Consider the following 180,404-nt stretch of genomic DNA (forward strand, 5'->3'; position numbering starts at 1 on the left):
GGACATCGTCGGCTTATTTGGCATGCCCGGATTTATTGGTTCGGATAATGAAAACCGCCAAATGTCAATTGCATTTGGCGGTTTAATAATCTGTGGCGTATATATTGTCGTTAACTTAATGACATTGGTTTAGCGGTTCTTTTTTTGATTTCTTAAAAATAACCCCTGGTGGGGTTCTTTGTTTCTTGACACTATTTTCAAAAGAGTATAAAATATAGATCATGATGAGTAGATTAAAAACATAGCAAATCGTTTATAAGGAGGTGAAAATTATAGACATACTAACAATAATTTTATTCATTGGTATCATCGCTGCGTTTGGAATTGGTTATTTGGTACGCAAAAATATTGCCGAAGGCAAGATAAAGAATGCTGAATTAACCGCCACAACGATTGTGAATGATGCCGTCAAAGAAGGAGAAACTTTAAAAAAGGAAATTCTATTTGATGCAAAGGAAGAATCTTTGAAATTAAAAGAATCCCTTGAAAAAGATAATCGTGAACGACGAGCCGAGCTTCAGAAACTTGAAAATCGCTTGATTCAAAAAGAAGAAAACCTTGAGAAGAAGCTGACAAATTTAGAACGCAGTGAAGAATCTCTGGCCCGAAAAAGCAAAGAACTCGAAAAGAAGCAAGAAAAAGTTGAAAGCATGTATGACGAGCAGGTCAAGGAACTTGAGCGGATTTCCGGGCTTACTTATGAAGAAGCAAAAGAAATTTTGCTGGAAGACATCAGTAAAGATACCCGTCAGGAAGCGGCGATTATGATTCGTCAGATTGAAGCTGAATCAAAAGCCACTGCTGATAAAAAAGCCAAAGAACTGATTGCCCAATCGATTCAACGTTGCGCCGCCGACCATGTGGCTGAACAAACCATTACGGTGGTCAACCTGCCAAATGACGAGATGAAGGGCCGAATCATCGGTCGGGAGGGTCGGAATATCCGCACCCTGGAAACCCTCACCGGGATTGATCTGATTATTGATGACACCCCGGAAGCCGTTATTCTTTCTGGTTTTGATCCGATTCGTCGGGAAGTGGCCAGATTGTCTCTGGAAAAACTGATTATTGATGGTCGAATCCATCCTGCCCGGATTGAGGAGATGGTCAAAAAATCGCAAAAGGAAGTCGACAACCATATCAAAGAGGTCGGCGAACAAGCTTGTTTTGATACCGGCATTCATGGCCTGCACCCGGAAATTGTCCGGCTTTTGGGACGGCTTAAATACCGTACCAGCTATGGTCAAAATGTATTAAAGCATTCCATTGAAGTATCTCATCTGGCGGGCATCATGGCCGCCGAATTGGATGGAAACATTAAGATCGCCAAGCGAGCAGGATTATTACATGATATTGGAAAAGCGATTGATCATGAGGTCGAAGGGCCCCATGTTGAAATTGGAGTCAATGTATTAAAAAAATACAAAGAAAATAAAAACGTTATTCATGCTGTCGAAGCTCATCATGGTGATGTTGAAGCCCGGACGATGGAAGCCGTTCTGGTTCAGTCAGCGGATGCCATTTCAGCAGCACGACCTGGTGCCAGACGAGAAACCCTAGTTTCTTATATCCAACGGTTACAGGAACTGGAAACCATTGCCATGTCCTTTGATGGGGTTGAGAAATCATACGCCATTCAGGCTGGACGTGAAGTCAGAATTATGGTTAAACCAAATGAAGTTAACGATGATGAAATGATTTTGCTGTCCCGAGATATTGCCAAGAAGATTGAAGCTGAAATGGAATATCCCGGTAACATTAAGGTTAATCTGATTCGTGAAACGAGAGCTAGCGACTACGCTAAATAGTCTAAAAGGGGAGAGATTCTCCCCTTTTTTTAGTCAGTTTTTAATGCAGAAGGATAAATGATGAAGATACTAATACTGGGGGACGTCTATGGCCGCCCCGGACGAAAAATTTTAAAAGACCAACTGGCCACAATCATTGCCGAACAAGACATTGATTTTACGGTTGTTAATGGCGAAAATGCCTCCGGGGGTAATGGTCTCTCGACTAAAAATGCCAAAGAATTGCTAAATTTGCCGATTGATGTCATCACCATGGGCAACCATGTCTGGCAGCAAAAAGAGCTACTTGAAACCATTGCCGACTTTCCGCAGATTATCCGGCCCCTGAATTATCCCGACCCCTGTCCAGGCAAAGGCTATGATTTTTTTAACTGCACCCTAAAAGATGGCCGTACCAAACGAATTGCGGTGGTGAATCTGTCCGGCCAGATTTTTATGCCCAACTTAAACTGCCCTTTTAATATGATGGCACCACTCCGAGAGTCCTTAAAAGCCGCCGCCGATCTGGTGTTGGTTGATTTTCATGCCGAAGCCACCTCGGAAAAAATTGCCTTCGGGTATTTTATGGATGGTTACGCCACTGCCGTTTATGGCACCCACACCCATGTCCAGACAGCCGACGAACGGATTTTAACTGGCGGTACGGCCTATATTACCGACATCGGGATGACCGGACCACTTGATGGCGTGATTGGGGTGGATTCCCAGATCATTCTTGATACCATGCTAACAAAACGGCCCAGCCGTTTTGTGACAGCCACTGGTTCTGTTCAGATCAATGGGATTATTTTGACCATCGATGAACTTGAAAACAAAGTGACGCACATCACTCGATTATATCAAACCTACGAAACTGACCAGTAAGCGGCGGTTTTAAATGGAAAATTAAAAGCTTCGAACAATGAGTGCTTTGGGTGCAGTTTCCACAAACAATTTTGTAACGTGTAGGCGAACAGTTCAGAGAACTGTCCGCCGTACAGTGTAAAAATTGTTTCGTGCGAAACTGGACGCAAAGCTCACGGATTTAAATATGAAAGGAATAAATTATGAAAGCATACTATGAAAACCCCCTGATTGAGCGGTATTCCTCAAAGGAGATGCTCCATATCTTCTCAGCGGACAATAAATTTCAAAGCTGGCGGAAGCTGTGGGTGGCTCTGGCCGAAGCCGAGCAGGAACTGGGACTTAACATCAGCGACACCCAGATTGCCGAACTGAAAGCCAACATCACCAACATCGATTATGAACTGGCGGCCCAAAAAGAAAAAGAACTGCGCCACGACGTCATGGCCCATGTTCATACCTATGGGGCCCAATGTCCGACAGCCAAAGGGATTATCCATCTGGGGGCTACCAGTGCCTATGTCGGAGACAATACCGATGTGATTGTTTACAGCCAGGGTCTGGTCCATGTCCGTAAGCAGGTCCTTAATCTGATCAACCACCTGTCCCGCTTTGCCGCCCAGTATAAAGAGTTGCCGACTCTCGGCTTTACCCATTTTCAGCCAGCCCAACTGACCACCATCGGTAAGCGGGCCTGTTTATGGATTCAGGATCTGCTGATGGATCTGGCGGATCTTGATCATCTGCTTAGCAATGTTAAGCTGTTGGGGGTTAAAGGTACCACCGGCACCCAGGCCAGTTTTATGGAACTGTTTGACAATGATCACGACAAGGTTAAAAAACTGGATACCCTGGTGGCCCAAAAAATGGGCTTTAAAAAATCATTTGCGGTCAGCGGGCAAACCTATTCCCGTAAATTTGATGCCCAGGTGCTTGGTGTCCTCAGCGGCATCGCCCAGACCCTGACCAAATTTGCCACCGACATCCGCCTGCTGCAGAATTTGAAAGAAGTTGAGGAACCCTTTGAAAAAAGCCAGATTGGCTCGTCGGCGATGGCCTACAAACGCAACCCGATGCGGTCCGAGCGGATCTGTTCGCTGGCCCGTTATATCATCGTCAATGCCCTGAACCCGGCCCTGACGGCTTCGGCCCAATGGTTTGAGCGAACCTTGGATGATTCGGCCAACAAGCGGATCTCAATTCCCGAAGGCTTTCTGGCTACCGATGCCATTCTGATGATTGCCATGAATGTTTCGGAAAACTTGGTGGTATACCCCAAGGTGGTGCGCCAGCATATCGATGCCGAGCTGCCCTTTATGGTCACCGAGAACATTATTATGGAAGGGGTCAAGCGGGGTGGTGATCGTCAGGATCTCCACGAAAAAATCCGGGTGTTGTCGATGGAAGCTGGCCATACTGTGAAGGTGGAAGGGAAACCCAATGACCTGATTGAACGAATCCTTAAAGATCCTGCCTTCAACTTAAAAACCGAGGATGTCGATGCCTTAATGGACCCCAGCCTCTATGTTGGTCGGGCGCCCCAACAGGTCGATGATTTTATCAGCGAAGAAGTGGCTCCGGTGCTTGAGGCCAATCAGGATCTGCTCACTCTCAGCAAGATTGATTTAAAAGTATAGAATAAAAAGTTTATAAAGATATTGACAAACACATCAGCAGCACTTATAATATAGTAGTTGCTGTTGTAGGGGTATAGCTCAGTTGGTAGAGCAGTGGTCTCCAAAACCACGTGCCGAGGGTTCAAATCCTTCTGCCCCTGCCAAAAATAAAGGATAAACTTCGATTCGATGAATCGGAGTTTTTTTTTATCTCAAAAATTGCGGCGGCTTTTGGGGTAGGAAACGATTCGGTTTAAAATTCCGAAATTATTTAATAATGAAAGAATTAAATACAAACTTTCAAATTTATAATAATTTTCCCATCATTTACGGAAAATAAAAGACTAAAAAGATATTGTATAAGAATGTCTTTCAAAAAAGCATAAAAAAATAATAAATTAACTTTATCTCATTGAGCTTTTAAGGTATAATAAGCTAACATTAAGTCGGGCGATTGCGAAATGCATAAACGGCCTGTCAGGCCCCGCAATTTTGTAATGGCAAAAAATAAGAAAGATAGAGGAGATTGATGATGAATCGTGTGTTTTCGGAAATTACCCCTGAAATTATAGAGTATAGTGAATTATGCGTAAAAAATAGCACCATTGAGCCAGAGTTATATAAAAAATTCAAGGTCAACCGGGGCCTCCGGGATTTAGACGGTAACGGGGTCTTGACCGGACTGACCGAAATCTCGGAAATCCAGGCTTATATCTTTGAAGACGGCAAAAAAATCGGAACCGAAGGAAAACTCTTCTATCGGGGTGTCGACGTTGAAGCCATGGTTGACGGCTTTGTCAAAGAAAAACGGTTCGGTTTTGAAGAAGTGGTTTATCTGCTGCTGTTTGGCAGTCAACCCAATTCAGACGAGCTGGAACGCTTTACCACCGTGCTGGGAAACTATCGCAGCCTGCCCACCAGCTTTGTGCGGGATATTATTATGAAGGCCCCCAGCTCTGATATGATGAACACTCTGGCCCGTAGTGTTCTGACCCTGTTTTCCTATGATGACAAAGCCAGCGATGTCTCGATTCCCAATGTACTGCGGCAATCTCTGGAGTTAATCGCTCTGTTTCCGCTGTTGGCAGTCTATGGTTACCAGACCTATAAACATTATCACGATGACCAGAGTCTGTTTATTCACCAACCGCAACCGCATCTGTCAACGGCCGAAAATATTCTCTACATTTTACGGCCGGACAGCCGGTATACTGAGCTGGAAGCCCGGATTCTGGATATCGCCCTGGTGCTTCATGCCGAACACGGTGGCGGTAACAACTCGACCTTTACCACCCATGTGGTGTCGTCTTCGGGCACTGACACCTACTCAGTCATTGCGGCGTCACTGGGTTCGTTAAAAGGCCCCAAACATGGTGGAGCAAATATTAAAGTGGTGGAAATGTTTGAAGACATGAAAAAAACTCTGGATGATTGGACCGATGAAAAACAGGTGCGCCAGTATCTGGTGGATCTGCTTAATAAACGGGCCTTCGACAATGCTGGATTGATCTACGGGATGGGTCACGCCATCTATTCGGTATCGGATCCCCGGGCCAATGTCTTTAAAGGGTTTGTCAAAAGCCTCTCTGAAGAAAAGGGCCTCCACGATGAGTTTGAACTGTATTCGATGGTGGAACGACTGGCGCCGGAAGTCATCGGTGAAGAACGTAAAATCTACAAGGGTGTCAGTGCCAATGTCGACTTTTACAGCGGCTTTGTTTACAGCATGCTGGGCCTGCCTCTGGAACTGTTTACGCCGATTTTTGCGATTGCCCGAATTGCTGGTTGGAGTGCTCACCGTTTGGAAGAGCTGATCAATGCCGGAAAGATTATCCGTCCGGCCTACATGCACGTCAGCGAACGCCGGGATTACGAACCACTGAATAAGCGCCAATAATTTCCTTTAACATGGGGCGCATAAGGCAAAAATATCCCCGAAATTTAATCGTCTTTCTGATCGCTTCTGTGCTAGAATAGATCAGGAAGACTTTTTTTATGTGACCCTGTCGCAACCCGGAACCTGCCTGTTTTTACATGCAAGATCTTTGTTTTGGCAACGGGGTAATTGTAACAAAATTGTGTCTTTATTATGGGTTTAAATTAGTGTATAATATTACAGATGAATTAAATGAGGTTAAGATGTACAATACTTTTGAAGAGATTGGTCAGGCGGTTCAGAGTGGCCCCAAAGGTACCCTGGTGGTGGCAGCGGCGGCTGAAAGTGAGCTGCTGCGGGCTCTATCAGCCGCCAACGGATTGTATCTGGAGCACATCATTCTGGTTGGCAGTCGCAGCCGGATTGAGGCCATCAGCAGTGCCCAAAAAATTGATCTAAGCAGGATGACAATTATTGATTGTGACGATCTGGCCACGGCCTGTGAACAGGCCGTGGCTCTGGTTCGTCAGGGCCAGGCTGATTTTATTATGAAAGGCCTGGTCGATACCTCTATCTTTTTAAAAGCCGTCATCCATAAGACCAACGGCCTGTTGATTGGCCGCCTGCTTAGCAGCATTATGATGGTTCGGATGGCCAGCTATCACAAATTTCTGATCCTGTCCGATGGTGGGATGATCATCGATCCGGATCTGGAAAAGAAAAAAGGAGTTATCAGTAATGCCGTGGATTTTTCACGCTTGCTGGGACTTAACCCGATTAAAGTCGGCTGCCTGGCGGCCAAGGAAAAGGTCAATCCCAAAATGCCAGCGACGGTGGATGGGGCAGCCCTGAAGCAACTGGGCGAGGCCAATTATTTCGGCCAGGATGTGCTGGTGGAGGGCCCGATTGCCATGGATCTGCTGATCTCTAAAACAGCGGCCCGGATTAAGGGCTATGAATCGGCGGTAGCTGGTGATGTTGACGTCATTGTCATGCCCAACATTGAAACCGGTAACGCCGTCATGAAGGTCATGACCCATCTGGGTCAGGCACAATTGGGTGGGATTGTGATGGGAGCCTGTGTTCCGATTATTTTGACCTCCCGATCCGATTCGTTTGAAAACAAATTAAATTCAATCATTCTCGGGGCTTTTTTGGCCCAGCGAATGGATAATTGTCACCAATTACGAGAGGAGCATTAAATGAAGCTATTACTGACAGGAAATGAAGCCATCGCCCGAGGGGCCTGGGAGGCGGGGGTCAAGTTTGCCACTGCCTATCCAGGAACACCCAGTACTGAAATTCTAGAAAACGTCGCCACCTATCCGGAGATTGTCTCGGAGTGGGCACCCAATGAAAAGGTGGCCCTGGAAGCGGCTGCCGGTGCGGCCATCGGCGGCGTCCGCAGCCTCTGTGCCATGAAACACGTCGGCGTCAATGTCGCCACCGATCCGCTCTTTACTCTGGCATATCTGGGAGTTAACGCCGGAGCTGTGCTGGTTACCGCTGATGAACCGGGGATGCATTCGTCCCAGAACGAACAGGACAACCGCAACTATGCCCGTCATGCCAAGGTCTGCATGTTTGAACCTTCCGACAGCCAGGAAGCCAAGGATATGATTAAGGAAGCCTACGCCATCAGCGAAGACTACGACTTGCCGGTGCTGTTCCGGATGACCACCCGGGTCTGTCACTCCAAATCAATTGTTTCCTGCAGTGACCGGCTTGAAGTAGCCGATAAACCCTACGAAAAAGATATCCGCAAATACTGTCCGCTACCGGCTTTTGCTCGGGGCATGCAGGTTAAACTGGCCGATAATTTTGCCCGCCTGGAAGAGTATTCCAACACCACGCCCTTTAATTACATTGAAGATAATGGGGCAGAGATTGGCATTATCGGTTCAGGCGTGGCCTACCGCTATGCCAAGGAAGTCTTTGGCAACACCGTTTCCTATTTAAAGATCGGCTTTAGCTATCCGCTGCCGATGAAAAAAATTGCTGACTTTGCCAAGGGCAAGAAAACCGTCTATATTTTCGAAGAAAATGATCCGATTATGGAAACAGAAATTAAAGCCGCCGGAATTAATTGTGTCGGCAAGGAAAAACTGCCAACCATGGGTGAGCTGACCCCGGATCGGATTCGTCAGGCGCTGCTGGATGAAACAGCCCAGGTGATTAATCCCAATCCTGAGATGGTGCTGCCCCGACCGCCAGCCCTCTGTGCCGGATGTCCCCACCGCGGCGTTTTCTACGAGCTGGGTCGCCGCAAGGATCTGATGATCTTTAGTGACATCGGCTGTTATTCGTTGGGGTTAATGCCACCCTATAATGCCACCGATGCGATGATCTGCATGGGGGCCAGTATCAGTGGTGGACATGGCGTCCAGAAAGCCTTTGACATCAAGGGCGATCACTCCAAAAAAGTGGTTTCGATTCTTGGCGACTCGACCTTTTTCCACTCCGGCATCACCAGTCTGATGGATGTGACCTATAACAAAAGCAATACCTTAACAATTATTCTCGATAACCGCATTACCGGGATGACCGGCCATCAGCAGAATCCTGGCACCGGCTATGACTTAAAAGGTGATGACGCCCCAATCATTGACATTGAGGCGATGGTCAAAGCCTGCGGGGTTAAAAACCTGATTTCAGTCGATCCCAATAATCTGAAGATTGTGCAGGAAGCCATTGAATGGGGTCTCAATGTTGATGGCCCGGCAGTCATTATTACCCGTTGGCCTTGTGTACTTAAAAAATTCTCGGCCCAGGATCAGACCGAATTCCCCACCGCTTTTAAAATGGTGGCCACTGTTAACCTTGATACCTGTATCGGCTGCAAAAAATGCCTGAAGTCCGGCTGTCCGGCCCTGGCTTTTGACTTGGCCAATAAAAAATCCGGCATTCTTAAAGAAACCTGTGTTGGCTGTGGAGTTTGTGCCCAGATCTGTCCCAAACAGGCCATTACTGTGGAGGTAAGATAATGGAGACTAAAAATATTGTACTCGTTGGCGTCGGTGGTCAGGGCACCATTCTGGCAGCCAAATTGCTGACCACCGGCTTAATGGCCGCTGGTTATGATGTCAAAATGAGCGAAATCCATGGGATGAGTCAGCGGGGCGGATCAGTTTCGTCGTTGGTACGTTACGGTGATGATGTCCAGTCGCCGGTGATTGAAATCGGCTCGGCAGATATTGTTGTGGCCTTTGAAAAGATGGAGGGACTGCGATCTCTGGAATACCTCAAACCGACCGGCAAAATGATTGTCAACGACACCGAAATCTTCCCGCTGTCAGTAATCATCGGAGCCACCACCTATCCGGAAAATATTCTGGATGAAATAAAGAGCAAGGTCAACCTGCGGGTGATGGCCGCCACCAAAATGGCCGAAGAACTGGGGAACCCCAAGGTCATGAACGTGATTCTCTTGGGTTCGATTATTAAATCGATGGGCCTCACCGACATTGATTGGGAAGCGATCATTGCCGAGAACGTCAAACCGCAGTTTAAGGAATTAAATGTCAAAGCCCTCCAAGCCGGAATGGACGCTGTCTGACCATGAAAAAGGACGATTCAAATTTTAAATTTTTTCAGCATACCGCCTGTGAGTACTTTCCCTGCCATCCGGTTGATTGCTTAGACGATTTTAATTGTCTGTTCTGTTATTGTCCGCTCTATGCCCTGGCAGAAAATTGCGGTGGCAGTTTTACCTACACGAAAAAGGGTATAAAAAATTGTAGTGCCTGCAATTTTCCTCATCAGCGGGAAAATTTTGACACAGTGCTCGAAAAGCTGGGAACGCTCATTGAACAACTCAGAACAACTAAAATTAATCAGTTAAAGGAGTAGTGATATGTCGATTATTATTGGAATTGTTTTTGTTGTGGCGGCTTATTTAATTGGAAACTTGAATTTTGCCTATATTCTGGTAAAATTTCTTAAAAATGAAGATGTCCGCAACTACGGCAGCGGCAATGCTGGCACCACCAACGTACTCCGGGTCATGGGGAAAAACGTCGCCATTCCGGTGTTTCTACTGGACGCCTTAAAGGGCACTCTGGTGGTTCTGGTCGGTCGCTATGCCCTGAATGTTGATGAGGTGTTTCTGGTTTTAGGCGGCATCGCTGTTGTGGCTGGCCATAACTGGCCCGTCTTTCTGCAGTTTCGGGGCGGTAAGGGTACTGCCACTTCGCTGGGGGTATTTCTGGTCTATGACTGGGAAGTCGCCGTCATTGCCATTATGATCGGTCTGATTGTGCTGGCCATCTGGAAAATGGTATCCCTGACCTCAATGGTGGGGATGACCATGCTGCCAATTTTCACCCTTCTCTTTGGCCGCTCGGTGGCCGAAATTGTTTTCGCCTTTGTGCTCTGCCTCTTTAGTATCTATCAGCACCGCAAAAACATCGGCCGGATCATCCAAGGCAAAGAAAGCAAGCTGGGTCAAAAAGTTAAGATGAAAAATTAAAAAACCTAAGGCTCAAGCATGGGCTTAAAAAAGCTAACCCAGTACCGACAATTGTTAGATCATGTTGTTCGCATCGGAGCGGACACGGCGTAGCCTGCGTGGTAGCTACGAGCCAATCACAAGCTTGCTTGTAGTTGGCGACTGCCCGCGACTAATAAGAAATTATATTTCTTATTAGTGTCCGATTCCGCAGCGAACAACAGATTAACAATTGGTCGGTACGGGAGTTTATCAACTTTAAGGCTCAAGCATGAGCCTTTTTATTTGCGCCCGGCCAGGCGGGTAAATTATCGGCGAAAAACATAAAAATACATTGTCGGCCACTATATATATGTTTATAATTAGAGATACATCGCAAGATAGTGTATTTATTACCAGGAGGACAAAGAAATTGAATCAAATAAATCAGCTGTTTACGCGGGTCTTTACCAAAGAACTGGAAGATTCCGATAAAACCGTCTACGATCTGTTTTCGTGGCAAACCGTTGACGTGATCTTAAAAAACTATCAGACCGGGGAAATTATTTATGAAATGACCGATCTGGAATTCCCCGAGCATTACTCGCAAAATGCCTGTAACATTATTGCCACCAAATATTTCCGCCGCAAAGGGGTGCCCAATGGCTATGGCTACGAGCACAGCATGCGGGAAATTGCCGACCGGCTGGTCGGCTTCTGGACCGACGCCATCCGGGCAGAAGGCCTGATTGATAATGATGAGCAGTGGCAGATCTATTATGACGAGCTGGTCTATGCCTTCCTGATGCAGATGTGGGCCCCCAACTCGCCGCAATGGTTTAACACGGGTCTCAAACGCAGCTATGACATTGCCGGTTCCAAGGATGATCTTTATTATTATGATGAAGAAAGCGGCCAAGTGCTGGAATCAGTAGACCGCTACAGCCGCACCCAGGCCAGCGCCTGTTTTATCCTCTCAATTCAGGATCGGCTGCTGGGCGACCATTCCATTTCCGAGCATTATGTCAGTGAAACCAAGCTGTTTAAGGGCGGCTCCGGCGTAGGTACCAATTTCTCCAACCTGCGGGCAGCCAATGAAGGCCTGACCAGCGGCGGCCAGTCCTCGGGGATGATGAGTTTCCTGCAGGGTCTGGATCGCAATGCCGGGGCCATTAAATCCGGGGGTACCACCCGCCGGGCGGCCAAGATGGTGATTGTCGATATTGACCATCCCGAAATAGATACCTTTATCAACTGGAAAGTCAAGGAAGAAGCAAAAGTCCGGGCCCTGGGTAAAATGGGCTATGATACTTCAATGGATGGCGAGGCCTACCAGACCGTCAGCGGCCAGAACAGCAACAACTCGGTGCGGCTCAATGCCGAATTCATGCAGGCGGTCTTAAACTTAAAAAGTGAGCCCGATCATAAAATGAAACTCCGGGGTCGGGTCGATGACCGGGTTGACCGGGAGGTACCGGTTAAGGAATTATGGCAGCATCTTAATCAGGCTGCCTGGGAATGTGCCGATCCGGGGATTCAGTTTGACGATATTTTCAATGCCTGGCATACCTGTCCGGGTGGTGAAGATGGTGACCTGACGGCTAAAATAAACCGCATCAATGCCACCAATCCCTGTTCGGAGTATGCTTTCTTAGATGATACGGCCTGTAATCTGGCGTCCATCAATGTCTATAAATTTTACAATCCCGAAGACAACAGTTTTGAGATCGAGCCCTTTATTCATCTAGTCGGGCTGATTCAATGTGCCCTGGAAGGCTCCATCTATCATGGCCAGTTTCCGACCCCAGATGTGGCCCGCAAATCCTATCTGTTTCGGACCACCGGTCTGGGCATTGCCAACGCCGCCTCCCTGCTGCTGGCACTGGGCTATCCCTATGACTCAGCCGAAAGCCGTAACCTGATCGCCGGGATAACCGGGATCATGACCGGAACCTCCTACCATGTGTCGGCGCTGATGGCCAGTAAAATTGGCGCCTTCCCCAAATATGAAATCAACAAACCCTATATGGGGCGGGTCATCCGCAACCACAGCCGAGTGGCTGCCGCCCGAACCGATGACTATGAAGAACTGCACTATGAACCGATTAAAATAAACCACAAGCTGCTTCAGAAAATGGGTTTTAAGGAAATCAGCAACCAGCTCAAAAACGCCTGGAAGCTGGCGGAGGAAGTCGGGACGACCTATGGCTACCGTAACGCCCAGGTATCGGTGATTGCCCCCACCGGGACGATCTCCTTTGCGATGGATTGCGGTGCCACCTCGGTGGAACCCTTTTATAACCATGTCGTCTTTAAAAAATTAATCGGCGGCGGCTCCATGGAAATTGTCAATCCGGTGCTGGAGCAGGCACTTTACAACCTCGGTTACAGCGAAAAGGAAGTGGGGGATATTCTCACCTATATCCTGGAAAAAGATGCCAAGGGCTATTTTCTCCATGAGGGGGTGGCCGGTGCGCCCCATCTTAAGCCAGAGCATCTGCCGATTTTTAACACCGCCAATACCATTTCCCCAATGGGTCACGTGTTGATGGTGTCGGCCATTACCCCGATGATCAGCGGCTCGGTGTCAAAAACCGTCAACCTGCCTCATGATGCCACCGTGGCCGATGTCGAAAACATCCATCTGCTGGCCTATCGCACCGGCACCAAGGCGATTGCCATTTACCGGGATGCCTGTAAAGCCTCCCAGCCGCTGAGCTCTGGCATGGCCGAGGATATCGATCGTAGTGTCGATGACTACAGCTATGCCGAGCTCCTGGCCCTGGTCAAGGAAGGCAACAGTAAGGCCTTAAACCGGGTTCGCCCGGAAGGGATGCGGCTCAGTCGTACCCATGCTGCCAAAATTGGCGACATAGAACTCTATATCACCATTGGCTTTTATGAAGACGGCGGCATCGCCGAGATCTTTGTCTCTACCGATAAAGAGGGAACCGTGGTTAAGGGGCTGTTGGCCTCCCTGTCCAAGTCGATCTCCAACATGCTGCAGTACCATATCCCGCCGGATCAGATCTCCAAGATGCTGCGGGGCCAGAAATATGAGCCCTCGGGCTTTGTCTCCCGGCACCCCTATATCAAGTTTGCCTCGTCGATTTCGGATCTGATCAGTAAGGTCATCGACATTGAGCACGGCGATTTTTCCAATTGTCAGGTCAAGCCCAAAAACTTTACCCTGATGAACAAGCAAAACCTGGTTCGCAGCGTCAGCACCGGTGAAGCCACACCCGACTATAACAAGGATGGCGGTGGGGAAGTACTCTATGGCGAAACCTGCAGCCACTGCGGCAGTGACCGGATGATGCAAAACGGCACCTGCAAGCTCTGTCTTGATTGTGGCACTACCACCGGCTGCAGCTAAAAAAGCGTTGCGGTTTTCGCATTGTTTGATATAATAATTAACTAGGAACAAACTAGGAGATTAAGATGCGAGAAAAGATAAAAAACGCCACCACCATTGTAGTAAAAATGGGGACCACCTCGGTGACCCACCAAAATGGCACCCTGGATCTGCGAAAGCTGGAGATCCTGGCCCGGGTGCTGACGGATCTGGAAAACAGCGGAAAAAAAATGGTGCTGGTTTCCTCCGGTGCCATTGGCGCCGGGATGAACCGGATGAAGCTGACCGAACGGCCCAAAACCCTGAAAGAAAAACAGGCCGCTGCGTCGGTGGGCCAGGGGCTTCTGATGCGGGTTTACCACAAATTTTTTGATGAATACCATCAGACCGTCGGCCAGATTCTTCTGACCAAGGACGTCTTTAAACACGCCATTAAGCGCAACAACGCCATGAACACCTTCCAGGCCCTGATTGCCGGGGGGATCATCCCGATTGTCAATGAAAATGACTGCATTGCCACCGATGAGATTCAGGAGGAATGCTTTGGCGACAATGATATCCTCTCGGCGATGACTGCCGACCTGGTCGATGCCGATCTTTTAATCATCCTTTCGGATGTGGATGGTCTCTACGATGACAACCCCGCTGTTAATAAAGACGCCCGGCTGATCCAGACGGTGGAGAAAATTGATAACGAGCTGATGAAAAGTGCCGGCAACACTGCTTCCTGTCTTGGCACCGGCGGCATGATCACCAAGCTGGGTGCTGCCAAATACGCCACCGACTGCGGCATTGATATGATTATCGCTTCCGGTGAAGACGTCAAGGTGCTCTATAAGATTCTTGACGGCGAAGAAATCGGAACGATTTTTTTAAGTGATTCACAACAGTAATAAAAATGAAACTGGCCGATAATTGGGAAAGACAAGCCCCGAACAAAAGTGCTTTGATGTCAGTTTTCACAGACATTTTTGTAACGTGTAGGCGAACAGGCGATAGCCTGTCCGCCGTACAGTGTAAAAAATGTTTCGTGCAAAACTGGCAGCGAAGCTCACGGTACTTTCGTAATTGTCAGCACATAAAAAAATAATACGGAGGTTTCTTATGTTAAAGAAAATATTAGTGGGATTTTCGGCTGTCATGGCCGGAATGTTAATGGTTTTTGGTGGCATCTATGTGGTTGAAAAACGCAAAGAAGAAGCCATGGGCGGCAAACTGATGCGGGTTAATTACAAGTTTACTAAAGAATTCGAAGACTAAGGCCCGCCATGTCAAAGGTATTTATTTTTACAGCGTCAACCGGTGCTGGCCACAATCTGGCCGCCCAGTCCTTAAAGGAATCTCTGGATGAAGCCGGCTATCAAACCGAAGTTTATGATGCCTTTAAAGAAACCAACGTCACCCTGGACCGCCTGATTACCAAAGGCTATCAGCAGATGGTGGTGAATGTACCCAAGCTCTACGAGCAGATGTACAATCAGTTCAATAACATGAACCGCTTTCAGCAGGGTATTTTTCAGGTGCTGACCCGGGTGATGAACCCCGATATCGTGCCCCTGATCAAGTCCGGTCACCCCGATCTGATCATCACCACCCATCCCTTTGTGACCAACGTGCTCGGTACCCTGAAAGAGCACCATGCCTTTGATGTCCCGGTGCTGTCGATTGTCACTGACTATAAAATTCATACCCTTTATCTTAAAAAAATGATTGACGCCTATATTGTCGGCAGTGAGTACACCAAAGAGACCATGGTCGAAAAAGGGGTAGCCGCTGACATTATCTATCCCTACGGGATTCCCATCCGCCAGACTTTTTTACAAAACAACCATCTGCAGCGTCAGGAACTGGTTGATGTGGCCGGGACAATCCTGCTGATGGGCGGCAGTCTGGGCAGTAAACAGATGGAAAAAGCCTTTACCTCGCTGATGAAGGTTAAGGAAAAAATCCGCATTATTGTGGTCTGCGGCAATAACAGCAAAATCGAAAAAGAAATTAGGGCCCATTATGCCCGGGAAAAAACCGACGATAAGCTTGTCGAGATCCACGGTTTTGTCAATAACGTCTCGGAGCTGATGGATCAGTCTGATGCTATCATAACCAAGCCCGGGGGCCTGACCACCACCGAAGCGATAGTTAAAAACATTCCCATGATCATACCCTTTTACTATCCCGGCCAGGAAGAAGAAAACGCTGATTACCTGGTGGATGGGGGAATGGCCATCAAAGTGGACAAGATCAAAGATTTAACCTCAATGGTTGATTTTTTGTTTGAAAATAAATACATCATCAAACGTATGTCAGAGAATATGTCCGAGGAGGCCCAGAAACGCTCGATGACCAAAACCATTGAGCTGTGTCACCGTCTGATTGCCGGTTATATCGAGAAAAAAGCCTTACCCGAACCCCAACCGGCCCTCTTTGACCCCTACAAAATAAAGGAAATAAAAGACCAATAGTTGGCAAATGCGAAAAAAAACGAACAATTAGTGTTTTGATGTCAGTTTCACAAACGGTTTTGTAACGTGTAGGCGAACAGGCGATAGCCTGTCCGCCGTACAGTGTAAAAACTGTTTCGTGCAAACTGGCAGCGAAACTCACAAAACCTTGGCAATTGCCTAACGACCAATAAGAATAGCAGGTGCATATATGAAGAAAGAAATGTCAAAAACTTATGATCCCAAAGAAGTTGAAGATAAAACCTATGCCAGTTGGCAGCAAAAGGGCTATTTCAAGCCAGAAGTCAATCCCGATGGACAACCCTTTACGATTGTGATGCCGCCCCCCAATATCACCGGTCAGCTGCACATGGGCCACGCCTTTGACGGTACCCTCCAGGATGTCCTGACCCGTTACAAACGGATGAATGGCTACGCCGCCCTGTGGCTGCCGGGAACCGACCATGCCTCGATTGCCACCGAGGTTAAAGTGGTTGATAAACTGCGGGAAGAAGAAGGTAAAACCAAGCAGGAGATTGGCCGGGAAGCCTATCTGGAACGAGCATGGGACTGGGCCTTAACCTATAAAACCCGGATTACTGATCAGCTCAAAAAGCTGGGTGCCTCCTGTGACTGGAGCCGGGAACGCTTTACCATGGACGAAGGCTGCAGCCAGGCCGTTAACGAAGCCTTTGTCAATCTGTATGAAAAAGGCCTGATCTATAAGGGCAGCCGGATTATCAACTGGTGTACCACCTGTAAAACGGCCCTGTCTGAAGCCGAAGTGGAATACGCCGAACACCAGGGCAATCTCTGGCACATCCGTTACCCGCTGACCGATGGCGACGGCTATCTGGTGGTGGCCACCACCCGGCCGGAAACAATGCTGGGGGACAGTGGCGTGGCCGTTCATCCTGAAGATGAACGTTATGCCCACTTGGTTGGTAAAACCGTGATGCTACCCCTGCTTAACAAAGAAATTATCATTGTCGCCGATGACTATGTCGACATGAACTTTGGTACCGGGGTGGTTAAAATGACCCCCGCCCACGACCCCAATGACTACGAGGTCGGCCTGCGCCACAATCTGGAGCAGATCCGGGTGCTCAATGATGACGGTACGATGAATGAACTGGCTGGAAAATATGCTGGCATGGATCGCTACGACTGCCGTAAAGCCGTGGTGGCCGATCTGGAAGCGTTAGGTCTACTGGAAAAAATCGAAGACCACCAGCATAACGTCGGCGAATGCTACCGCTGCTCCACCACCGTCGAAACCATGACCTCGGAACAATGGTTTGTTAAAATGGAACCACTGGCTGGCCCGGCCCTGGATGCCGTGCGTCAGCACAAAACTGATTTTATCCCCGACCGTTTCAGCAAAATTTATTACAATTGGTTGGAAAACATCCGGGATTGGTGTATTTCACGGCAATTGTGGTGGGGACATCGAATTCCGGCCTATTATTGCAACGATTGTGGGGAGATGGTGGTTGCCAAGACGGCTCCTGACCATTGTCCTAAATGCGGCAGCACCCACCTCACCCAGGATGAAGATGTTCTGGATACCTGGTTCAGTTCGGGCCTGTGGCCGTTCTCAACCCTGGGCTGGCCGGAAAACAGCGAGGACTTGAAGAAATTCTATCCCACCTCGGTGCTGGTTACCGGTTATGATATTATCTTCTTCTGGGTTGCCCGGATGATTTTTATGGGCCTCTTCGAAATGGGCGAAACCCCCTTTAAAGATGTCTATATCCACGGTCTGGTGCGGGATTCTCAAGGCCGCAAAATGAGTAAATCTCTCGGTAACGGCATCGATCCGCTGGAACTGATTGAGACCTACAGCGCCGATGCGCTGCGCTTTACCATCATCACCGGAAACTCGGCCGGTAATGATATCCGCTGGCAGGATGAAAAAGTCGAGTCCAGCCGGAATTTCCTAAACAAGATCTGGAACGCCGCCCGCTTTGTGCTGATGAATCTGGATGACGATATCATGGACAAAAAAGAAACGGCCATCGCTCATCTGGAAAACACCGACAAATGGATTCTGTCCCGGATGAATACCATCGTGGCCGAAGTCAACCACAACATGACCAAGTACGAACTGGGGATTGCCGCTTCCAAGATCTATGATTTTGCCTGGAGCGAATACTGCGACTGGTATATCGAGCTGGTAAAACCACGGCTCTACGGCGAGGAAGAAACAACCAAGGTCGCCGCCCAGTATACCCTGCGGGTGGTACTGGACACCATTTTGCGACTGCTCCATCCCTTTACCCCGTTTATCACCGAAGAAATCAACGGCTATCTGCCGGGCAGTACCGGCGATATCATGGTGGCTCAGTGGCCGCACTTTGATGACACGCTGATCTTTCCGGAGGATGAAAAACAGGTCGAGTTCCTGATGGAAGCGATCCGCAGCATCCGGAATATCCGCGCTGAAATGGATGTGCCCAATTCCAAGAAGACCCAGTTATTCCTGATTTGCGATAATCCCGAGCACTTGACATTGATGGCCGACTCCCTGCACTATTTCCAGAAGCTGGCCTCAGTCTCGACGATTCTGCCAATTACCAAAGCCGACATTAAGGAAAACTATGTCTCGGCCGTGGTGGAGGATTTAGAAATTTATATCAACCTCGACGAGCTGGTCGACAAGGAAAAAGAAATTGCCCGACTGGAAGCCGAGAAAAAGAAGCTCCAGCAGGAAATTGACCGGGTCACCCAGAAACTGGCCAACAAAGGCTTTACCGATAAAGCCCCGGAAAAGGTGGTTGAAGCTGAACGGGAGAAACAGAAAAAATTCCAGGAAACCATGGAAAAGGTGCAGGAACGATTGGATTATTTCAAGAAATAAGTGACCCCCGCACTGATAATCCTATCAGTGGGATCACAGCTTATATTTATTAAAAGGCATGCAAAGCTGATATTAATACCCAGCTTCTGGATCACCCTGGTTGTTTAATGGCCGGGGTGATTTTTTATTTTATAAGTTTGTGTGAAACACCGGCGGATATGTTTTTATTGTTAATCTAAAGATATTCCGGTATAATATCTTTAGATTAACAAAGGAGGACGATCACATGCCCTATATCAAATCCAGTACGGATCTAAGAAATTGTTACAACGAAATCTCTAAATTCTGTCATGAACATGAAGAACCTGTCTTCATCACTAAGAATGGTCAGGGAGATCTGGCTGTCATGAGCATTGAAGCATACGAAATGTTAAACGGCAAGCTTGAACTTTATCGTGCCCTTGACGAAAGTCGCACCGCCATCAAAGCCGGAAAAAAACGGCCATTGACTGATGTCATGAAAGACTTACGACAAGAGATAGCCGATGATAATTTATAACATTGAAATCTCAGAGCCGGCTGAAAACGACCTTCGTGATGTTATTCACTACATATCGTCACAATTGTCATCACCAATGACGGCCATAAACATGATGGATGTGATCGAAGCAGCCCTTCTTTTTTTATCCGAAATGCCACAGAAATGTCCGGCGGTTCGCGATGACCGGCTGGCTTCGATGGGGTATCGAAAACTGTTGATTAAAAATTATATTGCTTTCTTTACCATTGATGAGCAAGCTAAAGTCGTCAATGTCGAACGAATCCTTTATGCCCGTCGCGATTGGCTTCGCCTTTTGTAGACTACATTTTTTTCATGCTATATTTAACATCTTAGATCAGGAAACCATGAAAAAGGTGCAGGAACGGTTGGACTATTTTAAAAAATAATTGCCCCCCCGCGCTGATAATCCTATCAGTGGGATCACAGCTTACTCAAAACCCGGAACACCCTGAAAGATTCAGGCGGTTCCGGGTTTTTTGGTCATTGATCGACATTCTCAAAGATCAGCTGACCGGGGAGGCCATAGCGATTTTCCACTAGCCCTGGGGGAGCCGGTAGGCTTTGGCTAAAGCGCCTATCGCTTATGCGATCTACCTGCAGTTATAAATGCTTCTAAATAGCGTTAAATGATATATTTTGAAAAGACGAAAAAAGTAAGGAAAAAGTCACCCATCGAACCATTTATGTTGATCTTACTCGTGAAAATTTTTGTGATTTAATACCAAGATGCATATATTGATACAATGAGGCGAAATCATTATCTCAAAAACCCCCAATACGAAAGGGTTTCGAAGCTTTTCGAAAGGGTTGCGAAAGGGTTGCGAAAGGGTTAAACGGCTCTAATAAGGGATTCGAAAGGGTCGAAAGGGTTTTTTCCAAACTCAGCTATATAGAACACAAAAGAATAAAATATTTATATGGATTTTTTTAACCCTAAACCCTTTCGATCCTTTCGGAAAGACTAAAACAGGGTGATCGAAAGGAAACTAAAATATGGCTCATAAGGTATTTATGTAGCTTTCTAATAATTCTTATGGTTAGTTTTAAACCAGCGGTAAATAATCCGAATCAATGCCTGTGACCAGACCGATTTATTTGACTAGATTTTGACCGATCCCACATTTGGACGGATGGATGTGTTATTCTCAAATCAGGGCGATTGGGATGGCCGGAGGCTGATGGATTAAGTGAATTAAAAGAAGCAGCATTCCCTGGAAAGTGAAATTTGCGCTGGTCAGTGGCGGGGAAAAAGCGTATAATCAAATTATTGGTAAGAATATAAATTAAAATAATTCAATGACAATACAGAACGACTGTTCAAAGTTCAAAAAGTTCAAAAGGTTCTTAGATTGTCGAAATCTATTTAGATGTCACGCGAAATTTGCATACTCTATAGTGAAAAGAAGTTCAAGAATTCTCTTCAATAAATAGAAAGTGATAAAAGGTGGAAAAATGGAAAGAGGTAATGTATTAGTTATTGGTAATCCAGAAGTGGGCATAAAAACATTAATTAGGGCTGTTTTTGGAGAAGAAAGCGTTGAAACAGGATGGGGTCCAATCGACGACATTGATGAACTGGATATCTATGAGAGTGAAATTATCCCCTTAAGAATCATTGATGCGGTTTGTTATAAACCATCATTTGTAATTGAACCACCCTTTATTAAGGAACAAAGAGTCATTAATTCAGTTAAAAAATGGTCAAATAGCCGTTATAAAGAAGGTCACAAAGATAATCAAATCAACCTGATTTGGCTATGCGTCGATGGCACCATGGGTAAGGAATTTACAGAAACTCTAAAAAACCTTTCACGATTGACACCAGCATGGGAGTCAGTACCTATTGTGGTTGTCATTACCAAATCCTATTCTGTTGGCGAAAGAGAAAAGAATATCGAAATGGCAAACAACGTATTTGCTGATCAAAAAAAATCATCAAAGAATCTGCGTAAAATAATCCCGGTTGTCGCAGCCACATATAGCCTTAACGAAAGAGCTTTTGCACCCCCCGAAGGGATTTCTGAATTAATTGATGTGACCAATGAATTAATGCCTGAAGGAACTAGAGCCGCTGATAAGGCCGTATCCACATTGGTACTTAACCAGAAAAGAACGATGGCACATAGCCTTGTGGGTCTGTCGACGGCGGCAGCCGTTACTGTCTGTGCGGTACCGTTTTCACTTGCTGATGGGGTGCTTCTCATTCCGCTTGAGATCGCTGAAATAAAAGGCTTAGCAAAGATATATGGCATAAAAGATGACGAAAATTCCAAACAATTTTTTAATACAATTGTCGAAGTTGGTGCTGTGACCATTGCTGCTAAAGCAGCGATTGGGGCACTTAAACTTATACCTGGTATCAACTTGGCTACGAGTGTGATCAATGCCATCGTAGGAGGTGCTATCGTTGCTGCTATCGGTGAAGGCTCAATCTTTGTGTATGAAAAAATATACCTTGGTGAAAAAAGCGTGGCAGACATTGAATGGGTTAAAAACGTAATGGAAGCAACTTTGACATCACAATTCATGGAAAAAGTCACGTTAATTGTAGAAAAGATTACTAAGCTGGATAATCCTAAAGATATCGGGAAAATTCTTCCCGATATCTTAACCGATGTTTTTAGCCATTCGGATAGTAAAAACCCATCAACAAAGGAAAGCCTCTAAAAATTGACACTCTGCCGTTCACAATGGGCGGCAGAGTTTTCTCGAAGTGATTGTGAAATCAGATCAGTTTGGAATCCTGAAGAAACAATAGTACGGGTATTTTACAACTCTTATATAAATGTATAGCGTTTAGCTTAGCCGTAATAATGCGCTTATTGATTTAATTTTCAGCGCAATGAGTTTACATTTTAATATAGGTCGAAGTCAATTAAAATACGAAAAGGGAGAAAGTATGGTAAATTACAATTTAGAGCCAAATGAAGCGATTCTTATTCAGAGTACCAGTGTCCTTTGTGAAGGCGGCGGATTGATGACAGCTTATACTGATGAACTGATTCTGACCAATATAAATATTATCCATATCAGTAAGGGCATGTTTGGAAACACCAAAGGGGTAAAGAAATATCCGCTCAGTCAGGTGAAAATCGTCAATGGTCAAGCACAGGCTATTTTGGGAAAAAGCTCAAATGGTATGCCTGATCTTCAGATATATTTTGTCAATGGCCAGTTGGCTTTCCAGTTTCAAAGCTCAGGAAAGAAAGAAATTATTGATTTTGCCAATGGCATCAGTAAAGTCTTAACCGGGAATAAGTCTGAGCAAAGTTCAGTGGCAAATCCATTTGCGATCCCTGGTGCAGAAATGGTTGCAGAAACCTTTAAAGATACGATCAACGTTTTAAAAGGAAGCTTGGGAATCAAACCCAAAGACAAAGCTGCGGATAAATCGGTAAAGGTTACCAAAAAATGTATCGGTTGCATGGCACCTCTTACTGGCACCAAAGGTCAGAGCATTCGCTGTCAATATTGTGATACAGACCAAATTCTAGGATAAGAGAGGTTAATAACCATGGGCATTATAAAAGCATTTATTGATTCAGTAGGGGGCTCCTTTGCGGATCAATGGAAAGAACTCATCACTGCTGGACATTTTGATGAACATACCGTTGTCGCACCAGGAATCCTGAAAACAAATAACAACGGGCGTGGCGTTAATAGCCTTGGCTCAACAGATGTTATTTCAAACGGTTCGAAAATATTTATTCCTGAAAATACGGCAGCTTTCATTTTTAGCCAAGCCGGAATTGAGGGTATTATTACCACTCCTGGCGGCTATGAATATCGAGATGGTGAGGAAAGCCTATTTGACGGCAATGATCTGGAGACATCCATCTTCAAACAGACTGAAGACAGAATTGGCTTCGGTGGTATTTCCTCGATGGAAAAGAAAATAGCATTTGTTAATTTACGGGAAATTCGTGATATAAAATTTGGAACACGCGGTCCACAGGTTTATAATGATCTATTTTATGGTTGCGACCTCGAAATTTATGCGTATGGCAGCTTCTCAATTAAAATTGTTGAACCGAAGAAGTTTATCAAAAACTTTGTACCTGCTAATGTCAATAGCTATTCATTTGATAATCCTAAAGTTAGAGCGCAAGTTCTCTCAGAATTTTTACAATCATTTATTATCGCATTAAATTCTCTATCGACCAGCCATCGCATTTCCCAGTTACCGTCGCAGGCGGTTGAAATTTCTAAGCGAATATCTAATGATTCTTACAATGCTGGCACATGGAAAGAGCGCTTTGGTTTTGAACTTGTCAAGGTAGCGGTCGAAAATATCGAATTTTCACCAGAATCGCGACAGCTCATTAACCAGTTCTCAGCAAACAAAATGAATATGAGAGCCTATGAAGATGTTTCACAAAGAGCTTCCAATATTGCTGCACAGCAAAAGATTGCACAAGGTATTCAAGATAATGGTCTTGGAAACGGAGGTGGTATGCTTTTCGGTATGAATATGGCCCAGAATATTGGATCACAAGGCCAGCCAGCTGCAACACAAAGTTCTTCAATGTCTTTCGACGAACAGATCGAAACATTGAAAAAACTAAAAGACCTAGTTGATATGGGCGTTTTAACCCAGGCCGAGTTTGATGCGAAAAAGAAAGAAATTATGGGGCTGTAGAAAAACGTTATAAATCAGGATGATATGTGGTATTGCCCCTTGTCGCAAAGATAAAAAACTAATGAGAATTCTGGTCTTTTTGAATTAGATCCGGTTTCTGTAAAAGTGAAATCACGCTTTATGTATCACCTGCATCACCCCAGTTGCTTTCCAGGTGCCAGGCTCAACTTAACTTAGGAAAACTATGTCTCCGCGGTCGTGGAAGATCTGGAAATCTACATTAACCTGGACGAACTGGTCGACAAGGAAAAAGAAATTGCCCGACTGGAAGCCGATCTGGTCGACGCCATCGTGGCCCTGCCGGACAAACTTTTCTATTCCACCGGGATTCCCGTTTCGCTGTGGATATTAAACCGCAATAAGGCCGATAACCCCGGCTTTCGCAGCCGCTACCATGAGGTGCTCTTTATCGATGCCCGTCAGCTGGGCGAAATGATCGACCGCCGCCACAAGGTGCTCACCGCTGCTGAGATGGCTAAAATCGCCGAAACCTATCACCAGTGGCACAAAAAAGGTGGGGCCTATAACGGTGTCAAGGGCTTTAGCAAAGCCGCCAAACTGGCCGAAATTAAGGAACATGAATATGTCCTGACCCCGGGCCGCTATGTGGGGATTGAAGACGCCATTGATGACGGCATCCCCTTTGAGGAAAAAATGGAAAACCTGACTGCCGAACTGGCCGAACTCTTTGCCAAATCCCGGCACCTGGAGGATGAGATCCGGAAGAATCTGGGGGGGATTGGGTATGAGTTTTAGGGAGACCGAAGTAGGCCTAATTCCGGTCTATTGGAAGGTAGATACGATGGAGAATGCTCTCGAAGAAATAATCGATTACCGAGGGAAAACTCCAGAAAAATCAGAAGCAGGTATTAAGACACTAAGTGCAAAGTCAGTTAAAGATGGCTATATTGACTATTCAAAAGCTTATTTTATCTCTAAAGAAACCTATGAAAAGTTTATGGTTAGAGGTTTTCCGAAAAAGGTTTTGTGCATCCTTAACGCAAAACTTCAGGAAACTTTTCGTTTTTCTGACTGTTTTTCTGAGATATGCAGAATGCATCTAGTAGGTGAAATACGTGCAAAGATAAAATTATGGACTTGCTTAATTCAGTCGTTCAGAACTGCTTGGTAATTATAGATGGTAAGGTGATAGAATGTTTGAATATGCTTTGAGAAAAAGTTATGAAGAAATGATAGCTGTGATACGAATTGCAGAAGAAGATTTAAATAATGAAGAGCTAAAAAAAGAAGTAAACTTTCGTGTTGTTAATTTTCTGCATTGTCTGTTTGACTATTACGAACGTCTCGAAAAAAATGAGGAAATACTAATTGATTGTAATGACAAACAATTTTTCAGTGGGCTGAGATATGCTAATAATAAACTAAAGCACGATCCGTCTGTTTTAAAAGTTTACCAGAGAACGGGAGGCTTTTCATTTCCAATCGAGTTTCCGTTAATTATAGAGAAAATTACATTTAATTGGGATGCTATAACAGAAGATGAAAATCCGAGAAATCAAAAGCAATATCAAAATTATATTGCTCATATTCATGGAAAAGAAATTATTAGGATTTCAAAGGATGCCTTAGAGCGGTTAAAAAAATCTGAGGGATAAGTGACCGTCAACACAAAGGGACGGAGGTTTTGTGCACTTTAAAACAAGTTCCACTGGATGGTGTCAGACATGATCAATAATCCAGTCAAGCAGTTGCCGATCATCAATGTGTCCAGCGGCCAGACCGATACCCAACTGGATCAGTTCATCATCTGTACAATCAGGCAGAAAGCCGTTCATTTCCAGAAATGTCAGCATAACCAGAATGCCGATTCGTTTATTGCCATCGATAAATGCATGGTTATTAATCAGCGAAAACCCCAGTCGTGCGGCTTTCGCGGGAACCGTTTTGTACAAATCTTCGCCCCCGAAACTCTGAAAGGGTGCATTTAGCGCAGAATCCAGTAACCCTTCATCCCGGAGGCCATCACTGCCCCCGGTTTCGTTAATCAGCATGGTGTGAAGGCGCAGCACCTGCTGACAGGACAACCGTTTCATTTGGCCAATTCCTCAAAGGCGGCCTGATGTTTTTTTAGAATTCGTTTGGCAATGGCGTCAACGGCGTCATCGACAAGTGCGGACTCTTCCTGAAACTGGCTGAACTCAATCAGAACATAGCGGGGGGTATTGTTTTTTAGAATGAAAGCAGCGCCGTTTTCATCCACAAGACGGGCAACCTTCGAAAAATTCTGGTTGGCTTCGGTAATGGAAACCAAATTTTTGGTATTAATTTGCATGTTATTACCTCCTGGTTCGTTTCCATTGTACTACAATTCTAGGATAAATAAAACCTAAAAATAAATCTATAAAGGCACACTTAATTTAAGAACACCTTATGGAACACCTTATGTACCTGACACCAGTTTATATAAGCATCATTTTACATCAAAATTTCAGGAGGACATATGACCTTATTTAGCAAAAGAATAGAAGAACTGATTATTGATAGTGGTGAAACCGTTGCGTCTCTGGCCGCAATTGGCGGCATCAACCGCACCACCCTGCAACGGATTAAATCCGGCGAGCGCCTGCCGACCCCGGAGTTTTTCTGCAATCTGAGCCGGGCTTTGCGGCTTTCCCCGATTGAACAGGATGAACTCGCCCAACTGCTGGAAATCGCCCGGGTCGGGGAGACAGTCTCTTACAGTCGTCGCCAGATTTTTGATCTGATTGAAATGATTTCTGAACTCACCGAATATAAGATTCCCTTCTCAAAAGAGATCGATCTGAAAGTCAGCCCACTCGACAATAAGCAGTCTGCCGAGCCGCTTGAGGTCTACTCCGATCCAATGGCGGTTTTAAATCTGATTGAAAACAGCATCGATCAGGAACTTTTTTCCGCCACCCAACCAGAGCTGAAACTGTGCATTCCCCATACCGAAAGCAAGGTGTACGACTACATTTTCCAACAGATGATGGGCAACAAGAAAAAACTGAACCTTGCGGATGTGTTGGGGTTCCGTCAACAGTCAGCGACCGACGAACCGGGGCAGGCGGTGGCGGCCCTTCGTCACTTGATCGCCCTGTCGCTACTGGAAAATATCAACTACCGTTCCTGTTACTATTATTTTTCACCAGAAACTTCAGTCAGTATGCCAGTAACAGCCCTGTTTCCGTATTTTATCCTGACTTCCGATCGGGTCATTACCATTTCAACTGATTTCAGTCAGGCGGTATTATATCAGGATGCGGCCATTTTTGATCTGTATCGCACCGAGTTTGAGCGCCTGGTTGCCAGATCCCAGACCTTTATTGAAGAAAGCACTGATTTGTTTGAGGTCTATACCATGGAACAGATCCGCCAGTTAAAGCATGTGGTCGAGCCCTTGCCCTGTTTTGCCTACTACATTGACCGGGAACTGCTGGAAGCAAATATGAATAAAGATTTTCCCTATTATCAAACGCTGCTAGAGATGGCAGTCAATCATTATGGCAATATTCAACGGGAAAACCCAAACATCATCAATGTGTTTTCGTTAAAAAACCTTGAACAGTTTATGAAAGATGGACGCTTGAACTTCCCAGATGAAGTCTATAATGTTGTCAAACCCGCTGATCGCTTATACCTGCTCAGGTTGGTTCGGGATGATTTGGCCAACAATCGCCGCTCCTATTATGCCATCGATGAGGAGCAGATCTTTATGAATGGCTCCACCGAATTTTCCAATGAGCAGAATCTGATTCGTGTGATTCTGCACTACCGCAAAGATAATCAGCTGGTTTTTAAAGCCTTTGAGATTTATGAGCCCAGCGTAGTTGCCGCCTTTGATGACTTTTTTACCAGTCTAATAAAAAGCAAATATATATTACCAAAGGAGCAAACCCTGGCCGAACTCGATCGATTAATGCAGATATGTGATGTATAAACAGCCTTTGCACATGGATTTCCGGCAATAAAACCACCCAGCGGTCAAAATTAACGGTTCCAACCTCACTTAACTTCGCCCAGACAATGATTTAACCAGGCACATGCGCAATGAAAAATATTTTTAGTTAAAAGATCGGAGCGCACGGGATAGATATCAATAAAATATTAATGTGAATGAACTGTCAGGCCATTTGCTGTTGAATACTGAACAAATTATTCCTGTTAAAGATGTCAGTAAATGTGTATAATTAACCCTAACAAAGCTTATGGGGAACCGTGCCTGATTCCTTCGGATAAAAGGCCACCGCCCTCAAGTGATTCAATTAAATACCAATACGTTTAAAAAAAGATCCAAAAAGGGGAAATTAACATGTCTCAAATTAAAAAACACCTACCCGGGAAATCAACGGTGCTGCTGACCCTGGTGCTGCTGTCGATATTTATCTTTTCCGGTTGTAGCACCCTAAATAACTCCAATCGGCCAGATTTTGAAGGTTATACCTGGATTGAAGTCGATGGTGGCGACCTGTCGGGCCAGCGGCTGCCCAATGTGGTGGTAGATATTGGTTTTGGCGATCGTGAGTATTATGCTTTTACCAATGAATATGGCCAATTGGTCAAGGTGACGGCAAAAGAAATCATTTTACAGGATGATGATAAGGAACCGGTTTTGGACACGGGCCGCTATTATCCCGATGAGGCCAAGGTTCCCGGTACCGAAAGCCCCACCCTCGATGAGGGCCATGTCATTGCCGATTCCCTCGGCGGGGTGTCCAATGCCTATAACATCACTCCCCAGGATAGCACCCTGAATCGGGATGGTGATCAGGCCTATATGGAAAAGGTCATTCGTGATGCCGGTGGCTGCAGTGATTTTACTGCAGTGATCACCTATCCGTCGACCACCACCCAGATCCCCAGTCACTACAGTTATACCTATACCCTAAAGGGCAATGTCATCCATGATGAATTTGACAATGTCAATCCCGATGACGTCAATCAGGGACTGGGCCTCACGTCGCAAAATGGGGGAGCCGGTAGCGGCGTCAGCATTAGCGCCCGTGATAAAAAGGCCGAATACATCGTCATTAAAAATGACGGTACCAATCCGGTTGACCTAACCGGCTGGAAAATCGTATCCGTTACCGGGAACCAGACCTTTACCTTTCCGGCCTTTAGTTTAGCAGCTGGTGCCGAGGTGAAGGTTGGGGATTCTGCCACCAATTCCGGTATCGATTTTCATTGGCTCGATGGCGGCGGGACCTGGAGCAACAGCAAAAGTGACCCGGCGGAGTTATATGACAACACCGGTAAACTGGTGGATCGTTACGATGATTAATCATTACCTATTAATCATAACGCGAAAGGAGAATAACCAATGAACATCATCACCATCTCAGCCGGTTCCAATTGTTACCTGATCTCTCAGGGGGAACACCACCTGATGATTGACGCCGGTGCCCCGGGAATGGGGGATAAAATCGAAAAAAACCTGGCTCGGCACCAGATTGTCATGGAAAATATCCGTTATCTGGTGCTGACTCATGGCCATAGCGATCATATCGGCAGTGCGGCTTTCTTTCAGAAAAAATATGGCATTCCCATTGTCATCCATCAAAACGACGCCAATATGATTGACAATCCTTTGTCGCAGCCGATGCTGTCCAGCCATCCAATCGGCAGAATGATTACATGGCTGGGGAAGGGCACCATGAAACGGAATCCGCCCCAACGCTTCACGCCGGATCTGCTCATCACCGGGCCCCAAACCAACCGGCTGGGTTTTGGCGAAACCATCCATCCGCTGCCGGGACATACCCGGGGCTCCATGGTGCTCACCTTTCCCAGCGGCGAATTATTTATTGGCGACATCTTTATGAATATGCTAAGCCCCCAACCGGCATATTTATGGGAGGATCACGCCGCCTTGCAAAAGAGTATTCAGGCGGTTCAGCAGCTGCCGGCAAAAACCATTTACTACGGACATGGCCGACCGACACCGGCAAGTAAAATAGGGCAGTAGCAATCGCCCCAAAAACAGTACCTGGTAGCAAATCGCTTTTTGCCAGGACGATACAATGAAACGATTGATGGATTTAAACGATTGGAGCCACCCATGACAAATAAAAATAAAAAATCACTACGAGCCGACTACCAGGCCATTTTTACAAAAGCCTATGCTCTGATGGATGAGGCGATCATCGCCGGTAATTGTGGGAAATCGTGTGACTATCATTGTTGCCGCCGACATGATGACGACGGAAAGCAACTGGGCATGTATTTATTACCGCTCGAATATGAATACATGCAAGCGACAGTCGCAACCGATTACGAGCTGCACAGCCAACAGCACTACAAGATGCCCCCTAAAATTAAAAAAATGTATTATGTCTATTGCCATCTGGAGAGTGGTTGCCTGCGGGACTATCGGCCCATTCAATGCCGGACCTATCCCTTTGAACCCCATCTCGAAAACGGGGTCTTCTCACTGGTAATAGAAAAAGAGCAGATTCATGGCTGTCCACTGATAACACGCCGCTCCGAGTGGCGTCCGGCCTTTATCGATGGCATTTATAATGGCTGGCTGGAACTGCTAAAGATCCCCATCATTACCTATCACATTGACTATTTTTCAAAAGAGCGCAGCGCCGCTGGTAACATTATGATAAACTATCCATTACGCTAAAACAAAAGGAGAACATTATGAACCTATCATGGGTAACCCTTACCGTCAAAAATATGGACGAATCCTTAAACTTTTATACCGAAGTGCTGGGACTGACACTGCTGGACCGCCGACCGGCTGGCCCCCAGATGGAGCTGGCCTTTTTAGGCGACGGCGAAACCAAGCTGGAGCTGGTCTGTAACCAAGCCGTCACCAGCTTTGATATGGGCCAGAGCATTTCTTTGGGCTTTTCGGTGGCGTCAGTTGATCAAAGTATGGCGACGCTAACGGAAAAAGGCATTGCCATTCACAGTGGCCCGTTTCAGCCTGCCCCGTACATCCGCTTTTTCTTTATCCTCGATCCCAATGGTCTGAAAATCCAGCTGATCGAACACCTCGCCTGAAAACTAGGAACATGAAACTTAAAATTTACCCATCCCAACATCATCGCCAAAGACTGGCAACAGCAGAAAGAAACGGGGACAGATGAAAGAAACGGTCTTAATCATAAATATCACCACCCTGATGGTAACCTTATTTTTAGTTTATGTCAGTTACCGGCATCGTCGGGACAAGGGCGGGCTACCATTTTTATGTACGATGGTGCTGCTGTTGTCCTGGGTGGCCGGTTCCACCATTGAATTGTTTGCTCAAAGCTATGAGGCCAAGGTATTCTGGCGGAATTTTATTCAAATCGGGATGGCCTTCATCCCCATTGCCAATCTCTGGTTTGTCATTGAATATACTGAAAACAAAAACAAATATCTCAAATATACGGTGTGGCTGGCAGCAGCAATCAGCCTGACCGGAATTGTTTTGACCTTCACCAATCCACTGCATCATCTGATCCGCAAAACCGTGGAATTGGTTGAAATAAACGGTCACTGGAGCCTGTATGTGGAGCCGGCATTCTGGGGCAATATGTTTGTGCTGTTGCGTTTCGCCCTGATGCTGTTTTCGATCATTATTCTGATACTGTTTCAAATCCGTATTTTCAGAAGCGGTCAGAAGCAGGTTCTCTATATTCTGATCGGCTTTATTCTGGCCCTGACACTGTTACTTATCAAAAACTACCTGATGGTCGGAACCGCCGAAACTTTTCCGATGTCGGTGATCTTTTTGATTCCCAATCTGTTTATCGCCTATAGTGTCTATCGCCACGATTTTTTAAAGATTGCCCCCTTGGCCAAGGATTGGATCATCAATTCCCTGCCAGATGGGATCGTGGTTTTATCCGCCGCCGGGGAGATTGTGGAGGTGAATCCGTCAGCTGCTGCATTCTTCCAGCATTTTACCGAACCAGAAGCGGCCCAAAGCCCTGACAAAGCATCCGGCAACAAGCTGACAAACCGTGATTTCACCAAATACTCGGCCTTTCTTCACAGCCAATCATTATGGCAGGAGGGCTTAACGCAAAGAAAAAACGGCAGCGTTGAACTGGAGCTGGACACCCTTGATGGAGCCAAACACTACTACGAAATTGATCTGCATCACTTTATCAACGACCGACACCATTATTCCGGCAGTGTCTCGGTGATCCGCAACGTAACCAGCTCCCGGCTCGAGCGCCAGTCCCTGAAACGACAGGCCGAGATGGATCGGCATATTCAGGTGCTTAACAAACAGGCCTACATTGATTACGTCAATGCGTCAGTCGCCGACCCGGTTTCCTTATTGATTATCGATATTGATAAATTTAAGGCCGTCAATGACCAGTATGGCCATCCAGTTGGGGATGTTGTCCTCTTAAAAGTGGTGGATGCCATCAAGCAGTGTATCCGCAAAGACGATCTGGTCGGCCGGATTGGCGGAGATGAGTTCAGCCTGACCCTTTTGGGCTGTGGCAAAGAACAGACCCAGGCCATCATCCGGCAGATTCTTAAGCAGGTTCAAAAAGAAACCGCCGATGTGCTCCATGAAAGGGTCACCGTCAGCATCGGTGCCATAACCGATCAGACCTTGCCGGACCACCATTTTGAAACGCTTTATCAGAAGGCGGACGAGGCCCTATATGCGGCCAAAAAAGCCGGTGGTAATCAGGTGGTATTTTATGAACACTAAAAAACGGCCTGATCCAATCAACCCTGCCGGACCGCCCCCTTGAAACCCCATCTCAAAAACGGGGCCTTTCACTGGTGCCGAAGGCGGCCGCAACCAATGCGACAACATCAGATTCCCCTATACGAGTGCCTGCTGCCACGAATGCCGGTCAATCGGGACTCTATTGATTGACAATCTCGCTGATTTTGGCATACAGGTCATTTTCGTCCTTCATCAGATGTCCCTGGGGAAAGATGGTTGTCATATAATGCTGGGCAAACGGAAAACAGCATGCTTCAAAGGGTTTCATCTGAGAATTGATGAAGCCAAAATCAAGTTGCCTGATCTCGATTTGATCGACTTCAATATGTTGGGCACACTTCATTTCCATCGGATCAAAGATGAGTCCGAAGGGATCATTGCCGTTGTTGTCAAGCTCTCCGGCATAATCAATTGATAAATTACCTTCAATCCATAAGCGCTGATTCAAGAAAACGCAATTATACTGATTGATATCAATGATCAAATCCATTCTGGTGGGGCTATCCTGACCTTCAATATCACAAATCAGCTTGCCATTATAGGTGGTTGTAAAAACCGATTTCTGTAAGGTGGAGGGGAGAAAACCTTGGCCCGGATCATAGTGAAAGGTATTGGATTCGTAGTCACAGATCACCCAGGAAATTAAATTGGTCGTTTTGTTCCGGGCAATCACATACAGCTCATATCGCGAACCCCAAAAAACACTCGTATGAACATTAAAACACCCGATGATTGCGCAATGCTTTTATCAGAGTGATCAAATATCGAAATCGGTACGAGCTCATAGTTATCGGGGATGTATTCTTTAACCTGTTCTGGAGTAATCTCATAGGCTAAAAACAAACTGTAGGGTTCAACCACAAAGCCCATGTATTGATTATTTTTGGTATTTTGTTTAATAATGAAATTTTGGATGAATTTAGGTAGTTTCATCAGTTTTTGAGCGTTGTTAAAAGTCATCGCAATTCCGTCCGGGGTAATCTTTTTTTCAGTTTCCTTGATAAACTCGATTATTTCGTTATTCATAGCTAACCACCATTTTCACTTTGCAATTGCAAATATTTGATTTTAATTAATATAATTGACAACAAACGACGCTTTTTTCTACTTATTGGATTAAAATATATATTAAATAGAAATATTTGTCAATGGCTGAATATCAGCACTGTGGCCAGCCCATTTCCCTGGACTTTTCCGTGGCTTGGGTCAATCAGACCAGTGCGGCCATACCGTTTTTGTAAATGATGTTAATCTTGATTTATTCATTGATCTTTACAATCAGATGCGGTAAAATTACAACAATAATAAAAAAAGGAGTGATCATTAAGTGAATGATGAACCTGACGAGACGCCTAGGATTAAGAATTAACCTGGCGCCCCAAATTAAAACCGTGTTGAGTACGATTAAGTCGCTAATTCTACCATCGCAGACCTCGACGCAGTATTTTAAGTGCTGTTTTTTGTGGTCTTTTTTAGTATTATAAATTTGAAGAAAAATCATGTCTTTATAAACCGTTTTTCAGCTTATCTGAGAAACGGTTTTGTTATCGATCGAACCCCGTCTGGTGTTCACATATAATCGATCAATGCGAAGTGAATTAAGTTGAACAATGATTACTATCAGTGCAATTTCGCAATTACCGATCACAAATAAAAATTGGAGGAATAAATGGAATCCCCTTATGACAAAAAAAGACAGTTTATCATCAATGCTGTCTACATTCTTTTAGTGGTGGCGATTGTGTATCTCATTTTTGAGTATGCAATTTCGTTACTAAGCCCTTTTATCCTGGCTTTCCTGATTGCATATCTGCTTAAAGGCCCGGCCAAAGCAATTTCGGAATGGACCCGGTTGCCAAACAAACTGGTATCGTTTGTTCTGGTTCTGGTGTTTTACGGTGGTGCCGGGATTCTGGTTGCCCTGGTGGGAGTTAAATTAATCTCAACCCTGACGCAAACCATCAGTGCCTTACCCGATATCTACGAGTATCAGCTCAGACCCTTTCTGCTGACCACTTTTGACGGGATAGAACAAACCGTCTTTCTGATTGATGCGGCCCTGGTTGACGTCTTGAATGCGGCATCGGAACAGCTGGTCAATTCCCTGGGGGATAATGTCACCAGTATCTCCTTGGCCTTTGTGGCCTTCTTATCAGACCTGGCCGGGTCGCTGCCGGCTTTTTTAATCAAAATGCTCTTGATGGTCATTGCCACCTTTTTCATGGCGGTTGATTACGAAATGCTGTCAGCCTTTGTTTTCCGGCAGTTTTCCGAGAAAGCCAATGAGATTTTCCAGACTATTAAAAATTACATCGTCAATACCCTCTTTGTGGTGATCCGGTCCTATGCCCTGATTATGTCAATTACCTTTGTTGAACTCTCCATTGGACTTTCAATTGTCGGGATTGACAACCCCATTCTGATTGCCTTTTTTATTGCCATCTTCGATATTTTACCCGTGCTGGGAACCGGTGGGATAATGATCCCCTGGTCGGTGATCACCCTGCTTCAGGGTAACTATCAGACGGCGCTGGGCTTGATCCTGGTTTATGTTTTTGTGACAGTCATCCGCAATATTTTAGAGCCTAAAATCGTCGGCGGTCAATTGGGCCTGCACCCGGTGGTGGCCTTAATGAGCATGTTTATCGGTGTTAATTTACTGGGGGTTCTGGGCCTGTTTGGTTTTCCCATTGCCCTGTCACTACTGAAACATTTAAATGATGTGGGAACGGTAAAGCTCTTCAAATAAAGCCCTTGGCCGCCAAAAAGAAAAATCACTCCAGCAGTTAAGGTTAAATGGTTTAGTCATTGGCATGCACCAACCTGGCGCAGCGACCCAAATATAGAAAACCACTAAGCACCGATCCTGGTTAATAACGATGCCGTAATTAAAACAAAGTCATGGATTAAAATCAATCCATGACTTTGTTTACGTTTTAACTCATTCATTATTATCTGGAATTGTTTCATTATCTGGCGATTTGTGTTCTTTTCTGATAGCTGCGAACCACACACGACAGGCTGAAACAAATCACAAAATAACCAACTGCCAACACCGCAAAGATCATAAAAACTTCAGGTGTCGTCGTATAGCGTCCCATAACCACAAATCCGCTGCGAGTATACTCGGGAATTGCAACAACCTGCAAGAAAGAGGTATCTTTAACAGTTGTAATGACCTGCGAAAGCAGGGAAGGCACAATACTTTTAAAACATTGGGGCAAAACGATGTAGATTAATGTTTGGATCAGCGTAAACCCCTGAGATGTAGCGGCTTCAAACTGGCCCTCGGCGATTGAGTTTAAACCGCCACGGACAATTTCTGCAATAACCGCTGAAGTGTATAAAGTCAAAGCTAATCCGCCACGAATGACAATGGTGCCATAGGGAATCATAAAGCAACACACCAGAATCCAGAGCAGTAAGGGTGTATTTCGAAACATTTCAATATAGAAGCCAGCCAATTTGCCCAAAAAGCGCTTTTCATACGTTCGCAGCAAAGCCAGTATGGTTCCAAAAATAATCGAGATAATAACAACCGATACTGAAATCGCTATGGTTAACGCCATGCCTTTGGCTAAGAATTCAACATTTGAAGGCGTAAATACATTTTTAAAAACGTCTAACATGTTACGGCCTCCTCACATGGATCATAGAGAGTACGGGTCGTGTCATTGCGTTTGAGACGTTCTTCATATTTTCTTGCCCAGGTTGCCAATGGGAAACAGAGCATAAAATACAAGAGACCGGCAAAAACATAAGATGGCCCATAATCAAGACTGGATGATGCCCATGAATCAGCCATATACATCAGATCAAAACCAGAAATCATCGCCAGAACGGAAGTGTTTTTAATCAGGTTGACGGCCTGATTGGTAAGCGGTGGCAGAATAATCTTAATTGTTTGGGGTAGAATAATATAGCGCATATACTGAATATAAGTAAAACCCTGGGACTTGGCCGCTTCGACTTGTCCCTCCGGAATGGAAGTAATTCCCGTCTTAACAACTTCGGAAACATAAGCACCATGATAAACCCCTATGCCTAGAACCCCAATTACAAACACACTTAGCCGCAGTCCCGCAATGGCCAGACCATTATACAAAAAGAAAACCTGAATAACCAGGGGAGTGTTTTGAAAGAACTCAACATAAATCCTTGCGATCCCACGCATTACTTTATTGTTTGAAGTTGAGATAACGCCAAAGATAATACCCAGAACAAGAGCAAGTATCAAGGCGAGGGCTGCGACCTCAATGGTTCGCAGAAACCCTTCGCCAAACATTTGCCATTCTCCAAACATCTTCTCCCAACGCCATAAGGCAAAAGGATTAGAACTATTCATTAATAATTAAGTCCCCATTTCGTGATCAGGCCTTCAATGGTGCCATCTTCTAACCATCCGTTGATATAGCCGTCAACTGCTTCAGTCAGAGCTATGTTATCAAGTTTTGAGGTAACACCATATTGTTGCGGTGAGAAGCGGTCTGGCAAGATCATGGTCGTATCGTCAACATAGCCACCAAGAATTGAACCATCGACACAGAAAGCATCAACGCGTCCAGAGTCTAAAGCTGCCTTGATCTCTGGATAAGTCGCATATTCTGAGAATGATACCGTAATCCCTTTTTCATCGGCAACTTTTTGAACAGCATCTTTGGAGGTCGCACTTTGAGCAACACCAATTACTTTGCCATTCATGTCAGCTAAACCTTTGAATCCGGCATCTTTTTTAACGAGCAGACCAACCGCATCTTCATAATACGGGGTCGAGAAGTTGTAAGTTAATTTTCGTTCGTCCGTAATCGTAAAGGTTGCAATAACAAGATCGACTTCGCCATTGTCAAGTAATGGACCACGGGTTTTAGCCGTTACCGGTGTTAATTCATAAGCATTTTCATCGCCGAGAATTGCTTTGGCCAACAGCTTGACAAGATCAATTTCAAACCCTTCGATTTCACCAGTAGTGGTGTTACGCAGCCCAAAGTTGGGAACGTCTTCTTTAACACCGACACGTAAAACACCGGCTTTAACAACTGCGTCCAAACTACCATCAGTGGTAGCATTGTCCTTTGAACCAGTTGACGACGAACAGGCTGCCAAGGTAAACACCAGGCATAAAACAAGCAGAGCAGAGAGTACCTTTTTCATAGTCATTTTCCTCCTAAATATAAAATATAATAACTAATATCGCTTGCGACATTAGAAATTAACGCAGAATCTTACTGAGAAAGAGTTTTGTTCGTTCCTCGGTTGGGTTTTCAAAGAAATGTTCCGGTTTTCCTTCTTCCACAATCCGGCCATCGTCCATAAAGATGACCCGATCGGCAACCACCCGGGCAAAACCCATTTCATGGGTAACCACTACCATGGTGATGTTTTCCTTTGATAACTTGATCATGACATCCAACACTTCCTGAACTGTTTCCGGATCCAGCGCTGATGTTGGTTCATCAAAAAGGATAATCTTTTTTTCAGTTGCCAGGGCTCTGGCAATAGCGACCCGCTGTTGTTGTCCCCCGGACAAGGTTGCCGGATAAGCATTTTCTTTTTCACTCAAGCCAACAATCGCCAAATATTTACGGGCTTTTTTGATGGCTTCTTCTTTGGACAGTTTTTGCAGTTTGATCGGTGCCAGGGTCAGATTTTCCAGCACGGTTTTATGGGGATACAAGTTAAAACTCTGAAATACCATCGCCGATGTTTGTCGCACCAGTTGAATTTTATTTTTTTGCGTAAGTTCTTCACCATCGATAAAAACATGCCCGGAAGTAGGTGCTTCCAGAAAGTTCATACAACGAACGGTGGTACTCTTGCCCGAACCTGACGGTCCGATAATTACTAATTTTTCACCCTCTGCAACCTCCAGATTAATATCTTTTAACACATGGTGTTCACCAAAATACTTATTCACATCTTGAAGTTTAATCAATTATTCTTCCTCCAAATCTAATGTCAATAGCCAAAAAAAGAACTTCCATAAAATATACGCACTGTGTTATAGTATATTTGAAGCTCCCTCGCTACATAAATTATTTTTAAATATAAAAAACCCTTTTACAATAATATTATGAAGAAGAGCTTTTGTCAAGCGTTTAAAAAGTTGCACTATTAAGAACGTCAATGCTCAAAAGAACTGAATATGCGATTCGGTTTTGGGTATAAAGGGGTATAATCAAATATAACTTAGAGTGAATACAACTTAGAGTGGAAAGAAGGCAGCAAAATGGGTGAGAAAATAACAACCGTTCAGTACAAAGGCAATTTAAATGAGGTTTATCGAGTCGCTGACAAGGGCGTCGGCAATGCTTATAACGAGTATGTTATTCGGACTAAAGACGATGATCCAGTTGAGCTGGCAAGAATTAAGTTTCAAAAAGGAGCCAGAAACGAACCCATATCGGAAGTCGGCGTCATTGATTCTGATTTGCTTGAGATTGTCAGAGATCGCTTAAAGCTATTCCAGGAAGGGGAGTTTGAGTGTACTGAGAATGCGATGGCCTTGGTACATATTGAGACAGCGATCATGTGGTTAAACCGTCGGGTGGAAGATCGGATCAAACGTGATGTCATCGGAACCCATAAGAAATAACTATACGCAACGACGACGAAGGTTGGCTATCGGGTTAAAACCCCAGTGGCCAACTTTTTGAATGTGTTGCTATAAAATTAATCAGGTTAATAGATTCAATACCGACGCATATAACTCCTGGGTATTTTCTTTCCAGCGATTACAGATGTCCAGCGCCAGTTTCAGGGTCGGGGCATTTAAGGCGATCTCCATTAAAACCATATTGTTTTCCTGAAGTTTTAGTTCCACCAGATAGTCGGTTTCGCCCAATTTCTGGTAGTTGGCAGTAATTTTTACTTCTTTAAAAATCTTGGCCCGGTTTTCCTTTAAGTAAAGATCAATCATCTCGGCAATATAAGTGGGGATTTTATCGTGAAAAACCGTCAGCGTATCCTTGCCCATGGGCGTTAAGCTCAATACTGATTTACCGTCATATTCCAGCGTTGAAAGAAAATCGTCCTTGATCAGATCGTCAATGTAGAGTTGGATATCAAAATAACCAATCTGCAGGTTTTCAATAATGATCAGAGCAATCTGCTCCCGGGTTAACGCGGTTTTGATTTTTTGTAGGACATAGAGTATGATTAATTTATCTTCAGCCTGTTGCGAAGAATTAAAGAGCATAAATATCACCACCTTTGTTTTGTAATGCTATTGTAACACATCAATGGGTGAATTTCCCTATTTCTGTGTAAAAAAGAGGAGAAAATGAAAAAAGAAATCTGCAGTCATCAGTCCGATGCCCTCAATCACACCATTAATCACCTGGGGCAGTCCCTGGGTGCCACGGCCGTCGGCTTTTCTGATCTGTCCATTCTACCGGAGCAAAAACGGATGGGCTTTAACCGGGCCATCACGATTCTTATCAAACTGTCCAATGGCATTTTAAATCAGATCGGGGAGGAGCCGACCCAAACCTATTTCAGCCATTACCGCAGTGTCAACCGTCTGCTCGATGATATCAGCCTGCGGCTGCTGCTCAGTCTGGAGGCCCTTGGTTATCCAAGCGTGGCGATTCCGGCGTCCCAGTCGGTGGCCGATCCTAATGATTCGTTTACCGGCGCCTTCTCCCATAAAACTGGTGCCGTGCTGGCGGGGCTGGGCTGGATCGGCCGCAGTGCCTTGTTTATCCACCAGCGCTACGGCCCCCGAGTACGGCTGTCCACTATCCTGACCAATGCTCCTTTTAATGTCGGCGACCCGGTGACCGAAAGCGGCTGTGGCAGCTGCCGGGTCTGTGTCACGGCCTGTCCGGCCCAGGCCATCGAAGGGCAGCTGTGGACCCCGGGGATGGCCCGTAACCAGCTTTACGATGCCTTTGCCTGCAGCCAGCAGATGAAGGAGGCCTATCAGCATATTGGCCGGGGAGCGGTCTGCGGCCTTTGCATGGTTCGCTGTCCCATCGGCCAATAATTGCGAAAAATTCTTAAAGAGGTTTTTTTTTCAGTGAAAGTATTATATAATAGGTAAGGAGAACTGCCGGCTGGTTTTGCTGGCAGTTTTTAAATTGTAAAGAAAAAGAGAGAGCGATTGAAAAAGTTTATTATAGAGGCTGTTGAAAAAGACAGCATTTTCAGCGAAATGGATGTTACCCCCGGGGACTGTCTGCTATCAATCAACTGCATGCCGGTCACCGATATTCTCGACTACCGCTATCTGATTGCCGATGATTGCTTAGAGGTGGAAATCGAAAAGCCGGATGGGGAGATCTGGGAGCTGGATATTGAAAAAGAATATGAGGACGATCTGGGGGTGGTTTTTCCCGAAGCAATGATCGGCACTAAAACCTGCAAAAATAATTGCGTTTTCTGCTTTATCGATCAGCTGCCGCAGGGCATGCGGGAAAGCCTTTATGTCAAAGACGACGATGAGCGGCTGTCCTTCTTAACCGGCAACTACATCACCATGACCAACCTGACCCCGGATGAACTAAACCGGATTATCCGCTACCGGATCATGCCGATGAACCTGTCGATTCATACCACTAATCCCGAACTGCGGATTAAAATGCTTAAAAACCGTTTTGCCGGGGATGTGATGCGTTACCTGGAAACATTTTATGAAAATGGCATTTTGATGAATGGTCAGATTGTGCTGGTACCGGATTATAATGACGGCCCCGAACTGGAAAAGACACTTAATGAACTAAAGCGCTTTTACCCGGTGCTGCAGTCGGTGTCGGTGGTGCCAGTGGGCCTGTCCAACCACCGTCAGGGTCTCGCCGAGCTCCGGCTTTTTACCCGGGATGAAGCCCGGCAAACCCTGGCCCTGATCGACGCTGTTCATGGTGAAATGGAAGCCCAGCATGGTGATGGCTTTGTCTATCCCAGCGATGAGTTTTACCTGCTGGCCCAGAGCCCAATTCCCGACAGTGATTATTATCACGGTTTTCCCCAGATTGAAAACGGGGTGGGGATGATGGCTGATTTTAAAACGTCTCTGACTGAGGCCCTGGCTAATTTAAAAACCCTAAAAACCCGCAATCAGCCTAAAAAAATCGGGCTGATCACCGGCACTGCCGCGGCCACGTATCTGGACGAACTGGCGACTGCCATCACAGCCGCTGTGCCCGGGCTGACGCTGACCGTTTTCCCAATTACCAACCACTTCTTTGGGGAAGCCATTACCGTCTCTGGCCTGGTCACTGGCACTGATATCCTAGCTCAGCTAAAAAATCAGCTCGCCGACGATCCCTGTGATCTACTGCTGCTACCAGAAAACGCTCTGCGCAGCGGCAGTCATACCCTGCTCGATGACTGGACCCTGGAAAGTCTCAGCGATGCCCTGGGCGTCAAAGTTGCCAGTGTTCCCCTTGATGGTCAGGCTCTGCTTGACCACTGCACCACGTGAATCAGGCCAAACCAATCAGCTAGCAACTATACACCAAAAAAAGCTCAAAGCACTTTTGTAATTTTCGCAAAATGATAATAAATGAAATGAGGAAGAATTATGCCAAAACCTATCGTCGCAGTGGTGGGCCGTCCCAATGTGGGCAAGTCCACCCTGTTTAATAAATTAGTCGGCGAACGAATCGCCATTGTCGAAGACACCCCCGGGGTAACCCGGGACCGGATCATTGCCGACGCTGAATGGCAAAACCACCACTTCACCCTGATTGACACCGGCGGTATTGAACCCCACACCAAGGATGACATCCTCTTGCAGATGCGGGTTCAGGCCGAGGTGGCCATTGATATGGCCGATCTGATTGTCCTCCTGGTTGATGGTCGGGAAGGGATGACTGCCTCCGATCTGGAAGTCGCCAATATGATCCGTAAACACGACAAGGATGTGATACTGGCCGTTAATAAAGTTGACAGTCAGAGCCTGGAAAACAACGTCTTTGAGTTTTACAACCTCGGTATCGGTGAACCGCTGGCCATTTCGGCAGAACAGGGGTTGGGACTGGGGGATTTTCTCGATGAGATCATTAACCGCGTCAAGCGTTATTACGATGAAGACGAGTCCGAAGATGAGCGCCTGCGGGTGGCCGTCATCGGCAAGCCCAACGTCGGCAAATCGACCCTGATTAACAAGGTGCTTGGCGAAGATCGGCTGATTGTCAGCGATATTCCCGGCACCACCCGGGATGCCGTCGATACCAGCGTCCGCTATGATGGCGAAGATTACGTCCTGATTGACACCGCCGGATTACGGCGCAAGAAAAAAATCTATGAAGATATTGAGCGTTACAGCATTGTCCGGGCCATTGCCGCCGTCGAACGCAGTCAGATCGTCCTGATTCTGATTGACGGCTCCCAGGGCGTCACCGAACAGGATGCCAAAATTGCCGGAATTGCTCATAATCGTTCCAAACCATCAGTTATTATCGTCAACAAATGGGATGCTGTCGAAAAAGACAATAAAACCATGAAAAAGATGGAAGGGGACATCCGCGATGCCCTATCCTTTATGGACTATGCGCCAATCATTTTCATCTCGGCCAAAACTGGACAGCGCCTGGGAAAAATATTTGAAACCATTGAATTTGTAAAGGCCCAAAGCGCCAAACGGATCACCACCGGAAAGGTTAACGAAGCCCTGGCCGAATTTGTGATGATGAAACAGCCTCCCTCCAAACATGGCCGTCGTTTAAAGCTTTATTATGCCTCCCAGGTGGCCATCAATCCACCAACCTTTGTGGTCTTTGTTAATGACATGACCCTGGTTCATTTTTCCTATCAGCGATATCTGGAAAACAAGATTCGCGAAACCTTTGATTTCTTCGGCACCCCGATCCGTCTATTTATCCGGGAACGGGCCGAGTAACAAGCATCTGATAACAAGTATTTGACCGTTTGCTGGAAAAACTCTGATTATGGTGTTTGTGATCTCGGAACCCAACCACAGGATGGGACAGGTATGCAATATCATGGACAAAGATAAACGATTCACATTTTTATGCTGCATAGACCTTCATTCGTTTGAGGGTCTTTTTTTTGTTGTCTGATGGTTGTTTGGTTGACTTCTCAAAAAAGCAAAAGATCGTTTTAAACATCGCATTTTTGTCATATAATAATAGTGTTGTTAGAAAAAAAGCTTTTGCGGAAGGAGAATACCTTGAATCTAATCGATACTTTTCAAATAACCGAGACAGAGGTCATCACCATTACTGGTGGCGGCGGTAAGACCTCCCTGATGTTTGCCCTGGGCCGGGAACTTACTGCCGCTGGCCAGGCCCATGTGATCACCACCACCGCCAAAATCTGTGTGGCCGATGTAAACCCGGCGCAGCTGCTGATTGATCCGGATATCGATACCATTATAGCCGAAATAAAAAAAGACCCAGCCAAAGAATGGATCATTGGCCGGGAAGAAGTCGCCCAGCAGAAAATTGCTGGCTTTGATGATGCCGATCTGTACAAGCTTCATCAGGCGCTATCCCCACTGGTAATTATTAATGAAGGAGATGGTTCCAATCGCCGCCCCTACAAATTCTATGCCGACTACGAGCCAGCCATTCCGACCCTGACCACCAAAATCATTCATGTGATGGGAGCTGAAACCTTTAAGCGACCAATCGATGAAACCCTATTTCATCGCTCCCAGCTGTTTGATGGGGAAGAGCTGTTTTTTGATGAAACGGCCTTAAAACGGACCCTTGCAACCTTTTCTCGTACCAAGCTTGATCCCCACTTTGGACCGGCTGTTGATCGCATTCTGCTGATCAATAAAGCCGATGGGGCGCATCTTGAGGATGCCCGACAGATGGCGGAAATTGGTAAAACGATTTTTTCCTTTTGTTTTATCGCCTCCCTGAAAGAAGGCTGGATCAAAGGCTGCTGATAAGAGATAAAAAAGTGCTAACTGCAATTTTCAGACTGTCAAAAAGCTAACCAGTACCGACAATTGTGTATCATGTTGTGACCTAGGAACAGACCCTACGCATCGGAGCGGACAACAGATTGACAAGGGTCTGACCCCTTGGTCATTGGTCGGTACGGTAGTTTTTCGACAACCTCAAAAGCGCTGTCAGCACTTTTTTTATTAGGAAAGGGTGGGCCAGTTCAGGACTTTAAATACTGAGGGCTTTATTGCTGATGCGGTCAGCCAGATTCTTGACCTTTTCCTCAATTTGAGCAATAATCGCCAGAAATTCGGCGTCACTTTTGCCGGAGGGATCATCCAGTCCCCAATCTTCAGTATAGCGGCTGGGCAGGTAGGGGCAGACGACATTGCAGCCCATTTTGATGACAATTTCAATCGGTGGCAGATCTGTCAGCAACTTGGAGTGCTGGGTCGCTTCCATATCAATGCCGTAGTGGGCTTTAATCAGGCGGACGGCATCCTGGTTGATTTGCGGTTTGGTCTCGGTGCCGGCTGAATAGCTTTCAAAGACATCACTGGCAAATTTCTTTGCCAGGGCTTCGGCCATCTGGCTGCGGCAGGAATTATGGACACAGATAAATGCAACTTTGGGTTTGTTCATTAATTTCTCCTGTTTGATATAAGCTAAATCGAATCTTTGTAGGTGTTAATCAGATCGATGACGTTTTCCCGGATTTTATAGCGTAAATGGCGTGCTTGTTCCAGCTGCTCCTCCTCAGTACCAGTAAAATCAGCCGGATCTTCAAAGGTCCAGTCGAGGACATTCATAGCCAGCGGAAAAATCGGGCAGCGTTGACCATTTTCCAGGTCGCAGACCTTAACGATTATGGAATAGAGGCGCCCCTCTTTAAAATAATCAAACACCGAATTGGTCGTGTTTTGACTGAGATCATAGCCGACTTCTGCCATCACCTTGACAATCAGGGGATTGATGGTGCCCGGTTCCAGGCCGGCACTTTCGGCGATGAAATAGTCTTTCCCCAAATCATTTAAAAAAGCTTCGGCCATCTGGCTGCGGGCGGAATTATGGACACAGACAAATAGTACTTTAATCATATTTCTGACTCCTTGCAACAAAGATTTGACTGTAAGCATAACATAATTAAAGGATGCCAGCGAGATTGGTTATGTTAAATTTTTAAACTGCTCAGAAACTTTTAAAACAATCAAAACACACCCGGAAGCGGGTGCGATGCTTACCGGGTGTTCTGCTGAATGCTTTAGTTTAGCGATTAATATCGTGAGCAAAATAATTCACTCCTGTAATTGCTCAGTTACTGGCTAATATTTTATCAAGGGCCTGCTGAACGTGTTCGATTTCGGCCTCAATATCGTCCAGATTCTGATATTTCTCATTATGTTTAATATCATAATCGGGAGTCATCACAATTTCGTCATAGAGTTCATACCCCATATCTTCATATGCCATCGACGCACAGGTCGACGGACAGCCATTCAAAGAAATGTATTTTTCATCATCACCGGCCGCTGCAACCTCTGCGAGAATGTTCATGCTGACATGGGGGAGGATGGTGATGTTTTCCTCATCAATAATACCAAAATACTGGGCCACAGTTTTGGTCATCATACTGACATTGCAATGCCCGGGACAGGGATAAATTTTTAATTTCATATGCGTTACCTACTTTCGTGCGGTTTATTTAAAATCCAGGGTTTCAAAATATTCTTCAACAGTTTGATCCATAATTTCCAACAGTGTTGTGATGCCTTTTAACTTTACCCGATAATGCATTTCAACCCCAATTTTTTTATTTTCCAGAATGCCCGCTTCACGCAGAATTTTTAAATGCTGGGAGAGATTTGCCTGACTATAATCAAAAGCAGGCAGAAGTTCACAAACACAACGTGATTGGTCCAGAAGTGATTTTACTATTTGTAAGCGGATGGGATGACCCAGCGCTTTGAATATTTTGACAGAAAGATCTTCGCTATTCATAATTGACCTCTTTTCGATATTTTTAAACTGATTCCACAGCTAAAAGGGTTGACAACGGAATGGGTTTTATAACATTATAAGCAATCACTTATAAAAATGCAAACTTAATCTATTGCCCTTGACACCCATAACCGAGAGGCGTATAATGAATTCAACCATAAGCATTTAATTATATTATAAACGAGGTGGAAGATATGAGTCAAGAATTACCAGGTTTTATTATGTGTGTCTGTACCGGAAAATGTCCTGGCTTTCAAGCCATGGATATTTGGGATTTCATCAACCAGGTACGGGTCGAGTTGCCGGTGGAATACGCCTTTATTCATCCACAACTGTGCGAAGAAGATGGCGATCGTTTTCTGGCTGATTTTTTAAAGTCCCATCGCAAAGTAATCATTGGCGCCTGTGCCCCCAATATGCAACGGAAAATGTTCAAGGATGCCTTTAAAGAAGCCGGCCTTAACATTGAAGAAGATGCCGTAATGCTGGACATCCGTGATATGACCAACGAAAAAGCCTTTGAAGTGGTAGAAAACAAACTGGAAGAAATGGGATATGAGGTGTAGCCATGAGTGAATCAACTTTTATGGGTGTCGAACGGGATCGGATTGACTGGTCTCCCCGTATTGATTTTTCAAAATGCAACGATTGTATGGACTGTGTGAAATTCTGCCCCCATCAGGTTTTTGAAGTCGATGAGAATGCCAAACCCAAGTTAAAGGTCAAAAACCCCAATAACTGTGTGGTTTTCTGTCGGGCCTGTGCCAAAACCTGTGGTCCGGATGCCATTACCTTTCCGGATAAAACCGAAACCACCAAGATGATCAAAGCCATCCGTAAGGCAGAAAAAGCGGCAGAAAAAGAGGCTGAAGCCAATGAGTGAGTCAATTTGTGTATTACCCTGTAACGGCCTGGATAAATGCGCCGGGGATCTGTCCCGGCGGGTGGCCCTGGAGCTGGCCCAGTCAGCAGAAGTAGCGCTGATCTGTCCGGTGTTATTAAATCAGAACCGCAGCCGCTACGAAAAAGCCCTGGCCGCTGGCGATTTAACCGTCATCGATGGCTGCAATACCCGCTGTGCCAGTAAACTGGCTGGCGATCTGGAACTGGCCATCAAGGACAAAGTCAATGTCAGTGAAGTCGCCAAAACCCTGGATATCAAACTGGGGGTCGACATTCAGGAAAATGATGACACCCGGGCGGTTGTCCAGGCTGTCTTGGCAAAAGTAAATAGTAGTGCCGCTGATCAGGCGGAGTCGGAGTTTATTGAACCGGAAGCGGTTGAGTATAACAGCTTTTCCCATGGAAAATTTATTTTCAAGGTCCCCCAAAGCAATTATTTCTTCAATGAAAACGACTGTTGGGTGACCGTGTCCGGAAATATGGCTCGGGTGGGGGTCAGTGATTATGTACAACAGAACCTGTCAGACATTCTCTATGTCGACCCGCCGGAAATCGGCGATGAGTTTGAACAGTTTGACGATTTAGGCAGCATCGAGTCCAGCAAAGCGGTATTCGAAATTATTTCACCGGTTTCTGGTACTGTGGTGGCTGTCAATAGCAGTTTAAATGATGCCCCGGAACAGGTCAACGAAAGTCCCTACGAAAAAGGCTGGCTGGTGGAAGTGAAACTCCGTGATTTTTCCGAAGATCAGGATCTTCTCCACGATTGCCCGGCCTATTTTGAATTTTTACAACGAAAGGTAGCAGAAATCGATGTCTAAAATAAAAGTAATCCCCTGCAGCGGAATTGGCAAAGTATTTGGTTTACTGGCCAGAGAATCGGTATTAATGGTAACTGAGGAAAAGTGTCCCAACGACACCGAGACCCTCTGCCTGGCCCATGTGGTCACCGGTGATGATGAGGTCGTGGCCAAGATTAACGGCAAATCCTGCATCACCATGGATGGTTGTGCCAAATACTGCGCTAAAAAAAGTGTCGAAGAAACCGGCGGCGTTGTCGTTAAAAGTCATAAGGTTCCCGATTTTATGAAAGCCCATCGCGGCGAAGAACATGGTACGGGAACTGCCCTTACTCAAGACGGTTGGAACTATGCCGAAGAACTGGCCGAAATTTTAGCTGCTGATGTTAAAGAAATAAAAGGTGGGGGTGACTTGCTATGATAAACAATAAAATTGGGATTATTTCCTGCAGCGGTGAAGAGTGCCTGGGGGGGACCATTTCCCGGCTGGCAGTGCGTAAAATGATGGAAGAACTCAAACCGGGGATGGTATCGACCCTTTGTCTGCCCTTATTTATCGCTGGTGATGGCGGCGAACGGGAATTTGCCGAAAAATATCCGACCATCGCCGTCGATGGCTGTTCCAAATGCTGTGCCAAACGGGCCATTGAAAAATACAGCAATCAGGTTGCTGGTAGCGTCGATGTGGCCGAGATTATCGGCGAAGACAAAGCCCTGGAAAAGCCCTTGTCGACCCGTCATCTAACCGACGAACACCATGAGTATGTCAACAAAACCGCTGCTATAACCTGTCAGATATTTGACGATATTTTAGCCAAACAATAACAAAACCATCATCAAAAAAGCCAGATCATTGACAAAGACGATCTGGCTTTTGGGTTAAGATGATTATTCTGGTTTAACGGACTCAGTCGGTTTCATAACCCAGCAGCTGCAGATGGGCTTCGAGGCTTAGATAATTGGGAGCATATTCATCCTCTTTCATCAGGCTACACTGGTTCAGCCGACAGCTGCCTAATATCAGTTTGGAGGCAAAGGCCATGCAGGAACCCTGGCCACAGACCTTACAGCCGATTTTCTTGGGCAACAATTTATAAAGCTGTATCGCACTGGGGCGCTCCCGGGTTTCCTCATTGGGTTCAATATTTTCTCGATTCGACCAGGTGTCATTGATCAGATTATAAATATGATCGATCATTTCATAACATTGGGCTTCATTGGTTAACTGGGTACAGGTAAGATTGCGATCGTGGATATTGATAATATGACTGCCGATCTTATAGGTAAAGGTTTGGGCCGACGGAATATAAAGGCCGGTTTTAATCACCGTATTGAGATAGGGCATGACGTCAGGAACCGGATTGCTGAGCTTCGCCCGAAATTTAATCCGACCGCCCCCGGTGGTGCAGGGTTTGATGTAAATAAGACTGATGGTTTCGAGGTACATTAGTTATTCTCCTTTAAATATGATTTCAAGCCATTAACCAGGGCATCGATATGCGCCGGTTCATTGAAATAGCCAATCCCGATGCGACAGCTGCCCCGGCTCACCGTCCCAATCAGACGATGGGCACTGGGGGCGCAATGTAAGCCAGCACGGATCATCACCTGACATTCCTGATCCAGATAAAAGGCGATTTCTTCGGGGACGTGACCTTCGAGATTAAACGGAATCACGCCAACACTTTTGGAAGAATCCCGGGGACCGTAAATTTCGATTCCCGGCACCGTACTTAACGCATTGAGGGCATAATCCATCAGAGCATCCTCTTTATGACGGATTGTCGCCAGGCCTTCAGCCTCAAGAAACGAAAGTGCGGCCCCCAGACCGATGATGCCGCTGACATTCATGGTACCGGCTTCCAGATGGTTGGGATAATAATCCGGCTGGTATTCATAGGCTGAATCTCCGCCGGTCCCGCCGGAGATAAGGGGATGAATTTCAGCCTCGCAATTGACAACCAGGCCGCCGGTACCCATTGGCCCCAACAGGCTTTTGTGGCCGGTAAAGGCCAGCAGATCGATATTCTGGGCCTGGACATCAATGGGAATCACCCCCGCCGTCTGGGCGGCATCCACCAGAAAAAGCAGGTTCTGCTTGCGGGCTAAAGCGCCGATCTCGCCAATCGGTTGAATTGTTCCCAGTACATTGGAAGCATGGGTAAAAACAATCATCCGGGTTTCCGGCGTGATCGCCGCTTCCACATCCTCGATCGCCGTTTCGCCCTGAGCCGTGGCCGGAACCACTGAAATCGTAATGCCCCGATCCCGCTCCAGGGTTTTCAGACAGCGCCAGACAGCATTATGCTCCAGCGCACTGGTGACGACATGATCGCCAGGTTTTAAAATACCCTGAAGGGCCAGATTTAACGATTCCGTAACGGAAGAAGTAAACACCACTGTTTTGGGGTCGTTGTGGTTGAACAATTTGGCCAGACTTTTTCTGGTCTGATAAACCAGGCCATCGGCCAGAATCGCCTTTTCGTAGGAGCCGCGTCCAGAAGTCCCGCCATTATTGACAATATAATCATAAATCGCATCAGGAACGGCCAGTGGCTTGGGAAAGGTGGTGGCCGCATTATCCAGATAAATATCCATATATGTCTCCTTCTATAATCATTTAATAATATCCTTAGTTATCTCTTTTATCATAAGCGCTAAAAATAAATTCGTCAATAAATTTAACAGGTAGAATTTGGGTTGATTAAAATCGGATTTCCATGATTTTACTTAAAAACAGGGCAAGAAATTAACAGTTGACATAATTGGGAGAAAAATAGATCATATCAGTAACCGTAATTTTATGACGGCACTGGCTTCATTATCGTTACATAAATATTTCAGACAAATACAAGGAGATACCATGAAAATTACAATTATTGGTGCTGGCCCCGGTGGCTATGAAGCTGCCATTATGGCAGCTAAGTTAGGGGCAGAAGTGACCGTTGTCGAAAAAAACAGGGTCGGGGGAACCTGCCTCAATGTGGGCTGTATTCCAACCAAGGCCTTACTGGCTTCGGCCGATGTATTGACGACCTCGTTGGAAGCTGAGAAATTCGGGGTATTTAATGAGCATACTTTTGCCGATCTAAATCAGGTAATCGAACGCAAAGACAAGCTGGTATCCGGTTTGGTTAAGGGAATTGAATTTCTTTTTGAATCAAATGGGGTTACGCTGGTGCGAGGGACTGGCCGACTGATCGATGCCCATACCGTCAGCGTCGAGTTAATCGATGGCGGGCTTGAAACCCTGGTCAGTGATAAAATCCTACTGGCCACCGGGTCCGTCCCGATCTGTCCGGAACTGTTTCACTATGATGGTGAGCGGGTAATTACCAGTACCGAGGCCCTGTCACTGCAACAGCCGCCCAAATCGATGATTATTGTTGGCGGCGGCGTCATCGGTTGTGAACTGGGGCAGTTTTTTAGTCGGATGGGGACCCAGATCACGATTGTCGAAATGGCCCCACAGCTGCTGCCCTCCGAGGATGAGGATGTCGCCAAACAAGTCATGCGGCAATTCAAACGAGAAAAAATAAAAGTCATCACCGCCAACAGTGTGTCCAATGTGGCGGTTTCCGACGCTGGAGTCGTGGTGACATTGGCAGATGGCAAAACCTTAGCAGCCGAAATGCTGTTGCTAGCCATTGGGCGGGCCAGCTTTGCAAGTGGACTGAATCTGGAAGCATTGGGAATCGCTGTTGATCCCAGGGGGCATATTGAAGTTAATGATCATCTGGAAACCAGTGTTGCCGGTATTTATGCCGTCGGTGATCTGATTAACAGCCCATATTTGGCCCATGTCGCCTCAAAAGAGGGGATTATTGCCGCCGAAAATATGCTGGGGCACAATAAATCCGGCGCCCATAAAGCGATCCCCCGATGTGTTTATACCGACCCCCAGGTTGCCGCAGTCGGGTTAACCGAAAAAGAAGCCCAGATTAAGGGGATCAAGTATAAAACCGGCAGTTTTGATTTCCGATCACTGGGTAAAGCCCAGATCATCGGGAAAATTCAGGGCCAGGTTAAAATTATTGTCAATCAGGAGGATGTGATCATTGGGGCCTCGATTATCGGACCAGAGGCCACCGACCTGTTGGCCGAATTGACCATGGCCGTCCACCTCGGCTTAACGGCAGAAGTTCTTGGGGAGGTGATTCATCCGCACCCGACCCTGTCCGAAGCGATCATGGAAGCCCTTCATGATGTCCATGGAAAATCAATTAATAAAGTTAAGATGCGTTTGTAAAAATTTTAAAGATATTTAAGATGAGCAAAAAACGCTTGACTTAGTTACATGAATGAATTATCATATGATTAATAAGACATATGAAGATACATTCATATAAGAAAGAAGGATTATCATGTATAAGAATTTTTCACCCGATCAGGTAAGCTTAACAAAATATTTATTCTATACCGGCAAAGGCGGCGTCGGCAAAACCTCCACAGCCTGTGCCACGGCAGTGAGTCTTGCTGATCAGGGCAAGCGTGTATTTCTCGTCAGCACCGATCCGGCGTCAAATTTACAGGATGTTTTTGAAACCGCATTAACCGGTCAAGGAGTACCGATTAAGAATGTCCCCAATCTCGTGGTTGCCAACCTGGATCCGATCCAGGCCGCTGAAGAGTATAAGGAATCAGTCGTTGGCCCTTATCGGGGAAAACTACCCGATGTGGCCATTGCCAGCATGGAAGAACAGCTGGCCGGTTCATGCACCGTTGAGATTGCGGCCTTTAACGAATTTTCCCGCTTCATCACCGATGAAAAAATGAGTCAAGACTATGATTATATTATCTTTGATACCGCCCCCACCGGACACACCCTCAGAATGCTGCAACTGCCATCAGCCTGGGATAGCTTTATTGATGAAAGTACCCACGGCGCTTCCTGCCTGGGGCAGTTATCGGGTTTGACCGAACAAAAGAAAATGTATGAAAAAGCCGTGCGAACCTTATCCGATGGCGACAAGACGACCCTGATACTGGTTTCCCGTCCCGAACCATCGCCACTGGCCGAAGCGGCCAGAGCATCTAAGGAACTCAAAGAAATTGGGGTCGACAATCAAATCTTGATCATCAATGGGGCCCTGGAAAACTTTGACCGGTCCGATGACATTGCCACTGCTTTCTATGGTAAGCAAAAAGATGCCGTTAAAAATATTCCCAACAGCTTAAAAACCCTGGATATTTACACCCTGCCATTACGGGCCTATAACGTTGCCGGGGTCGACAACATTCGTCGCCTGTTTACTGAAGACGACGCGATTGAAGCAGAGCAAGTACAGAAAATCAGCGGATTACCCGGTTTGGAAAACCTGGTCAAAGACCTGGCTGATTCCAACAAAAAAGTCATCTTTACCATGGGTAAAGGCGGCGTCGGTAAAACCACCATTGCCGCTGCGATTGCACTGGGCCTTTCAAAAATGGGCAAAAAGGTTTACCTGACCACCACCGACCCGGCCGGTCATCTCAGTGCCGCAACCATGGGCGGGGAAAATATCACCGTCAGTAATATTGATGAAGCCGAAGAACTCAATAAATATCGGGATGAAGTCATTGGCAAAGCCAAAGCAGCTAACATGAGTCAAGATGACATCGACTATATCATTGAAGACCTGGAATCGCCCTGTACCCAGGAAATTGCTGTATTCAGAGCCTTTGCGGAACAGGTCGAAAAAGCTGAAGATGGGGTGGTTGTCATTGACACCGCCCCCACCGGACATACCCTGCTGCTACTCAACTCTACTGAAAGCTATCATAAAGAAATGCAGCGCTCCAATGCCGATATTCCGGATTCCGTCGTCAATCTGCTACCACGGCTGCAAAACCAGGCCGAAACCGAAGTTGTTATTGTCGCCCTGCCAGAAGCAACCCCAGTTTTTGAGGCCCTCCGGTTAGAAGCCGATTTAAAACGGGCCGGGATTCTGAGCAAATGGTGGGTGATGAACGCCAGCCTGTTGGCTACCGATACCAAAGATCCGTTTTTGCGGGCCAGAGCCAATAACGAACAAAAATGGATTAAGCGCATCGCTGAAGACACCAATGGCAATTACGTGGTTATTCCCTGGAAAAAATAACCAGTCTGTTTTGACAGACAGCAAACTAACGTAATCAAATAAAATTTAATACAAATAAATATAATACAAAAGGAGAAATAAAATGATTATTACAGATGAAGCAAAAGTGGTATTGGAAGAAATGTTAAAAGAAAACGGCCAGGATTCACTCCAGGCAACCCTGCAACAAGGCTGTTGTGGCAGCTCCCTTTATTTTACTTTTACCAATAAAAAAGCAGACGATCAACCCGTTCTTGTTAATGGAATTAACGTGCTGATGGAAGGCGAAGCAGTGCTTAAAACCAATACGGTTACTTTAAAAATAAATGAAGAAGGTAAGCTGGTTGTTGAAGACACCGCCCAGGCTTCTGGTTGCTGTTAATTCAAAAAGTAGTGCGTGAGCATGATGATTATGCGACTTTGCAAAAGGTTGTTTGAGTGTTACCATCATGCAGCTAAATCAAACAACTGCTAGCTTAGATTTGTAAAGAACGTATCTGCCGTCACCGGCCCCCCGTAATGAACTGAAAAAAATGGAGGAAAAAATGACAGTCATCGAAATACTTAAAGTATTGTCGGATACCAATCGTTTGCGAATTCTGAATTTACTTTATGTGCAGGAATTATGTGTTTGCGAACTGGAGTATTTATTAGGTATTTCGCAATCTAATTTGTCCAAACATCTGCGCTTAATGAGCGATGCCGGTTTTTTGGAAAGTCGTCGCGAGAATAAATTTGCCTATTACAAAATCAAAGACCTGCTTTTCGCCGAACATCCCTTTCTGACGGCAATTTTCGAAACAGAATTAGGTAAAGAAGATTTTCTGGTGGCTGAATTAAATAAGCTGGGTCAGTATCGGAACAGCGAATTAACCTGCCACAGTATCACTGCATTGATCGTGTAAATAATGAAATCGATGGGGAAATAAGGTAAGTCGTTATAAACTTTCTAAGCCCCTGTCATTAGGGAGAACAAGAATGAAGCGAGGCAAATATGGAACTGAAACGAATTTATATTGAACTCACAAATCGCTGTAATTTGAATTGTGAGATGTGTTTTCGGCATACCTGGGATACGGTTGAAGGTGATATGGATTTGGAGTTGCTTAAATCGATCCGGGAACAGGTCAAAGAATTTCCCGCCCTGGCGGAAGTTTTTTTCGGCGGGATCGGGGAGCCAACAGTTTACCCCCATTTTAAAGAAGCGGTCGAGTTATTTGAAGACTATAAACTGCTGATGACCAGTAACGGCATCATGACCGAAGAAAATGCTAAAATACTTTGCGAAAAATTTACAGAAGTCTATTTTTCAGCCGATCAGTATCACGAAGATACCCAGGGGGTCAAAGATCAACTGATCAAAACCTTTGAAACCATCTCCAATTATCATAAACAAACCCATTCACCGACGCCGAAAGTGGGGGTGGCCTATGTACTGACAAAAAGCAATGCCGAGGCCTTATTTGACATCATGAAGATGATGCGACACTACGGCTTTCACCGTTTATCGCTTTCTCATCTGCTGCCGATCAATGAAAAAGATGCTGACGATATTTTTTACAACCGCTATGAAAATCCTGAAGGCAAGGCTTATCTGGAGAGAATATTTACTTATCGCGACATAAAAATAAATATCCCGGATATGGAATTAAAAACCGAACGACGCTGTACCTTTATCGATAAGGGCTATATTTATATTGATACCCAGGGGGAAGTGATGTCCTGCTATCGGCTGGCAAACAGTTATGACGAATACGTCTTTGGTGATAAAAAAAGGGTCATCAAACATTCTTTTGGCAATATCAAAGAACGTTCCCTGAAAGAGATAATCGAAGGAAAAGACTATCAGAGTTTTTGGCATACAGTTTATAATAACCAGTACCCCTCCTGCATCGACTGTGATTTAAGGGGCGGCTGCAGCCTGGTGGAAGACACCAAGTACGATTGCTATTTCAACACCCCTTCCTGCGCCGATTGTCTATGGGTTCGAAATTTTGTCCGCTGTCCGTAACCAGACTATCTGGGATCAGAGATGTTAAGCAAAGATTCAAAATAATATATTACGAAATGGAGAAAGAAAAATGAGTAAAGTAGAAATTTATGAGCCAGCAATGTGCTGCTCTACCGGTGTATGTGGACCAGGTGTCGACCAGGAACTATTAAGAGTGGCAACCTTTTTAAATGAACTCGAAGGCGAAGGGAGAAAAATTATCCGCTACAATCTTTCCAGCGATCCGATGGCCTTTGTTACCAATAAAGAAGTCAACGATATCATTGCTAACGAAGGAACAGAAGCTTTGCCAATCACGGTGGTGGATGGGGAAGTCAGACAGAAAGGTACCTACCCATCTAATGCCAATTTTGCAGAGTGGGCAGGCATGACCAGAGAAGATATTATTAAGATGGTTCAGAAATCACAAAATACATCATCAACTGGCGGCTGTTCATGTGGTGGCAGTGGTTGCTGCTAAGTTTTAATACAATTAGCTAAGCTGTCAGCTCGAATTTGATAGCTTGGGTCATGTGATTGAATTTGCATATTTTGTAATAAAAAAGACGTTTAGATGCGTCTTTTTTCTTTTTTTGCGTCTTAAGATGTAATAATGTCAAGTTGCGTGATTAACTTATCTTTAGAAAAAGAGCAGCTTTTTAAAGAAGCTTATCGGGTTCTAACGGTTGGCGTAATCTGATGTAGTGGCTACAGCTGAATTGCCAGCGGCTATCAAAAATGATCTTGCGATGGTAGCCAGATGCATCGCTGGTGCTGAGGATATCGTTACGATCAGGACAATGATGGAAAATACCGGCTTTCAGAATATCAAACTGGTCCCCAAAGATAACAGCAAAGAAATCTTAACAAACTGGTCGCCGGAAAAAAAGATTGACAATTATGTCACATCATTTATTATTGAAGGAAGCAAATAGAATTTTTAAAAATTAGATGTCCACAAAATAAATGTGCATTGACATATAACCCGTACAAAATTCAATTATAAAAATCCCATAAAAAAGCCATTCGTTTTTTTTATTACCACTTATATGTCAAAATATTTTGACATATAAGTGGTAATTTTTGATTTTTTGACATATAACACGTAAAAAACGAAAATTTGACATATAACACGTAAAAAAAGTTAGAATCATTATTATGAACTTTAGTTTCTTTTATAAATGAAATATATATACATAGAAAGCAACTTACATGAAAAAGATCGATTTGATCGTAAATGTCAATTAAACATGATTGTATTGCTTATAAATCATTTCTGAATGTTTGTGAAAGTAAAGATTGATAAAATATGTAGCCAATACCATATTACCCTTCCCGAAACAATGTAACTTTGTCATAAATGTACTCATAGACTTTATACTCGGAGCTGAACATCTTATTTTAAATGAATATATGAACAATTATTCAAATATTGATTGACAATTAGTCCATGAAAGAGGTATAATCGATACATGAATAGCTGTTCATGTATAAATCTTTTAAATGTAAGGGGAATGACATGATTCGTATTGAGAATCCAATCGAACGTTGTGATTGTAATGTAATCCATGAGGATGTTGTAAAGCAAGTTAAGGATAAAATGCCAAAAGAAGAGCTCCTATATGATCTTGCTGAGTTATTCAAGGTTTTTGGAGATTCAACAAGAATCAAAATATTGTGGGCATTAGCTGAAAGTGAGATGTGTGTATGTGACATCGCATTTCTATTGAATATGACACAATCCGCCATTTCACATCAGCTAAAGGTTTTAAAACAAGCAAAACTTGTGAAAAATAGAAAAGAAGGAAAAGTAGTATTCTACTCATTGGATGATGACCACGTTAAGCAAATATTTAATCAAGGGATGGTACACATAAACGAAAAGTAGAAATATAGTTGATAATAAAAAAGGAGGAGATCAATAATGGAAGAATCAAAAATTGAACTTGTTTTAGATGGTTTGGATTGTGCTGTCTGTGCGGCAAAAATTAATGATAAAGCGAACAATATAGAGGGAGTTAAAGAGTCCACGCTTAATTTCGTCTCTAAAATTATGACTATTGAACTGGATAATGCTGATATGAAAGAATCTGTTATTAAACATGTAACGGAAATTGTATATAAGATTGAACCTGATGTCACTGTGTCTGAAAAGTTGCATGATAAATACATTAAAAAGACACTTGTATTAGAAGGACTTGATTGCGCTAATTGTGCTTTGAAAATTGAAGGAAAAATCAAGGAACTAGATAGCATAAAAAACGCCAATGTTGATTTTACAACGGGTAAACTTAATATTGAAACAAGAAATAGAGATCTCGAAACAGCAATAAAAGATATTAAACTTATTGTAAAAAAAATAGAGCCTGATGTAATGGTAAACGAAGAAGCTAAAAAAGCTACCGAGGAACATGTGGAAATTGGTGATGAAAATAGGAAAGAGCTTGTCAAATTAGCAATCGGTGGGGTGTTGTTTGCCATTGCTTTAATATTTACATTCCAAACACCAGTGGAATTTATTTTGTATTTTGTTGCGTATTTGATAGTTGGCGGAGAAGTTGTGTTGCGAGCTGCTAAAGATATAAAAAACGGACAGCTTTTTGATGAAAGTTTTCTGATGTCAATCGCAACGATAGGAGCATTTGCTATCGGTCAATATCCAGAAGGTGTTGCAGTAATGCTGTTCTATCAAGTGGGCGAATTCTTCCAGGATTTGGCGGTAAACAGGTCCAGACGATCGATTGCCGAACTTATGGATATTAGACCTGATTACGCAAATTTAAAGGATGGGGATGATATCAAAATTGTTTCTCCAGAGGATGTGCTTATCGGAGAATATATTATTGTGAAACCAGGTGAAAAAGTACCACTTGATGGAGTTGTTGTTGAAGGGAAATCCATGATGGACACTTCAGCACTTACGGGGGAGTCCGTTCCTCGTGAAGTAGAAGTTGGTAATGAAGTCTACGGAGGGTTCATCAATAAAAACGGGTTATTAACGATTGAAGTTAAAAAAGAATTTGGCGATTCCACGGTATCAAGAATTTTGGAACTGGTTGAAAACGCCAGCAGTCGAAAAGCGCCTACGGAACAGTTTATTACAAAGTTTGCGCGAGTATACACCCCAATAGTAGTAGTAGCAGCTTTAGCGCTTGCGATTATTCCGCCTTTAGTTATCCAAGGTGCAACTTTTTCTGACTGGATTTACAGGTCATTGGTTTTTTTGGTAATTTCTTGTCCTTGTGCATTGGTTATTTCAATCCCGCTGGGCTTTTTTGGTGGAATTGGAGGCGCTTCAAAAAATGGTATCTTGATAAAAGGTGGAAATTATCTAGAGGCTTTGAATAATGTTGATACTGTAATATTTGATAAAACTGGAACCTTGACAAAAGGTGTGTTTAAAGTAACAGAAATTAAAGCGGTCCAAGGCATAACCAATGATGAGCTTTTAATGTATGCTGCATATGCTGAAAATTATTCCAACCATCCCATTGCTCAATCAATTATGAAAGCTTATGGCAAAGAAATTGACAAAGGCGTAATTGAAGCGCATGAAGAACTACCCGGCCTGGGATTAAAGGTTAATATTAAAGGGAAGGAAATTTTTGCAGGTAATGCAAAGCTGATGGCCGATAAAGAAATAGCCATACTGGAAAATGATGAACCTGGAACAATTGTATATATAGCGATAGATCGGAGTTATGCAGGTTCGATTGTCATCTCAGATGAAATCAAAAAGGATTCTAAAAAACTTGTTGGTGACTTAAAAGCACTCGGTATAAAAAAGACTGTTATGCTGACAGGCGATAATAAGATCATCGGTGATAAAGTTGGTAAGCAACTAGGATTGGACTTAGTTTATTCGGATCTACTTCCCGATCAAAAGGTAGAAAAACTGGAGCTGCTTTATAACCAAAAAAGCACTAAAGGATGCGTTGTTTTTGTTGGAGATGGTATAAATGATGCCCCAGTCTTAGCAAGAGCTGATGTTGGCGTTGCAATGGGGGGGTTAGGATCTGATGCCGCTATTGAAGCTGCGGATGTTGTGCTAATGACTGATGAACCGAGTAAACTGATCAGTGCAATAAATATTTCAAAGAAAACGAGACGTATAGTATTACAGAATATTACTTTGGCGTTTGTTGTAAAAGTAATTGTCCTAATATTAGGTGCCGGTGGACTTGCTACAATGTGGGAAGCAGTATTTGCTGATGTAGGAGTTGCATTGTTAGCAGTCTTAAATGCTATGAGAGTCATGAATACGAAAAATTTGTAAAAATAGATTAAAGGATCATTAATTTAGTGTTGCTATTTTAGTTTCAAATGAAGCTTAAACATTAAACACTACTATACTTTTAACAAATTAAATTGAGCCTAATGACGGATTGAAATAAAAAATTCAATCCGTCATTTTTGGTATTTAAACCTTAAAGTATCTTTGAATAAATTTCTGTGATTATTCTAAAGAAAATTGGATAAGTAAACGATAACAATATTTGCTTTTGAGTTTTGAGATTAATAAATATTGCGGAGGAAGCCCATGTTAAGTGAAAAGCCAATCGAAATGCCACGCTCACAGAGCTATGGATCGAATTACTTTATTTGTCATAGTCTAAAACTAAATCGAAGGGCATGTTTTTACAGTAATCTGGAATATGCGAACTTTTTATCTGTTGAATTGAACCCGCAAATTATTAAATACGTCGAACAACCACTTCAAATAACTGGAAAAAATGATGATGGCAAAATGTGCAAAACAGTGTTTGATATGGAAGTTCTTTATGAAGACAATATTAATGAATTATGGGAAATTAAGTATTCTTCTGATTTAACTGGAGACAATAAATCCGCAGTCAGAGCAAAGTCTCAAATTGCTATCCAAAAAAATTGGTGTTTGAAAAATAATATTCTATATCGTGTGCGTACTGAAAATGATATTTTTCAAGGTCTGGAACATCTCAATAATATGAGATTTATGTATCACTGCATTTGTAGAACTGATGAAAGGTTACTCGGAAATTGTATAAAACGAATAAAACGATTTATAGAACAAGTAGGGGATACTACAATTGGACATATCTATGAATCTGATCCAGAGCCAACAATGGTATTTCCAAGCCTGGTCTATTTGCTGATACGTGATCAGATCAAAGCGGATGTGTTTAATCAGGAATTGAACTTTTATACAGAGGTGTGTTATGGCAAACGTTTTTTGGAATAATAAGATCGCAAAATTTTATGAAGAAAGTAAAACATGGCGAACTGTAAGTACCTATAATATGTCAGACTCTGATAAACAAATCTATGAATCAAGGAAAAAAGCAGTTGATTTGTATTTAAATGGTGAGTCAATGAAAAACATAGAAAAAATGACCGGCATAAACCATTCTCATATTAAAGAGTTTGTCGATCGATGTGCAAGCCTTGATACGAGTGGCCAACCTGTAGGTTATATTGGATTAATAAAAGGGCACCGATTGAAATCGAGAAAGGGTCCATTTATTAAATTAATGGAGGATCACCCCGATATTCGAGATCAATTACTATTAGATTATTTTAATGAAAAAAAATCAAAATGGGACAAATTATCATCTTTTAAAACAATCCATGAATCTTTAATAAAAAATCTGATAGCAAACGGCTTTAAAGAGACCGACTATCCATTTGAAACTAAATCCCAAGGATATCGATCAATGGTCAGATTTTTGCATAATATTGGTGACGAAAATCCTTATGCTTCATTGAATCGTTACGGAAAAAATGCGGAGCAATTATTTCGTAACACAAGATGCATACAGCCGGATCAATCCAGTCCTATACGACCTTTTGCAAAAGTTGAGTTAGATGGGCATAAAATCGATGCATTATTTACAGTTGCTGTTGAAAATGAGCATGGCGACACAGTTTACGTTTTAGCCAATCGTATCTGGATTATTGCAGTAATTGACGTAGCAACTCGCGTTATACTTGGATACACTATTTCTGTTAGTCAAAACTATAATCGATTTGATGTATTAGAATGTATACAAAACGCAATAATTCCACATAAATCATTGAATTTTAGTCAATTCAATTTTAAAAAAAGTATTGAAGGATACCACTCAGTGGCAGTCCCTTATACGCAATGGGCACTCTTCGACGAGATTTGTATGGATAATGCACTATCGCATCTTTCACGTGACGTTACGGATAATTTAGAAAAATTAGGTATCAGTATAAATTTTGGCCCTGTCGCAACACCTCATAGACGCCCTCTCATTGAACGATTTTTTAGAACTTTAGAAGAGAAAGGTTTTCATCGAATACCATCTACAACGGGGAGCAACATTAATGATATTCGTCGAATAGGAGCGGAAAAAGATGCTGTTACATATCGGATTACCCTAAAAGAGATATCCGAAATAGCTGAAATAATTATTTCAGAATACAATTTGCAACCTCATCAAGGTTTAGGTGGATTTTCGCCTCTATCAGTTATGAGAGACCGAATTGATCGAGGCTTGATTCCATCATATGTTTCAGATGATAGCAGAAAGGATTTTTCGCTTATGAAATGTTATCAAATCAGAAAAGTTCAAGGCAACAAAAAAAAGGGAATCCGGCCATATATCAATTTTGCTGGATACAAATATACAAGTTCCGTTTTGTCTTCAAGCTATACACCAGTTGGTAAGAATATTGTAATCGAGTTTGATCCGCTTGATATTAGAGAGATGGAAGCATATTTAGAAAATGGCGCTCATATCGGACATTTAGTGATCAAAGGTAAACGGATTGGCACTGCGATTTCTTTAAAAACAAATAAATTAATTCGAGATTTCGCAAATAGAAATGACATGAATAACAGTCACGTCGAAGACTTAATAACAAATTTTGCAAATAATCTGGAAGAAAAAGCTCTTTCCAGCAAAACGGCGGCAACCCACTTGGCGACTGTACGAAATGAAGCTGAAAAAAGAAGTCCTAAATCAAATATTTTACCTCAAAATAAAAAAAGTTCCAACACTATAGACGAAATCACTCTTGAAGATGACAAAAAATTGTTAAGCGATGAGGAATTAATGGCGAAATGGTCAGACCCATCCAAACGAACATGGTAATTAAATGAAAGGACTAAAATAAAATGAGTGCAGATCAATTTGATCAAGTAAAATCAATAGTAAAAAATAAACATCCCATTCACACTGGTAATTACAAAATAAAAACATCGATTGTCGAAGAAGCAATCAAAAAAATAGACGAAGCTATCAAATTTAGAATACAAGGGATGATTATTTATGGACCATCAGGTTATGGAAAATCGACAGCAATCAATATAATAAAAAATGAAATATACGAAAAGTATGACCGCGAAATTTTAACGTTTGTGAGCTCCATGCCTGATCCACTAAAGAACACCAATGTTTTTTACACGAGATTATTGAAAGCCACAAATCATGATTTATTTAATAAAGGTTCAACACAAGATAAATCGGATCGATTGTGTTCACAGTTAATAAATTTAGCTCTTGAAGAAAATGGAAATCGAAAAATCCTTTTTTTCATTGATGAAGCAGATGCGCTTGATAAGAATGAGTACCAGTGTCTTAAAGATATTAATAACCAGTTAAAAGCTCAAGGTATAGAAATGACGACAATTTTAGTTGGTACTGAAGATTTAATCTCACAGCGGAACTTGTTCTCAGGAATGAAGGAAGTCCAGATTGTGCGACGTTTCATGCAAAAAACGCACATATTCAATGGTATTCGGACAAAGAAAGAACTTCAAGATGTCCTCGGTGCATACGATTTCGGTATGCGATTTCCCTTAGATTCAGACTTGACATACACGAATTATTTTTTTCCAACGGCATTCAGTGAGAGTAAATTTCTGATCCATGAAACTGATAATTTATATAATTGTATTTGTAATATTTATGGAAAAACTATTTTCAGTAAACATGGATTGTCAATGAGTCATTTATGTAACATGATTGAATTTCTTTTTATAGAACATGGAATTGAAGGGGCAGGGGATGAATGGATTACCGAAGATATGTGGATCGAGACTGTCAAATTTGCAGACTGTGGCCACGAGCAAGACCTTTTAAATGCATGTATCAATGGAAAGCGAAAGTGAGTATAAAGCGAGGATAAGCTGGTATGCTAACAAAATTTAAGCGAAATCAATATGAAAGCTTTTATGATTATTTAGTTAAATCATGTTACGTGAATTCTTGTTCTTCAAATATATTGATTAAACCAATATTGGTAAACAATAATGATACAAATAAATTTTTGCCAGAACTTTTATTTCAATATAGGGGTAAAATAAACGTAGAAGGTTTAAATTCCATATTTGAAGAACCGGTTCTTCTGCAAATAAAAGAAGATGTGAGGAAACTATTAGGTCCATTTTCAATATTTCTTTCCCATAATCTCATTTTTCTATTCGATCATTTTTTTAAATATTGTCCAAAGTGCATGGAAGAAGGAAATCATTATTTATTTCATCAATTTACTTTTTTAGATCAATGTCTTATACATAATATGCCTTTGGTTGAACATTGCCCTGTTTGTAACCATCGCAGATTTTCGGAATTTTGCTTCAATAAAAAAAGTTTCTATATTTGTCCCTATTGTGAAATTGACTTATTCCGACATTTCATGATACACTCACCAATGGAGCTTGTTGCAAAAAGTTATCATAATAAATCAATACAGTTGAATCTTCCATATATTTCGGACAAAAGTTGTACTATAATTGAGATTAATCCCTGGCGATTAAAAATTAAAAATAAGCTTCCGGATTTTGGTGCTAAATTTATAAAAGATTATCTTATCAATGGCGAAAAGAGTAGTTCAGCGACAATTAGTGTGCGAAAAGTAACGAAATTAACTAAATATGAAATTAGTAATCTGAACAATTATTACTCTAATTGCGATTGTGATTGGATTAATTTAGTAAAAGACTATTCGAAAAATGATTTGTCGATTCTTTCATCACTTGAAAATATCATAAATAAAGTCGACTACCGGATCAAGAATACCTTCAAGGTTGGCTATCATTGTGAAAATATGAATCGAACAAATATTAATTATAAAACGAAATTAAATAATGTTTTTATAAAATGTCTCTATGGTCATAAAAAAATAAAAAAAGAACAATATGCATATTATCTATGGCTATATTCCTGTATACTTAGAAATAGGGCAGGAGAGTGTAATACTTCTTTCTTGCTGTTCTTATATGAATATCTCATTCAACTCTTTTATGATTTTTTTAATGATCCCAAAAGCACAGTAATTTCGGCTGATGTTTTCCGGCTTGCTTCTAAAATTATCGAGTTTTATTTATTTGAATACTTTTGTAGACTATTAGGTTTTATTGAGAATAATATTAGAAATGGTGACTTTATAAAAATAATCACAGAAGATCTTTTAGATTCTGGTATTTCAGTTGGCCCAGCCTATAAAGGCATTATTATCGAGAATGATCTCTTTTATAATGTCTATTTTTTCGAAGAAGAAGAGTCTCAGGTGAATGAAGATTATCGAAACAATATAGATAATATGGAAACAATGGTTGGGGGATATAGTCTGATTGTACGCTACAATGTTTCCATTGGATAATTAAAAGGCGTAATACTTTTTTTACTGAAAGTTGGCATTACATATAGAAATTATTTTTTTCATGAAAACCTTCCATTTTTTACGGGTTATATGTCAAATTTTACCTATTTTTAAAATAAAATAGGTATCATACGAACCTGTCATTTTATTTTGCATTTTCTTCACCGGAGATAATAAAATTTCATATTTCTGATTATTGTTCATAGAATTCAATTAAATTCGTTATTTAAGTCCGATAAATTATACATAAGCGCAAATAAATGAATTATTTTTTACCACTTATATGTCAAACTATGTCCGAAGTATATGTCAATGCACAATAAAATGTGTTTGGCGGCTGCAAAATAACCAATACTGTTCTAAAATATTTTGTCGCAAAATGTAAGTTTCGTGACAAAATGACTAAAGTGTGGTAAGCTATAATAAAATCTGCCGGTGCTTGTGCAAATACCATCTCAGCTTATGCCATCTTTTTTGCAGCTGTTACCAGCCAACCCCGGCAAAAATTTTAGGAGACTCTGATGACCATCCCAACCAATCTAACTGATAAAATTATTCCCAATAATGCACTGCTGGATGAATTCCTAAATTATGTTTTAACCATTAAAGGTTATTCTGAAAAGTCCGCCCAGGCTTACCGTTATGATCTGATTATTTTTTTCCGCTTCCTCAAACGCTATTTTGCGATGGTTCCCCAATCGCTGCCTTTTGATGCAATTCCCATCGATGATATCGACATTGATGTCTTAAAATCGGTAAATCTGGGGATTCTCTATGCCTTTCTTTCCTACTCCAGTAAGGAACGGCAAAATGCAGATGCGGCCCGAAGCCGCAAGGTCTCTTCCTTACGTTCATTCTTTAATTATCTGTGCAATAAGCAAAAGTACTTTCTGCCCAACCCGGTGACTGAACTGGAAATGCCCAAACTCCCGGCCCGTCATGCCCGTTATCTGGAATGGGACGAAGCCGTGGATTTATTGAAAGGGATTACCGGTCGCCATAAAGAAAGGGACTTTGCCATTATTACCCTGTTTCTCAATTGCGGGATGCGTCTTTCCGAGCTGACCCAAATAAAGATTTCCGACATCAAAAACGATGCCCTGCGCATCATTGGTAAGGGTAATAAAGAGCGTACCGTCTTTTTAAACCATGCCTGCTTAAAAGCCATCAATCGCTATCTGGCGGTGCGCCCAGAATCCAACTGCCCCTATCTCTTTCTCAGCCAGCAAAATGGCCCGATCAGCAATCGGGCGGTTCAGCACCTGGTCAAGAAACATCTGGCGAATTGCGGTCTCAATACCGATGAAATCAGTGTCCACAAACTCCGCCACACCGCTGCAACCCTGATGTTCCGTTATGGCAATGCCGATTTGCGCTCGGTTCAGGAAATTCTTGGTCATCAGAATGTTTCAACCACTCAAATCTATACCCATGTCAATGAAGAAATCCTCCGGGATACCCTTAACCAAAATCCGTTGGCACAGTTTGAAAGCGATGATTGACAACAATGGTAAAATTAAGAACTTACGTTTGCCTTTAATCTGGTGATATGCTATAATGAAGCATAACTATTTTGGAGGAAAACTCATGTACGAGGATTTAAACAGCAAACAATTAGATATCTTGAAATTTATAGAAACCCAAATGCGCGATAAACGTTATCCCCCATCAGTGCGGGAAATTTGTGCCGCTGTTAATCTGAAATCGACTTCCACCGCCCACACCTACCTGAAAAAGCTGGAAGAGCTGGGTTATATCAAGCGTGATTCAACCAAAACCCGGGCTATCGAGGTGTTGCGCCACGATCCCAATGAAACAATTTCCAGTCACTTTGATGAAAAAACAATTATCTCATTGCCAATTTTAGGCTGCGTCACTGCCGGTGCTCCAATTCTGGCAATTGAAAACATTACTGATATTTTCCCGCTGCCGCTCGATTTTACCGGATCCGATGACGCCTTTATTCTTATAGTCAAGGGGACTAGCATGATTGAAGCCGGGATTCTCGATGGTGATAAAATCATCGTCCGAAAGCAGGAGACGGCCCGAAATAATGACATTGTTGTAGCGCTTTTGCTTGAAGATAACGAAGCCACGGTCAAACGCATTTTTTACGACGAGCCCAATAAAATCCGACTGCAACCGGAAAATAAAACCATGGATCCGATTTTCTGCAATGCCCAGGATATCAAAATTCTTGGCAAGGTAACCGGTCTGATCCGCAAATTTTAGAGCAATAAAAAAAGATGTGCAAACATCTTTTTTTTATTTTCCGTTAGTCCAGTTTCATTTTGTCTTCAATGCTTTTAAAGACATCTTTTTCGATATGATTTTTGTTGGCTTTGACCAATTCGATCTGGCTTTCAAACAACTGATTCTGGAGATCCAGGATTGTTTTGCGGCTGGTTTCACTTTCAATTTTTCCTTGTCGTAAGTGTTCCCGGTATTGGGCCAACAGATCATTTTTTTCATCCAGTTCTTTTTGCAATAAGTCTTTCTCTTCAGCCAGTGCTTGATATTTTGCCTGTTCTTCGGCCAGCAAATCGCTGAGTTTCTTGAGTTCAGCTTTAACTTGTTTCACCTCGCCGACTTCTTTGGCTTTTACTTCTTCACTGCTCCGAACTTCTTCCTCTGCGTTGAAAAGCCGCTCGGTAATATTCATACAGCCTAAAATCGCAATCCGAATATGGTTTGTGAAGGGATTCGCAGCCTTGACCCGTTCCAATTCGGTATTGACGTAGTCAGAAACGTGCTTAATATGCTCTTCGTTTCCCTTGGCCTTTAGATTAAATTCGGTATCGAGTATGCGTAATTCCATGATTGTTTGTTCAGGCATTTTTTCCTCCTGTGAAATAAATTTAGTTCTCAAAAGTGATAAAAAGGTTCTTCTTTGTTATATTCTATTATAGGTAATAAACAAGAAAATTACAATTGATTTATCAATTAATACTGCTCAATGACATCAGCCAGTTCTGTATTGCTTAAAATTCGGTAGTCAATCTGTTTTATCTCAAGATGCTTAAAACCAGCCCGTGATTCGCTATGGATAACCGGAATGGAATAAATCGCTTTCTGGTATTTTCTGGCGTAATCCAGGGTATAAATGGTACCGCTCCCCGGCGTAAAATTGGAAACAATCACAAACTGACTGGACGCACTCTGAAGACGATCCCGCTCTACGAACTTATATGGCAAAAGGGTTTCATGATGGGGGTATTCGGATACCAGACAGCCCCCCATGCCACAGATTTTATCTGCCAACTGCTGATTGGTGCTGGGATAAATTGGAGCCAAACCAGAAGGCAGAAAAGCCACCGTCTTGCCACCAGCATCCAGGCAACCCTGGTGTCCGCAAGAATCAGAACCAACAGCCAGGCCACTGATGACCACAAAATTGTTTTCGGCCAGTAACTTACCAGCCTGGAAAGCAAAATCTGCCCCCAAGGCGGACGGTTGGCGACTGCCAATCACTGCGGCCCGTTTGGAATGCGTTAAAATACTCAAGTCGCCCTGATAAAAAATCAACACCGGATGATCCGAAAATTTCAGACTATCCGGAAACGCTTCATCCCAATACGAGCAGCAAGAGATTCCCAGCTGACCGCATTGTTCGGCCAGCGTCTGGGCACAGTCCTCAGCAGCTGCGATTTCGGCCTTGCTGATCTGGCTGGAAATCATCCCAAAAGTCTGGCCGATTTCAACCAACTCCCGGAAACAAAGCTGCTGAGGAGCGGTGATCAACTCCAGCAAGCGGATCGTTTTCTGTCGACCGACCCCTTTTAAGTGCTGAAGCCCGACAATATGTTCACAAATCAGATTCATGAGCGTTTCAGTATTTACTCACGGAGTTGGGCATCAAATGCCTGTTTCAATTCACCGAGAATCTGGTCGATAACCGGGTTAATGTCATTGTCGGTCAGGGTTCGTTCGTGGTGCCGGAAGTTTAAGGCATAGGCCAGACTCTTATAACCAGCCGGAATTTGAGCCCCGGTATAGACGTCAAACAACTCAATGCTTTCAAGGATTTCGCCGCTGTTTTTACGGATAATCGCTGCGATTGCTGCCGCCGGGATCTCGTCTTTGATTAAAATAGCCAAATCGCGATTAGAAGCCGGGAATTTTGGCAGGTCAGTAAATTTATTATCCAGAGTGGCGCATTCAAAAAGCTCGTCAAAGGATAGCTGACAAACATAACACCGTTTCGGTAGTTCATAATGCTTGACAACCATCGGATGAATCTCACCGATTTCACCGAGTTTAACGCCAGCTACAAAAATTTCCGCTTTACGTCCGGGATGAAGGAAGTCCGATCCCCCGGCAACAAACTCCGGATCGTTGATTCCGGAATGCGTGAGCAGCAGCTCAACCACGCCTTTTAATTTAAAATAATCACCGCTGCCGTAGGCGCTGATGGCCAGTTTTTTTGCTTCAATCGGCAATTCCCCTGGCTTGGTGTTTTTGCGATAGGTATTGGACAATTCAAAAAAACGGCCAGCCGGATTTTTGCGATTATAATTTAGCGAAATCACTTCCAGCTGATGGCCTACGAGGGTATGGCGCATAATGCTGTTTTCTTCCCCCAGCGGGTTAATCAGTGGAATCAGGTTATCCTCAAGCTGCGTATTCAGTCCGTGGAGACGCTTTTCGCTGGTAAAGGAGGATGTCAGGGTTTCATAATACCCCTGACCCACCAGAATATTTTTCAGGCTGTCTTCAAATTTCTGCACCGGGGTTTTACCGCCAACCATGGTTTCGCCACCCATAATGGTACCAGGGATGCGGTCATAACCAAAAATCCTTACCACTTCCTCGGCCAGATCTTCTTTGAGCGCAATGTCCATCCGATAGCTGGGCACTTCAACTTCCAGAACGGCATCGCTTATTTTTTTCACCGTAAAGAATAACCGGGTCAGCATGCTTGAAACTTCCTCAACAGTCAAAGAAATCCCCACAAACGCATTAAACCAATTAACATCAAGGGCAACTTTTTTTAATTCCGTCACCTGAGGGTAAACATCAATCATCCCTTCGATTACATCACAGGCGCCAATATCCAGCAGCAGCTGGGTCGCCCGCAATGCTGCCACTGCGGCTAATTCCGGATCAACACCCTTTTCAAACCGGGATGAGGCTTCGGTTCGCAGGCCCAGTTGCTTAGCCGTTAGACGTACACTGCCTTTGTTAAAATTAGCCGATTCCAGAACAATCAGACTGGTTTTATCGGTGATTTCTGAGTTTTCACCGCCCATGACTCCGGCAATGGCCACTGGAGCCTTGCCATTGGTGATCATCAGCATCGATTCATCAATTTCCCGCTCTTTATCGTCTAAGGTGACCATCTTCTTATCGGCAGTGGTTGTAACCACAATTTCCTGTGACTTAAGGCTGTGGTAATCAAAAGCATGGAGCGGTTGGCCCAGCTCCAGCATCACGTAGTTGGTGACGTCAACAATATTGTTGATTGGCCGCACCCCACTGTTTAGCAGCTTTTTCTGCATCCACAGCGGTGAGTCTTCTATTTTCTTGACTTTGAGCATCTTGGCGACATATCGGGGGCAGGCAGAATCTTCAATACGTACGGCCAAATAGTCGGCGATTTCATCAGCACTTTCTGCGGTGGCGTCATAAACTGGTACTTCAGCCATTGGCAGATCCAGGGTTGCTGCCGCTTCCCGGGCGATCCCCACAATCGATTGGCAATCCGATCGGTTAGCCGTCAGTTCCACATCGATGATCACGTCATCAAGCCACAAAAGTTCCCGGGCATCCATTCCCAGCGGCGTATTTTCCGGCAGAATCAGAATCCCTTCCATGATTTCTTTAGAAAATAAATCGGTGTTCATTCCCAGTTCTTCAATCGAGCAGAACATCCCATAGGAAAGCAATCCCCGAAAATCATTGGTGCCGATTTTGGTACCATTGGCAATTACCGCACCATCAATGGCCACCGGAACAATGGCACCTTCAAAGACATTCTTGGCCGCAGTGACAATCACCCGTTGGTCAGTTCCCATATCCACGGTACAGACGGTCAGCTTATCCGCATTGGGATGGGCTTCAATTTTGGTAATTTGTCCGGTAAAGATATTAACCACATTTTCTGAAACAACCGTTAGGGTTTCCACCTTTGTCCCGGACATCGTCAGAGCCTCCCCAAAATCAAACGGTGCCATTTTTATATCAACAAATTCTTTTAACCAATTCAGTGAAACGAGCATAATTGGGTTCCTCCTATTTAAATTGCGCTAAAAAACGCAGATCATTTTCAAACAATAAACGCAGATCGTTGATGCCATACTTGATCATTGTGATCCGGTCAAGGCCCATGCCAAAGGCAAAGCCGCTGTATTCATCCGGGTCAATGCCACAGAAGCGCAAAACATTCGGGTGAACCATTCCGCAACCGAGAATTTCAATCCAGCCGGTGTTGCTGCAAACCTTACAGCCAACGCCGCCGCATTTAAAGCAGGTTACATCCATCTCAGCGCTGGGCTCGGTAAAATAGAACTGGTGGGGGCGGAACTTGGTTTTCGTCTGTTCACCAAAGAGTTTCTTGGCAAATAAATCAAGGGTTCCTTTAAGATCGCTCATGGTGATGCCTTTATCAATCACCAATCCCTCCATCTGATGGAAGACTGGAGAATGGGTAGCGTCGATTTCATCAAAGCGATAAACCCGACCCGGTGAAATAATCCGCAGGGGTGGTTGCTGTTCTTCCATAACCCGAACTTGAACCGGTGAAGTCTGAGTTCTCAGCACGATATCATCCTGATAGTAAAAAGTGTCCTGGAGGTCTCTGGCCGAATGATCCTGAGGCACATTCAAATAGTCAAAATTATATTTTGCCCATTCAATCTCCGGACCTTCGGCAATGGAGAAGCCCATTCCCAGAAAGATTTCTTTTAAATCATTGATAATCGTAGTTAACGGATGCAGGTTTCCCGCCTGATGTTTTTGTCCAGGCAGGGACACATCGATACGTTCTTCTTTGATCTGCGCTTCAATTTCCTGTTGTTCCAGTAACTGTTTTTGCGCCATGATGTTACTTTCAATTTCTTCCCGGATTTCATTGGCCAGCTTGCCAATGACCGGACGTTCCTCGTTGGAAAGCTTGCCCATTCCTTTTAGGGCAATGGTCAGTTCGCCTTTTTTACCCAGATACTTAATCCGGACATTATCCAGTGATTTCAGTTCGGTAACGGCACTTAGATCAGCTATACAGCGATCTCGTAATTGTTTGAGTTCTAGCTCCATTTCTTTCTCCTTATAAATAAAAAAATCGTCCTCTCAAAAGGACGAAATCATTCCGCGGTACCACCTTAAATTAATACATAATTGTATTCACTTAAAATTTTAACGCAATTAACGTTAGCTGCTATCAATCATCAAAATTGGTTGATGCGGTTCACAGCTAAAACTCCAGAGGGAACTTCAATAAATTTAAACACAAAATCTCTCAGCCTGGGATTTTTTCTCTGTAAAGTCTCATCTTTATTTACTCGCTCTATCATTGTAGATAAGTTATTTAATTATCTTTTACTTTGGTCTGGCATTCCTTAAAATCTCGAATCAGATCATACATGATGATACCTGCAGCCGTTGCCACATTCAGTGACTCCGCCTGACCCAAAATGGGAATTTTCAGTAACAGATCGCAGCATTCACTCATTTGCTTCGACATTCCCTGGGATTCATTCCCCATAACGATGGCAAATGAATCGTTGAGGGACTGGCGTTCCCATAAACAACTGCCACTTAAGGAAGTACCGATGATCGTTACCTGCTGCTCTTTTAACTGCTTGACCGTATCAAGCAGCGAAACGACCTGATAAATCGGCAAGTGAAAGACCGAACCCATCGAACCCCGTAGTACCTTCTCATTGTAAATATCCGCTGTTTTAGCAGACGTCACCACACAGTCAAAACCTGCTGCATCGGCAGTACGAATAATGGTACCAACATTGTAGGGATCCTGAACATCCTCCAGTAAAACCGTACGCTTGAAGGTTCCCGGTCGGCTATTAATTTTATGCAGTACCGCCATAATTCCTTCGGGTTTTTGTAAACCGGACAGGCTTGCCAGAATCGTCGGACTGACGATTGCAATGGCAACTTTATTGTTCTCCAAAGTAACCAGACGATCCCTGACAGATGCGCCATTAATCTTTAGCCAAGTGCTGGTAATAAAGATCTGCTTAAACTGCAATTGATTTTTAACTGCTTCCAGAAAAAGCTTGGTGCCTTCGATGGCAAAGGTACCTTCGGCGTCACGAAAGGATTTACTGCTGAGTTTACGCAGATACTTCAGTTGCTCATTATTTTTTGATGTAATTTCTGGAAACATCGTTAATGGTCTTTTCGGGACAGTTTGTTAATCTCATTAATGGAGCGATTCTCCCCCATCACAATCAGTTTATCTCCGGCATGAATCACATCACTGGCCAATGGCGAAGCATTTAAGACATCCAGACTCCGAATTGCAATTACATTTAAGCCATGTTTTTCCCGGAGGTTTAACTGTTCCAGGTTTTTTCCTTCCCAAATATGAAGGGACTCCACCTCAACGATGGAATGATTGGTATCCAGCTCCAAAATATCGATAAAATCGCCGGAAAACAGATTATGCGCAACCCGCTCACCCATGTCCCGCTCTGGAGAAAATACTTTTTTGACCCCTAATTTAAGTAGCACCTTTTCGTGCTGGGCATTGTTGGCTTTTCCATAAATTTCATTGATTCCCAGTTCCTGAGCATTGACAATACCCATAATACTGCTGTTAATGTCTGAGGTAATGGAAACCACCACCGCATCGACATTCTTCAAGCCAATCGATTTCAGTGCATTAATATCGGTCACATCCGCTTGCACCGCATAGGTTACCAAATTCGCAATGTTTTGAATTTTTTCTTCGTCATTATCGACGACAACAACATTACAGCCCAATTCGCTGAGGGTGATGGCCAGTGCTTCACCAAAACGCCCTAAACCAAGAACCGCAAACTGCTTTTCTTTCAATTAATACTCCTCCTCTAGCCAATCATAATGTTGCCTTCCGGCAATTTGAAATTTCCCACGTTTTCTCGGGCTCGCTTTTCACTGCGTGAAATCGCATAGGCTACCGTTAACGGACCCAGCCGGCCAACAAACATGGTCAAACTGATGGCTATTTTCCCCGCTGTTGATAAATGAGGGGTTAAACCGGTTGTTAAGCCAACCGTACCAAATGCTGAAAGAACTTCAAAAACCACCGTTTCAAAAGAAGCTTCAGGTTCAGTACATAATAACACAAAAATCATAAAGATGACAATACCCAATGCAATGACAATCACCGAAATGGACCGACGGATTGCCGGGCCCATGATGCTACGCTTAAAGGCCACCACATCTTTTCGACCATGAAGAACGGAGACAACCGTCATCATAATAATCGCAAAGGTGGTGGTTTTAACGCCGCCACCGGTGGACCCCGGTGAAGCTCCGATAAACATAAACAGCATGGTTAAAAACAATGATGGTGTTGTTAAAGCGGCAATGTCAATGGTATTATAACCAGCAGTTCTTGGTGTGATCGACTGGAAAGCGGCGGCCAGTAGTTTTTCGGGAAAAGAAAGCTTTCCCATCGTCATCGGATTATTGTATTCAAAAACAAAAAAAAGCACAAAACCAATAATCAAAAGAACACCGGTGACTGTCAGGGCCAGCTTGGCATGCATAGTCATTTTTTCAAATTTTCGAATGTTAATGATATCACTGGTAACGGCAAATCCCAGCCCCCCCAGAATAATCAGCCCGCCAATCACAAAATTGACAATAAAATTACCGACATATTTTGTCAGGCTGGAGTAATTCCCAAATAGATCAAAACCAGCATTACAAAAGGCAGAAATCGAATGAAAAAAGCTGAAGGCAGTGCCCCGCAAAAATCCATATTCCGGAATAAAAACCAGGGCCAACAATAATGCCCCAACTGTTTCAATGATCAGCGATGAAAAGAAAATGTACTTGGTGAATTTAACTACTCCGGAAAGTGAATCCATGTTCACTGAGGATTGAATCAGCAGACGATCCTTGATCGTAATCCGTTTTCCCGCCAGTACAAAAAACATTGTCGTCAATGACATGAAGCCCAGGCCACCGATCTGTATCAGTAAAATAATAACGACTTTCCCAAATACCGACCAAAAGGTGCCGGTGTCCACAACCACAAGCCCCGTTACGCATACTGCTGAGGTAGCCGTAAATAACGCATTAATAAAACCACCGCTGGTTCCTGATGCGCTGGCCATCGGCAAGGTCAACAAAATGGCTCCCAGTAGGATCACCAGTGCAAATCCATAAATCAGCATTTCTGCCGGGGAACGTTGTCCCGCAAATTTTTTAAAGTTCCAGCGTATTTTTTCTGCCATGATTCGATTCCTGCCTTAAATATTTAATAACCATACCTATTCTAACACGACACAATAAAAAAGCAAGAATAATATCCATAAAAAAAACTTCTCAAGCATGGATAATCCGTTGAGAAGTTTTTCATTACGATTAGTTCATGTTCTTCTTTGATACTTCAACTAAGTCTTTAAAAGCATTACTGTCATTCATTGCCAGATCTGCTAAGATTTTACGGTCGATTTCAACACCTGCCTGTTTTAAACCAAACATGAATTTGCTGTAGCTTAAACCATGTATTCTGGCACCGGCATTGATTCGGGTGATCCATAATCTTCGGAAGTTTCGTTTCTTTTCTTTACGGCCAACATATGAAGATCTGAGTGCTCGCATAACGGCTTCATTCGCTGATCGATATAACTTACTTTTAGCACCATAATAGCCTTTTGCAAGTTTTAGTACTTTTTTATGTTTCTTTTTGGCATTAACGCCTTTTTTAATTCGCATTATCTATTTCCTCCTATCTTCAAATATTATCTTTTTACGATTTTGATCATTTTCATTACTACTTTAGCATCGCCAGGAGCTAAACCAGTTGCTTTTCTTAAATTTCTTTTTCGCTTGCTGCTCTTTTTGTTAAGAATATGACGTTTGAACGCTCTTGAACGTTTAATATAACCTGATTTTTTTATTTTAAAACGCTTTGCAGCACCACGGTGGGTTTTCATTTTTGGCATAACTATTTCCTCCTCCCTGTACAAGGTTTCATTTATAAAAAACTATATCTGAGAAACGAAAGTTTCACAATCAGATAGTCAATTAACAGTGTGAATTACTTATCTTTTTTGGGGGCTAAATACATAACCATGTTTCGGCCTTCAATTTTTGGTGCTTTTTCGACTACCGCCAGATCAGCAACCCGCTCAGCAAAATCCAGTAATACTTCTTTTCCCTGTTCGGTGTAAGCCATTTCACGGCCTCGGAAACGGATCGCCACCTTAACTCGACTGCCTTGCTCTAAAAACTTGATGCAATTTTTAATTTTAACATTAATATCATGCTCTTCAACTCGAACCGACATACGAATTTCTTTAATAACCACAGCTTTTTGATTTTTTTTGGCTTCTTTTAATCGTTGAATTTCTTCGTATCTAAACTTACCGTAGTCAAGAATCTTACAAACCGGCGGTTTTGCGTTTGGTGAAACTTTCACTAGATCCAAATTTTTTTCATCGGCTAATGCTTGAGCTTCTCTGGTATTCATGACACCAAGCATTTCTCCAGTTTCGTCAATTACACGGATTTCGCGATCACGGATCTCGTTATTAATTTCGTGTTGAACATCTTTGCTAATAGTAATATACCTCCATATAAAAAAATTGCAGGTAGAGTTACTCCACCTGCAAAAAAATACTTACGAACAATGATTATGCGTTCATTCATATTTACCTATTTCCCTGAGAAATGAGGTGAGAAGTGTGTGTTCCTCTACTTTGTTACTCAGCTATTATATGCTTATTCAGATCGATTGTCAAGTTTTTTTTATGAAAGTAAAGCCCGGTCGTTGGCAAACTCTTCGCCACTGACCTGGCCAAAGCGTTTTAGTAGATCTTCAACTGTGAGACTCTGTTTTTCTTCACCACTGATATCTAAAATTACGTGGCCTTCATGCATCATAATCAAGCGATTCCCATGCTCAATGGCGTGGCGCATATTATGGGTGACCATCAGGGTGGTCAGATTCCCTTCGTGGACAAAACGGTCACTGAGTTTTAGAACCTTATCAGCCGTTTTGGGATCCAATGCCGCTGTATGTTCATCCAGCAATAGCAGTTTAGGTTTTTTCAGAGTTGCCATCAGTAGGGTCAAGGCCTGCCGCTGTCCACCAGAGAGCAGACCAACCTTAGCATGAAGACGATTCTCAAGCCCCAGATCCAGATGGCTCAGGTACTCTTTATAAATTTCACGTTCCTTATTGCTGATGCCCCAGCTAAGTGACCGGGTCTTACCGCGACGGTAGGCCAGGGCAAGGTTTTCTTCAATCCCCATATTACCGGCAGTACCCATCATCGGATCCTGAAAAACCCGGCCGATAACGGCAGAGCGTTTATGTTCAGGCAGCTTGGTAACATCTTGTCCGTCTATCAGAATCGAACCCTTGTCAACACCAAAGACTCCCGCCACACAGTTAAGAAAAGTCGACTTGCCAGCACCGTTACCACCAATAACCGTGACAAAATCACCCTCGGCCAGGGATAGACTAAAATTGCGGAGGGCCACTTTTTCGTTGACCGTGCCAGCGTTAAATTTTTTTTCAATTTCATTGATTATTAGCATTTTAGAGATCGCCTCCATTCATCGATTTTTTAATGGGACGAAGATAGCTTTTAAAGACCGGCAGTGACAGCGCAATGGCCACAGTAATGGCGGTAAAGAGTTTTAAGTCGTTGGCTGGCATCCCCATTTTTAATACCAGGGCGATGATAATCCGATAGGTAATGGCACCAAGGACGAGTGAAATCAGGCAATTGAAAAAATTTCGGGTGCCAAAAATAACTTCGCCAATGATAACCGAGGCTAACCCGATAACAATGGAGCCAATCCCCATTTGGATGTCCGCAAAGCTCTGGCTCTGGGCTATTAACGAACCCGAAAGAGCAACCAGTCCATTACTGATCACCAGGCCCAGAATAATCATATTATTGGTATTAATACCCTGAGCTCTGGCCATTTGCGGATTGTTCCCGGTAGCCCGGATGGCGCAACCGATTTCGGTTCCAAAAAACCAGTATAAAAGACCAACAATTGCCATCACACTGATAAATCCAAAAAGCATGACTGCATTGGTTGGGCTTAATCCCAGGTTCTCAAGCGGAGTAAAAACGGTGTCAATCCGCAGCAGCGACAGGTTGGCTTTGCCCATAATCCGGAGATTAACCGAATAAAGTGCAATCATCGTTAAAATACCGGCCAGCAAGGCGGGTATTTTAAGTTTGGTATGCAAAATCCCCGTGACCAGTCCGGCCAGCATCCCGCCGACAAAGGCCAAACAGGTTGCGATGAACGGATTCATCCCGTTAAAAATTGAAAAAGCTGCGATCGCAGCTCCCATGGCAATACTGCCTTCGACTGTTAAATCAGCAATATCGAGTATTCGGTAGGTGATATAAACGCCAATCGTCATGATCGCCCAGAGCAGGCCCAGCGATATTGCACCTAATAGTATCTCAAACATTATTCTGCCTCACTTCTTATCTATTGATTATGTTGATTAATAATTTTAGCAAGCAGCAATGTACTCATTACTGCTTGCTAAATCGTTTCTATTTAAGTTACTTATTTTGCGGTAATCACGTATTGCTGAAGATCCGCAGGAATCGTTAAGCCAATTTCCTGTGCGACGGCACCATTAATGGCATATTCAAACTTTGTTGCTGATTCAATCGGCATGGTTGCCGGTTCAGCTTCACCCTTTAGAATTTTAACAGCCATTAAACCAGTCTGGTAACCTAGATCTGAGTAGGAAATTCCCAAGGTCGCCAGTCCACCGGATTCCACCATTCCGGCTTCACCACAAATGACTGGAGTTTTTGACTGTGAAGTAATGCTTTGAACCTGAGGCATAGCTGAGGCGAAAACATTGTCAGTCGGAATGTAGATGGCATCGCATTGGCTGACGATCGATCGAGTTGCCTGTTGCACGTCATTGGAGTTAGTAACCGTTACTTCGACATATTTCAGGCCAAGTTTTTCAATGGCTTCTTTGGCAATTTTTGCCTGGATGACTGAATTATCTTCACTGGATGTATACAGGACACCAACAGTTTTAGCGGTGGGTACCAGTTTTACCAGCAGATCAATTTGTTCTTTAATCGGATTCATGTCGGTGGTACCGCTGACATTTCCACCGGGTGCTTCGTTTGAAGACACCAGACGAGCCGCTTCATAATCAGTGATGGCCGTTCCCAGAATCGGGATTTCAGTCGTTTTACCAGCGATGGCCTGAGCTGCCGGTGTGGCAATGGCCAGAACCATATCAACCTTGTTGCTGACAAAACGATCACTGATGGTTGACAGATTACTTTGATCGCCCTGGGCATTTTGAACATCCAGGGTGATCTTATCCCCATCCGTATAACCATTGTCAGCCAGGGCAGTCACAAAGCCTTCCCGGGCTGCATCAAGGGCTACGTGGTCAACGTATTGAACAATCCCTATGGTGGCACTTTTGCTGTCATTTTTTGTCGCCATGCTTGAACAGCCAGCGCCTAATGCGACCACAGCAGCAACAGCCAGCACAGCCATTAATTTTTTACCGTGTTTTTTCATTTTCATTTCCTCCATTTTCATTTTTATTCAATCAAACCTTTTCAGGCTGAATTGTTCGCTTTTTACACAAAAAAAATTCGTCTCTGTCTAACAGGGACGAACACAAATTCGCGGTACCACCTTGCCTTTGATGCGCATGCATCACACTCTGAAAGCAACCTAAAGTCACTTAACCACGGTAACGGTTGGTATCCGGCTCAGCCTACCGGGCAGTGCCTTTCGGTGAGCAGCTCTCAGGATGTATTCATAACGACGTCTTGCTTCCTCGCACCTACCGAAAGCTCTCTGTAAAGATCATCCTGTTATTACTCGTTCCTGGTCATCACTTTATTGTTTTTTATTATATTGATATGGGTCGAATTTGTCAACCATTATTGCAAATTCGACCCATATTATTCCTGGATTAGTCTAAGGTTAATGACTTTGTTTTGATTTTTTCAATCAGCTTTTCTTTGAGATCCGCCAGACTGATCAGACCAGCATCCCCAGTATCCCGGATTCGCAGCGCCAGGTCACCACCTTCGGCTTCCTTGTCACCAACCACCAGCATATAAGGCACTTTTTGCATCTGTGCTTCCCGGATTCGGTAACCCAACTTTTCATCCCGGCCATCCACTGAAGCCCGAACTCCAATGGCGGTCAGTTGGTCAGCAATGCCTTTGGCAAAATCATGATGGGCATCAGCAACCGGAATAATCATTACCTGTACCGGCGCCAGCCAGAGCGGGAACTTCCCGGCAAAATGCTCAATCAGAATACCAAAGAACCGCTCGATACTGCCGAGAATGGTACGATGGACAATAACCGGACGGTGTTTTTCGCCGTCAGAGCCAATGTAGTTTAAATCAAAACGTTCCGGCATCTGAAAATCCAGCTGGATGGTACCACATTGCCAGGTTCGGCCGAGGCTGTCTTCCAGATGGAAGTCAATTTTAGGGCCATAGAAAGCCCCATCGCCAGGGTTTAAGCGATAGTTGATTTCTTTCTTTTCCAATGCGTTTCTTAAAGCATCAGTAGCGATTTCCCAGACTTCATCGGAACCAATGGCTTTTTCCGGCTTGGTTGATAATTCGACCTTATAGTTAAAACCAAACACCCGGTAAACATCATCAGCCAGATCAATCACCTTGATGACTTCGGCTTCGATTTGTTCGGGTGTCATAAAGATATGGGCATCATCCTGAGTAAAGTTTCGCACCCGCATCAAGCCATGAAGCGCCCCATGTAGTTCGTGGCGGTGAACCAGACCCAGTTCGGCCATCTTTAAGGGCAGATCCCGATAAGAATGGCCTTTGCGTTTATAGACCAGCATGCCGCCGGGGCAATTCATTGGTTTTACCGCATAGGAGGCGTCATCTATTTCAGTAAAATACATGTTTTCCTGATAATGATCCCAATGGCCGGAACGTTTCCACAGATCGGCATTTAAAATGATGGGCGTTTTAATTTCCTGATAGCCCCGCAACTGATGTTCCTGTCGCCAGAAATTCTCCAGTTCGTTGCGGATAATCATCCCCTTGGGGTGGAAAAATGGGAAGCCCGGGCCTTCTTCCTGAAGCGAGAAAAGATCCAGCTCTTTTCCCAGCTTACGGTGATCCCGTTTTTTGGCTTCTTCCAACCGGGTTAAGTAAGCTTCCAGTTCACTTTTTTTAGGGAAGCTGATTCCATAGATCCGCTGCAGCATTTTATTTTTTTCATCTCCCCGCCAGTAGGCACCAGCCAGACTGAGCAGTTTAATGGCCTTAATCCCACTGAGGTTTTGAATATGGGGGCCAGCACACAGATCCGAGAATTCCCCCTGTGAATAGAAGCTGATAATGGCATCTTCCGGGAGGTTTTCGATCAGCTCGGCTTTGTAAATTTCGCCTTCAGCATTAACTTTAGCCAGCGCCTCATTACGGCTTAACTCGTAACGGTTGATTTCCAAGCCTTCCTTAACGATCTTGCCCATTTCCTTTTCAATTTTTTCCATGATTTCCGGGGTGATAATTACATCCACATCAATATCATAGTAAAAACCGTTCTCAATCGCCGGGCCAATGGCCAGTTTAGCTTGAGGATAAAGCCGTTTAACCGCCTGGGCCAGAAGATGGGAACCAGTATGCCAAAAGGCGTGCTTACCGCCCTCATCTTCAAATTTCAGCAGATTAAGGGTGGCATCTTCATTAATGACCTGGCGGATATCAACAACCTCACCGTTTAGTTCTCCAGCCAGGGTATTTTTAGCTAATCCCGGACTGATATCATTGGCCACTTCAAGCACTGTAATTCCGGGTTCATAAGTCTTTATGGATCCGTCTTTTAACGTAATAGTAATCATTTTATTCTCCTTTGTTTTGGCGTTTATTGTGAGCATTCAGGGAATCTTAACGATCCGACTGATAAAACCATTTTAATTTAAAAAACAAAAAAGCCCCTTTGTCAAACAAAGGGACGTCTCAACGCGGTTCCACCCAATTTGATTCATTTTCATGAATCCACTTAAGTTCTGAATAACGGTCAGCACCGTAAAACCTTACTGTATTGAAAGTACCCAAGGTAACATTTCAAATTATTTCAGGCTTCGACTCCAAGGTGGTTTTCAATTATCTGTTGTATAAGCAATTACAGCCAGGTTGCCTACTCTCTGAAACATCGGGATAACTTACTCGTCCTTATCAGCGTCTTTTTTTATTTTTATTGTCTATCAGTATAACCTTTATCTAGCAGGGAATCAATACTTTTCAGAAAATTTAATATTTTATTCAACAACAATGTGCGATCCCGTTGCTGAAAAGACCACTAATCCCGTTTGCTCTGCTGTTGATAACGGCGCTCCGGAGAGGCGGCTAAGAAAGGCTGCTGAAAAATATTGAAACTTGACCTGAGTATAAATCTTTTTAGGTGCCTGATCAATAAAATCAGACAGATATTTCTCAATATTCTGCGGCTCTTTTAAAAACTCAAAGATCCATTCTTTATCTGGAGTCTGATCACACATACCCATTGGCATTCTGAAATTTCCCTGGGTGAGCCAATCGTATCGAAGACACTCGCCAATCTGATCGACCTTTTTGTGATCCCTGAAAAATTCGTGCAAAATAGCAAAGAGTTGTTCCTTTGATTTGCCCACATCATAATAGCCCTGATCTTCCCAATGACAGGAAAACGCTTCAAAAAAATCAAAGGGAGTAAGAAAAATCTTGTCCGCAAAAATATAGTTCATGCTTTGTTTAAAGTCGCCACTATTGTAGTACCGATCGACTAATACTTCAATTTGACGTAATTGAGAAAGCTCTTCTGCGCTAATATACTTATTTGAAATAATTTCATAGGGCGGAAAGCTGGCATACTGATACTGATGAATTAGCGCCTCGCTGCGAATCCGGGTACCTTTTAAACATTTAAGAAAGCCCACCTGCAGCATATCTGGGGCAAGAGCGATCACATGATTAAAGGATTCCTTGAAACTATCGTAGTTCTCAAAAGGTAAGCCGGCAATCAGATCCAGATGAATGTGGATATTCTGTGGCATTAGCAGTTTTTTTACATGGTCACCGGTTCGGGTCACACTGATTTTTCGGCCAATGGCAGCTAGAGTTTCCGGAGCCGTACTCTGGACGCCAATTTCAAATTGAATCAATCCCGACGGGGCTGTCTTAAGTAAGTTAATCATCTCGTTATCAATCAGGTCGCCGGTCATTTCAAAGTGAAAATTTGTTGGCCCGCCACGCTTAATCAGATGGGCAAATATTCTTTTGGCCCGACCGACGTCGCAGTTAAAGGTGCGATCCACCAGTTTGACCTGCTTGACCCCCACCGCAATAAAGAAATCCAATTCTGCAAAGACCCGATCCAGTCCCAGCAAATTTAACCCTTGCTTAGCCGAAGACAAACAATATGAACAGCAAAACGGACAGCCCCGCATGGTTTCGTAGTAAATGATTTTATGCTTAAGGCTGGCCATATCCACATTACTATAAGGAAACACCAATTGACTTAGGGGTACCGCTTCAGTATCAGGATTTTCGACAACGTGCCCCGCTGAACTGCGATAACAAAGTCCCGGAATTTTATTGAGGCCTTCGTGATAATTACCAGACTCCAGTAGCGCTTTTAGTTTGGCTTCCCCTTCGCCCTGAATAATCCGGTCACAAAAAAGATAAGCCTTTAGCAGCGCCACTCCATCAAAACTAACCTCGGGGCCACCAAAAATAATCTCAACCTGGGGTTTCGCTTTTTTAATGACTTCTGCCAGCTTAACTACCATCTCCATATTCCAGATATAGCAGGAGAAACCAATTCGTCTGGTATTTTGATCCAGAAGCAACTTAACAATCCGATGAAAGGGATCATTAATTGACATTTCTACAATTTCGACATCAAAATTCGGCAGCTGCGCTTTTAAAGAACGCACCCCCAAATTCGTATGGATATATTTGGCATTAATAGCTACTAGGACAAGATCTTTCACGGTAACCTCCAGGTCTTCGGGGATTTAAGTCTGGGAATAAGTTAATAAAAAAATTCTTTGCTGCCGAGTTGTTACACCTCTTAATACTCTGCTTAGATGAATAGAAGCAGACAGTACCGTTTGCCCTGGATAGTAATTATCCAGCGTAAATGGCAGCAACGCTCACGGCAATTAAATAAATCAAACGATATTTGTTATACATTAAAGCGGAAAAAAGTTACGTCGCCATCTTTCATGACATACTCTTTACCTTCTACCCGGGTCACGCCACTTTCTTTGGCTTTTACTTCCGAACCGGCTTCAACCAGCTGATCGAAACTGGTGATTTCAGCTCGAATAAAACCCCGCTCAATATCGCTGTGTATTTTTCCGGCAGCCTGGGGTGCCTTCGTACCTTCGGTAACTGTCCAGGCCCGAATTTCCTGGGGGCCAGCGGTTAAAAAAGTAATCAGCCCCAGCAGTTTATAGCCAGAGCGAATAACCTGATCCAGGCCTGATTCGTCCAAACCCATATCAGATAAAAACTCCGTCTTTTCGACTTCGTCAAACTGGGCGATTTCTTCTTCAATTTTAGCCGATATTTTAATGATGTCTTTATGACTGCCGGAGTGGTTTTCCCGCACTGTTGCTTTTAAACGGGTTACCATATCATTATCTTCATGGAGATCATCTTCAGAAACGTTGGCGATATACAGTACCGGCTTGATGGAAATCAGCTGAATGGTTTGGATAAATTCCCATTCATCCGCAGAAAAATCCTCATCATTGGGCATTTTGCCACCTTCTAGGATTTCCCGCAGCCGCATCGCCACCTCAATATTTGCCTTTTCCTGAGGATTGGTCTTGGCCAACTTTTTATTTTTTTCTATCCGTCGATCTAGCATTTCAATGTCAGCAAAGATCAATTCCAGATTAATGGTTTCCAGATCATCAATGGGATCAATTTTTCCTTCCACATGCACCACGTTGTCATCTTCAAAACAACGAACCACATGGACTATGGCATCAACCTCCCGAATATGTGAAAGAAACTTGTTGCCCAGCCCTTCCCCCTTGCTTGCGCCTCGTACCAGACCAGCAATATCCACAAATTCGATGGTGGTGGGAATAACCTTTTTAGAATTGTACATTTTTTCCAAAATCGCCAGACGGGGGTCCGGTACAGTGACAACCCCGATATTGGGATCAATCGTACAAAATGGATAATTGGCAGACTCTGCTCCGGCCTTGGTTAATGCATTAAATATGGTGCTTTTCCCAACATTGGGTAAGCCAACGATTCCTATCTTCATTATTACCTCTTTCTTATTTTCGTCTAAAACATTTCTCCTGACATTTAAAAAGGTGGGTTTTCCCGTTCCCTTGGAACAAGAAGTACCACCATTTCAAATTTGGTCAGCGCTTTTTTGTAAACAGACGTCTATCGATTGACAACAGTGTTTTTCCATAATTTTTCGAGATTATAAAACTCCCGTTCTTCAGCATGGAAGATATGGACAATCACATCGTAGTAGTCCAGCAAAATCCAGCGGGCTTCACGTAAACCTTCAACCCCTTTAGGAAAGATCTCCAGTTTTTGGGCCTCATACTCAATATTTTCGGCGATCGCCTTGACCTGTCGCTCAGAGCTACCACTGGCAATAACAAAATAATTTGCAATGGAGGTCATCTCCGTAACATCGATGACTTCAATATCATCGCCATTTTTTGCTTCAATCCACTCTTTAATCTTTTGTGCAAATTCATCTGGATTAATAATGATCACTCACTTTCTTTTTTTAATTTCTTGATTACTTTTTTTCATAGATTTCTGGTTTTAATCAGCAAATCATTTCGTGCTTCAAGGGTATGCTTATGAAGCAGCGCACCAATTTTTACGACATGGCAGATACAATTGGATAATGCCAGTATAACTGCCTGATCAAGATCTGTTTTTGCTGCCGCTCGAATGGCCTCAACCCCAGGAAAAGATCGGTCTTTTTCGATATAATCAGCCAAATAAACAATCTTGTCCAGGGTGCTCATTTTCTTACACCCGGTGGTGTGATAACACACCGCATGTTGAATCGCCACATCGGTGATGCCATAGCGTTCTTCAACTAATACCGCACCCACCGGGCCATGAAGTAATTGGGGATCATGGCGACTGACCCGGTCGACTTTAATCTGATGCTTTTTGGCATAGCCGAGAAGCTTTTCGTCCGGCATATTTTTGGCACAGTCATGCAGTAGTGCCGCCAGTCTGGCCTGATTAAGGTCAACCCCAAAACGACTCGCCAGTTGTTCAGCCGCCGCAACCACGTTAATTGTATGGCGAAAGCGTTTTGGACTCAGCTTATTTTCAAGATCTGTAGTGATCTCAGTCCAGTTCATGTTGATCCCCATGTGTCCCATTTGGCAAATAGAGGCCCTGGTCGTGGATATAGGCTTCCACCGGATCGGGTAAGAGGTACCGGATGGAATAACCATTCTTAATCCGGGAGCGGATATCGGAAGAGGCGATGTCCATTTCCGTGGCGTAAAGCTTAAATATCGATGCCCCATAAATCTCCTGAAGTTCTTTGATCCGCATATCCAGGCGATCATGGCTATAGCCCGGGCGGAAGGTGGTAATGAACTTTACCGACTTAAGTAGCTCCGGCGCACCCTTCCACAAGGTAATCTCAAACATTAAATCGGCCCCGGCAATAAAATAAAAATCACAGTCCGGGTATATTTCTTTAATGCTATTAATCGTGTCAATGGTATAGGTGATGCCACTCTGGTCGATTTCATGGGTTAATATCTCAAAACGATCGTTGCTGGCAATGGCCAGTTCCACCATTTTTAACCGGTGTTCTCTGGCAATTTCATCTTGCGATAATTTAAATGGGTTATTCCCAGTGGGAATAAACAAAACCTTATCCAACTCATATTGATCCCGAGCCGACTCTGCCAACAGCAGATGACCCGTATGGATGGGATTAAAACTTCCTCCCAGAAGACCGATTTTTTTCTTCATCTCAAACCTTTACTTTTTATGAATTAGTGAATTTTCGTGATGGGCTTAATGATTTTTTCTTAACCCGTTTGATGGGTTTTGCATTTTTAGTGGGAACCTCAATTTTCGTTTTTAATAAATTCTTTTTATAAAGAATAAATTTGTTACCGATGGTGCAGACAATCTCCGCTTTGGTGGCAGCGGCCAATTCCCGGGCGACGTCACCAACTTCTTCCATGGAGTTATTCTGAACCTTTCCCTTGATTAACTCCCGGGCAATGATGGCATCTCTAGTCTGCACAATAACTTGCTCGGTAACGCCTTCCTTGCCAACGAAAATGATATCAGGGATATCCATGGCCAGCTTTCTTAAATAACTTCTTTGTTTACTTGTTAACATTTTTTCTCAACTTTCTACGACGCTATTATAGCATATTATTATGGGCAAAATCTATTTAAAATACTCAAATTCGATGTCTTCCAACTGAACAACATCCTCATCCTGAATGCCCATTTTTTCCAACTCTGCAAATACGCCTTTATCTTTTAGCACCCGCTGGAAGAAACCAACTGAATCCAAATCTTCAAAGTTAACGGATGTAATCAGTCGCTCCAGGAAATCGCCTTTAACAATATATAAATGATCACGTTTTTCAACAGTAAATTGTTTTTCCATAAAGTCAGGGGTATAAACGGATTCAGTCTCTGGTTCAATGTCAAAAATCGGTTCAACCTCACCGATTTCATCCAGCAAGGTTATCGTTCGGCTAAGCAGTTCGTTAAGCCCCTGGCCGGTTACTGCTGAAATTACAAAAACCTCGTAACCGAGTTTTTCGAGTTCGGCTTTGAGTTCAGCTGTTTCGCCAGCATCAGCGAGAAGATCAACCTTGTTCAAAGCGACAATCTGCACCCTCTGGGCTAGTTTTTCATTATACTTTTCCAACTCTAAATTAATCGCTTTAAAATCTTCCAGGGGATCCCGGCCTTCACTGCCAGCTGCGTCCAACAGATGGATTAGCAGCTTGGTTCGTTCCACATGACGGAGGAACTGGTCACCCAGTCCGGTTCCTTCATGAGCGCCCTCGATCAAACCGGGAATATCGGCAATCACAAACGGATCAAAATTTCGCCATTCAACCACCCCCAGATTAGGGACAATGGTGGTAAAATGGTAATTGGCAATTTTGGGTTTGGCTTTGGTGATTACCGAGAGCAGTGTTGATTTCCCAACATTGGGAAATCCAATCAGACCCACATCAGCCAGCAGTTTCAGCTCAAGAATAACAGTTCGTTCCTGACCTTTTACTCCACCCTGAGCAAAACGAGGTGCCTGTCTGGTAGCTGTTGCAAAATTCATATTTCCACGACCACCCCGACCGCCTTCTGCTACCCGGTATTTTTGTCCGTGTTCGGAAAGGTCGCAGATAATCCGTCCGGTATCCTTATCTTTAACAATCGTTCCAACCGGAACCTTAATGATCAGGTCTTCTCCGGTTTTACCGGTGGAGCGGCCGCCGGTGCCGTTTTCACCATTTTCTGCCTTGTGTTTTCTTTTATATTTAAATTCCATCAGGGTTCGAAAACCATTATCGGCCATAAACACAATATTGCCGCCATGACCTCCGTTCCCGCCATCGGGACCGCCGTTGGGGACATATTTTTCGCGCCGGAAACTCATTCCACCATGTCCGCCATTACCAGCCTTCAGAATAATCTCTGCTTTATCTACAAACATTGCTACCTCGCTTTTTTAGGGTACTTACCCGAACAACATAAAAATAAAACCTCTTATCTTGTCAAAACGAGCATAAGAGGTTTTATGGCTGTATTATTTTGTCACTGAGAAACTAGATGGCTTCCCGAGGATAAATACTTACTTGTTTTTTATCTCTGCCTTTTCGTTCAAAACGGACAATCCCATCTTCTAAAGCGAATAATGTATCATCGCCGCCTTTTCCAACGTTAGTACCAGGGTGAATCTTGGTTCCTCTTTGACGAACTAGAATATTTCCTGCCAGTACGAATTGACCATCGCCTCTTTTTACGCCAAGACGTTTCGATTCGCTGTCTCGACCATTTCTTGAACTACCAACCCCTTTTTTATGGGCAAATAGTTGAAGGTTCATTTTTAACATGTTGTTCACCTCCTATTTATATACTTCTTCAAACTGGATATAATCTCCATAAGCTTCCTTAATCCCCCGGATTCCCAGAAGATAAGTCGAAATAAGTGTTTCTGTTTTTGATTTCGTTGGTTCATCATTGATTTCGGGAATGATAAAACGGACATAGCCCTCTTCGATCACTTCGCCAAGATCTTTTCGCCCAACAATTTCGGTAAGTCCGTTTAAAATGCTGATGGTTAAAACCGAAACAGCCGCACAAACGATATCCTCGCCATGATCGGCAAAACCGGCATGACCAGACACAATTATTTCACTTGCTTTATTATGCTTACCACAAATCTTTACTGAAATCATAAATGCCTAGGCTTGAATGCCAGTAATTTTAACTTTCATGAATGGTTGTCGATGACCTTGTTTTTTCCGATAATCTTTTTTAGATTTATACTTGTAAATAATAACCTTAGGTCCTTTGGCAACTTCCAAAATTTCTGCTTTAACAACAGCATTTTCAACCACTGGCGTACCAATGATCATTTCGCCATCTTTGTTAACTGCTAAAACTTCAGTAAAAGTAATTTCTTTTACATCGGCTTCAGTAAAATTGATTTTTTCAATTTGAATCACATCATTTTCCTGAACGCGGTATTGTTTACCACCTGTTTTAATAATTGCATACATAGTTCTACACCTCCTCATACCAGACTCGCCACAAAAGGTGCTTTCGACTTAAAACCTTGTGTGTGCGGCTACATAACTTTATAAATATTAACATGGTGCGTTACTAAAGTCAATCAAAATATTAACAATGTTCATTTGACATGATAATACACCTAAAAAAACTGAAATCATTTATTTTATTTGGGGGTTTTCTCGTATGATGGGTATAATAAAATAAATTGAGCTTTAGGAGGAAAATGAAATTGCAAAAAAACATGCCTAGAATAAAAATTGTAGCTGTTGTTTTATTAGTTATCCTTGCTATGGGATTCATAATCTATAATTTTTATCCAATGATCAATCAAAACATGCAAAAGGATAAAATAATTGCCGTCGCCAAAGAAAACCGTACCGAGATTGCCGATCGAATTGATTTTAATGCCTTGCTGTCCATCAACCCCGATACCATTGGCTGGGTGCAAATCGAAGGGACACCCCTTGAATATCCGGTTACCCAAACCACTGATAACGATTTTTATCTGTCTCATAATTTTTTAAAGGAATCATCCTTCGAGGGCGCCATCTTCCGGGACTACTTGAGTGATCCGGTGACAACCCGGAATCACGTACTCTATGGTCATTATATGTCAGATGAATCAATGTTTGGCAGCTTATGGAATTATCAGGATCAGGCCTATTTTAAAGCCCATCCGGTGATTCAGTTTGATCAGCCTGGCAATCCCGGGGATTGGGAGATCTTCTCGGTTTATATTACCGAAGCCGAATACGATTATCGCCAGCCCAGTTTTTCAAGTGACACCGAGTTTATCAACTATATGAATCGGCTCAAAGCCCGTTCACTGTATGATACCGGTGTGGTTGTTTCCCCGGACGATGAAGTGCTGACCCTGTCCACCTGTATCTACACCTTCGATGATGCCCGCTTTGCGGTGCATGCCCGAAAAATCAAGTAAACATAAAAGTGTCCGCAGTTTGGATCTCGTTGAGATCATCCATTGACTGCGGACACTTTATTGCATTTTAGGCAAGTTACTATTCGTTATCAATAACTGCCTTTTTTCCCAATTTTCGCAATTCGCGTTCCGGTTTGATTACTTTATCTTCATAATCAAAACACTCTTTGGCAATGACATTACTTAAAACCAGTAATGAGATCAGATTAGGAATTGCCATTAATCCATTCATGGTATCCGAGAAATCCCAGACAATCTGCAGAGCAGTGGTGGCGCCGACAAACGCGACCAGACTGTAAAACAAACGATAGATTGTTACTGCCATCGGCGCTTTAATTAAATACTCTAGCGATTTTTCTCCATAGTATTCCCAACCTAAAATGGTTGAGAAGGCAAACAGCATGATCCCAATAGTGACAATGTATCCGCCGATCGGACCTAATGCCGATTCAAAGGCGGCAATGGTTAGCGCAGCACCACTGAGCAGTTTGCCAGCTTCGGTCATGGTACCCAGAACGCCGGAAGAAGCAATTACCAGACCGGTAATGGAACAGACAACCAGGGTATCAAAAAAGGTTCCGGTCATGTTAATGTAACCTTGACGGGAAGGATGATCAGTTTTAGCAGCGGCTGCCGCAATTGGCGCCGAACCTAAACCGGCTTCATTGGAGAAAACCCCCCGGGCAACTCCCCAACGCATGGCGCTGAGCATGCTGGCAATCACCGTACCGCCAACCCCACCAGCCACCGCTGTGGGTGAAAAAGCCATTGTAAAGATTTGAGCCAGACCGGCAGGCAGGTTTTCAAAATTAATAATAATAACTAAGATTCCGGCCACAAAATAGAATACCGCCATGAATGGTACAAAAATACCACAAACACGACCGATACTTTTGATTCCCCCTAATAGCACTACAATGGCCAGAATCGTAATGACTGCCCCGGTAATCCAGGTGGGAATACCAAAGGTTCCCAACACGGCCCCCGATATAGAGTTTGCCTGGGTCATGTTACCGATTCCAAAAGAAGCGATCACCGCAAAAGCTGAGAACAGCACCGCCAGAATCGAACCGATGGTTTTATTTTTGAAACCATTTTTCATGGCATACATCGGCCCACCAGCCATTTCACCTTTTGAATTTGTTTCCCGGTATTTAACCGCCAGAACACTTTCGCCATATTTGGTGGAAAGGCCAAACAATGCACTGATCCACATCCATACCAGCGCTCCGGGTCCCCCCAGTACCATGGCCGTTGCCACACCAACAATATTACCGGTACCGATGGTTGCTGCCAGTGCCGTCATTAAAGACTGGAAGGGTGAAATATCCCCACTCGAATCTTTTTTTGATGGATCCTGCTTAGCAAAAACCGATTTCAATGCATAACCCAAGTTTCGCCATGGCAGAAACTTTAACCGGACTGTCAAAAAGATCCCGGTTCCCATCAGTAACGCCAGCATTACAGGTCCCCAAACAAAATTGTTGACAGCTGCAATAATTTCCGAAAAATTCATCTTAACCCCCTTAAAATTATAGTGGGATCATTTTATCATTATTTATCTTGCTTCACAATACTAAACATTCTAAATGACAAGTATTTACCTTAAGCCTATCTTAAGCCCAGGCAAGAGGTAATTATTGTCATTTCCATAGATATTTTAACCCAATCCGGAAGCACTGCCCGGTAAATCACTCGAATTCAATTGAGCACTTGGATTAGCGACGCAAAGAGTTGATAGGTTTCCGGCGCAAACCAGAGTTTAAGTTCGGTTAGCAGAGCTTCGTTTGAATCACTGCAATGGATCAGATTGTTACAGCAGCGAGCTTCCCGGTCGGCATTATCAAAGGAATCGGTTCCCAGATCACCCCGAATCGTTCCCGGTTCAGCCCGGGCCGGGTCGGTGGCGCCCGTTAATTCCCGGGCATTGCCGATGGCATTTTCCCCGTCCTGACTAAGAATAATGGGCATCATTGCTTTCCCAGCAAAAGCTGTGATGGCCATTTTTTTAAACGATTCTCCCAGTTTTTCAACTACGTGGGCGTAATGGGTTAAGATCAAGTCGTCACTGACGCTCTTATATCCGATCATCTCGATCCTGAAGTCATGCTCGATAAACCGTTTTATAATCGGTTCAACTAATTCCGTCTCCAACGCATCGGGTTTCATAATAATTAATACATATGATTTCATTGCAAATCCTCACCTTCTATGTTTTGTAGTTATAAAGTATAATACAATTACTGGATTAACATTTTTATACTAAAATAATTAATTAACCGCAAAAAACGCTGAAGCCGATCCCACAATAAATGCAGAACCGGCTTCAGCTTTCGATTTCAGATGTCATTCCTTTTGGACTCACCCCTTTCATTTCACCAAAAATCCACTTCTTCACTTTTCTAAAAGTAATAAACGCTTAACTGGCAAAATTCTTCAGGATAGTTTTTTATTCAATTCAAATTTTTACCGTTTCAGTGGCAAATCGTCATTTCCATTATGTGGTTAATTATCGTTGATCCATTATTATTTTTATGGTCACACCACTTAAAAAGTGATGCTCACGTCCATAATTAAATACCGATCGCCAATTAATCAGGCCATCAATGTCGATGCCGCCTACCCAATTTGGTTTTAAGAACTGCTGCATCTTTGGAAATGACAATCGATAAAATCTTATTCATCCATTCGGGTTATTTTAATTTTTATCTCTAAACAAATCACCATCTTTCTAATCTTATCGGCTGTTAAGGTTTATTTACTTTTCAATGATCTTATTAATCAATTGTGAAAAGGATCGTGTTGATCTTTGATTTAGCTAAATTATAGCACGTTTCTTTGAAATGTAAAGGCATTTTTTGTAAACGTTTTTATTTCTTTTGTAAACCTTAAGCATCGACTTTAAGCAGCAGTTTTTCCCGATGTAATTCGATCGTCGGATCGATCACAAAAACCGCTCTGATTTGATCGTTGAAACTCGCTAAGACCTGTTCCGGCTTGACACATTGCTGCTCGATATAAATCAGCGTCATCTTTACATTGACATGATCGATTTCGGCGTCTGCACATACCGAAATCGATTCAATAAAGGGTCGGATATTTTTTTGTACATATTTTCCTTTTTTATTTCTTTTCTGGATCAAAATCTGTGGAAGTTCCAGATACATGCGCACAGATGCTGCCAATTCGTTTAAATCCGTTTCTGGCATGACCTTGATGCGAATCCGATAGTCACTTTGATAAAGCGATGCCGACAGGGATTCGACCCCCTCACCGCAGATTTTTGCAGCAATAATTTCAAGACCCTTCGGTAGTGCCTGGTTCATCCGGTGAATAAAGGTGTCCACATCGATGTCCGTAGATACAATCACCTCACCATACTCCGCGTCACTGGTTAAACCCACCGACATCGCCAGCGCAAATGACATCCGGGGATGGGGGTTAAAACCCTGGGAGTATGCAACCGGGATATTCGCCCGGCGAAACGCCCGTTGAAACAATCGTTGTTGATCCAGATGGGATAAAAAACGCAGCGGGGTTGAGCGTTTAAACTGATAATGAATTTTAACCATTGCATTTCCATCCTTTCTTGAATTCCATAATGCCGCAATTCGAACATGCATCGGGACAAAACGGTGTTGTTAAAGCTGTCTCGGCTTTTTTTGCTTCGGTTTGTAAAAAGTCCTTGGTAATGCCAGTATTGATAAAATCCCAGGGCAGAATTTCTTCGTAGTCCCGGTTTCGTAAAGCATAAAAATCCGGATCAACCCCGGCCTCGTCAAAAGCATCCATCCATTTTTGCAGATCAAAGCATTCGCCCCAGCCATCAAAGCGGCAACCTTTTTGATGGGCTATCTCCAGCACCGAACCTAAACGACGGTCACCCCGGGCAAAGACTGCTTCCAAGAAGCTAACCCCGCTGTCATGCCAGCTGTAGGAAATCTTGCGATCTTTAATACTGGCTTTTAAATGACGTTGTTTCTGTTTAAATTCTTCCCGGGTATTCTGGCCCATCCACTGAAAAGGTGTAAATGGCTTGGGCACAAAGGAAGAGGTGCTTAAAACGACTTTCAAACTTTTGTTGCGGACTTCCCGATCAATTTTAAAGTATTCATCCACAACTTTTTGCCCTAAATCCGCAATGCCTTCGATATCTGTCAGCGTTTCCCCCGGCAAACCAATCATAAAATACAGTTTAACATGTCCCCAGCCCTTTTCAAAAGCCGTTCGTACCGTGTCAAGCAGGTTTTCCTCAGTAACACCTTTATTAATGACATCCCGCATCCGTTGGGTTCCAGCTTCTGGTGCCAGCGTCAAACCGGTTTTGCGAACTTTCTGGATTTCTTCCAACATCTCAATGCTTAAGGAGTCAATCCGCAGTGATGGCAAGGAAATACTGACTTTTCCATCCGCATAATCACAAACCAGGTTTTTAATCAGGGCTTCAATTTCGCTGTAATCACCAGTACTGAGCGATGACAGTGAAACCTCATCGTAGCCAGTGGCGTCGATCAGCGCTTTGATTTTTGCCTGGATAGTTGGCACGGTTTTTTCCCGGGTCGGGCGGTAGATCATCCCAGCCTGACAAAAACGGCAACCCCGGCCACAGCCTCTGAATATTTCATAACTGATCCGATCATGGACAGTTTCGGTATAGGATACTACAATTTTTTCCGGGAAGTAAGCCTGATCAAGGTTTTCAATAAATTGCTTGCGGATCGTTGGTGGTGCTTCTTTGACAATCGGGGAAAAGGCGGTAATTAGCCCGGTTTGCTTATCATAGCTGACCGCATAAAATGCCGGGACATAAACCCCGTCAATCTGAGCTGCCCTTTTTAGAAAGTCCTGGCGGTTACCACCAGCTTTTTTCCATTCCCGGTGGGCAGCCATAATTTTAAGAATCACCTCTTCCGCTTCACCAATGACAAAAAGATCAATAAAATCAGCCAGTGGCTCCGGGTTATAGGCGCAGGGGCCCCCGGCCATCACAAAGGGCTCGTCTTCCTCCCGCAAAGCGCTGCGCAAGGTGATCTTTCCTAATTCCAGCATGTTTAAAATATTACTGAAGCTCATTTCATATTGCAGTGTAAATCCCACAATATCGTAGACGTTCAAGGGCAGCATTGATTCCAGGCCATATAATGGCAAATCATGCTGACGCAACTGTTCTTCCATATCTACCCAGGGCGCAAAGACCCGCTCACACCAGACATCTTTTTCTTCGTTGAGTAACCCATAGAGTATTTTCATGCCCAAATGAGACATTCCCACCTCATAGGTGTCCGGGAAAGCAAAGGCAAAACGAATCATCTCCGGACTCGGAATCTTATGGACTGCGTTCACCTCATTACCAAGATAGGTGATTGGTTTTGTCACCAGGGGCAAAATATTTTTTTCGATATAATTATTCATTCATTTCCTCATATTTATAATTTTTAAACTGCCTAACTCATTTTAGCACACCTTATCTTACATGATTCTTATCAGCTTGTACAGTCCCCGTCCCAGAATAAATATTCAGTCCCATCGCCCCGCTCCAACAATTATTCTAAAAAGCGCATTTGATTAACGCAATCAATTATGATAGACTACACCCTGTTTGAAAAATTTAAGTCAGGTAATATCAAACGGTGAAACGTATTTATGAACTTTTTGCAATTATCTGAAATATTATGTTTATGAGAGGAGAAAAAATTGTTTGAAACAGTCGATGTGGGCATTTTGTCCATTATTCCACCAATGATTGCCATTGTTCTGGCGTTGATTACGAAAGAAGTTATCTCCGCCCTGCTAATCGGAATTCTATCCGGAACCCTAATCTATGTCGTTAGCATTGGCGGCGGTCTGGTTGAAATGGGTACGGTTGCTTTTGGCCTGATGGCTGAAACCGTTGGTGAACCGGGCAAGTTTAATATCATCTTATTTTTGGGGCTGCTGGGAGCCCTGGTTTATGTTGTAACCATTGCCGGAGGTTCTCGGGCTTATGGCAACTGGGCCGCCACCAAGCTTAAATCCCGCCGCAGTGCCCAACTGGCCACCAGTGCTCTGGGCGTTATTATTTTTGTTGATGATTATTTTAACTGCCTCACTGTTGGCACGGTTATGAAACCGGTCACTGACAAATATCAGATTTCCCGGGCCAAGCTGGCCTACATCATCGATTCCACTGCAGCACCAGTCTGCATCATCGCCCCGATTTCAAGTTGGGCAGCAGCTGTCGGCTCAACACTATATGAAACGGGAGCTTTCCAAAATGAACTGAGTGCTTTCGTGGCAACAATCCCTTACAATCTTTATGCCTTGTTAAGTATCTTGATGGTTATTATTATTTCTGTTACCAATCTGGATTTCGGATCAATGGCCCGGGTTGAACAGCGAGCCACCGAAACCGGCGAACTGGGTGCTCTGGATACTGAACTGGAAGAAAAAATCCTGATGGATGGCAAGGGCACGATCTGGGATCTGATTGTTCCAATCAGCTCACTGATTGCCTTTTCAATTCTCTCGATGCTCCAAAACGGTGGCTACTGGTCTGGTGAAGGCTTAACTTTATCGGAAGCCTTTGGCAATTGTGATGCATCTGCAGCACTGGTAATGGGCGCCTTCTGGGCCTTGGTTGTGACCTTTTTGCTGTTTATCCCCCGTAAACTGATTGATTTTAAAACCTTTATGGGAGGCATCGGCGAAGGAATCAAAACCATGGTTCCGGCCTACATTATTTTAACCCTTGCCTGGACCATCGGTGCCCTGTGTCAGGATCTGCTGGGTACCGGCCTCTTTATTGGCGAACTGGTTAAATCCAGCAGTATTCCAGTGGGGCTGATTCCAGCTATGATTTTCCTGGTTTCGGCCCTCTTGTCCTTTTCCATCGGAACGGCCTGGGGTACCTTTGGGATCTTCATTCCGATTGTTGTTATGATTTCCCAATACACTGCCCCAGAACTGATGGTGGTAACCTTGTCAGCGACACTGGCGGGATCTGTCTTTGGCGACCATTGTTCACCCATTTCAGATACCACTATCCTCTCCTCAACCGGGGCCGGCTGCGATCATATTTCGCACGTTTCTACCCAGATGCTTTATGCCATGCTGGTGGCCGCCTGCAGCTTTATCGGTTATCTGGTAGCTGGTTTGAGCTATGGAAATCTTCCGCTGACCTGGTTAACCTCGGTCGGACTACTGATTGGATCATTAATCGTCTTCCATCGAATTTCCCAAGCCCGCATCACAAAGCTGAATTTTTCCACTTCGGATTGATACTGTCCATTTCAAATGTCCGCCATTTAGCAATAAAATGGCGGACATATTTATTCTACATCAAACTATTTCCCAGATCAGTTCACCTTTTCGTTGTTGCAATGTTTCGGTCACCACGCCATTTTTTGCCACTTTTCCCAAATATTGATGAACCATCATCAGCTGATCCGGATTATCTAAAACAGCAAGTTCCCGGGTATAGATCCCCTTTGCTTTTTCCAGTGGGAAAACCCGCTTGTGAATCCCCGTTTCGTATGTCAGTTCTGGGAAAATCCCCTTCGTCCATAAAATATTAAAAATATAGTTCAGCTTATTAAACTGTCGGATATACTTTTGATCTGTTAGTGTGTAGAGTGTTTCTTTCAGACAACTATGGCGCTCCACAAACGATGACAGATAACAAAACCCTCTGGAGGCGCCAATCATTTTATAAAGATGCTCCGGTTTGCAAATCGCCGGTGACATGCTGGCAATCACCAGATCAAAGGATTCCAGATAGTGAAAGCTGTCCCAATCCGAGTGAATAAACTCGGCATTTTCTAACCCCGCAGCTGCCGCATTTTCTCTGGCATAGTGGATCATCTTTTTAGAAAAATCCAGCCCCACCACTTTTTTAACTTTTTTTGCCAACTCAACTGCAAATTGTCCCGGCCCACAACCAATATCCAAGACCGTTGTGTCACTCGTGATAATCCCTTTGTCAACCAAGACCTGAACCGTGTCTTTACGATTTAACTGAGCGTCTTCGGTTGACGATGAAAGATTGTATTCCTCCGCCCGAAAGTCCCAAAATTCTGCAGTTGGTTCTTTTTTCTGGTTGTCACTTAACCAGAGCTCTTCAAAATATGCTGTTGTAAACTGCATCCGGCATCCGTCTCCTTATATAAATTTAATTATCGATTAATAAAGAATAAACCTACCAGGCAAAGTGCAATGCCCACCAGATGATTGGTAGTCAAAACCTCTTTGTATAGCAAGATACCAATGGGAATCAGTAAGATCGCCAATGAGATATTGGCAACCAGCGACCCCAGGCTAATATTCCAACCAGCCCGATAGGCGGTAATGTAACCAAATTCCAGGGCAACAACTGAAATCCCCAAGGCAAAACTGGTCCAGTTCAGTCGTTTAACCGACTGAACGATTCCCTCTTCCAAGCCATTGACCAGCATCAGAATCAACGTCAATAAGGCTGCCACCAGATACGTAACCAGTAGTGATAAAAAAGGATTGACCGTCTCCGGTGTTGATTTCGTGCAAATGTTATAAAACACATTGGCGGTTACAATTAATAGAATGGGCAGATAATAGGTGAATTCATTCAAAGCTCTCAGGCACTCCCCTTTCTTATAGATTTGTGTATGACTGCTCAAGACTTGGAGCGATTCCCAACCCTGTTTGTCATGGGACTCTTTATGTCCAGTGCTGTTTAACGGCAGCTCTTAAAACCCGAAAATTCTGATAGGGCTTTTCAATGTACAGCAACCGCTTAATGACCAAACGCTCTTCCTCCGTCAGATCAAACTGTTCAATCCCGCTGTTATTGGGATTTGTGGCAATTTCGTCGCAGCTTAATGCCAGACGCATAAAAACATCACCGATCCCCCAAAAGTCCGGATTAAAGCGCGCATCTAATGACACCATCTTTCTGGCCGAACCAAAATCAATCAGCGACAACTGCTCACCGGTCCATAAAATATTGTCAGCTTTAATATCCCGATGGCTGATGCCAAGGTCTGCCAGATAATCCATAACCGCAATTAATTGAAAAAAAATAATGGCGATTTCGCTTTTACCAAAGGCATAGTCACACGCAAGCCAATCCTCGAGGGTCTGCCCCGGCATTTTTTGCATCACCAATCCAAAGCAACCATCCCGATCAATGACCTGGATCAATTTGGGAATGGCTGAATGGTCGATGGTTCTAAGAAACTTAATTTCCCAGTTCAGTTTTCTTTTGCGGCGCTTGACATCATTGGGGTGAAATATTTTAGCAACGTAGTCCTGATCTTCCCGGGATATCAGATAGCTGCATCCAAAGCGCCCCTGACCCAGGAGTTTTACCAGTGCAAACCCATCAAGCGCAAGCGCGCCCCGGAGGGTAGTGAGCCGACTACCATTCGATCTCGTCAACAGATAAGGGCTTTTCATTGAGATAACTCTTCTGAACCTGACCATTTTTCATGATAATAACCTTATCGGCCATCGGCGTAATGGCTTGATTATGGGTGATCAGAATTACCGTCATCTTTTCTTTGCGGCTGGTTTCCTGGAGCAGTTTTAAAATATTCTTGCCGGTATTATAATCCAGTGCTCCGGTCGGTTCATCACAAAGCAATAGTTTGGGGCGTTTAGCCAGAGCTCGGGCAATCGCCACCCGCTGCTGTTCGCCTCCGGAAAGCTGCGAAGGAAAATTTCCCAGTCGTTCTGCCAGGCCGACACTTTTTAAAACTGTTTCGGCATCCATCGGATCATGACAGATCTGGGTCGCCAACTCGACGTTTTCAACCGCCGTGAGATTTTGAATCAAATTATAAAATTGAAAAACAAAACCGGTGTCGTAACGCCGATATTCGGCCAACTCCCGACGGTTTAGGGCCGCAACATCTTTTTCGCCAACAATCACATGGCCTTCATCACAATCGTCCATCCCACCCAGGATATTAAGAACCGTTGTTTTACCAGCTCCGCTGGGGCCCACAACCACTGCAAATTCGCCCTCATCAATAAAAAAATTGATCCCGTTAGCGGCATTAATGGTTACCTCCCCCATATGATAGCGCTTATGTACATCTTTAAATTCAATAAAATGTTTCATCTTTTTTGTCCTTCTTCAGTTAATTGAGGCACCGCACCCCTTGCAAACAATTATAGCTGCTACCAGTATAGCGAATAAACCTCTCAAAAGCCAGTCTGCTCGAAAAAAAAGAAAGGTTTCCCTTTCTTTTTAGTTATTTTTTGGCTGGTTCCCACTTGCAGCGCACCGTGGAGACAATAGCTTCTTCTTTTTTTAGCTGTTTGAAGGCTTTATCAACTTCTTTACGATCAACCTTCAAGGCTTTTTCAACTTCGCCAGCAGTCATCGGCGCTCCATGCTGTTCCATACAAGCTAAAATTTTATCCTTCAGCTCCATATTTGCCCTCCAAATTCATTCATTCTTATGACAAATTTTAACAGCTCATCCTTAATTTGGGTTTTAATTTGGCCAATTGCTGACCGCAGGTGGTGCTTAATTCTCGCCCACTGCGATAATTGAAGCCTGGCTTAGTTTTTTACTTTGTATCCCTAATATGTGGTTCAGCACCAAAGCAATGGCAGCGAAGACTATAATTACAATAAAGGTCGAACTATAGCTACCGCCAGAGTTCTGCAGTAAATAACTGGAGATCATTGGTCCGATAATAGCCGCCGGTACCAGTAAAAAATTGGACAAGCTGAAATTAAGGGGATAATTTTTTGAACCAAAACTGGAATTGATCACCACCGAGGATAAAGCTGGCACGCCACCATAGGTAACCCCAACCGATAAAAGCCCGATAAAGATGAAAATAACATTATTCATCGTGGCACCCATAAACAAGAAAACGCCAGCAACCAGCAGAAGTATGGTATTGATTCCCATAGCCTTCGCTCTGCCCATTTTGTCAAACACCGTTCCGATCACAACACGACCGCCACCATTAAAAACGGATACCAACAGCCCCAACTGGGCCGGTGCACCAAAGGCCACCGCAATGGTTGCTGCACTCCCAATAATCAGCAGTCCCGATGCGGTAATCATAATCCCCCAGAAGAAATAAGTCCAGAATACGCCGGTTTTTAACATTTCTCTGGCTGTATATTCTTTTTTCTGGCTGGTCTCACCCGCAACAGCTACCGCTTTTTTGGCCGCAGTTACCGGTTTTTTTATAAAGAAGGAGCCCAGAGCCATCACAATTGCTCCCATGATCGCCAGATAAAAGAAAGTGTTCAAAACGCCGACGTCGCCAATTAGAGAACTGATCATCGTTCCCAGAATCAAACCGCCAAGTCCAAAGCCCATTAATAAAATTCCTGACGCCAAACCAGCTTTTTCAGAAAACCAGGGTACAACCGCACTAATAATTGAGTTATAGCCCATACCAACGCCGGTTCCGCAAAGTACCCCATAAAAGATATACAACATCATCAGACTTTGTTCTGGTTGACTCGGATCGATTTTCGAGACCCCGAAGAAACCGATAAACAGCATCGCTGCCGCGATCAGAACAATGGTCCGGTTTTTGATCAAGCGGGTTAATTGTCCGCTGACAAAACCACCAATACAAAAAAAGATAATTGAGATGGTAAAATTTAGTGATAAGTCTGTTACCGTCCACGTTTCAAAGACCTTGTTCAGCGGCGCCCTAAAAATTGACCAGGCATACAATAATCCCAGAAACAACAGCATGATGGTTCCAACACACAGGTAGATCCACCGTTTTAAATTCTCATTTTTCATCATTTCCCTCTGCTTCCAAAAATTTTCTTGCTTTATTGTATCAGCTTGCTAAAGTAAACACAATCATAAATACCAGTAAATCATGCATTTCTTACTGGTTTTCATGATTCCACTGGACAGCATGTTTTAAAAAGATTAAAATATACACTAGTTACAATGGAAGCGTTCATTGCGAACGTGACGTAAGATTTACGTTCCGTTTCTGATTAACTAACTATTAAAAGGCATGACAGGAGGAAATCATGGATTTATCATTCTTTATCGGTCCGTTACTGGGCGGCATCATCGGACTGATCACCAACGGCATCGCGATTCGGATGCTCTTTCGCCCCTTAAACGCCATCAAGGTATTCGGGTTGACCTTACCCTTTACCCCGGGCTTAATCCCTAAAGAAAAACCCCGTATCGCCAAATCACTGGGCGACGTGGTGGCCAACAATCTGCTTAATGAGGACGTCATCAAAAATGGTCTGCTGTCCCCGGAAATGGACGACAAGATCACCATCGCCGTCAATGGCCTGATTGCTAAAAAAAGCACCAGCGACGAAACCCTGCGGGAGCTGTTTTACTCGTTTTCCGGCGCCGAACGCGGTGCGCTGATCATCACAGATGTGACGAAAAAAGTGGTCGGTTTCTCTTATGAACGGATGGTCAAAATGGAACTTGGGCCGCTCTTATCAGAAATCGCCGTCACCGAAATTGTCAGCAATCTCCAAGGTTCAATGTTTGCGATGCTGATCAATGAAAATCTGATCAGTTCTGCCAAGGTTAAAATGGCTGAAATCATCGAACGGATGGTGGTTGAAAAAGGCGAGAATATTCTCGATAACATCTTTGAAAAAGAAAGCACTAATCTGCTCGATAAACGGCTTTGTGACCTTTATCTTGAATACGAAGACCGGATTCCGGAATTTGTCGCCTGGGTTATTTCGACCTATCATCAACTGATCGACAAAAATATCGGCGTCTTAATACACGCCCTGGACTTGTCAAAACTGGTTGAAGATCAGATTAACGGCTACGATGTCCTGACTTTTGAAAAAATGCTGTTGGAAATCATGCGTAAGGAACTCAATGCCATTGTCTGGCTGGGCGGATTATTGGGTTGTATCATGGGCCTGGTGATGTCCTTTGTCTAGGGAAGCAGAACAGGTTGTCTGAATTTATAAAACTACCATGGGCTTCGCTGTCGGTTACACCAAACAATTTCTACACTAGGGCGCACAACACTTTCTTGTACTGTTCGCCGACACGTTACGAAATAGTTTGTGAAACCAACAACAAAGTATAGTTTGTTCGATTCTTTCAAATTTCGCAATCAATTAGGATAGATATTAAAAAGGAGCTAAAAATGACTAAAAAATTAGAAATTAATTGGGATCAATTGGGATTTGAATATATCAAAACGGATTATCGCTATCTGTCGTTCTGGAAAGACGGGCAGTGGGATGAAGGGGTTTTGACTGAAGATAATGTTTTGCATCTGGGTGAAGCAGCTCCCTGTCTGCATTATGGGCAGCAGTGTTTTGAAGGACTGAAGGCCTATCGGACTAAAGCCGGCGAGATTCAGTTGTTTCGGGTTGACCAGAATGCCAAACGCTTTCAGGATTCCTGCCAACGGCTGTTAATGCCGGTTATTCCTGAAGAGACCTTTATCAAAGCCTGCCTCGAGGTGGTCAAGGCCAATGCAGCCTATATTCCGCCCTATGGTACTGGCGGCTCGCTGTATATCCGCCCGATGATGATTGGGGTCGGTAACAGCATGGCGGTTAAACCAGCCAATGAATACATCTTTACGGTTTTCTGTATGCCCGTCGGCGCTTACTTCAAAGGTGGGCTGACGCCAGTTAATTTTATGGTCTCCGACTATGACCGGGCAGCCTGCAACGGCACCGGCCAACAGAAGGTTGGCGGCAACTATGCGGCCTCGATGCTGGCCCATGAAATTGCCGTTCAGAAAGGTTTTGCCGATTGCATCTACCTGGACCCGACGACGCACACCAAAATTGAAGAGGTCGGCGCCGCCAATTTCTTTGGGATCACCAGAGACAACCGCTTTGTCACCCCCGCTTCCCCTTCGATCTTACCCAGCATCACCAAATACTCGCTGCTGTATCTGGCCGAACATGTTTTAGGGATGGCCGTATCCGAAGAGGATGTTTTCATCGACGAGCTGGATATCTTTACCGAAGCCGGCGCCTGCGGCACCGCTGCGGTAATCACCCCCATCGGCGGCATTTTCCATCACAACCGGCTGCACGTTTTCTACAGCGAAACCGCAGTGGGCCCGGTGACCAAAAAACTCTACAATACCCTCACCGCCATCCAACTGGGCGATCTGGCCGGACCCGAAGGCTGGATTACCAAGCTATAAAAGGGTTTGATTGTAGACTGCCGTACCGACCAATTGATAACCCAGTACCGACAATTAATAATCTGATTGTTTGCATCGGGGCGGACACGGCATCGCCTGTCCGATTCTGCGCGCAGGCAACGAGCCAATCATAAGCTTGCTTATAGTTGGCGACTGCCCGCGACCAAGGCGAAAGGAGCGTAGCGGATTTCGCATGGCGCAAGCAAACAATAGATTGATAATTGGTCGGTACGGTATTTCTCGACAACCTCAAACGATGGGTTTACGCCCATCGTTTGAGGTTTATTTTTGCTGTGCGGGTCGTTTCTTCTTTTTCTTTTTGCGAACCGAATAACCGAAACTGCCGACTTTTTCGCCCAGCCCAAAGTATTCGCCGTGGACGTAGGCCAGTAGATCGGCCTGATCCAGATGGAGTTTGCCGCCCTCATCAATCAGGGCGTCCGCCACATGGACCGCCAGAATCTCGGCCATAAACAGATCATGGGTGCCCAGTGGGATGATTTCTTTGACCCGACATTCCATACTTAAGGGACTGGCCGCCAGCATCGGACACTTTACCGTATCGCCGGGGAGTGTGGTTAAACCCATCCGTTCAAATTTATTGATGTCACGGCCGGAACGCACCCCACAGAAATCGACGGCTCTGACCAGCGCCACGGTGGACAGATTGATGGTAAACTCCCGGGTGGCGGCGATGATTTCGTAGGATAGACGACTGGGCCGCAGCGAAATATAGGTCATCGGCGGTTTGGTATTGAGAACCCCGGTCCATCCCACCGTTATGATATTTTCTGATGCGGCCTCGCCACAGGTTACCAACACCGGGGGCACCGGGGCCAGTAAAACCGATCCCGGCCATTTTGTTTTACTCATTGCGTTTTCTCCTTTGTCTGCGATAAGATTATTATAGCAGTTTTCCCATCCTTATGGCAGAAAATCATCGTCAGCCGGGCCCAAGACTGCTGAAAAGCATCGATTAAACCATTTAAGTACAATTTTTCTTGCAATTTCTTTGCTAAGCCGATAGTATTATAATTAGAAAAGACAGTGGACAGGAGAACTATGAAAACAGAATTATTATTTCTAATTAAGCGCCTATGTGATCTTGAAGAAGAATTCATGGAGCTGACTGAAGAAGAAAAAGAAATTGTCGTTACCACCGCCGAAAGCATGACCGGAAGTCTGGTCTTTTTATTGGAAGCGCTTGAAGATTATTCCATGAGCGGTTTTTACGACGAGGATTGAAAACAACTGAAAAAAACGAATAAGGAGGTAGTTCGATGAAAGTAGCCGCTTTTGTATCCAGTATGGTTGCCCTGGTAATGGGCGCCGCAGCTCTGACCTTAAGTATTATTGCTGTTTCAAAAACTGCCCGTTAGCGGCAAAAGAGCAACGCTTTAACAGGGTTGCTCTTTTTTATTGGCGATAAACTACCGTACCGATCAATTATCAGTCGGTAAACTCGACGATGACTTGATCGATATCCCAGAGGGATTCGATTTTTTCGATTGCATCTTCTTTGATGGCGTTGGCAAACTGATGGGTTTCGGGGAGATCGATGACGATCCGAACCACGCCACCGGTGATATCAATTTCCTTGACCAGATGGGTAGCCACCATATCCAGGCCTTTGATCGGATTCATGACCTTCTTTAAGCGTTTTCTGACAATTTCTTCGGTAGTGGCGACCTTTTCAGTAACCAGGCCGTGCTTTTCTTCATAATTCTGAATTGCCGAGCGCAACACCTCCACTGCCAGCACCGAGCAATGAGCCTTGATTTTGGGCAGCCCGCCCAGGGCTTCCGAGGCTTCCTGCCAGGTAATATTTTTGGCTTCATCAATGGTTTTGCCTTTGGCCAGTTCGGTAATAATCGAACCGGTGGCGATGTTTGAGGCACAACCGTAAGATTCAAATTTGATATCATCGATCACCTTGGTCTCGGGATCGACCTTTAAATAGAGTGACACCATATCGCCGCAGGCCGGACTGCCTTCGGTTGCTTTGCCATCGGGATCTTCAATCCGCCCGGTATTGCGGGGATTTTTGAAATGTTCCAGGACCAGATCGTTATAAGGACTTGCCATTGTTATTTCCTCCTATTCCTTTCCCAGGGGGCTGATTTTTCTCAGGTTCTCAACCACCTTTTTCAGCGTTTCCACCACAAAAACCACCTCTTCCATGGTATTGAAGCGACCCACCGTCATCCGGATCGAGCCGTGAGCCCGCTCATGGTCACCACCGATGGCGGCAATCACATGACTGGCTTCCAGGGAGCGGCTAAAACAAGCCGAACCGGTGCTGACGGCAATGCCATACATGTCCAGATGCAGGGTGATCGATTCCCCCTCCACATAATGGAAGGTGATATTGGCATTTTGGGGCGTCCGCTGCCGGGGATGACCGTTTAGGATAACATCGGGGATCTGCTCGCTCACCATGGTGATAATGTGATCCCGCATTGCTGCCAGCCGGATGTTTTCATCCGCCGTCACCAGTTCCGCCGCTTTGGCGAAGCCGACCGCACCGGGAATATTGTCCATCCCACCGCGGAGGTCAAACTCCTGAAAACCGCCATCCATTATTTTAGCTAGAGCAGTACCCTTTTTTACATAGAGTCCGCCAATCCCCTTAGGACCATGCAGGGTATGAGCCGAGACGGTGATCAGATCTACGGCGATGGCGTTGACATCCAGAGGCACCCGCATAAAGGTGTGGGTGGCGTCAGTGTGAAAGAGGACCCCCTGATCATGGCAGATTTTGCCGATCGCATTGATATCCTGAAGGGTGCCGATTTCCTGATTACCATGCTGAACCGAGACCAGAATGGTTTCGGGTTTGATCAGCGCCTGAAGTTTTTCGAGGTCAACCAGCCCCTCCCCGTCAACGTCCAGATAATCGACGGTGAAGCCTTCCTTTTCCAGGGTTCTGGCGCTGTACAGCACCGGAAAGTCTTCAATTTTGGAGACGATCAGGTGTTTACCTTTTTTTGCCCCCAAGGCCTTGGCAACCCCTTTTAAAGCCAAATTGCTGGACTCGGCACTGCCGGAGGTGAAAATAAACTCCTGGCTGTTGGCGCCCAGGGCCTTTGCAAGCCTGGTTCTGGCATCATCCAGAGCCTCTTTCGCCTCAACCCCCAGCGAATAACCAAATTCCGAGGTCGCCACCGAGTAACGGTCAAAATATAGCGGTTTCATCACTTCCAGCACCTGCTCATCCAGCCGGGTAGCGGCGGCGTTATCCAAGTAATACACGTTTTCCATGAGTTCCTCCCTTAGATAAACAAGGTAATCGCTGACTGTCGGGCTTCCTGGATGTAGGTTCCGACGGCCCCATAGTCGTCAATGATGTCTTCGATCAGATCGGATCGTTTTAAACCCATGATGTCCATGGTCATTTCACAGGCGATGATTTTGCCCCCCAGTTCCTTAAAATCAGCCATCAGCCGTTCCAGGGAAGCGACATTATTTTTTTTCATCCGTCCCAGCATCATCTTTTTTCCCAAGCCCAGAAAATGCATTTTCGATAAAGGCCCTTTTTCCAGGCCGCCTTTTTTCAGGCGCAGCAATCCCCAGAAGGTAAAATACAGGGATACCTCCATCCCCATCGCCAGTGAGCCATTGGACACAATCAGAGCACTATACAGTTTATCCATATCACCACTCTGAACAATAATGGTTGTTTTGTCCGCCATGAAAAAGCCTCCTTTACTTTTGGATTTTTATGGTCCAGGTGCCGTCCTGTTCTTCAATGCTGGTGACTGCCAGCGACAAAGCATCGGCGGCCATCGGGATTTCTTTTTTCGAGGCGGCATTGTTCCCGGTAATCGCAATGACATCCCCCGGTTGCGCCCTTCTGACGGCTTTACGCATTTCTACCAAAGGAACCGGACAGGTTTCGCCTCTCACATCAACATAAATTTCTGCCATGTTCTTGCCTCCTACTCAAATTTTTATTCACTGCTGCTGTGCCTTTCCGTCGTTTTCTCTTTTTTCATACCCCATTATGAACAACTTACTTGAATATTCAGTAAAAAGCATAAAAAAGCAGGCCGGCGGATCGTCCGACGGCCTGCTGAGGTTGCTGTAAGATACTGTACCGACCAATTGTCGGTACGGGGTTAGTTTATTAGCTCGTTCTTTCTCTTACTTTTTATTTTTAAAGCGCTCGAGAAACCGGGTTGAATATGCTAGGGTCTTGGTGGGGCAGCTGTCGACACAGTGACCGCAACCGACACAGCGCAGCTCGGATACCGGAAGGCCGGTGGCGGCACGGGATTTTAAATCGATGGCCATTGGACAGGCAACGTTGCAGCGGCCACATTGGATGCAGTTGCTCTGATTGGTGGTGATCTGCTGACCAACCAGCTTGCCAAGCAGGCCCACCACCGTTCCCAGAGGGCAATAATAACAGTAGCCGCGACCGCAAAAGGCGACCCAGAAAAACATCGCCATCAACAGTTCAGCGGCGAGGTATTTATAGGTTTCGATTTTTGCCACTGTCTCGCTGTTGGCCAGCGGCAGACCCAACAGATAGAGCACCCAGTAGACGGTAAAACCGATGGCGACTGCCAGAAACAGCCAACGCAGGATGGCAAACACTTTTAAGCCGCGGGCCTTAAGCTTTTTCCGGGTTCCCAGCAAGGGCATTACCGGATCAAAAACCTCACTGGCAAAACCATTGAACAGGCACAGTGTCGCGCACTGCCAGCGCCGTCCCCAAAGCAGCGTTCCGACCAGAACAACGATGGTGATAAGCAGATAAAAGGCCAGCGCCAGCGCGATGCCAGTGAGGCCAAAGACCGGCAGGTATTTGAGATAAAAGGCGGTGTTGGGGTCCATCAGTTGTAAGGGGATGGTGGTCCAGGGAAGTGGCATCGCAAAAAAGTAAAGTTCCTGATTATCTAAAAGAATCGGCCCAACAATATGAACGACCAAAGCCATCACGATAAAACCGGTCAGATTGCGTTTGCGCATCTCAGTCCGCCCGGATGCGCCAATAATCCGCAGGGTCAGAAAGCTACCAATAACAATAAAACTGGTCTTGACCCAGTTTTCATAAAAACCCCACAGCCAGGCGATAAAGGCGGCCACTTCCGGGGTAGCCCGACTGACATAGCCGAAATTGAGCCCGGCAATGATCAGGCAGAGGATGATGTAGACCCACAGGATTGCTTTGAGTGCTTTTATTTCACTGGAGGCTTTTGTTTCGCTGGAATTACGGTGACTCGCCATGGTTCTCGTCCTCCTCGATAACTATAATTTTTTCTTAATTATAAACTTCTTTCACGATAAACACAAGAATAGTCATGATACGAATCAGAAATAGCTGCTTGACTGCCAACATCAAAATCGGTACGATAAGTTACAATTTAATGATTAAATAAAAACAAATGGAGGAAACAAATGCGACGTAAAAATCGGGAAGTAACCAAACTAACGGAGATTATTGAAATTATTAACGGCTGTAAGGTGTGCCGGCTGGCCATGGTGGACAACGGCCAACCCTATGTGGTGCCCCTGAATTTTGGCTATCGCCAGGATGATTCCGTCATTACCATCTTTCTGCACTGTGCCAGGGAAGGCCGCAAAACAGAGATCCTGAAACAGAATAACCAGGTCTGTATCGAGATGGATCAGATGAAAGAGCTGATCAGCGGCGAAAAGGGCTGTGATTACAGCTGCTATTTTGAAAGTTTTATCGGCACCGGTCAGGCGGTTTTTCTGGACGATGCCGCGGCAAAGGCTGAGGCTTTACAGGCGATTATGAAACAGCAGACCGGCCGGGACGATTTCAGCTTTGATCAGCAGATCCTCGAGCAAACCTCCGTGATTGCGGTTGAACTTCGCCGTTATTCTGGCAAACGGCACTAATCGCGGGATCAATCGCTTTCGATCGTTTCAGCCGTAATGTTTTTTAGCTCTGGAACAGGTATTTTGCTGGCGCTCGCTGGCGATTTTTGGGTGGCGATGAGAATGCCGCAGACGATCAGGATCATCCCCAGCAGATGACTGAGCTGGATTTTTTCATTGAGCAGGATGGCAGCCAGAATAATGCTGCTGACCGGCACCACGCTAATGAAGATCGCCGCGTTGCTGGCTGCAACTTTAGCAATCCCCCGAAACCATAGGACATACGATATAAATGAGACAAAGATCCCGTAATAGCCAATACACAAAATAGTCTGAAGCGACATTTTGGCAAACGGATAGCCCCAGGCGTCGTGGATGGCAAGGGGCAGTAAGCAGATAAAGGCCATTCCCGCCACCAGTGTTGTCCGGTATACCGAGGACATCGGGATGCACTTTATTTTACTGAGCACCGAAAATAAGCCCTCGCCAATAACGGCAATCAGAATCAGAAAATTCCCCAGCACCGAGCTGTCAAGGGTCCCTTCCGCAAAATAGGTGAAGAGGTTGATACAGAGTAATCCGACAATAACAAACGCCAGACCGATGGCGTTTTTTTTTGAGATCTTCTCTTTCAAAATAAAAAACGCCAGAATCACCACAATGGCCGGTCCAGAGCTGGAAATTAAACCGCTGTTAGCGGCTGATGTCAGCTGTAGCCCCCAGAAAATAAAGACCCGGTAGAACACAATCCCGGCCAGGGCTTGACCCAACAATACCACCACGGATTTTTTATCCAGGCGGTGGTGTTCTTTTTTAATCACAAAGGTGACCAGCAGCAAAAAGACCAGCCCGATGGCAATCCCCAGTTCGGTGGCAAAAAAAACCGGCACCCTTGCCACCATCATTTTACTGACCACAACCGCACTGCCGGCGATTGCCATCGCCACTGTCAAATCCACATAGGCGCGGAGTTTTTCTCCCATAATAATCCTCTTTTCTCTTTTATATGATTATGATAAAATCTTACCAGATTGATGTGGTTTGTAAATAACCACTTAAATGGTTTTTTTAGCAAACCACTTTTGGAGGAACGCAATGTGGATTAATCTTGATAAAAAGAATGACCGCCCCTTGATGCGACAGCTTTATGAGCAGATCAAACACCTGATTTTAAACGGCCAGCTGGCACCGGCCGAGAAGCTGCCATCAACCAGGCAGCTGGCCACTGATCTGGGGATCTCCCGCAGCACCGTTCTGGAAGCTTACAATCAATTGATTGCCGAGGGCTACCTGATTGGAAATCATGGATCGGGGACGGTGGTCGCCAATGGCATTGATGTATTTTCGATCCCCCCGGACACCGCTACGAAAAAATGCGCTGCCACGATGATCGCAACAAAAGCACCGCCATCCGCAGTGATTGATTTCCAGTCCGGCGTCATTGATTCGTCCCGGTTTCCGCTGTCGGCGTGGAAAAAAGCCTATCAGCGCAGTCTTGATCAGATTCCTGAAGCCGCTTTTCGTTATCATCCCAGCGCCGGGGTGATGAGGCTGCGCCAGACGATTGCCGCCTATTTGCGACGCACCCGGGGACTCACCTGTCATCCCGACCAGATTATGATCGTTTCTGGCTCGACCCAGGGTCTGGCCCTGATCGCCGCGTTATTTCAGGATCAGCGGCAAGCGGTCCTGATTGAAGATCCCACCCATCCCGGATTGCGCCAGATTATTGAGCGCGCAAAACTCCATTTAATTGGGATCCCGGTGGATGATCAGGGTCTGTTGACTGATAGCCTCAACGCCCATCCGAACCCGGCCTTTGTCTATACGACCCCTTCCCATCAATATCCGTTGGGTGGCATCCTGCCGATCCAACGCCGTCAGAAACTGATCCAGTATGCCATCGCCAATGATACGTATCTGCTGGTGGATGACTATGACAGTGAATTCCGCTTTGAAGGCCAGCCGGTTTCATCCCTTTATGAGCTAAGTCCTGACCGGGTCATTTACCTGGGGACCTTCAGCAAGATCCTCACCCCGGCTATCCGGTTGGGGTATCTGATTCTCCCGGATCAACTGATCGAACCTTACCTGGAGCTTAAAAAATATTCCGACGTTCATACCGAAGCCCTGACCCAGTACGCCCTGGCCGAATTTATTGAAAGCGGTGGGCTGGAAAAACACATCTGGAGGATGAAAAAAATCTATGCTAAAAAACGCCAGCACCTGATCGCTGAATTATCCCGTTGTTATCCGGCTGAATTTGAAATCAAAGGCCATGCCGCCGGGCTGCACATGGTTGTCCGTTTTAACGGCGTTGTTTTTGCTCCCCCACTGATCGATCGCATTAATGGCCGACAAGTCCGGGTCTATCCCATTGAAAACTACGTTTTTGGCAACACAACACCCTACGGCAGCGACATCCTCCTCGGCTACGCTCACCTAACCTTTGCCGAAATCACCACCGGCATCACCCGACTCTGTACTGCCCTGCGGGAACCGGGATCTTGAGCACAAAAAAGACACTCCCGCGAGTGTCTGAGGTTGTCGATAAACTCCCGTGCCGACCAATGACCAAGGGGTCAGACCCTTGTTAATCTGTTGTACGCTGCGGAATCGGACAGGCGATGCCGTGTCCGCTCCGATGCGGACAAAATGATGTAACAATTGTCGGTACTAGGTTATCTTTTTTGACAGTCTGAGACACTCCTACGAGTGTCTTTTTAAGATAGCTTCGAATCTGGTTATTTTTCGACAGCATCGATGGCGGAGTCGGCATCCGTTACGGTTCCTTCCGGGGTGGATGGCGACAGGGTCATGAAAAAGCCGTCGGTTTGATCGACAAAGGCAGTGGCGCTGTCAAAGCTGACATCAAGCAGATGGCCGCCCTTGCTGCGGTCATCTGCGATAAAATGAAAATGGTAGCCTTTGACATTCAAGCCGCCGATATCGGCCGGGCACCACAAGCCGACCAGGGTACCGCTGATCTTTTGATAGTCAAAGATCGACTGGTTTTTGACGGCTTCAGAAAGCACCGGATAAGGTTTTATCTGGCTGGGCACCGAACGGGCTTTGATGGTGTTGAAGGTGCCGTCGATCCGGAACACATAGAAGGCCTTCGGGTCGGTTATCATTTTGTCCAGTTCCTGCTCCAGGGCTTCCAGACTGGCGGTTGGTCCCAGTGATTTAGTCGCATCCTCGTCAAAGTAGGTAACTGCGGCAAAGGGGGTGGTATCGGTGTCTGGAACTTCCTCCACGGCACCGCTGGCCTTGACCTTGTAGACCGTATTGTCGATCATCACCAGCTCGCCATCCAGGGCGTTGAAGGTACCGATGCCGACATCGCCATGCTGCTTTAATTCCCCAAAAGTCATAAAACCATCGTAATTCCCGGCCAGCAGGGAATTGATCGTCGATGCCTGGAAGAGGGTCTCCTCTTTAGCTGCGGCAGCCTCGCTGCTGGTGTTAGTGGTTGCGGCGGCACAACCGGCCAGCGTCACTATCCCCAAAACCGATAAAACAATTGCGGTAATTTTTATTTTCATAACACGCTCCTCATTTTTCAATCTAAGTCCGATTTTACACCCCCATCACCTCGGATGCAATGGAAACTTTTGGGGATTTTAACTTACGCCGCCTTCACCTGAACCAACCTATCCGTACATAGGGCAGTATTCCGGATTGACGGCGATTTAACGCAATGTTAAAATGAAACCGTGGTTGAGCTTAGGGCTTTTTTTCTACGACAAAAGCCTGACAACTGCAGAGGAGGCATCATGATTACCTTTATTATCGGACTATTAATTTTAATTCTAGGCGGGTTTTTCTATGGCAAACTGGTCGAAAAGGTGTTTGCCCCGGATACGCGCCAGACGCCGGCGATCAGCCAGGCCGATGGGGTCGATTTTGTGGCCATGCCCAAATGGAAAAACCAGTTAATCGAATTGCTCAACATTGCCGGGACCGGCCCGGTGCTGGGACCGATCCAGGGGATTCTGTTCGGCCCGCTGGCCTTTATTACGATTCCCATCGGCTGCGTTCTGGCTGGCTCGGTTCATGATTACTTCAACGGGATGATCTCGATCCGCAACGGCGGCGCCCAGATGCCCCGGCTGGTGGGCAAGTATCTGGGCCCGCAGATCAAGCGTTTTTATACCCTGGTGTTGTGGTTGCTGCTTTTTCTGGTGGGGGTGGTGTTTATTTACACCCCCGGCGATCTGATTGCCAGGGATATTCTGAATAAGGATGCCGGTGCCCAGAACACCACCATCTGGATCGTTTATGCGGTCATTTTTGGTTATTATTTAATCGCCACCTTCTTCCCCATCGATAAAATAATTGGCCGAGTCTATCCAATTTTTGGGGCTATTCTGATCATTTCAGCGCTGGGGGTTTTTACCGGCATCATGATGGATGGTGGTGTCAATCTCCTGAACCTGTCCTGGTCGACCCTGCCCCAACATCCCCTGGGTCAGCAATTTATTCCGGTCTTCTTTATTACCGTCGCCTGCGGCATCCTCTCGGGCTTTCACGGCAGTCAGTCGACGCTGATTTCGCGGACCATTACTGCCGAAAAAGAGGGGCGCGGGACCTTTTACAACATGATGATCCTGGAAGGCTTTATCGCCATGTGCTGGGCGGCCGGGGCGATGGTGCTGTTTAGTCGCGGTGTCGATTTCAGTACCGGCGCCACCGCCATGGTGGGCCTGATCTCCCAGGAATTTTTGGGCCCGATTGGGGCGTTCTTCGCCATTCTCGGGGTTATCGTGCTACCGATTACCTCCGGCGATACCGCCTTTCGGTCGCTGCGACTGATGGTCGGAGAAGCCTTCAACATTGATCAGACCGTCATCAAAAATCGACTGCTGACAACTCTGGGAATTTTTGTCCCAGCGGTTGTGATTCTGGTTTTTGCCAAGACCGCCCCCAATGGGTTTAATCTGTTATGGCAGTATTTTGGTTTTACCAACCAGTTTGTGGCGATCTTCGCCCTGGCGATGGCGGCGGTTTATTTAATGACTGAACACAAGATTTTCTGGATTACCCTGCTCCCGGGGATGTTTTACACCTTTATCGTGATCTCTTATATCTGCCATGCCCCGATTGGTCTGGGTCTCGAACCCCGACTGGGCCCGACGATAGGCATCAACCCCAACAGTTATATCCTCTCTTATCTGATTGGCGCCGCGGCAGCCATTCTCTACATGGTGCTGGTTTTAAAACAGGGCCGAAAAGGTCTGGATCAGCTGCCCCAATAGAAAATATAAACCAGTACCGACAAAATCCCCGTCGCATCTCAAGTGATGCTGCGGGGATTTTTATTGTAGCGGCTTGGTGAGTAGATTGTGGTTGTAAATCACGGCGATTTCGGCCGGTTCCAGCGGTTTACTGAAAACATAGCCCTGAATTCCATCACAGTCACTGTTTTTGAGAACGGCAACTTTGTCCCACTCTTCAATACCCTCCGCCATGATTTTTAAATTGAGACTGTGAGCCAGCAGGATCAGGCTTTCTATCACCTTGATCCGGTTGCCCTGTAAAAACTGATCACTGATTGATTTATCCAGTTTTATTTTGTTGACCGGCAGATATGTCAGACAATTCAGCGATGAATAACCGGTGCCAAAATCATCTAGGGCCACTGCCAGCCCGGCATCTTTAAGCCCTTTTAGAAACTCCTTCGTCTGGCCATCGTTTTCCATCAAGATGCTTTCGGTAATCTCAATCTCAATAAACCGGGGCTCGACATGATGCTGATGCAGCAGTGTGATGATATAGCCAACATACTCTTTGTCCTGCAACTGACGATTGGAAAAATTGATGGCTACCGGTTTTTCCGCCAGTCCCTGATTGCGCCAGCGGGCAATCTGGGCCACCGCTTCCCGGATCACCCAGCGGCCGATCTCACTGATCAGGCCGGTTTCTTCGGCTACCGGAATAAACTGGTCCGGACCGAGGCGGCTTTCTTTGAATCGGAGCAGGGCTTCAAAGCCGCTGATCTGACCACTGTCCAAATCCACCTGGGGCTGATAGACCAGTTTAAAACCGTCGCTCTTTAATGCCGCTCTGAGCATCGCTTCAATTTCGATTTTACGGCTCATGGCCTTTTTCAATTCCTGATGATAATACATATAGTGATTTTTGCCCCGGTTCTTAACCTCGTACATGGCTGTATCGGCATTCATAATCAGCTGATCCATCGCACTGCTATCATAGGGATAGCAGGAAATACCCATGCTGATACTGACAAAAACTTCCCGGCTGTCGAGCCGGAAGGCTTCATCGAAAGCGCTCAAAATCTTATTGGCATAGGCTTCAATATCGGCCTGATGGCATTTATTGGTGATCAGGATCAGAAATTCATCACCGCCGAGCCGACCCACCATCATGTTCTCGTCAGCGATTGACTGCAACCGGCAGGCAATCAGCTTGAGCAATTGATCCCCAAAGAGATGGCCCAGGGTGTCATTGATACTTTTAAAATTATCAATATCCAGGAGCAGCACCGCCCCGGTATGGCCAGCCGCCAGTTCTTTTTCCAGTTGCACCAGAAAGCTCATCCGGTTGGGCAGCTGGGTTAAAAAATCATGTCGGGCCAGATGCCTTATCTGTTCTTCCTGAAGTTTGAATTTAGTATTGTCCAGCAAGATCCCGTGCAGCTTGCAGAAATTGCCGTCTGCCGATTTGATCCCTTTGCCACGGATCAGCAACCATTTTTGCTGTGTGTCGTCGCCCGCCGTCAGTACCTGAATATTGATCTGGGCTGATTTACCCAGAAGGTAATTGCTGACCTCTGTAATCAAACGCTCACGATGACTGGCCTCCAGAACGACATCCATCCAATAGTGGACATGACAATGGTTACTGAGGATTCGATTGATAATCCGGGAGCAGTCCCCAGCAAAAGAAACCGTTTTGGACGTGAGATCTACCTCCCAGACCGCACTGTTGGTGCCCTCAATGGCCAGCTCAAACTTCTGATTCAGTTCGCCGACTTCCCGGTCATGCTCGGCCATCACTTCATATTGCCGCCGCAGGGTTCCTTCCACCGTTTCCAGTTCTTTGTACGTCGCTGTAAGCTTAGCATTGCTGGCCACCAGGGCTTTTTGGATGTTTCGGCGCTTCAGATTATCATAAATTAATAAAAGCGTTACCAAGGTCAGAAAGCTGACAATAATGGCAGTGGCCCAAATCAGGTTGCGATATTTATCCAGTGGATGTTCGGTTTTATTAATCAGCACCGCATCAGTCGGAATCAGGTGATCCGGAATCTGATAGTGCTTGATCAATTCATAATCGAAGATGTAAAAATAGGGGGTCTCTTCAACCATTGGGATGGATGCGACCGGGGTTCCTGCCAAAATGTCGCTGACCAATTCGGCCGCTGTTTTGCCCAGGGCCTGATAATCCACCATTTTTCCGCCGATCAGTCCATAACCGACGCCTCCCACCGAAGCCCGATAAACGGGGATCTGGGTATGCTGGTTCAGAAAAGCTGCCGCTTTTTCAAACTCCATGTAAGCCCCGGTCTTGTCCGGGTTCATATCCAAAAATAGTAAAATGGTGTCATCCCCCAATTTCTCCAGTTCTGTCCCCAGCTCATCAAAGCTGTAGTTGGGCGTATTGAGGGTGGAAAAGGTCAGTTCCGGAAAGCTCTGGCGTAAGGATTTAAACTGCTGACGGTTGCCCTGACCAGTCAGAGTTTCATCGGCAATCCCTACTACCTTGGTAGCCCGGGGGTTAAAGACCCGGGCGATCTCCAGCGTTTCTTTTATCGAGATCCGCTCAATAATACCGGTGATGTAAGGATCGGCCGCAGCTTGTCGGGCCCGGGTTTCATCGTTTACACCAAGAAAAACAATCGGGATCTGAGAAAACAATTCGGCCTGATGGTCGAGGGCAAACTGAAGGGCATTGTCATCTCCTACAATCACCGCATCATAGGGTGGCAGCTGGGCCAATTTGAATTTCAGACTCTGATAAAAAACCTCTTTGTTCTCCGGAGTATCGAGGCGTTTGGTATCCATATATTCAATTTCCAGTTTGATCTTTTGTTCGTCAAATACCGATCGGATGCCCGTTATCTGGTCAGGAACCGAGACAAAGCTTTCACTGTAGGAGCTGATAAAAAGCACCGACTTTTCGTCCTCGGCGCAGACAAAAAAAGTTGGCCCAAACAGTATCCCGGTTGCAAACATCCAAATCAGGAGCACGCTTACATGGATGACAGCTTTAGCTGATTTTAATAAGTTGCTGCGATAACTGAGTTCATGGTTTGGCATTGATCCCTCCGAAAAAACTAGCATACTTCAACACGATTGCGGCCCTTTTCCTTGGCCAGATAGAGGGCCCTATCGGCCCGGGAAACGATGGACTCCGGAGCGGTATCATTTTTGTAAGCTGATACCCCAAGACTGATTGTCACCGCTCCCGCAGTTGCAAAAGAATGGTTAGCAACTGCCTGGCGCAGCCGTTCGGCCAACCTGGCGGCGTCCATCAGGCTAGTATCCGGCAGAATAATCAAAAACTCTTCGCCGCCCCAGCGCCCCACCACATCGCCATGCCGGACCGTTTCGTAGAGGAGTCCAACCAGCTCGATTAAAACCCGATCCCCGACCTGATGGCCATAGGTATCGTTGACAAGTTTGAAGTGGTCAATATCCAGAATGATAATCGCAAAAGGAGCTGAGCCGTTTTGGGCCCATTTGTTGTGATGTTCCAGGGTCTCATCCAGCTTTAAACGGTTGAAGCTCTGGGTCAGCTTATCGGTAATTGACAGCCGTCTTATTTCTTCCTCCATTAGTTTTCGTTCGCTGATATCCCGGGTAACCCCCAACATCCCGACAAAGCGTCCATCTTCGCTGTATATTCCGGAAACAGTCGCTTCAGTCCAAACCGTGGTGCCATCTTTGCAGGGTTGTTCCAATTCCCCGCGATAGACTTGAAAAGGCAGACCATTCTGAACCGAATTAATGGCCCGAGCCAACCCCTCATGCATCTGAACCAGTGATCCTGGACATAAGACTTCTTCCTGGGACTGAGCCATGACTTCTTCAACCGTATAGCCCCGGAGTTTTTCCACCGAAGGGCTAATGTAGGTGAAACGCCCGGTCAGATCCATGGTCCAGATGACATCTGCTGCATTGTCTGCCAGCAACCGGTGGCGCTCTTCACTCTGCTGCAGTTTCGCTTCAATGGCCTTGAGTTGAGTGATATCCCGGATTACGCTGAGAGCGTGGGGAGCCCCGTCAATGATGATTCTTTTCGATGAAACCAGACCAATATGTCGTTCATTATTCTTGCCATAAAAACAGATCTCCAAATTCTCAACAAAACCATTGGCTTCAAGGGTTTTGATAAAGGTTTCCCGTTGGCTTTCATCAATGTAGAGATCACGGATGTTAAATGAACCGACGGTTAAATCCGCATCGGTAAATTTTGTGGCTTCCATAAAAGCCCGGTTATAGGCAATCAGGGTACCATCGGCGACTTTGGTAATCACGGTGGCATCGGGAATAGTCTGAAACACCATTTCGAAATGAGAACGGGCTTCTTCCAGTTCATGAATGGACGACTCCAGTTTTTCGGTCATGCTGTTAAAGGCCTCGGAAAAATCGCCAAGAAAATGAACCCGCTGAGAAAAGTCGCCTGACGCAATGGTTTTGGTGATCCAGGTCAAATTCCTAAGCGAAGCCTGAAGGTTTTTTAAAGACCCCAGCACGTAACCCCGGCCGTTGATATCCTCAGACAGATTTCCGTTGCCAAGAGCTGTTGCCGAATTCCTGATGGTTTTGATGGTTTGATCAATTTCTAAAAAAGAGTCATCGTTGCTGATGTTTTCAGGGGGAATTACGCTGACTCGAAGGTCATTTAACAGGGCTTTAAAATATTCTAAAATGGATCGTGCGTCTTTACTGATCATTGCTGTTTTGTCAGCTCCCTTCATGCTATAGCTGGCTAATTATGTCTTATTGCTCGATTGCTTTGGCATGGAAACGACAAGTGCGATCCCCAGTGCACCAGCAGTCGATCTCTTTAACAACAAAAGGTTTACCAGAAAAATTTTCCAGCAGGGCCGAGATAAACCCTTCATCATAGGTACAGATCTCGTAACTATCCTCCGGCAAGCCGGAGCAATCGAGATCTTCGGAAACCGTCAAAATCAGTTCACCTTTTTCCATATCCGCTTCTTCCACCCGCAAAATACCCATACCCAGGTCTTTCAGCACCGTTTTAAGCTGACTAACAAAATGATTGAGATCATCGGTTTTCGTAATCATATGCTGATAGAAGGCATTACCAGCCAATTGTCCAGCCTCATAAAAAATTTGATCGGTTTCCTCAACCCCAACATGTTTTTCGATGATGTCTCTGAAGGTAAATTGCATCAGTCGATACACCTCAACCCGGGTGGTATTCCCCAAATTTGGACGTCCTACACCAATATCTCCCAGTAACTCCCAGGAAAATTCATATTTTCCAGCCAATTATGATGCCCTCCACTTCACGCTTCTCAATTACTAACCCACCTGTTTTGCGGCAATCGTAAATTGATTTAATTTCCTTATTTTACCACGTTAACCCGGGATCTTGTCAAGGTGCTTTAATTGGCAGCAGATCTATTTTATCGATATCGATTCTTAATTTTAAACATCTGCTATTTTGTGCAAACGATTCGTTAAAATGTTGACTTGACAATTAAAATTTCTTCCGATAAAATAGATAGCATGCTAAGTAATGGAGACGTGATGAAAACAGATCAATTTAATTTTGGTGGCTTTGTTAAACAATTGAATAACATTATGGAAATGCGCTTCAATCATTCGTTAAAACAATGGGATCTGACCTCGTCCCAATTTTCGGTGATTATGTTTTTGCTACACCATCAGGGTCAGGCAATCAACCAGAAGATGATTGAAGAAGCTTTTCGCCTCAAAGGTCCCACCGTTACCGGGATCGTCAAGCGGCTGGTGGAAAAAGATTTTATCCAGCGCCGACCCGATCCTTTGGATCGCCGGATTAATTATCTGGAGCTGACAAAAAAGGGTCTGGAACTGGAGTCGCTGGTTTGTACCGAGATCACCCGTCTGGAAACTGAGACCCTCCGGGGCATCTCACCTGAACATCTCGACCTGCTGGAGTCGCTCCTGCATCAAATTTTAGAAAACATTACCAACCAATGATTCACAGAAAGGAATTATTTTTATGAAAAACGATTTATTTGAAAAGTACCCCATCCCCAAGGCGGTGATGACCCTGGCCATTCCCACCATGCTAAGTATGCTGGTGACGATTGTCTACAACATGGCCGATACCTATTTTGTCGGTCAAACCGGTGATGCCAACCAGGTGGCCGCCGTTACCCTGACCATGCCGATCTTTTTTCTGCTGATGGCCTTTGGTAATATTTTTGGCATCGGCGGCGGCTCCTATATTTCCCGGCTCTTGGGGGAGCACCGGATTGCGGATATCAAGCATACCTCCTCCTTTGCCTTTTATGGCTCGATCGCCCTGGGCCTGATCGGAATGGTGGTGTTTCTGGTCTTTATGGATCCAATTCTGACCATTGCCGGTGCCAGCCCCAACACCATCGGTTTTGCCCGGGACTATCTGACCATTGTCGCTTATGGCGCCATCGCCATCAGTCTGCAGAATTCACTGGCCCAGATTGTCCGCTCCGTTGGCGCAGCCAAAGAATCGATGATCGGGATGATGATCGGAACCATCGTTAACATCATTCTTGATCCGATTATGATTCTCTCCATGGGCATGGGCGTGGCCGGAGCAGCCTGGGCCACCGTGATTGGAAATGCCTGCGCTGTATTATACTTTATCTACTATATTTTTAAACACAGTGATGTGCTCTCCATCGCCCCCCAGGATTTCCGGATGGAAGGCGCCATCGCCAAAAATACCTTTGCGATTGGGATTCCGGCCTCTGTCAATAACATTCTGATGAGTTTTTCAATGATCATGTTAAACAGCTTTGCCTCCGCATATGGCGATACCGTCATTGCTGCCCTGGGTGTCTCTGGCCGGGTCTTCTCCATTGTGGTCATGCTGGCACTGGGTCTGGCAATGGGTATTCAGCCCTTTATCGGCTACAATTACGCCCAGCAGAACTATAAACGGATGAATGATGCCATTAAATTCACCGGGGTTGTCGGAATGATCATGGGCACTGTGGTCATGATCGTCGCAATCCTTTTTGCCGCCCCGATTGTTACCTTCTTCATCAATGATCCGGAGGTCATCACCATTGGTGCCACCATGCTGATTATTCAAATGCTGGTCAGTCCCTTTCTGGGCCTCCAGTTTATCGTCACCACCGTCTATCAGTCGCTGGGCAAAGCCATCCCTTCGCTGATTCTGACTATTTGCCGACAGGGTCTAGCCTTTGTCCCGATTCTGATTGTAGGTTCCACGCTGTTTGGTCTGCAGGGGATCATCTGGGCCCAACCGCTGGCCGATGTTGTCTCAATTATCCTGGCCATTTCAATGTATACCGTCACCTACCGTAAACTTCGGGCCAGCAAAACCGAACCGATTTCCATGGCAATGGAAGACGGACTGGCCTAAGCCATCAAAAAAGCGCCCCTAAATCGGGCGCTTTTTTAGTTCGCTGGCACGGAGCCGGTGTTCCGTGTGAATCATTCCGATATTGGTTGTCATGACGTTGCCGGTGGTGGCCGGATAGTCCAGAAAGATGGCGATGGTTACGGCCAGTGCCAGCCCTTCCAAAGGAATCCCCAGAAGGTTGAAAACGATGGTGAAAAGAAAAGCCCCCATCCCCGGCGAAGGTGGCACCGCCACCGAAAGAATCATACACAGAATCACGACCGGAATCGTATCCGGCAATGAAAAGCCGATTCCATAAATATTACCAATAAACAAGGATGTCAATAACAGCATCGGAATGGCGTCCTGCTTGTTAAACAAAACCCCTACCGGAATCGAAAAATTGACGACGTAGTCCCGGATTTTCTGCTTGCCAATTGACGTTGCGGTATGACTGACAAAGGTGGCGCTGGAACTGGCGGTTGAGAAGGCAATCAGCAGAAATGGTGCTGCTGTTTTTAAATACGTCACAGGGCTTATTTTTTCATAAACGGCTACACTCAACAGCATGAACACATTAATAATCAGAAAAGCAATCAGCAACAATACAATCAGCCAAACGGCTCCCAGTAGCGCCGCCCCTTCCCCGGAAATCATCATATTCAAAATACTGATAAAAACCACCACCGGCATCAGGGCACAGACGGCGTCCAGGATGGTTGAAAAAATCAGATTGGCTTCGGTAATAATCCGGGTAATTTGCGGAAAGCGGCCCTTTAAGGTCAACATCACAATGCCACCAATAATGGCCAGAAACATGATTTGCAGGGTATTGCCATCGATAAACGGCTGAATAATATTGGCTGGAATAATCCCGAAGACCATCTCCCCAATCTGGTTCCACAGATCCCCCTGACCAGCCTGACTGGCTGACCCGGTGTTGCCCAGCAGAAAAATCTGAGCCATTCCCAAAGAAACCGCTGAAGCCAGAAGAATTACTGCCATCGACCAGGTCAGCAGCAGGCGGAAAATCCGTTTCATTTGGGCCAGGTTATCCATATTGACAATACTGCCGATGGCGGAAAAAAACAGCACCGGTATTACAATGGCGTTGAGAAAACCAAAAAATGTACTGCTAATCGGAGAAAGAATCCCGGTACCCACTTGCTTGCCCAGCTCAGGCGCCATCATCTGGATGAAAAATCCGGTCAGAATCGCACCAAGCAGGGCGATGGCTGTTGTCAATGCCGGGTTTAATGGTTTTTGTTTTAGCGTATAAGAAACGTTATTACAGCCCTTTTCGTAAGAATAGGTTACCGATGACAGTCCAATTAAGATATTCTGTCCGATCCGATTGTAGTCAACTGCTTCTCCCTCCGGTGTTTCCGGCAGGGTCAGCGGATTTTCCGGATTACCCCAGTAATTCAGCGTTAGGCTAATGGTTTTAAAGCGCTTCTGAATCGACAACTCAAAATGCGCCTGATCGCTTGCCCGCTCACTCCAGTAAACAATGGCTTCTTCCACAAAAAGCTGCGCTTTCATGTTATCGGTTTTGGGGCACTTGTATTTTTGCAAGAGCTCCGAAACAAAGACGTTGGCTTCATCGAGACTGGCCAGACTCAGTGGTAATATCTTTTTTACTTCCATGGTTCCCCCTTATGCATCGATCTTCTGACTGCGTTTGTGTAAACCATGCCACTGATATACTCTCGGGTTAGGCTGGTGTCAAACCTGAAATTATCTGGCGCTGGCATAAAGAACACACGGTACGATTGATACCGTGTGCCTTTCACCGTGATGGAAAAATTGTTGCGCTCATCAAATGGTGAAAAGTTAGTCAAAGATTACCACCATTATACCACTTGACGCATTCTGCCGTCATCATAATTTAACTGCCAATTTACCCCAAATTTATCGACCAGCGAACCATAAACCTTGCTCCAGAAGGTTTCCTGCAGTTCGGTTTCGACGGTTCCACCATCTTTTAATTTATAATAAAGGCCTTTGATCTCATCCAGGTCGTCACTGAAAATGACCAGGGTCATCTTTTCTTTTTGATTGTCAGGTGATTTTGAGGGTATATCCGAGAGCGACACCCGTAGTTCATCGGTCTCAAGATCCGCACGAATAGTCACTTTTTCTGCCGGATCAGGATTGCCCGGTTCGGGCAGGGTTTCATCAAATAATATAATTTCAGCCTGATCAGTGCCAAAAACGTCGGCATAGAATTCCACAGCTTCCTGACAATTTCCATTAAAACTAATATAGGGTTGTACCTGCATTTCTACACTCCTTTTTCGTTTAGGTGCACCCTTTGCTAAAGAATACTTGGGATTGCACCGGGATCTCCGTTTTAATCAATTTTACAGCACCATGACACTCTGTTACATTGTATAGCCTTATTTTTACGATTTAAACGGTTTCGGGTAAATTTTTTACAAATTTCTGTAAAATAAAATTGACCTGATGCAAATCTGCTGTTATTGTTATAAGGGTCATAAATGGAGCTTTATTTTCGTTCATTTCTGCCTTGTTGCAGACAACTTGATAGTCAGTTCTGCAATCTGTAATTTTTAGAGGGAGGATTTCTTGTGAGTATTATTTTTTTAATCATCGGCCTCGTATTATTAGTTAAGGGTGCCGATTTTTTTGTGGAGGGTTCGTCTTCCATTGCCAAGCGCTTTAACATCCCCAGTATGGTCATCGGTTTGACCCTGGTGGCTTTTGGCACCAGCGCCCCGGAACTGGCAGTCAGTGTGTCCGGATCCCTGAATCAGGCCAATGGGATTGTTTTTGGGAATGTGGTGGGTTCCAATATTGTCAACATCCTCTTTATTCTGGGTATCTCAGCCTTTATTTCCCCCATCAGCATCAAATCAAAAACGATTTTTAAAGAGATGCCTTTTGCCATCCTGACCACCGTTGCCTTAATGCTGATGGTGATGGACGGGCTGATCAACGGTGACCCGATCAGCGTGGTTTCCCGTTCGGAGGGCTGGATTCTACTGCTCTTTTTTGCCATCTATCTGTATTCGATGGTGGAAATTGCCATCCTGGGCAAAGAAGAATCTGAGGGCGAAATACTTGTGCTGCCAGTTCCCAAGAGTATTCTCTTTACCATCGGCGGTCTTGTCGCCGTGGTTTTTGGCGCCGATCTGGTGGTTAATGCGGCCATCGAAATTGCCACCATCCTGGGCATGTCTGAAACCGTGATTGGTTTAACCATCGTTGCCATCGGCACCTCCCTGCCGGAGCTGATCACCTCAGTAGTAGCAGCTAAGAAGGGCGAAAACGATATTGCTGTTGGTAATATTGTCGGTTCTAATATCTTTAATGTCCTCTTTGTTATGGGGGTTTCCGGGGTTATCTTCCCAATTGAAATCGCCACCGAAAACTATGCCGATCTGTGGATTTTGCTGGCGGCCATGATTATCGTCGTTCCGATGATGTACACCTCCAAGAAAATCAGCCGCTGGGAAGGGGCCGTCATGATGCTGGGCTATGTCGGTTATTCGGCCTTTATCATCATGCGGGCGATTTCCTAGATCTTTATTGCTTACTGGCAATCGGGTAGGAGGCTGACCATTAATTGATCAGCCGACCTCCCACACCACCGTACGTACCGTTCGGTATACGGCGGTTCCAGAGTTTACACATTTACTTGCAGATAATAATCATAAAAATTGGGATATCCTGCCCGCTTGAGACGCTCATTTGACAGGGTTCTCATCATGATTGGGCTATGGGCGGTTCGCCAATAGCCTTTTCTTGTGTTTGCCCACATCCACGCCAATTCTTTATCCAGGCCCAATTTCTTAAGATTGGTAAAGCGGGTTTTCACTTTCTTCCAGCGTTTCCAGGTAATCAACCGGATCCGGCTTCTCATCCATTCGTCCAGCGGTTTGAGGATATTTTTCATATCCGCCAGCTTGAAGTAATTGATCCAACCCCGCACGATTTGCTGCAGCCTTTCTTTTCGTCTCTGAATTCCCATCCCATTACTGCGTCCGGTAATCTGTCGGATTTTATCCTTCAACTTCTGAATGCACTGGGGGTGAACTCGCAATCTTCCCTGTCCCCGGTAGATATAGAATCCGTATCCGAGGAATTTTACTTTTGTGACGTTGGCCACCTTTGTTTTCTCCCGATTTATTTGAAGAAACAGTTTGCCTTCGATAAACGGTGCAATATTCTTAAGGGTTCGTTCGGCGGCTCTCCGGCTTTTGCAGAAAATCATCAGATCATCCGCATACCGGACAAAACGATGTCCACGGCGTTCCAGTTCCTTGTCACTTTCATTAAGCATGATATTTCCAAGAATTGGGCTGAGTGGACCGCCCTGCGGCACGCCTTCCTCGCTTCGCTCGAACACACCGCCTGACATGACGCCAGCGTTTAAATATTTGTTGATCAGGGAGATGACCCGACCATCTTTGATGGTTTCAGACATAATCTGAATGAGTCGACTGTGATTGACGGTATCAAAGTACCTTTCCAGATCCATATCCACGACGTATTTATATCCATCGGTGATATTTTTCTGGCTTTGTTTCAGGGCTCCCTGGGCACTGCGCCCCGGTCTGAATCCATAACTGTTGTCTGAGAATTGTTGCTCGAATATCGGCGTCAATACCTGGCTGATCGCCTGTTGGATCAGTCGATCCACTACGGTTGGGATTCCCAATTTTCGTGTTTTCCCGTTATCTTTGGGTATTTCCACCCGTCTGACGGGTTGTGGTTTGTATTTACCACTTTGGATGGCTTCAATGAGTTCATTCCGGTTTTCTTTCAGGTAGGGCAGAAGTTCATCCACCTGCACCCCTGTTTTTCTTCACCTGCTTATAGGCCAGATTCAGATTATCACGGGTTAAAATTTTCTCCAGCAGTCCATCCGTCTGCTTGCTTGTATTGGTGATTTCGGTTTCAATTATCTTTGGTGATTCGCACACGTCTGCATATCTTTTCTGTTCCGCAGATATCTTTTGCAGATCGCCTTCATTTTGAAGTTTTCTGTGTTTTATTTTATCACCATCAGTAATCTTCATTGATCTTCACCTCCTCTGGTTCAGCCCTTCCTTCAACATCTAGATTGTCTCCGTACTATGGCTTCGGCTGACTTCTCACGATAAATCTTATTTCAACCGTGCTTCATACTCTGTTTCCGCACGTCCGTGAGATCTCCCCGGGTAAGAACGCAATCTTTCCTTCCATCTATCTGCCACATTTACACCATCAACTTCCGAGTAGTTTTGGGGCTTCAGTTTGTTAGGCAACCTTACCCAGTTGATCATGCCTGATGTGATTTCTGTTCGTCAGACCGGAAGTTTGCCGCTGGCTTCCTTCAGATTCCCCGTCGCCGGGGACACCCTTGCCTTAAGCTATGCACTTGGCACTACCTACCCGTGCTCGGGACTTCCACCCGTTAGATTGCGCCCATGCCGGGCGCACCTTAAAAAAGCACTCGCAATTTTGCGGGTGCTTTTTATAACACTATGCCTGGGCTTCATAGCGCAAGATCAGCTGATCCATGGCAGCCAGGGTGTCTTCTTTGGGTAACACATAGGGACTGCCCGGCAGACTTGAGAAAAAATCGTCAAAGGCGGCCACAATTTTTGCTTCTTTTAATTTAATCGTCTTAAAAATCTGCTGATCGGCTTTTTGATAATGCAGGATCAGATGCACCAGAGTTGCTTCATTTACAAATTCAACTGCTGAATTAAGGACAATCTTTTTTTCATCGAAGGCGTAGGTTTTGCGGGCATCAGCGGCAATATCCTGGCGCACCTGTTTGGTCAGCATCAGGCGTTCGGCTGGCGTAAAGGGATGACACACTTCCTCCGGAAAATACATATTGCCCGTATCCATAAAGGTTTCCAGATTGTTTAATGAAAAGACATTGATCATGGCACGGTTTTCCGCTTTAAAATAATCGTAAAAGCGATTGGTGGCCGATACCAGATCATCATAGAAGGGCAATTCCCGGCGAACCTTGTCGGCTACCATCTCGTGGGTGGCGTAGTAGGCAAAGCAGGGCAGCGGTTCAATAACCTGACGGATCCGATAGGTCGTATCCAAGGAGTAGATGGCAAAAAGATCCCGACTTTCTTCAATAAAGGGCTCGGACTGCAAAAGGATGGTAACAAAACCCTTCTGGTAGAGATCATAAAGCTCTGAATCGCGATAGCGGATGGCCCGACAAAAATCCCGGGAAATCACAATGACTTCCTCCGATGTGAGCATAAAATAGGGAAACAGCACATTGATTTCCTGACTCTTCCCAACTGCCTGATAATAATAGTGGGAGTGATAAGTAATATTATCAAGCAACGACAGACCTATCAGAGTTTTAAGGGTACCAAGGCCCGGATCAGCAAGGCTTTCGTCACTGACTTCCGGAAAACACTGAACATCCTGCAAAACCAGGTATTTTGCATTTCCCAGCATTTGCTCAAATATATGCGCATAAACCCGTTCAAAATGACTGGGAATCGAAAGTTTCAGATGCGGCTCCTCCTGGCAGAAAAGCTCCCGATCGATGCTGTTTTCGATAACGCTCTGGACGGCTTCTAATCCAGTCACAATCTGAATTTTTGCTTGTTCCCCGGAGCCGACTAATGCGCAATCCGGAGCTTTTAATTCTTTTGAAAAAGGAATGTGATAGCTGGTGAGTTCAAAGATGACGGCCATCAGCTCCACAATTTTTTGACGATTATAGTAACACCGTTCGCCGACCTGGGTAATTTCTTGCAAGGCCTGCAATTCTTCGATTTCAGTCGTTGACAGACGCAACGCTTTACATAAGCATTCAAAAACTTTAGGAGTAGGCAGCCGCTCACCAGATTTTATCCGCTGCAACGTGGTGCGATTGATTTTCCCCATCTCCGCCAGGGATTGTACGGTTTCGCCACTTTCGTCAATTAATTCTTCGATTTTTTTACTAAAACGTGTCATCGGCTACTCCAGTTTCTGTATTTTTTGTCTCTCTCACTCTTATTATAGCCGTGTTGGAGCCAATTGCAAGATGTGGCATTTTGTGTGCCAGAATATTTTGCCCTTTTATAAATCTTGTCGGATCCAAAATGGTTAAACGATCGGGTTGCGACCGATCATAAAAAAAGAGTACTCACACCACATATCGGGTGAGTACTCTTTTTTATTTATTTTTATGTAATTCACTTATCTAGGCAATATTGCAAACAATGCGACTCGCCCAGGCAATCGCTTCCCGGTAGTCGTGATAAATGTGGTAATCCTCTATTTTTAAGAATTGAGCCAATTCTTCGACCAGACACCATTCGCCCTTTTCATAGGCCACCATCAAGGCCTGAATCGGAAAAAGAACGCCCTGCTGGTTGATCAGGGCCTCTAAAATCGCTTGCGGCAAGGCGATCCCCGCCAAGACCACATCCATTGGTTGATCAAGAATCGCATCCAAAACGCTAAACAGTCCCATCAGAGCGGCATCATGTTCCCATTCATGCATTCCCGAGCGTTTCGCCAGTGACTCGGCAAAGCGGGTACGAATCAGCGATAGTTTGATCAGTTCGGTGGGTTTATCTTTACTGACTTCATGAATCATTAAAATACTGATCCAGCGTTCAAATTCACGCAGGCCAATATAGCTTAGGGCAAACTTGATGGAGCAAATCGATTCACTGCCAGCCCGAAAACTGGCCAGTCGGAGCAACCGATAGGTCAGGGTCACATCCTGTTCGATCAACTGGGCCAATCGATCAAAGGAGGGTTCATCCGCATTTATTTCAGTCATCAGCTGCAGATACTGCAGTTGCGAGGGGGTGGCCCGGAAGGTACGGCCGGCAATGTGCGGTTTGCTGAAAAAAAAGCCCTGAAAGAGGGTAAACCCCAAATCCTTCGCTTTTAGAAATTCATCCCGGGTCTCCACCTTTTCAGCCAACAGTGTTTTCCCCTGAGCCAGACCCGCCAGAACATCATCGGTAATGGTATCAAGCGGCGTGACCATCAGGTCATACTTGATAATATCCGCCAATGGCGTCAGGGGGTAGGTCTGATAAGTCTGGGCAAAATCATCCAGAGCGATGCTGTAGCCTTTGTCTTTGATAGCCGTAAGCCGCTCAACCAGATTGCGGCTGACTTCAATGTTTTCCAGCATTTCCACAATCATCCGCTCGGGGTCAATCAGCTCCACAGCTTCGGAATGAATAAATATTTCATCAAAGTTAATAAAGGCAAACTTATCTTCAACGAGGTTTTCCAGTCCCGATTCAAACAGACCGGTGATGACCATGGCTGTTGCCCCCTGGGACGACATGCCGCCAAAATGCGTCGAGTGGTTGTGAAGCCGAAATAAAAGCTCATACCCGTACACGTCCAGCTGAGCGTTGAAAATCGGTTGTCTGGCAATAAACATATGGCCTCCTGGGTCTCTTTATACTGGTGTAAAATTATAAATGTCCGTTCCTGTTCAATATGTTTATTGTAACACTATGTTTCATCAAAAACAAGAATTTTCACACCCCCAGGCTGTTATTTTTTTGCACATGTTTTCAATCTGCTGCCAATTATTGCAACAAAAAAATGGCGCAACTGCAGCTGGCCATGTTTTATTGAATCGGTTATCTACTTAAGATTTTTCAGGCGATGTTTAAAATGATTTCATTGGCCCAGGCAATCGCTTCCCGGTAATCGTGATACAAAATGTACTCCTCGATTTTTAGCTCCTGCGATCGTTTCAGGGTGGTTGCCCAGTCACCTTTTTCATAGGCCAGCATCAGTTGGTAAATCGGGTACAGCACCCCCTCACCCTTTATCAGTGCGTCGGGAATGGCCGGTGGCAAGGCAATGCCCGCCAGTGCTTCATCCATGGTCTGGTCGAGAATCCCATCGAGGACGCTAAACAACCCCATCATTGCCGCCCCATGCTGGGCGTTGTAGGTCATCAGCGCCCGCTTGGCCAGGGTTTGGGCAAAACGGCTCCGAATCAGCGCGATTTTCATCAACTCTGCGGGTTTTTCCTGGCCCAGATCCTGAAGCATCAGAATATTGAACCAGCGCTCAATTTCGTTAAGGCCCATGTAGGTCAGCGCATAGCGGATCGAACTGACCAGATCGTGATTGGATCGGACACTGGCCATCCGCATGACCCGATAGGCCAAGGTGACATCCTGTTGAATCAGCTCAGCCAGGGCATCATAGGAAGGGTCTTCTTTTTTAAGTTCCTCAATCAATCTGAAATACTGAAACTTGGTCGGCGATTTATTAACCGACTGACCAGCAATCACAGGTTTGCTGAAAAAATAACCCTGAAAGAGGGTAAAGCCCATATCACAAGCCTGTAAAAACTCATCCCGGGTTTCGACTTTTTCGGCTAGTAACACCTTGCCCTGAGCCAGCGCAGCGGCGGCATCTCTGGCAACCGTTGCCAGAGGAGTGGCCATCAGATCATACTTGATAATGTCGGCCAGGGGACTCAGCGGGTAGCTTTGGAAGGCTTCTTCAAAATCGTCCAGGGCAATCTGGTAGCCCTTTTCCCTGATTGATCGGATCCGTTCGATTAGGCTGTCATCAATTTTTATTTTTTCCAGCATTTCCACCACCATCTGATCCGGTTTAATTAATTCCAGGGCATCGGAATGGATGAAAATTTCGTCAAAATTAATAAAAGCCCGTTTATTCTCAATGATGTTTTCGATTCCCGCTTCATAGAGTCCGGTGAGCACCGCTGCGGTGGCTCCCTGCGAGGAAATTCCACCAAACTGACTGGACTGGCTGTTGAGCCGAAACAACAGTTCATATCCATAAACGTCCAGATCCACGTTAAAAATCGGTTGTCTGGCAATAAACATCTGCGCTCCCCCTTAAACGGTGTCAGGTCAGTCATCTGATACCCGAATTTTTAAAACCTCTTGTCTCAATGATAGCATCATCCTGACCAATTAACAAGTGAAAACGATTGACATCAACTAAATAAGCCGACACCTGCCGATCAATTGTCAGCCAACTGCTTTACCGTTGCGAAATTTACCTTTATGCACCAGTCGGCCGCTGCGATCATAGGAACGCCCTTCCCCATGCCAGACACCGCTTAAAAATTCGCCCTCATACTTTAGCTGGCCATTATCGTAATATTCTTTGCAATGGCCGGTGGGTACTGACGGATCTTTGATGTTTTCCTGATTCGTAGACAGCCGGGCAAAATTGCCCTCGCATTTTAGTTTGCCACTAGCGTCAAAGATGCGTCCCTGACCTGAGGCGTAGCCATTGGCAAAGCTCCCGATGTATTTAAGCTTGCCATTTTCTTCGTAGAGTTTCCCCTGACCGGAGGCCAGACCATTGACAAAGTTGCCTTCGTATTTAAGGAGACCATTGGGATAATATTCTTTGCCGGGACCAACCTGAATGGTATTGACAAAAACCCCGGTTGAGGCCAGCGAATTGTTTACATAACGCTGGCCGATTAGGCGGTTGCCCTGATAATAACCGATGATATAGCCGTCCCGGCAGGGAACTTTGACCTGTGGCTTTTGGTCCTGACGCTCTTTTTTTTGCCGGGATGACAGATAAAGCCAGAGGATAATGCCAGCAATGCCTACGAGAAAGAGAAAGAGGATGCCGCCCATATGCTTACCTCCTTGTTTGGATTTATAAATAGGTCATTACAAAACTGCCGTGAGCTTTGCGCTCCGTTTGTCTTTATTATACCCCGGTTTGCGCCACTATCACAAGCGGCTTTGTTAAATTGGGATCGGCCGCCGGGGCATATTCGGCCAGCAGAGCATCTAGTTGTGCCAGGGTCGTCTCAGTGGGCAGCACATAATCGCTGTCTGGCAGACTGAGAAAAAACTCTTTAAATGCGGCAATGACCAAAGCTTCCCGGAGTTCGATGGTTTTATAAACGATCCGGCCAGCAATACGATAGTGTAGCACCAGTCGCAGACAATCGCAGCTCTCATAGATAAACTCCACCGCCTGGTTTAAGAAGAGTTTTTGATCATCCACGGCAAAGAGCCGTCGACGCTCAAAAAAAAGATCATCACGAACCTGCTGTAGAATCATCAGGCGTTCTGATGGGGTTAGCCGATGATAAATTTCTTCCGGGAAAACCAGATTGCCATCATCCATAAACTGCCTTAAGTTTTTTAATGAAAAAACATTCAGCATCCCCGTGCTGACCTGCCGGAAGTAATTAAAATAGCGGTCAACTGCCTCCAGCAAGGGTTCATAATAAGGAAAGTCTTTATTCAGCTTGGCTTCGAGCAGATCTCGATCGGTGTAATAGGCAATACATGGCAACGGTTCAACTACCATTTCTACCTTAAATTTTCGATCCAGGTCAAAAACCGCAAAGAGATTATTGCTTTCCAGAATGAAGGGCCGGGTCGAGGCCAAAATTTCTGCAAAACAGTCGCTGTAGAGACGCACAAAGGCCGGATCGTGATAGCGCACCGCCTGACTTAAATCCCGGGAAATGGTGATGACTACGGTGGATGTTATGATAAAATAAGGAAACAGGGCACTCATTTCCGGGCCACTGACACCCGTGTTTGTCTCAAGCGTATAGCTGTAGGATGAATAATTGACGTTGTCCAGCAGTGTCAGGGCGATCAGGTGTTTTAGCGCCCCCAGCATCGGGTCGGCAGCAGTGTCCCCCGCTTCTCGGCGCAGGCACAGAACATCCGCTAGATCGAGTGTTTTTTTGTTGCCCAGCAACTGCATAAAAAGATAATCATAAACCGCCGAAAAGGTATAGGGAATGGTCAGTTTTATGGTTGGCTTAACCTGCTTGCTTAATTCCTGATCAATGCTTTTCTCAATCAGACTCAGCACCTGTTTTTCACCGCAAACAATTTGCATGGCCGGGGGCTGCTCATCTGGGTCTTTTTTATCATCCCGAGACTTAAGCTCTTTGGAATAGGGAATTTTGTATTCAGTTAATTCGGAAATGGTTTCGATCAGCTCAACAATCTTCTGGCGGTTGGCATAGATCCCTTCGCCCACCTGAGCGATCGCCCAGAGCTTTTCCAGTTCAGCGGCCTCTGTCGGCGAAAGCCGCAACACCCGAATCAGCTTTTTTAGCATCGCCCGAGTCGGCAAGCGTTCGCCCGACTTGACCCGCTGCAGGGTAGTACGATTGATATTTCCCATTTCTGCCAGTGCCAAAACGGTTTCACCGCTTTCACTGATTAATTCGCCGATTCTCTGACTCAGTAATGACATAAGACCTCCCGGAAACAGGCAAGGTTGCCTATTTCGACTTTATTATTTTTTCTTAAAGAGTTACATTCAATTAACTCTTCTATTATTCATATTTTCTTCACCCATCATAATCGTTTTACGATGGACTGACAAGTGTAATATTTTGTGATTGTGACAAAATCGTCAATATGACAAGCACACAGGGCCTTAAATAAATATTGTCTGCATTAGCCAATTTTGCTGGTAATTGCGAGGCAAAATCGATATAATAGATACGGCTTTTGCACAGTTTTTAGAAATGATTCGTGATTCGCTAAGGATTCCGGCAATCATTTTTTATCATTTTTCACAAACTATTTAAAAAACCTGTCCTTTGTAAATCACAGCGGTCATGCAAGTTGTGTGACGATCCTCTGGGTTGGACTTGTGACTGCCCTAAAAACTGGCCAAGCAAAAAAAAAAGAAAAGAGGAAAAAGATGAACGAAGAAAAAATTCTGCTGGATAACAACCCGGCTCCCCTAACAGGGCTGACGGGGCTGCGGGAACGACGGGTGATTAAAAAACACCTGTCCACCAGACTGTTGGGTTTCACGCTGGCGATTCTGGCGGTGGCTGTCATCGCCCTGGGTGTCTTGTCGTACTCCATGGGCTCAGCGGCTCTGCTGGAACAGGCCAATGCCGACGCCCAGAAGTACACCGATGAGGGGGCTTCCCACGTTGCGGCCATTATTGCCGGGAATCTGGAAACCCTCAATGAGGTCAGTAAACGCAGTGGTATTGCTTCAATGGATTATAATACCCAGGTTGCGGCCCTGGCTGCTGATGTGACAGCCCTGGGTTATGAAGACATTGCCGTGATGAATTTAGACGGCCATGCCAAGTATCTGGCTGGTGGCGGCGAATTTGATGCCGCCGGACAGTACTGGTATGAAAACGGCTTTAAAGGCGAGACCGCTGTTTCGGATGTGGCCATCAGCAAGGTGACCTTAAAACCGGTGGTCTTTGATGTGGCCCCAATCAAAAGCAACGGCCAGGTCGTCGGCCTGCTGGTGGGTCGTCGGGATCCCACCTTTTTAAAAGACACCACCAATGCCATGGGTGACGGCGAGCGTCAGTACGGCTTTGTGGTCAGTGCCGAGGGCGGCTTTATGGCTCACCCCGATGATGCTGTCATTCTGGAACAAACCAACGTTTTTGCCGATATGGAAAATGACGGCATCTGGAAGGATTTCGGCCGGGCCTTTATGGAACTGGGCGCCGGACAATCCGGAATGCTTAACTACACCTTAAACGGCGACAAAAAAATCGGGGCCACCGCTCCGATTCCCGGTACCAACTGGAACCTGATCATCGCTCAGTACGAAAGTGATGTCCTGGCGCCGATGAACCATTTACGAACCATCACCATATTAATTTCACTGCTGGTGCTGGCGCTGGGTGGTGCCGCCGCCTGGTATCTGGCCAAACGGATTACCAAACCGATTGTCGATTTAACCGGCCTGGCCGATCAGATGGCCCTGGGAGATGTGGATCTGGAAATCACAGCGAGCAGCGAAGACGAAATTGGCGCCCTGATGGATTCCTTTGCGACCATCATTGAGAGTCGCCGGGAACAGGCCGAAGCGGCCCAACGTTTAGCAAAAGGTGACTTTGCAGTGGCCATTGTACCCCAGTCCGACAAGGATGTGCTGGCCTATGCCCTGCTTGATATGGTTGCTGCAATGAATGCGGTCAGCGATGACATCAAAAAAATCGGTGCGGCTGCCCAGGATGGACAACTGAATTACCGCGGCAATACCACCATCTACAACGGTGCCTTCAAGGATATGATTATCAGCCTCAACAACATGATCAACACCTTTGTCAAACCCCTGAAGGTAGCCAGCAAAGCCATCGAACGGATTGGCAACGGGGTCATCCCGCCGCCCATCACCACCGAATACAAAGGCGATTTCAATACCTTAAAAACCAATATCAACGCCTGTATCGAGGGTCTGGGGGCCCTGACCGAAGGGAATCAAGTGCTGGCGCTGCTTTGTGCCAATGATCTGTCCCAGAAAATTGACGGTCACTATCAGGGAATTTATCAGGAAATCGGGGAATCCATCAATGGCGTTCACGCACAGATGGTCCATATTGTCGAAATTGCCAACAACATCGCGGCCGGAAATTTATGCGATCTCGATGGCCTAAAAGCCATCGGCCAACGCAGCGACAACGACACCCTGGTGCCCAGCTTTATTTTAATGATTGAAAGCATTGCCCTGCTGGTCGCCGAAACCCAGACCATGACCCGAATGGCGGTCGCCGGTGATCTTGATAACCGGGGGGATGCGACCAAATTCCAGGGTGAATACGCCAAGGTCGTCGAAGGCTTTAATCAGACCCTGGATGTGGTGATCGAGCCGATCAAGGCCGCTTCAGCCACCCTCCGGGAACTGGCCCAGGGGAATCTCCATACCCAAATGCAGGGTGACTTTAAGGGCCAGCACGGCCAGATTAAAGAGGATATGAACCAGACCATTACCTTCCTGAAGGAATATGTGGAAGAGATAACCCAAACGCTGCAAGAACTTGGCCGAGGTAACCTCAATCAGGAAATAACCCGCCACTATCTGGGCGATTTTGAGGCCATTAAAACGGCGCTTAATGAAATTACCGAAAACCTCAGTTCCACCATGGCCGACATTAACAATGCCGCCGGTCAGGTCGAAAGTGGCGCCCGGCAGATTTCGGATGGCGGTCAGGCGATGGCCCAGGGAGCCACGGAACAGGCCTCGGCGATTCAGGAGCTGACCGCTTCCATCGACGAAATCGCCCAGGAAACCAAACAGAATGCGATCCGGGCCAATGAAGCCAACCAGCGCTCCATTGAGGTCCGCAACAACGCTGAAATTGGCAATGTCCGGATGAACAACATGGTCACGGCGATGGTCGATATCAACAGCTCCTCCCAGAGCATTTCCAAAATTATCAAGGTCATTGATGACATCGCCTTCCAGACCAATATTCTGGCGCTCAATGCGGCCGTTGAAGCCGCCCGGGCCGGACAACACGGCAAAGGCTTTGCCGTCGTCGCCGAAGAAGTACGAACCCTGGCCGCCCGGTCAGCCGAAGCCGCCAAAGAAACCACCGGCCTGATTGAAGGCTCCATCGACAAGGTGGCCATCGGTTCAAAAATTGCCGATGAAACCGCCGAAAGTCTGACCGAGATTCTTTCGGCGATTGAGAAAGTCACCTCCCTGGTGGGCAACATCGCCCGGGCGTCAAACGATCAGGCCTCGGAAATCGCCCAGATTACCAAAGGCATCGAACAGGTCTCCCAGGTGGTTCAAACCAACTCCGCCACCGCTGAGCAAAGCGCCGCCGCCAGTGAAGAACTGTCCGGCCAGGCCGAAATGCTAAAACAGATGGTGGGCGCCTTTACCATCAAGAACAGTGGCAGCCACACTGCCCCAACCCAACCGGTCTTTGAACCGGAACCAGCCCCCGTCCCTGAACCCCGGATTGAGCTGGATGATTGGGACAATGACAAGTATTAAAATCGTAATCCCCGCTTAATACCCACACCAACCGCATCCGTATCAAACACGTGGCGGTAAGGCGGTAGTCTTAATAAAACAACGCTGTCACTCCCCCAGGATTGCGGCGTTGTTTTTTTATTTAGAATGACTCTTGATTTAGCCAGCAATACGGGTTATAATTTTATCATGTCGACTTTTATCGACACTCATGATATATCACACAACATTTTTACACCAGGAGGGTTTACGATGGCAATTGTATGGACAAACGATTTATCAGTTGGGGTGAACAGCATTGATGCCCAACATCAACAATTATTCAAAATGGCCGATGAACTTTTTGAAGCCGGTAAAACTGGCAAAACTAAAGAAAAAATTGGTGAACTCCTTTCTTTTCTGGATAGCTACACTAAACAGCATTTCAGCGATGAAGAAGCGTATATGAAAAGTATCAACTATCCGGGCCTGGCTGAACAGCAGGCGGCGCACAAAGCTTTTGTCAATGAACTGACCAAACTCAAGGCCGAATATGACAAATCCGGCGGTAATATCGCCGTGATCATTGGCGCTAACCAGATGGTGGTTGACTGGCTGACCAAACATATTTCCGGCATGGATAAAAAAATTGGCGCCCACGCATAAATGCAACCTGAAAAAAGCAGCGTTCTTCGCTGCTTTTCTATTTGCCCCGGCCCACAAGTACCGGCCCTTTACATATAATACTGGTAAGTTGCCGTTATTTTATGGGCTGGTAGGCAGATCAAGCCATTGCTTCGTTTATAGTAATTGAGCAGTTCATGCTCAATTTTGGGGGCCTGCATCGGCTGATAAAAATAATAGCCCTGAATTTCCTCGCAGCCGTGCTGTTTTAGAAAGAGCAGCTGCTTTTCCGTTTCAACCCCTTCGGCAATGGTTCGACAGCCCAACTTGAGCCCCAAAACAATGGTCGAGACAATAATCGCTTCATCTTTTTCATTATGACCGATACCATCAATAAAGGTTTTGGGAATTTTGATCCGATCCATCGGCAGCTTTTTTAGATAGGAGAGCGATGAATACTCGGTTCCGAAATCGTCAATGGCAATCGCCATGCCCATGTCCTTGATCTGTTTGAGCTGATTAAGCATCAGGGTCGTATCTTCCATGAAAATGGATTCCGTAATCTCCAACTCAAAAGATGCCGGATCACCGTCAAATTCCAGCAGGGCGTACTCGATCACATTCACAAAATCGGCCATCTTCAGCTGTTTCGTGGAAAGATTGACCGCCATTCGAAGCCTTTTCCCGGTTTGCTCCTGCCATTTTTTCTGTTGCGCCATGGCGGTGCGGATCACCCATTCACCAATTGGAATGATGAGCTCGGTCCGCTCGGCCAGGGGGATAAATTTTGCTGGCGCCAGTAGACCCCGCTCCGGATGATGCCAGCGGATCAGGGCCTCAAAGCCGTTGATCTCCTGGGTGGTGGCATCCACCTGCGGTTGATAGACCAGTTCAAATTGATTGTTATCAATGGCCGAATAGAGATCGTTACTCAAGGTCATGTTTTCATCGATGTCTTCTTTTAGACTGTCCTCATAAAAAACAAACTGGCCCTTGCCCTGCTCCTTTGCTTCATACATCGCAATATCGGCATTTTTAATCAGCAGTTCCGGCGAGTAACCATCCTGGGGAAAACAGGCAATCCCAATGCTGGCGCTGATATGAAGATTGTAGCTATCCATGGCAATGGGTCGTTCCAGCAAAAACACATGACCCAGCGGTAAAAAGCGGCCAGCTCGGGGCTATCTGCAAGGCTCATCATGAACAACAGCATCGACCAGAGGGCCAGATTCAGGCAAATCATCCCAAAGACCCCTCTGGCACCATTCTTTTTGCACGGATACAAGGTCACAATGGTGGTGATCAGATAATACATAAAGCAACTAAAATAAATAGCGGCAAACCAGTTCATATCCAAATCCTTCCTCCCTCCGATTGGCAGGCAAACATGAGGCACTGATCTTTACTCCATTATACCCCGTCAGCCGCTTGATAAACCCTGCCTTTTGATTTTTTGACACCGTCTTTCCGGCCTCCATTAACCCCAAATCAACGTTTCCCCATTTACAACTTCACCAGAAACGGTTATACTAATTCTGGACTCTTAATCGTACTAAACTTCATACCCAAGGAGGAAATCCATGTCCCTTGTACAAAACATCATCGAAACATATAATCTTGTTTATCAGGTCAAAAAAGACTATCCCCTGGAAATCATTGTCACCACCGATCTCTACAACGAACGACTTAAACTGGCCAACACCAAATGCGACCAGGCCATTGTCACGGCCTCCCGGCAGGAGCTTGAAAACAGTAGCAAGCTACTGGTACTGCCAGACGAAGCGGATCAACATTATTATCTGCTACTGCACGAGGATCTGTTTGATGAATCACAACAGTATTGCCAGGCGATTGCATACGAATATACCCGGCTGATTGATTATGCCGACATCCAGGAAAAATATCAGGTTGCCAATTTGCGGGCCGCTCAATTTCCTGACTCGGCCTGTTTTTTATTTTTAGCCGAGGTGCGGGCCTGGTATCGGGGTTTTAATCTCTATTACAACCTGATCAGCGCTGAAAACAAAGCGGTGCTGTTTTCTTATCTGTGTGGCACGGTGCCGGAATATGAAAGCGTCCTTTCCTTTGATCTGGGCGCTCACATGCAGGCTCTGGCTGAATTTTACGGACAGGCCCTGGCCATCGGTGCCTATGTGAACTTTGATGTCAGCCTGCCGGACTACTTAAACCGCCATCACGTTCACGAACTGCTTAAGGCTCTCCACGATAACATTGATAATCCCAGTATTTTTGATAACTACGAGATGATTAATCAAACCTATGAGGATTTTATCTTGCGTAAAGCCAAGGATTTGGAGCCCCATGTCCACAGCCACTGCTGCAACCATATTCACCACGATCATTAAGGCCGTTTTCATAAATAGTCTAAAAAAGCCTGCCAAAGCGGAATTGCGACGGTAAAAAAGGTTGAATTAATCCGCTTAAAACAGTACAATTAGCTTAGCCTAAAAATTATGACACTTGATCGTGTACAAATCTGGAGAAAATATTTGGAACAATCAAACCAACCCAACGAAACCTTTAATATTGCACAAATCATCAAGCAGAAAAACCTGGTGGCTTACTTTCAGCCAATCATGTCTGTCACCGGGAAAAAAATTCTGGGTCTGGAGGGCCTGATTCGGGGGATCATTCCCGGAGCGGAAAAAACCATTCCGCCCCAGCAGCTTTTTTCTGCCGCCCATACCGCCGGACTGACCATCCCCCTGGATCGGGCCTGCCGTGATGCGGTACTGTCCGCCTTTTTAGATTATTATCAGGTCAATCCGGATCTGCTGCTTTTTCTCAATCTGGACACCGCCATCATTGATGAAGTTGGGGGTTCTAATTATCTCTGCGACCAGGTCGATAAGAGCGGCATCAGTCCTAAAAATATCGTCATCGAGATCAACGAGTCCAAGGCCTTAAACACCAGCGGCCTGACCCAGTTTGTCACCACCTACAAAAACAAGGGCTTTCTGATCGCCCTGGACGATGTCGGCGCCGGGTTTTCGAATATGGATCGGATTGCCGGGCTGAAGCCGGACATTGTCAAAATCGACCGCTCGATTATAAAAGATATGGATCATATTTACCACAAACAGGAGGTCTTTAAATCACTGGTTAATCTCACCAATAAGATTGGGGCCCTGATTGTGGCTGAAGGGGTGGAAACCCGCAGTGAAGCCATCCAGGTGCTAAAACTCGGCGGCCAGGTCATTCAGGGCTTCTATTTTGCCAAACCAGGCAATGATTTTGTGCTCAAAGCCGAGCTGATCGCTAAAACGGCTGAGGTCGTGGATGCCTACAAGGCGCTGCTGCTAAAGGAGCTGGATGATTATAATCAGAAGTGTCTGGCCTACACCCAAACCGTCAATGGCATGATCAAGGCGCTGGCGGTAGTTGATCACCCCGATGAGTTTGACGGCCAGCTGACAAAATGCCTGACGGGCGCCGAAGCCGTGGATTGCGCCTATGTCCTCGATGAATCCGGCATTCAGTGCAGCGATACGGTGGGCGCCAAAAATATCGGGGCCTGCGAAAAGCTTGTCTTTCACTCGGCCAAGATGGGTGTTGATCATTCGATCAAAAACTTTTATTATAATCTGATCAAGCGCAAACAGGACACCTATATTTCCGAGCCCTATGTGTCAATGGCCACCGGCAGTCTCTGCATCACCTATTCCCGTGTCTTTCGGCTGGCAGCCAAAAAATATATTCTCTGTGTCGATTTTTTAGAAACCCAGCAGCCCCTGGCTGCCCAGTTGCCATGAGGCAAAAAAAGATGAACATCACGTTCATCTTTTTTTATCCCTAAAAATGATTTTTACGGTATTGGCTGAAATCAACCTTAGCGGGCCGACCGGTGAGTTCGTCAAAGTAGTCTTCGGCCGTTTTATCAGTAAAATTGCCGTCAGCAAAAAGAATATTTTTCTTCATTTTTACCTGGAGCTCATAGAGTCGCCGGGTCAGTTCTTCACTTTCCTGCTCATCCATCATAAACTTGACGCCGTACTCAAACAGACTTTCACTAAGCTCCGCAACCCGGACAGGGGTACCAATGGCGGTCATCTCGCCGCCCATCAGGGTGGCTGCAAAGCGTAACGTGAAATCCCGTTCCAGTGGAAATTGAATATTGGAAATAAAGCACAAGCCACCGGGACCGATATCTTTAACCAATACCCGGGAATTGCCGACATGCATCTGTTTATCGTTTATGCGCAGAATCGTTAGCTCGGTGATTAAAAAATTACGAAACCGTTGGCGGAAATATTTGCGCCGTTCCACCTGGGATTTCGCCGTGGTTCGACTCAGTAGCGGTCGACATTTACCTTTTTCCAGCAATTCATCGATTTTTAAAAAGGGTACCGGCCGCGAATAGAGATAGCCCTGTCCCGAAAAGCAGTTGTTTTCTTTGAGGAAAGCCAGGTGATCCCAGTTTTCAATGCCCTCGGTGACCAGCTTGATGTGCAGCGCCTTGGTCAGATTGATAATGGCCTGGGCGATGATGGCCGTTTTACTGTCGAGCATGACGTTTCTGATGAAGCTGGCATCCATTTTTATGATATCAACATTAAAATGATTCAGGTAGCCCAGCGACGAATAGCCGGTACCAAAATCATCCAAGGCCACTTTGATCCCCACCGCCTGTAATTTCTTAATGTCATCAATGGCTTTTTGAGAGTCTTCAACCAGCAGGCTTTCGGTTAGTTCGACGATCAGGTATTTGGGATCGACCTCATATTCGGCCAAAATATCCTGGATATTTTCGACAAAATTGCGTTCGTAAAACTGGATGCTGGAAAAATTCAGGGATATATAGACCGGTGGATACCCTTTTTGAAGCCAATAGCGATGATCATCACAGATTTTTTTAAGCATCCATTTCCCCATTTCAACGATTGCGCCGGTTTCTTCGGCCAGAAAAATGAACTCATCCGGTGAAACAATCCCCCAATCCGGATGATTCCAGCGACTCAGTGCCTCAATGGCTAAAATATCATTGGTTTTGATCCGCACAATTGGCTGATAAAAAACCATGAACTGATTCCGTTTAAGGGCCATCCGCAAATCATGACGCAGCTGCAGTTGTTTGTAATTCTGAATGTTGAGCTCGGATGAATAAAACTGGTAGCGGTTGTGGCCCTCTTTTTTCGACCATATCAGGGCAATATTAGCATAACGAATCAATTGCTCAACCTCATCCGGTTCGTCAGGGGTCCGACTGATGTCGTCATCAGACAATGGCTCATCCATCGACAGCTCCTGGGCTTCTACCTCCAGAGGGTAGACACTGACGCCCACATTGACATTGATATTAAACTCATAGACCTCGATTTTAAAGGAGCGGTAAAAGAAATCGATGATTTCGGCCACTCTGGCCTGATAGGCATCCAGATTAATCAGTCCCTCGATGACAATCGCAAACTGATCCTCGGAATACCGTGAAATCAGGGTATCTTTGCCAAGCAAACCGCGCAGCCGCATGACCAGCTGGACAATCAGCTGCTGTCCAACCCGATGCCCCAGCGAATCATTGATCTCCTTAAAACCCTCAAAGTCCAGCATCAGAAGCACCAGGCTGGATTTTTTTAAATTGGCCTGGCGACATTTTTCGGCCAGCTCTTTTCTTAACTGGCTGGCTTTGGGCAACGCAGTGATCTCATCATAGTTGGCCAGTTTTTCTATTTTCTTTTGCATCACAATGCGGTTGGTGATATCCCGAAAATCCAGCACCAGGCCAGCAATGGTCGGATGGCTAAGAAAATTCCGGACATGGACTTCCAGGTAGATGGCTTTATCGGTCTGACCGGCAAAGCTGATAACCCCCGTTTGTACCTGCTCCGGTTCGGCGATAACGGTGTCAATCATCGCTTTTAAGACCTCGGCCTGATCCGGCTCATAAAAATCATAAATCAGGCGCCCCTTCATCCTCCCGGGATGATAGCTGATCACCTTCCGGGCGGTATCACTGATATAGCTGATAATGCCCGCTTCGGAAATAATCGCAAACACCACCCCCGACTCCTGCACCAAAATTCGGGAGCGCTGCGAAATTTTCTCGATTTCTAGTTGTTTGCTGGCAATGGCCCGTTCGTAAGCTTTTTTTTCACTGACATCCTGGATGGTGCCATAGACATGGGCAATCTGTCCGGCCGAATCCAGCCGGAACTCGACAATCTGAAAAACATCACGAATCGATCCATCCTTGTGAATGACCCGAAAGGCCAGCTCAAAGGGTTCTTCTGACAGATCCCCGAAGGTTGAGTCGGTGATAATGCTGCGATCCTCGGGGTGAACCCGGCTCAGAAAATCATCAAAGGTGCCCTTGAACTCGGATTCCGTAATCCCAAAAATGCGCAGGGCCTCGGCTGACATGTAGTTCTGATCCAAAACCGCATCCATTTCCCAACTGCCGATTTTGGCCAGCCGCTGGGCCTGCTCAAGATTTTTTTTAATAAAACCAATTTCATTCTCCAGCTTTTTGATGTCGCTGATATCCTGAATGGTACCGACCAGATCAGTGTTTAAGCCATCTTTATTGTTAATCGGCTCCCCCACCAACCGGACGTATTTCGTGGTACCGTTTCTTAGCTGAATCCGATATTGCAGATCAAATTTTTCCCGGGCCAGCCGCTTGCGGGTCAGTTCAGCCAACACCTCCCGATCCTCCGGATATGTAAAGTCCATTAATTCGATAACGGTACCACCAAATTCTTCGGGTTTTAGATCATAGATCCGATAGATTTCATCCGACCAGAAAATTTCGTTTTTAACCGCATTGTATTTCCAGCTGCCAATGCCCGCACCTTCTGGCCGAGATTGAGGTTCTCACCCAACTCGATCAAACTGTTCTCGATAATTTTCTCACTGGTAATATCCTGCAGGGCTCCTATGATTTTTTGAGGCTGGCCAGCATCATCCAGCAGGGTTCTGGTTTTTTCCCGGACGTATTTGATATTGCCCTTGGCGGTAATCATCCGGTATTCCAACTCCTGGTCGCTGCCCTTTAGCGCCGCCTCCCGGGAGGTGATCAGCTTTTCCCGATCGTCCGGGCAGACAAACTGAAAATAGGAATCGGCCTTTTTTTGATGCTGCTCTGGAATCGTTTCCAGAATGCGATAGTATTCATCGCTGAAATAAACCGTATCTGAACCAACGACATAGGTCCAGGTTCCGGTTTTCATCATTTCCTGAGCATGGCGCCGGTTCTCAATTAACCAGTCGTCTTTTTCCGGCAATGCGGCCCCCTCTTTTAATTTAATCCGATTCAATAAATGCTCTAATGCCACCACGCTCACCATCCTTCCATCTCATCATCCAGTTGAGGATCGTTGACTTTTTCATTGTTCCTCCTTCACTGATTTGTACTTCCTACTAAAAAGTATACGATGATTGATGGCAGTAGGCAATCCCCTGTTTTACTTTATTGCCCAGGTAATGTCAATATCACACCCTCTTTGGTAATGTTTCTCTGCCGTTATTGACTACCTGATCGCCAATCCGCTTAAAGGTCAATTACAAGATGATTGCTGTTTCATGCTGGCCGATGGTCTAAGATCAAGGTTTCGGGCGGTCAATGACCGCCCCTACGGGATGATGCACAACCTTATTTCTGTTATCACTAGGCCACTTACATACTTTTTCCGCTACTTCGTCATACTTTCACTTTGGCCCGGTCCGGGCTTTCCGAAAGGGTCGAAAGGGTTGGGGGGGGGTAAATAAACGCTCTGGTTATTTTATTTTTTTGTTCCTAATATACGGAGTTTGGAAAAAACCCCTTCGAATCCCTTATTATAGCCGTTAAAACCCTTCTCAACCGCTTCGAAAGGCTTCGGATCCCCTTCGTTTTTAGGGTTTTTATGATAATGAATTCGCCTCTTTGTCTCATTCTGTTCATTATCGACCAAAATCCGCCTCCAAAAAAGCCTGCCCGGTTGATTAGCCGGGCGGGCTAGAGTTTCTTTATTGCTGGCCGTTACACCAGATAGGGAGTCAGGCTGGTCGCAGCTTTGGTCGGCAGAAATTCCAGCACTTCGTAGGCTGCCACCTTTTTAAGATAAAAAGGATCTTCTTCAATGATCGCCCAGACTTCGTCCTTATCCTGGGCCTGACAGAGAATCACCCCGCCAGTCCGGGGCCGTTTGCGACCGGATAAGATAAATTTATCCAGCTGATAATAATGCTCCAGATAGTTAAGATGGGCGGGGATCACTGCGTCCACCGCTTCAACTGATTTAATGTAGTTAAGTAAAATAATAAACATTTTTCGCTCCTAATCTCAATACTGGTCTGACCCAAAGCCAGCCCGACAGCTTAAAGTATAACCGACTTCAACCTGATGGTAAAGAAAATATAATCATTTATATTTTAAGGGGTGTTCTAAAAAAACAGCAGCGACGAATGGTGACGTCACTGCTGTTTTACGATGCATGGGGGAGGTATCAGGCTTTGTAAATCCGGAATACCACCTTTTCCCCACAATCCGGACATTGAAGCGGGGCCTCGTTAATGACCCCTTTCCGGGCGGCATAGACAAAAGGAAACACTGCACTGAGTGCCATCATGCAGAAATTTCCACTGTTGTCTTTATCCAGCTGGGGTCCGTCAAAAATGACCTCATCCCCCGGCGCATAGAGCGGACAATCCGATGATTCCACCACCAGTTTTATTTTTTGTTCAATTTCATTCATTTCTAACCTCCTAAAGCGCCTGACGGTACAGATCTTCGATCTGGGTCAGAGTGGTGGATCGGGGATTGACCAGAATGTTGCCGCTTTTCATGGCATCCAGGGCCATTGCCGGGATCATATCTTCGGTCACACCCACTTCCGTCAGCGTTTGAGGGATTCCCAGCTCGGCGCTCAGCTTGGACACTGCCGCCACCAGGGTTGCGGGTTCAAAATCAGGCCCGGCGCTTTGTCCGCTGATCGCTTCGTAAATGATTTGATAACGGCCGGTATCAGCCAGGGCGTTATAGTCCAACACCGTGGGAAGTAAGATTGCATTGGCCACCCCATGGGCCACATCAAAATAGCCGCCCAAGGGGTGGGCCATGGCGTGGACATTACCCAGCCTTGCCCAGGCAAACGCGATCCCGGCAAACATACTGCCATAAAGCATCTGCTCGGCCGCCTGGGGATTGGTGCGATCGGCCACAAAGGGCCGGATGCTGCTACCAAGCATGGTCAGCGCCTTTTCAGCCATAGCATCGGAAAACGGTGAGGCAGCCTTGGACAGATAGGCCTCGATGGCATGGACCAGGGCATCAATCCCACAGGCTGCGGCAGTTTTTTCCGGAGTAGTCATCACCAGGGTCGGATCAAGAATCGCCGTGGTCGGGATCAGTTCATAACTGAAGACTGTCAGTTTATAATTCCGGGCCCGGTCAGTGATCACCGCAAAGGCCGTCACCTCCGAGCCGGTTCCGGCGGTGGTGGGAATGGCGATCAGCGGGACAATCGCCCCGGGCACCTTATCGGCCCCTTCGTAGTCCCCAATCGTCCCACCAAACCGAGCCAGGACGCCCACTGCTTTAGCCACATCCATGGGTGAGCCGCCACCCAGGGCAATAATACAATCGGCCTTGCTGTCTAAAAAAACCTCGGTCGCCTTATCGACGGTTTCCACCGAGGGGTTGGCTTCGGTTTCAGTAAAGCTGTCAAAGGCCAGCCCGGCTTGCCCCAGAATGGCAGTGATCTTGGCCACCACCCCCATCTTATTGAGATGGGGCCCAGAAATCACCAGTGCCTTCTTAAGCCCCTGCTTAGCCAAAAGCTCCGGCAATTTCTTGATACTATCGACCCCACAGATAATTTCCTGGGGGATTTTAAAGCTAAAACTATTCATAAGTCTTTCCTTTCATGCTGTTGTTCGCTACTGTTAAAACCTCGAACAATGATTACTTAGCGTTCCGTTTCCACAAACAATTCTGTAACGTCTAGGCGAACAGGCAATAGCCTATCCGCCGTACAGAGCAAGAATTGTTTCGTGCGAAACGGGGCGCTAAGTTCACCGAACTTCCGGCATCCCGGTGGGGTTATTCCGTCACGCTGCCAACCCGGCCAGAAAAGACCGGTAGGTCGTCGATATCTTCATATTCAACGTCCATATGAGCCCCAAACTCACTACCATATTTATACTTACAGTAACCGTAGAAGACCACCCCGAGGATCGCCCAGCCACCAGCCATGATCCACTCTTCCATCACCAGAGCGGTGGACGCAAAAGGCAGTGGAATCACATAAAGCAGGGTCATCAAGCCCGATAGGGCGACAGCGACAATCCCGACAAAGGTACCGAAACGAACTTTATAGGGACGTTTCATCTCCGGATCTTTTTTGCGGAGAATCAGAAACGATAACGACACCATTGCATAAGCCAGACAAACGCCGAAGCTGCCAGCATCAACAATCCAAACCAGCATTTTGCGGCCAAAGAAAGGGGCAATCACCGACAGTACGCCAATTAAGGCAATGGCCAGCACCGGGGTTTTAAATTTCGGGTGCAGTTTGGCAAAAACTTTGGGAATCATGTTGGATTCTGCCATTGAGAACATCGCCCGGCTGCCACCGATTAAAAAAGAGTTCCAGCTGGTGATGATCCCGGCCATCCCACCAACAATCAAGACCTTGGTCATAATGGCGCTGTTAAAGGCCAGGCCCATGGCATCAGCGGTTACCAGGGTGGAATTGGCCATTGCACTTAGTGGCATCACATAGGCGACCGCCAGAATGATCAGTGCATAAAAGGCCACTGCCATCAGGATCGAGAGAATCATAATGCCACCGATTTTCTTGAAACCGGCATTAATTTCTTCGGCCGCCTGGGGAATCACGTCAAAGCCGACAAACAAAAATGGAGTCATGACTGCAACCGTCAGCACGCCACCCAGGGCGGTCGTGCCATTTTCAATGCTGCCAGCAAACATATTGCCTGCAATGTTGGCGGGATCACCATTGATAACCGAACCAGCGATCAGTAAAATCCCGGCGGCAGCGATTAAAGCGGTAAAAATGGTCTGCAGCTTGGCCGCTGTTTTGGCGCCCAGAATATTGATGATGGTAATGATAATGGCGGTCACAACCCCCACTGCTACCCATGAGGCGTAAATATCAAAGCCGGCGACTGTGTACATATAGCCCTGCAGGAAGTTGGGGCTGAGGTACTGAATAACCGTCGGGAAAGCACAGGCTTCAAAGGCCACGACACTGACATAGCCAAGAATAATCGCCCAGGTACAGATAAACGACCCGGTCGGCCCCATGGCCTTATAACTAAAGACATGCTCGCCGCCACATTGGGGCATTGCCGCTGTCAGTTCGGCATAGGTCAGGCCGACAAAAAGTACCATGATGCCCCCGATCACAAAGGCTAGCGCCGCACCAAGGGCCCCGGCGGTTTCAATCCAGATGCCGGTGTTGACCACCCAGCCCCAGCCAATCATGGCTCCGAAGGCCAGTACAAAAATGTCTTTGGTGCTCAACACTTTGTCAAATTTAGACTTGTTTGTTTTTTCACTCATTTTTTCTTTGTATGATTCCGCTTGTGAATCATACACTCCTTTCGTTGTGGGATTTGTTTTCTTCTCTAACAATACTGCGATGCGCTTCGCTGCCAGTTTTACACGAAACAATTCTTACACTGTACGGCGGACAGGCTATCGCCAGTTCGCCTACGCGTTACAGAATCGTTTGTGAAAACCGACAGCAAAGCAATCTTTGTTCGTAGTTATAAATTGCAATTATACTTTGATGAGCCTTTATAATAAAAAACGGGGTTCTTCCAGCCGCTTGCTGGCGGTCAAAATTTAGACCGCAGCTGTTTTGCTGTAAAAACCCCATTGTTTAGATATTTAATTATTAAGTTGCATGAAATCGTGCCCTGTAGGGGCGATCCGTGATCGCCCACACCTGCTTTTAATTAATCAGTTCCTTAACTGTTGCTTCGATAATGCCATAGGCCTTGTCGCAGTCTTCTTTGGTGACAATCAGTGGTGGAATCATCCGGATAATGTTCTGTCCGATGGCGGTGATCAGCAGTTTTTTCTCAAGCACCCCATGTTTGACATCGACACCGGAAACCCCGTCTTCAAATTCGACCCCAATCAGCAGGCCCTGACCACGCACTTCCTTGACCTTGGGCAGACCTTTTAACTGATCCATAAAGTAGGCCCCCATTTCCCGGGCATTGCCAGCCAGGTCGCGGTCGAGGAGCTCTGTGATCTGTGCCAGCGAAGCGGCGGTGGAAACCGGATGGCCGCCGTAGGTGGTACCGTGAGAGCCCATGGTAAAGGCCTTGGCGACTTCAGCGGTAGCACAGATGGCACCAATTGGCATGCCTCCGCCCATGGCTTTGGCCATCGAGACGATATCGGGTTTGATGCCGTAATTCATATAGGCCATAATTGCCCCGGTGCGGCACCAGCCGGTCTGGACCTCATCGAGCAGCAGCAGTAAGCCTTTTTCATCACAGAGGGCCCGCAGTCCCTGCATAAATTCCATCGTTGCCGGATGCACCCCACCTTCACCCTGAACCGGTTCGATCAGAATGGCAATGGTATTGTCGTTCACGGCATCTTTAAAAGATTGCAGGTTGTTAAACTCAGCATAGGAAAATCCCGGTGTCATCTCGCCAAAACCAATCTGGCAGGCGTTGTGGGGCTGGCCGGTGGCACTGAGGGCCCCCATGGTGCGACCATGAAAGGACATCCGGGCAGTGACGATGTTATAACGCTGTGGGCCGTAGGTTTCAACTCCGTATTTTCGGGCCATTTTGATCATCGCTTCGTTGGATTCGGCCCCGGAGTTCTGGAAAAAGATCTTGTCCATCCCGATGCTGGTACAAATCTTTTCAGCCAACAGCACCTGGGGAATGGTATAGGGATAATTAAAGGTGTGAATCACATCAGCGACCTGATCCTTAACTGCAGCGACGACCTTGTCGTTGCAGTTGCCGGTGCTGTTAACGGCGATTCCGGCATAAAAATCCAAGTAGGCCTCACCACTTTCATCATAGATGTACATATCTTTTGCGGTCTCGGCGATAAAATCAAACCGTTCGTAAGTCTCGATCATATAGGTGTCAACTTTTTGTTTTAATTCCTCTTTTGTCAGTCCGGTGTCTTTTAGTTTCATTCCAATTTTCCTTTCCCTGTTCATGCGCTCTGTTATAATGCCATAAGCTTCGCTGCCAGTTAACGCCAGCAAAGCAATTATTGTTCATGTTGTCATAGTTTTATATTTCTGACAAACCTCATCGTTTGTCAGCTAAACAAAAAAAAACGCCGTAACATGAATCTTCATGTTGCGAACGCCTTCGTCCTGTCAATTGACATCTACACTATAACACGTGTGCATTATGTTGTCAACACACATCAGGTATTTATTTTATATTTTTTACAAAACGCTATATATAGGGGTTTTAGTCCAATAAAAAAGATGAATATGTGCATTATATTGCACTTTCTTTCCCCATAGCCGGGGGGCACAAAACCGTCTCGACGGCCATGATGCTACTGTTTAAAGACAAACACAATGATAAATTTAAGCGGCTCTCGACCCTTGTTCCAATAAATATGCTTAACGGCGGTTTCAAAGCTGAGGGCATCTTCCTGTTTGACCTGGTAAAAACTGTTGTCGACTTCCAAAGTCAGTTCCCCAGCGTGGACGACGATGTACTCGTTGGTTCCCTGACCATGAGCGCCACTGACATAGCATGCCCCGGGTTCAATTTCAATTTCATAGATTTCGAACAGACGGTTCTTTTCATAGGGAAAATAGGTATAGACAGCATACTGGCCGGGCACCTCTTTAGACGGCAACAGCCGGTCGCGGTTGACCTGATAAACGCCCACCCCCGGGGTTCTAGTCAAGTCAGCCAGATCGACCCGCAGGCCGCTGACGATCTTACCTAGGGTGCCAATGGTGGGATTGGCTTCGCCCCGTTCAATCTGACCCAGCATGCTCTTGCTGACCCCGGTCTGCTCGGCCACCTCATCCATACTCATGCCTTTTTCACGGCGGATCGCCTTTAAATTGATTGAGATATTTTTATTCAAGTAATCCATCATCTTCGCCTCGACTTTCTCTAAGGCTAAGTTTAACTTAACCGCCAGTTAAAATCAACGGCTAGCCAAAATCTTTGGCCGGTGCAAACTTTAGTTTGGGTGCTCAACTGCCGTACCGACAATAGTTAATCTGTTGTACGCTGCGGAATCGGACAGGCTTTGCCGTGTCCGCTCCGATGCGTACAACATGATGTAACTATTTTCGGTACTGGTGCGGGTGTGAGATTACATTCTCCGTACTTTATAAACTGGTTAAACTATAGGGACGAAAACAAAATCAACGGGTCAGAAAGCTTTGTAGGCTCTCAACGAATAAAAGTCTACACTAACCCAGTACCGACAATTATTACATCATGTTGTGTGCATCAAGGCGAACAGGTTGATAAACCTGTCCGAATTGCAAGCACACAACAGATTAATAATTGGTCGGTACGGTAGTAACGCACAAAAAGTACTTAATAAAGCTGCTGATAAATCGCCAGTACCTGGTCCTCGCTTAGCGGGACGTAGTTGTTGGCCATCAGGCGGGTTTGTTTGGTCATCACGGCTGCGGTGAAGCTGGCCAGATCGGCCCGGGTGACGCCGTAGTCGCGGAGGGCTTTTTTAGGCAGGATGTGACCCAGCAGGGTTTCGATTTCCTGATAAACGGCATTGGCTTCGCAGCCCAGTATCGCGGCCAGAAAGGCGTTCAGTTCTTTGATACTGCCGTCGGGGTCGAGGGCCTGGTAGGTTTTGTAAACCGCGGTAAAGAGCGCGTAGTTGGCCTCGCCGTGGGGGACGTGGTAGACCGCTCCGAGCGGGTAGCTCATCGCGTGGACAGCGGCGCAGCCGGCGTTGCCAAAACTGATCCCGGCAAAGGTTGCGGCGATCATAAAGTCTTTAAGCAGCGGTTTTCTCGCTTCCGGGCCGCCCTTGGCAATGGTCTGATAACCGCTGATGATCATCGCCATCGCCTGCTTCGAATAGAGCTGGCTGAAGGCGCTGGCCTTGGGCGAGGTGTAGGATTCGATCGCATGAATCAGGGCATCGATCGAACTGGTGGCAAAGACGTTCATTGGCAGATCAGAAAGCAGCTCCGGCACCAGCACGGCGTAGTCGGCGTACAGCTCATCGACGGCCAGCCCGAATTTTTGGTGGATCGCGGTCAGTTCGAGAATCGAAATATTGGTGACCTCGCTGCCGGTACCGCAGGTGGTGGGAATTAAGATCAGTTCTTTGTCTTTAGTGATTTCCAGTTCTTTGTTAAACAGCGCCACCACCGGCACCGTCTGTTTCAGGGCAAACAACTTGGCCACATCCAGGATCGTGCCGCCGCCGATGGCAAAGACGCGGTTGAACTGATAATCTTTGATGTCTGCGGCAATCGCCTCGACCATTACATCGGTGGGCTCGCCCGTGACGTAGTTGCGGTAATTGACCCGGTAGGCCGCATCACCGATGGTGTCGGTGAAATACTGCTGATAGGTCCGGTCACTGATAAAAACCAGATCGCCCTTCCCGATCTGAAAATGCTCAGCAACTTCCTGACAATGCTCAAATTCGAGGATTTGCGGGGTAATTTTAAATTGTTTCATCGTTTCTCCTTTCTGGCTGATCGTTCGTTTGACGGCGATTAGTAGTTTTTTTTACTATGGGTTAGATGCTGACTGCCGTACCGACCAATTGTTAATCTGTTGTTCGCTGCGGCATCGGACAGGTTTATCAACCTGTCCGCTCCGATGCGTACAACATGATGTAACAATTGTCGGTACTGGGTTTGGCATTTAACCACAGTTTATTGTAAATTATCGCCTGAATTACAAAATTCTCTTTTTATTACATAGCCAATTAATCAGGGTTTACACACATTTGATGATCGCTTTTTCAAAAATATCGAGACCGGCTGCGAGCTGTTCATCGGTAATCACCAGCGGCGCCAGGAAGCGGATGACGTTGCCGTAGACACCGGCACTTTCGATGATCAGGCCGTTTTGGGCGGCTTCGGTGACAATTGCCGACACCAGTTCCGGGTATGGCGCTTTGGTGGTCCGGTCTTTGACAAATTCAATCCCGACCATCGCGCCGAGGCCGCGGACATCGCCGATGACGGCGTAGTCTTCCTGCCAGCGGTTAAAGCGGGCCATGATGATCTCGCTGATTGCGCAAGCCCGTTTGTCGAGGCGCTCCCGCTGCATGATTTCAATCACTTTCAGGGCCGCGGCGCAGGCCACCGGATTGCCGCAGTAGGTACCGCCGATGGTGCCGCCGGTAACGGCTTCCATAATTTCTCTGCGGGCGGTGATGGCGCTCAGCGGCAATCCAGCCGCGATTGATTTGGCGGTGGTGATAATATCCGGTGCCGCCCCGACCTCCTGCCAGTACTGTGAAGCAAACATCTTGCCGGTGCGGCAGAAGCCAGTCTGGACCTCATCGGCAATCAGTAAGATGCCCTTGTCATCGCAGATTTTGCGGACCGCTTTGATCCACGGAAGCGGCGCCGGAATAAAACCGCCCTCGCCCTGGAGCGGTTCGACCACAATCGCCGCGACATGTTCAGCCGGGGACGATTCTTCAAAGACCCGGTAAATGCTGTCGGTGTAGTAGGCAATCGCGTCGGCCGGACTCATCCCCGCCGGGTTGCGGTAGAGATAGGGAAACTGGGCCCGATAAATACCATCGGGAAAGGGTCCCAGGCCGTGGGCATAGGCTTTTTTGGCGGTCATTGTCATCGTCAGCATCGTGCGGCCGTGAAAAGCCCCGGAAAAGACAATGATATTGGGTCGCTTGGTAAAGGCTTTGGCAATTTTGACGGCATTTTCATCGGCTTCAGCACCGCTGTTGGCAAAAAAGGTCATCTTCTCGGCGCCCCGCACCGGCACGATCGCGTTGAGTGCCTCGGCCAGTGCCACATAGCCCTCATGGGTGACGATATTGAACATCCCATGAAAATACTTTTCGGACTGCGCTTTGACCGCCGCCACGATTTCGGGATGGGAATAACCGATGTTCAGCACCCCAACCCCACCGACCCAGTCGACAAAACGATTGCCATCGACATCTTCAACCATTGCCCCGGCCCCCTTGTCGATCACCAGCGGATAGACACATTTGATCGCCGCGGGGATGGCGTCCCCTCTGCGGGCAATAATGGCCGCGGCCTTGGGCCCGGGCACCTGATCGGTAATTATTTCTGGTAAGGCATTTTTTAACATTTTATTCTCCTCATTTCTTAGCTGTCTGGTTATTGCAAACTGCAGTTGTCAAAGCACCCTTGCTTTGCCGGCGGTTCCACAAAAAACAAAAAACAAGACCGGGAAGTGACTTCCTTGTCTTGTTTTATGTCTGTATTATAGCACAGTCAATCACCAGTGCAATGGCCAGTCAGCCTAAATTATCGGCTGTTCTTTGTGCTGGTTAAACAACGTCGGCCTTCACCACCGGCAGCAGCTGCCAGCGATTTAAATAAAGCTGGACGCCGGTCATCACCAGCAGCAGTCCAATCCCCACCAGGGCGGTCATCGCCAGGGCTGGATAGGCGCCGCCAAAACCATCGGCGGCGTTTAGCGACTGGTAAATCCCAAAATAGCCCCAGGCTACCGGCACCGGCAAGATGGCGTTCCTTGTGATCAGGGTGACCGCCACCGTCACCACCACAGCGACAATCAGAATGATGATGCCCCAGACATCAGCGGCTATCCCCAGGCCCTGCCAGTCGATACTGATCAGCCAGGAGGCAATATTAACCACTGTGGCAATCAACAGCCAGCCACTGTACATCCCAAAGGCCGCCGGCAGCAGCCACTGTTTGTCGCTCTGGATTTTTGCCAGCTGCAACACCAGCAAGCTCAGGGTGATCGCAAAAGCCAGGATCACCAGCGCCGAGACGCCAATCCAGGTATAGGAAAAACAGACAATCCAGAGCATATTCAGGCCGCTGGACAGCCAGAACAGATAACTGATCCGGTCAATCGCCTGGCCATAGTAGTCATCCTTGTTTTTAACCATCATCATCACCGCGGCACTGATTAACAGCAGGTAGATGACACTCCAGATACTGAAGGTCGAAGCCGCCGGGGTAATCAGGGTGCCGTTCATGTCCGAAATATCCTTCTGCGACATGCCATTGAAAAATCCGAAAGCCCCCAAACCGTTAATCACCAGGGTGCCGATTAACAGGATCAGACTGATCCCGGCTTTGGTTAGTCGATTCATAAAAATCACCTCTTCTATATAATTTCGCTATGATAGTTTTTTTATACCCTCTTTGCGGCCAATTATCGAAACAAACCGATTAATTGTTTAGGCTTATCTTCATTTCTTTTGCTAAGACCGCTGACTGACTACCTTGTGCTGGACAGACAAAGGCCCTTTTAGTATACTGAAGAAAAGGCCGTGCTTAAAAGAGCGTCCCGAATTTCAAGTGAGGTAACTGATGTCGATTATTTTAGCCGATTTATTCCACGCCACTAAAAAAACCTACCAGCTCCAGCTGCTGGCCGGAGCCACCGGCCTGAACAACCCGATCGATTGGGTCCAGTTTACCGAAGACAGCGCCACTACCGATTTCTTAAAGGGCGGCGAACTGATCATCACCACCGGCATGAGTCGTGATTCCGAGGCCTGGCTTTATGATTTTATCACCCGGCTGATCGCCCGGAAAAGCGTCGGGCTGATTCTCAATACCGGCCGCTATCTGTTTGCCGAGGCGATATCCGCTGAAGTTATCGCATTGTGCAACGCGCACCACTTCCCGCTGTTGACGATGCCCTGGAAAATCCCGCTGGCAACGATCATGCAGGATTACGGCAACCGCCTCTTTACCCAGTCCTATCAGGAAGATCGGACCACAATGGCCTTTTCGCGGCTGCTGCAACACCCCGACGAGCCCGAAGGCGCCATCGACACCCTCAACAGCCTCGGCTATGAAAGTGCGGCTCCCTACCTGGTGCTGGTCACGCCGGCCCCGGCGATCCCGGCCCAGCTGAGCGCGCAGCTGCGTCAGGTCGCCCGCCGCTGCTACCTGTTCCGGCTCCACGAGGCCGTTGTCATTATTTTGCAGCATCCCGATTGTGCGGCCCTGAGTCAGACGCTTTGCGGCGCTGCTGATCCGGCGACCAGCCCGGCGGCGGCACCCGGTTTTGGCAGCGGCGCGCTGAGCGACTCGCTGGCAACCCTCCAGCGCAGCTATGAACAGGCCCTTTTTGCCCTGAAAATGGCCCAAAAGCAAGAGTTGCAGCTGTGCCAATTTAATGATCTGGGGCTCTTCAAGGTCTTTTTTGCGGTGCCCGACGCGGCGATCCTGGCCGCCCTAGCCGACGACAGCCTGAGTCAACTGGAAGCCCATGATGCCCGCAACCAGTCCAACCTGACTGATACCCTGCGGCTTTACCTTGAGCATGATGGCAGCATTCAGGCCGTCGCCGCGGCCAGCTTCAGCCACCGCAACACAATCAACTACCGGATCAAAAAAATTCGTCAGCTGTTAAACAGCGACCTGATCACGATGGAAGAAAAGTTCAAGCTGACCCTGGCCTTTAAAATCAGAGACTATCTGGCGCAGTGATCCGCGTGGCTGCCAGCAACTATTTATTCAAACATCTACCGTCAGCTTCGTTACCGGTTAGTGGCCAACCCCGGCCGTTCGGATATTTGTCCCCCGCAAAATTAAATTTACAAAACTAAAGGAGATACTCGATGAAATCACCTATCACCATGATCCCTGGCCAATCTCAGGGTCAACCCATCACCCCGCTGCTGGCCCCGACCGCCGTCGCCGCAGTCCGCCGTTTCCATCAATCCCTGCCCGATTATCAGCCAACGCCGCTGGTGTCGCTGCCCGGACTGGGTCACCGCGCTGGGGATGCAGACCCTGGCCCACCCCGTAGTGCCGGACCCGGCTGTCGTCTCCGGCGAATCCGGGGCGGTCAGCCTGGGTCTGTTGCTGTCCCTGTGCTGCGACCCAAACCTGGCCGCCCTGAAACGCCAGCTTCAGCTCGACCGCGATTCAACGATCCTGCTTTTTAGCACCGAGGGCAATACCGATCCGGTCGGCTATGAGGCGATTGTCAATCGCCCCGGGTCGCTGCAACTCATATAATAAGCCGCTCAAAAAATAAAACCGCGGCCCCAGCTTATCGATCCGCGATCGGATCGGTGCTGGGGCCGCGGTTTTTTATCGTCATTGGAAAAGATTTCTTGGCTTCTTTTGGTAAGCGCTTATTTTTTAGCGCTGGTAAAACGCTGTGATCCGTTCCACCACCGTCGCCAGCTGGGCTTCGGTCAGGCTGTAAAATAAGGGCAGCCGCAGCAGCCGCAGGCTTTCGCTGGTGGTAAAGCGGTCGGCGCCATGAAAGCGCCCGAATTTCTGGCCGCCGGGAGTCTCGTGGAGCGGGGTATAGTGAAAAACGGTACTGATCTGATCCTGCTTAAGCCAGGCGATCAGCTCATCCCGCTCCAACTGACTGGCGGTTTTGAGATAAAACAGATGGCCGTTATGCTGGCAGTGCTCCGGTACCACCGGCAGCTCAATCCGGCCGGCGGCAGCCAGCGGGGTTAATTGCGCAAAATAATGTTGCCATAAGCTCAGCCGCCGGGCATTGACCATTGCGGCGGCTTCCAGCTGGGCATAAAGATGGGCGGCATTCAGTTCACTGGGTAAATAGGAGGAACCCAGATCAACCCAGGAATACTTGTCCACCCGGCCGGCCAGAAAATCATGGCGGTTGGTGCCCTTGTCGCGAATAATCGTGGCCCGCTCCATCAGGCTTTCCCGATTAATCAGCAGCGCGCCGCCTTCACCCATGGTGTAGTTTTTGGTTTCATGGAAACTGTAACAGCCCAGATCCCCGATGCTGCCGAGGGCCTTGTTTTTGTAGCTGGCCATCAGCCCCTGGGCGGCATCCTCCACTACCAGCAGCTGATACCGTCTGGCCAGGTCCATAATCGCGTCCATCTCACAGCCGATCCCGCCGTAATGAACCGGCACAATCACCTTGGTGCGGGGGGTGATGGCCGCTTCAATCAGGGTTTCGTCGATGTTCAGGGTATCCGGGCGGATATCGACAAAAACGATGGTGGCGCCGCGCAGGGCAAAGGCATTGGCGGTGGTCACAAAGGTAAAGGCCGGCATGATGACCTCATCCCCGGGTTTGATGTCGGCCAGCAGGGCGGTCATTTCCAGGGCCGCGGTGCCGGAGCTGGTTAAAAAAGCACCGGGCACCTGGGCGTTTTGACACAACCAGTCCGAGCAGGCTTTGGTAAAGGGGCCATCCCCTCCAATCTGATGATTCTCGGTGATCGCTTCCTGGATGTATTTGATTTCGGTGCCCAAACACAGGGGCAGATTAAATGGTATCATCGTCATTTCCTCGTTTATCTTAAAGCTGGTGCATCAACGCCTGTTGCGATTCTTAAACATCAATCAGATCGAGAATTTCTTCGCGCCGGGCCAGATAGTCGGCATCGACGTGAACCCGGCCGGTGCGTTGATCAACCCGGTCACAAAAAGCGACGCTGAATTCCCGGATAATGGTGCCGGGACTTTTGGACATCACCAGCAGCCGGGTCCCCAGGGACAGGGCCTCGTCAACATCGTGGGTGATCATAAAAATAGTGTTCTGGTCTTCTTGCCAGATTTTACGGACCAGCTGCCGCATGTGAATCCGGGTCAGCGCATCGAGGGCGCCGAAGGGTTCATCCAGCAGCAGGATCGCCGGCTCATTGGCCAGCGCCCGGGCCAGGGCAACCCGCTGTTTCATTCCCCCGGATAACTGAAAAGGCGGCTGATCGGCTACCTCCAGCAAATGTACCTGGTCCAGATAATGACTGGCAATCCGGTTGATCTCAACGGCGGGCAGACCTTTTATTTTCGGGCCAAACTCGACATTTTTGCGGACGCTCATCCAGGGATACAGGGACGCCGACTGAAACACTACCCCCCGTTGACTGTCCGGTCCGGCAACCGGCTGGCCCTGCATTAAAAAGCTCCCGTCACTGGGCAGGGTAAACCCGGCAATGACGTTAAGCAACGTACTTTTGCCACAGCCCGAGGGCCCCAGCACGCAGATGAAATCGTGCTGATAGATCTTCAGATCAACCCCATCCAGGGCCCGGACCGATTCATTTTCGGTGGGATAATCCACGGTTAAATTGTCAATTTCGATGATCAGCTCGTTGTTCATCTGCTTCCTTCCTTATTTTTAACATTATTCTAATGTCATCAGACTGTTAAAAAGACAACTCAGTACCGACAATTGTTACATCATGTTGTGTGCCTCAAGGCGAACAGTTGCAGCAAAAGGCTTAGTTATTCGAATTGTTTATTGCAACTGTACGAATTGCGCGCATACAACAGATTAACAATTGGTCGGTACGGTAGTTTGTCGACAACCTCGTGTCATTATTCTAGTGACATTTCGATATAGCTTGAATTGATAAAGGCGTCAAATTCTTCCTGACTGGGCGCATGATCAATGGATTTCTGACTTTGCAGAAAATCGGCGGTATCCTTCATGATTTTGGCAAAATTCCCGGGCTGCCCGGCCGTCCCCATATAATCGGTGCTGAGCTGTTCTTCCGGCGTCAGCCAGATTGATCCGGTCATCTGCATCAGGGCGTTTTCGGTGCTGATCCCCAGTTCCGCGGCCACTGCCGCTGCGGCTTCCTGCGGATTGCTGCGATAGAGATCGCCGCCGTCACTGAGGCATTTCACAAAGCCAGCCACCAGCTCTGGGTACTGGGCCGAAAACTCTTTGCGGACCAGACAGACATTGGCGGTGACATAGCCTTTGGCGGCCATATCTGCACTGCTGACCAGAATCGTCCCATTTTGGGTCAGATCACCCAGGGTCGGCTGCCAGCTATAGGCGGCATTGATATCGCCCCGCTCCCAGGCGGCCACGATTTCGGCGGTCTGCATATCCAATAGCTGGACCTGATTTTCAATCCCCGCTTCTTTGAGATAATTCAGCAAGCTGTAATGAGCGGTACTGGCAAACGGCGTGGCAATCTTCTGACCCACCAGATCTTCCGGTTTGGTGATATTGCTGCCGTTCTTCACCGCCAGCCCCTCAATTTCGCCCAGCACCTCATGGATCCAGATCAGTTCCACATCGATCCCCCGGGACAAGGCAATAATGCCATTGGTATTACCCATGGTGGCAAAGTCGATGCTGCCCGAAGCCAGCGCCTTGTTGGCATCCACCCCGGAATCAAAGACGATAAATTCATAGGGTACCCCCAGTTCATTGAAATAGGCCTCATAGACCGCCTTGGTCTTACTGACCATCTCATCATTGGGCACCCGCAGATAACCAATATTCACCTTCTTCGGCAAACTGCCCTGATCGCTCTGATTTTGACAGCCGCTAAACAGCGCCACCACCGCAACCACAGCCACCAGCACCGCCAGCACCCAGACCTTTTTCTTTATTACTCTTTTCATTTCCTAACCTCCTATTGGTAGCCCTTTTACTTCAGATCAAATAGCAAGTGTATTCTTTAACAGATAACCCAGTACCGACAATTGTTACATCATGTTGTGTGCCTCAAGGCGAACAGTTGCAAACTGAAACATCTTATTTTGACAACCCTTGATGCAACTGTACGAATTGTGCGCATACAACAGATTAACAATTGGTCGGTACGGTAGTCTGAAGCCACCCCTATTGGTAGCCTTTCCAGAAAACAATTTTCTTTTCCAGGGCTTTCAGTCCCTGATCAATCAGCACCCCCGAGATCCCCATGATGATGATCCCGACAAAGATGACACTGCTTTTTAAGTACCGGGACGCATCAATGACCATCCAGCCCAGACCCGAGGTGGCGGCAATCATTTCCGCCGATACCAGGGTCGTATAAGCCACCCCCACCGCCGTCCGGATGCTGGTAAAAATATCCGGCAGACAGGCCGGAAAAACAATCTGAAAAAATAAGTCCTTGCCGCTGGCCCCCAGGGACTTGGCACTGAGCAGATACTCCACCCGGATATTGGCCACCGCCGCAACACAGGCAATGTAAATCGGCGCAAAGGCCGCCAGATACAGCAGCGTGATCTTGGACGATTCATCAATCCCCAGCCACAGAATCAATGCCACGTAATAAGCCAGTGGCGGCAGCGGCCGGTAAAACTGAACGATCGAATCCACCACCGCCCCGACCTTGCTGAAATAACCGCTGAACAGCCCCAGCGGCACCGCCGTGACAATGGCCAGCACCGAGGCGATCAACAGCCGCAGCATACTGATGCCCAGATGTTCCCAGAGACTGATGCCATTATAACCATCTGTGACAATCGCAATAAAGGTCTGGATCACTTCCCCCGGGGATGGCACAATCAGGTGGGAAACCAGATTGAAGCGGGTAATGATAAACCAGACCAGAAAAATAAAGGCCCAGGTCAAGAGCGTCAGCATCCGATGGTTTTTGTTAAAATCCTTCTTGTTCTGCATGTTTCCTCCTGATTCCGGGCCTTTAGCCTGTTGTTTTCTGATAATTCACATACCGTTTTTCAATCGTTTAGTTGTTTCTATCTTAACAAAAATTATAGTCCGTTACAATAGGTCTGCGGTTCTTTGTCTGGTCGTTGAAATATTCGTAGGTACAGATCCCCAGGAAGGAACCGGATACGTTGAAGATATTGTCGTAGCCCAGCTGTCCCAGGGCCCGGGTCATATTATAGCTGCGCTGAGCGCTGCGGCAATGGATGTAAACCGGCTGGTCTTTGGGAATCTCGGTCAATCGTTGACGGAATTCACTCAGTGGAATGTTCACCGCATTGATCAGGTGGCTTTGGGCAAACTCATCGGGCTCTCGGGCATCAATGATAAAGGCATTGCTTTCCACCAAACCGCGCACGGCGGTCACCGGTACCTGCTTGAATTCGCCATTCAGAATATTCAGGGCGACCATGGCAGCGAAATTGACCGGATCCTTGGCGGTACTGAAAGCGGGAGCATAGCAGAGCTCCAGTTCTTTGAGGTCTTCCAGGGTGGCGCCCATGGAAATCATCGCGGCAACCACATCGATCCGCTTGGTGGCATTACCCTTACTGACTGCCTGGGCCCCAATGATCTTTCCAGTGGGTACTTCAAAAACCAACTTTAAAAAGAAGGGCGTGGCGTCCGGCATGATGCCGACAATATCGCCGGGAATCAGGTACACCATGTCATGGGGAATCCCGCAGCGGGTGGCGTTAGCTTCGGTTAACCCGGTGGAGGCCACGTTCATTTCAAAGATCTTGATACAGGAAGAACCAATCACCCCATTGTTCCGGGTGGGAATGCCGTAAAGGTGATCAGCGGCGGCACGAGCCTGTTTCTGGGCCGGTCCGGCCAGCGCCAGTTTGGTTTTCTTGTGGGTCAGCTGATGATAGACTTCCACGGCATCGCCGACCGCATAGATGTTTGGCACGCTGGTCTGATAATGATGGTTAACCAGAATTGCCCCGGTTTCGCCAATTTCCAGTCCGGCTTGCTGAGCCAGGCGGGTATCCGGGGTAACTCCGATGGCCATGACGACGGCCTGGGCGGGCAGGGTTTGGCCCGATTCCAGGACCACTGAATCATCATTGATGGTGGCGATGGCATCTTCGAGAATCAACTGAACGCCATTGTCGAGCAGCTCTTTGTGGAGAATCTGAACCATGTCATAGTCCAGGGTGCACATGATCTGATCGGCTTTTTCAACCAGGGTGACGTTAAAGCCGGCCGCTGACAATTTCAGATTTTCGGCCACTTCGACACCGATAAAACCGCCGCCAACGACGACCACGTCTTTGACGCCATTTTGCATAAACTTATTGATCTTATCAATATCTACCACATTTTTGACCGAAAAAACATGGGCTTTGTCATAACCAGAAATTTTAGGGACGATGGGATTGGCCCCCGGCGCCATAAACAGGGCATCATAGCTTTCTTCATATTCTTTCCCGGCCAGCAGGTCTTTAACCCGGACGGTTTTTTGCTCGGGATTGATCCCCACCACTTCCTGGTTGACCCGGGCGGTAATGTTATATTGTTTTTTAAAGACATCCGGTGTCATCAACACCAGATCTTCACTATTTTCAATCATGCCACTGAGGTGATTGGGCAGACAGCAATTTGAAAAGGATACGTTTGGCCCTTTTTCAAACATGATAATTTCAGCCGCTTCATCCAGTCTTCTTGTTCGCGCCGCCACTGAAGCGCCTCCAGCAACGCCGCCGATAATGACTACTTTTTTTCCCATTTGTCTTCTCCTTCTGATTAAAATTTTTGAATTTGTCATGATGTCGTGATTGTTGTGCTCAGTTGCTCACGCAAAATTGTTATTTCTGATATCGGTCTGGGGGAATAATGTTGACCTTTCCGGCAAAAACTTTCAGCGCTAATATTCCGCCCAGCCACAGAGTCAGGAAGAATCCCCACCCGGACAGTGAAAAATTGGCAATCCCCGAGAACAACGCCCCGATGTTACAGCCGCCGGCCAGTCTGGCTCCAAAGCCCATTAAAAATCCGCCGATCAGATAGTAAATAACGTCTTTAACTTTAAATTTCCCGTCAAAGGCAAACCGGCCAGCCAATAAAAAGGCGATCGCGGCACCGAGAATAATACCGATGTTGCGCAGCGAGCCGGGATCATTTAAAATGCCCCCATTGGCGGTTGCCACCGCATCAGCAAAAACCGGCGCGGTAAATTGCACCCCAAACAGCTGCAGGAAGGCGACGCCCCAGGATACAAATGGGCCGGTTACGCCCCAGCTGTGGCCGGTGGAGATCAGAATAAAAGCAAACATCAGCGCCAGCAGAATCCCGCCGATCATAAAACTCCAGCGTTGGACAAAAAGCTTATGGAAGGTCGCATAGCTGAACAGTTTAAACGGCTCTTGATTGGGGATCGGCAATTCCTGGTCTTCGTAGACGGTGGCTTCATAGTAGCCTTCTTTTTTACGGAAGTTTTCATATTTGCGCACCACCAGATAAAGACCGGCCAGCATCAGTAGCGAGACCACCACGGCGCCCACATAACCGAGGACATCCGGCAGATAAAGCTTGATCCCGATCTGGCCGATGGCTGAATTGTTCAGCGCATCCTGAGCCATCAAGCCCGGCAGTGAGCCCAGTACAAAGGTGGTCATCGCAATCATCGCTCGTCCGGCGCCTTCACCTAAATCACTGAGGGTTCCGGAAGCACAGCCCCCGGCCAGCATCATCCCGATGCCAAAGATAAACCCGCCCAGTAAAATAGAGATGTTTAAAAATTTAACTGAACTTAACCCCGGCACATCAGCCCCGGACATCGTGGCGGACCACTGAATCCCGGCGGCCAGAACCATGGCAAGCGCAAACATCACCAGCAGCGCCGTGCTGAGGCTGCCTTCGCCGGTGACATAGATCCGTTTGAACCCGCCGGCAAAGCCATAGCGGGAGCGGGTTAAAATATAACCCAGGGCTAAACCGGTCATCAGAAACAGGGTCAGTTTCTGATCCACATTTCCTTTGACGACCCCAAAAACGACAACTGCAATAAATAAGGCCAGGCCGATAACCGGCTGTATTTTTTTCTTTTTAGTTATTTCATTTGTTTTTGGTAGATCGATTCGATTAGAAATATCCATTATTTTACCCTCCTATCAGGTCTAAATAAACATGAAGTGGCAAAATGCCACTTCATGTGAGGTTGTCAAAAACCACCGTACCGACCAATTGTTAATCTGTTGTTCGCTGCGGAATCGGACAGGCGTTGCCATGTCCGCTCCGATGCGTACAACATGATGTAACAATTGTCGGTACTAGGTTATCTTTTTGAAAGTCTACCGTTAATTAATTGGTTACCAGTGGGTAGCCTTTGTTTGTCCAGCCAGCGGTACCAGTGGCGGCAGTTCCGGCTCCGGAGTTAAGCGATACCGCATCATAACCCAGTAACCGTAAGCCGGCTACTGTCTGTCCAGCGGTTTGTCCGGTGTAACAATAAACGATGATGGTTTTGTCGGTTGGCAGGGTGCCAAACTGTGTTTCCATGCCTTTACCAAAAGGTATGTTGACAGCGCCTTCAATATGGCCTTTGGCAAAATCTTCTGCTTTTCTGACGTCCAGGAAGGTGATGGTTGCATCTTTGGCATCCAGTGCGGCTTTAGCATCGTCTTCGGTAATTTTGTAGTTGGCAAACTTAGTATCTTTCACATCGGTCAGGCCGGCATAATAAGCAACGACGGCTTCCTGAATCGCGGGATCAATTTCTGTTTTGACGGCATCATCAAAAGCATTGGGAGTCGTTTCAATGACGGCATCCACGCCTTCTACTTTAGAAATTCCCAGGTTCCAACCCAAGTTAACTGATTTAGTGTCGAATCCGGCGATATTCAATAACGCAACTGTCTGTCCGGCGGTTTGTCCGGTGACACAATAAATCATGACCGGTTTATCGGCTGGAATTTTGGTCAGGTTTTCTGCCAGGTTAGGACCCCATGGCATACTCAGGGCGCCTTTGATATGGCCCTGGGCATAAGCATCGGCACTACGGATATCGATGATGGTCATCGCTTCGCCGGCTTTCACCTTGTCCACGAAAGCAACCTGATCAATCTTGTAGATGTCTTCCGGCATGCTGGCAAAATACTCATTGACGGCGGTAACAACCGGATCGGCCTCGGTCTTGCCACCTGTTTGTGCGGTGCCAGTGCTACAGGCACTGACAAATATCATGGTGCTGAGCAATACCAATAAAACTAAAACACGACTTCTTTTTAACATTTTCTTTTCCTCCAGTTCGTTAATTAATTATTTAACAACATTGTAACCGATCGTCAAGCGTTTGAGTCCCCAGTCTTTGTAATGCAGCATTAGTGTTATTAATGGCACTTTCCCCGATGATAATTCCGTGATCCCGGCCCGGCTTTATGTTATACTCAATAAAACGAACCCAACCGATATCCGTCACTCGGTTTGAGAATTAATTTGAGGTGGCATCGATGGATGATAACAAGACCCATTTAAAACGCAAAAAAACGGCGACCAATATGAGCAGTGCCGTTAATCAATTAACCCGCTCCGAGCAAGCCCTCTATTGGTATCTGGGTTTGTATTTTCTCGTCAATCTGCTGTTTCTGACCGCTTTTCCCTATGTTCATTCTGACGAGTCCTGGCTCAGCGGCTTGTCCCGGCATATCGCGGTCACCGGCGACATCGGTGTCACCGAGCCTTTTTTCAATATCTATCAACGCTATCCCCACGCCATCCGGCTGCTGTTTCATCTGCTTCAGGCTGGTTTTATGCAACTGTTCGGCTATCAGATTTTTACCTTCCGACTGATTTCACTGCTCTTTTCAGTGGCCACGCTGTATTTTTTTTACAAACTCGGCCGGCTTTTTTGTCGATCGGCCGGCACGGCGCTACTGGCCACGCTGCTGTTATCGCTGGATCTACAGTATCTTTACGCTTCCCATCTGGCCCGTCAGGAGATCATCATTGTTTTTATTCTGGTGCTGGCTCTTTATCTGCTGATCAGCCGGATTGATCGCCATCGCTACCGCGATGATCTGGGGCTGGGGATCATTGTCGGATTGGGAATCGGCGTTCATCCCAACATTTTAATGGTGGCCGTGACCATTGGTCTGGGCTATGCTTATTATCTCTGGCAGAAGAAAATCAGCTGGCGCAATCTGGCTCTGTTGGTGCTGGTGATCGGCCTGTTTGCCGTGCTGTTTATTGGCCTCAGTATCGCCATGGATCCCGACTATCTGACCCACTACACGCAGCAGGGCCAAAACTTCGGGGTTGGCGACGGACTGCTGGGCAAGTGGCAGGGTCTGCTGCTTTTTTACCAGCACCTGTTTAACCAATTCAGCATCGAGTATTACATGCCCAATATCCGTTTTCAGCTGCTTGTTTTTGCGGCGGTGGTGCTGCTCAGCCTGGGACTGCTGCTGAAACACCGCTCAACGCCCCGCGATCAGCCACTGCGGCTGCCGCTGCTGCTGATTTTCGGCGTTAATCTGGGGATTTTTGTGATCGGCCGCTACAATGTCACCAGTGTTGTTTTTATCTTTCCGCTGATGTACCTGCTGACCGTGCTGCTGCTGGAAAGTGTTTATCCGGACCAGATGCCCAATCAACGGCAAGCCTCTGAAAAAAAACGCAAAAAAAAATGGCTACCGGGACTGTTGGTCCTGATAACCGCGGTGCTGACGCTGACCGGGCTGCACCCTCCGGCCAATTCCTATGCTACTTATCTCTCTCAGATCCAGACCGCCATTCCCGGCAACCCCAAGATCCTCGGCAATTTAAACGCCGAATATGCCTTTGCCGATGGCCAGCTGCTTGACTACCGCAACCTGCAATACCTGGATGACCAGGGGATCACCTTTGCCGACTACGTCGCGGCCGAGCAGATTGAGGTCATCATCTATTACGACGAACTGGGCTTGATCATCGCAAACCATCCCCGCTACGAGGTGATGTATGGTGATCTCACCCCGATTGCTGCTGAGATGACCGCCTTTCTCGCCGCGCACTGCGAAGAAATCACGGTCTTTAACGACGCCAGTTACGGCACCAATCTGGCCCCCCTGATTGATGCCAGGCCCTGGTCGATCCATATTTTCAGGGTGACAACAGCGCCGTGATTTCGGCCACCCGGGTTTCATCGGTATTGCGGGTCTGGTTCTTGATCACCGCAGCCACCGCCCCGGCTTTCAGCACCACAATCCGGTCGGCCAGATAGAGGGCCTCGCGGATATCATGGGTCACAAAAACTGTGGTCGCCAGCGTTTCCTGGCGGATCTCCAGCAGGGTCTCCTGCAGCTCCCGTTTGGTTTGGGCATCAAGGCTGCCGAAGGGCTCATCCATCAGCAGTACCTGGGGCGACAGTGCCAGGGCCCGGGCCAGGGCCGTCCGCTGCTTCATCCCACCGGACAACTGGTTGGGATAATAATCACCAAAATCGCTGAGTTTGACCATCGCCAGATAATGATCGGCCCGGCTCCTGATTTCCGGATGACTCAAGCGCTCCGGGGCTTTTTTTAACGCAAATTCAATATTATGGCGGACCGTCTGCCAGGCAAACAGCTGATCAAATTCCTGAAACACCATGATGCATTGGCGACTGGGTTTTTCCACCAGCCTCCCGTTGAGCCGGATTTCGCCCTGATCCGCTTTGACAAAGCCGCCGATCAGGTTCAGCAGGGTACTTTTACCACAACCGGAGGCGCCGATGACGCAGATCAGCTCGCCGGGTCCGATTTCCAGATTAATGTCGGCCAGCACCGGCCGCCCCTCATAAGATTTGCCCAATCCGCAGATTTCAATAATCGGCTTCATGCCACACCCCACTTTTTAATGGTATTTTTCTCCAGCTGGCCAAAAACAACATCTTCGACAAAGATCCCCACCGCGATAATCATCAGAATCCCGGCATAAACCCCGGCGGTATCCATAAAGACCCGTTTATTAAAGATATACCAGCCAATCCCGCCGATTCCACCGGAGGCGCCAAAGATCATTTCCGCCGAGATGGCGGCCCGCCAGCCCCGGGCCCAGCTGATTTTTAGCCCGGCTATCAAAAAGGACAGCGAGGCCGGAACAAAGATCCGGATGATACTCTGCAAGGTATTAAATTCATAATTCTTACCGATTTTTTTATAGACTTCGGGAATGGCCTTGAAGCCGGCGGTCATATTGAGAATCATCGGCCATAAAACCGAATGGACAATGATAAACAAGATCGCCATACTACCAGTCCCAATCCAGAGAATGATCAGCGGCAACAGCGCAATCCCCGGTAAGGGATGAAAAATAGAAACGCAGGTATCGGTAAAACTGGCAAAGACCGGACTCACCACTGACAGAAATGACATCATAAAGGCCAGTGCCACGCCAATTCCCAGGCCGATTAAGATCAACCCCAGGGAAAACAGCATCTGCATCAGGATATCCCCATTGATGATCGAATCGATTAAGGCAGTCAGAATCAACTCCAGCGATGGAAACGCCAGGGGACTCACGGGTGCCAGTTTCGCTGTCAGTTCCCAGGCCACCAGCATTAACGCGATCCAGATATATTTTGAATAGGGCTTGAGAAAGAGTTCTTTAATCTTCATAATCGGTTTGCTCCCAAATGACCGCCGTAGGGTTTTCGAAACTTTTCTTCAGATACCCGGTTTTCAGCATAAAATCAGAAAAGGTCTGCAGGCCTTTGACGGTCTGGCTGTATTCGGTATCGGCGGCAGACAGATAAGCCAACACGCCCGCTTCCGGCAAATCATAGGCGTCACTGAGAATCACCGCCGCTTCCTGGGGATGGTCCTTGATAAAGGTAATCGCTTCGGCCACCGCTTGATTAAAGGCAGCATAAACTTCGGGATTTTGATCATGCAGCTTTTTAGTGGTCACCCCGACAATAAATGAGAACTCACCGCCAAAGGCTTCGTTCCCGGAGAGGATCTGATGAAATCCCGGGGTAGCCAGCTCTTTTTCCAGGTACGGAGTGGCAGTAAAGTGGGCAGTTACATCGCCGCCGGAAAGCAGGGCATTCATACCATCGGGATGGGACAGGGTCACCAGCTGGTTGTCCAGTTTCTGGGGATAGCCAAAGTCCCGGTCACAGGCCATGGCCAGCAGGATATGCTGGACTGAGCCCGGCTGCGGTACCGCAATGCGGTCTTTTTCGCTCAGTTCGGCCAGGTTGTTGATACTGGTGTTGGTGACCAGCCCGGTGGGCACCGATGAGAGTCCGGTGGCAATTTTCCAGTCCATCCCGTTATCCCAACCGATCAGAAATGGCGGAATGGCCATAAACCCGGCATCCAGTCGATCGGCCACCATGGCTTCGCGAATAGCCGCGGTATTGTTCATCTGTTCCCAGGAAATCGCGATCCCCGGGCAGTTTTTTTCGAGCAGGCCCTGGGCTTTCATGATTTGCACCGGTGCATAGGCAATCCCATATTGTTCGGCAATGCGGATGGTTTTCTGGCCACCGGCTGTTTCTGTTTTGGCACAGCCGGCTGTCAGCAACAGCACCATTATCGATAAGATGATCATAAACTTTTTCAATTGTGTCCCCCCTTTTTCTTCTGCGTATTAATTCGTCCATCCTCCCCTAACCATTTTTGCCGGTTGTGGCAATCAGTCAAGATAGGTCTTGGGCTGGATCACCAGATGCTGACCCTGTTCGTCGCTGATTTTTAAAACCTTGTAAGCCTGATTGATGACTTGATGCAAGGCGCGCGCCGAGGTTTCGGCAATCACCAGATAGCCGGCTCGGGCGGTGGCATTGGCAATGGTTTCCAGGGTCTCGCCGACGGCCACATTGTAACCGGCGGCAATCACCCCGGGCAGCTTACTGAGGCGCTCCAGACTGGTCAGGCTGGCTATTTTGCCCGGTTTGGCAAAAAACAACTGCACCGATAAGTGCTCACTAAGACGCGCTGCTCGTGGCAACGGTGGAGTAGCCTCGATCCCCAGCGAAAAATTAATGACCCGATCGAGAATATCAAAGCCGGTCAGATACGGAATAAAGATATCCTCATGGGCGCCGCCGATCCGGCCGGCCACCTCATTGACAACAATCCCCTGGTCCCCCACCAGCAGCTGAATATAGAGTGGTCCGGCCTTAATCTGAAAGGCCCGGGTGATCTTGTCAACCAGCGTTTGGATCTCCGGCGACCGGTTGTGATGGCGGCTGGGATATTCATGAGCATAACAGATGCCAATATTACGTTCAAAGGAAAAGCTCTCGCGATCAGTAATGGTCAAAATCTCCGGCACTCCCTGATCAACCCAGGCGCTGACGGTAATTTCATCACTGGGATAATAGGACTCCAGTAGCACTTTGTCGGCCCGGGAAAATGACAGGGTTTCCGGCAGGCTGTTGATCACCTCCGCCGGGCTGTTGAGTTTAAAAACGCCTCGCTGCCCCTGACTGTCCAGCGGTTTGATGACCACCGGAAAGGGGATGTTTTCAAGCTCCGCGACCCCGGCCGCGGTGGTCAGAAAACGATAGGGCACGGTGGGAATCTGGTTGTCGTTCATAATCGCTTTCATGACTTCTTTATTGGTCACGGCCCGGGCCGTTGGCACATCCAGAAAGGCCGGCAGCTGTAAGGCCTCGGCCACCCGGGCGACAGTATAAACCGGTTGGTCGGTGCCCATGGTCATGACCCCGTCAACCCGGTACTTTTTTGCGATCTCAATGTTTTTTTCAACATCAAAGGTGCTGACCACCTCATTAAAGGCCGCATATTTCCGGCCCGGCGGATTTTTATAATAATCCACCAGGACCACCTCGTGTCCCTGTTCAGCCGCCCGGCGAATGGCCCCCAGCTGATTGTTTCCGCCGCCTAAAATTTGCAGTCGCATGCTTATTTCCGTCCTTTATTTATGATTTTGTCCGTTTCTGTATTCGTGGCATGGTGTCCGCGGTTGATGCCGTAGTAATAAAACAGCCGCAAGAACAGCAGACTCAGTTTCTTAACCGTATAGTTGGATTTGCCATAGCGCCGGGGCTGATAAGCCACCTTGACATTGCCAATGTTCTTGGTAAGGCGCAGGGTGATGGCCGTGATATAAACAAAGGGGGTCTGGTCTTCAACGATCTGATCAACGATTTTTCGGTTGAGCACCCGAAAGCTGCCAACCCGGATGCTTTTCGGTTTTTTCAGAATCAGGGTAAAAAAAAGATCCACCAGTTTGGATCCCGATTGCCGGTAAAACGGATAGCCGGACCGGTCGGGAATGCCGTAAACCACGTCAAAGCCGCTTTTAATCTGATCCAGCAACAGCGGAATATCTTCCGGCTGTTGTTCCAGATCGTCGTCGATGGTCACGACCCAGCGTCCCCGGGAGCGACCCAGCCCGGTCTTAATGGCCGCCTGCTGGCCGGCATTGTGATCCCGGGCTATTAAAATAATCCGCTCATCCCGGGTTGCCAGCTCCCGGATCACAGCCCGGGAATCATCCACGGAGCAATCGTCAACCAGAATCAGCTCAAAGCTCAGCCGCTGTTCTGCCAGGGTGGCCGACAGCCGGCTGATTAATTCGCTGATCGATTGGGCACTGTTATAGACCGGGATGACAATACTGACTTCCGGTTCCCAGGCTGCTGCCTGATCCAATTTGACTTCGTTATCCATTTAAACTCCCTACCGGCCGATAAATAACCCTACCGAAAAATATTTTAATATGTTATACTAAAAACCAAAAAAAGATAAGGCGGCTGATCCATGATAACCATTGATTGTCTGGGGGATATGTGTCCCATTCCAGTCCTGAAAGCTCAAAAAGAATTTAAAAAACTGGCATCCGGCGACACCATCAAAATCATTACCGATCACAGCTGTGTTCTGGAGTCTGTATCGAGCAAGTTTAAAAAACATCAGATTAGCTCAGACGAAGTCATTGTCGGGGTCTGGGAAATCTTGATTACCAAATCCTGAGCCTGCTTTGCCATTAATCGCAGTTTGGGATGAATTTCAAGCGCTGTTAACACAAACTTTTTCGGGCAATATCCTTAAAGTATTTGATAAAATCGATGATCACATGGTTGTTTTCGGTTTCGTCATAAATCAGATACATCTCGTATTCAATGGTCAGATCAGTAATCTCGATGGCCTTGATCTGCTTGCGGTACAGCTCTTTTTTTATGGCAATATAGGGTAAAAAGCCGATCCCGAATTCGTTCATCACCGAGGCCTTGACAGATTCGATGGAATCACTTTTGTATAAAATATTCAGGGGCGTATCGCTGTTACCGGTTTGCTGCATTTTCTTTAGGATCACCCGAGTTAAATCCATGCTGTCATTGAGAATAATCAGCGGATAATCCGGCAGATCACTGAGACTGATGGTATCGGGGATGTCAAAGTCCGCCGGGGCCACCAGCACCAGCTTGTCAACCCCGATTTTAAAAGATGTCAGCCGCTCATTATGAGGTTTGCCGTAAATCACCCCGAGATCGCAGATATTGTTAATAATATTTTCTTCAATGGTCAGCGCTTTGTTGGACCGGATTTCGTAATTATTCTGGGGAAACCGTTTCTTGACCTTATACATCACACAGGGTAACGAGTAATTCGCGATGGTCCAGAAAGCTTCAATTTTGATGTCTTTTAAAACCTGATCGCTTTCTTCCAGTTTGGCCCGCATCATCTTAACGGTGCGCACGATGTTACCCGCATACTGATAAACAATTTTTCCTTTTTCGGTCAATTCTACCCCTTTATTACTGCGGATCAGCAAGGTGCTGTCAAAATCTTTTTCCAGCTTGGAAATCTGCTGACTTAACGCCGATTGGGAGAGATGGTTTTCAATGGCCACCTTTGATATGCTTTTCGCTTTTGCCACCTGATAAAAATTTTCAAGATATTCAATATGCAAGTATCATCACTTCCTCATTTTTTTAATTCTTTGTGATCATTTTATCACAGTTTATCTTTCTGATCATCAGCAATTTAATAATTACGCCGGGATGTACGACGCAAGGGCGGTTAAATCAGAAACCGGATCAGCAATTTTCCGCCGATAAACGCCCCGATAAACAAAAAAAGACCGAACACCCAGCCGGACAAGGACATCGATCCGATCCCACTGAAAAAGGCGCCGATATTGCAGCCCGCTGCGATGCTGGAACCATAGCCCATCAAGAGTCCCCCCAGCAATGCGGTCAGGGCCTGCTGCCCCGATTTGATTTTCTTAAGTCTGAACTGGGATGCCAGCAACGCTGATAATAACGCCCCCAAAATGATCCCCAGATTACGCAGGGTGACCAGATTTTCCTCAAACCATAAGGTCTCCCGGGCGCCTAACAATTGGGTAACCATTGTCAGCTGTGCGGGCGTCCCAAAACCCAGAACGTCTTGCAGACGGATAGCCCAGTAAGAAAAGGCACTGGTAATACCCAGTGGCTCCTGGGTAACAATCAGGGTAATGACCTGAAGGACCGATAATAACACCGCCCCGGTCACATAGGACCATGACGGCTTAAACCATTTTCTGAAATTTTTCTGATCTTCCCTATCCATCGCTTTTCCCCGCTTTATTTGCTCATATTTTAGAATAAATCATTGCTGCCGCATAGGCAAACCGCTTTGAATAAAAAAGTCGCCTTTACAGTTCCTGTTTTTCCTCCCATTTGATCGCCAGTCCGTACAATAGCGCGATGACCAGCAGCTGGATAATCAGGGCCCCTGCCCAACCGAACAAATCAGGCAAAAACACCCCTTCTTTGATCCACATCCAATGATTGTTCCACCACTGCAGATGATTATTGCCCAGCATGGTACCCAAAAAAAAGCCGACCAGGGTGATCAGATGCATCTCGAAACCTTCACCGATCCGCATCAGCATCCCCGAGGCACACCCCCCGGCGATCACCATCCCAATGCCAAAAATGATCCCACCAACCACGGTATTCATGCCGATGGAAGCAATATAGCTTTGTCCCGGGATGGTTTGGCTGGTGAGGTGATAAAAATATTTAACCGCCGTAAAACCGATGGTTGTCAAGGCCAGTGCCACCAGCACCCCACGGGTCACAGCGGTGCTGCCGGTCAAAGCGGGATCCCGGAACGCCGCGACAAAACAGAAGCGGGAGCGCTGTAAAATATAGCCAAAACCAAGGCCACTAAGCCAGAAAAAAGCAATAATCGGGGCGTACTGAAATAAAATAACACCAACCATCAACAGCATTACAAAAAGGACTAAACCAACTGAAAACTGTTTGGCGAAATCATCTTTTTTTTGATCGTTTAAGTTCATCACAGCACCCCCGTCATTATAATTTTTCGGCTGAAAATCTCTACGTTATTCGCTCTAATATCAAATAATACAAACGATCGGTACCGATTTTTAAACCCACTCCCGTTAAAATGTTATCATTATCTTACACTGAATCAGAAGTTTTTGCAATGTTTTACCGACACGGCTTAGCTGATACTGTTGCTATCATTACTTACTTTTGTTAAGATACTTCACAAATAACTAATCAATCAGATCATTCTGAAATCGTGACAGATGCTCATAGGGCAGAATCAGTCTGCCGCGGTAGAGCCCGCAGCCATCATTGATGAGCGAATTATCCATGGCTGAAAACATATTGACATCCAATTTTGCTAATTCCAGCTGCTGCAAGGTGATAACGCGTTCATAGGCATCATCAAAATAAATATTTTCGCCTTGGGGAATTGCCTCGCGTCGGGCGCGTTCACTTTCCTGTCGTTTTTCGTAACCGAGATGATTCGCCGGGCCAATCTCGGCAAAATCGTCCATTTCTTTGGTGCGGAGCTGTACTTCCACATAACAACGGGCAATGTTATCATAAAAGGTGATATGCAGTGACTGATAGCCCGTCGCCTCGGAATTTTCAATATAATCCCGATAGTATGGACTTGTATGCTCTTTTAACAATGGCGATTTTTGCTGACCCGTTAACGTCGACAGTTCGGCGGTAAATCCCCGTTCCTCCATGAAACCAGGTAACTGATTGGCAACGTCATAGAGATATTTTATTTCTTCATCGGCGCCGATCTCGCCCGCTTTCAGATTACATTTCGGCAGCGAAATCACGATTCGGTAGGCAATCAGATCGCGAAAACAGTTTAAGGCGTTTTTGAGTTCCGGCAGCGACGGGTAATTGCCGTGATTAATATAATAATCGTAAATATATTCGACAATGTATCCGTTAAATTTTGCTTCCGCGCGGATCAGCGATTTAATGCGTCCCTTAAACGTAAATGCCAGAAAAGGATAATCATTGGCCATCAGTTTATAAAACTCCCGAATCCGCTGGGATTGGGAAGTCAGGAAATCGTTGTGTTGCAAAAGTTCCGCAATCTGCAGCAGAAAATTACAATGCAACAGCTCAATCTGGTTATTGGTTTCTTTGGCTGACTGTTTCAAATCTTCAGAATAGCGCTGTAAAATCTTTAGAACGGTATCGCCGGAGTATAGGTAATCATTAAGTTTTTTCACAGATGGGCCTTCCTTTCCTACTTGTAAGTTTGAGCTCGTATTTCATTCTTTAAGTGCAGTGCTTATCTTATTGATTTCAGCAAATTATATATTCTATATGTTTTTTATTACTATTTTAACATATTCTTTATCTGATTTTCATCAAATAAATCGTTTTCGCTACTCAAAACCATTTCATACAAAAAATACAAAAACCACCTCATCACAAGGCGGCTTTAATTGTATCAAAATTTGAGTTCTTATTTGGTGGAGGTGATCCGTACCGGTTCGAGGTGACAATTTGCATTGAAGATTATCGTCATCATTAATATGTAACTCAAACTTCGCACATTAAAAACCCCCTAAACCATTGAAGCAAAGGGACTTTCCCTGAAAAATATACCATTCAAGCGCAGGGTTTCAGGCTATTATTTATCATAGCCGGTAAATGCTGAAGGAATT

The 180,404-nt window shown here is 46.1% G+C and carries 170 protein-coding genes, 1 tRNA gene, 1 pseudogene and 4 other annotated features; of the genes and pseudogenes, 74 read left to right on the top strand and 98 right to left on the bottom strand.

What is annotated here, in order from left to right; all coding sequences use genetic code 11:
* Window positions 1-263: 263 nt before the first annotated feature.
* The 23 genes from rny to ACWI_RS10415 all read left to right on the top strand — a co-directional run bounded on the left by rny (window position 264) and on the right by ACWI_RS10415 (window position 25,979).
* Entirely contained in the window at window positions 264-1,808 is a 1,545-nt protein-coding gene (gene rny, locus ACWI_RS10305; RefSeq protein WP_139142350.1) for a ribonuclease Y, read from the top strand.
* A gap of 57 nt (window positions 1,809-1,865) precedes the next feature.
* A complete protein-coding gene (locus ACWI_RS10310; RefSeq protein WP_323396125.1) occupies window positions 1,866-2,672 on the top strand; it encodes a TIGR00282 family metallophosphoesterase in 807 nt (268 codons plus the stop codon).
* Between the two features lie 182 nt (window positions 2,673-2,854).
* On the top strand, window positions 2,855-4,288 hold the full coding sequence (gene purB, locus ACWI_RS10315) for an adenylosuccinate lyase (protein WP_070371365.1): 1,434 nt from the start codon (window positions 2,855-2,857) through the stop codon (window positions 4,286-4,288).
* Between the two features lie 67 nt (window positions 4,289-4,355).
* Window positions 4,356-4,431 (top strand) — tRNA-Trp (locus ACWI_RS10320).
* 365 nt (window positions 4,432-4,796) lie between these two features.
* The gene (locus tag ACWI_RS10325; RefSeq protein ID WP_070371366.1) at window positions 4,797-6,164 is read left to right on the top strand and encodes a citrate/2-methylcitrate synthase; all 1,368 of its coding nucleotides are present in this window, start codon (window positions 4,797-4,799) and stop codon (window positions 6,162-6,164) included.
* 242 nt (window positions 6,165-6,406) lie between these two features.
* Window positions 6,407-7,345 carry a phosphate acyltransferase gene (locus tag ACWI_RS10330; protein ID WP_070371367.1) on the top strand — a complete coding sequence of 313 codons (939 nt, stop codon included), beginning with the start codon at window positions 6,407-6,409 and terminating at the stop codon, window positions 7,343-7,345.
* On the top strand, window positions 7,346-9,127 hold the full coding sequence (gene iorA / locus ACWI_RS10335; protein WP_070371368.1) for an indolepyruvate ferredoxin oxidoreductase subunit alpha: 1,782 nt from the start codon (window positions 7,346-7,348) through the stop codon (window positions 9,125-9,127).
* Window positions 9,127-9,699, top strand: a complete 573-nt coding sequence (locus ACWI_RS10340) for an indolepyruvate oxidoreductase subunit beta (protein ID WP_070371369.1) — start codon at window positions 9,127-9,129, stop codon at window positions 9,697-9,699. Before iorA ends, ACWI_RS10340 begins: the two co-directional genes overlap by 1 nt.
* Before the next feature lie 2 nt (window positions 9,700-9,701).
* The gene (locus ACWI_RS10345; protein ID WP_070371370.1) at window positions 9,702-9,992 is read left to right on the top strand and encodes a cysteine-rich small domain-containing protein; all 291 of its coding nucleotides are present in this window, start codon (window positions 9,702-9,704) and stop codon (window positions 9,990-9,992) included.
* Window positions 9,993-9,996: 4 nt separating this feature from the next.
* The gene (gene plsY, locus ACWI_RS10350; protein ID WP_070371371.1) at window positions 9,997-10,611 is read left to right on the top strand and encodes a glycerol-3-phosphate 1-O-acyltransferase PlsY; all 615 of its coding nucleotides are present in this window, start codon (window positions 9,997-9,999) and stop codon (window positions 10,609-10,611) included.
* A 331-nt stretch (window positions 10,612-10,942) separates the two neighbouring features.
* Window positions 10,943-13,945 (top strand): vitamin B12-dependent ribonucleotide reductase, encoded by a 3,003-nt coding sequence (locus tag ACWI_RS10355; protein WP_139142351.1) that lies wholly within the window; start codon window positions 10,943-10,945, stop codon window positions 13,943-13,945.
* Window positions 13,946-14,010: 65 nt separating this feature from the next.
* On the top strand, window positions 14,011-14,817 hold the full coding sequence (gene proB / locus ACWI_RS10360; protein WP_070371373.1) for a glutamate 5-kinase: 807 nt from the start codon (window positions 14,011-14,013) through the stop codon (window positions 14,815-14,817).
* Between the two features lie 211 nt (window positions 14,818-15,028).
* Window positions 15,029-15,184, top strand: a complete 156-nt coding sequence (locus tag ACWI_RS10365) for a stress-responsive transcriptional regulator PspC (protein WP_070371374.1) — start codon at window positions 15,029-15,031, stop codon at window positions 15,182-15,184.
* Window positions 15,185-15,192: 8 nt separating this feature from the next.
* Window positions 15,193-16,383 (top strand): MGDG synthase family glycosyltransferase, encoded by a 1,191-nt coding sequence (locus ACWI_RS10370; protein ID WP_070371375.1) that lies wholly within the window; start codon window positions 15,193-15,195, stop codon window positions 16,381-16,383.
* A gap of 190 nt (window positions 16,384-16,573) precedes the next feature.
* A complete protein-coding gene (locus ACWI_RS10375; protein ID WP_070371376.1) occupies window positions 16,574-19,222 on the top strand; it encodes a valine--tRNA ligase in 2,649 nt (882 codons plus the stop codon).
* 226 nt (window positions 19,223-19,448) lie between these two features.
* Window positions 19,449-19,721: a type II toxin-antitoxin system prevent-host-death family antitoxin gene (locus ACWI_RS10380; protein WP_070371377.1), complete on the top strand. Its 273-nt coding sequence runs from the start codon at window positions 19,449-19,451 to the stop codon at window positions 19,719-19,721.
* Window positions 19,708-20,022: a type II toxin-antitoxin system RelE/ParE family toxin gene (locus ACWI_RS10385; protein ID WP_070371378.1), complete on the top strand. Its 315-nt coding sequence runs from the start codon at window positions 19,708-19,710 to the stop codon at window positions 20,020-20,022. The genes ACWI_RS10380 and ACWI_RS10385 overlap by 14 nt, the downstream gene beginning before the upstream one ends.
* A 1,154-nt stretch (window positions 20,023-21,176) precedes the next feature.
* Window positions 21,177-22,391, top strand: a complete 1,215-nt coding sequence (locus ACWI_RS10390) for a DUF697 domain-containing protein (protein WP_070371379.1) — start codon at window positions 21,177-21,179, stop codon at window positions 22,389-22,391.
* Window positions 22,392-22,623: 232 nt separating this feature from the next.
* The gene (locus tag ACWI_RS10395; RefSeq protein ID WP_207648651.1) at window positions 22,624-23,223 is read left to right on the top strand and encodes a hypothetical protein; all 600 of its coding nucleotides are present in this window, start codon (window positions 22,624-22,626) and stop codon (window positions 23,221-23,223) included.
* Between the two features lie 15 nt (window positions 23,224-23,238).
* On the top strand, window positions 23,239-24,363 hold the full coding sequence (locus tag ACWI_RS10400; RefSeq protein WP_070371380.1) for an SPFH domain-containing protein: 1,125 nt from the start codon (window positions 23,239-23,241) through the stop codon (window positions 24,361-24,363).
* 198 nt (window positions 24,364-24,561) lie between these two features.
* Window positions 24,562-25,119 (top strand): N-6 DNA methylase, encoded by a 558-nt coding sequence (locus ACWI_RS10405; protein ID WP_242871613.1) that lies wholly within the window; start codon window positions 24,562-24,564, stop codon window positions 25,117-25,119.
* 46 nt (window positions 25,120-25,165) lie between these two features.
* The gene (locus ACWI_RS19030; RefSeq protein WP_175440937.1) at window positions 25,166-25,495 is read left to right on the top strand and encodes a restriction endonuclease subunit S domain-containing protein; all 330 of its coding nucleotides are present in this window, start codon (window positions 25,166-25,168) and stop codon (window positions 25,493-25,495) included.
* 22 nt (window positions 25,496-25,517) lie between these two features.
* Window positions 25,518-25,979 carry a hypothetical protein gene (locus ACWI_RS10415; RefSeq protein WP_070371382.1) on the top strand — a complete coding sequence of 154 codons (462 nt, stop codon included), beginning with the start codon at window positions 25,518-25,520 and terminating at the stop codon, window positions 25,977-25,979.
* Between the two features lie 63 nt (window positions 25,980-26,042).
* Here the strand turns inward: ACWI_RS10415 and ACWI_RS10420 are convergent, their stop codons facing one another.
* Together ACWI_RS10420 and ACWI_RS10425 are read right to left on the bottom strand one after the other, a co-directional pair.
* Window positions 26,043-26,417: a type II toxin-antitoxin system death-on-curing family toxin gene (locus ACWI_RS10420; protein WP_070371383.1), complete on the bottom strand. Its 375-nt coding sequence runs from the start codon at window positions 26,415-26,417 to the stop codon at window positions 26,043-26,045.
* Window positions 26,414-26,656 carry a type II toxin-antitoxin system Phd/YefM family antitoxin gene (locus ACWI_RS10425; RefSeq protein WP_070371384.1) on the bottom strand — a complete coding sequence of 81 codons (243 nt, stop codon included), beginning with the start codon at window positions 26,654-26,656 and terminating at the stop codon, window positions 26,414-26,416. The genes ACWI_RS10420 and ACWI_RS10425 overlap by 4 nt, the downstream gene beginning before the upstream one ends.
* 168 nt (window positions 26,657-26,824) lie before the next feature.
* On the opposite strand from ACWI_RS10425, the gene ACWI_RS10430 reads away from it, so the two are divergent.
* The 6 genes from ACWI_RS10430 (at window position 26,825) to ACWI_RS10455 (ending at window position 33,013) form a co-directional block, all read left to right on the top strand.
* Window positions 26,825-28,285: a helix-turn-helix domain-containing protein gene (locus tag ACWI_RS10430; RefSeq protein ID WP_070371385.1), complete on the top strand. Its 1,461-nt coding sequence runs from the start codon at window positions 26,825-26,827 to the stop codon at window positions 28,283-28,285.
* A gap of 372 nt (window positions 28,286-28,657) precedes the next feature.
* On the top strand, window positions 28,658-29,626 hold the full coding sequence (locus tag ACWI_RS18525) for a lamin tail domain-containing protein (protein WP_084633629.1): 969 nt from the start codon (window positions 28,658-28,660) through the stop codon (window positions 29,624-29,626).
* 39 nt (window positions 29,627-29,665) lie between these two features.
* Window positions 29,666-30,310, top strand: coding sequence for an MBL fold metallo-hydrolase (locus tag ACWI_RS10440; RefSeq protein WP_070371386.1), 645 nt, complete (start codon window positions 29,666-29,668; stop codon window positions 30,308-30,310).
* A 93-nt stretch (window positions 30,311-30,403) separates the two neighbouring features.
* Window positions 30,404-30,973: a hypothetical protein gene (locus ACWI_RS10445; protein WP_070371387.1), complete on the top strand. Its 570-nt coding sequence runs from the start codon at window positions 30,404-30,406 to the stop codon at window positions 30,971-30,973.
* A 17-nt stretch (window positions 30,974-30,990) separates the two neighbouring features.
* Window positions 30,991-31,356 carry a VOC family protein gene (locus ACWI_RS10450; protein WP_070371388.1) on the top strand — a complete coding sequence of 122 codons (366 nt, stop codon included), beginning with the start codon at window positions 30,991-30,993 and terminating at the stop codon, window positions 31,354-31,356.
* 82 nt (window positions 31,357-31,438) lie between these two features.
* On the top strand, window positions 31,439-33,013 hold the full coding sequence (locus ACWI_RS10455) for a diguanylate cyclase domain-containing protein (protein WP_070371389.1): 1,575 nt from the start codon (window positions 31,439-31,441) through the stop codon (window positions 33,011-33,013).
* A gap of 160 nt (window positions 33,014-33,173) precedes the next feature.
* On the opposite strand, the gene ACWI_RS10460 is transcribed toward ACWI_RS10455, so the two are convergent.
* Both ACWI_RS10460 and ACWI_RS10465 read right to left on the bottom strand, forming a co-directional pair.
* Window positions 33,174-33,707, bottom strand: a complete 534-nt coding sequence (locus tag ACWI_RS10460) for a hypothetical protein (protein WP_070371390.1) — start codon at window positions 33,705-33,707, stop codon at window positions 33,174-33,176.
* Window positions 33,704-34,060: a hypothetical protein gene (locus ACWI_RS10465; RefSeq protein WP_070371391.1), complete on the bottom strand. Its 357-nt coding sequence runs from the start codon at window positions 34,058-34,060 to the stop codon at window positions 33,704-33,706. Before ACWI_RS10465 ends, ACWI_RS10460 begins: the two co-directional genes overlap by 4 nt.
* A gap of 643 nt (window positions 34,061-34,703) precedes the next feature.
* Here ACWI_RS10465 and ytvI point away from each other — a divergent pair.
* Entirely contained in the window at window positions 34,704-35,783 is a 1,080-nt protein-coding gene (gene ytvI / locus ACWI_RS10470) for a sporulation integral membrane protein YtvI (protein WP_070371392.1), read from the top strand.
* A gap of 220 nt (window positions 35,784-36,003) precedes the next feature.
* On the opposite strand, the gene ACWI_RS10475 is transcribed toward ytvI, so the two are convergent.
* The 4 genes from ACWI_RS10475 to ACWI_RS10490 are packed head-to-tail and all read right to left on the bottom strand — an operon-like array spanning window position 36,004 to window position 38,966.
* Window positions 36,004-36,663, bottom strand: a complete 660-nt coding sequence (locus tag ACWI_RS10475) for an amino acid ABC transporter permease (RefSeq protein ID WP_070371393.1) — start codon at window positions 36,661-36,663, stop codon at window positions 36,004-36,006.
* A complete protein-coding gene (locus ACWI_RS10480) occupies window positions 36,657-37,379 on the bottom strand; it encodes an amino acid ABC transporter permease (protein ID WP_070371394.1) in 723 nt (240 codons plus the stop codon). Before ACWI_RS10480 ends, ACWI_RS10475 begins: the two co-directional genes overlap by 7 nt.
* A complete protein-coding gene (locus ACWI_RS10485; RefSeq protein WP_070371395.1) occupies window positions 37,379-38,191 on the bottom strand; it encodes a transporter substrate-binding domain-containing protein in 813 nt (270 codons plus the stop codon). The genes ACWI_RS10480 and ACWI_RS10485 overlap by 1 nt, the downstream gene beginning before the upstream one ends.
* A 52-nt stretch (window positions 38,192-38,243) precedes the next feature.
* Window positions 38,244-38,966 carry an amino acid ABC transporter ATP-binding protein gene (locus tag ACWI_RS10490; RefSeq protein ID WP_070371396.1) on the bottom strand — a complete coding sequence of 241 codons (723 nt, stop codon included), beginning with the start codon at window positions 38,964-38,966 and terminating at the stop codon, window positions 38,244-38,246.
* Window positions 38,967-39,260: 294 nt separating this feature from the next.
* Here ACWI_RS10490 and ACWI_RS10495 point away from each other — a divergent pair, with 294 nt between their 5' ends.
* A complete protein-coding gene (locus tag ACWI_RS10495) occupies window positions 39,261-39,626 on the top strand; it encodes an Acb2/Tad1 domain-containing protein (RefSeq protein ID WP_070371397.1) in 366 nt (121 codons plus the stop codon).
* An 81-nt stretch (window positions 39,627-39,707) separates the two neighbouring features.
* Here the strand turns inward: ACWI_RS10495 and ACWI_RS10500 are convergent, their stop codons facing one another.
* A complete protein-coding gene (locus ACWI_RS10500; protein ID WP_070371398.1) occupies window positions 39,708-40,229 on the bottom strand; it encodes a DUF4364 family protein in 522 nt (173 codons plus the stop codon).
* Window positions 40,230-40,313: 84 nt separating this feature from the next.
* On the opposite strand from ACWI_RS10500, the gene ACWI_RS10505 reads away from it, so the two are divergent.
* The 4 genes from ACWI_RS10505 (at window position 40,314) to yqeC (ending at window position 44,891) form a co-directional block, all read left to right on the top strand.
* Window positions 40,314-41,018 carry a 4Fe-4S double cluster binding domain-containing protein gene (locus ACWI_RS10505; protein WP_139142353.1) on the top strand — a complete coding sequence of 235 codons (705 nt, stop codon included), beginning with the start codon at window positions 40,314-40,316 and terminating at the stop codon, window positions 41,016-41,018.
* Between the two features lie 117 nt (window positions 41,019-41,135).
* Window positions 41,136-42,455, top strand: a complete 1,320-nt coding sequence (locus tag ACWI_RS10510; protein WP_070371399.1) for a DUF512 domain-containing protein — start codon at window positions 41,136-41,138, stop codon at window positions 42,453-42,455.
* A gap of 99 nt (window positions 42,456-42,554) precedes the next feature.
* Window positions 42,555-43,874, top strand: a complete 1,320-nt coding sequence (gene der / locus ACWI_RS10515; RefSeq protein ID WP_070371400.1) for a ribosome biogenesis GTPase Der — start codon at window positions 42,555-42,557, stop codon at window positions 43,872-43,874.
* 291 nt (window positions 43,875-44,165) lie between these two features.
* On the top strand, window positions 44,166-44,891 hold the full coding sequence (yqeC, locus tag ACWI_RS10520) for a selenium cofactor biosynthesis protein YqeC (RefSeq protein WP_070371401.1): 726 nt from the start codon (window positions 44,166-44,168) through the stop codon (window positions 44,889-44,891).
* Between the two features lie 229 nt (window positions 44,892-45,120).
* Here the strand turns inward: yqeC and ACWI_RS10525 are convergent, their stop codons facing one another.
* The 4 genes from ACWI_RS10525 to ACWI_RS10540 form a co-directional block, all read right to left on the bottom strand.
* A complete protein-coding gene (locus tag ACWI_RS10525) occupies window positions 45,121-45,534 on the bottom strand; it encodes an arsenate reductase ArsC (RefSeq protein WP_070371402.1) in 414 nt (137 codons plus the stop codon).
* A 23-nt stretch (window positions 45,535-45,557) separates the two neighbouring features.
* Window positions 45,558-45,989 (bottom strand): arsenate reductase ArsC, encoded by a 432-nt coding sequence (locus ACWI_RS10530; protein ID WP_070371403.1) that lies wholly within the window; start codon window positions 45,987-45,989, stop codon window positions 45,558-45,560.
* A gap of 214 nt (window positions 45,990-46,203) precedes the next feature.
* Window positions 46,204-46,566 carry a putative zinc-binding protein gene (locus tag ACWI_RS10535; RefSeq protein WP_070371404.1) on the bottom strand — a complete coding sequence of 121 codons (363 nt, stop codon included), beginning with the start codon at window positions 46,564-46,566 and terminating at the stop codon, window positions 46,204-46,206.
* A gap of 24 nt (window positions 46,567-46,590) precedes the next feature.
* The gene (locus ACWI_RS10540) at window positions 46,591-46,890 is read right to left on the bottom strand and encodes an ArsR/SmtB family transcription factor (RefSeq protein ID WP_070371405.1); all 300 of its coding nucleotides are present in this window, start codon (window positions 46,888-46,890) and stop codon (window positions 46,591-46,593) included.
* Between the two features lie 194 nt (window positions 46,891-47,084).
* On the opposite strand from ACWI_RS10540, the gene ACWI_RS10545 reads away from it, so the two are divergent.
* From ACWI_RS10545 to ACWI_RS10565, 5 genes are read left to right on the top strand one after another with little or no spacing between them, the layout of a single operon-like run.
* Entirely contained in the window at window positions 47,085-47,456 is a 372-nt protein-coding gene (locus ACWI_RS10545) for a hypothetical protein (RefSeq protein WP_070371406.1), read from the top strand.
* Between the two features lie 2 nt (window positions 47,457-47,458).
* The gene (locus ACWI_RS10550; protein WP_070371407.1) at window positions 47,459-47,773 is read left to right on the top strand and encodes a 4Fe-4S dicluster domain-containing protein; all 315 of its coding nucleotides are present in this window, start codon (window positions 47,459-47,461) and stop codon (window positions 47,771-47,773) included.
* Entirely contained in the window at window positions 47,766-48,614 is an 849-nt protein-coding gene (gene gcvH / locus ACWI_RS18530; protein ID WP_084633630.1) for a glycine cleavage system protein GcvH, read from the top strand. The genes ACWI_RS10550 and gcvH overlap by 8 nt, the downstream gene beginning before the upstream one ends.
* Entirely contained in the window at window positions 48,607-49,014 is a 408-nt protein-coding gene (locus ACWI_RS10560; protein WP_070371408.1) for a putative zinc-binding protein, read from the top strand. Before gcvH ends, ACWI_RS10560 begins: the two co-directional genes overlap by 8 nt.
* Window positions 49,011-49,418, top strand: a complete 408-nt coding sequence (locus ACWI_RS10565; RefSeq protein WP_070371409.1) for a putative zinc-binding protein — start codon at window positions 49,011-49,013, stop codon at window positions 49,416-49,418. Before ACWI_RS10560 ends, ACWI_RS10565 begins: the two co-directional genes overlap by 4 nt.
* Before the next feature lie 82 nt (window positions 49,419-49,500).
* Here ACWI_RS10565 and ACWI_RS10570 read toward each other — a convergent pair whose 3' ends face one another.
* Together ACWI_RS10570 and ACWI_RS10575 are read right to left on the bottom strand one after the other, a co-directional pair.
* Complete coding sequence (locus tag ACWI_RS10570) at window positions 49,501-50,040, bottom strand: (Fe-S)-binding protein (protein ID WP_070371410.1); 540 nt, start codon at window positions 50,038-50,040, stop codon at window positions 49,501-49,503.
* Window positions 50,040-51,191: an aminotransferase class V-fold PLP-dependent enzyme gene (locus ACWI_RS10575; protein WP_070371411.1), complete on the bottom strand. Its 1,152-nt coding sequence runs from the start codon at window positions 51,189-51,191 to the stop codon at window positions 50,040-50,042. Before ACWI_RS10575 ends, ACWI_RS10570 begins: the two co-directional genes overlap by 1 nt.
* Window positions 51,192-51,456: 265 nt before the next feature.
* Here ACWI_RS10575 and lpdA point away from each other — a divergent pair, with 265 nt between their 5' ends.
* From lpdA to lexA, 15 genes are all read left to right on the top strand, one after another.
* Entirely contained in the window at window positions 51,457-52,842 is a 1,386-nt protein-coding gene (lpdA, locus tag ACWI_RS10580) for a dihydrolipoyl dehydrogenase (protein WP_070371412.1), read from the top strand.
* A gap of 115 nt (window positions 52,843-52,957) precedes the next feature.
* On the top strand, window positions 52,958-54,673 hold the full coding sequence (arsA, locus tag ACWI_RS10585; RefSeq protein ID WP_070371413.1) for an arsenical pump-driving ATPase: 1,716 nt from the start codon (window positions 52,958-52,960) through the stop codon (window positions 54,671-54,673).
* Window positions 54,674-54,755: 82 nt separating this feature from the next.
* Complete coding sequence (locus ACWI_RS10590; RefSeq protein ID WP_070371414.1) at window positions 54,756-55,034, top strand: hypothetical protein; 279 nt, start codon at window positions 54,756-54,758, stop codon at window positions 55,032-55,034.
* Window positions 55,035-55,197: 163 nt separating this feature from the next.
* Window positions 55,198-55,557 carry an ArsR/SmtB family transcription factor gene (locus ACWI_RS10595; protein ID WP_070371415.1) on the top strand — a complete coding sequence of 120 codons (360 nt, stop codon included), beginning with the start codon at window positions 55,198-55,200 and terminating at the stop codon, window positions 55,555-55,557.
* An 89-nt stretch (window positions 55,558-55,646) separates the two neighbouring features.
* The gene (locus ACWI_RS10600; RefSeq protein ID WP_070371416.1) at window positions 55,647-56,663 is read left to right on the top strand and encodes a radical SAM protein; all 1,017 of its coding nucleotides are present in this window, start codon (window positions 55,647-55,649) and stop codon (window positions 56,661-56,663) included.
* Between the two features lie 70 nt (window positions 56,664-56,733).
* On the top strand, window positions 56,734-57,123 hold the full coding sequence (arsD, locus tag ACWI_RS10605; RefSeq protein WP_070371417.1) for an arsenite efflux transporter metallochaperone ArsD: 390 nt from the start codon (window positions 56,734-56,736) through the stop codon (window positions 57,121-57,123).
* Between the two features lie 223 nt (window positions 57,124-57,346).
* On the top strand, window positions 57,347-57,577 hold the full coding sequence (locus tag ACWI_RS10610) for a class I SAM-dependent methyltransferase (RefSeq protein WP_139142354.1): 231 nt from the start codon (window positions 57,347-57,349) through the stop codon (window positions 57,575-57,577).
* 584 nt (window positions 57,578-58,161) lie between these two features.
* Entirely contained in the window at window positions 58,162-58,530 is a 369-nt protein-coding gene (locus tag ACWI_RS10615) for an ArsR/SmtB family transcription factor (RefSeq protein WP_026393202.1), read from the top strand.
* Between the two features lie 36 nt (window positions 58,531-58,566).
* The gene (locus ACWI_RS10620; RefSeq protein WP_084504829.1) at window positions 58,567-60,918 is read left to right on the top strand and encodes a heavy metal translocating P-type ATPase; all 2,352 of its coding nucleotides are present in this window, start codon (window positions 58,567-58,569) and stop codon (window positions 60,916-60,918) included.
* A gap of 264 nt (window positions 60,919-61,182) precedes the next feature.
* A complete protein-coding gene (locus ACWI_RS10625) occupies window positions 61,183-61,863 on the top strand; it encodes a TnsA endonuclease N-terminal domain-containing protein (protein WP_051355559.1) in 681 nt (226 codons plus the stop codon).
* Window positions 61,841-63,742 carry a DDE-type integrase/transposase/recombinase gene (locus ACWI_RS10630; RefSeq protein ID WP_070371419.1) on the top strand — a complete coding sequence of 634 codons (1,902 nt, stop codon included), beginning with the start codon at window positions 61,841-61,843 and terminating at the stop codon, window positions 63,740-63,742. The genes ACWI_RS10625 and ACWI_RS10630 overlap by 23 nt, the downstream gene beginning before the upstream one ends.
* A gap of 23 nt (window positions 63,743-63,765) precedes the next feature.
* Window positions 63,766-64,761, top strand: a complete 996-nt coding sequence (locus ACWI_RS10635; RefSeq protein ID WP_070371420.1) for an ATP-binding protein — start codon at window positions 63,766-63,768, stop codon at window positions 64,759-64,761.
* Window positions 64,762-64,784: 23 nt separating this feature from the next.
* Complete coding sequence (locus ACWI_RS10640) at window positions 64,785-66,254, top strand: TniQ family protein (protein ID WP_070371421.1); 1,470 nt, start codon at window positions 64,785-64,787, stop codon at window positions 66,252-66,254.
* A 521-nt stretch (window positions 66,255-66,775) separates the two neighbouring features.
* Window positions 66,776-67,756 carry a tyrosine recombinase XerC gene (locus ACWI_RS10645; protein ID WP_070371422.1) on the top strand — a complete coding sequence of 327 codons (981 nt, stop codon included), beginning with the start codon at window positions 66,776-66,778 and terminating at the stop codon, window positions 67,754-67,756.
* Window positions 67,757-67,841: 85 nt separating this feature from the next.
* Window positions 67,842-68,486 (top strand): transcriptional repressor LexA, encoded by a 645-nt coding sequence (lexA, locus tag ACWI_RS10650; RefSeq protein WP_070371423.1) that lies wholly within the window; start codon window positions 67,842-67,844, stop codon window positions 68,484-68,486.
* A 43-nt stretch (window positions 68,487-68,529) separates the two neighbouring features.
* Here the strand turns inward: lexA and zapA are convergent, their stop codons facing one another.
* The 24 genes from zapA to rplU all read right to left on the bottom strand — a co-directional run bounded on the left by zapA (window position 68,530) and on the right by rplU (window position 91,203).
* Window positions 68,530-69,090 (bottom strand): cell division protein ZapA, encoded by a 561-nt coding sequence (zapA, locus tag ACWI_RS10655; protein WP_242871614.1) that lies wholly within the window; start codon window positions 69,088-69,090, stop codon window positions 68,530-68,532.
* Window positions 69,091-69,197: 107 nt separating this feature from the next.
* Entirely contained in the window at window positions 69,198-70,076 is an 879-nt protein-coding gene (locus ACWI_RS10660) for a DNA-processing protein DprA (protein WP_070371424.1), read from the bottom strand.
* Between the two features lie 14 nt (window positions 70,077-70,090).
* A complete protein-coding gene (gene pheT / locus ACWI_RS10665; protein ID WP_070371425.1) occupies window positions 70,091-72,472 on the bottom strand; it encodes a phenylalanine--tRNA ligase subunit beta in 2,382 nt (793 codons plus the stop codon).
* A 13-nt stretch (window positions 72,473-72,485) separates the two neighbouring features.
* Window positions 72,486-73,508: a phenylalanine--tRNA ligase subunit alpha gene (gene pheS / locus ACWI_RS10670; RefSeq protein ID WP_070371426.1), complete on the bottom strand. Its 1,023-nt coding sequence runs from the start codon at window positions 73,506-73,508 to the stop codon at window positions 72,486-72,488.
* 34 nt (window positions 73,509-73,542) lie between these two features.
* Window positions 73,543-73,774 (bottom strand) — a binding site (T-box leader).
* Window positions 73,775-73,779: 5 nt separating this feature from the next.
* Entirely contained in the window at window positions 73,780-74,598 is an 819-nt protein-coding gene (locus tag ACWI_RS10675) for a TrmH family RNA methyltransferase (protein ID WP_070371427.1), read from the bottom strand.
* A 2-nt stretch (window positions 74,599-74,600) separates the two neighbouring features.
* Window positions 74,601-75,269, bottom strand: a complete 669-nt coding sequence (locus tag ACWI_RS10680; RefSeq protein WP_070371428.1) for a potassium channel family protein — start codon at window positions 75,267-75,269, stop codon at window positions 74,601-74,603.
* A 14-nt stretch (window positions 75,270-75,283) separates the two neighbouring features.
* Complete coding sequence (locus tag ACWI_RS10685) at window positions 75,284-76,660, bottom strand: TrkH family potassium uptake protein (RefSeq protein ID WP_070371429.1); 1,377 nt, start codon at window positions 76,658-76,660, stop codon at window positions 75,284-75,286.
* 130 nt (window positions 76,661-76,790) lie between these two features.
* The gene (rplT, locus tag ACWI_RS10690) at window positions 76,791-77,144 is read right to left on the bottom strand and encodes a 50S ribosomal protein L20 (protein ID WP_410171668.1); all 354 of its coding nucleotides are present in this window, start codon (window positions 77,142-77,144) and stop codon (window positions 76,791-76,793) included.
* Window positions 77,145-77,170: 26 nt separating this feature from the next.
* Window positions 77,171-77,374: a 50S ribosomal protein L35 gene (rpmI, locus tag ACWI_RS10695; protein ID WP_070371431.1), complete on the bottom strand. Its 204-nt coding sequence runs from the start codon at window positions 77,372-77,374 to the stop codon at window positions 77,171-77,173.
* Window positions 77,375-77,469: 95 nt separating this feature from the next.
* A complete protein-coding gene (infC, locus tag ACWI_RS10700; RefSeq protein WP_175440945.1) occupies window positions 77,470-78,009 on the bottom strand; it encodes a translation initiation factor IF-3 in 540 nt (179 codons plus the stop codon).
* 170 nt (window positions 78,010-78,179) lie between these two features.
* Entirely contained in the window at window positions 78,180-78,974 is a 795-nt protein-coding gene (locus tag ACWI_RS10705; protein ID WP_070371433.1) for an ABC transporter ATP-binding protein, read from the bottom strand.
* A 1-nt stretch (window position 78,975) separates the two neighbouring features.
* Window positions 78,976-79,872, bottom strand: a complete 897-nt coding sequence (locus ACWI_RS10710; RefSeq protein ID WP_070371434.1) for an ABC transporter permease — start codon at window positions 79,870-79,872, stop codon at window positions 78,976-78,978.
* A gap of 101 nt (window positions 79,873-79,973) precedes the next feature.
* Window positions 79,974-80,966 (bottom strand): ABC transporter substrate-binding protein, encoded by a 993-nt coding sequence (locus ACWI_RS10715; RefSeq protein ID WP_175440938.1) that lies wholly within the window; start codon window positions 80,964-80,966, stop codon window positions 79,974-79,976.
* A gap of 89 nt (window positions 80,967-81,055) precedes the next feature.
* Window positions 81,056-81,298 (bottom strand) — a binding site (T-box leader).
* 71 nt (window positions 81,299-81,369) lie between these two features.
* Entirely contained in the window at window positions 81,370-83,286 is a 1,917-nt protein-coding gene (gene thrS, locus ACWI_RS10720) for a threonine--tRNA ligase (protein ID WP_070371436.1), read from the bottom strand.
* A gap of 106 nt (window positions 83,287-83,392) precedes the next feature.
* Window positions 83,393-83,636, bottom strand: a binding site (T-box leader).
* Window positions 83,637-83,706: 70 nt separating this feature from the next.
* Window positions 83,707-85,419, bottom strand: coding sequence for a B12-binding domain-containing radical SAM protein (locus ACWI_RS10725; RefSeq protein WP_070371437.1), 1,713 nt, complete (start codon window positions 85,417-85,419; stop codon window positions 83,707-83,709).
* A 194-nt stretch (window positions 85,420-85,613) separates the two neighbouring features.
* A complete protein-coding gene (ychF, locus tag ACWI_RS10730; RefSeq protein WP_070371438.1) occupies window positions 85,614-86,711 on the bottom strand; it encodes a redox-regulated ATPase YchF in 1,098 nt (365 codons plus the stop codon).
* 128 nt (window positions 86,712-86,839) lie between these two features.
* On the bottom strand, window positions 86,840-87,184 hold the full coding sequence (rsfS, locus tag ACWI_RS10735; RefSeq protein WP_084633633.1) for a ribosome silencing factor: 345 nt from the start codon (window positions 87,182-87,184) through the stop codon (window positions 86,840-86,842).
* A gap of 35 nt (window positions 87,185-87,219) precedes the next feature.
* Window positions 87,220-87,792: a bis(5'-nucleosyl)-tetraphosphatase (symmetrical) YqeK gene (gene yqeK / locus ACWI_RS10740; RefSeq protein WP_070371439.1), complete on the bottom strand. Its 573-nt coding sequence runs from the start codon at window positions 87,790-87,792 to the stop codon at window positions 87,220-87,222.
* Window positions 87,779-88,420: a nicotinate-nucleotide adenylyltransferase gene (gene nadD / locus ACWI_RS10745; protein ID WP_070371440.1), complete on the bottom strand. Its 642-nt coding sequence runs from the start codon at window positions 88,418-88,420 to the stop codon at window positions 87,779-87,781. Before nadD ends, yqeK begins: the two co-directional genes overlap by 14 nt.
* Before the next feature lie 16 nt (window positions 88,421-88,436).
* Window positions 88,437-88,799 (bottom strand): YhbY family RNA-binding protein, encoded by a 363-nt coding sequence (locus ACWI_RS10750; protein ID WP_070371441.1) that lies wholly within the window; start codon window positions 88,797-88,799, stop codon window positions 88,437-88,439.
* Between the two features lie 51 nt (window positions 88,800-88,850).
* On the bottom strand, window positions 88,851-90,134 hold the full coding sequence (obgE, locus tag ACWI_RS10755; protein WP_070371442.1) for a GTPase ObgE: 1,284 nt from the start codon (window positions 90,132-90,134) through the stop codon (window positions 88,851-88,853).
* Window positions 90,135-90,246: 112 nt separating this feature from the next.
* Entirely contained in the window at window positions 90,247-90,534 is a 288-nt protein-coding gene (gene rpmA / locus ACWI_RS10760; RefSeq protein WP_070371443.1) for a 50S ribosomal protein L27, read from the bottom strand.
* A 12-nt stretch (window positions 90,535-90,546) separates the two neighbouring features.
* Window positions 90,547-90,879, bottom strand: a complete 333-nt coding sequence (locus tag ACWI_RS10765; RefSeq protein ID WP_070371444.1) for a ribosomal-processing cysteine protease Prp — start codon at window positions 90,877-90,879, stop codon at window positions 90,547-90,549.
* Window positions 90,880-90,885: 6 nt separating this feature from the next.
* Entirely contained in the window at window positions 90,886-91,203 is a 318-nt protein-coding gene (gene rplU, locus ACWI_RS10770) for a 50S ribosomal protein L21 (RefSeq protein ID WP_070371445.1), read from the bottom strand.
* Window positions 91,204-91,214: 11 nt separating this feature from the next.
* Window positions 91,215-91,283 (bottom strand) — a sequence feature (ribosomal protein L21 leader region).
* A 156-nt stretch (window positions 91,284-91,439) separates the two neighbouring features.
* Between rplU and srtB the strand changes: the two genes are divergently transcribed.
* Complete coding sequence (gene srtB, locus ACWI_RS10775; protein ID WP_070371446.1) at window positions 91,440-92,156, top strand: class B sortase; 717 nt, start codon at window positions 91,440-91,442, stop codon at window positions 92,154-92,156.
* Window positions 92,157-92,235: 79 nt separating this feature from the next.
* Here srtB and ACWI_RS10780 read toward each other — a convergent pair whose 3' ends face one another.
* The 4 genes from ACWI_RS10780 to ACWI_RS10795 form a co-directional block, all read right to left on the bottom strand.
* The gene (locus ACWI_RS10780) at window positions 92,236-93,672 is read right to left on the bottom strand and encodes an alanine/glycine:cation symporter family protein (RefSeq protein ID WP_070371447.1); all 1,437 of its coding nucleotides are present in this window, start codon (window positions 93,670-93,672) and stop codon (window positions 92,236-92,238) included.
* A 185-nt stretch (window positions 93,673-93,857) separates the two neighbouring features.
* Window positions 93,858-94,349, bottom strand: a complete 492-nt coding sequence (locus ACWI_RS10785; RefSeq protein ID WP_070371448.1) for a nucleoside-diphosphate kinase — start codon at window positions 94,347-94,349, stop codon at window positions 93,858-93,860.
* 695 nt (window positions 94,350-95,044) lie between these two features.
* Window positions 95,045-95,728: a TIGR03936 family radical SAM-associated protein gene (locus ACWI_RS10790; RefSeq protein WP_070371449.1), complete on the bottom strand. Its 684-nt coding sequence runs from the start codon at window positions 95,726-95,728 to the stop codon at window positions 95,045-95,047.
* Complete coding sequence (locus tag ACWI_RS10795; RefSeq protein WP_070371450.1) at window positions 95,721-97,568, bottom strand: TIGR03960 family B12-binding radical SAM protein; 1,848 nt, start codon at window positions 97,566-97,568, stop codon at window positions 95,721-95,723. Before ACWI_RS10795 ends, ACWI_RS10790 begins: the two co-directional genes overlap by 8 nt.
* Before the next feature lie 282 nt (window positions 97,569-97,850).
* Here ACWI_RS10795 and ACWI_RS10800 point away from each other — a divergent pair, with 282 nt between their 5' ends.
* A complete protein-coding gene (locus ACWI_RS10800; RefSeq protein WP_341465153.1) occupies window positions 97,851-99,413 on the top strand; it encodes a Na+/H+ antiporter NhaC family protein in 1,563 nt (520 codons plus the stop codon).
* 60 nt (window positions 99,414-99,473) lie between these two features.
* Here the strand turns inward: ACWI_RS10800 and ACWI_RS10805 are convergent, their stop codons facing one another.
* The 6 genes from ACWI_RS10805 to ACWI_RS10830 form a co-directional block, all read right to left on the bottom strand.
* A complete protein-coding gene (locus ACWI_RS10805; protein ID WP_070371451.1) occupies window positions 99,474-100,277 on the bottom strand; it encodes a class I SAM-dependent methyltransferase in 804 nt (267 codons plus the stop codon).
* A 29-nt stretch (window positions 100,278-100,306) separates the two neighbouring features.
* The gene (locus tag ACWI_RS10810) at window positions 100,307-100,738 is read right to left on the bottom strand and encodes an EamA family transporter (protein ID WP_070371452.1); all 432 of its coding nucleotides are present in this window, start codon (window positions 100,736-100,738) and stop codon (window positions 100,307-100,309) included.
* 88 nt (window positions 100,739-100,826) lie between these two features.
* A complete protein-coding gene (locus ACWI_RS10815) occupies window positions 100,827-101,564 on the bottom strand; it encodes a protein kinase family protein (protein WP_070371453.1) in 738 nt (245 codons plus the stop codon).
* Window positions 101,527-102,231 (bottom strand): ABC transporter ATP-binding protein, encoded by a 705-nt coding sequence (locus tag ACWI_RS10820; RefSeq protein WP_070371454.1) that lies wholly within the window; start codon window positions 102,229-102,231, stop codon window positions 101,527-101,529. Before ACWI_RS10820 ends, ACWI_RS10815 begins: the two co-directional genes overlap by 38 nt.
* Before the next feature lie 133 nt (window positions 102,232-102,364).
* Entirely contained in the window at window positions 102,365-102,547 is a 183-nt protein-coding gene (locus ACWI_RS10825; protein WP_070371455.1) for a transcriptional regulator, read from the bottom strand.
* Window positions 102,548-102,643: 96 nt separating this feature from the next.
* Complete coding sequence (locus ACWI_RS10830; RefSeq protein ID WP_242871615.1) at window positions 102,644-103,897, bottom strand: MFS transporter; 1,254 nt, start codon at window positions 103,895-103,897, stop codon at window positions 102,644-102,646.
* A gap of 239 nt (window positions 103,898-104,136) precedes the next feature.
* Here ACWI_RS10830 and ACWI_RS10835 point away from each other — a divergent pair, with 239 nt between their 5' ends.
* Window positions 104,137-105,033 carry a DUF445 domain-containing protein gene (locus ACWI_RS10835; protein WP_070371456.1) on the top strand — a complete coding sequence of 299 codons (897 nt, stop codon included), beginning with the start codon at window positions 104,137-104,139 and terminating at the stop codon, window positions 105,031-105,033.
* A 194-nt stretch (window positions 105,034-105,227) separates the two neighbouring features.
* Window positions 105,228-106,268, top strand: a complete 1,041-nt coding sequence (locus ACWI_RS10840; protein WP_278278296.1) for a branched-chain amino acid aminotransferase — start codon at window positions 105,228-105,230, stop codon at window positions 106,266-106,268.
* A gap of 282 nt (window positions 106,269-106,550) precedes the next feature.
* Here ACWI_RS10840 and ACWI_RS10845 read toward each other — a convergent pair whose 3' ends face one another.
* Window positions 106,551-107,141: a flavin reductase family protein gene (locus ACWI_RS10845; RefSeq protein ID WP_070371458.1), complete on the bottom strand. Its 591-nt coding sequence runs from the start codon at window positions 107,139-107,141 to the stop codon at window positions 106,551-106,553.
* A gap of 189 nt (window positions 107,142-107,330) precedes the next feature.
* Here ACWI_RS10845 and ACWI_RS10850 point away from each other — a divergent pair, with 189 nt between their 5' ends.
* Complete coding sequence (locus tag ACWI_RS10850) at window positions 107,331-107,513, top strand: hypothetical protein (protein WP_026393241.1); 183 nt, start codon at window positions 107,331-107,333, stop codon at window positions 107,511-107,513.
* Between the two features lie 204 nt (window positions 107,514-107,717).
* Here ACWI_RS10850 and ACWI_RS10855 read toward each other — a convergent pair whose 3' ends face one another.
* The 5 genes from ACWI_RS10855 to ACWI_RS10875 form a co-directional block, all read right to left on the bottom strand.
* Window positions 107,718-108,353, bottom strand: coding sequence for an iron-sulfur cluster assembly scaffold protein (locus tag ACWI_RS10855; protein ID WP_070371459.1), 636 nt, complete (start codon window positions 108,351-108,353; stop codon window positions 107,718-107,720).
* A gap of 12 nt (window positions 108,354-108,365) precedes the next feature.
* Window positions 108,366-109,529 (bottom strand): cysteine desulfurase family protein, encoded by a 1,164-nt coding sequence (locus ACWI_RS10860; RefSeq protein WP_070371460.1) that lies wholly within the window; start codon window positions 109,527-109,529, stop codon window positions 108,366-108,368.
* 11 nt (window positions 109,530-109,540) lie between these two features.
* Window positions 109,541-109,960 carry a DsrE/DsrF/DrsH-like family protein gene (locus tag ACWI_RS10865; RefSeq protein ID WP_026393244.1) on the bottom strand — a complete coding sequence of 140 codons (420 nt, stop codon included), beginning with the start codon at window positions 109,958-109,960 and terminating at the stop codon, window positions 109,541-109,543.
* A gap of 13 nt (window positions 109,961-109,973) precedes the next feature.
* Entirely contained in the window at window positions 109,974-110,195 is a 222-nt protein-coding gene (locus tag ACWI_RS10870; RefSeq protein WP_070371461.1) for a sulfurtransferase TusA family protein, read from the bottom strand.
* Between the two features lie 216 nt (window positions 110,196-110,411).
* Complete coding sequence (locus ACWI_RS10875; RefSeq protein ID WP_070371462.1) at window positions 110,412-111,500, bottom strand: 4Fe-4S binding protein; 1,089 nt, start codon at window positions 111,498-111,500, stop codon at window positions 110,412-110,414.
* A 171-nt stretch (window positions 111,501-111,671) separates the two neighbouring features.
* Between ACWI_RS10875 and ACWI_RS10880 the strand changes: the two genes are divergently transcribed.
* A complete protein-coding gene (locus tag ACWI_RS10880; protein ID WP_070371463.1) occupies window positions 111,672-112,139 on the top strand; it encodes a pyridoxamine 5'-phosphate oxidase family protein in 468 nt (155 codons plus the stop codon).
* An 8-nt stretch (window positions 112,140-112,147) separates the two neighbouring features.
* On the opposite strand, the gene ACWI_RS10885 is transcribed toward ACWI_RS10880, so the two are convergent.
* Entirely contained in the window at window positions 112,148-113,101 is a 954-nt protein-coding gene (locus tag ACWI_RS10885; protein ID WP_084633636.1) for a DMT family transporter, read from the bottom strand.
* A gap of 112 nt (window positions 113,102-113,213) precedes the next feature.
* Here ACWI_RS10885 and pdxR point away from each other — a divergent pair, with 112 nt between their 5' ends.
* A complete protein-coding gene (gene pdxR, locus ACWI_RS10890) occupies window positions 113,214-114,629 on the top strand; it encodes a MocR-like pyridoxine biosynthesis transcription factor PdxR (RefSeq protein ID WP_070371464.1) in 1,416 nt (471 codons plus the stop codon).
* A 233-nt stretch (window positions 114,630-114,862) separates the two neighbouring features.
* Here the strand turns inward: pdxR and budA are convergent, their stop codons facing one another.
* Window positions 114,863-115,663 carry an acetolactate decarboxylase gene (budA, locus tag ACWI_RS10895; RefSeq protein ID WP_084633637.1) on the bottom strand — a complete coding sequence of 267 codons (801 nt, stop codon included), beginning with the start codon at window positions 115,661-115,663 and terminating at the stop codon, window positions 114,863-114,865.
* Between the two features lie 231 nt (window positions 115,664-115,894).
* Between budA and ACWI_RS10900 the strand changes: the two genes are divergently transcribed.
* Window positions 115,895-117,376 carry a carbon starvation CstA family protein gene (locus ACWI_RS10900; protein WP_070371466.1) on the top strand — a complete coding sequence of 494 codons (1,482 nt, stop codon included), beginning with the start codon at window positions 115,895-115,897 and terminating at the stop codon, window positions 117,374-117,376.
* A 60-nt stretch (window positions 117,377-117,436) separates the two neighbouring features.
* Here ACWI_RS10900 and ACWI_RS10905 read toward each other — a convergent pair whose 3' ends face one another.
* Genes ACWI_RS10905 through ACWI_RS10915 form a run of 3 tightly spaced genes read right to left on the bottom strand, consistent with a single transcriptional unit; the run spans window position 117,437 to window position 122,605 of the window.
* Window positions 117,437-120,400 (bottom strand): ABC transporter substrate binding protein, encoded by a 2,964-nt coding sequence (locus ACWI_RS10905; protein ID WP_175440939.1) that lies wholly within the window; start codon window positions 120,398-120,400, stop codon window positions 117,437-117,439.
* 17 nt (window positions 120,401-120,417) lie between these two features.
* Window positions 120,418-122,040: a sensor domain-containing diguanylate cyclase gene (locus ACWI_RS10910; protein WP_070371467.1), complete on the bottom strand. Its 1,623-nt coding sequence runs from the start codon at window positions 122,038-122,040 to the stop codon at window positions 120,418-120,420.
* 46 nt (window positions 122,041-122,086) lie between these two features.
* Entirely contained in the window at window positions 122,087-122,605 is a 519-nt protein-coding gene (locus ACWI_RS10915; protein WP_070371468.1) for a V4R domain-containing protein, read from the bottom strand.
* 261 nt (window positions 122,606-122,866) lie between these two features.
* Here ACWI_RS10915 and ACWI_RS10920 point away from each other — a divergent pair, with 261 nt between their 5' ends.
* Both ACWI_RS10920 and ACWI_RS10925 read left to right on the top strand, forming a co-directional pair.
* The gene (locus ACWI_RS10920) at window positions 122,867-123,301 is read left to right on the top strand and encodes a MarR family winged helix-turn-helix transcriptional regulator (RefSeq protein ID WP_070371469.1); all 435 of its coding nucleotides are present in this window, start codon (window positions 122,867-122,869) and stop codon (window positions 123,299-123,301) included.
* A 22-nt stretch (window positions 123,302-123,323) separates the two neighbouring features.
* Window positions 123,324-124,697 carry an MATE family efflux transporter gene (locus ACWI_RS10925; RefSeq protein WP_070371470.1) on the top strand — a complete coding sequence of 458 codons (1,374 nt, stop codon included), beginning with the start codon at window positions 123,324-123,326 and terminating at the stop codon, window positions 124,695-124,697.
* Between the two features lie 18 nt (window positions 124,698-124,715).
* On the opposite strand, the gene ACWI_RS10930 is transcribed toward ACWI_RS10925, so the two are convergent.
* The gene (locus ACWI_RS10930) at window positions 124,716-126,323 is read right to left on the bottom strand and encodes a dicarboxylate/amino acid:cation symporter (protein ID WP_070371471.1); all 1,608 of its coding nucleotides are present in this window, start codon (window positions 126,321-126,323) and stop codon (window positions 124,716-124,718) included.
* Window positions 126,324-126,529: 206 nt separating this feature from the next.
* Entirely contained in the window at window positions 126,530-126,958 is a 429-nt protein-coding gene (locus ACWI_RS10935) for a VOC family protein (RefSeq protein ID WP_070371472.1), read from the bottom strand.
* Between the two features lie 309 nt (window positions 126,959-127,267).
* Here ACWI_RS10935 and ACWI_RS10940 point away from each other — a divergent pair, with 309 nt between their 5' ends.
* The gene (locus ACWI_RS10940; protein WP_070371473.1) at window positions 127,268-128,221 is read left to right on the top strand and encodes a calcium/sodium antiporter; all 954 of its coding nucleotides are present in this window, start codon (window positions 127,268-127,270) and stop codon (window positions 128,219-128,221) included.
* 104 nt (window positions 128,222-128,325) lie between these two features.
* Here the strand turns inward: ACWI_RS10940 and ltrA are convergent.
* From ltrA to ACWI_RS10970, 6 genes and pseudogenes are all read right to left on the bottom strand, one after another.
* Window positions 128,326-129,721: pseudogene (ltrA, locus tag ACWI_RS10945) on the bottom strand (group II intron reverse transcriptase/maturase).
* A gap of 445 nt (window positions 129,722-130,166) precedes the next feature.
* Entirely contained in the window at window positions 130,167-131,627 is a 1,461-nt protein-coding gene (locus tag ACWI_RS10950) for a helix-turn-helix domain-containing protein (protein WP_070371474.1), read from the bottom strand.
* 229 nt (window positions 131,628-131,856) lie between these two features.
* On the bottom strand, window positions 131,857-133,065 hold the full coding sequence (locus ACWI_RS10955) for an EAL and HDOD domain-containing protein (RefSeq protein WP_070371475.1): 1,209 nt from the start codon (window positions 133,063-133,065) through the stop codon (window positions 131,857-131,859).
* A 223-nt stretch (window positions 133,066-133,288) separates the two neighbouring features.
* Window positions 133,289-134,500, bottom strand: coding sequence for an EAL and HDOD domain-containing protein (locus tag ACWI_RS10960; RefSeq protein WP_070371476.1), 1,212 nt, complete (start codon window positions 134,498-134,500; stop codon window positions 133,289-133,291).
* 147 nt (window positions 134,501-134,647) lie between these two features.
* Window positions 134,648-135,274, bottom strand: a complete 627-nt coding sequence (locus tag ACWI_RS10965; protein WP_070371477.1) for a toxin-antitoxin system YwqK family antitoxin — start codon at window positions 135,272-135,274, stop codon at window positions 134,648-134,650.
* Between the two features lie 76 nt (window positions 135,275-135,350).
* Window positions 135,351-136,871: a helix-turn-helix domain-containing protein gene (locus tag ACWI_RS10970; protein WP_070371478.1), complete on the bottom strand. Its 1,521-nt coding sequence runs from the start codon at window positions 136,869-136,871 to the stop codon at window positions 135,351-135,353.
* A 456-nt stretch (window positions 136,872-137,327) separates the two neighbouring features.
* On the opposite strand from ACWI_RS10970, the gene ACWI_RS10975 reads away from it, so the two are divergent.
* Both ACWI_RS10975 and ACWI_RS10980 read left to right on the top strand, forming a co-directional pair.
* Window positions 137,328-140,393: a methyl-accepting chemotaxis protein gene (locus tag ACWI_RS10975; protein ID WP_070371479.1), complete on the top strand. Its 3,066-nt coding sequence runs from the start codon at window positions 137,328-137,330 to the stop codon at window positions 140,391-140,393.
* Between the two features lie 231 nt (window positions 140,394-140,624).
* The gene (locus ACWI_RS10980; protein ID WP_070371480.1) at window positions 140,625-141,017 is read left to right on the top strand and encodes a bacteriohemerythrin; all 393 of its coding nucleotides are present in this window, start codon (window positions 140,625-140,627) and stop codon (window positions 141,015-141,017) included.
* A gap of 68 nt (window positions 141,018-141,085) precedes the next feature.
* On the opposite strand, the gene ACWI_RS10985 is transcribed toward ACWI_RS10980, so the two are convergent.
* Window positions 141,086-142,096, bottom strand: a complete 1,011-nt coding sequence (locus ACWI_RS10985; protein WP_175440940.1) for a putative bifunctional diguanylate cyclase/phosphodiesterase — start codon at window positions 142,094-142,096, stop codon at window positions 141,086-141,088.
* Window positions 142,015-142,332 (bottom strand): hypothetical protein, encoded by a 318-nt coding sequence (locus ACWI_RS19035; RefSeq protein WP_175440941.1) that lies wholly within the window; start codon window positions 142,330-142,332, stop codon window positions 142,015-142,017. Before ACWI_RS19035 ends, ACWI_RS10985 begins: the two co-directional genes overlap by 82 nt.
* A gap of 223 nt (window positions 142,333-142,555) precedes the next feature.
* Between ACWI_RS19035 and ACWI_RS10990 the strand changes: the two genes are divergently transcribed.
* Together ACWI_RS10990 and ACWI_RS10995 are read left to right on the top strand one after the other, a co-directional pair.
* A complete protein-coding gene (locus ACWI_RS10990) occupies window positions 142,556-143,341 on the top strand; it encodes a hypothetical protein (protein ID WP_070371482.1) in 786 nt (261 codons plus the stop codon).
* A 144-nt stretch (window positions 143,342-143,485) separates the two neighbouring features.
* The gene (locus ACWI_RS10995; RefSeq protein WP_175440942.1) at window positions 143,486-144,748 is read left to right on the top strand and encodes an EAL domain-containing protein; all 1,263 of its coding nucleotides are present in this window, start codon (window positions 143,486-143,488) and stop codon (window positions 144,746-144,748) included.
* 40 nt (window positions 144,749-144,788) lie between these two features.
* Here ACWI_RS10995 and ACWI_RS11000 read toward each other — a convergent pair whose 3' ends face one another.
* The 12 genes from ACWI_RS11000 to ACWI_RS11050 form a co-directional block, all read right to left on the bottom strand.
* Window positions 144,789-147,776 carry an EAL domain-containing protein gene (locus ACWI_RS11000; protein ID WP_341465156.1) on the bottom strand — a complete coding sequence of 996 codons (2,988 nt, stop codon included), beginning with the start codon at window positions 147,774-147,776 and terminating at the stop codon, window positions 144,789-144,791.
* The gene (locus ACWI_RS11005; protein WP_175440943.1) at window positions 147,701-148,267 is read right to left on the bottom strand and encodes a PAS domain-containing protein; all 567 of its coding nucleotides are present in this window, start codon (window positions 148,265-148,267) and stop codon (window positions 147,701-147,703) included. Before ACWI_RS11005 ends, ACWI_RS11000 begins: the two co-directional genes overlap by 76 nt.
* Window positions 148,268-148,714: 447 nt before the next feature.
* Complete coding sequence (locus ACWI_RS19040; protein ID WP_175440944.1) at window positions 148,715-148,885, bottom strand: hypothetical protein; 171 nt, start codon at window positions 148,883-148,885, stop codon at window positions 148,715-148,717.
* 68 nt (window positions 148,886-148,953) lie between these two features.
* Window positions 148,954-149,241, bottom strand: coding sequence for a YciI family protein (locus ACWI_RS11010; RefSeq protein WP_070371486.1), 288 nt, complete (start codon window positions 149,239-149,241; stop codon window positions 148,954-148,956).
* Window positions 149,242-149,419: 178 nt separating this feature from the next.
* On the bottom strand, window positions 149,420-149,668 hold the full coding sequence (locus tag ACWI_RS11015; protein ID WP_070371487.1) for a TIGR04076 family protein: 249 nt from the start codon (window positions 149,666-149,668) through the stop codon (window positions 149,420-149,422).
* Window positions 149,669-149,678: 10 nt separating this feature from the next.
* Complete coding sequence (locus tag ACWI_RS11020) at window positions 149,679-150,824, bottom strand: iron-containing alcohol dehydrogenase family protein (protein ID WP_070371488.1); 1,146 nt, start codon at window positions 150,822-150,824, stop codon at window positions 149,679-149,681.
* Between the two features lie 190 nt (window positions 150,825-151,014).
* A complete protein-coding gene (locus ACWI_RS11025) occupies window positions 151,015-152,499 on the bottom strand; it encodes an APC family permease (RefSeq protein ID WP_070371489.1) in 1,485 nt (494 codons plus the stop codon).
* A gap of 394 nt (window positions 152,500-152,893) precedes the next feature.
* Entirely contained in the window at window positions 152,894-154,111 is a 1,218-nt protein-coding gene (locus ACWI_RS11030) for an aspartate aminotransferase family protein (RefSeq protein ID WP_070371490.1), read from the bottom strand.
* A gap of 377 nt (window positions 154,112-154,488) precedes the next feature.
* Entirely contained in the window at window positions 154,489-155,046 is a 558-nt protein-coding gene (locus tag ACWI_RS11035) for a helix-turn-helix domain-containing protein (RefSeq protein WP_341465155.1), read from the bottom strand.
* Between the two features lie 452 nt (window positions 155,047-155,498).
* Window positions 155,499-156,617 carry a 4-hydroxybutyrate dehydrogenase gene (locus ACWI_RS11040; RefSeq protein WP_070371491.1) on the bottom strand — a complete coding sequence of 373 codons (1,119 nt, stop codon included), beginning with the start codon at window positions 156,615-156,617 and terminating at the stop codon, window positions 155,499-155,501.
* Between the two features lie 264 nt (window positions 156,618-156,881).
* Window positions 156,882-158,234: an aspartate aminotransferase family protein gene (locus tag ACWI_RS11045; RefSeq protein WP_070371492.1), complete on the bottom strand. Its 1,353-nt coding sequence runs from the start codon at window positions 158,232-158,234 to the stop codon at window positions 156,882-156,884.
* A 202-nt stretch (window positions 158,235-158,436) separates the two neighbouring features.
* Window positions 158,437-159,234 carry a TspO/MBR family protein gene (locus ACWI_RS11050; RefSeq protein ID WP_070371493.1) on the bottom strand — a complete coding sequence of 266 codons (798 nt, stop codon included), beginning with the start codon at window positions 159,232-159,234 and terminating at the stop codon, window positions 158,437-158,439.
* Between the two features lie 220 nt (window positions 159,235-159,454).
* Here ACWI_RS11050 and ACWI_RS11055 point away from each other — a divergent pair, with 220 nt between their 5' ends.
* Both ACWI_RS11055 and ACWI_RS11060 read left to right on the top strand, forming a co-directional pair.
* Entirely contained in the window at window positions 159,455-160,585 is a 1,131-nt protein-coding gene (locus tag ACWI_RS11055; protein ID WP_070371494.1) for a PucR family transcriptional regulator, read from the top strand.
* Window positions 160,586-160,716: 131 nt separating this feature from the next.
* Window positions 160,717-161,046 carry a hypothetical protein gene (locus ACWI_RS11060; RefSeq protein ID WP_070371495.1) on the top strand — a complete coding sequence of 110 codons (330 nt, stop codon included), beginning with the start codon at window positions 160,717-160,719 and terminating at the stop codon, window positions 161,044-161,046.
* Between the two features lie 199 nt (window positions 161,047-161,245).
* On the opposite strand, the gene rffA is transcribed toward ACWI_RS11060, so the two are convergent.
* From rffA to ACWI_RS11095, 7 genes are all read right to left on the bottom strand, one after another.
* Entirely contained in the window at window positions 161,246-162,379 is a 1,134-nt protein-coding gene (gene rffA, locus ACWI_RS11065; RefSeq protein WP_070371496.1) for a dTDP-4-amino-4,6-dideoxygalactose transaminase, read from the bottom strand.
* Window positions 162,380-162,431: 52 nt separating this feature from the next.
* Window positions 162,432-163,202, bottom strand: coding sequence for an ABC transporter ATP-binding protein (locus ACWI_RS11070; RefSeq protein ID WP_070371497.1), 771 nt, complete (start codon window positions 163,200-163,202; stop codon window positions 162,432-162,434).
* 218 nt (window positions 163,203-163,420) lie between these two features.
* Window positions 163,421-164,464 (bottom strand): taurine ABC transporter substrate-binding protein, encoded by a 1,044-nt coding sequence (locus tag ACWI_RS11075; RefSeq protein ID WP_070371498.1) that lies wholly within the window; start codon window positions 164,462-164,464, stop codon window positions 163,421-163,423.
* Window positions 164,465-164,684: 220 nt separating this feature from the next.
* The gene (locus tag ACWI_RS11080; protein WP_070371499.1) at window positions 164,685-165,470 is read right to left on the bottom strand and encodes an ABC transporter permease; all 786 of its coding nucleotides are present in this window, start codon (window positions 165,468-165,470) and stop codon (window positions 164,685-164,687) included.
* Between the two features lie 82 nt (window positions 165,471-165,552).
* Window positions 165,553-167,250, bottom strand: a complete 1,698-nt coding sequence (locus ACWI_RS11085; protein WP_070371500.1) for an FAD-dependent oxidoreductase — start codon at window positions 167,248-167,250, stop codon at window positions 165,553-165,555.
* 79 nt (window positions 167,251-167,329) lie between these two features.
* Window positions 167,330-168,619: a YeeE/YedE family protein gene (locus ACWI_RS11090; RefSeq protein ID WP_084633641.1), complete on the bottom strand. Its 1,290-nt coding sequence runs from the start codon at window positions 168,617-168,619 to the stop codon at window positions 167,330-167,332.
* Window positions 168,620-168,824: 205 nt separating this feature from the next.
* Window positions 168,825-169,754 carry a rhodanese-like domain-containing protein gene (locus tag ACWI_RS11095; RefSeq protein WP_070371501.1) on the bottom strand — a complete coding sequence of 310 codons (930 nt, stop codon included), beginning with the start codon at window positions 169,752-169,754 and terminating at the stop codon, window positions 168,825-168,827.
* 218 nt (window positions 169,755-169,972) lie between these two features.
* Between ACWI_RS11095 and ACWI_RS11100 the strand changes: the two genes are divergently transcribed.
* Window positions 169,973-171,625 (top strand): ArnT family glycosyltransferase, encoded by a 1,653-nt coding sequence (locus ACWI_RS11100; RefSeq protein WP_070371502.1) that lies wholly within the window; start codon window positions 169,973-169,975, stop codon window positions 171,623-171,625.
* Here the strand turns inward: ACWI_RS11100 and ACWI_RS11105 are convergent.
* The 5 genes from ACWI_RS11105 to ACWI_RS11125 all read right to left on the bottom strand — a co-directional run bounded on the left by ACWI_RS11105 (window position 171,603) and on the right by ACWI_RS11125 (window position 176,128).
* A complete protein-coding gene (locus tag ACWI_RS11105) occupies window positions 171,603-172,319 on the bottom strand; it encodes an ABC transporter ATP-binding protein (RefSeq protein WP_139142357.1) in 717 nt (238 codons plus the stop codon). The genes ACWI_RS11100 and ACWI_RS11105 overlap by 23 nt on opposite strands.
* Window positions 172,316-173,098, bottom strand: a complete 783-nt coding sequence (locus ACWI_RS11110) for an ABC transporter permease (protein WP_070371504.1) — start codon at window positions 173,096-173,098, stop codon at window positions 172,316-172,318. Before ACWI_RS11110 ends, ACWI_RS11105 begins: the two co-directional genes overlap by 4 nt.
* Window positions 173,088-174,050 carry an ABC transporter substrate-binding protein gene (locus ACWI_RS11115; protein WP_084633642.1) on the bottom strand — a complete coding sequence of 321 codons (963 nt, stop codon included), beginning with the start codon at window positions 174,048-174,050 and terminating at the stop codon, window positions 173,088-173,090. The genes ACWI_RS11110 and ACWI_RS11115 overlap by 11 nt, the downstream gene beginning before the upstream one ends.
* A gap of 72 nt (window positions 174,051-174,122) precedes the next feature.
* The gene (locus ACWI_RS11120; protein WP_070371505.1) at window positions 174,123-175,355 is read right to left on the bottom strand and encodes an ATP-grasp domain-containing protein; all 1,233 of its coding nucleotides are present in this window, start codon (window positions 175,353-175,355) and stop codon (window positions 174,123-174,125) included.
* Window positions 175,356-175,357: 2 nt separating this feature from the next.
* Window positions 175,358-176,128, bottom strand: coding sequence for a glycosyltransferase family 2 protein (locus tag ACWI_RS11125; RefSeq protein WP_070371506.1), 771 nt, complete (start codon window positions 176,126-176,128; stop codon window positions 175,358-175,360).
* Between the two features lie 90 nt (window positions 176,129-176,218).
* Between ACWI_RS11125 and ACWI_RS11130 the strand changes: the two genes are divergently transcribed.
* A complete protein-coding gene (locus ACWI_RS11130) occupies window positions 176,219-176,431 on the top strand; it encodes a sulfurtransferase TusA family protein (protein ID WP_070371507.1) in 213 nt (70 codons plus the stop codon).
* A 46-nt stretch (window positions 176,432-176,477) separates the two neighbouring features.
* Here the strand turns inward: ACWI_RS11130 and ACWI_RS11135 are convergent, their stop codons facing one another.
* From ACWI_RS11135 to ACWI_RS11150, 4 genes are all read right to left on the bottom strand, one after another.
* Window positions 176,478-177,371 carry a LysR family transcriptional regulator gene (locus ACWI_RS11135; protein ID WP_070371508.1) on the bottom strand — a complete coding sequence of 298 codons (894 nt, stop codon included), beginning with the start codon at window positions 177,369-177,371 and terminating at the stop codon, window positions 176,478-176,480.
* A 110-nt stretch (window positions 177,372-177,481) separates the two neighbouring features.
* Window positions 177,482-178,015: a YeeE/YedE thiosulfate transporter family protein gene (locus tag ACWI_RS19470; RefSeq protein WP_070371509.1), complete on the bottom strand. Its 534-nt coding sequence runs from the start codon at window positions 178,013-178,015 to the stop codon at window positions 177,482-177,484.
* 85 nt (window positions 178,016-178,100) lie between these two features.
* Window positions 178,101-178,751 (bottom strand): YeeE/YedE thiosulfate transporter family protein, encoded by a 651-nt coding sequence (locus ACWI_RS19475; protein ID WP_070371510.1) that lies wholly within the window; start codon window positions 178,749-178,751, stop codon window positions 178,101-178,103.
* Window positions 178,752-178,973: 222 nt separating this feature from the next.
* Window positions 178,974-179,963: a nucleotidyltransferase family protein gene (locus tag ACWI_RS11150; protein ID WP_070371511.1), complete on the bottom strand. Its 990-nt coding sequence runs from the start codon at window positions 179,961-179,963 to the stop codon at window positions 178,974-178,976.
* Window positions 179,964-180,404 lie beyond the last annotated feature (441 nt).

It is taken from the genome of Acetobacterium wieringae (assembly GCF_001766835.1).
Lineage (GTDB): Bacteria > Bacillota > Clostridia > Eubacteriales > Eubacteriaceae > Acetobacterium > Acetobacterium wieringae.

What these genes read in the sequence shown, in the direction of transcription:
- ACWI_RS10310 (WP_323396125.1), top strand. Translation starts at nt 1,866, where the DNA reads ATGATGAAGATACTAATACTGGGGGACGTCTATGGCCGCCCCGGACGA.
- purB (WP_070371365.1), top strand. Translation starts at nt 2,855, where the DNA reads ATGAAAGCATACTATGAAAACCCCCTGATTGAGCGGTATTCCTCAAAG.
- ACWI_RS10325 (WP_070371366.1), top strand. Translation starts at nt 4,797, where the DNA reads ATGATGAATCGTGTGTTTTCGGAAATTACCCCTGAAATTATAGAGTAT.
- ACWI_RS10330 (WP_070371367.1), top strand. Translation starts at nt 6,407, where the DNA reads ATGTACAATACTTTTGAAGAGATTGGTCAGGCGGTTCAGAGTGGCCCC.
- iorA (WP_070371368.1), top strand. Translation starts at nt 7,346, where the DNA reads ATGAAGCTATTACTGACAGGAAATGAAGCCATCGCCCGAGGGGCCTGG.
- ACWI_RS10340 (WP_070371369.1), top strand. Translation starts at nt 9,127, where the DNA reads ATGGAGACTAAAAATATTGTACTCGTTGGCGTCGGTGGTCAGGGCACC.
- ACWI_RS10345 (WP_070371370.1), top strand. Translation starts at nt 9,702, where the DNA reads ATGAAAAAGGACGATTCAAATTTTAAATTTTTTCAGCATACCGCCTGT.
- plsY (WP_070371371.1), top strand. Translation starts at nt 9,997, where the DNA reads ATGTCGATTATTATTGGAATTGTTTTTGTTGTGGCGGCTTATTTAATT.
- ACWI_RS10355 (WP_139142351.1), top strand. Translation starts at nt 10,943, where the DNA reads ATGTTTATAATTAGAGATACATCGCAAGATAGTGTATTTATTACCAGG.
- proB (WP_070371373.1), top strand. Translation starts at nt 14,011, where the DNA reads ATGCGAGAAAAGATAAAAAACGCCACCACCATTGTAGTAAAAATGGGG.
- ACWI_RS10365 (WP_070371374.1), top strand. Translation starts at nt 15,029, where the DNA reads ATGTTAAAGAAAATATTAGTGGGATTTTCGGCTGTCATGGCCGGAATG.
- ACWI_RS10370 (WP_070371375.1), top strand. Translation starts at nt 15,193, where the DNA reads ATGTCAAAGGTATTTATTTTTACAGCGTCAACCGGTGCTGGCCACAAT.
- ACWI_RS10375 (WP_070371376.1), top strand. Translation starts at nt 16,574, where the DNA reads ATGAAGAAAGAAATGTCAAAAACTTATGATCCCAAAGAAGTTGAAGAT.
- ACWI_RS10380 (WP_070371377.1), top strand. Translation starts at nt 19,449, where the DNA reads ATGCCCTATATCAAATCCAGTACGGATCTAAGAAATTGTTACAACGAA.
- ACWI_RS10385 (WP_070371378.1), top strand. Translation starts at nt 19,708, where the DNA reads ATGATAATTTATAACATTGAAATCTCAGAGCCGGCTGAAAACGACCTT.
- ACWI_RS10390 (WP_070371379.1), top strand. Translation starts at nt 21,177, where the DNA reads ATGGAAAGAGGTAATGTATTAGTTATTGGTAATCCAGAAGTGGGCATA.
- ACWI_RS10395 (WP_207648651.1), top strand. Translation starts at nt 22,624, where the DNA reads ATGGTAAATTACAATTTAGAGCCAAATGAAGCGATTCTTATTCAGAGT.
- ACWI_RS10400 (WP_070371380.1), top strand. Translation starts at nt 23,239, where the DNA reads ATGGGCATTATAAAAGCATTTATTGATTCAGTAGGGGGCTCCTTTGCG.
- ACWI_RS19030 (WP_175440937.1), top strand. Translation starts at nt 25,166, where the DNA reads ATGGAGAATGCTCTCGAAGAAATAATCGATTACCGAGGGAAAACTCCA.
- ACWI_RS10415 (WP_070371382.1), top strand. Translation starts at nt 25,518, where the DNA reads ATGTTTGAATATGCTTTGAGAAAAAGTTATGAAGAAATGATAGCTGTG.
- ACWI_RS10420 (WP_070371383.1), bottom strand. Translation starts at nt 26,417, where the DNA reads ATGAAACGGTTGTCCTGTCAGCAGGTGCTGCGCCTTCACACCATGCTG.
- ACWI_RS10425 (WP_070371384.1), bottom strand. Translation starts at nt 26,656, where the DNA reads ATGCAAATTAATACCAAAAATTTGGTTTCCATTACCGAAGCCAACCAG.
- ACWI_RS10430 (WP_070371385.1), top strand. Translation starts at nt 26,825, where the DNA reads ATGACCTTATTTAGCAAAAGAATAGAAGAACTGATTATTGATAGTGGT.
- ACWI_RS18525 (WP_084633629.1), top strand. Translation starts at nt 28,658, where the DNA reads ATGTCTCAAATTAAAAAACACCTACCCGGGAAATCAACGGTGCTGCTG.
- ACWI_RS10440 (WP_070371386.1), top strand. Translation starts at nt 29,666, where the DNA reads ATGAACATCATCACCATCTCAGCCGGTTCCAATTGTTACCTGATCTCT.
- ACWI_RS10445 (WP_070371387.1), top strand. Translation starts at nt 30,404, where the DNA reads ATGACAAATAAAAATAAAAAATCACTACGAGCCGACTACCAGGCCATT.
- ACWI_RS10450 (WP_070371388.1), top strand. Translation starts at nt 30,991, where the DNA reads ATGAACCTATCATGGGTAACCCTTACCGTCAAAAATATGGACGAATCC.
- ACWI_RS10455 (WP_070371389.1), top strand. Translation starts at nt 31,439, where the DNA reads ATGAAAGAAACGGTCTTAATCATAAATATCACCACCCTGATGGTAACC.
- ACWI_RS10465 (WP_070371391.1), bottom strand. Translation starts at nt 34,060, where the DNA reads ATGAATAACGAAATAATCGAGTTTATCAAGGAAACTGAAAAAAAGATT.
- ytvI (WP_070371392.1), top strand. Translation starts at nt 34,704, where the DNA reads ATGGAATCCCCTTATGACAAAAAAAGACAGTTTATCATCAATGCTGTC.
- ACWI_RS10475 (WP_070371393.1), bottom strand. Translation starts at nt 36,663, where the DNA reads ATGTTAGACGTTTTTAAAAATGTATTTACGCCTTCAAATGTTGAATTC.
- ACWI_RS10480 (WP_070371394.1), bottom strand. Translation starts at nt 37,379, where the DNA reads ATGAATAGTTCTAATCCTTTTGCCTTATGGCGTTGGGAGAAGATGTTT.
- ACWI_RS10485 (WP_070371395.1), bottom strand. Translation starts at nt 38,191, where the DNA reads ATGACTATGAAAAAGGTACTCTCTGCTCTGCTTGTTTTATGCCTGGTG.
- ACWI_RS10495 (WP_070371397.1), top strand. Translation starts at nt 39,261, where the DNA reads ATGGGTGAGAAAATAACAACCGTTCAGTACAAAGGCAATTTAAATGAG.
- ACWI_RS10500 (WP_070371398.1), bottom strand. Translation starts at nt 40,229, where the DNA reads ATGCTCTTTAATTCTTCGCAACAGGCTGAAGATAAATTAATCATACTC.
- ACWI_RS10505 (WP_139142353.1), top strand. Translation starts at nt 40,314, where the DNA reads ATGAAAAAAGAAATCTGCAGTCATCAGTCCGATGCCCTCAATCACACC.
- der (WP_070371400.1), top strand. Translation starts at nt 42,555, where the DNA reads ATGCCAAAACCTATCGTCGCAGTGGTGGGCCGTCCCAATGTGGGCAAG.
- ACWI_RS10525 (WP_070371402.1), bottom strand. Translation starts at nt 45,534, where the DNA reads ATGAACAAACCCAAAGTTGCATTTATCTGTGTCCATAATTCCTGCCGC.
- ACWI_RS10530 (WP_070371403.1), bottom strand. Translation starts at nt 45,989, where the DNA reads ATGATTAAAGTACTATTTGTCTGTGTCCATAATTCCGCCCGCAGCCAG.
- ACWI_RS10535 (WP_070371404.1), bottom strand. Translation starts at nt 46,566, where the DNA reads ATGAAATTAAAAATTTATCCCTGTCCCGGGCATTGCAATGTCAGTATG.
- ACWI_RS10540 (WP_070371405.1), bottom strand. Translation starts at nt 46,890, where the DNA reads ATGAATAGCGAAGATCTTTCTGTCAAAATATTCAAAGCGCTGGGTCAT.
- ACWI_RS10545 (WP_070371406.1), top strand. Translation starts at nt 47,085, where the DNA reads ATGAGTCAAGAATTACCAGGTTTTATTATGTGTGTCTGTACCGGAAAA.
- ACWI_RS10550 (WP_070371407.1), top strand. Translation starts at nt 47,459, where the DNA reads ATGAGTGAATCAACTTTTATGGGTGTCGAACGGGATCGGATTGACTGG.
- gcvH (WP_084633630.1), top strand. Translation starts at nt 47,766, where the DNA reads ATGAGTGAGTCAATTTGTGTATTACCCTGTAACGGCCTGGATAAATGC.
- ACWI_RS10560 (WP_070371408.1), top strand. Translation starts at nt 48,607, where the DNA reads ATGTCTAAAATAAAAGTAATCCCCTGCAGCGGAATTGGCAAAGTATTT.
- ACWI_RS10565 (WP_070371409.1), top strand. Translation starts at nt 49,011, where the DNA reads ATGATAAACAATAAAATTGGGATTATTTCCTGCAGCGGTGAAGAGTGC.
- ACWI_RS10570 (WP_070371410.1), bottom strand. Translation starts at nt 50,040, where the DNA reads ATGTACCTCGAAACCATCAGTCTTATTTACATCAAACCCTGCACCACC.
- ACWI_RS10575 (WP_070371411.1), bottom strand. Translation starts at nt 51,191, where the DNA reads ATGGATATTTATCTGGATAATGCGGCCACCACCTTTCCCAAGCCACTG.
- lpdA (WP_070371412.1), top strand. Translation starts at nt 51,457, where the DNA reads ATGAAAATTACAATTATTGGTGCTGGCCCCGGTGGCTATGAAGCTGCC.
- arsA (WP_070371413.1), top strand. Translation starts at nt 52,958, where the DNA reads ATGTATAAGAATTTTTCACCCGATCAGGTAAGCTTAACAAAATATTTA.
- ACWI_RS10590 (WP_070371414.1), top strand. Translation starts at nt 54,756, where the DNA reads ATGATTATTACAGATGAAGCAAAAGTGGTATTGGAAGAAATGTTAAAA.
- ACWI_RS10595 (WP_070371415.1), top strand. Translation starts at nt 55,198, where the DNA reads ATGACAGTCATCGAAATACTTAAAGTATTGTCGGATACCAATCGTTTG.
- ACWI_RS10600 (WP_070371416.1), top strand. Translation starts at nt 55,647, where the DNA reads ATGGAACTGAAACGAATTTATATTGAACTCACAAATCGCTGTAATTTG.
- arsD (WP_070371417.1), top strand. Translation starts at nt 56,734, where the DNA reads ATGAGTAAAGTAGAAATTTATGAGCCAGCAATGTGCTGCTCTACCGGT.
- ACWI_RS10615 (WP_026393202.1), top strand. Translation starts at nt 58,162, where the DNA reads ATGATTCGTATTGAGAATCCAATCGAACGTTGTGATTGTAATGTAATC.
- ACWI_RS10620 (WP_084504829.1), top strand. Translation starts at nt 58,567, where the DNA reads ATGGAAGAATCAAAAATTGAACTTGTTTTAGATGGTTTGGATTGTGCT.
- ACWI_RS10625 (WP_051355559.1), top strand. Translation starts at nt 61,183, where the DNA reads ATGTTAAGTGAAAAGCCAATCGAAATGCCACGCTCACAGAGCTATGGA.
- ACWI_RS10630 (WP_070371419.1), top strand. Translation starts at nt 61,841, where the DNA reads ATGGCAAACGTTTTTTGGAATAATAAGATCGCAAAATTTTATGAAGAA.
- ACWI_RS10635 (WP_070371420.1), top strand. Translation starts at nt 63,766, where the DNA reads ATGAGTGCAGATCAATTTGATCAAGTAAAATCAATAGTAAAAAATAAA.
- ACWI_RS10640 (WP_070371421.1), top strand. Translation starts at nt 64,785, where the DNA reads ATGCTAACAAAATTTAAGCGAAATCAATATGAAAGCTTTTATGATTAT.
- ACWI_RS10645 (WP_070371422.1), top strand. Translation starts at nt 66,776, where the DNA reads ATGACCATCCCAACCAATCTAACTGATAAAATTATTCCCAATAATGCA.
- lexA (WP_070371423.1), top strand. Translation starts at nt 67,842, where the DNA reads ATGTACGAGGATTTAAACAGCAAACAATTAGATATCTTGAAATTTATA.
- zapA (WP_242871614.1), bottom strand. Translation starts at nt 69,090, where the DNA reads ATGCCTGAACAAACAATCATGGAATTACGCATACTCGATACCGAATTT.
- ACWI_RS10660 (WP_070371424.1), bottom strand. Translation starts at nt 70,076, where the DNA reads ATGAATCTGATTTGTGAACATATTGTCGGGCTTCAGCACTTAAAAGGG.
- pheT (WP_070371425.1), bottom strand. Translation starts at nt 72,472, where the DNA reads ATGCTCGTTTCACTGAATTGGTTAAAAGAATTTGTTGATATAAAAATG.
- pheS (WP_070371426.1), bottom strand. Translation starts at nt 73,508, where the DNA reads ATGGAGCTAGAACTCAAACAATTACGAGATCGCTGTATAGCTGATCTA.
- ACWI_RS10675 (WP_070371427.1), bottom strand. Translation starts at nt 74,598, where the DNA reads ATGTTTCCAGAAATTACATCAAAAAATAATGAGCAACTGAAGTATCTG.
- ACWI_RS10685 (WP_070371429.1), bottom strand. Translation starts at nt 76,660, where the DNA reads ATGGCAGAAAAAATACGCTGGAACTTTAAAAAATTTGCGGGACAACGT.
- rplT (WP_410171668.1), bottom strand. Translation starts at nt 77,144, where the DNA reads ATGCGAATTAAAAAAGGCGTTAATGCCAAAAAGAAACATAAAAAAGTA.
- rpmI (WP_070371431.1), bottom strand. Translation starts at nt 77,374, where the DNA reads ATGCCAAAAATGAAAACCCACCGTGGTGCTGCAAAGCGTTTTAAAATA.
- ACWI_RS10705 (WP_070371433.1), bottom strand. Translation starts at nt 78,974, where the DNA reads ATGCTAATAATCAATGAAATTGAAAAAAAATTTAACGCTGGCACGGTC.
- ACWI_RS10710 (WP_070371434.1), bottom strand. Translation starts at nt 79,872, where the DNA reads ATGTTTGAGATACTATTAGGTGCAATATCGCTGGGCCTGCTCTGGGCG.
- ACWI_RS10715 (WP_175440938.1), bottom strand. Translation starts at nt 80,966, where the DNA reads ATGAAAAAACACGGTAAAAAATTAATGGCTGTGCTGGCTGTTGCTGCT.
- thrS (WP_070371436.1), bottom strand. Translation starts at nt 83,286, where the DNA reads ATGATTACTATTACGTTAAAAGACGGATCCATAAAGACTTATGAACCC.
- ychF (WP_070371438.1), bottom strand. Translation starts at nt 86,711, where the DNA reads ATGAAGATAGGAATCGTTGGCTTACCCAATGTTGGGAAAAGCACCATA.
- yqeK (WP_070371439.1), bottom strand. Translation starts at nt 87,792, where the DNA reads ATGAACTGGACTGAGATCACTACAGATCTTGAAAATAAGCTGAGTCCA.
- nadD (WP_070371440.1), bottom strand. Translation starts at nt 88,420, where the DNA reads ATGAAGAAAAAAATCGGTCTTCTGGGAGGAAGTTTTAATCCCATCCAT.
- ACWI_RS10750 (WP_070371441.1), bottom strand. Translation starts at nt 88,799, where the DNA reads ATGTTAACAAGTAAACAAAGAAGTTATTTAAGAAAGCTGGCCATGGAT.
- obgE (WP_070371442.1), bottom strand. Translation starts at nt 90,134, where the DNA reads ATGTTTGTAGATAAAGCAGAGATTATTCTGAAGGCTGGTAATGGCGGA.
- rpmA (WP_070371443.1), bottom strand. Translation starts at nt 90,534, where the DNA reads ATGTTAAAAATGAACCTTCAACTATTTGCCCATAAAAAAGGGGTTGGT.
- ACWI_RS10765 (WP_070371444.1), bottom strand. Translation starts at nt 90,879, where the DNA reads ATGATTTCAGTAAAGATTTGTGGTAAGCATAATAAAGCAAGTGAAATA.
- rplU (WP_070371445.1), bottom strand. Translation starts at nt 91,203, where the DNA reads ATGTATGCAATTATTAAAACAGGTGGTAAACAATACCGCGTTCAGGAA.
- srtB (WP_070371446.1), top strand. Translation starts at nt 91,440, where the DNA reads ATGAAATTGCAAAAAAACATGCCTAGAATAAAAATTGTAGCTGTTGTT.
- ACWI_RS10780 (WP_070371447.1), bottom strand. Translation starts at nt 93,672, where the DNA reads ATGAATTTTTCGGAAATTATTGCAGCTGTCAACAATTTTGTTTGGGGA.
- ACWI_RS10785 (WP_070371448.1), bottom strand. Translation starts at nt 94,349, where the DNA reads ATGAAATCATATGTATTAATTATTATGAAACCCGATGCGTTGGAGACG.
- ACWI_RS10790 (WP_070371449.1), bottom strand. Translation starts at nt 95,728, where the DNA reads ATGGTTAAAATTCATTATCAGTTTAAACGCTCAACCCCGCTGCGTTTT.
- ACWI_RS10795 (WP_070371450.1), bottom strand. Translation starts at nt 97,568, where the DNA reads ATGAATAATTATATCGAAAAAAATATTTTGCCCCTGGTGACAAAACCA.
- ACWI_RS10805 (WP_070371451.1), bottom strand. Translation starts at nt 100,277, where the DNA reads ATGCAGTTTACAACAGCATATTTTGAAGAGCTCTGGTTAAGTGACAAC.
- ACWI_RS10815 (WP_070371453.1), bottom strand. Translation starts at nt 101,564, where the DNA reads ATGAAAAGCCCTTATCTGTTGACGAGATCGAATGGTAGTCGGCTCACT.
- ACWI_RS10820 (WP_070371454.1), bottom strand. Translation starts at nt 102,231, where the DNA reads ATGAAACATTTTATTGAATTTAAAGATGTACATAAGCGCTATCATATG.
- ACWI_RS10825 (WP_070371455.1), bottom strand. Translation starts at nt 102,547, where the DNA reads ATGGAGCTGAAGGATAAAATTTTAGCTTGTATGGAACAGCATGGAGCG.
- ACWI_RS10830 (WP_242871615.1), bottom strand. Translation starts at nt 103,897, where the DNA reads ATGATGAAAAATGAGAATTTAAAACGGTGGATCTACCTGTGTGTTGGA.
- ACWI_RS10835 (WP_070371456.1), top strand. Translation starts at nt 104,137, where the DNA reads ATGGATTTATCATTCTTTATCGGTCCGTTACTGGGCGGCATCATCGGA.
- ACWI_RS10845 (WP_070371458.1), bottom strand. Translation starts at nt 107,141, where the DNA reads ATGAGTAAAACAAAATGGCCGGGATCGGTTTTACTGGCCCCGGTGCCC.
- ACWI_RS10850 (WP_026393241.1), top strand. Translation starts at nt 107,331, where the DNA reads ATGAAAACAGAATTATTATTTCTAATTAAGCGCCTATGTGATCTTGAA.
- ACWI_RS10855 (WP_070371459.1), bottom strand. Translation starts at nt 108,353, where the DNA reads ATGGCAAGTCCTTATAACGATCTGGTCCTGGAACATTTCAAAAATCCC.
- ACWI_RS10860 (WP_070371460.1), bottom strand. Translation starts at nt 109,529, where the DNA reads ATGGAAAACGTGTATTACTTGGATAACGCCGCCGCTACCCGGCTGGAT.
- ACWI_RS10865 (WP_026393244.1), bottom strand. Translation starts at nt 109,960, where the DNA reads ATGGCGGACAAAACAACCATTATTGTTCAGAGTGGTGATATGGATAAA.
- ACWI_RS10870 (WP_070371461.1), bottom strand. Translation starts at nt 110,195, where the DNA reads ATGGCAGAAATTTATGTTGATGTGAGAGGCGAAACCTGTCCGGTTCCT.
- ACWI_RS10875 (WP_070371462.1), bottom strand. Translation starts at nt 111,500, where the DNA reads ATGGCGAGTCACCGTAATTCCAGCGAAACAAAAGCCTCCAGTGAAATA.
- ACWI_RS10880 (WP_070371463.1), top strand. Translation starts at nt 111,672, where the DNA reads ATGCGACGTAAAAATCGGGAAGTAACCAAACTAACGGAGATTATTGAA.
- ACWI_RS10885 (WP_084633636.1), bottom strand. Translation starts at nt 113,101, where the DNA reads ATGGGAGAAAAACTCCGCGCCTATGTGGATTTGACAGTGGCGATGGCA.
- pdxR (WP_070371464.1), top strand. Translation starts at nt 113,214, where the DNA reads ATGTGGATTAATCTTGATAAAAAGAATGACCGCCCCTTGATGCGACAG.
- budA (WP_084633637.1), bottom strand. Translation starts at nt 115,663, where the DNA reads ATGAAAATAAAAATTACCGCAATTGTTTTATCGGTTTTGGGGATAGTG.
- ACWI_RS10900 (WP_070371466.1), top strand. Translation starts at nt 115,895, where the DNA reads ATGATTACCTTTATTATCGGACTATTAATTTTAATTCTAGGCGGGTTT.
- ACWI_RS10905 (WP_175440939.1), bottom strand. Translation starts at nt 120,400, where the DNA reads ATGCCAAACCATGAACTCAGTTATCGCAGCAACTTATTAAAATCAGCT.
- ACWI_RS10910 (WP_070371467.1), bottom strand. Translation starts at nt 122,040, where the DNA reads ATGATCAGTAAAGACGCACGATCCATTTTAGAATATTTTAAAGCCCTG.
- ACWI_RS10920 (WP_070371469.1), top strand. Translation starts at nt 122,867, where the DNA reads ATGAAAACAGATCAATTTAATTTTGGTGGCTTTGTTAAACAATTGAAT.
- ACWI_RS10925 (WP_070371470.1), top strand. Translation starts at nt 123,324, where the DNA reads ATGAAAAACGATTTATTTGAAAAGTACCCCATCCCCAAGGCGGTGATG.
- ACWI_RS10930 (WP_070371471.1), bottom strand. Translation starts at nt 126,323, where the DNA reads ATGGAAGTAAAAAAGATATTACCACTGAGTCTGGCCAGTCTCGATGAA.
- ACWI_RS10935 (WP_070371472.1), bottom strand. Translation starts at nt 126,958, where the DNA reads ATGCAGGTACAACCCTATATTAGTTTTAATGGAAATTGTCAGGAAGCT.
- ACWI_RS10950 (WP_070371474.1), bottom strand. Translation starts at nt 131,627, where the DNA reads ATGACACGTTTTAGTAAAAAAATCGAAGAATTAATTGACGAAAGTGGC.
- ACWI_RS10955 (WP_070371475.1), bottom strand. Translation starts at nt 133,065, where the DNA reads ATGTTTATTGCCAGACAACCGATTTTCAACGCTCAGCTGGACGTGTAC.
- ACWI_RS10960 (WP_070371476.1), bottom strand. Translation starts at nt 134,500, where the DNA reads ATGTTTATTGCCAGACAACCGATTTTTAACGTGGATCTGGACGTTTAT.
- ACWI_RS10965 (WP_070371477.1), bottom strand. Translation starts at nt 135,274, where the DNA reads ATGGGCGGCATCCTCTTTCTCTTTCTCGTAGGCATTGCTGGCATTATC.
- ACWI_RS10970 (WP_070371478.1), bottom strand. Translation starts at nt 136,871, where the DNA reads ATGTCATTACTGAGTCAGAGAATCGGCGAATTAATCAGTGAAAGCGGT.
- ACWI_RS10975 (WP_070371479.1), top strand. Translation starts at nt 137,328, where the DNA reads ATGAACGAAGAAAAAATTCTGCTGGATAACAACCCGGCTCCCCTAACA.
- ACWI_RS10980 (WP_070371480.1), top strand. Translation starts at nt 140,625, where the DNA reads ATGGCAATTGTATGGACAAACGATTTATCAGTTGGGGTGAACAGCATT.
- ACWI_RS10985 (WP_175440940.1), bottom strand. Translation starts at nt 142,096, where the DNA reads ATGGATAGCTACAATCTTCATATCAGCGCCAGCATTGGGATTGCCTGT.
- ACWI_RS10990 (WP_070371482.1), top strand. Translation starts at nt 142,556, where the DNA reads ATGTCCCTTGTACAAAACATCATCGAAACATATAATCTTGTTTATCAG.
- ACWI_RS11010 (WP_070371486.1), bottom strand. Translation starts at nt 149,241, where the DNA reads ATGTTTATTATTTTACTTAACTACATTAAATCAGTTGAAGCGGTGGAC.
- ACWI_RS11015 (WP_070371487.1), bottom strand. Translation starts at nt 149,668, where the DNA reads ATGAATGAAATTGAACAAAAAATAAAACTGGTGGTGGAATCATCGGAT.
- ACWI_RS11020 (WP_070371488.1), bottom strand. Translation starts at nt 150,824, where the DNA reads ATGAATAGTTTTAGCTTTAAAATCCCCCAGGAAATTATCTGTGGGGTC.
- ACWI_RS11025 (WP_070371489.1), bottom strand. Translation starts at nt 152,499, where the DNA reads ATGAGTGAAAAAACAAACAAGTCTAAATTTGACAAAGTGTTGAGCACC.
- ACWI_RS11030 (WP_070371490.1), bottom strand. Translation starts at nt 154,111, where the DNA reads ATGAAACTAAAAGACACCGGACTGACAAAAGAGGAATTAAAACAAAAA.
- ACWI_RS11035 (WP_341465155.1), bottom strand. Translation starts at nt 155,046, where the DNA reads ATGATGGATTACTTGAATAAAAATATCTCAATCAATTTAAAGGCGATC.
- ACWI_RS11040 (WP_070371491.1), bottom strand. Translation starts at nt 156,617, where the DNA reads ATGAAACAATTTAAAATTACCCCGCAAATCCTCGAATTTGAGCATTGT.
- ACWI_RS11045 (WP_070371492.1), bottom strand. Translation starts at nt 158,234, where the DNA reads ATGTTAAAAAATGCCTTACCAGAAATAATTACCGATCAGGTGCCCGGG.
- ACWI_RS11050 (WP_070371493.1), bottom strand. Translation starts at nt 159,234, where the DNA reads ATGAATCGACTAACCAAAGCCGGGATCAGTCTGATCCTGTTAATCGGC.
- ACWI_RS11055 (WP_070371494.1), top strand. Translation starts at nt 159,455, where the DNA reads ATGTCGATTATTTTAGCCGATTTATTCCACGCCACTAAAAAAACCTAC.
- ACWI_RS11060 (WP_070371495.1), top strand. Translation starts at nt 160,717, where the DNA reads ATGAAATCACCTATCACCATGATCCCTGGCCAATCTCAGGGTCAACCC.
- rffA (WP_070371496.1), bottom strand. Translation starts at nt 162,379, where the DNA reads ATGATACCATTTAATCTGCCCCTGTGTTTGGGCACCGAAATCAAATAC.
- ACWI_RS11070 (WP_070371497.1), bottom strand. Translation starts at nt 163,202, where the DNA reads ATGAACAACGAGCTGATCATCGAAATTGACAATTTAACCGTGGATTAT.
- ACWI_RS11075 (WP_070371498.1), bottom strand. Translation starts at nt 164,464, where the DNA reads ATGAAAAGAGTAATAAAGAAAAAGGTCTGGGTGCTGGCGGTGCTGGTG.
- ACWI_RS11080 (WP_070371499.1), bottom strand. Translation starts at nt 165,470, where the DNA reads ATGCAGAACAAGAAGGATTTTAACAAAAACCATCGGATGCTGACGCTC.
- ACWI_RS11085 (WP_070371500.1), bottom strand. Translation starts at nt 167,250, where the DNA reads ATGGGAAAAAAAGTAGTCATTATCGGCGGCGTTGCTGGAGGCGCTTCA.
- ACWI_RS11090 (WP_084633641.1), bottom strand. Translation starts at nt 168,619, where the DNA reads ATGGATATTTCTAATCGAATCGATCTACCAAAAACAAATGAAATAACT.
- ACWI_RS11095 (WP_070371501.1), bottom strand. Translation starts at nt 169,754, where the DNA reads ATGTTAAAAAGAAGTCGTGTTTTAGTTTTATTGGTATTGCTCAGCACC.
- ACWI_RS11100 (WP_070371502.1), top strand. Translation starts at nt 169,973, where the DNA reads ATGGATGATAACAAGACCCATTTAAAACGCAAAAAAACGGCGACCAAT.
- ACWI_RS11105 (WP_139142357.1), bottom strand. Translation starts at nt 172,319, where the DNA reads ATGAAGCCGATTATTGAAATCTGCGGATTGGGCAAATCTTATGAGGGG.
- ACWI_RS11110 (WP_070371504.1), bottom strand. Translation starts at nt 173,098, where the DNA reads ATGAAGATTAAAGAACTCTTTCTCAAGCCCTATTCAAAATATATCTGG.
- ACWI_RS11120 (WP_070371505.1), bottom strand. Translation starts at nt 175,355, where the DNA reads ATGCGACTGCAAATTTTAGGCGGCGGAAACAATCAGCTGGGGGCCATT.
- ACWI_RS11125 (WP_070371506.1), bottom strand. Translation starts at nt 176,128, where the DNA reads ATGGATAACGAAGTCAAATTGGATCAGGCAGCAGCCTGGGAACCGGAA.
- ACWI_RS11130 (WP_070371507.1), top strand. Translation starts at nt 176,219, where the DNA reads ATGATAACCATTGATTGTCTGGGGGATATGTGTCCCATTCCAGTCCTG.
- ACWI_RS19470 (WP_070371509.1), bottom strand. Translation starts at nt 178,015, where the DNA reads ATGGATAGGGAAGATCAGAAAAATTTCAGAAAATGGTTTAAGCCGTCA.
- ACWI_RS19475 (WP_070371510.1), bottom strand. Translation starts at nt 178,751, where the DNA reads ATGAACTTAAACGATCAAAAAAAAGATGATTTCGCCAAACAGTTTTCA.